This window comes from Methylobacterium sp. CB376, from assembly GCF_029714205.1.
Taxonomy (GTDB): Bacteria; Pseudomonadota; Alphaproteobacteria; order Rhizobiales; family Beijerinckiaceae; genus Methylobacterium.
Genome location: NZ_CP121648.1, coordinates 2665112 through 2862500 on the forward strand (window position 1 = coordinate 2665112; position 197389 = coordinate 2862500).

Sequence of the window (197389 nt, forward strand, 5' to 3'; positions counted from 1 at the left end):
GCTGGGGCACCGGAGAGACCCATCTCGGCGCCTACGCGCAGAAGGCGCGCGTGCGGGGCGACTGGCTGGTTCCCCTGCCGGCGAGCTTCACCCCGCAGCAGGCCATGGCGATCGGGACGGCCGGCTACACCGCGATGCTCTGCCTGTTGGCCCTCGAACGGCACGGCCTCGCGCCCGAGAAGGGGCCGGCGGTGGTGACCGGGGCGGCGGGCGGCGTCGGCTCGGTGGCGGTGGCGCTGCTCGCGGCGAATGGCTGGCGGGTGATCGCCTCGACGGGGCGGTCGGAGGAGGAAGCCTACCTGCGCGACCTCGGGGCCGCCGAGATCATCGACCGGGCCGAATTGTCGAAACCGGCCAAGCCCCTCGCCAAGGAGCGCTGGGCCGCGGGGATCGACACGGTGGGCGGGGCCACGCTGGCCAACCTCCTGTCGATGACCAAGGCCCTCGGCGCCGTCGCGGCCTGCGGCAATGCCGGGGGCATGGACCTTCCGACCTCGGTCGCCCCCTTCATCCTGCGCGGCGTCGCCCTCCTCGGCATCGACAGCGCCATGGCGCCCCTGCCGCTGCGGCGCGAGGCCTGGAACCGGCTCGCCCGCGACCTCGACCCGGCCAAGCTGGCCGCCATGACGACCACGATCGGCCTCGACGAGGTGCTGACCGCGGCGCCCGAGATCCTGGCCGGCCGCGTCCGTGGCCGGGTGGTCGTGGCGATCACGTGATCATCCTGCCCGCCGGAAACTCACGCCCCGGGCGGGAACCTTGACCTTGCTCCGCGCATTGCCGTTTTCATGAGCATCGCCTTCGTCCGTGAGCCGGAGGGCGGGGAGGCCTTCGAGGACCTGCCCGACCGCCCGCTCTCCCCCCACCCCAACTTCGTCACCCCGCAGGGGCTCGCCCTGATCGAGGCTGAGCTGGAGCGGCTGCATGCCGAGCACGCCGCGCTCAGCCCCGACGACAAGGCCGGGCTGGCGCGCACGAACCGGGACCTGAGGTACTGGACGGCGCGCCGCAACTCGGCCCAGGTGATCGAGCCCACGCCCGGTGACACGGTGCATTTCGGCTCGACCGTGGTGGTCGAGCGCGAGGACGGCAGTCGCCAGACCTACCGCGTCGTCGGCGAGGACGAGGCCGATCCGGCCAGGGGCTCCATCGCCTACGTGGCGCCGCTCGCCCGTGCGCTCACCGGCAAGCTGGCCGGCGACGTGGTGCGGGTCGCCGACCACGACGTCGAGATCATCGAGGTGCGCTGACCCCGCGTCCCTCGATGCAGTCGCGCAGGCGGCCGATCTCGGTCGCCACGAAGTCGAGGAACGCGCGCACGCGCGCCGCGTGGCGCAGATCCGCGTGGGTGAGCAGCCAGAGCCCGGCCGCGAGGTCCGGCTCGGGCTGCGAGAGGCGGATCAGGCCCGGCCTGCGATCGCCCGCGAGGCAGGCCAGGGGCGCGATGCCGATCCCCGCCTCCACCGCCGCCACCAGCGCCGAGACGGTGTCGAGGCGCAGGACGACCCGGCCCGGATCGGCCCGGGCCGCGACGTAGCGGGCGACCTTGGCGGCGCCGGTCTCCTGCGCGAGCGAGACCCAGCGGCGCGCGGCCGGGGGCGTCTCCGTCCCGTCCTCCGCCCGCCCGTAGAGCGCCCAGGCGATGGTGGCGAGGCGGCGCCCGACCAGGGTGTCGGGCGGCTCGTCGGTGGCGCGCAGGGCGACGTCGGCGTCGCGCTTCGACAGGTTCAGCGGCCGGTTGGACAGGACGACGTCGAGGCGCACCTCCGGGTAGCGGTCGGCGAAGCGGGCGAGGAGCGGCGCCAGCAGGTCCGTGAACAGGGAATCCGCCGTCGTCACCCGCAGCTCGCCGGACGGGGCGAGGAGCTGCCCGTCGAGGCGGCGCGAGAAGCCCGCGACGTCCTCCTCCATGCGGGCGGCGACCCGGACCATCGCCTCGCCGGCGGGCGTCGGCGCGTAGCCGGCGCGGTGGCGCTCGAACAGCATGGTGCCGAGCGCCGCCTCGATCTGGCCGAGGCGCCGGAACGCCGTCGAGGCGTTGATGCCGAGCCGCTCGGCGGCGGGCGCGAGCCCGCGCTGGTCGGCGATCGCCTTGATCAGGCGGAAATCGTCCCAGGCGAGCGTCTTCGCCACGGCGTCGCGTGCACTCCTGCAAGATCGCGCTTGCAGTTTAGGCCATTCCGTCGCGGCGGGCGATCCCCGATGGTGCCGGCAGCTCGGCCCGCGCCGCTGGCGGTCGACATGGAGGTTGCGATGGCGAAGGTTCTGGTTCTCTACTACTCCACCTACGGCCACATCGAGCAGATGGCCCACGCGGTCGCGGAGGGCGCCCGCGAGGCGGGGGCCGAGGTCGACGTCAAGCGCGTGCCCGAGCTCGTGCCCGAGGATGTCGCGCGCAAGTCCCACTTCAAGCTCGACCAATCGGCGCCGCTCGCGCGCGTCGACGAGTTGCCGAACTACGACGCGATCATCTTCGGCACGCCGACCCGCTACGGCAACATGGCGTCCCAGATGAAGAACTTCCTCGACCAGACCGGCGGCCTGTGGATGAAGGGCGCGCTGGTCGGCAAGGTCGGCTCGGTCTTCACCTCGAGCGCCTCGCAGCATGGCGGCCAGGAATCGACGATCCTCAGCTTCCACACGGTGCTGCTGCACCACGGCATGGTGCTGGTGGGCCTGCCCTACGCCTTCCAGGGCCAGCTCGGCGTGTCGCAGGTGATGGGCAACTCGCCCTACGGCGCTTCGACCATCGCGGACGGCGACGGCAGCCGCCAGCCCTCGCCGATCGAGCTCGACGGTGCCCGCTACCAGGGCCGGCACGTGGCGGGCATCGCCGCCAAGCTCGCGGGCTGAAAGCCCCAAAGACAAAGGCCCGGAACCTGTCCGGGCCTTGCTCAAAGAAAAAGGCCCGGAACCTGTCCGGGCCTTGGAAGGGGGAAGGCCGATGGGGGCTTGAGATGGCCTTCGATGAACCATTAACGCCACCCCACCGCGGCCGGTTCCGCCGGCCGCTCGAATTTTTTCCGGCTCAGCGCGGGGCCGCCGCCCGCGCCAGCCGGTCGGCGATGGCCTCGCCCAAACCCTCGCGCGGGATCGGCGTGACGGCGATCGTCGCCGCTCCCGAGGCGTCGAGGGTGCGCAGGGCCGCGAAGAGCCGCGACGCGGCCTCCGCCAGGTCGCCCCGCGGGCTGAGATCGAGCCGCGCCGCCGCCGCCGCCAGACCGGGCGGCCGGGCGCCGCCGAACAGCAGCGCCGCCTCGCCGGGCCGGATCTCGGCCGCGTCGAGGCGGAGCGCGGCCCGCGGCGCGTAATGCGAGGCGAGCAGGCCGGGCGAGACCGGCGCCGCGCCCGCCGGGGCGGCCGCCCGGAGCGGGCCGCCCAGCACGGCTTCGAGGGCCTCGCGCGGAACGCCCCCCGGCCGCAGCAGGCGCGGGGCATCGTCCAGGCAGGCCACGATCGTCGATTCCACCCCGACCGGGCAGGGACCGCCGTCGAGCAACGCCGCGATGCGGCCGTCGAGATCCGCGAGCACGTGCTCGGCCCGGGTCGGGCTGACCCGCCCGGAGCGGTTCGCCGAGGGCGCCGCGATCGGCCGGCCGACGGCGCGCAGCAGGTCGCGCGCGAGGGGCGCGGCGGGCACCCGCAGCGCCACGCTGTCGAGCCCCGCCCGGGCGAGGTCGCAGACGCTCCCCTCCGGAGCGCGCGGCACCACCAGGGTGAGCGGGCCGGGCCAGAAGGCCTCGGCGAGGCGCGAGGCCTGCGCGCCGAACACGCCCTCGCGCCGCGCGGCCGCGGCCTCGGGCAGGTGGGCGATCAGCGGGTTGAAGCGCGGGCGCGCCTTGGCGGCGTAGATGGCCGCCACCGCCGCGCCGTCGGTCGCGTCGCCGCCGAGGCCGTAGACCGTCTCGGTCGGGAAGGCGACCACCGCGCCGGCCCGCAGCAGCTCCGCCGCGGCCGCGACCCCGGCGGCGTCGCCCGCGAGCCGCAGGGTCGCCCGACCCGTTGACCCGAATTGGTTCACATGTAAACTATCTTCCGGCATGACAGCGGCCCTAGCCTCGGGCACGGCTTCGCGTCAAATGACGAGGCCCCGGCCCGCGCGGCCGGGCGGCGCTGTCCCGGGAGGATCCGCATGAGCTTTCGCGCACCGGTGGCCGAGATGGCCTTCACGATCCGGCAGGTGGCCGGGCTCGACCAAGCGATCGCCGAGGGGCTGCACGGGGACCTCACCGCCGACCTCGCCGAGGCGATCCTGGAGGAGGCGGGCCGCTTCGCCAACGACGTGGTGGCGCCGCTCAACCAAGTCGGGGACAGGCAGGGCGCCGTGCTGCGGGACGGCGCCGTGACGATGCCGCCGGGCTTCCGCGAGGCCTACCGCGCCTGGAGTGAGGCGGGCTGGAACGCGCTGCCGGGCCCGGAAGCCTACGGTGGACAGGGCCTTCCGCTCCTGCTCAACGCGGCCTGCGTCGAGATGTGGAACGCCGCCTCGATGTCCTTCGGGCTCGGGCCGCTGCTCACGGCGGGCGGGGTCGAGGCGCTCGCCGCGCACGGCTCGGAGGAGCTGCGCGCGCGCTACCTGGAGAAGCTCGTCACCGGCACCTGGACCGCGACCATGAACCTCACCGAGCCGCAGGCCGGCTCGGACCTGTCGGGGCTGCGCACGAAGGCGGAGCCCGCCGGCGACGGCACCTACCGGATCCGGGGCGAGAAGATCTACATCACCTGGGGCGAGCACGACCTCACCGACAACATCATCCACCTCGTCCTGGCGCGGCTGCCCGACGCGCCCGCCGGCACGCGGGGCATCTCGCTCTTCCTGGTGCCCAAGGTGCTGCCGGACGGGCGCCGCAACGACCTGCGCTGCGCCGGGCTGGAGCACAAGCTCGGCATCCACGGCTCGCCGACCTGCACGATGGTGTACGGCGAGGGGGAGGGCGCGGTCGGCTGGCTCGTCGGCGAGGCCAATCGCGGCCTCGCCTGCATGTTCACGATGATGAACAACGCCCGCCTCTGCGTCGGCCTGCAGGGCGTCGGCATCGCCGAGCGGGCCACCCAGCAGGCGCTGGCCTATGCCCGGGACCGGCGCCAGGGCCGGGCCGCCGGCGGGACGGAGGGCATGAGCCCGATCATCGGCCATCCGGACGTGCAGCGCATGCTGCTGACCATGAAGGCGCTGACGGGGGCGTCGCGGGGCATCTGCTACCTCACTGCCGAGGCGCTCGACCGGGCGCACCGCGCCCCGAGCGAGGCGGAGCGGCGCGAGGCGCTGGACCGGGCCTCGCTGCTCACCCCGGTCGCCAAGGCCTTCTCGACCGATATCGGCATCGAGGTGGCCTCGCTCGGCATTCAGGTCCACGGCGGCATGGGCTTCGTGGAGGAGACCGGGGCGGCCCAGCACCTGCGCGACGCGCGCATCGCGGCGATCTACGAGGGCACGAACGGGATCCAGGCGATCGACCTCGTGACCCGCAAGCTGCCGCTCCGGGAGGGCGAAATCGTCCGGGCGCAGATTGCCCGGATGCGCGGCCTCGCCGAGCGGGCGCTGCGCGAGGGCGGTCCGGCCTTCGGGCTGACGGCGCCGCGCCTGCGCGAGGCGGTCGAGAGCCTCGACCGGGCGACGAGCTTCCTGCTGCGCGCGCTGCGCTCGAACCGGCCCGAGGAGGCGCTGGCGGGGGCGACGCCCTACCTGCGCCTGTTCGGCCTCGCGCAGGGCGGGGCGACGCTGACCCAGGCGGCGCTGGCCGCCCAGGCCGCCGCCGCGTCGGGCGACACCGATCCGGCCCATCCGGCCCGCGTCGCGCTGGCGCGGTTCTTCGCCGAGAACCTCGCCACGGCGGCCCGCGGGCTGGAGGACACCGTGACCTCCGGGGCCGGCTACCTGCAGGACGCGCCGCTCGCCCTGGCGAGCTGAGCCCCTCCGGAGCCCCGACGAACGCCGCCCGCGCCCCGGCCGGACCGGAGCGCGAGCCTCCCCCTCCGCGGGGGCACGCCGCGCCGCGACGCCGCGTCCCCCGATCCCGTCACCACGACCGAGGACGTCCCATGACCGAGCTTGTCAGGATCACCCGGGAGGCGGGCGGTGTCTGCCTGATCCGGCTGGCCCGGCCGGAGAAGAAGAACGCGCTCACCGGCGCCATGTACGACGCCATGCGCGAGGCGCTGATCGCGGCCGACGCGGACGGGTCCGGCACCGGCGCCATCGTGTTCGCGGGCGGCGAGGGCGCCTTCTCGGCCGGGAATGACATCGCCGATTTCGTGGCGCGGGCGGGCGCCGCCTTCGGCGACGCGCCCTCGCTGCGCTTCATCCGCCAGCTCTCGGTCACCCGCACGCCGATGGTCGCCGCCGTCGACGGGCTCGCCATCGGCATCGGCACGACGCTGACGCTGCATTGCGACCTCGTCTACGTCTCGCCCCGGGCGCAGTTCCGCACCCCCTTCGTCGATCTCGGGCTCGTGCCGGAGGCGGCGTCGAGCTACCTGCTGCCGCGCCGGGTCGGCCTCGCCAAGGCGAGCGAGATCCTGATGCTGGCCGAGCCCTTCGGGGGCGAGGAGGCCTTGCGCCTCGGCCTCGCCAACGCCCTCCTGCCGAGCGACGCGCTCCTCGACCACGCGCTCGCCCAGGCCGCCAAGCTCGCCGCCAAGCCGCGCGGCGCCCTCGCGGCCACGCGCGCCCTGATCCGCGGCGACCACGCCGCCGTGGCGGCGGCCCTGGACGCGGAGGTCGCGGCCTTCGACGCCGCCCTGCGCTCGCCCGAGGCGCAGGCCGCCTTCCGGGCCTTCCTGGACAAGAGCAAGAGCCGGGGATGAGGCCCGCCGGCGTCCCGGACCTGTCGAACCGGATCTGCCTCGTCGCCGGGGCCTCGCGGGGCGTCGGGCGCGGCATCGCCCGGGCGCTCGGCGAGGCGGGCGCCACCGTGATCGTCACCGGGCGCTCCAGCGAGAGCGGCCCGCGCACGGAGGGCCGCCCGGAGGTGCTGGAGGATGCCGCCCGCGAGGTCGACCTCGCCGGGGGCGGGGCTTCCATTACCTCTGCGACCACACGCGCGAGCAGGCGGTCGACGGGCTGGTGCACTGGGCCCTGCGCCGCTTCGGCCGCCTCGACCTGGCGGTGTCGAGCGTCTGGGGCGGCCACGAGGGCTTCGACGGCGAGCGCTTCCCGGACGGGGCCGCCTGGGGCGACCCGTTCTGGCGCCGGGCCGCGACCCCGCTCGGCCACGCCCTGCGATCGGGCCCCTATGCGGGGCTCCTCCTCGCCCGGGCGGTGGCTCCGGCGATGGTCTCGGCCAAGACCGGGCTCGTCGTCTTCGTCTCCTTCGGGACCGAGGACGGCTATCTGGGGGACCTGTTCTACGATCTCGCCATGGCGGCCACCAACCGGCTCGCCCTCGCGACCGGGGCCGAACTCGCCCCGCGCGGGGTCACGGCCCTCGCCCTGGCGCCCGGGCCGGTGCGCACCGAGCGCGCCCTCTCGGCCGGGACCGACCCGACCGGGGCCGAGAGCCCCCTCTACGCGGGACGGGCCGTGGCGGCGCTGGCGGGCGATCCCGCCGTGGCCGCCCAGGCCGGTCGCACGCTCCACGTCGCCGACCTCGCCCGCACCTACGGCTTCACCGACGAGGACGGGTCTCAGCCGCAGCGCTTTCGGCTCGGAGGCGGAGCGGCGGATGGCGATTAGAGCGTGTTCCGACGACGGGGATGCCGGTCCGTCGAAGCCGACGCGGCACCATCGACGACCCGGAGCAGCGTCCGATCGCAGCGTGATCGGGCGTCGCTCCGGCGGGCGGCGATCCGCGACGCGCGTGTTCGCAAGAGATCGCGGACCGAATCCCACGTGACGGATTGAGGCCGAATCGTCGCCACTCGCCCCAACGGAGTTCCCCATGTCACTCAAGGGCAAGACCCTCTTCATCACCGGCGCCTCGCGGGGCATCGGGCTCGCCATCGGGCTCAGGGCGGCCCGCGACGGCGCGAACGTGGCGATCGCCGCCAAGACGACCGAGCCGCACCCGAAGCTGGAGGGCACCATCCACACGGCCGCCGAGGCGATCGAGCGGGCGGGCGGGACCGCGCTGCCCCTGGTCGTGGACGTGCGCGAGGAGGCGCAGGTGCGGGAGGCGATCGACGCCACCGCGGCGCGCTTCGGCGGGCTCGACATCGTGGTGAACAACGCGAGCGCGATCTCGCTCACCACCACCCCGGCCACCGAGATGAAGCGCTTCGATCTGATGCATCAGATCAACACGCGCGGGACCTACGTCGTCTCGAAATACGCGATCCCGCACCTGGAGCGGGCGGAGAACCCGCACATCCTGATGCTGTCGCCGCCCCTCGACATGCAGGAGAAGTGGTTTTCGCCGCACCTCGCCTACACGATGGCGAAGTTCGGCATGTCGCTGTGCGTGCTCGGCCTCGCGGGCGAGCTGCGCCGCAAGGGCATCGCCGTGAACGCGCTCTGGCCGCGCACCACGATCGCGACCGCCGCGGTGAGGAACCTGCTCGGCGGCGACGCGCTCATGCAGGCGAGCCGCACCCCCGAGATCCTGGCCGACGCCGCCTGGCGCATCTTCCAGAAGCCGGCGCGCGCGTTCAGCGGGCAGTTCCTCATCGACGACAGCTTCCTCGCCGCGGAGGGCGTCACGGACTTCTCACACTACCGCGTCACACCGGGCGTGCCGCTTGCGCCCGACTTCTTCGTGCCGGATACGAGCGTGCCTCCGCCCCACGCCCTCGACTGAGCCCGCCCTTGATCTTCGTCCACCAGCCGAACGCCTGCGCCAGCACGGGGCAGCCGCTCCTCGAGCGGCGCCTCCTCGACCCCCACGAGCCGATCCCGCCCGACACCCTCTGGATCGACCTCGTCGAGCCGTCCCGGGACGAGGACCACCGGGTCGAGGCGTTCCTCGGCATCTCCATCCCGACCCGGGAGGAGATGCAGGACATCGAGCCGTCCGAACTGCTCTACGTCGAGGCCGGCGCCCGCTACATGACCGGGCGCCTGCTCTGCCGCGTGGAGACGGAGGACGCGATCCTCACCGGCGTCACCTTCATCCTGCGCGACAACCGCCTCGCCACGGTGCGCTACGAGGACCCGCTGGCCTTCCGCATGTTCGTGCAGCGGGCGGCCCGGCCCGCCGGCGTGATGCTCGGCGGCGAGGCGATCCTGTCGGGGCTGATCGAGACGGTGATCGACCGCGCCGCCGACGTGCTCCAGCTCCAGGGCGAGCGCATCGACGCGATCTCCCGCATGGTCTTCGCCGAGCGGGACGACCCCGGCGCCCGCAACGCCGAGTTGCAGGAGACCCTGCGCGGGCTCGGGCGCCACAACGACCTGCTCTCGAAGCAGCGCGAGAGCCTCGTGTCGATGGAGCGGATCCTGCTGTCGCTCTCGGCGAGCTACCGGACCAGCAAGGCGCCGCGCGAGATCCGCGAGGAGGTCCGCTCCACCCTGCGCGACCTGCAATCCCTGGAGGAGCACGCCACCTTCCTGTCCGGCAAGATCCAGTTCCTGCTCGATGCCACGCTCGGGCTCGTCAACCTGGAGCAGAACAACATCATCAAGCTGTTCTCGGTCATGGCGGTGGTATTCATGCCTCCGACTCTGATCGCGTCGATGTACGGGATGAACTTCAAGGCGATGCCGGAGCTCGAGTGGCCCTACGGCTACCCGATGGCGATCGTGATGATGGTGGTGGCGGCGATCCTGCCGTACGGGTTCTTCCGCTGGAAGCGCTGGCTGTGAGGGTGCGGGGATGTGCGGCCGCTTCGTGATCCTGTCGCCGCCCGAGCTGTTCCGAGACGCCTACGGCTACGCCGAGCGGCCGAATTTCCCGCCCCGGCACAACGTGGCGCCGACCCAGCCGGTCCCCGTGGTCACGGCGGAGCACGGGCGGCGGCGCTTCGTGCTGATGCGCTGGGGTTTCCTGCCCGCCTGGGTCGAGGACCCGGCCGAGTTCCCGCTCATCATCAATGCCCGGATCGAGACCGCGGCCGAGAAGCCGAGCTTCCGCAACGCCCTGCGCTACCGGCGCTGCGTCTTCCTGGCGGACGGGTTCTACGAGTGGCGGCGCGGGGCCGGGCGCGGCGCGGCCCCGTTCCTGATCCGCCGCGCCGACCGGCGGCCGATGGCCCTCGCGGGCCTGTGGGAGACCTGGAGCAGCCGGGACGGCTCCGAGATCGACACGGCCGCCATCGTCACCTGCGCGGCGAACGGGCTCCTGGCTGCGGTGCACGAGCGCATGCCGGCGATCCTGTCGCCCGAGGGGGTCGAGGCCTGGCTCGACCTGGGCCAGGTGGACGCCGCGCGGGCCTCCGCCCTGTGCCGGCCCTGCCCGGAGGAGTGGCTGACGCTCGCCCCCGCGCATCCCCGCGTGAACGACCACCGCAACGACGACCCGGCGCTGCTGGCGGGAGAGGACGAGGCCGCGCCGCCCCCACCCCCGGCACGCCCGGCACCGGCGCAGGGGAGCCTGTTCTGATACCGCCGGTCATTGAAAATGACCGGTGGTGCTGCTCTCGAATTCTCGCCAAGTCTTTGGCTTGAAATCGCAAATTCGAGATGGACCAACGGCTCGATGCGTCAGCATCCTGAGCCGTTGGTGTGAGGGGCCCGGATGCGGGGAAGCGGCAGGCCGGGCGCTCCGCGGCGTCGGTCCGCGAGGCTCCCGGACCCGGCCGTCATCGCCGCCGGCGCGCGGGCCGCCGGAACACCCCGACGAGTTCGACGTGCGGCGAGTGCCGGAACTGGTCCAGCGGCACCACCTCGTCGAGCCGGTAGCCTCCGGCGATGAGCAGGGCGGCGTCGCGCGCGAAGGTTCCGGCATCGCAGGAGACTCCGACCACCACCGGCACCTTCGAGCCGGCGAGGCGGGCCGCCTGCGCCTCCGCCCCGGCCCGCGGCGGGTCGAACACCACCGCGTCGAAGCGGTCGAGTTCGGGGGCGAGGAGGGGGCGGCGGAAGAGGTCGCGGCGCTCCGTCGTCACCGCGCGCAGGCCCGGCGCGCCGCGCACGGCCCGGTCGAGGGCGGCGAGCGCCGCCGCGTCCCCCTCGACCGCGTGCACGCCGCGCGCCTCCGCGAGGCGCAGCGAGAAGGCGCCCGATCCGCAGAACAGGTCGGCGACCCGCTTGGCGTCGCCGACGCCCGCCACAACGAGGTCGCCGAGCAGCGCCTCGCCGGCCCGGGTCGCCTGCAGGAAGCCGCCCGGCGGCGGCACGAGGGCGGCGCGGCCGACCCGGAGCAGCGGCGGGCGGCGCTCCACCAGCACCTCGCCGTGCAGCGACAGGCGGGCGAGATCGAGGTCGCCCGCCAGCGCCACCAGGGCCTGGCGTGCGCGCCCATCCGCCGGCCCGTGCCCGCGCAGGTCGACGTCGAGCCCCGCCTCGGTCACCGTGGCCTGGACGTCGAGGGGTTTGCCGCCGCCGAGCGGGCGCGCCAGGGCGCGGGCCGCGTCCGGGGCGGGGTGCAGCGCGGGCTCGGTGATCGGGCAATGGTCGATCGCGACGAGGGCGTGGCTGCGCGCCGCCATGAAGCCGGCCTCGAGCGCGCCCTCGACCCGCCGGACGTGGAAGGTCGCCCGCCGACGCCCGGCCCCGTGCGCGTCCCGCAGCGGCGCCACCGTCGCGGCGATCCCGGCCCGCGCCAGGGCGGTCGCGACCAGATCGCGCTTCCAGGCCGCGTAGGGTTCCGGGGCGAGGTGCTGGATCGCGCAGCCGCCGCAGCGGCCGAAATAGGGGCAGAAGGGCGCGACCCGGTCCGGCGAGGGGGTCAGCACCGCTTCCAGATGGGCGCGGCGCTGGCCGCCGCGGCTCTCCTCGGGCCGCGCGCGCACGCTCTCGCCCGGGAGGGCGCCGGCCACCAGGAGCCCGTCCGCCGCGATCCCGTCGCCGCGCGCGCCCAGACGCGCGATGGCGACGGTCATCTCCGGATCCGCCCCACTCATGCCCTGTCCTCGCTCCGGCGCGCGCCGATCAGGAACTCGCGGTTGCCGTCCCCGCCCTCGATCGGCGAGGGGATCAGGCCCTCGACCCGGAAGCCGAGCGCGCCGACGAGGTCGCGGATGCCCGCGCAGACCTCCGCTTGGACGGCGGCGTCGCGCACGAGGCCGCCGCGCCCGACCCGCTCGCGCCCGGCCTCGAATTGCGGCTTGATCAGCGCGACGAGGCGCGCCGCCGGGGCGAGGAGGGCGGGCAGCACCGGCAGGACGAGGCGCAGGGAGATGAAGCTCACGTCGACCACCGCGAGGGCGGGCGGCGCGGCGAACAGGTCCGGCGCGAGGCCGCGGGCGTCGGTGGCCTCGTGGGAGACGACGCGCGGGTCGGCGGCGATCCGCGGATGGAGCTGGCCGCGCCCGACATCGACCGCGTAGACCCGCGCCGCGCCGCGCCGCAGCAGCACGTCCGTGAAGCCGCCGGTCGAGGCGCCGAGATCCAGGCAGGTCAGGCCGGCCGGATCGACGCCGAACGCGTCGAGCGCCGCCTCGAGCTTGAGCCCGCCCCGCGACACGAAGGGGTGGGGCGCCTCGGCGCCCAGGACCGCCGCGCGGGAGAGCAGGTCCGAGGCGCGGCGCACCGGCGCCCCGTCCGCCCGCACCAGCCCCGCCGCGATGGCCGCCTGGGCGCGGGCCCGGCTCTCGAACAGCCCGGCCTCGACCAGGAGGCGGTCGGCCCGCACCCGCTCCTCGCTTGCCAAAACGCCCTCCCGTCCGGTCCGGCCCCTGTCGGCCACGCCTCGTCTCCCTTACCTTATGCGGCCGTGGAGAGGAGAGGGTCGATGACGAGAGGCATCCTGCTCGCCGGCACCGTCGCGCTCGGCGCGATCGGTCCGGCCGGGGCACAACAGCCCCAGGCGCCGGCGGTTCAGGTCTACGAGGCGCCGGTCGTGAACAACAAGGGCGCGACGATCGGGAAAATCCAGATTCGCGACGGCGCCAACGCGCTGGTCCTGCGGCTCACCATCGAGCCGGGCGGCGTGTCCCCGGGCTGGCACGGCATCCATTTCCATGCCGTGGCGAATTGCTCGGACACCGCCAAGTTCGAATTGTCCAAGGGTCACGTGAATCATGAATCCAGCAAGCACGGACTGCTCAACCCGGACGGCCCGGACGAGGGCGACCTGCCGAACGTCTTCGCCAACGCGGACGGCTCGGTGAACGCGGAGGTGTCGAGCGAGACCGCGCTGACCGGCGAGGGCGGCCTCAAGGACGCGGACGGCTCGGCCCTGGTGATCCACGCCGGCGAGGACGACCACGCGACCCAGCCGATCGGCAATGCGGGCGCCCGCCTCGCCTGCGCGGAGATCAAGTGATCCACTGTCCGGACGTGATCGTCCGGACAGCGGATGCCAAGCCCGCGCGGCGCGTGAGCGAAGCCGACATCCGCATGGCGAAGCAATCATCGGATTTCGTATGACGCGCGTCGTCGCGGCGCCCGGCCCGGCGGGGCCGCGCTACTTCGCGGCGAAGACCTGCACCATCGCAGGCGTGAGGATCACCACGAACAGCACGGGCAGGAAGAACAGGATCATCGGCACGGTGAGCTTGGGCGGCAGCGCGGCCGCCTTCTTCTCGGCCTCGTTCATGCGCTGGTCGCGGCTCTCCTGCGCGAGCACCCGCAGGGCCTGGCCGATCGGGGTGCCGTAGCGCTCGGCCTGGATGAGGGCGGTGCAGACCGCCTTCACGGAATCGAGGCCGGTCCGGATCGCGAGGTTGTCGTAGGCGACGCGCCGGTCGGTGAGGTAGCTCAGCTCCGCGGTCGTCAGCGCCAGTTCCTCCGCCAGCACGATGGACTGGTTGGCCATCTCGACGCCGACCCGCCGGAAGGCGAGCTCGATCGCCATGCCGGATTCCACGCAGATCAGCAGCAGGTCGAGGGCGTCGGGCCAGTTCTTGCGGATCTGCGCCTGCCGCTTGTCGGTCTGGTTCTTGAGGAAGATCTCCGGGGCCTTGACGCCCCCGTAGGTCGCCGCGATCACGATCAGGAGCCGGATCGAGAACGGCTGGTTCAGCACCTGCAGCACGAACAGGTAGAACACCGCCAGTACCAGGAAGCCGAGCGGCATCACGAGGCGGAAGAACAGGAAGGCCGTCTCGGCCTGCGGGCCGCGGTAGCCGGCCATCATCAGCCTGTTCTTGGCGTCCTCCGTGGCGAGCCAGTTGTCGAGCTTGAAGCGCTCGACCACGCGCTTCATGTAGGCCTTGGGCTGCTGGCGGAGATTGCCGCGCTGGTTGAGCCTGTCGCGCTCGCGCAGGCGGATGCGGTCGCGCTCCTCGCCCACGCTCTTCATGCGCTGGGCGAGGCGGTTCGGCTCCAGGAAGGGCTGCAGCAGCGTGAAGGCCGTCGCCGCCGCCGCCACCGCGGCGAGCACCGCGCCGACGAATTGCGGGTCGATCAGGTAGGAGAGGAGCTGAAGCATCCGGCGTCTCGCTCGCGGGCCGGCGCCCGGCCCCTGCCTGGGCAGGATTGCCCGATGCAATCCTGCCGTGGTTCCTGTCCTGGCTTGCCCGCCGCCGGGCCGGGGCTCGCGCGGCGGGGGACGCTCAGATCTCGAAAGTGATCATGCGCTTCATCACCAGCACCCCGACCACCATCCAGAGGCCCGAGAGGGTGATCGCGATCTGGCCGACCTGCGTCGTCCAGAGGAGCGAGATGTAGTCGGGGCTCGAGAAGTAGCACAGGACCGCGACCACGAAGGGCAGGGAGGCGATGATCGCCGCCGAGGCCCGGGCCTCCATGCTCATCGCGCTCACCTTGTCGGCCATGCGCCGCCGGTCGCGCAGCACGCGCGACAGGTTGCCGAGCGCCTCCGAGAGATTGCCGCCCGACTCGCCTGCCTGGATGCCGATCACGATGGCGAAGAAATTCGCCTCCGAGACCGGCATGCGCTCGAAGAGCTTCGTGGCGGCCTCGCTCAGGGACACGCCCACGGCCTGCGACTCGACGAGGGCGCGGAACTCGGTGCGCACCGGCTCGGGCGCCTCGCGGGCGATGATGCGCAGGCAATCGCCCACCGGCAGGCCCGACTTGATGCCGCGCACGATCACGTCCATCGCGTTCGGCAATTCGAGGACGAACCGCGCGATCCGCCGCTTGCGCAGGTAGCCGAGGAGCCATTGCGGCAGCCCGAGCCCGGCCGCGAAGGCGAGGGCGATCGCCGTCAGCGGGCTGCCGCTCATCACCAAGCCCATCACGAGGGAGACACCCGCCAGGACGCCGCTCGCGACGTAGAACTGGCTCTTGGTGATGCTGAGGCCGGCCTGCGTGATCCGAAGCTCCAGGCTCGGCCGGGCCTTCCTCTCCTTCGCCTCGAGCTCCTTGAGGCTCTTGGCGACCTGCTCGCGGCGGTTGACCGCCTGGACGCGCTCCATGGGCGAGCGGCGCCCCGCGATGGCCTGCTGGCGCTTGGCGGCCCGCGCCTCGGAGGGCAAAAGCGGGACGACGACCGCGTAGGCGAGGCAGGAGGCCGTCACCGCCAGGAGGCCGGCCACGATCAGGGCGTCGAAGCTCGTCACGCCTCGCCCCCGGTGTCGCGGACCTCGGCGGCGTCGAGGGCGGCGGCGAGCGCGCGGTCCTCGCCGTAGTAGCGTGCGCGGTCCCAGAAGCGCGGGCGACCGATCCCGGTCGAGCGGTGGCGGCCGATCAGCTTGCCGTTCTGGTCCTCGCCGACGACGTCGTAAACGAACAGGTCCTGGGTGATGATGACCTCGCCCTCCATCCCCATCACCTCGGTGATGTGGGTGATGCGCCGCGACCCGTCGCGCAGGCGCGCCGCCTGGACGATGACGTCGACCGAGCCCGCGATCATCTCGCGGATCGTCTTCGACGGCAGGGAGTAGCCGCCCATCGAGATCATCGACTCGATGCGCGACAGGCACTCCCGCGGCGAGTTGGCGTGCAGCGTGCCCATCGAGCCGTCGTGACCGGTATTCATCGCCTGCAGCAGGTCGAAGGCCTCCGGTCCGCGCACCTCGCCGACGATGATCCGCTCCGGCCGCATGCGCAGGCAGTTCTTGATCAGGTCGCGCATGGTGATCTGGCCCTGGCCCTCCAGGTTGGGCGGGCGGGTCTCCAGGCGCACCACGTGCGGCTGCTGCAGCTGCAATTCGGCCGCGTCCTCGCAGGTGATGATGCGCTCGTCGTCGTCGATGTAGCGCGTCAGGCAGTTGAGGAGGGTCGTCTTGCCCGAGCCGGTGCCCCCCGACACCACCACGTTGCAGCGCACCCGTCCGATGATCTGCAGGATCTTGGCGCCCTCGGGCGAGATGGAGCCGAAGCGGACGAGCTGGTCGAGGGTGAGCTTGTCCTTCTTGAACTTGCGGATGGTGAGGGCGGGGCCGTCGATGGCCAGCGGCGGCGCGATCACGTTGACGCGCGACCCGTCGGGCAGGCGCGCGTCGCAGATCGGGGAGGCCTCGTCGACCCGGCGGCCGACTTGGCTGACGATGCGCTGGCAGATGTTCATCAGCTGCTGGTTGTCGCGGAAGCGCACGTTCGTCAGCTGGATCTTGCCGGCGACCTCGATGTAGGTGCGGTTCGCGCCGTTCACCATCACGTCCGCGATGTCGTCGCGGGCGAGCAGGGGCTCCAGGGGCCCGTAGCCGAGCACGTCATTGCAGATGTCGTCGAGCAGGTCCTCCTGCTCGGCGATCGACATCACCACGCTCTTGAGCGCGATGATCTCCGTGACGATGTCGCGGATCTCCTCGCGGGCGGCGTCCGCCTCGAGCCGGGCGAGCTGGGCGAGGTCGATCGCCTCGATCAGCGCGCCGAAGATCATGCTCTTCGTGCGGTAGTAATCCTCGGACCGGGCGGCCTCGACCACGATCGGCGCGGCCCGCGGCGTCTCCACCCGGGGCGCGGCGGAATCGTTGAGGACGGGCGCCGTGGCCGCCTGGGGGGAAGGGGCGACGGGCGCGGCCGCGGGCCTCGACGCCGTCGCTCCGGGTCTCCTGCCGAACATGGGTCCTGCGGCACCTTCGCTACGGTCGTTGCGGGAGAGCCGCGACCCCCCACGACCGGAACGGGATCACGGCTGTCGACCACCGCCCCTGGCCGGCCCCGGGGCGCGAGGCTCAGGACGCCTTGCGCCGCGCCAGGGCCGACAGGATGGGGTCGAGGAGCGTCGGGCGGGACTTCTTGGCCTCGGCGCGCCCGGTGACCGTGCCCGCCAGTGCCGTCACGATGTCGATGACCTTGCTGCCCGCCTGCACCTCGGCGAGCATCTGCCCGTTATTGGCCGCGGCGCCGAACAGGGCGGGGTCGAAGGGCACCACCGCCGCGGCGGTCACGTCGAGCGCCTTGGCGAATTCCGCCGCGGCGATCTCCGGCCGCTTGGGCATGCCGACCTGGTTCAGGACGAGCCGCGGCGGCCGGTCGTTCGGGCGCGCCTGGCGCAGCAGGTCGACGAGGTTGCGGGCGTTGCGCAGGGAGGCCAGTTCCGGGGCCGCGACGATCAGGATCTCGTCGGCCCCGATCACCATCTTGCGGCTCCAGGCCGTCCAGACATGGGGCACGTCGAGGACGATGCAGGGCACCATGCCGCGCAGGATGTCGACGAGGCCGTCGAAGGCGCCCTCGCCGAAATCGTTCGTCCGGTCGAGCGTGGCGGGGGCCGCGAGCAGGCTCAGGTTGTCGGTGCATTTCGACAGGAGGCGGTCGACGAAGTTGGCGTCGATGCGCTCGGGCGCGAACACCGCCTCGGCCACGCCCTGGGGAGGATCCTGGTTGAAGTTCAGGCCCGCGGTGCCGAAGGCCACGTCGAGGTCGGCGATCACCGTCGAGGTCGCGTAGTCGCGGGCGATGGACCAGCCGAGATTGTGGGCGAGTGTCGAGGCGCCCACGCCGCCCTTCGCGCCGACGACCGCGACGGTGCGGCCGAGGGGCTCGGCCCCCGGCTCGGTGAACAGGTCCGAGATCGCCGCGATCACCCCGACCGGGTCGATCGGCGCGATCAGGTAGTCGCTGACCCCGCGGCGGATGAACTCCCGGTAGAGCAGCACGTCGTTGACGTGGCCCACCACCACCACCTTGGTGCCCGGGTCGCAGACCTCCGCCAGGGTGTCGAGCTGCGCCAGCGGGTTGGCGCGGGGCCCGTGCATCTCGATCACGAGGACGTTCGGCGTCGGCGCGCTGCGGAACGCCTCCACGGCCGCCGCGGCGCCGCCCATCTGCACCTTCAGGTGGGCCTTGTGCATGCGGCGGTCCTCCGCCGCGGCCTCGATCACCTCCGCCACCTCGGGCGTGTCGCAGAAGGCCTGGATCGTGATGCGCGGAACTGGCGCGATCACCCGGTCGGCCGTGTCGGTCCTGTCAGACATGGGGTGGCTCGCGGACTTGCGCTCGGCGGAGTGCGATTCGGTGAACTCGGATCCGGCGGTCAGTGCAGGCCGCCGCGGACGCGGCCCCCTGCGCCGCGATTCACTGACCGACCTGCGACCTCACACTGGCCTGGCCATCCTGCTTCCAAGTGGTTGAAGGATCCTTTCCGGCCCGCAGGCTCTCGATGTCCTGGGTGCGGGAGATCGTGTCGATGCGGCCTTCCTGGCGGCCGCGCACGAGGTCGACCGGGTCGGCGATCTGGCGGGCGAAGTTCGACTGGTAGGCGCAGCCGTGGTTCCAGTGGGTCCGGTTCGACACGTCGACGGCGGGGTCGCTGACGCCGAGATCGTTCGGCCACAGCCCGCAGGTGCTGGTCACCTTCGCCTGCATGCGCTGGAAGCTCAGCCGCACGGGAGCGGCGACCGACGCGTTCGCGACCGGGTAGGGAGCGACGACGAGCTCCCGCGCCGAGACCCCGCGGGCGAGCGCCCGCTCGCGCAGGAGCGCGGCCGTGCGGGCGACGGCCGGCCCGGGCGCCTGGCCGCCGCGGGGCACCTCGATCACCAGCACGCCGCGGCCGTAGCGGCGGAATTCCAGCAGGAAGGCGTCGACGTCGTCGGCCTGGCGGGGATCGACGTGCCCCATGCCGGTGACGAAGACGTCCAGGTTGCGCGGCGCGTCCGCGAGGGCGATCGGGTGTCGGGCCTGCACCGACGCCGGCTCGATCGATCCCGTCGTGGCGGCCCGGTTGGAGACGCAGGCGCCCAGCGACAGGGCGAGGGCTCCGAGGCAGGCGGCCCGCGCGGCGGTGCGGGGGCGGGGCGGGGAGGCGGATCATCGCGGGCATCCGTGTCATGGGCGGGTGGGCGGCGGGGCGTCCGGGCGCCGGTCAGTCGGTGATGAAGCCGAACTTGCCGCGATAGGCCTTGGGCGCGAGCGGGGCGGCGCCGACCACTCCGTAGAGGCGGTTGAAGCGACCGAGCAGGATGGCCTGCCCGTCGGTGGCGTCGACGAAGCCGTCATCCGGCCGCTTGACCTCGCCCGGATCCATCGCCTTGGCGATGTAGGGGGTGACCATGATCATCAGCTCGGTCTCGTCGCGCTGATAGTCGCGGGAGCGGAACAGGGCGCCCAGGACCGGCAGGTTCATCAGCGCCGGCAGCCCCATCACGGCGGCCTTGTTCTTCTGCTGAATCAGGCCCGCCGTCATGATCGTCGCGCCCGAAGCGAGTTCGATCGTGGTCTCGGACTTGCGGATGGTGAAGCCCGGGACCGAGGTCGAGGTCGTGCCGATGTTGTAGCTGTAGGCGTTCTGCTGATCGATCTCGGTCACGTCGGTCCCGACGCGGATCGAGATGCGGTTCTCCGAGAGCACCACGGGGGTGAAGTTCAGCACCACGCCGTACTGCTTGAAGGTGATGCCGGGAATGCAGTTGTTGGCGGTGGTGCAGCTGAGGCCTGAGGGCACCGCGATCTCGCCGCCGGCGGTGAACTTGGCGGATTCGCCCGAGATCGCCGTCAGGGTCGGCTCGGCGAGGATGCGCGAGACGCCGGCCTGCTCGAAGGCCTTCAGGGTGGCCTTGAGGGAGGCGCCCGCGCCGCCGTTGATCGTGCCCTCGATCAGGTTGCCGAGGCCGCGATCGCCGTTGAGGGCGAACTGGGTCGCGTTCGTCAGGTTGAGCCCCGACCAGCTGCCGCTCAGGCTGACCCCGAACTGCTTCAGCACCGTGCGCGACACTTCGACGACGGTGACGCGCAGCATCACCTGGTCCTTGCCGCGGATCGTGATGTTGTTGATCACCGCGCCGCGGGTGACCGTGCCGCCGGCGATGCCCACGAAGGCGTTGGCGATGTCGAGGGCCTGCTGCGCCTCGGTGGCCGAGTTCACCGTGCCGGACAGAAGGATCGAATCGCCGGCCGGGCGGACCTCGAAGCGGGCCGAGGGCAGGCTCGTCGCCAGCGTCTGGCGCAGGATGTTGAGGTCGCGGCCGACCGTCACGTCGAGGGAGGCGATCTGGCGCCCCTCCGCGTCCATGACGAAGATCGAGGTGGCGCCGTTCTCCACGCCGATGATGAAGACCTTGCGGGTCGAGCGCACCACCGCGTTGGCCACCTTCGGGTTCGCGACGAAGACCTCCTTGGCGTCCCGCGGCAGGTCGATCACCAGGGACCGGCCCTGGGTCAGGTCGATGCGCCGGGCGATCTCGGCCTCCTGCGGGCCGATCGACAGGACCGGCGCGGCGATGGCGGGGGCCTTCTCGGCCCGGGCCGGGCCGCCGAGCAGGGCGGGCAGGGCGAGGAGCCCGGCGCTCAGGAGCGCGCGCAGCGGCCGGGAGGAGAGGGATCTCGTCATGGTGCGGGCTTTCTCGGCGCGACCGGCGGGGAGGGGGCTCACCGGCGCGGCACCTGGCGGGAGACGCCGTAACGGACGACGGTCAGGGCGGATTCCTTCTGCGGCTCCGGGTTCTCGGGCTGGCTGATCCCGGCATCCGCGATGCTGCGCAGGGCGAGGGAGAGCTGGCCGACCTTCTGGGCCAGGGTGATCTGCTCGGTCTGGGCGGGCGTGAGTTCGAGGGTGGCGGTGTCGCCCGTCACCACGCGCTCGCCGTTGCGCTCCTGCACGGTCTGGCCGACCGCGAGCACGCGGACGTTCTGCAGGATCGTCTCGGAGACTTGGACGTCCGAGGTCGTCGCCCGGGACGCCTCGTCGTCGCGGTAGGTGCGCAGCACGTCGACCCGGTCGTTGGGCAGGATGAAGCCGCCGGCGGTGTTGCTGCCGCGGGCGTCGATCGAGATCGCCACCGCGCGCATGCCGGAGGGCAGGATCGCGGATAGGAAACCGCTGCCATTCGCCCGGATCAGCTTCTCGCGCCGGATCGGCTCGCCGCCCAGGAACGGGCCGCGCACGAAGGAGCCGACCGTGTCCTCGAGGGCGCGCGGATTCTGCCCGCGCTGGATGAAGCCGTCATTCACCGAGCCCTTCGGCCAGGCCTGCCAGCGCAGGTCGGCGGGCTTGAGCGTCTGACCCATCGGCAGGTCCGCCGCCGCCACCAGCACGTCCACCGTGTCGGGGACGGCGGGCGCCTGCACCACGACGGGCGGGGGCGGGGGCGGGGGGGCTGCCGCTCATCATGTAGAAGGCCGCCAAGCCGGTCACGGCGGCGACGCCGATGAGGAGGGCACGGGAGGATCTCATGGATCTGCCGGAACGGGTTCGGACGGCACGGCGCCGTCGTCCCGCTCACCTCACCATGCATTCCTGAAATTAAGGTTAACCCTTTCCTCCCAAGCGTTTCCGCTCCACTCGCGCGAGTTGTGCGAAAACGAAACGCTTCCTTCCGACCCCGCCTGCGAGCCCGCTCAGGCCCCCAGCAGCGCGCGCCAGAGCGGGGCGCTCGGGCAGACGACGAGCGCCGCCGCCGCCAGCGCGATCCCGTAGGGCACGCCCGTGCGGGTGTCATGGAGGCGCAGCGCCCAGGGCCACGAGGCGGCGATCCGGGGCAGGGGATAGGCCCTCGCCTGCAGGATCAGCAGGGTCAGGACGCCACCGGCCAGGGAGGCCGCCAGCACGTAATCGGCGAGCGGCTCGAAGCCGAGCCAGAGGGCGGTGGCGGCGGCGAGCTTGGCGTCGCCGCCGCCGATCAGCCCGAAGCAGAACAGCGCGAAGGTGACCGCGAGGGTGATGCCGCCCGCCGCGAGATGCTCCCCGAACTCGCCCCACGACAGGCCGAGCAGCAGCGCCGCGACCGGGAACACCGCGAGGAGCGCGAGCGACAGGGCGTTGGGGATCGTCATCGTCAGCAGGTCGCTCGCGGCCGCGTAGGCCATGAGGAACGGGAAGACGACGAGGAGGAACATGCTGGCCATGGTCGACAGCCCTTCGCCGGTAGGACGGCCCGGCGCATCCGCCGAGCCCACGCCGAAGACCGCCGGTCTCTCGACCGCCGGATCGAGGACGATCAGGTCGCGCGCCCGGTGCGCGCCGCCGGGCCGATCGCGGCGCCCGGCCGGCAGGGGCGCGCACGCCCATGCCCGGGAGCCGTCTCGGCGAGACGGTCCGGACCGCCGCCGGACCGCTTCGATGCCGTCACTTCAGGTTGCCGGCAACCTTCTGGAACATCGAGTTCAGGTTCGACCCGACCGACTGGGCGGCCGTGATCAGGGCCACCGCGATCAGGGTCGCGAGCAAGCCGTACTCGATGGCGGTGGCGCCGCTCTCGTCCTTGGCGAAACGCTTGAGCATGGTCTTCATGGCACAGTTCCTCGAACTCGTTCCCGGTTTCATTCCGTCGACCAGCGACTTCACCGCCGAGCGGAACTGGGGCGAACGTAATCCCCTCCCGTTGAGGTTGGGTTAAAGGGATGCGCGCTGTTGCGTGTCTGAATGCGACCGGGCCCGATGGTTAACAGGATGAAACCGGCAGATTCCGGCGCCCCGGACCGGGTCCGGTCGCGCCCGATCGGCCCGTTCGACATGATCTCTCCCCGCGACGTCTCAGCGCCCGCGCGGTCGCGACTTCCGTGATCTGCGGTCTCGCGATTAGGGCTTTCTCAACCATCTTGCCGGCATCCCTTGACGTGACGCCGTCCCGCCGAGGCCCGCCCCGATGCCTGTGCGCCCCATCCGCCTCCTGCGCGCCCCCCTCAGCGCCGCCCTCGTCCTCGCCGCGCTGCTCCCGGCCGCGGCGGCCGGCGGGGCGGGGGACCAGGCCACGGTGGTCGTCTCCGTCGACAACGCCAAGATCATCCGGCTGCCGGAGCGCACCGCGACCGTGGTGGTCGGCAACCCGATCATCGCGGACGTCTCGCTGCAGCGGAACGGGCTCGTCATCCTCACCGGCAAGAGCTTCGGCACCACGAACCTGATCGCGCTCGACGGCTCCGGCGCGATGCTGGCCGAATCCTTCATCAGCGTGCAGGCCGCCACCACCTCGGTGGTGACGGTGCAGCGCGGCCTGGAGCGGGAATCCTACTCCTGCACCCCGGCCTGCCAGCCGGCCGTCCAGCTCGGCGACGCGCAGCGATACTTCTCCGAGGTCAGCAGCCAGGCCGGCCAGCGCAACACCCTGGCGACCGCGAAATGAGCCGCGTGCAGTCAACGGTTCGGCAAGCCTTCGACGCCTAACCTCGGATCGGTCGCCGGCGCGGGGCGCGCCGGCCGCGGGTTCGAGGCATGTTGCGTCACTCGGTTCTCCCGATCCTCCGCCGCTTCGCGCGGGCGCGCCGCGGCGCCACCGCGGTCGAGTTCGGGCTCGTGGCGATCCCCTTCATCAGCCTGCTGGCGGCGATCATGGAGACGGCGATCGCCTTCTTCGCCGGCCAGCTGCTGGACGCCGCGGTCACCGACACGGCGCGCGCCGTCTATACCGGGTCGTTCCAGTCCCAGGCGACGCAGTCGGGCGCGCTGACGCCGAGCCAAGCCCTCGACGCCTTCCGCACCAAGCTCTGCGCGAACCGCGTGACCATCTTCGACTGCTCGACCGTCAAGGTCGACATCCGCACGCTCGAGGACACGGACAGTTTCGGTGCGCTCAAGCCGGTCGATTCCACCACGAAGACCTGGACCCCCGGGTTCGGCAGCCATTACGGCGACACGGTCGGCACGCCGCCCGGGCCGGGCAAGATCGTGCTGGTCCAGGCGGCCGTGCCGTTCCCGATCTTCTTCAGCATGATCAACCCGGCGACGTTCGGGACGAACCAGCGCATCCTGCAATCCACGGTGGCCTTCCGGACGGAGCCCTACAAATGACGCCCCGCCCGCAGGTCGCGCGCCGTCTGCGCCGCTTCGCCCGCGACGCGGAGGCGGTGGCGGCGGTGGAATTCGCCCTGGTCCTGCCGCTGATGCTCGCGCTGTATTTCGGGGCGACCGAGGTCACGCAGTTCATCAACAACAGCCGCAAGGTCACGCTCGCGGCCCGCACCATGGCGGACCTCGTCTCGCGCGAGCAGGATCAAGTCTCCACCAGCACGCTGCAGCTGATCGTGAAGGCCGCCAAGGCGGTGATGCAGCCCTACGACGCGTCGAGCGCGACCTTCACGTTCAAGGCGATCGGGGTCTACGACGACGCCGCGACCCAGGTGAAGGTCTGCTCGGGGGCTCAGGTCAGCGGCTCCTCCGATCCCGGGATCCTCTCGGCCCTGCCCTCGACGACTCCGCCGGTCCCGCCCGACGCCTACAAGAAGCTGGGCGCCCGCTACATCCAGGTCGAGGTCACCATGACCTACACGCCCCTGCTCGGCTCGAACTTCTACAACGCGACGCGGCTGACGACGCTGTCGGAGACGATCCCCTGGCCGGTGCGCAACGGGACGCAATATTCGGGGAACGGGCCGGAGGTGACGCTGCCGAACGGCAACCAGGCCGGCAGCCGCTGCCCCGCGACCTTCGCGGGCTGACCCGCGCCGCGCGCCGCGCCGTCCGGGAATGGCGGCGCGGCACCCCGCCGACGCGGCCGAGCGGCGCGGTCAGCCCCGCAGGGTGAGGCGGCCGCCCGCCGCCTCGAAACCGCGCAGCCGCCGCAGGAAGGACATGCCGAGGAGGCTGGTGTCGAGGCGCCCGCGGGGCAGCACGACGGCCTCCACGTTCCGGACCGTGATGCCGCCCACCTGGACCTCGGCGAGGCGCACCGGCGCGCCGCGCACCACCCCGTTGGCGGTGGCCATCGGCCGGGTGAAGTCCCGCTCGGCGAGGCGGATGCCCGCGCGCTCGGCATCGTCCTGGGTGAGGGCGCAGAGTGTCGCGCCCGTGTCGACCAGCATGCGGGTCCGCCGCCCCTCGATCTGGGGATGCACGAGGTAGTGGCCGCTCCAATCCTGCTGCAGGGTGACGACGGGCGCGCCCTCCGCGTCGAGCGAGGCGGCCTCCCCGGCCGGCCGCGCCTCCCCTGAGCCCCCCGTCAAGCGCGCGACCGTGCCGTTGCCGGCCACGGCGCTCAGCACCAGCACGCCCAAGGCCCAGTGTAGCGGACGCGTCATCGGCGGCTCCCCGAGAAGGTGCGCTCACTCTCGGGTGCCAGCGTTAAGGATTGCTCGCCCGGATGCGCGGGCCGGGGAGCGGCCGCGGTTGATGGTTTCGCGCTCCTTGCGGGACTCGCGCGAAACGGGCGGAAAGTCTCGCCTCGCCGCCTTGCCCCGCCGCTCGCGCCCCGCTATAAGCCCGCCCGCGCATCCGGGCACCCTTGGAGGCCGGGGCGCGGCGACGCCGGTTGACGAGGCCGCTCCGCAACGGGCGGCCTTCGGCGTTTGAGCCACTCACATCATCTTGAAGGATCACGCCATGAGCGCCGTGAAGCCGCTTGAGGCCGTGGCACGCGACCGGGTCGGCAAGGGGGCCGCCCGGGCCGTTCGTCGCCAGGGCCGGGTGCCCGCCGTCATCTACGGGGGCGGCCAGTCGCCGCAATCGATCTCCCTCGACGCGAACCAGACCCACCACCTGATCTACGGCGGCGGCTTCCTCAGCACCGTCTTCGAGATCGCGGTGGACGGGCGCACGATCCGGGCGATCCCGCGCGACTACCAGCTCGACCCGGTCAAGGACACGCCGCTCCACGTCGACTTCCTGCGCGTGGTCTCCGGCCAGACCATCGAGGTCGAGGTGCCGGTGCACTTCGTCAACCAGGACGCGGCGCCGGGCCTGAAGCAGAAGAGCGGCACGCTCAACGTCGTCCTGCACACGATCACGCTGGCCGTGTCGCCCGACGCCATCCCGGACGCGGTGAATGTCGACCTGACCGGCAAGGATATCGGCGACACGGTGCACGTGTCCGACCTCGTCCTGCCGACGGGCGCCAGCCTCGCCCTCGCTCCCTCCGAGACCGTCGCGACCCTGGTGCCGCCGACCAAGCTCGGGGCCGATGTCGAGGCCGAGGAGGCCGCGGTGGCCGAGGCGGCTCGGGCCGGATCGGCGGCCGAGGCCGCCAAGGAGGGCTGAGCCGAGGGCTCGCCCGGCGAGACGCGGGGGCGTTTCGCGCCGACATTTCGCGACGACGTGGCCGCCGCGCATCGCGGACGGGGCGGCACGCGCGAGAACCTGGAGCAGGACCCGATCGCGCCGTGATCGGATCCTGCGCGAAGCATCATTCCGCCGGCCGGTCCCGGCCGGTGCCGAAGGGCCGCGTCAGCGAACAATGATGCGAAACCAAGAGGCTGAGCAGAATTGCCGCACGCCATTCTGCTTGGCGCCCCGGCCCGCCGCCGGGGCGCTTTCCCGTTCGAGGAGCGTTGACGCGCCATGCGGCTGTTCGTCGGCCTCGGCAATCCCGGGGCCCGCTACGCGGCGAACCGGCACAATATCGGCTTCATGGCGCTCGACGCGGTCGCGCGCCGTCACCGCGCCGCGCCGTGGCGGCGCAAGTTCCAGGGCGAGGCGAGCGAGGCCGTGATCGGGACGGAGCGCGTGCTGCTGCTCAAGCCCGAGACCTACATGAACGAGTCCGGCCGGGCGGTCGCCGAGGCACAGCGATTCTACAAGATCGCGCTCGACGACGTGGTGGTGTTCCACGACGAACTCGACCTCGCCCCCGCCAAGGTGCGGGTCAAGAAGGGCGGCGGCAATGCCGGCCACAACGGCCTGCGCTCGATCACGGCCCAGTGCGGCAACGAGTATTGGCGCGTGCGGCTCGGCATCGGGCATCCGGGCGACAAGGCGCTGGTGCACGCCTACGTGCTGAACGACTTCGCCAAGGCCGAGCGCCCCTGGGTCGACGACCTCTGCGACGCGCTGGCCGACCACGCGGCGCTCCTCGCGGCGGGCGAGGACGCGAATTTCCAGAACCGGATCCACCTCGCGCTGCAGGGCCGGGGCTGGGACGACGTCAAGCGCGTCGGGGACAAGCAGGCTTGATCCGACCGCCCGCGACCGCGAGCGGGGGGGCCGCGCCGGCCACCGGCCGCTCCTTGCGAAGGGACTGAACCGATGGGCTTCAAATGCGGAATCGTCGGCCTGCCGAATGTCGGCAAGTCGACGCTCTTCAACGCGCTGACGCAGACGGCGGCGGCGCAGGCGGCGAACTACCCGTTCTGCACCATCGAGCCGAATGTCGGCGAGGTCGCGGTGCCGGATCCGCGCCTCGACGACCTCGCGCGGATCGCGAATTCGCGCGAGATCATCCCGACGCGCCTCACCTTCGTCGACATTGCCGGCCTGGTGCGCGGCGCCTCCAAAGGGGAGGGGCTCGGCAACCAGTTCCTCGCCAACATCCGCGAGGTCGACGCCATCGCGCACGTCGTGCGCTGCTTCGAGGACGGCGACGTCACCCACGTCGAGGGCAAGGTCGACCCGATCGCCGACATCGAGACGATCGAGACCGAGCTGATGCTGGCCGACCTCGAGAGCCTGGAGAAGCGCGTCGCGGCGCTGGAGAAGAAGGCCAAGGGCGCCGACAAGGAGGCCAAGGAGGCGCTCGACCTCGTGCAGCGCGCCCTGCCCCTGCTGCGGGACGGCAAGCCCGCCCGCCTGGTCGAGCGCAAGCCCGAGGAGGAGCGGCTCTTCGCCCAGCTCGGGCTGATGACCGCCAAGCCCGTCCTCTACGTCTGCAACGTCGAGGAGGGATCCGCCGAGGGCGGCAACGCCCATTCGCGGGCGGTCTTCGGCCGCGCGGCGGAGGAGGGCGCCAAGGCCGTGGTGGTCTCGGCCAAGATCGAGAGCGAGATCGCGGTCCTGCCGCCGGCCGAGCAGACCGAGTACCTGGAGGCGGTCGGCCTCTCGGAGCCGGGCCTCAACCGGGTGATCCGCGCCGGCTACGACCTCCTCGGGCTCATCACCTACTTCACGGTCGGCCCGAAGGAGGCCCGGGCCTGGACGATCACCCGCGGCACGCGGGCGCCGGCCGCGGCCGGCGTGATCCATTCCGACTTCGAGAAGGGCTTCATCCGGGCCGAGACCATCGCGTTTCCCGATTACGTCGGGCTCAAGGGCGAGGCGGGGGCGCGCGAGGCCGGCAAGCTGCGGCTCGAGGGCAAGGACTACGTGGTGCAGGACGGCGACGTGCTGCATTTCCGCTTCGCGAACTGAGCCCCGGGGCTTAAGACCCCCCGGATGGAGCTTCACCCGCGTCACGCCTGGGAGGTCACCCCGGGCGAGGCGGTCGCGCTGCAGAAGCGGCTCGCCGCCGAGGTCATCGCCACCGACCCGATCGACCTCCCGGCCGTGCGCCTCGTCGCGGGCGTCGACGTCAGCGTGAAGGAGAACCGCTCGCACGCGGCCATCGTGGTCTCGACCTTCCCGGATTTCCGCGTCGTCGAGACCGTGACGGCCGAGCGCCCGACGCCGTTCCCCTACGTGCCGGGCCTGCTCAGCTTCCGCGAAGGGCCGGTGCTGGAGGAGGCCCTCGGGCGGCTGCGGGCCGTGCCCGACGTGTTCCTGTTCGACGGGATGGGCACCGCCCATCCGCGGCGCATCGGCATCGCCTCCCATATGGGGCTGTGGCTGGAGCGCCCGACCGTCGGTTGCGGCAAGACCCGGCTCGTCGGCCACAACGCGCCGCTGCCGGAGGAGAAGGGGTCGCAGGTCCCGCTGGTGCATCGCGGCGAGACGATCGGGGCGGTGGTCCGCACCCGCACGGGCACTCACCCGCTCTTCATCTCCCCCGGCCACCGCGCCGATATCCCGAGCGCCGTCGCCCTGGTCCTCGCCTGCGCGCCGAAATACCGGCTGCCCGAACCGATCCGGCAGGCCCACAAGGCGGCGGGCGCGTTCGGCTGAGCGCGCGGTCGCCCGCGGCCGAAGCTGGAAGCGGCGGCGCCCGGATGCTAGCCGGGGGATCCCACCTCCGGACCCGCCGCGATGCACCGCTACCATTTCGAAGACCTCGTGCCAGGCTTCACGCGACGGGGTGGACCCGGCGTGGTGACCCGCGAGGACATCCTCGCCTTCGCCCGCGCCTACGACCCGCAGGATTTCCACCTCGACGAGGCGGCGGCCCGCGACAGCCTCGTCGGCGGGCTGATCGCGTCCGGCTGGCACAGCTGCGCGCTCGGGATGCGGCTCCTCGCCGAGAGCGTCGTCCTGCAGTCGAGCTCGATGGGCTCGCCCGGAATCGACGAGCTGCGCTGGCTTCGCCCGGTGCGGCCGGGCGATGCCCTGACCTCGACCCTCACCGTGCTGGAGAGCCGCCCCTCCGTCTCGAAACCCGACCGCGGTCTCGTGCGCCTGCGCCTCGACCTCGCCAACGCCGCCGACGAGCGGGTGATGAGCCAGGATTTCTGGGCGATGTTCGGCCGCCGCGGCGCCCCGCCGCTGCCGCCCCGCCCGGCCCCGCCCCGGGGCGGGAGCCCGGACGCCGCCCCGGATCCGGCGACGGCGTTTCCGGCGGGTCCGATCGAGACGCTCGCGCCCGGCGCGACCTACGATCTCGGGCCCTACCACTTCACCCGCGACGAGATCCTCGCCTTCGCCCGGGCCTTCGACCCGCAGCCCTTCCACACGGACGAGGAGGCCGCCCGGGCGAGCCATTTCGGCGGGCTCTGCGCCTCGGGCTGGCACACCGCCGCCGCCTGGATGAACCGCCTGGTCGCCGCGCGGCAGCGGGGCATCGCGCAGGCGAGGGCGCGGGGCGAGGCCGTGGCGGCGAGCGGCCCGTCGCCGGGCTTCCGCAACCTGAAATGGCTGAAGCCGGTCTATCCGGGCGACACGATCCGCTACGCCATCACCGTGCGGGAGGTCCGCCCATCCCGCTCGCGGCCGGGCTGGGGCGTCATCCACCACGGCGCCGAGGGCGTGAACCAGCATGGCGAGCCGGTCTTGCGCTTCGAGGGCGCCTGGCTCGCCGAGTCGCGGCCCGAAGGCTGACCGCCGGTCGCGCCCATTCGAATGTTACAATGTGATGAAATCCAATGGTTTAATTCACCGGCGCGAAGCCCCGGCCGGTCTCCCTGGTCCGTTCGCGAACGGCTGTGCTTCACGGGCCACAGCGCGACCGGAAACCGCCGAGCCTCCCGGGTTCTTTGCCGGTCTGTGACTGCCAAGTCGCTTTCCTGCCGCAATTGGCCCGGACCACGGACCCCCGACGCATGTGCGAACCCGCACATGATCGCAACCACAGGTCCGTGCATGCGCCAGCGCCTCTCTCTCGCCGTCCTTGCGGTCGCGGCGCCCCTCCCGGCCCTGGCGCTGGAGGCGCCCCGCGACAACATCGATGCGCTGATCGAGGCGCAGGCCCGGGCGAATGGCGTGCCGGCGAGCTTCATCCACCGGGTCGTGAAGCGGGAGAGCGGCTACAACCCGCGCGCGGTCGGCCGCGGCGGCGCGCTCGGCCTGATGCAGATCAAGCACGGCACCGCGCGGGCCCTCGGCTACACGGGCCCCGCCTCGGGCCTGCTCGACGCCAAGGTCAACCTCACCTACGGCGTCGCCTACCTGGCCGGCGCCTACAAGACCGCGCGCGGCAACGAGGCCCAGGCCTACAGCTACTACGCCCGGGGATACTACTACGCGGCCAAGCGGGCCGGCATCCGCACCGACGTGGCGGAACTGGAAGCCCCGCCGGACCTGCCGAAGCCCGCGGCCAACCCGCTCAATCAGTTCTTCGGCAAGCTGTTCGGCGGCTCGACCGCGCGGGCGCCGGTCATGACCGCCTCGGCCGACCCGTCCGTGGCGGCGCTCTCGAACGCCGTCGCGGCCGCACCGGCGCCGCAGGCGGCAGCCCCGCAGGCGGCAGCAGCCCCGCAGGCGAGCCAGGCCACGGCCGCCGAGGCGCCGCAGCCCGCCGCCCCGGCGCTGATTTCGGCCCCGCTCCCGCCGCAGCGGCCGGTCTCCGTCCCGGCCTCGACGCCCGTCCTGGCCTACGCGGCCGCCTCGCCGGTGGCGGGGCTTCCCGTTCCGACCTACGGGCTGCGCGGCGCCGTGCCGGCCCAGGCCGAAGCGCCCGGCGCGGCCCAAGCGGCGCCAGCCGCCGCCCAGGCTCAAGCGGCGCCAGCCGCCGCCCAGGCTCAAGCGGCGCCAGCCGCCGCCGCCCCCGCGGCGGCACCCGCCGTCCCGGCCGGCGGCGAGGCGCGGACGCTGGTCGCCTCGGCGGATGCGGTCGCCGCGGCCGCCGCGCCGGAGCCCGAGACCATCTCCGTCCCGCTGCCCCCGCGCCGGCCGGTCGAGTTCCGGCACTTCGCCGCCAAGAAGCCGGCGAAGCCCGTGCCGATGACCGCCTCGGCCGCGCCGGAGACCACCGGGCCGGCGACGCCCTGAGCCGAGCCGCGAGGGCGCTCCTGCGCGGATTCCCGCGCCCGGACCTTCCCGGCGGCCGGGCCCGCGCCGCCGCCCTGCGATCCACGGCAATCCGGACCTGCAGACCGGTCGTTTCCGCTCGCCCCCGTTCCCCGTTATGGTCGGCCGTACCGCGTTTTCGAAAGCGCGGCCGCAGCCAGCCGGGAGGAACGCATGGGCGCGACGCGGGACGTCTTCATCTGCGATTACCTGCGCACGCCGGTCGGCCGCTACGGCGGCGCGCTGGCGGAAGTGCGGGCGGACGACCTCGCCGCGGTGCCCCTCGCCGCCCTGGTGCATCGCCACCCCTCCCTGAAGGAGGGCGTCGAGGAGGTCTTCCTCGGCTGCGCGAACCAGGCCGGCGAGGATAACCGCAACGTGGCCCGCATGGCCCTTCTGCTCGCGGGCCTGCCCGAGACCGTGCCGGGCGCGACGCTCAACCGGCTCTGCGCCTCGGGCCTCGACGCGGTCGGGGCCGCCGCGCGGGCGATCAGGGCCGGCGACATCGACCTCGCCCTCGCAGGCGGCGTCGAATCGATGACTCGCGCGCCCTTCGTGATGGGCAAGAGCGAGGCGCCGTGGCAGCGCCAGGCCGAGATCCACGACACGACGATCGGCTGGCGCTTCATCAACCCGGTGCTCAAGGCGCAGTACGGCGTCGATTCGATGCCCGAGACGGCCGAGAACGTGGCGGAGGATTACCAGATCAGCCGCGCGGACCAGGATGCCTTCGCGCTGCGCTCGCAGCAGCGGGCGGCGCGCGCGCAGGCGGACGGGACCTTCGCGCAGGAGATCGTGCCGGTCGAGATCCCGACCCGGCGGGGCGAGCACCGGCGCGTCGACACCGACGAGCATCCGCGGCCCGACACGGACGCGCAGGCCCTGGCGCGGCTCAAACCCTTCGTGCGGCGGGACGGGACCGTGACGGCCGGCAACGCCTCGGGCGTCAATGACGGCGCCGCCGCCCTGGTCCTGGCGAGCGCCGAGGCCGCGCGGCGCCACGGCCTGACCCCGCTCGCCCGGGTGCTCGGCCTCGCCTCGGCCGGCGTGCCGCCGCGCGTGATGGGGATCGGGCCGATCCCGGCGGTGGAGAAGCTCTGCGCGCGGCTCGGGCTGAAGCCCGGCGATTTCGACGCGGTCGAGCTCAACGAGGCCTTCGCGTCGCAGTCGCTCGCCTGCCTGCGCGGGCTCGGGCTGCCGGACGACGCGGAGCACGTCAACCCGCATGGCGGGGCGATCGCGCTGGGGCACCCGCTCGGCATGTCGGGCGCACGCATCGCCGGGGCGGTGACGCGGGAACTCGCCCGCCGGGGTGGGCGGCTCGGGCTCGCCACGATGTGCGTCGGGGTCGGGCAGGGGGTCGCGCTCGCGGTCGAGCGGATCTCCTGATGTCGCGCCGGTTCGGCGGCCAAACGGGGCGGAAACGGTCCGGATCTTGCCAAGCGGGCCGCGATCCGCGCGCGACCGGTCGGTTTCCGCGCGCCGCGGCGGCGGGACGCCCTGTCGCCACCGGCGCCCCTATGGCGTAAAGGAGGCGCCTTGACCGATCCGAGGCCGGCCGCGGCCGCGGATCCCGCCACGAGGCGGGATCGGACTCTCCTCACGAAGCGACAAGGCGATGCCCTCAGGTTCCCCACCCTCCCTCGCGCGCGCCGCCGCGGATCCGTCGTCAGGGAGCGGCGCGGCCGGGGCCGGCCGGCCGGCGCCGATTCGCCGGCGGCCGAGGCCGAGAGCCGCTTCCTGGCCGAACTCGGCCAGCGGGTGCGCACGGCGCGCGCCGTGCGCGCGATGTCCCGCAAGGCGCTCTCGCACAGTTCCGGCCTGTCCGAGCGCTACATCGCGCAGCTCGAGACCGGGCACGGCAACGTCTCGATCATCCTGCTGCGGCGCGTCGCCCACGCGATCGGCGTGCCGCTGGAGGACCTGATCGCCCCCGTCGACGCGTCGCCGGACTGGCCCGTGGTGCGCGACCTGCTGGAGACCGCCTCCGGCGCCCAGATCGCGGAGGCCAAGCGCATCCTCTCGGGGGTCGGCGGCACCCAGGCCGGGGAGGTGGAGCCCCAGCGCGTGGCCCTCATCGGCCTGCGCGGCGCGGGCAAGTCGACCCTCGGGCGCATCCTGGCCGAGCGGCTCGGCTGGCGCTTCGTCGAGCTCAACCGGGAGATCGAGCGGGAGAACGGCCTGTCGGTGGCGGAGATTTTCGCGATCTACGGCCAGGAGGGCTATCGGCGCCTCGAACAGGCGGCCCTGCGCAAGTTCGCGGTGGACGAGGGACCGGTCGTGCTGGCGACCGGCGGGGCGATCGTGGCCGAGCCGCTCACCCTCGACCTGCTGCTCTCGGCCTTCTTCACGGTCTGGCTCAAGGCCCAGCCGGAGGACCACCTGCGCCGGGTGCGGGAGCAGACCGCCCTCGGGGCCGCGCGGCCGCGGCTGCCCGACAACGACAGCGCGCTGCGCGAGCTGAAGGCGGTGCTGCTCAGCCGCGAGCCCCTCTACGCGAGGGCCCGTGCGGTGATCGACACCACCGACCTCACGGTCGCCGAGACCGCCGCCCGGCTCACCGGCCTCGTGGAGAACCATTTCGGCCTGCGCCAGCGCCGCTGAGCCGGATCAGCCGGTCAGGAACGCCTCGATGGCGGCCGCGACCTGCTCGGGCGCATCGTGGTGCAGGTTGTGCCCGGTACCGGGCAGGCGCAGGAGGCGGGCGCCCGGCACCAGGGCCGCGCGCGCCTCGATCTCGCCGGCGAGCGCGGGCGGGAAAGGCTGACCGGATCCCAGGAAGAGCGTCGGCGCCGCGATCCGCCGCCAGCAGGATGCGGTCTCGGCGAAGCGATGCAGCGTCGCGAAGGGCCGGCGATGCGCCGGATCGAAGGCCCAGGTCCAGCCGCCCTCCGGCCGCTCCCGGCCGAGATGGCCCCCGAGGAACAGGGCGCGGGCGGTGTCGAGGGCCGGGTTGGCGGCTGTGAGCCGCGCGCAGAGGGCCGGGAGGCTCGGATAGACGGGCGAGGGCGCCGGGCCGGAGACGGAGTCGAGCCAGCGCCGGAGGTGGGCGGGCGCCTGCGCCGGATCCCGATCGGGGAGCCCGAACCCGTCGAGCGAGATCACGCGCGCGATCCGCGCGGGCCTCAGCCCCGCGTAGAGCAGCGCCATGTTGCCCCCGAGGCTGTGCCCGGCGAGGGGGACCGGGCCCGCGAAGCCGAGCGTGTCGAGGAGCGCGTCCAGGTCGGCGAGGTAATCCTGCCACCAGTAGCCGCCCGGCGCCCAGTCGCTGAGCCCGTGGCCGCGCCAATCGAGCGCGATCACCCGCCAGGAGCCGGCGAGCGCGTCGACCACGAACTGGAAGGTCGCCGAGGCGTCGCGGCTGCCGTGCAGCAGCACGAGGGGCGGGGCCTCGGGCGCCCCCCATTCGCGCAGGTGCAGGCGCAGGCCCCGCAGCGCGACGCGGCGGCCGGCGGAGGGTCGGCGTGGTTCGTAGGGGCGCATGGCGGGCTCGGACTCGGTGTCGCGCAGGGGCTGCCGCGCGGGCGACGCATGACACATCTGCCGCCCTGAAAGGGTGGCGGGTCTTGCCGCCGGGGCGCGGCCTTCCCAGCCTATGCGGGAGTTTTCGGTTCGGATATGCCGGCCTCGCGCAGCGATACCTCCGTCGATCCTCCTGCCGAGGAGAAGTTTGATGTCGTCCACCCCCGCTCCCTCCGAGACCCGGCAGGACGCCATCGCCGGGATCGTGGACCCGGTCTGGCGCCGCCTGCGCCAGGAAGCCGAGGTGGTGGTGCGCGAGGAGCCCCGCCTCGCCTCCTTCATCGTCGCGACGATCCTCAACCACGGCAGCCTGGAATCCGCGGTCGCCCACCGGGTCGCGGCGCGGCTCGGCCATCCCTCGCTCTCGGCCGACCTGATCGCCCAGAGCTTCGCGGAGGCGGTGGCGGACGATCCCCGCCTCGGCCAGGCGTTCCGGGCCGATATCGGGGCGGTGATCGACCGCGACCCGGCCACCGGCCGGGCGCTGGAGCCGGTGCTCTACTTCAAGGGGTTCCACGCCATCCAGGCCCACCGCCTCGGTCATTGGCTGTGGGACCGGGGCCGGCGCGACCTCGCCCTCTACCTGCAGAGCCGCTCCTCGGAAGTGTTCCAGACCGACATCCACCCTGCGGCGCAGATCGGGCGGGGCGTCTTCCTCGACCACGCGACCGGGCTGGTGGTCGGCTCGACCGCGGTGATCGAGGACGACGTCTCGATCCTCCACGCCGTCACCCTCGGCGGGACCGGCAAGCACGGCGGCGACCGCCATCCCAAGATCCGCCACGGGGTGATGATCGGCGCCGGGGCCAAGATCCTCGGCAACATCGAGGTCGGGGCCTGCGCCCGGGTCGCGGCCGGCTCGGTGGTGCTGCACCCGGTGCCGCCCGGCACGACCGTCGTGGGCGTCCCGGCCCGGGTCGTCGGGACGGCGGGCTGCTCGGAGCCGTCCCGCGCCATGGATCAACTGGTGGGCGTCGATCCCCTGATTCACGCCATGGAAGGGATCTGAGCGGCGCCGCGCGCTTGCCCCGCGCCGGCCCCCATGGCAAGGCAGCCGCCGATGCTCCCGGACGCCCGCGACGCACCCTCCGGGCCGCATCGCTGCGGCCGGGGCGCCGTCACGGCAAACGCGAAGAGGCCAGCGTGAACAAGACCGAAATGGCGAAGGTGGAGGGCTACCTGCGCCGCAAATTCGCCAACCACTCCCTCCGGCTCGTCGGCCGCCCCAGGAAGACGGACTCGGCGGAGGTCTATCTCGGCGACGAGTTCATCGGCGTCCTGTCGGTCGACGACGAGGACGGCGACCGCTCCTACAATTTCTCGATGGCGATCCTCGACACCGACCTCGAGGACTGAGCCCGGCCGGCCGGGGCGCCCTCAGCCCTCGGCCGGAGCGCCGCCGAACAGGCGTTCCAGGGCCCGCAGCGCGCCGGCCCAGTCAGGCAGGCGGTGATCGGCGAAGCGCAGGCGCAGGGCCAAGTCGCCGATCTGGACCTCGCTCAGGCAGGCGCTGTCGGGCTCGGGGCCGGGATCGGCGGCGCAGCGCGCCGCGAAGCGCGTGCCGTCCGCCTGCGCCAGGTAGAGATCCTCGCCCTCGAACGGGGAGCCCGCCTTGAAGCGCCGCCGCACCAGCCCATCCGCCAGGGGTTCGACGTCCGCGGTCAGGAAGCGCGCGTAGCGGCGCGCCGGACTGAGCGGCGCCTCGGTCTCCGGGGCACGAGTCACGGTGACGCGCAGGGCATCGCCGCCGCCGGGAAGCGAGAGGTCGCTCCAGGGAATGACGAGGTCGAGGCGGTTCGCTGCGGCCTCGGCGGGCTTGGCGGCGACGAACCACGCGGCCGGCAGCGTGAGCGCGCGCCCGGCCGGGTCGGTGGTCCGGCGCAGGCCGGTCGCGGCCGGCGGCCGGGTCAGCCACGCGGCGACGAGGCCCGTGGAGGCGAGCGCGAGCAGGAGCGTGAGCCCGCCCGCGAGGAGGAGGGGGCGGTCGATGGCGATGCGGCGCGGCGTGACCCGCGCCCTGCGCGTCATCGCGACGCCTGCTCCCGGCCCCATCGCCGCCATCCCCACCGACCTGCCGCCCGCGCGGCGCTGTGCAGTGACGATCTGCCGGGACGCTTAACACCGGCTTACCGGTCGACGCGGTGTTCGCCGCATCGGCACCGTGCCGAAACGGAATATCGCATTCATTTCTGTGGATAACGAAGGATTAACTATAACAGGCCGTGACCGGCCCGGCAGAGTGGCGCCGTCCCTGTCCCGCGCGGAGCCGACGATGAACCTCACGCCGACAGCCATCGAGAACCTGCAGACCCTGGTGCTCGGCCTCGCCTTCGCGGGGCTGCTGGCGAACGGGTTCGAGTGCGTGACCGCGCGGCGCGCGAGCTTCAGCCTGCTGCAGGGCGGCGGCGTGGCGGCCCTGGCCTCCCTGCCGCTCCTCGCCTTCGGGGCGCCCTTCATCATTCTGCGCAACACGGTGCGCGGGCGTCGCCTGGAAGGCCGGCCGATCCCGTTCGTGATGGTGGCCACGATGATCGCCTGCGGCTGGAGCCTGTTGTCGGGCCGCCTCGTCCTCGACATCGCGCAGCTGGTGGCGCGGGCCTGAGCGGGGAGGGCACGATCATCCGGCGGCGGCGCGCACCCGCTGGTTCCGGTTGCCCGGAGCGATCGCGGGACGGAGGTGCGCCGGCCCCACGATGAGCCGCACGGGACCGCGGGCCTCGTTCGCAGGCCCCACATACCAAATCCGCTTGATCCCTTCGGGATGGCGGATCGGGGCTTCGCTCGGGCGGCGCGCGGGCTCGCGATCCGGGATCCGCCGTGATCAACCGGATCCCGTCTCAGAGGCTGAACAGGACTCGCTCGGACACGGAGATGGCGACACGTGCCGGACGGCCTGCGCGACCACGCCGCGGACGTGCGAGGGATCGGGCGGGATCGCTGACCCATGCTGCGGCGCGCGTGCGGCGAGCCTCAGAGCCTCTCAGCACGAGGGAGGATGTGACCCGCCACACCTGCGAGCTACCGAGGATCCAGGCTTCGCGGCACGCCAGGTCAGAAGGGGCGTCGGGAACCGCTCGATCGTCGACCTCTCAGCGGTTCGCGGTGGTGACCGGCGAGGCGACGCCGTTCAGCGACACCCAGGCCAGACCCTCCTGGCCCTCGCGCTTCACGTAGGTGTATCCGGTGCGCTGCCACGGCAGGATCGCGTTGGTCTTGTTGTCGAGGATGTAGTCGCCCCGGTCGGTGCGCACCATCAGCACCGCGTGGCCCTCGCCGATCTCGTCGATCACCACCGTCATGCGCAGGGCGCGGCGCGGCAGGCCGCGCTCCACCAGCATTCGGCGCTTCAGGAGCTGGTAATCCTCGCAATCGCCGTAGCCGTCGTCGGGGAAGTCCCAACGGTCGACCACGCCCCAATGCGCCTGGTCGGTGAGCGGCTTGATGCGGGAATTGACCCGCCGGTTCACGGCCACCAGCGTCTTCATCAGGGCCGGCGTCAGGGTGATCGCCGCCGGCTCGTTGACGTCGACCGCGCACTCGCCCGGATAGCGCTGGCAGAACTCGACCCAGGCGCTCACCGGCTTGGCCGAACCGCCGCGCTCGATCGCCGCGCTCGCGTCCGGGAGGGCCGCCAGGGTCTGGGTCTGGGCCTGGCTGGTGGCGCCGCCGATCAGCAGCGTGGCGCCCACGAGACCGAGTTGCGCGGCACGGGCGCAGCGCGAGATGAGGCCCTGGCGATCGACACCGCTCGCCCGGCCAGGGCCAACCAACACAACCCGCATCTGCCCCATCGACCCATGTGCAAATTCGTTGCACGCAGGCTGCCACGGTGCAGGGACCCGCTCAACCGAAAAATTTAAACCTTAATGAACGTCCCCGCCGCATTTCGGTTCCAATTCGAGACGTCCAATTCGGCGCTGATTCGTCAGCGATTGGCCGTCATGGTCGGTCCGGTCGCGCCGCCCAGGGAGACCCAGGCCACCGCGCTCTGGGACTCGCGCTTGATGAAGGTGTAGCCGGTCCGGTGCCAGGGGAGCACCGCGCTGGTCTTGTTGTCGAGCACGAGGTCGCCGCGGTCGGTGCGCAGCATCAGCACCGCGTGGCCCTCGCCCTTCTCGTCGATCACCACCGTCATGCGCATCGCCCGGCGCGGCAGGCCGCCCTCGGCGAGCAGCTTGCGCTTGAGCAGCTGGAAGTCCTCGCAATCGCCCGTGCCGTCCTCGGCGAGGTCCCAGTGGTCGGGCACGCCCCAATGCTCCTGGTCGGTCACCGGCTGGATGCGGGTGTTCACGCCGCGGTTGACCGTGAGGATGGTTTGCCAGACGCGCGGGCTCAGCGTGATCGTCTCGGGCTCGGAGGGGTCGACCGCGCATTCCGCCGCGTAGCGCTGGCAGAACTCGACCCAGGCCGCGATCGGGCGGGCGGCACCGAGGCTGGGCGCCGCCAGCGTCGTCGCCGGCAGGGCCGCGACGGTCTGGGCCCGCGCCGCCGGCGCGGCGCCCAGCAGCGCCAGCATCGCCACCGCGCCGAGACCCGCGGCGCGCGTCCAGATCGTCCCCGTCTTCCTGCTCATCGGTGCCATCCCCTTCGTTGAGGGGACGATCGCGCGCCGCCTGCTGGGACCCGCTGAAGCGGTTCCGCGCAATTTTAGTGAAAGGCCGCCGGCACTTCGCGGGCCGCGAAGAGGCCCAAGAGCCGGCTGAGAGGTCCCGCTCAAATGCGCCGATCCGGTTCACGGCGCCGAAACCATGCGGGCCGCGAAACAAGGGGCGCCCCGGCAGGGTTGTCCCGCCCCGGGCCTGCCATCGCCGGGAGACAGGAGCATCATGGCTACGCCGACGCCCGAGACGACCGACGCGCTGCCGAATGGACCGCTCGGCGAGGACGCGATCCATGTCTGCGTGGACATGCAGAACCTGTTCGCCCGCGACACCGCGTGGCACACGCCCTGGCTGCCGCGGGTCCTGCCGCGGGTGCGGGAGCTCGCGGCCCGCAGCCCCGAGCGGACGGTGTTCACCCGCTTCGTCCCGGCCCGCCATCCGGGCGAGGGGAGGGGAACCTGGCGCCGCTACTACGAGCGCTGGTCCAGCATGACCATCGACGCCCTCGGCGAGGAGATGGTGGAGCTGGTCCCGGACCTTGCGGGCTTCGCCCCGCCCGCCCGCGTGGTCGACAAGCACGTCTACTCGCCCTGGCTGGAGCCGGGCCTGGACCACGCCCTGCGGGATCTCGGCGCCGAGACTCTCGTCATCACCGGGGGCGAGACCGACGTCTGCGTGCTCGCCACCGTGCTCGGGGCCGTCGACCGGGGTTACCGGGTCGTGCTCGCGACGGACGGGCTGTGCTCCTCCTGCGACGAGACCCACGACGCGATGCTCACCCTCTACCAGCAGCGCTTCGGACAGCAGCTCGAAACGGCCACGATCGATCAGATCCTGCACAATTGGCGATGAATTCAGTCTGCAATCCGTCCCTCGACCGCTCATTCGGCCACCACATTCCGCAGCGCAGCACACACGATCGTGAGGGATGATGCCGGGAACTGGCGCGGATTGCGCTGCTTGGCCGGGGCCATATCTCAAGACACGGTCGCACGGCTCTGACATAGTCTCGTCAGATTTGTTGGATAACCGGAGTGCTGGCATCCAGCAGATCGGGAGGTGTCCTGTGCGCTGCTACAATCTGTTCCGCCTGAAGGAGCCCGACGGGCTGATCTGCGCCGTACCGGAGGATTACGCCGTACCGGCCTTCGTCACCGGCTCGCGCTGGGTGTTCGACGGCAAGGTCGACGGGGCCGGCCGGCACCCGTTCGGATTCGACCGGCACGCCGCCGCCACGGCCGTGCGCTTCAACGGCTTCTACCTGTTCCAGCGCATGGAGGGCGCGGGCACCTGACCACCCGACGATCGCGTCGAGGGTTCCTTAACGTCCCGCACGCATCCTGCACGCGTCGCGATCGCGATCGCGAATGGCTGGGCGGGCGGGATGTCTGAGCATCGCAGAGAGGTGCGCCTGAGGACCTTCCTCAAGGGACGCATCGTCTTCAACAACGGCAACTCGTCGATGGACTGCCTGGTCCGGGACTTGTCGGCGACCGGCGCGCGGCTCGCGCTCAGCGAGACGGCGGTGCTGCCCGACGCGTTCGACCTGCACATCCCGGCCAAGGACAAGGTCTACAAGGCCGCCCTGCGCTGGCGCCGGGCGGACGGGGTCGGCGTCGCCTTCCAGGAGGATGCCGCGGTCGCGGCCCCCGCCGCCCCGACGCCGGGGGCCGACGTGCCGGCGGCCGTTCTCATGCACCGCATCCGCGAACTCGAGGCCGAGAACGCCACGCTGCGCCGCCTCCTGGTCGAGGCGGAGGCGGCGGCCATGGAGCGCCTCGCCTGACGGGGACGCTCCCGAATACGACGAAGGGCCGCCCCGGTCTCCCGGAGCGACCCTTCCATTGCCGAACCGCAGCCCGGCGACCCGTGTCGTGCGCTCAGGCTGCGAAGCCGGAGGCGACGATCCAGGTCAGGGCCACCGATGCCTGCGGCTGATGACAATGAGACACTGGACCACCTCCTTTCGGTTGTTGACGATGATCGGAATGTAGGCGGCCCGTCCCCCGGCGCAAGAACCGGCGCCGCGGCCATCCGCCCTAATGCTGCGCCCTTGACCGCGGCCGCCACTCCGCCAGCTTGGCCCTCATGAAGCGCAGGCGCCTCATCAGTCTCGCGAGCGCCGTCACGGTCATGACGCTGGGCGGGGTCGGCTACGCGGCCCACCGGCGCAGCCAGAATCCCTATTACCGGGGGCCGGTCAGCGACCACTTCGACGGGACGCGCTTCTTCTCGCCCGGTCAGGCCCAGGACAAGGACCTGGTCGAACTGGCGCGCTGGCAGCTCGGCCGGAGCCGGGAGAATTGGCCGCGGCGCTGGCCGAGCCCCTTTGCGGCGGACGTGCCGCCCGAGCGGGTGGCGGGCCTGCGCGTCGTCCATATCGGGCATGCGAGCCTGCTGATCCAGGTGGCGGGCCGCAACATCCTGGTCGACCCGGTCTACGGCAAGCGGGCGAGCCCGGTGGGCTTCGCCGGGCCCAAACGCGTCAATCCGCCGGGGATCGCCTTCGCGGACCTCCCGCCCATCGACGCGGTGCTGATCACCCACAACCACTACGACCATCTCGACGGTCCGACGCTGGCGCGGCTGTGGGCGACCCACCAGCCGCTCGTCGTCGCGCCGCTCGGGAACGACGCCATCATCCGCTCCTACGACGACGCGATCACGGTGGAGACCCGCGACTGGGGCGGCGAGGTCGATCTCGGCGGCGGGATCACGGTGCACCTCGTGCCGGCCTATCACTGGTCCGCCCGGGGGGTGAACGATCGGCGCATGGCCCTGTGGTGCGCCTTCGTGCTGACGACGCCGCACGGCACCCTCTACCATGTCGGGGATACGGGCTACGGCGACGGCGCGATCTTCGCGCCGGTGCGCGAGCGCTTCGGCCCGGTCCGCCTCGCCACCCTGCCGATCGGCGCCTACGAGCCGCGCTGGTTCATGCAGCCCCAGCACGTCAATCCGGAGGAGGCGCTGCGCATCGCGCAGGCCGTCGAGGCGCGCCAAGCCCTCGGCCACCATTGGGGAACGTTCCGCCTCACCAACGAGGGCATCGCCGAGCCGGAGGCCGCCCTCGGCGCCGCGCTGGCGGCCGCCGAGGTCCCGCCCGAGCGCTTCCTCGCCCTGCGCCCGGGGCAGGTCTGGGAGGGCTGATCCGGGATCCGGTCGATCGCGGCGGATCCCGGATCACGAGCCCGCGCGGCTTGAGCGACGCCCGCAGCCGCCATCCCGACGGCATCACTGGATCCGGGATGAGCGCTCCGCGGCCGGCGATGACTCGTCCGGCTCCGATCCGCACTGATCAACCCTCGTCCATGGTCCTGCTCCGACCGAGTGGTCGCGCCGGGTCAGGCCGCTCAACCTCTCAGCTGATCGGGCAGCGCCCGCCGCCCCGGTAGAGGTAGGGCCTCCCGGCGAAGTTGTAGCAGATCTTGCCGGGTCTGGGCCCGCCGATGCCGACCGGGCGCGGGCCGCAGCCGGCGAAGCGGCCGCAATGCGCGCCGCCGTCGCGGCCGCCCCGGTCGGGCTTCCAGCCGCCGTAGCCGCCCCACTGCGCCTCGGCCGGCACCGCGAGAACCAGGGCGGCGGTTCCGGAGATCATCACCACCAGCCGTCTCACGGCCGCTGCGCGCATCATGACTGAGCCTCGTCGTCGATCATCCCCGACGAGACTGGACCGGGCACGCCCGCAACGATGTGCGGAACGCCACCCGCCCCGATTTCCTGCTACCGCGTCTCGCAGAAGCTCGCCTTCATGCGCTGCGCCGCCTCCTGGTAGAGCGCGAGCGAGGCGGGCGCCGCGAGGTCGCTGGCGTGGGTGATCTCGCTGCGGCAGGTCGTCCCCTCCCGGCTCTCGGCGCAGATCAGCCGCGGGCCGCCGTAGAGGACGACGCGGCTCCCCGATGCGCCCGCGGGGGCGGGCTCGCCCCGCACGCCGCTGAGCTCGTGCAGATCGACCACCCCGCCGCCCGCCGCGAAATCCGGCCGCCCCGCGCCGTCGAAGCGCGCGATGCTCCGCGTCCTCGCCATCCAGAGACAATCGCCCAGCTTCTTCAGGAGGACGTGCACGCCGCAGCCGACGTCGCGGGGATTGGGGCAGGTCGTGGTGCGGCTGAACTCGTAGATCCCGAAGCCGGTGTCGCGGAGTTCCCCGGCCGGCCCGGCCCCGTGCGCCTGGTGGCCGCCGATCAGCAGGAGCGCCGTCTCGACCTCCGACTGCGCCCGAGCCGGCGCGCCGCCCAGGGCAGCCACGATCACCGCGAGCGAGGCGCATCGCATCGGAGGGACCCTCCCGGCATCGGCCGCGTCGGACCGGCCCTGCCGGGCAGCCATCATAGCGCGGATCACGGCCGGATGTCCCGGGCCGCGCCGAGGGGCGGGGCGCGCAGCCGATGCGGCCCCCGCGCGGGCTGGTCGCGTCCTACGGGGTTGCGGGGACCGTCACCGTGGTGACCGTGCTGCCGTCGTTGATCGTGATCGACACGTTGCTGCCGACCCGGGTGTAGCTGATCGTGGTGCCCTGGAAGCTGAACTGCCCGTTCGGCTGCGCGTTCTCGCCGAAGATCGCCCGCGTGATCTGGTTGGCCAGCGAGCTGTAGAGCTGCGTCTGCAACTGCTGGGCAAAGGCTTGGCCGGGCGTCAGGATCCCGCCGCGGGCGGCGGAGGCTGCCGCCCCGGTGATCTGCTGGCGCCGCTGCGCGGCGGCCTGCGGTATGTTCTGGGCATTGGCCTCCGCCTGCAGCCACGACCCGTTGAGCTGGGGGCCGCCGAAGGCGGGGTTGACGGGCTGGTAGACGAGACTGCTCGCTTCGGCCGGCCGGGCGGCGTGGAGCAGGACCAGCCCCGCCGCGAGACCGATCATCCGCGTGAACGCAACCATTGCGGAAACTCCGTGTGGGGATCGAGGAGGCAGTCGGCGCGCCTCAGCGCAGGCGGGTCTGGGAGACGGCGATGTCGGTGGGGGCACCGGCTTGCGCGATGCCGGCCGATAATCCGTCGCCGACCTGCCGGACCGAGACCGTCCGGCCGTCCGGCGCCACGCCCGACACGGCGTTCCCGCTCCCGAACTGGCGGATCGTGACCGTCGTCCCCGGCCCGCCGATCAGCCGGGTCGCGTTGTCGTCCCCGCGCTGGACCACGTCCATCGTCGCCCCGTCTCCCGAGAGGAACAGGGCGCCGCGGTTGCCGCTGCCCTCCTGGCTCAGGGAGGCGCGGGTGCGGTCGCCGACGCTGGTGACGCTCGCGACGTTCCCGTCGCCGACCTGCCGCACCGTGGTGACGTTGAGGCTGCCCCCGGAGCCGACGGAGCGCGCCGCGGCGCGCGGATCCCCGAGCGACAGGATCGCGATCGGCAGAACCTCGCCCCCGATCCTCACGTATTCCTGCGTCACGCGGGCGGCCGGGCCCTGCGACGGACCCGCCGGCTCGGCCCGCGCCACCCCCGCCACCGCGGCGAGGGCGCACGCCATGAGCGATCGCTTCGAGGGAACAGGCATCGCGGAGTTCCATCTCTCCCGGACAGCGCGCTGCGCTCGCGGGACAGCCACGCTCACCCGCGCGTCGGCCCGCGCTGCAAGCCCGATCGGTGCAAGCCCGGGAGCCGGCGCGCGCGGTACCGTCGCCCGCACCTGACCTAAAGTCAACGCGTCGAGACGCCGCCTTGCAGGAGAACGGGCAAGTTCTCGACGTTCACGCCCTCGATACGCGAACGCGATCCGGCCCGGGCGCGCCCGACGAATCGGAGGGCGCGCCCGCCCCCGCGCCATGGTCAGCGCTGGACCACCTGCATCAGGTTGCCGTAACCCGCCTGCACCGCCGTGATCAGGCTGGCGCTCGTGTTCCATTGCCCGAGAACCGCGTGGTTCGCCTCGCCGCTCTGACGCAGAAGCACCGTCGAGTCGGCAGTCCGATATAGAGTCACGTCTGCCGTCTGGCTCAGATCGTATTGAGAGACGGCGATCGAAGAATTTGTCGTTTCTTGTTGCGAAAGCACGGCGTAGTGCTTCTGGCCGAATTGAGACAGCCAGATCGAGCTGTCCTTCGTGCCGCTCTGGATGATGATATTGTCGTTCTTGTAGCCATTCTGTCCAACGTAGATCACGCTGAACAGTCCTGACGTCTGCGTGACCTGCGTGTTGTTTTCCGTGTCGGCCTGATTGAGCTGGATCACATTGCCCTTGCCGCCGCTCTGGCTGAGCGCGAAGGTGTTGCGGTTGCCCTCCTGGACGCCCGAGATCATGTTGTACTGGCCGTCCTGGGTGATGGTGCCGGCCTCGGCGCCGCTCGCGTCGCGGCCGTTCTCCAAGCCGCTCTGCTCGAAGGTCACGGATCCGCCCTGACCGGTCTGCGTCAGGTCGATGAACGCGCGCTGCCCGGTCTGCCTGAGATTGGCCACGTTGGAATCGCCCGCCAGGGCGGCGGAGGCGACCACGACACCCGCGAGACCGGCGACGACCGCCGCGAAATTCCTCGACATTTGCATTCCCCGATAGATGACTGATCTTCACGATGCACAGACATGTCGAACTGGAGCGTCTTCGGTGACAATTGCGTGTCACCAGCACAGTCGAACGTCCGTATTAACGCAGCGTTAGGTATTATGATCGCGGCCGGCCCGCATCATTCATTCTGATGAAGCGCGGCGCGGGACCCCGACCCGGTGCCCGCGCGCGGCGGCGGGCGCCCCCGCCGCGAGGCGCCGAAATGCCGGGAGAACAAGAGGAAACCGCGACGTGCCGCCGCCATCGCCCGCGGTGCCGCGATGGGCGCGGGCAGACTACCTACGCGGCAGCGGCTCGGCGGGAGCCGTGTCGAGCGGGTCCGGGCGCGCGGCGCGGCTCGCCGGGCCGGCCGTCTCCGGCTCACCCGTCAGGTCGATCACCCGCTCCGAAGCACTGGTCTGCGCCGCATCGTCGGGCGCGAGCCAATCGCCGGCCGGACCGGCCGGGAGCGCGCGGGCCGGTCGGGAAGCATGCGGCCGCTCGGGCGTGATCGGGGGAAGCGGGGAGGGCGGGACGGGTTGGAGTCCCGGCGACAGGGCCCTGTCGATGCAGGCGCGCACCGCCGCGAAGTCGCCGGCGCGGGTGCACTCGTTCACGCCGGTCAGTGCCTGAGGCGTGGCCGGTCCCGTGCCGCAGCAGAGTGCCGCGAGGGCGAGGAGCAGCGCGCGCGGGCGGGTCACCGCGCGCTCCCGGACGGGACGACCTGCTCGATCTCGATCGCGCTGGGCTCGCGGGGTTTGAGCCGCACCGGCTTGCGCGGTTCGGCCTCGGCCTGCGGCGGCGGGGAGGGCGGGGCCGGGGGCTCGGCGCTCCGGCGCCCAGCGGCCGGCGCCGCTCCCCGCCCGTCCAGGCGCCCGAGCCGCACCTTCACGCCGCGCGCCGTCCGCGTGGCGGTGTCGAACTCGCAATCGTAGGTGACCCTCACCCACTGGCCCTGCGGATCGAGGAAGCGGATCGAGTCGCCGCGGAAATGCGCGACCGTGCTGCGCTCCGGCGGCGGCACGGCCTGCTGGAAGATGCTGCCGACCGGGCGGCTGAGCCAGTCGAAATCGCGCGGCGCCTCGCGCTCGATCCGCGGCGCGCAGGCCTGCACGGCGAGCGGCACGGCCTGGCGCACGCATTCCTCGTCGCAAAGCGGCTTGGCGGGGCCATTGGCGGGGCCGGGAGGCGCGGCCGCCTGAGCCGCAGGCGGCCCGGCCGCGGCCGGTCGGCCCGCTTCGCCGGGACAGCCGGCCCGGGCTTGCCCGCGTCCGGCGGCTTGGTTGCCTCGGCCGGCTTGGTTGCCTCGGCCGGCTTGGCTGCCTCGGCCGGCTTGGCTGCCTCTGCCGGCTTGGCATGCTCCGCGGCGTGCGCGCACGGGCCGGGCAGCGACAGGGCCGCCAGGATGGCCGGCAGGAGCGCGGAGACGCGACGCTTTCTCTGCTTCATGGTGCAACCCTCGCTGGAGGTCACGGGGCACTCCGTCGGCGGCGCCCTTCGGTCAGGCGATGAGACTCGTCCGGGCCAGCAGCACGACGAGTTCGGCCTGCCGCGACGTGCCGGTCTTCTCGAAGATCGCGGCCAGCTGCGTGCGGAGCGTGGTGATGCTGACGCCGCGCGCCTTGGCGATCCGGGCGAGCGGCATGCCGGTGGAGAGCTGCGCGGCGAGCCGGGCCTCCGCCGCCGTCAGCTGGAAGACCTTCTCCAGCACGATCTCGCGGACCGGCGTCGACGCCTTGGGATCGACCAGGATCACCAGCCGGCGCGGAGCCGGCTCGGGACCGATCGGGAGAGAACGAAAGGCCAGCCATCGCGCCGGCGCGCCCGGCGGCGCCTCGCACTCGATCCGTCCGTGGGGGTCGTCCCGCGCGGCGTGCCGGATGCGGGCCAGGACCGCGTCGCCCGCCTCGTCCGCCCCGGCGCCCCGCAGCAGGCCGGCGGCCGTCCGGTTGATCTCGACGGCGTCGCCCGAGGCGGCGAGGAGGAGCGCCCCGATCCCCATGCGGTCGAGGAGGTCGGGTCCCCACAGGTCGCCCGTCCCCTGCCGCTCGCCGTCGCGCGCATCCCGGTCGTCCACGTTCGGCTCCGCGTGAGGTCTCGGCCGCGTCCCGGCCCGCACCGGGGCGCCGGCCCCGCGTCGCGGCACCCGCCATCAGCCCTTGGCGACGACGGGCGCGTCCGCGGGCTCCGCCTGGATCGGGGGAGAGCCGTCCTTGTCGCGGTCGCGATAGGCCTTGACGAGGGCCCGTCCGACGTCGGGCTTGAGGAACTTCCACAGACCCTTGTCCGCGCCCTCCATGATCGTGGCGTAGACGGCGAGTTCGATCGCCTCGCGGACGGCGAGCTGGGTCGGCTCGTTGCGCGTGATGCCGCCCTCGACCTCGAGCAGCTTGTTCACGGCCACGTACCGGAAGGTGTTCGTGGCGAGCGCGATCGAGTAGATCGTCTTCGTCACCGTGGCGCTCGTCAGCACCTCGCCGGTCTGCACCGAGACGATGCGCAGCCCGACCGTGACGATGTCCCGCCGGTACTTCACGTCGCCGCCGATGCCGAGGTAGCGGGCGCCGATCCCGCCGGTCACCATGTTGGCGTCGTAGGCCAGGATGCCGCCCTCCGCGAGGAGGCCCGCGAAGCGGATCGGCGGCAGCGGCCTCGCCCGGTCCTGGTCGAATTCCTGGCGCGTCGCCCGGATGAGCTGACGCTCCTGCAGGACGTTGGCGAGGCCGCTGCGCTCCACGACCCGGAACCAGCGGCCGCCGCCGGTGCGCCGCAGGGCATCGACCAGGAAGGCGGCGCCGCCCTGCGTCACCGCGCGCGAGTATTCCGCGAACGTATCGCTCGGCTTGTTCTGGCCGGTCAGGTCGGGGAAACTGTAGACGGCGATGTCGATGGCGCGGGCCGGCGGCGGCAGCGCCTCGAGGTTGAGGCCGGTCGGGGAGGGCTTCGTGACCTCGGGCGCCTCGTTCAGCGGCTCGCGCTGGCCCGAGGTGACGCAGCCGCCGCACAGGGCGCCGAGGCCGACCGCCCCGGCGGCGATCAGCGGGCGGAGAGGGGATCGCCGGATCATCGTCTCGAACATCCTCGATGGAGGCGGGCACGTTCCGCGCCGCCGGTCGGCGCGACGGCGCACGAGGCCGCCGCGCAGCGTCGGGCGGCCGGCCCGTCCGGCGCGTCCGTTGACGCAGGGGAATTTGTTCGCGTTATGGTTAACCCACGGTTAGCCGGACCGCACGATCGCGCTCTCGTGGTGAGACACGCCGCGCCGGCCCGCGGCCGGTCGAGCCTCGACGCCGGGGCATGCGGGACCGACGAGGTCCGGAACGCCGCTTCGTCGGCGTCCGACCCCGCGCGAGCGCACGGCCGCGTCGCAGCCGCGGGCCTGGGCTTAGGCTTGTGCTTGGGCCTGGGCTTGTGCTTGGGCCTGGGCCCGGGGGTGAACCAGGCGCGTCGATCGGGGTGCCGGACGGGGAGGGGCGGTCAGGCCGGGCCCGTCCGGGCCGCCAGGCGGCCGCGCGCGCGCTCGGGGGAGCGGCGTCCCGGACGGAGAAGGCTCACGACAGGCCCCGGCGGATCGCCGCCCCGACGATGAGCGTGGCCAAGGCCGCGGCCCCGGCGCCGTCCTCCAGCGCCCTCTGCGGCTCGTCGGGCATCACCCACAGCCACACCACGACGGTGGCGAGGACGGCGATGCCGATGGCGGCGATGACCCCGCGGCTGATCATGTCTGCTCCTCGGGCTGTGCGCGGAGCCGGCTCCGGCCCCGTGATCCTCCTCGGCCAAGATCGTGCCGGCCGCAAGCGGGCGCCGCCGCGGCGGCGCCTCGGGGCGCGAGCGATCTCGCTCGCGACCGCGGGTAAGCCGCGGCCGGCGCTCCCGGCGCCTCTCCCGCGGCGCGCGCCGCCCTCAACCGCGCGCCGCTTCCCCGCGGCGCGTCTCGGGGGGCCGGCGGCCGTCCGGCACCTCGGCCCAGCTGCGGCCGTCGAGGAGGCGACGGGCGGCCCTCCCGCCGGTCCGCCCGCCCTCCGCGAGCCCTCCGTCGGGCTCGGGCGGTCCGCCGCCCACGCTCCCGTCCCCGTGCTGATGGAAGCGGAAGGCGACTCCGGCCGCCGCGCACTGGTCCCGCAGCGCGCGGGCCCAATCCGGATGCATCGGCCGGCTCCCCGGTCCCGTCTCGCCGCCGACGACCACCCAGTCGAGGCCCTGCCGCCCCTCGGGCAGCAGCGGGAGCGCGGCGAGGCCGGTGCGGAAGTCGGCCCCTCCATCGAGCCTCGCGCTCGCCGAGACGGCGCCCGTCAGCGCGTCGAGGTCGAGATGGGCGGCGATTCGGAGCGCGCGCAGGTCGACGGGGCCGAGCAGCGGCTCCGCCGAGATCCAGCGCAGGGCGGCGGGCGTCGCGAGCAGGTCGAGGATCCGCTCGTTGGCGCGGCCCTGGTCCTCGGCCGAGACGCCGAGCCAGACGTTCGGCAGCGGCCTGCGCTGCACCACGAGGAGGTCCCTCAGCCCGTCCGCCAGCGCCCGGGCGCCGGCATGCGCGCGGGCGGCGTGCCCGAGCTCGTCCATGATCCGGCCGCCGCGGCCGCGATCGCCGAGGTAGGCCCGCATGCGCGCCGACCGCTTCGTCAGCACCTGGAAGGTGTGGTGCGGCGCCAGCGCCATGACGGCGAAGACGCGGTCGATCCACCTCTCCGGGACGGCCTCCGCGAACAGGTCGCCGTGCGCGCAGACGCGGATCATCCGCGGCCGGCGCCAGCGCAGCGGCCGGTCCAGCCACGCCTCGTTGAACCGCACCTCCCCCGTCCAGACGGGACCCGCCTCGCCGTCCCGCGTCAGCCCCGCCCGCGAGGGGTGGTGCCGGAGCCGGGTGCCGGACAGCCGCATCGCGTCGCAGCGGAGGCAGCCGGCGGAGACCGCCGAGCAGCCGGTGATGACGTTCCAGGTCGCGTCCGGCGGCGCATCGCCGTGCTCGGACCGTGTCATCGCCCGGCGCTGCGCGGTTCGGCGCCCGCGACGTGCGCGAAAGACCCTGCACCGTGCGGCAGAGTGAGCAGGTGCAGCATCGCGGGGCGCCGAAATCGCTCCCTGGTCAAATTTTTACGCATCAGAACTTGTTGTCCAGCAAGTCTCATCTGCGTGCCTATGGCAGATTCGGCGATGTCAGCCAACCGCCGCAGCAGTGAGCTGGACCGATGTTGCGCGAAATCAAGACGAAACAGGAAATCGCGAGCCTCCTGCGGGAAAGGCTCAGCGATGCCGGCCTGGGCCACCTCGTCGAAATCTCCGTCGTTCCCGTAACGGGATGGAACCGCTATGACCCCGATTTCCAGCTGATCGTGAACGATCCTTGCGAGGCAATTGCGAGAGCTATTCTTTGCGAAACGAAAAAGATGCTGTCGCAGCTCTGCGGCGAGTACGATGTTTGCCGAGGCGGCGAGCAGTAGATCGGCCGGCTGCCGCCCTCCCCGCCGTGCCGCAGGGCGGATCCCGCCGCCTCTTCGCGGCGTCGCGCCGGCCGGAGCGGGGCCCGCCCGCCTCCGGCGGCATGCCGTCCCGGCGCGGGGCCCACCCGGCGGCGCCCACCGAGGAGCCGGGCTGCCGCTGCCGGCGGGCTCCACGCGACGAAGCCGCGACGTGACGAAGCCGCGACCTGCCGCCCAGCCCGGGGGCGGTTCATCGCGACCGGCCGGCCCGTCCGGCGCCGGCGCACGCGGGCGCCGGAGTCCCTCTCCGGCCTGATCTCCCGCCATGCCGTTCCGGCCCCTCCCACCTCGGCTCGACCCTCACGGACGCTCGATCGGCATCGGTGTCCGACACGGCTTGCGAGATGGCGGATCGCAAGATGTCCGATTTGACGTAGGGATTGTCCGTTCGCGCGACGCCGGACATGCTGTAGGTGTCTAACACTTCTCACTATCCTCCGATGCGGGGCGCTGCCGAATTGTTCGGATAATCTGCCCTGCGGCGCTGATAATGAGGAGATTCCGGTGGAAAAACTTATCATCACGGCAGCCGTGAATGGCGGTATCACCAATCGCGAAAAAAATTCCAATGTCCCTTACTCCCCAGAAGAGATCGCACAATCAGTTGTCGAGTGCTGGAATGCCGGAGCTGCGATCGCCCATATCCACGCGCGCAACCCTGACGGATCGCCATCCTATGCAGCAAGCACCTACAGGGAGATCATCGATCGTATTCGCGACCGCTGTGACATCATCATCAATTTCAGCACTTCGGGCTTGAATCTCCCCAAAGGTCAGTCTGTCTCTGAAGCCTGGAACCATCTCCAATTCAAACCCGAAATTGCCTCGTTCAATTGCGGCTCGATCAATCACGGTGGCAAGCCGTTCATCAATCCTCCAGAGATGTTCCGGGCGTTAGCCGCCGACATGCAACGGTTCGGAGTCAAACCCGAGATCGAGGTCTACCACGAAGGCGTGATCGAGGAAGCCAGGCTCCTGATGAAGGAGGGCCTTCTTCCTGACAAACCGTTGTTCACATTCGCTCTCGGGATCCGCGGCGCGACGTCGGCGACGTGCAAGAACCTTCTTCATCTCTCCGAATGCATTCCATCCGGAAGGCCCTGGTCGGCCCTGGCGATCGGCAAGGCTCAGCTTCCCATCAACGTGCATACCATTCTGCTCGGCGGTCACGTCCGAACGGGATTCGAGGACAACGTCTACTACTCGCGCGGCGAGCTTGCGCGGAGCAACGCACAGCTTGTCGAACGCATCGTCAAACTGTCTGAGGATTTCGGCCGCGAGATCGCGTCGGTGTCAGACGCGCGAAAGCTGCTGGATCTTTAGAGCATTTTCCGACGAAGTGGATGCCGGTTCGTCGCGGACAATGCGGCAAGATCAAAGATCGAGAGCGGCACCCGATTGCAACGTGATCGGGTGCCGCTCTAGCCGCTCCGCTCCCCGTTCGACGAGTCACCCTTCGGCGTCGGTCGGAGCACCGTCGCATCGCACGGACGACGCCGGTCACGGGTGGACGCCGGATGCGGCCCGTTGAACAATCCGAGAGATGATCGCCAAGAGCACCGATCCCGCCAAGAGCACCGATCCTGCCAAGAGCACCGATCCCGAGGACTACGAGGCGTCGCGCCACGGGATCGTCGCGATGCCCAAGGAGTTCCCGTCCGGCTTCCATGTTCCCTCGCACGTGCACAAGCGTGCGCAGCTGATCTATGCGACCGCGGGCGTGATGGAGGTGACGACGGCGGACGGCCTGTGGCTGCTGCCGCCTCAGCGCGCCGTCTGGATGCCGGCCGGCATCGCTCATGCGATGCGGGCTCGATGCGACGTGTCCCTCCGAACGCTCTACATCGCGCAGGAGGCCTGCCCCGCGTCGTTTCCCGAGACGCCCCGATCGGTCCGCGTATCGGTTCTCCTGAGGGAGTTGATCCTGCGCGTGGCGAGGATGCCGCTGGAGCGGGAGCCGACCGAGCACGAGCGGCGCGTTCTCGATCTGCTGCTCTACGAGATCACCTGGGAAGCCGACGGCGTCCTCTATCTGCCGATGCCGAAGGACAAGCGGCTGGCAGGCCTCTGTCAGGCGCTGATCGACGACCCCGGAGACGGCCGTGACCTGGGAGACTGGGCGAGGCAGGCCGGAGCGTCGTCGCGAACACTGGCGCGGTTGTTCAAGCGGGAATTCGGAAGCAGCTTCCTGGTGTGGCGAAAGCAGCTGCGCGCGCTCTGCGCCCTGCCACGCCTCGCGGCCGGCGAGCCGATCAGCGTCGTGGCGATCGACCTCGGCTACGAGACGCCGGGCGCGTTCGCGGCCATGTTCCGGGGCGTGATGGGGGAAAGGCCCAGTCGCTACTTCGACGCGGGCGTTCCAGCGCCTCTGGGCGACGCGCACCTCACGCTGTCCGATCTGACGTAGCGTTTGACCGGACCCGCGACGCGAGACAGCGACGCCGCGCGTATCGTCCTCGCCCATGATGCAAGGCAGATCATCGCGATCCTACCTCGTCCTGGTGCTCCTCTCGACCTTTCTCCAGGGGTCGTCCTTCGTAGCCACCAAGGCCGTTCTCCAGGACGTTCAGCCGATGTGGCTGGCGACGCTGCGCTTCGCCCTGGCCGCAGTGTCGTTGCTGCCTGTCCTGATCCCGCGCCTCCTGCGGCCGCGCGGGGAAGGCGGCCCGCCGCTGCCCTGGCTCCGGCTCGCCATCATCGGCCTGCTGCAATCCACCGGCGTCATGGCCTTCCTGAACATCGGGCTGACCTCGACCACGGCACCGATGGCCGCCATCCTGATGGCCAGCAATCCGCTGCTCGTCGCGCTGCTCGCCGGCCTCGTCCTCAGGGAACCCGTCCGCGGGCAGGTATGGGCGGGGCTCGCGATCTCGTTCATCGGCGTGGTGATCTGTATCGGCGCGGGTACCGTGATTCATGGAGCGGTCGGCCGGGGCGAGCTCCTGGTCATGCTCGGCTCGACATGCTGGGCCCTGGCGACGCTCGTCACCAAGCGTTTCAACCTGCATGTCGACGCCTGGGTGCTGGCGTTCTGGCAGATGCTGTTCGGGTCCATGGCGCTCGCGCTCGTCGCGCTGGTCCGCGGCGACGATTTCAGCCTGCCGGCCAGCACGACGACGTGGCTGTATTTTCTATGGCTCGCCATACCTGCCTCGACGGGCGCGATGGGGCTCTGGTTTGCCGCCCTTCGGATCGGCGGAGCGGTTCACACGAGCGGGTTCCTCTTTCTCTGTCCGCTCTTCGCGGCGGTGATGGCCTTCGTCCTCCACGGCGAAGTGGTGTCGTGGAATGAGATCGCGGGAGGCCTGCTGATCGCGATCGGGATCGTACTGGTCACCCGGCAGCGTGCTCTCGCGGCGCTCCCTGCAACGACTGGCCGCGCGTCGGCCGGGAGGGTGCCGTGACGGCCCACTTTCCCCTGCGCAGGCCGCGCCGGCTCCGCCGAACGTCGGCGATGAGGTCGCTCGTGCGCGAAACCAGCCTGTCCTCGCACGACCTCATCTATCCGGTGTTCGTGGAGGAGGGCATCACGGACCCGATCCCGATCCCGACGATGCCCGGGATCACGCGCGTGCCCGAGCGAATGCTGGCCCGGGAGATCGCGCGACTTGCCGCGGACGGCCTCAGGGCAGTGATACTATTCGGAATCTCGCATCGTAAGGACGCCCACGGCAGCGACACCTGGGACCCGAACGGTCTCATGGCGAGGATGGTGCGGATCGCCAAGCGGGAAGTCCCTGATCTGATCGTGATCACCGACAATTGCTTCTGCGAATACACGCATCACGGCCATTGCGGCGTCTATCGTGAGGGGCAAGTCGACAACGATGCGACGCTGACCAACCTCGGTCGCCAAGCGCGGGTCGCCATCGAGGCAGGGGCCGACATGGTGGCTCCCTCGGCGATGATGGACGGGCAGGTCGCTGCCATCCGCCGTGCGCTGGACGAGGGGGGCCATCACGACGCGCCGATCCTGGCCTATTCGTCGAAGTTCGCGTCGGCGTTCTACGGTCCCTTCCGCGCGGCGGCGGCCTGCGAGCCGATCGGGGACCGCTCGTCCTACCAGATGGATCCGGCGAACGGGCGGGAGGCCTTGCTCGAGTCGCTGCTGGACGAGGCCGAGGGCGCCGACATGCTCATGGTGAAGCCAGGCTTGGCCTATCTCGACGTGCTGACGCGGTTGCGGGACCGCACGCCCCTGCCGCTCGTCAGCTATCAGGTCGGCGGCGAGTACGCGATGATCAAGTTCGCGGCCGATGCCGGCGCTCTCGATGAAGCGGCGACGGTCCGTGAAAGCCTGTTGGCCATGAAACGGGCCGGTGCGACCTTGATCGTGAGCTACTATGCGCACCGTGCCGTGAAGGACGGGTGGATCGGTCTGTCCTGACGGCCCGGGCGGGCGCATTGCCTCGCCCGAGAGGCGCCCCGCAGGCGGGTCGCTGCCCGATCTGCTGTGCTCCCCGCGGCGTGTCGGCGGTGGAGGCAACGGAGAGGCGGCGTCGGGCGCCCCCGGATTCGACCCCCCGGGCGACGACGCGGGTCACGTAACGTCATTGTCCGGGCCGGATGGCCGTTCACCGGCGGGGATGGGCATGGCCCTGTCGCGCAGCATTCGAGTGGCGACCCCGGTAGGGCTCGAACCTACGACCTGCCGCTTAGAAGGCGGCTGCTCTATCCAGCTGAGCTACGGGGCCGGGCGCCGGTGCAGGTCGACACACCACGGCCGGAGCCCGCGGTCAAGGGACGCGCCGGCCCGGGCCGGGGGCGCCGGCGAGGCGCCGGCCGGGCGCGGCCCTCAGCCGGCCGCCAGGGCGTGCAGCCGGTCGAGATCGACGTGGCGCTCCAGGTGGTCGGCGAGCGCGTCGAGCGTCGAGTCCAGGCCGGCCTCGTAGGAGGCGCCGGAAGGCGCCGCCCCGAGGCGGCCGAGCCAGAGGGCGCGCTGGCGGTCATCCGCGAACAGCCCGTGGACGTAGGTGCCGCAGACCAGGCCGTCGGGCGAGACCGCCCCGTCCGGCCGGCCATCCGCGAGCCGCAGCAGCGGGCGGGCCGCGTCGGGGCCGCGCGTCTCGCCGAGATGCATCTCGTAGCCGCGGAAAGGGGTCGCGTCCGGCAGGCTCACGCCCTCGGCCGGGGCGAGCCGCTTGTCCGGGGTCATCACGGTCGCGACGTCGAGGAGGCCGAGACCCTCGATCTCGGGCAACTCGCCCTCGATCCCGTGCGGGTCCGCGATGCGCGTGCCGAGCATCTGGTAGCCGCCGCAGAGGCCGAGCACCCGTCCCCCGCGGCGCACATGCGCCTTGAGGTCGATGTCCCAGCCCTGCTCCCGGAAGGCGATCAGGTCCGGGATCGTGGTCTTCGAGCCCGGCAGCAGGACGAGGTCGGCCTCGGCCGGGAGGGGACGGCCGGGCGCCACCAGCACCACGCTGACGCCCGGCTCCGCCCGCAGCGGGTCGAGATCGTCGAAATTGGCGATGCGCGGCAGCACCGGCACCGCCACGACGCGCCCGCCCGGCCGCTCCGCGCCCCTGAGCCCGAGCACGTCCTCCGCCGGCAGGCGGGCCGCCTCGGGGAAGTGCGGGATCAGCCCGAGGGCCGGCCAGCCCGTGCGCGCCGCGATCAGCGCCATCCCGTCCGCGAACAGGTCCGGATCGCCCCGAAAGCGGTTGACCAGGAACCCGCGGACCATCGCCGCGTCCTCCGGGTCGAGCACCGCCCGCGTCCCGACGAGGCTCGCGATCACGCCGCCGCGGTCGATGTCGCCGAGGAGCACCACCGGCGTCCCGCTCGCGCGGGCGAAGCCCATATTGGCGATGTCGCCCGCGCGCAGGTTCACCTCCGAGGCCGAGCCCGCCCCCTCGACCAGGACGAGGTCCGCCTCCGCGCGCAGGCGCCCGAAACTGTCGAGCACGCAGGCCATCAGGCGCGGCTTCCAGCCCTGGTACTCCCGGGCCCGGGCCGTGCCGACCCGGCGCCCCTGGACCACCACCTGCGCGCCGGTCTCGGATTGCGGCTTGAGCAGGACGGGATTCATGTGGACGGAGGGCGCCACGCCGGCCGCCCGCGCCTGCAGGGCCTGGGCGCGGCCGATCTCGCCGCCCTCCGCCGTCACCGCGGCGTTGTTCGACATGTTCTGCGGCTTGAAGGGCCGCACCCTCAGCCCCCGGCGCGTGAAGGCCCGGGCGAGCCCGGCCACGATCAGCGACTTGCCCACGTCCGAGCCCGTGCCTTGGATCATCAGGGTGCGGGCATTCATCGGCGGCCCTCGCGCGGGGAAAGCGCCGCCTTACCAGAGCCGCCGGCGGACCAGAAGCGCGCGACTTGAGCGGGCCCTGTGGCAGGATGGCCATAGGCTGCGGCCACGCTTCACTCTATCTTTGGGTGTAGTTCTGCGAACAACCCGGATCCGCGCCGATGACGAAGACCGCCCTCCTGACCGGCGCCGCCCTGGCGCTCCTCTCCGGCGCCGCCGGGGCCGCCGACCTGCCGCTCCGCGCGGCGCCGCCGCCGGTCTTCGCCGCCGTGCCGGTCTTCACCTGGACGGGCTTCTACGCCGGACTGCACACCGACTACGTCTTCACCGAGCGGCAGCGCATCACCACGGTCGGCAACACCGCCTTCAACCAGGCCAACGTGGCGGCGCTCCTGCGCACCCCGACCACCTTCGCGGAGGTCGACGGCTTCGCCAACGTGGGCGGCGGGATCGGCTACAATTACCAGTTCACGCCGGGCAACGGCCTCGTGGTCGGCGTCCAGGCGGACGTGTCCTGGACCGCGATCGAGAAGAACCGCGGCTACCTGAGCCCGACCGTTCCGGTGCTGGTCAGCACCTACAAGCACAGCCTGAACTACCTCGGCACCGTGGTCGGCCGGGCCGGCTACGCGTTCGACCGGTTCTTCGTGTTCGGCCTCGGCGGCTTCGCCTTCGGCGACGTGACGACGGGGGCGAACTTCTACAATGGCGGCCTTGCCCTGGCCTATACCGGCCGCACCAGCGACGTCCAGACCGGCTACGCCTATGGCGGCGGCATCGAGTACGCGATCCCGGCGGACAGCTTCCTGGCCAAGTTCAACGTGCTGAGCCTGCTCGGCTTCCAGACCGCCGCGGTGACCCTGAAGGCCGAGTACCTGCACTACGACCTCGGCCGCCGCAACCTGCTCGTCAACAACACCGGTCTTGCCGGCTCGCCCGGCTCCTACACCTCGCGCTTCCAGACCGAGGGCAACCTCGTGCGGGCCGGCTTCAGCTACAAGTTCAGCGGCCTCTGATACGCCATCCGGTTGATTGCGTCGCGAGGCGGATGTCGGATGAGCGGCAAGGCCGGGAGGGGATCAGAACTCGATCCCCTCCTGCGCCCGCACGCCCGCCGCGAAGTGATGCTTGACGAGGGTCATCTCGGTGACGAGGTCGGCCGCGGCGATCAGTTCGGGCTTGGCGTTGCGCCCGGTGACCACGACGTGGAGGTCCGGGCGCCGCGCGGCCAGCGCGGCCACCACCTCGCCGAGAGGTAGGTAATCGTAGCGCAGCGCGATGCTGAGTTCGTCCAGGATGAGGAGGCGCAGGCCGGCATCCGCCATCAGGCGGAGCGCCTGGGCCCAGGCGGCCTCGGCGGCGGCCACGTCCCGGGCCCGGTCCTGCGTCTCCCAGGTGAAACCCTCGCCCATCGTGTGCCACGCGACCTGATCCCCGAACCGGTCGAGGGCGAGGCGCTCGCCGGTCTCCCAGGCGCCCTTGATGAACTGCACGACGCCGACGCGCCAGCCGCGCCCGAGCGCCCGCAGCATCAGCCCGAAGGCCGCCGTCGACTTGCCCTTGCCGGGGCCGGTATGGACGATGAGGAGGCCCTTCTCGATCGTCTTGCCCGCCACCTCCGCGTCCTGCACGGCCTTGCGCTTGGCCATCTTGGCGCGGTGGCGCGCGGCCTCGTCGGTCTCCATCCTCAGCCTCCCTTCAGGACGAGCGGCAGCCCCGCCGCGACCAGCACGACCCGGTCGGCGATGGCGGCGAGGCGCTGATGCAGGCGCCCGGCCTCGTCGCGGAAGCGGCGGGCGAGGGCGTTGTCCGGCACGATCCCGAACCCGACCTCGTTCGAGACCAGGACGAGGGGGCCGGGATGGTGCCCGCAGGCCGCGACCAGCGCCGCCGTCTCGGCCGCGAGGTCGGCCTCGGCGAGGAGCGCGTTGGTCAGCCACAGCGTCAGGCAGTCGACCAGGACCGGCCGGCCGGCCGGGCTCTCGCCGAGCAGGGAGGGCAGGGCGCGGGGCGCGTCGCGGGTCTCCCAGCCGGCGGGCCGGCGGGCGCGGTGGTCGGCGATCCGCGCGCGCATCTCGTCGTCGTAGGCCTCGGCCGTCGCGACGTAGAGCCAGGGCGGCGGCAGCGCCTGGACGAGCCGTTCCGCGTAGGCGCTCTTGCCCGAGCGGGCGCCGCCGAGCACCAGGGTCAGGCGGGGCAGGGCCGCCGGTTCACTCGCCACCCGGGTTTCTCCACCAAGCCACGCGTACCCGTCGCCCGCGCCTATGGCACAGAGCCGGCGCGGGCGCGAGCGAAGCCGGCAATCCCGCGCATGCGCTCGGCGAGGAAGTCCACCAGCACCCGCAGGCGGGCCGGCATCGAGGCGCCGCCCACGAACACCGCGTGGATCGCCTCGCGGTCCCCGGGGTTGAAGGGTTCGAGCAGCGGCACGAGCCGCCCCGCCGCGAGGTCGTCGGCGATGTGGAAGTCGCCCACCCGCGTGACGCCGACGCCCGCGAGCGCGAGCTGCACCAGCGTCTCGCCGTTGTTCGCCCGCATGTTGCCCCGTACGGCGAGGAGGTGATCGCGGCCGTCCTCGCGGAAGGGCCAGCCGGGCTCGACGCGCCGGAAGCTGAACTCGAGGCAATTGTGGGCGGCGAGGTCCGCCGGCACGAGCGGCGTCCCGGCGCGGGCGAGGTAGGCGGGCGAGGCCACCACCGTGCGGCCGGTCTCGCCCAGGCGCCGCGCGGTGAGCGGGCCGTCGGCGAGCGGCCCGAAGCGGATCGCCACGTCCGCGCGCCCTCCGAGCACGTCGGCGAGTTCGTCCGACAGGTCGATCTCGACCACGATCTCGGGGTGAAGGGCGGCGAAATCGGCAAGCAGCGGGACGACCGCGAGCCGGCCGTGGGCGGTCGCCGCGCTCACCCGCACCCGTCCGCGCGGCCGGCCCTGGTCGGCGAACGCCCGCTCGGTCTCGTCGAGGTCGGCGAGGATGCGCCGGGCCGCCCGGCCATAGACCTCGCCCTCCGCGGTGAGGCGCAGGCTGCGCGTGGTCCGCACGATCAGCCGCACGCCGAGCCGGGCTTCGAGGCGCGCGACGATTCGGCTCACGGCCGAGGGCGTCAGGCCGAGCCGGCGCGCCGCTCCGGCGAGGCTGCCGGCCGCGACCACTGCCAGGAAGGCGCTCATCTCGCCGGCCCGATCGGCCCCGTCCCGTCCCATTCGTGAGCCTCGCGCACGGATCTCGGTCCCGCCCATCGGCTACCGCGCCGAGACCCGTTCCGCCACCTGATGTCGCGGAACGACGAGGATCATCACGATGAAGAGCAATCCCGCCCTGCTCGCCCTGGCCGTCGGGGCCTTCGGCATCGGCGTGACGGAGTTCACCCCGATGGGCATGCTGCCGCTGATCGCGGGCGATCTCGGCGTCTCGAGCCCGGCGGCGGGCCTCGTGGTCAGCGCCTACGCCCTCGGCGTCCTTGTCGGGGCACCGCTCGTGACGCTCGCGGCGGCGCGCCTCCCGCGCCGTCGCCTGCTGGTCGGCCTGATGGGGATCTTCACCCTGGGCAATGTCCTGGCGGCCCTCGCGGGCGGCTACGCGATGCTGGTCGCCGCCCGGCTCGTCACCTCGCTCAACCACGGCGCCTTTTTCGGCGTCGGCGCGGTGGTGGCGGCGCAGATCGTTCCGCCGGAGCGCAGGGCCGCGGCGGTGGCGACGATGTTCTCGGGACTGACCGTCGCCACCATCGGCGGCGTGCCGCTCGCGGCCTGGATCGGCGAGGCGCTCGGGTGGCGCGCGGCGTTCTGGGGCATCGCGGGAATCGGCGTCCTCGCCATGCTGGCGCTCGCCCTCGCCCTGCCGGACCTGAAGGCCGAGGCCGGCGCCGACCTGCGCGGGGAACTGCGCGCGCTGGTCCGCGGGCCGGTCCTCGCCGCGCTCGGCCTGACCGTGGTCGGATTCAGCGCGATGTTCACGGTCTTCACCTACATCGTCCCGATCCTGCAGGTCGAGGCGGGGATGTCCGCCGGCGCCGTCACCGCCATGCTGGTGCTGTTCGGAATCGGGCTGGCGGCGGGGAACTGGCTCGGCGGAGCCCTCGCCGACCGCTCGGTGGACGGCACCATCGCGGCGGCTCTGGCCGGGATGGTGGCCCTTCTCCTGGTCTTCGCCGCGACCTTGCGCGCGGAGGTCGCGGTCGCGATCCTGATCCCCCTGTGGGGCGTCGCCAGCTTCGCTCTGGTGCCGCCGCTCCAGATGCGGGTGATGAACGAGGCGCGCGAGGCCCAGAGCCTCGCCTCGGCGATGAACATCGGCGCCTTCAACCTCGGCAACGCGGTCGGGGCCGCGCTCGGCGGCGCGGTGATCGACGCGGGGCTCGGCCATCCCGCCGTGCCGCTCGCGGGAGCCGCCATGGCGGCGGCGGGCCTCGCCATGCTGGTGGCCCTTCGCCGGGACCGCCGTCCGCGCCCCGTCCCGGCGGCCTGCTGAGCCCGGATCGGGCCGGCCCGCGGCGACGGAAGCCGGGGCTCCTGCCGCGATCGCGCGCGGTTGCGGGTGCGATTGCGGGCGCGATAGCCGGAAACCCGCCCTCCGGCCGATTGCGCGCGGGGGGCCGAGCCGCTACCTTCCGCCGCGACGGTGCCTCGGCGACGAGGTGAAAAGGGAACGCGGAGCGGGGCCAGCCCCGGAAGCCGCGGCTGCCCCCGCAACTGTGAGCGGTGCGGGCCCGCCATCGGCCACTGGAGCGATCCGGGAAGGCGGCGGGCACGGTCCACCATCGCGAGCCAGGAGACCTGCCGTCACCCCTTCCTCTCGACGCCGCCGGCGGGGCGGCAGGAGTTCACCATGGTTGCTGCTCTTCGTGCCCTCGCTCCCGCCCAGACCGGCGAACGCCTCGTGGCGGTCTGCGTCGCCGCCGCTCTCGGCATCGGGCTGATCTTCGCGTCGGGCTTCTCGCCCGCCGTCGCGCTGCACAACGCCGCGCACGATTGGCGCCACGCCAACAACTTCCCCTGCCATTAGGGCGCGAGACCCTCGCGGACATGACCCGCGCGACGCCCTGAGGGCGCCGCGCGGTCTTCGCGTTGGCAGGATGACCGAGATGACGATCCGACTCCTCTCCGCGGCCCTGGTCGCGGGCTTCCTCGCCGCTTTCGTGGCGTCGGGGCTGCAATTCGCGCTGACCTCCCGGCTGATCCTGGAGGCCGAGACCTACGAGAACCACGCCGCTCTGGCCCCGGCGCCGGCGCTGATCGTGCGCGCCGCCCATTCCGAGCACCAGCACGGCGGCGGCGCCGCCGAGGCGGAGGAGTGGCAGCCCGCACCGGGCCTGCCGCGCCTCGCCTTCACGGCGCTCGCGACCCTGGTGACCGGCGTCGGCTACGCGCTCCTCCTCGGCGCGGTGCTGCTCGCCACCGGCCGCACCGTCACGCGCAGCGAGGCGCTGCGCTTCGCGATCGGCGGCTTCATCGCCGCGAGCCTCGCCCCGGCGGTCGGCCTGCCGCCGGAGCTTCCCGGCATGGGCGGGGCCGCGCTCGAAGCGCGGCAGGGCTGGTGGCTGGTGACGGCCCTCGCGACCGCGTCCGGCCTCTTCCTCGCGGTGATCCGTGGCGGGGCGCTCGCGACCGCCGCGGGGCTCGCCCTCATCGTCGCGCCGCATGTCTGGGGGGGCCCGCACGTCACCGAGAGCGGCGCGCTGCCGCCGGCCCTGGCGGCGCAGTTCGCGGCCCGCTCCCTCGCCATCGGCTTCGTCTTCTGGACGGTGCTCGGGCTCGGCTTCGGCTGGGCCTGGGACTGGGTCGCGCGCCGGCCCGAGGGGGCGCGATGAGCCTGACGCTCTACGTCTGCACCACCTGCCGGGCGCAGGCCGATCCGCCCGAGGGGCCGCGGGCCGGCGCCCGGCTCCACGCGGCGCTGTCCGAGGCCTTCGCGGGCGAGGACGTCTGCGTCACGCCCGTCGAGTGCCTGTCGGTGTGCAAGCGGCCCTGCACGGTGGCGGTCGCCGCGCCCGGCCGCTGGACCTACGTCTACGGCGACCTCGATCCGGCGGGCGCCGTCGCGATCCTGCGGGACGGCCTGTCGCGCTACGCCGCGGCCCCGGACGGGATCGTGCCCTGGCGCGAGCGTCCGGAAGCCTTCCGCAAGGGCGTCGTCGCCCGCATCCCCCCGCTGCCCGCATGACCCTCCTGACCAAGATCCCCTGCACGATCGTCACCGGCTTCCTCGGGGCGGGAAAGACGACGCTGGTGCGCCACGTGGTCGAGCACAATGACGGCCGCCGGCTCGCGATCATCGTGAACGAGTTCGGCGATGTCGGCTTCGACGGCTCGCTGCTGGCCTCCTGCGGCGTGCCGGGCTGCGACGAGGACGCGGTGGTGGAACTGCCCAACGGCTGCATCTGCTGCACGGTGGCGGACGATTTCGTGCCCGCCCTGAACAAGCTCCTGGACCGGCCGGAGCCGCCCGAGCACATCCTGATCGAGACCTCGGGCCTCGCCCTGCCCAAGCCGCTGGTGCAGGCCTTCAACTGGCCGGCGATCCGCTCGCGGGTGACCGTCGACGGGGTCGTGGCGGTGGTGGACGGTCCGGCGGTGGCCTCGGGAGCCTTCGCGGACGACCCGGAGGCGTTGGCGGCCCAGCGGGCGGCGGATTCCTCGGTCGATCACGACAACCCCTTGGAGGAGGTGTTCGAGGATCAGCTCCTCTGCGCCGACCTCGTGGTGATGAACAAGGCCGACCTCCTCGACGCGCAGGCGCGCGCGGCCGTGCGCGCCGCCGTGGAGGCGCAGCTGCCGCGGGCGGTGAAGCTCGTCGAGACCGCGCACGGGGCGATCGACCCGCGCGTGCTGCTCGGTCTCGGCGCCGCGGCCGAGAGCGACCTGGCGGCGCGCCCCTCCCACCACGAGACCGAGGAGGACCACGACCACGACGACTTCGCCAGCGTGGCGGTCCCGGTCGCGGCGGCGGCCTCGCCGGAGGATCTCGCGGCCAGGGTGGCGCGGGCCTCGGACGTGCCCGGGGTGCTGCGCATCAAGGGGTTCTGCCCGGTCGAGGGCAAGCCGATGCGCCTCGTGGTCCAGGGCGTCGGCCGCCGGATCGCGCATCATTACGACCGGCCCTGGCGGGCCGGCGAGGCGCGGGACGGCCGGCTCGTGGTGATCGGCCTCGCCGGCTTCGACCGGGAGGCGGTCGCGGCGGCCTTGGCGGGGTAGGGTGCGGGAGGGCAGGGGGCGGGACGCCCCCTGCCGGGGGCCCGGGGCTGCCCCCGGGCCTTGAGGAGGGGAGCCATGTCGGAGCCCGCGTCGCGGCGCTGGACGGTGCCGGAATTCTTCGCCTGGCAGGAGCGCCGGGAGGCGCGCGACGACCTGGTCGGCGGCGTCCCGGTCCGCGTGATGACGGGCGCCCGCGACCCCGACGCCCTCACGGCGGCCTCCCCGCGCCTCGTCCGCGGGGCGCAGCCGTCCGGCGGGGCCTGATGCATCTCCTGCGCGTCGATTCGGTCTCGCTCGACGAGGGCGAGGCGGCGGTGGATCCGGGCCAGTCGCCCGGGGACGTGGTGGCCCTGTCCTTCACGGATTCGGACCTCGCCGGCCTCGCGGCCGCGCAGGCGGAGGCGGGCCGCGCCGCGGCGATGCCGAGCCTGCGGCTCGCCAAGCTGGCGCGGCTGCGCCACCCCCTCTCGGTCGACCTCTACGCCGAGCAGGTGGTGGCGCGGGCGCGGTTCGTGGTCGTGCGCTGCCTCGGCGGACTCGATTACTGGCGCTACGGCGTCGAGCGGGTCGCGCAGGTCTGCCGGGCCGGCGGCATCCCGCTCGCAATCCTGCCAGGCGACGACCGGCCGGATCCGCGGCTCGCCGCCTTCGGCACGGTCCCGGCCGAGCTGCGCGAGACCCTCGACGCCTATTTCCGCGCCGGCGGGCCCGAGAACCTGCGCCGGATGCTGCTGCGGATCGCGGGCGAGCTCGGCGCGCCGGTGCGGGCGGAGCCGCCGCGGCCGCTGCCGCGGGGCTTCGTGTGGTGCCCCGGCTGCGGGATGACGGAGCCCTCGCGCCTGCCGGCCGCGTGGCCGGGCGCGGCGACGGCCCTCGTGCTGGTCTACCGCTCGGCCGTGCTCGGGGGGGATGCGGCCCCGGCCGCCGCGCTGGCGGCGGCCCTGCACGCGGAGGGGCTCGCGCCCGTCGTCGTCGCGGTGTCGAGCCTGAAGGACCCGGAGGCGGTCGCCGCCCTGCGGGAGGCGATCGTGGCCCGCCCGCCCGCCATCGTGGTGGCGGCCACCGCCTTCTCGGCGCGGGAGGACGCGCGCTTCGTGCTCGACGCGGCCGCCTGCCCGGTGATCCAGGCCTTCACCGTCGGGGCGCCGCGCGCGGCCTGGGCGGCCTCGGGGCGGGGGCTCGGCGCCGCCGACCTCGCCATGCAGGTGGCGCTGCCGGAATTCGACGGCCGCCTCGCCGGATATCCGATCAGCTTCAAGGAGGAGGTGTCCGAGAGCGAGGGCTTCACGCAGCGCCGGGCCATCCCGGATTTCGCCGGCTGCGCGGCCCTCGCCGCGCGGGCGGCCGCCTGGGTCCGGCTCGCGCGCCGGAAGCCGGCGGAGCGGCGCCTCGCGCTGGTCCTGTCCGACTACCCGGCGCGGGGAGGGCGGGCGGGCTTCGCGGTCGGCCTCGACACCCCGGCGAGCGCCGTCGCGATCCTCGACCTGCTGGCGCGGGAGGGCTACGCGGTCGGGCCGCGCCCGGCGCCGGGGGCGCTGATGCGGCGCCTCACCGAGGAGGCGCCCGCCCTGGCGGTGCCGCTCGGCGCCTATCGGGCCTGGCTCGCGCGGCTGCCGGCGCCGTCGCGCGAGGCGCTCGCGGCCGCCTGGGGCGAGCCCGAGCAGGATCCGGCGCTGCGGGAGGGGGCCTTCCGGTTCCGCGCCGCCCGGATCGGGCAGGTGCTCGTGGCGCTGCAGCCGGACCGGGGACGGGCGGCCGGCGATCCCGAATCCCGCAAGGCGGGTTACCACGACCCGGACGCGGTCCCGAGCCACGCCTACCTGGCCTTCCACCTCGCGCTCCGGGAGCAGGCGGACGCGCTGATCCATCTCGGCACGCACGGCACGACCGAGTGGCTGCCCGGCAAGGCGGTGGCGCCCTCGCCCCTGTGCTGGCCCGCCCTCGCGGTCGGGGCGCTGCCGGTGATCTACCCCTTCATCGTCGACGATCCCGGCGAGGCGGCGCCGGCCAAGCGCCGGCTCGGGGCGGTGACGATCGGGCACCTCACGCCCGAGACCGCCGCGGCCGGGCTCGACCCGCAGGCCGCGGCCCTGAGGGAGCTCGTGGAGGAATACGCGACGGCGAGCGTCCTCGACCCGCGCCGGGCCGGGCTGATCGCGCGCGGCATCCTGGAGCGGGCCGACGAGGCGGGGCTGCTCGACGCGGCCGGGATCGACCGGGCGACCCCGATGGAGGAGGCGCTGCCCGCCCTCGACGCGCATCTGTGCGACCTCGCCGAGGTGACGATCCGGGACGGGCTGCACGTGTTCGGGCAGGCGCCGGCGGGCCGCGAATGCTGCGCCGAGGGCGAGCGGGCGGGATTGCTCGCGGCGCTCGACGGGCGCTTCGTGCCGCCGGGGCCGGCGGGCTCGCCCTCGCGCGGGCGCGCGGACGTGCTGCCGACCGGGCGCAACCTCACCACCCTCGACCCGCGGGCCCTGCCGACCCGGGCGGCGTCCCTGCTCGGCGAGAGGGCCGCCGCCGAGGTGGTGCGGCGCTACCTGCAGGACGAGGGCGAGTACCCGGCGCGGATCGTGATGGACCTGTGGGCCTCGCCGACCCTGCGGACGGGGGGCGAGGACGTGGCGCACGCCCTCGCGCTGATGGGGGTGCGCCCGACCTGGGACCATGCCTCGACGCGGGTGACCGGGTTCGAGGTGCTGCCGCTCGCCCTCCTCGACCGGCCGCGCATCGACGTGGCGGTGCGGGTCTCGGGCGCCTTCCGCGACACGTTCCCGGAGGCGCTGGCGCTCCTCGACCAAGCGGCCCGGGCGGTGGCGGCGCGGGAGGAGGAGGATGCGGACAACCCGCTCGCGGCGGCGCGGCGGCGCGGCGAGGCGGTGGCCCGGGTCTTCGGCGCCGCGCCCGGGCGCTACGGGGCCGGGGCGGCGGGGCTCGCCCTCGACGGCGCCTTCGCGGGCCGGGAGGATCTGGGCCGGGCCTACCTCTCCGCCACCGCGCAGGCGGCGGGGCCCGGGGAGGGCGATTTCGCCGGGCTGGTGGCGGCGGCGGATGCCTACCTGCACGCCTTCGACGTGGCCGAGCGCGACCTCCTCGACGGCGACGCGGCGGCGGACGCGATGGGCGGCTTCGCCGCGGCGGCGGCGCTCGCCGGCGCGGCGCCCGCCCTCTACAGCCTCGACGTGAGCCGGCCGGAGGCGCCCCGGGCGCGGACGGCCGCCGAGGACGTGGCGCGGCTGGTGCGGGGGCGGCTCGCCCATCCGCGCTGGATCGCCGCGCAGCTGCGGCACGGCTGGCGCGGCGCGCAGGAACTGGCGCAGGGGCTCGACGCGCTCTTCGTGCTGGCGGCCACCACCGAGGCGGTGCGCGACGCCGATCTCGACCGGCTCTACGGGGCCTGGATCGGCGACCTCGCCACCTGCGAGGCGATCGAGGCGGCGAATCCGGCCGCGGCGCGGGCGATCCTCGACCGGTTCGAGGATCTGCGCCGTCGCGGGCTGTGGCGGAGCCGGCGCAACTCGCTCGCCGCCCTGGACCCCGCATCCCGGGAGGCGGCGGAATGAACCCGGCCCCCCGCCGCGGCTGGTGCCCCGGTGTCGCCCGGCCGATGCCGACGGGGGACGGGCTGCTGGTGCGCGTCCACCCGCCGGCCGGCCGGCTCACCGCCGCCCAGGCCCTGGCCGTGGCCGAGGGCGCGCGGGCCTTCGGCAACGGCCTGATCGACGTGACGGCGCGCGGCAACCTGCAGGTGCGGGGCGTCGGCGCCGAGACCCATCCGGGCCTCGCCGCGCGGCTCGACGCGGCCGGGCTCGGCGACCGGCGGCGGGATGGCGGGCCGCAGCGGCTCACCCTCGCCTCGCCCCTCGCCGCGCGGGAGGACGGGCTCGCCGCGGTGATCGCGGCCCTGGAGGAGGCCGGGCTGCGCGTGGCCGGGCTGCCGGCGAAGACGCTCGTGGCCGTGGAGGCCGATGCCTGGGGGGTCGGGCCGGTCGAGGCGGATCTGCTGGTCCGCCGGCTCGGCGGGCCGGATGCCGGGGCACCCGAGCGCTTCCAGGTCGGCCTCGGCGCGGCGGACGGCCTCGCCTGGACCCGGCCCGTCCCGGCCGACCGGCTCGTGCCCGCCGCGGAGGCGATCCTGGCGGGCCTCGCGGGGAGCGGCGCGCGGCGGATGCGGGCGCTCGACGCGCCGGCGCGGGGCGCGTTGCGCGACGCCGCCGGGCTCGCGCCGGGCCCGCCGCCGCCGGCCGCGCCGCCGCTCGATCCCGGGCCGCACCCGCTCGGGGAGGGACGCGTCGGCCTCGTCGCCGAACTGCCCTTCGGGCGCTGCGACGCCGACCGGCTCGCCGCGCTCGCCGCGGCGAGCGCCCGCGACGGGGACGGCACCCTCCTGCTGACGCCCTGGCGCGGCGTGATGCTCGTGGGGGAGGGCCCGCGGGCGGCGCGGAACCTCGCCGCGGCGGCCGCGGCGGCCGGCCTGATCACCGATCCGGGCGATCCAAGGCGGGCCATCGCGGCCTGCCCGGGCCGCCCGGCCTGCGCCTCGGGCGGCACGGCCGCCTCGGCCGACGCGGCGCGGCTCGCCGCCGCGCGGCCGGACCTCGCGCGGCGGGGCCTCACCCTGCACGTCTCGGCCTGCCCGAAGGGCTGCGCGCATCCGGCCGCGGCCGACCTCACCCTCGTCGGGCAGCCGGACGGCCGCTACGGGGTGGTGCTCGCCGGTCACGCGGGGGGCGCGCCGCGCCTCACCCTCCCTTTCGACGCGGTGCTTGAGCGGCTAAACAGCGCCGAGACCGCCACCGACCTCAGGCACGCATTCCGGGAGCCCGCATGAGCACGCGCCTCGACTATATCCGCGACGGCGCCGCGATCTATGCGCGCTCCTTCGCGATCATCCGCGCGGAATCCGACCTGTCCCGCTTCGAGGGCGCGGCGGAGCGGGTCGTGGTGCGGATGATCCACGCCTGCGGCATGACCGACCTGCCGGCGGACGTGGCGGCCTCGCCGGATTTCGCGCGCGCCGGGGAGGCGGCCCTGCGGGCGGGCGCCCCGATCCTGTGCGACGCGCGCATGGTGGCGGACGGCGTCACGCGGGCGCGGCTGCCGGCCGGCAACGAGGTGATCTGCACCCTCGCCGACCCGCGCGTACCGGGCCTCGCGGCCGAACTCGGCACGACGCGCACCGCCGCCGCGATGGAATTGTGGCGCGCGCGGCTGCCGGGCGCCGTGGTGGCGGTCGGCAACGCGCCGACGGCCCTGTTCCGCCTGCTCGAACTCCTCGACGAGGGCGTGGCCCCGCCCGCCGCGGTGATCGGCGTGCCGGTGGGCTTCGTGGGCGCGGCGGAGTCCAAGGAGGCCCTGGCCGAGGACGGCCGGGTTCCGTTCCTGATCGTGCGCGGGCGCCGCGGCGGCAGCGCCATGGCGGCGGCGGCGGTCAACGCGCTGGCGAGCGAGGTCGAGTGATGGACGCGCTGACCGGGCCGCCGCCGGCGCCCTCCTGCCCGCAGGAGCGCCCCCTCGCCGCCGTCACCGGCACGCTCTACGGCGTCGGGATGGGGCCGGGGAACCCGGACTACCTCACCGTGCGGGCCGTGCGCGTGCTGGAGCGCGCCCATCACCTCGTGCATTTCTGCAAGGCGGGCCGCCGGGGCAACGCCCGCACGATCGCCGACGCGGTGGTGCGCGACCCCGCGCGGGAATGGCCGCTCGCCTACCCGTACACGACCGAACTCCCGCCGGAGGACCCGACCTACGTGTCCGCGCTCGCCCGCTTCTACGACGAGGCGGCGGCCGAGATGGCGCAGGCACTCGGCGCCGGGCGGGACGTGGCGATCCTGTCGGAGGGCGATCCGTTCTTCTACGGCTCCTTCATGCACCTGTGGCGGCGGCTGAAGGACCGCTTCCCGGTGGAGGTGGTGCCCGGGGTGACGGGGATGTCGGGCTGCTGGACGCGGGCCGGGACGCCGATCACCTGGGGCGACGACGTGCTGACGGTGCTGCCGGCGACGCTGCCGGGCCCGGTCCTGGCGCGGCGCCTCGCCGACACCGATGCGGCCGTGATCATGAAGCTCGGGCGGCACCTGCCGAAGGTGCGCGCGGCCCTGGCGCAGGCGGGGCTGCTCGGGCGGGCGGTCTACGTCGAGCGCGGCACGATGGCGGGCGAGGCGATCGTGCCGCTCGCCGAGAAGCCCGACGAGTCCGCGCCCTATTTCTCGATCGTCCTGGTCCCGGGCGAGGGCCGGCGCCCATGAGGCCGGCCCCGTCCATGAGCCCGGCCTCATCGGTGAGCCCGGCCTCGTCCGCGAGCGCGCCTTCGGGGGGGGCGGATCCCCGGGGCGCGGCCGGTCCGGGGCAGCGCGCGGGCTCGGTCTGCGTGATCGGGCTCGGGCCGGGGGATCCGCGCTACCTGACGCCGGCCGCTGCGGCCGCCCTGGCCGAGGCCGAGGATCTGATCGGCTACGCGCCCTACCTCGCCCGGGTGCCCGAGCGGCCGGACCTGGTGCGGCACGCCTCCGACAACCGGGTCGAGGTGGAGCGGGCCCGGCACGCCCTCGCCCTCGCGGCGGCGGGCCGGCGGGTCGCGGTGGTGTCGGGGGGCGATCCCGGCGTCTTCGCGATGGCGGCGGCCCTGTTCGAGGCGCTGGAGGCCGGGGATCCGGCCTGGCGGGCGCTGCCGATCACGGTCGAGCCCGGGATCACTGCGATGCTCGCCGCGGCGGCGCGGGTCGGGGCGCCGCTCGGGGGGGATTTCTGCGCCCTCTCGCTCTCGGACAACCTGAAACCCTGGGAGGTGATCACGGCGCGCCTCGACGCGGTGCTGCGCGCGGACCTGGTGGTCGCCCTCTACAACCCGATCTCGCGGGCGCGGCCCTGGCAGCTGTCCGCGGCGCTCGGGCGCGCGGCCGAGCATCGCGGACCCGGGACGCCGGTGATCCTCGCCCGCGCGGTCGGGCGGCCGGACGAGGCGGTGCGGATCCTGCCCCTCGCCGAGGCCCGCGAGGCGCCCGCCGACATGGCCACGCTCGTGATCATCGGGGCCTCGGCGACCCGGCTGATCCCCCGCGAGGGCGCGCCGCCCTTCGTCTACACGCCGCGCAGCGTGGAGGCGGCGCGATGATTCCGCAGCCAGGCGAGCGCCTCCGCTTGGGTCGCCACCCGGGCGACGGCCGGGAGGGGCGGCTGGCGCACGATCACGACCGGCAGCCCGAGGCTGCGCGCGGCCGCGATCTTGCCGTAGGTGGCGGTGCCGCCGGAATTCTTTGTCACCAGCACCTCGACGCGGTGGCGCCGCATCAGGTCGCGCTCCTCGGCCTCCGCGAAGGGGCCGCGGGCCGTGATGGCGGTCAGGTCCGCGACCGGCAGGGCGTCGCCGACCGGCTCGATCGTGCGCACCAGGTAGGCGTGCTGCGGGGCCGCCGCGAAGGCGGCGAGTTCGAGGCGGCCCACCGTCAGGAAGACGCGCCGGGGCGTCTCGCCGAGCGCCGGGACGGCCTGCGCCACGGTCTCGACCTCGTGCCACGCGTCGCCCGCCACCGCGGCCCAGGGCGGGCGCCGGAGCGCCAGGAGCGGCGTGCCCGTGCGGGCGCAGGCCTCGGCGGCGTTGCGCGAGATCACCTGCGCGAAGGGATGGGTGGCGTCGATCACGGCGTCGACGCCCTCGGCGCGGAGCCACGCGGCCAGTCCCTCCGCTCCCCCGAACCCGCCGATGCGGGTCGCGACCGGCGCGGCGGCCGGCGCCGCAGTGCGGCCGGCGAGGGACAGGGTCGGGCGAAGGGAGGGATCTTCGGCGAGGCGGCGGGCGAGCCCCGTCGCCTCCGTGGTTCCGCCGAGGAGGAGGATGCGCATGGACGCCTTCTCGCCTGAGCCCGGCTCCCTGTCGATCCCGTCGCCCTGGCTCGCGGTGGTCGGGATCGGGGAGGATGGGCGGGCGGGGCTGTCGCCCGCGGCACGGGCCGCCCTCGACGGGGCCGGGCTGGTGGTCGGCGGCGCGCGGCACCTCGCGCTCGCCGCGCCGCTCGCGGCCGAGACGCTGGTCTGGCCGAGCCCGATGCAGGAGGCCTACGCGGCGATCCTGGCCCGGCGCGGCCGGCCGACCTGCGTGCTCGCCACCGGCGATCCGTTCCACTACGGGGTCGGGGCGGAGCTGGCCCGGCGCGTGCCCGCCGCCGAGATGATCGGCTTCCCGCAGCCCTCCGCCTTCAGCCTCGCCGCGTCGCGCCTCGGCTGGCCGCTCGCCGAATGCGCCTGCCTGACCCTGCACGGGCGCGCCCTGGAGCGGGTGATCCCGCATCTCCAGCCCGGCGCGCGGCTTCTCGCCCTGTCCTGGGACGGGACGACGCCGGGCCGGCTCGCGCGGCTCCTGACCGAGCGCGGCTTCCCGGATTCCCGCCTGACGGTCCTGGAGGCGATGGGCGGCAAGCGGGAGCGGCGGCGCGTGGCGACCGCCGCGCAGTTCGGCGAAGCGGAGATCGATCCCCTCAACACCGTCGCGGTCGAGGTCGCGGCCGGGCCGGAGGCGCGGCTGCTGCCGCTCGCCCCGGGGCTCGACGAGGCGTGGTTCGAGACCGACGGGCAGATCACCAAGGCCGAGGTGCGGGCGATCACGCTCGCGGCCCTGCGGCCGCTTGCCGGGCAGCGGCTCTGGGACGTGGGGGCGGGGTCCGGCTCGGTCGCCATCGAGTGGTGCCTGCGCCACCCGGCGAACCGGGCGGTGGCGTTCGAGGCGCGGGCCGACCGGGCGGCGCGGATCGGCCGCAATGCCCGCGCGCTCGGCGTCCCGGACCTGACCGTGCGGGAGGGCCGCGCCCCGGCGACCCTGCGCGACCTGCCGGCGCCGGACGCGGCGTTCCTGGGCGGGGGCCTCTCGGACCCGGCCCTGGTCGCCTGCGTCTGGCAGGCGCTGCCGCCCGGCGGGCGCCTCGTCGCCAACGCGGTGACGCTGGAGAGTGAGCCGGTGCTGATCGATGCCCATCGGCGCCACGGCGGGACGCTGCGCCGGATCGCCATCGCCCGCGCGGAGCCGGTCGGGACGATGCGCGGCTGGCGCCCGGCGATGCCGGTGACGCAATGGGCGGCGACGAAGCCGTGAGCGCCGCGTGGCAGGATCTCGCGGCCGGCGGATGCGCCGTCCGCGGCGTGCCCGATCCGCTCTCCGGTCCCGGCGGCGGGAGCGAGGCGTCGGGCGAGGACGCGGCCGCGGCGCGGCCCGCGCGGCCGGTCATCGCCGGGATCGGCTTCCGGCACGCGACCGGCTCGACGGAGATCGCCGCCCTGGTGCGCGACGCGCTGGCCCGGGCCGGCGTCGCGGCGGGCCGGCTCGGGGCGCTCGCGACGGCGGACGACCGGGCGGCGGACGCCGCCCTGATCGAGGCCGCGGGCGCGCTCGGGGTGCCGGTGATCGGCATCGCGGTCGAGGCGTTGCGGGCGGCGGGGCGGCGGGCGGTGACGCACTCGGCCAGGGTCGCGAGCCTGCGCGGCGTCGGCTCGCTGGCGGAGGCGGCGGCGCTCGCGGCGGTCGGGCCGCAGGGGCGCCTCGTCCTGGCGCGGATCGCGAGCCCCGGCGCCACCTGCGCGCTCGCGGAGACGGGGGATCCGGCGTGACCATCCACTTCATCGGCGCGGGCCCCGGCGCCCCCGACCTCATCACCCTGCGCGGCCGCGACCTGATCGCCCGCTGCCCGGTCTGCCTCTACGCGGGCTCGATCGTGGCGCCCGAGATCCTGTCCTGGTGCCCGCCGGGCGCCCGGCTGATCGACACCGCGCCCCTCGACCTCGACGCGATCCTGGCCGAGATGCGCGCGGCCCATGCGCGGGGCGCGGACGTGGCCCGGCTGCATTCGGGCGACCTCTCGGTCTACAGCGCGGTGGCCGAGCAGCTGCGGCGGCTCGACGGGCTCGGCATCCCGTACAGCCTGACCCCGGGCGTGCCGGCCTTCGCGGCGGCAGCGGCGCTGCTGGGGCGGGAGCTCACGGTGCCGGAGGTGGCGCAGTCGGTCGTGCTGACCCGCACGAGCGGGCGCGCCTCGGCGATGCCGGAGACGGAGCGGCTCGCCGACTTCGCGCGGACCGGGGCGACGCTCGCCGTGCACCTGTCGGTCCAGGTGATCGATCGGGTCGCGGCCGAGCTGATCCCGCATTGCGGGGCGGATTGCCCGGCCGCCGTGGTCTACCGGGCGTCCTGGCCCGACGAGCGCGTGCTGCGCGGAACCCTCGGCGACATCGCCGGGCAGGTGGCGCGGGCCGGGATCGACCGCACGGCGCTGATCCTGGTCGGGCGAGCCCTCGGGGCGGAGGATTTTCGCGAGAGCGCGCTCTACGCGCCGGATTACGACCGGCGCTTCCGGCCGGGCGGCGCGGTCCGGGCGGTCGGCGGGGAGGAGTGACCCGGTTCCCGTCCGATTCGTTCAGGCCAGGGTCTCGACCGGGTCAGGATCCTGCGATGAAGGGAGAGATGTGAGTCCGAGCGCCTCGCGGATAGCGGAGGCTCTGGCGGAGCTGCTCCGGCTGTCGGACGAGCCATGGCGGGCGATCGCGCCGTTCAGGCCCGGCAACCAGCCCGGCGCTCGTCGCGAGGACGACCGCACCATTCTCTCGGGCATCGTGCACGGCATCGCGAGCGGCTGTCGCTGGACGGACTGCCCGGGCGAGTAAGGTCCCTCGACCACGGTCTCCCATCGCTTCCACGGCGGGGCGCGCTCCGGCTTCCGGACTCTCAGGTCGGCCGCCATGGCCGGAGGGTCCGGCGAGGCCGCCGCCCGCGACGCGACCTCCGTCAAGGCTCCGCGTGCCGCCCCGGCGGACAATGAGGGCCCCGCGCCCGGGAGATCGGCGCCCCGCGCGCAGGTCCGACCGCCACGATCCACGTCCTCACCGACGTGATCGGCCGCCGGTGTGGCATCCGCCTCGTCTCCGGCAACGCCGGCGCCGTGAGGACCGCGCCCACCGTGCTGGCCGAGGTGCCGGGTCGGATGTCTCGGCCCATCGCCGACACGGGCGACGCCGCCGCCTGGCTGCGAGGTGAACTGCGTGAGCAGGGCACCGGCGTGGTCATTCCTGGCACCCGCGACCGCAAGATCCGGCTCGACACGCGGCGCGACCGTGACCGTTGGCGGGTCGAGGCGATCTTCTGCCGCCTCAGGGACTTCCGGCGCGTCGCGACCCGCTCCCACGCACCCGCCCGCCACTTCGCCTCGACCCTCGCCCTGGACGCCCTCTTCGCCGTCTGAGGCCGATTGAGTCTCGAGTCTCATATTTTTTGAGGTGCATCATCATCGACATGAATTAATAACAGAATTCAATTCAAGAGACATTTCATTATAAGTTATATATCGCAGACTACCGTGGCAATAATTGTCGATGAAAGCCTTCCTATAGCGCTCTTTAAATCGCTCATGGACTTTTTGCTAATGAGTCCCATAAGCTCCTCGAGATATATTTTTAGGTTTGCAACATGAGATTTTAAACGATATATTTATCTGTCGCCCGTTTTCTCGAATTTTCATATTACGCAATTGTCGTTGTAGACGAACGAGCTCAAGGATTATTTTAAACATGATAATATTGCATCAAGCATTTTCGTCATCAGCCCCGACGGCCCAGGTGGCCCACGTGCGCCCATAGGAGCCGCACAAATTTACTGCGGGCAAGCTCACTCGCGCCATGCATCAGGCCGAACCATGTAGGCAATTGCAAATAATCTACTGCTCTACAAAGCCTTCCTGCCAAGAAATGTTATCTACTTCGTAGCGATCGATAGAAAATCCATCTACATACTCCCTAAATCCTTCGATCATTGACAGTTTCAAGACGGCATCTTTAGCGCTTTTTTCGCTGCTGAATACGCCTATAAACTTGTACTCCTCCGTTCCTTCCAGCTCCCTTGTGTGATGAACAACAAAAACAGAATTCATAGCTCACCTCGACCTATCTCCGTATTTCCTGATCTGGTTGTATTCAGAGCCAGGACCTTTTGGATAATTTCCCTTTCCGTATCGCGCATCCATGACTCGATCTGCAAAATCTCGTCCACTTTCGCCCGGATTTGGCTTTTGTCCTTTGGCCCAGCTTGGAATATCTGTGGCGCGCTCTTTGCCACTTTTCTTGGAGAAGAGAGGCTCACAGATCTTACCTATAACCCCCGCCGCCGCAGCAGCAGCGCCAGCACATAATCCCGGATTGATCATACAAACAGCAGGTACGATAGCAGTCGGGTTAAGCCCCGTTGGGTCCGTCCACATAACCGGGCTCTGGCGAACGTACCCGTATAGGCTTACTCCGTCACCGGTAACGCGCAAATTTAACTCAGCCGCGCCCACTGCCTCCGCAATATCAGTGCTGCTTTCCAGCCCGAACGCGCTTTGCAACAAGAAGCCGCTCTGGCGAGGCGTGGCAAGCGCCGATATCTGCGGTCCCTGGTTGAGCCCCAGCGGATCGGGTTGGGTGTACCGTCCTGTCGTGGCATCGTAGTGCCGGTTCCAGTTGTAGGCCAGCCCGGCCTCCAGCTGGAACCACTGCCCCGGGAACCGCATCGACAGCGCCGCAGGGCCCGTCAGCGACGACACCGCCCCGAACGGCTCGTACACCGCACGCCACTTCACCGCCTTCGTCGCGTCCGTCATCAGCTCCGGACGCCCCAGGTGATCCACGTGCACCCACAAGAGCGTCGGGCTCCCCGCGCCCGCCGAACTGTCCACCACCGCCACCGGGATGTCGCCCGCCCAGACGTATTCCCGCACCGCCTGGCCCGCCCCGTCCGTCTCCGCCAGCACGTGGTCCCAGACATCGTGGATCAGGTGCTGCGTCCCCGACGGCGTGCTGTTCACCACCTGGCGCACCGACAGACGGTTCTTGCCGTCGTAGAGGTAATTGGCTTTCACCACCCCGCCGACCGTCACCTGCGCGATCCGGCCCGCATCGCTGATCGCGTAGGCGTAGGCCGTGCCCGCGCGCGTGTCCCCGGTCAGGTTCCCGGCCGCATCATAGAGGAACGAGCGCACCGCCGTCCCGCCCTGGCCGACCCCGCTCAGCCGGTTCGACCCGCCCGGGTAGGCGTAGGTCTGCGTGTCAACGGGCTTCGAACCTTCCGCAATTTCGGGCGCGCAATTTTCCTCAGATCGGCGGGCTCGGCGGTCAGGCGATGCCGAGGTGAGCACCTCCATTCTTGGGCGGGCGTCCGCGCCGACGCGGAGGCGGGGCGAGCGGCGGAGCCTGCAGGGCTGCCTTCGAGCGGATGTGCTCGGGCATGAGCGCGGTGTGCTGGCGCAGCCGGTAGCTTGAGCCCTCGATCTGCACCACCACGGCGTGGTGAAGCAACCGGTCCAGCAGCGCGGTCGCCACCACCGGATCGCCGAACACCTCCCCCCACTCTGCAAAGCCGCGGTTCGAGGTCAGGACCATCGCGCCCCGCTCGTAGCGCGCGTTGACGAGCTGGAAGAACAGGTTGCCCCCGCCCGGCACCACCGGCAGGTAGCCGATCTCGTCCACGATCAGCAGCGCCGGCCGGCAGAAGTAGCGGATCTTCTCGCGCAACGTTCCTTCCCGCTCGGCCCGCGCCAGCGTTCCCACAAGGTCGGCCAGGGTGGTGAAGTACACGCTGCGGCCCGCCTTCACCGCCTCGACCCCGAGGGCCACCGCCAAGTGGCTCTTGCCGGTGCCGGGCGGGCCGAGGAAGTGCAGCACCTCGCAGCGGTCCACGAAGCCCAGCTCGGCCAGGGCCAGGATGCGGGTGCGGTCGAGCGAGGGCTGGAAGGCGAAGTCGAAGCCCGACAGCGTCTTGACCGTCGAGAGCCGCGCCATCACCAGCGCGGTCTTCACCCGCCGGCTCTCGCGTAGGCTCAGCTCCTCGCTCAGCAGGGCATCGACCGCCTCCAGCGCGCTGAGTTCGCCGCGCTCCAGCCGCCGCACGGTGGTGTCGACGATCTCCAGGGCGCGCGGCATCTTCAGCCCTACCAGCGTGGCCTTGATCCGCTCGACCAGTGGGGGGATCAGCTCGCCAGTTCCGCTCATGCCGCGTCTCCCCGGTCGGTCCTGGGCACGCCGGCTCCCGCGAGTTGGCGGGCTACGGCGTCGTAGATGGCCAGCGGGCGACGCGCGACCTGGTCGCCGGCGCGCCTGACGACCACCGGCTCGGCAGGGTCTCGTGGCTCGGGCGGGGGAGATCGCGGCCGCCGATGGGCTGGATCGACCTGCGTCAGCCCACGCCCTTCCAGGGGCAGGTGGCAGGCAACGAGCTCACCCGCCTCGTAGATGCGGATCTGATCGGCCAGCACGTGCACCTCCAGGGCGCGGCGGCGGGTGGTGTCGGGCACGCTGTAGAGATTGCCCGCCACCGAGACGAAGCCCTCGTGGGTGACGCGCCGCTCCAGGCTGAGCACGGCTTCGTAGGGCACGGGCGGCAGCGCCCGCAGCTGGCTGCGCTCCTCCGCGAAGGCGTCGGCGACGATCCGCTTGGTCGTGGCGTGCCGGCGGGCGTTGGCCACGGTGTCGAGCCAGTGCCGCAGCTGGTCGTTCAGGTCGTCGAGGTTGCGGAACGAGCGGGCGAGGAAGAAGTCCTCGCGCAGGTAGCGGAACGGGCGCTCGACCTTGCCCTTGGTCTTGGCCCGGTAGGGACGGCAGGCGCGCGGCAGGAACCCGTAGTGGCGCGCGAGATCGAGAAGGCTGCGGTTATAGATGACCAAGCCGTCGGGATCCTCGCCGATCACGGCGGTCTTCATGCGGTCGTAGAGGATCTCGCGCGGGGCGCCTCCAAGGGCCTGGAAGGCGGCGATGTGGCAGCGCAGGACCGTCTGCAGATCCTGGTGGACGACGAAGCGGGCCCAGAGATAGCGCGAGTGGCCCAGCACCATCGCGAACAGCCAGACGATGCGGGTCACGCCCGGCTCGTCGGCGAAGACGACCTCGAAGCGGGCGAGGTCGACCTGGGCCTGCTCGCCCGGCGGGGTCTCGAAGCGGCGCTCGATAGGCAGAGGAGCTGAGGGGCGAAGCAGGGCCACGGCTCGCTTCACGGCGGTGTAGGCCCCTGCGAAGCCGCGCTCCTTCAACTCGCGCCAGAGACGGACGGCCGTAAGCTGCGGGTAGGCGGCCAGGCGCTCGCGCAGGTAGGGCAGGAAGGCGTCGGTGGCCCGCGCGCGGGGGGATCGCGGTCCGTAGACGGGCGGCTCGAGGCCGCGGGCGATGTACTTGGCGACGGTCTTGCGGTCGAGGCCGAGCTGGCGGGCGATGGCGGTGACCGAGAGGCCCTGCCGGTGGAGGTCCAGGATCGTCATGAGTTCCCCGAGGCTGACCACCGCGCCGCTCCCTCCCGCCACGGGGACCAGCTTCGGTGAGACGGCCGCCGCGCGGGCATCCCGCCTCAAACAGGAGGCTCAGGGGCGGCCGGGAGGGTGGGGAAAATTGCAGGCCCACAAGTGAGGAGGATCCAACGCCCGCTCACACTGCGTACTGGTCGTGCCCGCCACCGTGCGCGTCTCGCTCAGCCGGTTGCCGACCTTGTCGTAGCTCCAGCTCAGGCTGCCGTAGGGGCCCGTCGCCGTCAGCAGCCGGGCCGCGTCGTCGTAGGTGAAGCGCTGCGTCTGGCCCGGGTCGATCGTGTCGTTGTTCAGCGCCATCAGGTTGAGCCCGTCGCCGACCCAGTGGTAGCGCGTGATCAGGCTCGGGCCGCCCGAGGCCTGGTCGAGGAACAGCCCGTCCAGCCGGTACTCCAGGTCGTTGTTCGACCACATGTTCAGCCCGTTGCCGAAGGTGAGGCCGCGCAGGCCGCCGAACGGGAAGTACCCCGCCCAGGAGGCGATCACCTGCTCGGGCGCGGTCGCGGACATCTTCAGCCCGACGGAGTTCACCCGGCCGAGCGCGTCGTAGCCGTAGGTGACCACCCGCCCCGACGGGTAGGTCAGGAACAAGAGCCTGCCGCTGCCGGCCGCGTCGTAGGTGTAGGCCACCGTGTGCGCGTGGCCGCCGATGGTGCGCACCTCGCCGGTCACCCGCCCGACCGCGTCGTAGTAGAAGTCCGAGCTGCCGGCCGCATCCTGCATCCGCGTGAGCCGCCCCCGGCCGGTCGGCCCGCCCGCGGTGTCGTCGTAGCCGAAGCTCTCGTTGAGGGCCGCGGTCGGGTAGGAGCGGGAGGTGAGCCGGCCGGCCGCGTCGGAGCTGTAGGTGGTGGTGACCCCGCGCGCGTCCGTCTTGCGGATCATCAGCCCGCGGGCGTCGTAGTCGTAGACGGTGGTGCCGCGGTCGGGCGAGGTCTCCTGGATGACCTCGCCGAAGCCGTTGCGCACATAGGTGGTCGCGAGATTGCGGGGGTCGGTGTAGGTGGTCTCCTCGTCCTTGGCGTTGTAGGCGTGCTGGACCACGCCCCCGTCGCGCTCGGTCTCGGTGACGAGGCGGCTGAGCGCGTCGAAGCCGAAGCCGAGAGCCTTGCCGCGCGGGTCGGTGACGGTGGTGAGGTTGCCGGTCCTGTCGTAGGCGAAGCTCCAGGTGCGGCCCTGGCCGCCGACCTGCTTGATGAGGCGCCCGAGCTCGTCGAAGGTGTTGGCGAGGCGGAACATCTGGGTTGAGCCGTCGGCCGCCGTGATGGTCTTGGCGGTGGCATTGCCCATGGCGTCGCGGGCGTAGGTGACGCTCTCGCCGAGGGTGTTGGTGACCTTGATCAGGCGGCGGGCCTCATCCCAGGTCAGGGTGTAGCTGGCACCGGCAGGCTCGGTGTAAGTGGCGAGATCTCCCGCCGGAGTGTAGCTGAAGCTCCAGGCGGTCTGCGACGGGCCCGGATTGATCGTCATGCCGGTAAGGCGGCCGGCATCGTCGTAAGCAAAGGCGGTGACGACGCTGTCCGGACCGGTGACGGAGGTAGGCTGTCCGCGGCCATTCCAGGCAGTCACGGTGCTGACCTGTCCCAGTTCATTGGTCGCTGTTTGGAGAAAGCCGTTGGAGTTGTAGGTGTAGGAAACCGTATCGCCGGGTCCGGGCAAGGGTCCGTCGACGGAGGTGAGCAGCCCGGTCGTCGCATAGCCATAGGTCCAGGCCCGCACGCGTCCATTGGTGGAGAACGGGACCGTTTGAGACGTCGTGTCCGTCTGGGTGACTTGGGTCAGTTGCCCCGTGGCGCCGTAGGCAAAGTCGGTCGTGAGACCTGGCTCGACGGTTCGCACGGGCAGGTTGAAGGTGGGGTGCCACAGAATCGTCGTCGTGGAGACCTGCGGGGTTCCGGATCCGCGCGTGATCGAGGTGGGCCGGCCGAGCGCGTCGCGCACGTACGCCGTGACCCGCCCTTCCTCATCGGTCTCGGTTGCGATGAACTTGTTCGTATCATACGTGATGCGACGGGTGCTCGCGACGCAATTCGCGCTCGGCTGACCATCGATGGACACCAGACGTACGTCGCCCTCGCCCGTGCGCGTGAAATTGTATACCTCGGCTTTTCCGAGAGGATTGATGACCGTCGTGGTCGGAGAGGAGGCCGTGCCTCCGAAGCTCAAGCTGTACGTCTGATTCGATCCCGCATGCATCGACGCGGTGGTCCGACCGGATGCGTCGTACGCGAATGTCGCGAATCGCACGCCCCTCTCGTCGGAGATGCCCGTCAAGAGATTGGGAAATCTTGTGTTTTCATAGTGATAGGAAAACGACCCGGTGACGTGACCAGCCGCGTCGATCTTCTCGACCTTCGTCAGGCGTTGGACGCGTCCAACGGATGGGTTTGCCGGAGCAGGGTCATAAGTATAGCGAAGCTGACCGCCGCCTGGAAGGCCGATCTGGCTGATAGCCTCCGGCACCGGGCGTGATCCCTCAAAATCTTTGACTGCCGTTATATTATAAAATCTCCAGGAAATAGAGAATGCCCTGCCGAGGTTGTCGCTGATCGCCGCGAGCTCATCAGACGGGCCATAAGAAAAATTCAACTGATATCCGTCAGGCGATAATAAACTTATAGGCCTACCAATGATATAATTGTTCTTTTCATTAATGTCGCGGTTGAACGTTTTGAGGATCCATACTCTCCTGGACGGATCTGTGACACGCCATTGCTGCGAGGCGGCGGTCACATCGTTCCAGTTCGAAGGAGGAGATCCGACGAAGGACAGGCTGTATCCGGTTTGGACCACTCCCTTGGCGGCAGCGAATGATCCGTTCGACAGCGCGAAATCATGGGCGGTGCCGTCAGGAGCATGGATTGTCACTCTTCCATTTTCGCCGATGTGGAGCTCCATCATAAAATCGAAGCGCCAGCCATTTACGTCGCCGCGGACCGGGCCTCTCCACGACGACACATTTGTGATTTGTGGAAAGCTACGGTATGAGCGCCCAATATAGAATCTCCCATCCGATGTCGAGAAATCTGTCTTCTTCTCTAATTTTGAGCCTGACGACACCATGACTGGATTACCAACAACTGGATTGACGTTTCCTGTGTTGTTGGCAACACACTCCACGGGTTCGCGAATCGGTATAGGAACGCACCGACTGTTCCCGTAAGGCGTGTAGCCGTCCGGACAGCTGAAGCTGACCCAGGCCGGGAGCCTCACCCAGCACGAGTTGATCCCGCCTCCTGTCTCTTGAGGGCAGAGGTATTGGAAGCTTGTCCACCGACACCCTGCAAAGTATGGATTGTCGTCTGTCATGGATGGCACCAGTAATCTGCTGAAGCCATTGTCCATTCCGGACCATCTCCACTGAGCTGCGCACGCCGCCTCTGGCGACCCTGCGCAGGTACCCGATGCCCCGTCGCACCATTGCCCGAGAGGTGCGTCTTGTGCACGCACCACAACAGCGGAATTTCCTATAAGGATAATTATTGTTAGTATATATATGAGATTTTTACATTTCTGCTTATAAAAATGACGAAAATACGCCCTTCTGATGACGCTCACTGCAAAGCTTAAGCCGGCTAAGAATCTCATCGACATCGGCAGATCTCGGTAGCGAATCTTTCTGCCATGCTGAAGAGCGCTTCGTTGAGAGTCAATGACGCAAGGGAATGAAGCCTTCTGAGCGCTGTTCCGGAGTGTCTGTGCCCCGCGCCACGCCAGTCAACGGTCCACGGAGGCGAGCGCGTCTCGCAAGAGACGCATGCACCTTTCTCCTGCTCAGGATTTCTCCCGACGATTGCCGCGAACTCGGCCCGATCCCAGCTTCCGGATGCTGATCACCTTTCACAATGCATCGTCATGCAGTTGCCGGCGCACGTCGCCGCGATGTCAGACAGTATGGTCCGAAGAACGCACATGACGTGCTCGCGATCGCAACCGGTCACGGTGGAGAACTCGCGGAGGATGGTGCGCTCTGCGCCGTCGTGAATGGCTGCGGTCAGAGGTCCGCCACGCCGTCAGCAATCCATCGCGCGTTTCGACGCGCGGCGAAGCGGTCCTGCAATGCCGCCGCGCTGCGATGCGCGACCACGCCCGGCATCGCGCATTCCTCCACAGGTCGTCCCGGATCCTCCTCCGCACCCGCGAAAGCAAGAAGAAACGCCCACCGCCGAGGCAACGGCCACGCCAGAAGCCAAGCTGACCGGACGAAACCCCTGCGAGGCGGGGACCGCCTCACCCGACCCGCCGGAACGGCGCCGCGCCCGCCACCTGTCCCTCGCGGTCGAACACCACCACCTCGAGCGCGATGCCCGCGCCGCGCAGGGCGGCCGCGGCCGTCTCCCAGGCGTGACGGGCCACCACCTCCGCCAGGGGCAGATCCCGCGCCTGCGCGAGGCGCAGCACCTCCAGCGCCGTGTTCGCCCCGGCCGCCCGCGCGGCGAGGTCGGGTCCGCCGCCCGCCTCGGCGACCCGCGCGGCGAGCCAGGCGAGATCGACCGGGCCGGCCCGGGAATGCAGGTCGAGGAGGCCCTGGCCGAGCTTCGTCATCTTGGCGAAGCCGCCCGCCACCGTCACGCGCGGCACCGGGTGGCGGCGCAGGTACTTGAGCATCCCGCCCGCGAAATCCCCCATGTCGATCAGGCCCTCGGGCGGGAGCCCGTGCAGGCGCTGCACCGCCGCCTCGGAGGTCGAGCCGGTGGCGCCGGCCACGTGGGCGAGGCCGCTCGCCCGCGCCACGTCGATGCCGCGGTGGATCGTGTCGATCCAGGCCGCGCAGGAATAGGGCACCACGATCCCGGTCGTGCCGAGCACCGAGAGGCCGCCCAGGATGCCGAGGCGGGGGTTGAGGGTGCGCAGGGCGATCTCCTCCCCGCCGGGGATCGCGATCTCCACCACGACGTCCGGGGCGCGGCCCTCGACCTCGGCCAGGGCCGCCGCGATCATCCGGCGGGGCATCGGGTTGATGGCCGGCTCGCCGACCGGCAGGGGCAGGCCGGGCCGCGTCACAATGCCGATGCCGGGGCCGGCCCGGAAGGTCACGCCGGAGCCCGGGGCGCCGGGACGCACCGTCGCGAGGACGAGGACGCCGTGCGTCACGTCGGGATCGTCGCCCGCATCCTTGACCACGCCGGCGCGGGCGCCCTCCGCCAGGCGCTCGCTCGCCGCGAGCGCGAAGGCGGGGCGCAGGCCCCCGGGCAGCGGGATCTCGACCGGGTCCGGGAAGGCGCCGGTGCGCAGCCCCGCGAGGGCGGCCTTGGCGGCCGCGGCCGCGCAGGCGCCCGTGGTCCAGCCGCGCCGCAGGGGGCCGCTCGGGGGCATCTCGTCCATGGCCCGGGTGGTATCACCCGGGGGCGGCCGGGTAAAAGGCGGCGCGCCGCGTGCGCCAGGAGTCCGATGCCGTGACCGACCTTTCCGCCTGCGGCCCGCTGCCCACCCGCGGCCTGCTGATCGCCGCCCCCCGCTCGGGCTCGGGCAAGACCACGGTGACGCTCGCCATCCTGCGCGCGCTCGCCCGCCGGGGCCTCGCGGTGGCGGGCGCCAAATGCGGCCCGGACTACATCGACCCCGCCTTCCACGCCGCCGCGACCGGCCGCCCGAGCTACAACCTCGACAGCTTCGCCATGGACGACGACCTCCTCGACGCGGTGGCGGCCCGCGCCGCGGCGGGCGCCGACCTCCTCGTCGCGGAGGGCTCGATGGGCCTGTTCGACGGCGTCGTCGCCGAGACCGGCCGCAGCGGCGCCAACGCGGACGTGGCGGCGCGCTACGGCTGGCCGGTCGTGCTGGTGCTCGACGTCTCGGGCGCGGCGCAATCGGCCGCGGCGGTGGCGCTCGGCTGCCGGCTCTACGATCCCCGCCTCGCCTTCGCGGGGGTGATCCTCAACAAGGTCGCGAGCCCGCGCCACCGCCGCCTCGTCGAGGCGGGGCTCGCGCGGGCCGGGCTGCCGGTGCTCGGCGCGATCGGGCGCGACGCCGCCCTGGTCCTGCCGGAGCGGCATCTCGGCCTCGTGCAGGCGGAGGAGACCGGCGATCTCGCGGCGCGGCTCGACCGGCTCGCCGCCCTCGCCGAAGCCTCCCTCGACCTCGACGCGCTGCTGCGGGCGGCGGGCGGCCGGGTGCCCGCTTCCGGGCGTCACCGCCTGCCGGACCCGCCGGGCCAGCGGATCGCCCTGGCGCGGGACGCGGCCTTCTCCTTCGTCTACCCGCACATGACGGCCGGCTGGCGGGCGGCGGGGGCGGAGCTGGTGCCGTTCTCACCGCTCGCCGACGAGCCGCCGCCCCCGGATTGCGACGCCTGCTGGCTCCCCGGCGGCTACCCGGAGCTGCATGCGGGCCGGCTCGCCGCGGCGGGGCGATTCCTCGCGGGCCTGCGCGCCTTCGCCCGCGCGCGACCGGTGCACGGCGAGTGCGGCGGCTACATGGTGCTCGGCGAGGGGCTGGAGGACGCGGGCGGGCATCGCCACGCCATGGCGGGGCTCCTGCCGGTCGCCACCTCCTACGCGCGGCGCAAGCTCCATCTCGGCTACAGGCTCGCCGCCCTCCTCGGCGACGGGCCGCTCGGCCGGGCCGGGGACACCGTGGTCGGGCACGAATTCCACTACGCCAGCGAACTGACGCCGGCCGCCGACGCGGCCTGCGGCCTCGCCCGGGTCAGCGACGGGGAGGGACGCTCCCTCGGAATCGCCGGCCACCGGCTCGGCCGGGTGAGCGGCAGCTTCTTCCACCTCATCGGCGGGCGCTGAGCCCCGGCCCCGCATCGCCGGACCGTCGCGGCCGGGCCGGGAGGCCGTCGGACAACGCACCCGGCGCGGCGCCGCGCGTCACTCGGCGCAGCACGTCACTCGGCGCAGCACGTCACTCGGCGCCGCCGTTCGCCAGACCGGCGGGGCGGCTCAGCCTCGCGGCCGAGCGGACGATCGCCAGCACCTCTCGGCGCAGCTGATCGTCCTCGATCTGCACGTAGGCGCGCAGCACGTCGATGGCGCCCTGGGTGCTCAGGAACCCGAACACGTTCTCGTCGTTGCCCTGCGTGTCGCTCGGATCCTCGAAGAAGGCCGAGACCGGGACTTCAAGCAGCCGGGCGATCTCCCTCAGCCGCCCGGCCCCGACGCGATTCTGCCCCTTCTCGTATTTCTGCACCTGCTGGAACGTCACGCCCACGGCGTTGCCGAGCGCCGTCTGGCTCAGACCTTTCGCCTTGCGCAATGCCGTGATCCGGATGCCCACGAGGCGATCGACCTCTGTAGTCTGCTTAGGCATGTGTCCTCGACACTCTGTCTCAAACCCGCATCGCCTCCGGGTCCTTTCCGGACCCGGCCGCGCGGCCCACCCCGTCCCGCACGGCGCCGGGCTCGCGCCCCGCGCCGTGCGGCCCTGAACTCTCGCGCCCGCCGCGGGGATCCCGCCCGGTCAACACGCCGCGGCGCGGCGACAACACCGCGGCGCCGCCAAGACGTCGCCGCCAAGACGTCGCCGCCGATACCGGCCGATGGCAGCGCTGCCGCTCCGCGACCGGATGCCGCTCACCGCTCATCCTGGCCTCGCGTGCCAAGCTGCGCCCGATTGATCTGCCATGCAACCGGACCTGCGTCTACTCGGCTACCTGGAATTCCCAAGAGGAATACAGAAGAAAGATTACTGAGTTGGCCGTCGATCAACACCCGACGCGGTGCGGGAGTGGTGCGGCGCCCGGCCAGGCCGCCTTGATCGGGGCCGGAAAATCGCCTTCAGTCGCGGCCGATCACGGAACGGCCGGGTCCGGCCGCGGCCGCATCTGGAAGGAACTGCAGCATGTTCATCGCGATGAACCGGTTCAAGGTCTACAAGGATGCGACGGCGGATTTCGAGCAGGTCTGGCTCGGCCGCGACAGCCATCTCGGCGAGATGAAGGGCTTCGTGGCGTTCCACCTCCTGCGCGGGCCGGAGCACGAGGACCACGTCCTCTACGCCTCGCACACCGTGTGGGCCTCGCGGGAGGATTTCGAGGCCTGGACGCGCTCCGAGCAGTTCCGCAAGGCGCATAGCCGCGCGCCGGGCACGAAGCCCCTCTACCTGACGCATCCGCAATTCGAGGGTTTCGAGGCGGTGCAAACGATCGCGGCGCGGGCCGAGGCGGCCGAGTAGGTCCCGCGCGGGGCGTCCGGATCGCGGTTCAGGCCCTTGACGGCACAGATTTCCCGCTGACGACCGGGGCGGCGCCGGGGATCGCGCGCCGCTCAGGCCCGCGCCGCCCCGTCGAGTCGCGGCAGGAAGGCCGCGATCAGCCCGATCGCCGGCAGGAACGCGCAGATCCCGTAGACGAATTCGATGCTGGTGCGGTCGGCGAGTTCCCCGAGCGCGGCCGCGCCGAGGCCGCCCATCCCGAACGCGAAGCCGAGGAAGAGGCCGCCGACGAAGCCGACGCGGCCCGGTAGTAACTCCTGTGCATAGACGATGATCGCCGGCATCGCGGAGGCGAGGATTAGGCCGATCGGAATCGTCAGGATCACGGTCCAGACCAGGTTCGCGGAGGGCAGCGCCAGGGTGAAGGGGAGCACGCCGACGATCGAGCCCCAGATCACCACCTTGCGGCCGAAGCGGTCGCCGATCGGCCCGCCGATCACCGTGCCGACCGCGACCGCGCCCAGGAACACGAAGAGCAGCACCTGCGATTCCTGCACCGACACGCCGAAGCGGTGCAGCAGGTAGAAAGTGAAGTAGGACGTCAGGCTCGCCATGTAGAAGAACTTGGAGAAGATCAGCAGGAGCAGGATCGCGATCGTCGCGACGATCCGGCGCCGCGAGAGGGGCTCCGCGGCCGCCGCGGCCGGCCGACGCCGGGCCGCCCCCTGCTGCTGCGCGAGCCGCTTCCGGTACCAGCGTCCGATCCCGGCGAGGACGAGGCAGCCGGCGAGGGCGGCGAGGCCGAACAGGGCGACGCTGCCCTGCCCGTGCGGGACCACGATGAAGGCGGCCAGCAGCGGGCCCGCCGCCGTGCCCGCATTGCCGCCGACCTGGAACACCGATTGGGCGAGGCCGTAGCGCCCGCCCGAGGCGAGGCGGGCGACCCGGGACGCCTCCGGGTGGAAGATCGCCGAGCCCGTGCCGACCAGGACCGCCGCGACGGCGAGGCCCGGGAAGCTGGAGGCCGTCGCCAGGAGGAGCAGGCCAGCCAGCAGGAGCAGCATCCCGGCCGCGAGCGAGAAGGGCTGCGGGCGCCGGTCGGTGGCGAGCCCGACCACCGGCTGCAGCACCGAGGAGGTGAGCTGGAAGGCGAGGGTGAGGAGCCCGATCTGGCCGAAATCCAGCCCGTAGGCCTGTTTCAGCACCGGGTAGATCGCCGGCAGCAGGGACTGGATCAGGTCGTTGAGGAAGTGGGCGAGGCTCAGGCCCGCCAGCACGGCGGCTGCCGGCCCGGCCGGCCTGCGCGCCGCGCCCGCCACCCCGCCGTCCCTCGCCCGCGCATCCATGGCCGCTCTCCCGGTGATCCGGGGGCTTCTAACATCGCACCGGACGCGAGGATGCCGGGGCGGCTGCAGGGCCGGGTTGCGCGGGCGCCGGTCCCGGCCTTGCTCAGCTTGGCCCGTCCCGCCGGGGCGGATGCGCCCGCGTCCCATTCCGGCACGGACAGCCCGCAGGACCGAGCCGCCGAGGGACGCCGCCGCGTCCCGGGGAGGCTCAACCCGGAACAGCTGCCCGCATGCAACACGAACGGTTCACCCCTTTCGGAAGCTCCGCCGCCAGCGCGGCCGAGCGGCGCGCCATCTGGAGCGCGCTGCTGCCGCGCCGCCGCCGCGGGCTGGTCCGGGCCGCGATCGGCGTCGGCGCGGCGCTCGCCGAGTTCGGCGCGGTGCTCGGGACGGTGCTGAGCGCCCAGGCGGTCTATCACGCCGCGGTGCTGCACGCGGCCGTGCCGCTCGGCGCGGCCCTCCAGGTCGGGCTGCTGCTCGGCCTGCTGGTCATCCTGCCGAACCTCGCCCGGGGCGAGTACAGCATCGAGACCTACCTGGCGGGCGGCGTCCACCCGCGCCGCAGCGCGAGCCTGTGGCTCGCCGCCTGGGCGCTCCTCCTGGTGATCGGCTTCCTCACCAAGACGACGAGCGACGTCTCGCGCGTCGCCGCGGTCGCCGCCTTCGCGGCCGGGCTGCCGGTGCTGCTCGCCACGCGGGGCCTCTGCCTCTCGGCGGTGCGCCGCCTCGCCACGCCCCGCTCGGGATCGGTGCGGCGGGTCCAGCTGATCGGCTACGAGCAGGATATCGCGAGCTTCTACGCCAGCCACGACGCGGAGGCGCTCGGCGTGCGGGTGATCGGGGCGAGCTACCTGCGCGGCGTCCCGGCGGGGATCGCGCCGGAGGAGCGGCGCCGGCAGATCGGGGAGGATCTCGACCTCGCCGTCTCGGTGGTGCGCTTCCTGCGCCCCGACGACATCTTCGTGCTGGTGCCCTGGACGGAGGCGGAGGACGTCGAACTCTGCGTGGACGCCTTCCTGCGCGTTCCGGCCGCCCTCCACCTGCGGCCCGGCCAGGTCATGGACCGCTTCGCCGACATCCGGCTCGCCCGGGTCGGCCGGCTCACCGGCCTGAATGTCGGGCGCGCGCCCCTGAGCCCGGGCGAGGTGGCGCTCAAGCGCGGCTTCGACCTCGTGGTGGCGGGCGCCGCGCTGGTGATCCTGTCGCCGATCCTGGCGATGATCGCGATCCTGATCCGCCTCGACAGCCCAGGCCCCTGCCTGTTCCGCCAGAAGCGCTACGGCTTCAACCAGGAGGCCTTCTCGGTCTACAAGTTCCGCAGCATGCGGGCCGAGCCGGAGGGCGCGTTCCGGCAGGCCACCCGCAACGATTCGCGGGTCACGCGGGTCGGGCGCGTCTTGCGCCGCACCAACCTCGACGAGCTGCCGCAGCTCCTCAACGTGCTGCGGGGCGACATGTCGCTGGTCGGGCCGCGTCCGCACGCGCTGGCGCACGACCGCAGCTTCGAGCGCCGGATCGCCCGCTACGCCCGCCGCCACAACGTGCCGCCGGGCATCACCGGCTGGGCCCAGGTGAACGGGCTGCGCGGCGAGACGCTGACCGACGCCGACATGCAGCGGCGCGTCGAGCACGACCTCTACTACATCGACAATTGGTCGTTCTGGTTCGACCTCCAGATCCTGGCGATGACCCTGTTCGCCCGCAGCTCGTTCCGCAACGCCTATTGAGTTGCCGGGGGCCGGGCCGCCCGCCGTCGCGCCGGCGGTCGCCGCGTGAGGAGGGCGGATCGTTAAGGTTGCGGAGGCATGATGCCGCCTTCCTGCCCACGATGGGGTGCGGCCTTGTCCCTGCGTCTCCAGCTCGCCGTCGGGTCCCTCGCGGTCCTCGGCTTCGCCACGATCTGCGCCGTCTCGGCCGTCAACCTCGACCGGCTGCCGGCCGCCTCCGCGCCCCTGCCGCAGCAGGTCGCGGCGGTGCGGGCCCTGCCCGAGGAGCCGATGACCACCGGCTCGATCGCTGCCGCGCCGGTCCCGGCCCCCGTCGCCGTCAAGCCCCGCGCGAAATCCGCCAGGGCGGAGCCCGCCCGGGACCCGGCCTTCGATTCCGAGCGCCTCGTCCAGCTCCTCAACGCCGCCGCGGCCGGGACGGCCAAGCCGATCGGGCGCTGAGGCCGGCCCAGGCCCGGGCGGCGCGGCAGCCTTGATCCAGCGCAAGGAGATGCGAGCGGAGGCGGCGCATCACGGGGACGCCCGCCAGGAGGGGGTTGTCCATGTCCGCTTCCGCAACGATCCGCGATCCGATCCCCGCCCGCACCCTCACCAGGGCGGCCGTGGCCGTCGTCGTCTCGGTTCTGTTCAGCATCGCGGTGCTGATCTGCTACGCCGTGCTGGCCGTGCTCTTCAATCTCGGCGCGTTCGGGATCGAGGTCACCACGGGCATCATCAAGATGCTGTGCCTCACCGTGATCCTGACCTACCTCGCGGCGGGGCGCCTGCTCTGGTCGCGCGAGGCGCGCTTAGCCCTCACTGAGCGGAATTGATCACGACGGCGTGCAAACGTGATCACGACGGCGTGCAAACGCGCCCGGCATATGGCGCAGACGACCATCGTGAGGACGAGTAATCCGGCAAATGCGCCTTCGCAGCCGTTAATCCGATGGCGTCCGCCGCAACGGAACTCAAGATGATGGGAACGAAAAACCCAGCATACGCGTGTACCTAGAGCATTTTCCGACGAAATGGATGCCGGTTCGTCGCAGAAAATGCGGCAAGATCAAAGACCTAGAGCAGCACCCGATTGCAACGTGATCGGGTGCTGCTCTAGAGAGACGCTGGCGTTCGGGCTCGATTCCCCCAGGAGCTTGGGAAGCCACTGCTGCCGACGTAGGCGTTGTAGAGCGCACGCAGAACACTGACGTCAAACACTACCATAAAGAGCGACAGAGCCAGCAGTAATTTTGGTAACAGTTCTCGCGTCCGTCAATCCTTATATATCTTCAAGACGCTCTCATTGACAGCGTCTCGATGTCCTACTTTTGCCGAATTTATTGAGTTTGCAAAAATATGTTAAGCTACCATGCTGCTAATCTCAAATCGTATCGAGGTCGCGTAGATCGACCCAGCAGATACCCCGACGGCCACTTCTATATTCTTCAATGTGTCGTCGATTTTCCTGCTGTCGACCGGAGATTCAGAGTAGGTCTGTTCGTGATTCACGATCAGCACAAGTGCCATGACGTCCTCTTTGAAGCAAATAATGGCTTGATGCGTAGCGCTGCTTTGCACCTCGAATGCAACACAATCCATGCAATCTGCGACTCTACGATATTTCTCCGCGAACGCCGATTTTATTTTGGCAATCTCAGGTGGGTGCGAGAGATCAACCCGAGCATAACTAATTCGGTCATATGTTGAGATCAACGGTTGGTGCACGATCGATTACTCCCGCTCAGAGGATGTCGAGACGTCATCTCCGAATGATTGCAATTTTCTCTGATGCGCCACTCGTGGGCGCACCAGAATTTTGACGCATCGCGTCAATGATAGTCTGGATCTTTCCAGGTCCGCCATTCGTAATTGCGCACAACCGCGTAGTCCGGCCCTTGTGCTACAAGGTAATTTGGCGCGAGCGGCGTTTTACCCAATGGTGTGCAAATGACGTAGGTCGGTACTGCGAAACCTGTCGTGTGACCACGAAGATTTTCCATAATATGCAATCCGGTTTGAATTGGCGTTCGGAAATGCTCCGCCCCCCTGATCAAATCGGCATGATAGAGATAATAAGGTCTGACGCGGATCATAAGAAGCTTGTGAAGGAAATCCTTCATCACCTCGACACTATCATTAACACCTTTCAATTGGACCGATTGATTTCCCACCGGAATACCCGCATCAAGCAACCTTGAGATTGCGAGCTTGGATTCCTCAGTGATCTCTTTTGGATGATTGAAATGGATGTTGAGCCATATCGGGTGCTATTTCTTCAGCATATCGCACAATTCGACCGTGATCCGCTGTGGAAGCAGAACCGGAAATCTTGAGCCAATGCGTATTATCTGGATGTGGAGTATCGCCCGCAACCGCTTGATGACGTACTCGATTTTGCTATCAACTAAACTAAGCGGATCGCCTCCACTGAGGAGGACATCCCTGATCTGTTGGTTTGAAGCAATGTAATCAATACCCTGATCGAGTAAGCTTTTAGCCGTTACGATTGGGCCTACCTCGACGTGAACCTTGCGAGAGCAATGTCTACAGTAGACAGGACATAGGTTTGTTATATGAAAAAGAACTCGATCTGGATACCTATGCACAATGCAGTTTACAAGCGTTGCCCCTTCTTTCCATAATGGATTTTCAGTTCCTACTTCCGATCTGTGGAATGACTCCAGCTTCTCGATATCAAACACATCGTTGAGCTCTGCCAAGTTTGGCAGCTGCTGCAGGCGAACTGGACAATTGGGATCGTTTTTATCCATCAATGACAGATAGTAGGGCGTTACTCGAAAAACATACTTCTCACCCACGCGACCGAACACATCACGTTCTTCATCCGACAAATTGAGATATTCGTCGAGCTGACTTAGCAACGTGATAGAATTATTTTGATTCCACCTCCAATCATCCCAGTCATGGTCTCTATCGGTCCGCGTTACATTGGCTTTGAGCATACTATCATCTTTGTTCATCATCATCGCCATCACCTTTCAGTGTATTTGACAGGACTTGGTGTGGGTTTGCCAGCTAATTAGACACGACCAACGCTTAAAAAGGTGTGTGAGTCACGCACGTAATGTCTTTGCTCCCGGTACGTCAAGGGGTGGCGTTAAGGCGTTCTACAAAATTTCACATCGCCATGCAGGCGAGTTCCATCGTAGTCTCGACCTTTCAAGTGGGTAGCCACCGGGGCGGGTTGTGGTACGCTCCGCCGCCAAACCCCATTGGTACCCAAAGGTCAGAGTCATCGAGCCGAGGCCATGAATGAAAATGGGTAATGACCGCCGCAACTACTTGCTATTCCTAGTTACCTGCTCCGGTTTGGTGGCGACTGCGCGGGCAATGACGCTGTCATTCCTCGTCATAAAGCTTCACGAGTCCTTCGGACTTGGGTCAGCTATAATAGGCGCCTTGTTGGGTGCTGGTCCATTAGTCGGGGCCGTAGTAGCTCCATTCGCCGGATCGCTATCCGATCGTATGGAGCGAAAGCCCGTTCTGACGTTGACGCTATTCATGACAGCAGTGGCGCTTTTGGGGATGGCCGTTGCTGAATCCGTCTTGACGTTTTGTCTAGCGCAGATTGTGTCGGCCGTCGCCCTAGCTGTTTATGAACCTGTGTCGCGCGCGTTAATGAGCGACGTTTGCCCTGAAGAGCAGCGATTGCGCTTCTTCTCGTGGCGGTACACCACTAATAACGTTGGATGGGCTATTGGACCTCTGATTGGAGTCAGCGCCGGCGCTACAGCATCAATCCTGTTTTTCTCAGCAAGTTTTTTATACGCATTTTTCGCAATCGCTCTGCTATTGGTAACAGTTCCGTATAATCAGAGACATAATGTTTCGACAGAGGTTCAGCATACATCCGTTTTTTCATGTGTGAGGGCTGCCATACGCGATCCTCGATTAGCTTTCTTCGTTTTAGGGGGGACGCTTTTGATTGCGGTTCACGGTCAATACTCTGCGACCCTGGCGCCGTACTTGTCTACAAGTATCGAGAATGGTAATTCCATTTTTGCTTACCTCGTTTCGATCAACGGCTTCGTGGTTCTCCTCGGCAATCCCATAGCAAGAAGATTCATCGAGAGCGTTGGGGCACGTCATGCACTTGTGATGGGGTGCGGTTTGTTTTTTATAGGAGAGATCTCTTTTATGTTCTCCAACAATCTCTTAACATTCTCGGTTGCGATGACGATTTTTACGCTTGGGGAAATATTAGTCGTTCCGTCTGAATATATGATGGTTGATGACATCTCTAACGATCTCAATCGTGGTGGTTATTTTGGAGCACATTCATTTTCGACGATTGGGAATTTTATCGGTCCAACCTTAGGGGGAGTCTTGTTAGGCGCATACGGTGGAGCTGCAATGTTTTTACTTTTTTCCGCTTTCGCCGTGGCCAGCGCATTTTTCTTCGTTGTAGGGGCACGCATGCCGCCGCCGACCGCGTCAAAACGGGACGCGAAACCTCCCAGAATCGATAGCCCAATCTCTTCTATTGTCAGGACACGCTCTGCCTGAAGGGTCACCTCGGAGCCCGTACCTTCGCAGGATGACGAGTTGCTCACTTTTGCGAGTGGTCGCTCCCTGCCCTTTATGGAGCGGACCCAACATGCATTGATCCAGATGCAGACGGCTGCAAGTTTAATGGCAGCGAGGAAGTTGCCTGGCCGTCGGTCGTAGCGGTTGGCGAGATGTTCGGTCCCGGCAAGTGGTGTGACGGATCGAGGCCCCCGCGCGCCGGGCTTTCCCGGCCCCGCGCCCGCGGGCGCGGCGAGCCGCCGATCTCCGCCCCGCATCCGGCGGGGGCCCGCCCGCGCTTGACTTGACGCCCGCTCAAGTGAATGGGTGCGCCGACCTCCGCCCGGGGCGCCGCGTCCACGCGCCTCCGCGGCGGCACCCGCACAGGCGCCAAAGAAGCCCACCATGCATCGTTACCGTACCCACACCTGCGGCGCGCTGCGCCCCTCCGACGTCGGCGCGACGGTCCGGCTCTCCGGCTGGTGCCACCGCGTGCGCGATCATGGCGGTGTCCTGTTCATCGACCTGCGCGACCATTACGGCGTGACCCAGTGCGTGGTGGACGCCGATTCCGCCGCCTTCCGGGCCGCCGAGGCCGTGCGCTCGGAATGGGTGATCCGCGTCGACGGGCGCGTGCGCCGGCGCCCCGAGGGCACCGAGAACGCCGACCTGCCGACCGGCGCGGTCGAGCTCTACATCACCGATCTCGAAGTGCTCGGCCAGGCGGTCGAGCTGCCGATGCCGGTCTTCGGCGAGCTCGATTACCCGGAGGAGACGCGGCTGCGCTACCGCTTCCTCGACCTGCGCCGCGAGAAGCTCCACGCCAACATCATGAAGCGCGGGGCGATCATCGATTCCCTGCGCCGGCGCATGCGCGAGGGCGGCTTCTTCGAGTTCCAGACGCCGATCCTCACCGCCTCCTCCCCCGAGGGCGCGCGCGACTTCCTGGTCCCGTCGCGGCTGCATCCAGGCAAGTTCTACGCCCTGCCGCAGGCGCCCCAGCAGTTCAAGCAGCTCACGATGATCGCGGGCTTCGACCGCTACTTCCAGATCGCGCCCTGCTTCCGCGACGAGGATGCCCGCGCCGACCGCTCGCCCGGCGAGTTCTACCAGCTCGACATTGAGATGAGCTTCGTCACGCAGGAGGACGTGTTCCAGGCGGTGGAGCCGGTGCTGCGCGGCGTGTTCGAGGAATTCGCGGAGGGCTGGCGCGTCACCGGGACGTTCCCGCGCATCCCCTACGCCGAGGCGATGCTCAAGTACGGCGTCGACAAGCCGGACCTGCGCAACCCCCTGATCATCGTCGACGTCACGCAGGAATTCTCGGCCGAGGCCGTGACCTTCAACGCGTTCAAGAGCGTGATCCGGGCCGGCGGCGTGGTGCGGGCGATCCCCGCCCCGGGTGCCGGCGCCCAGCCGCGCTCGTTCTTTGACAGGCTCAACAACTGGGCCCGGGGCGAGGGCGCGCCCGGCCTCGGCTACATCGTGTTCGAGGAGGAGGGCGGGGTGCTCTCGGGCCGCGGCCCGATCGCCAAGTTCGTGCCGCCGGAGGTGCAGGCCGCCATCGCCGCCAAGGCCGGCCTGAAGGCGGGCGACGCGGTGTTCTTCGCGGCGGGCGTCGAGGCCAAGGCGGCCGGGCTCGCCGGCAAGGCGCGCATCCGCATCGGCGACGACCTCGGCCTCACCGACAAGGACCAGTTCGCCTTCTGCTGGATCACCGACTTCCCGATGTACGAGTGGAACGAGGACGAGAAGCGGATCGACTTCTCGCACAACCCGTTCTCGATGCCGAACTACGACCACGACGGGTTCCTGGGCCTCGACCCGGCGGATGCGGAGACGATCCTGGGGATCAAGGCCTTCCAGTACGACATCGTCTGCAACGGCATCGAGCTGTCGTCGGGCGCGATCCGCAACCATCGCCCGGACGTGATGGAGAAGGCCTTCGCGATCGCGGGCTACGGCCGCGAGGTGCTGGAGCAGAAGTTCGGCGGCATGCTGAACGCCCTGCGCATGGGCGCACCGCCCCACGGCGGCATCGCCCCGGGCGTCGACCGCATCGTGATGCTGCTCTGCCACGAGCCGAACATCCGCGAGGTGGTGCTCTTCCCGATGAATCAGCGGGCCGAGGACCTGATGATGGGGGCGCCCTCCGAGGTCACGCCCAAGCAGCTGCGCGAGCTGCACATCCGGCTGAACCTGCCCGACAGGTCCGCCTGAGGCGGAGATGGGCGCGGTTCCGGTCATCCGGGAGGTCCGCGATGGCGACGAGGCGGGCCTCGCGGCCCTGTGGCGGGCGGCCGGGGTCGCCCGCCCCTGGAACGATCCCGGGCGGGACATCGCCTTCGCGCGGGCGGCCGCTCACGCGACGATCCTGGTGGCGGAGGAGGGCGCGCGCCTGAGCGCTTCCGCCATGGTCGGCGAGGATGGGCACCGGGGCTGGCTCTACTACGTGGCGGTGGTCCCGGAGCGCCAGGGCGGCGGGCTCGGCCGGGCGATCGTCCAGGCGGCCGAGATCTGGCTCGCCGCGCGCGGCGTCTGGAAGGTGCAGCTGCTGGTGCGGGCCGGCAATGCCCGCGCGGTCGGCTTCTACGAGCGGCTCGGCTACCGGGATCTCGGCACGACCTGCCTGCAGAAGGTGATCGCCCCGGCCCGCTGAGCCGGGCCGTGCTCAGGCCGGCCCCGGCTCCCAGTGCAGGTCGGGCGTCTCGGCGAACAGGCGCCGGTGCTGGCTCACCGCGTAATTGTCCGTCATGCCGGCGATGAAGTCCGCCACCCGCCGCGGCGTGCGGGGATCCGCCGGCCCGGCGAGGCCCGCGCGCCACTCCTCCGGCATCAGGCCGGGCCGCCCGGCGAAGACACCGAAGAGGTCGCGCACGATCTGGGCGGCCCGCTCGCGCACGACGAGCACGCCAGGGTGCCGGTACATCCGGGCGAACAGGAAGCGCTTGATGGCCCGGTCCGCCGCCGCGACCGGCTCCGAGAAGGAGGCGACCGGGGCGACGGCGAGGCGGATCGCCGTCGCGTCCGCGGGGGCGAGGCCGGCGAGCCGGCGCTCGGTCTCGGCGATCACGTCCTCGACGAAGCGGGTGATCACCCGGCGGGTCAGTTCGTGGATGGTGCGGGAGGCCTCGAGCCCGGGATGGAGCGCCGCGATCTCGTCGAGGAGGCCGGCCAGGAACGGCACCTCGCGCAGGTCCGCCAAGCCGAACAGCCCCGCCCGCAGCCCGTCGTCGAGGTCGTGGGAATCGTAGGCGATGTCGTCGGCCAGGGCCGCGACCTGCGCCTCCAGGCCCGGCTGCGTGTCGAGGGCGAGGTCCTGCAGGGCGTCGTATTCGAGGATGGCGACCGGGATGCCGTCGCGCGCGTAGCGCGGCATCGGCGCGCCGTCCGGGCGCAGCAGCGGGCCGTTGTGCTTGACGAGACCCTCGAGCGTCTCCCAGGTCAGGTTCAGCCCGTCGAAGGCGGCGTAGCGCCGCTCCAGCCGGGTGACGAGGCGCAGGGCCTGGGCGTTGTGGTCGAAGCCGCCCTGACCCGCCATGCAGGCCCGCAGCGCGTCCTCGCCGGTATGCCCGAAGGGCGTGTGGCCGAGATCGTGGGCGAGGGCCAGGACCTCCGCCAGATCCTCGTCGAGCCCGAGCGCCCGGGCGAGCGCCCGGGCGATCTGGCTCACTTCGAGCGTGTGGGTGAGGCGGGTGCGGTAATGGTCGCCCTCGTGATGCACGAAGACCTGGGTCTTGTGCTTGAGGCGGCGAAAGGCCGCCGAGTGCACCACCCGGTCGCGGTCGCGCTGGAAGTCGCTGCGGGTCGGCGAGCCGGGCTCCCCGATCAGGCGCCCGCGCGAGGCCGCCGGATCGCTGGCATAGGGTGCCCGCCACCGCTCGCCGTTCCGTCCCCGCACCGTCCCGCCCTCCGCCGCGACCGCCCCGGTTGCGGCCGGGGCCGCCGGTTCTTATCTTGCGAAGCACCATTTCGGCCTTTTCGCTAGGGCTGTCGATGACCGATATCACCCTGACCCCGCGCGCCGCGCGGCGGATCAACGAGATCATGGGCTCCGAGCCGCCCGGCTCCATGCTGCGCATCAGCGTGAACGGCGGCGGCTGCTCCGGTTTCCAGTACGCGTTCGACATCGCGCGGGACCGCGCGACCGACGACCTCGCCGTGGAGCGCGACGGCGCCACCGTGCTGGTCGACCCCCTCTCGCTGGAATATATGCGGGGCGCGACCATCGACTTCGTCAACGACCTGATCGGTCAGTCCTTCAAGATCGAGAACCCGCAGGCCACCGCCTCCTGCGGCTGCGGCACCTCGTTCTCCCTCTGAACTCGCGCCCGGAATCGACGTCATGACCCGCTGGACCCGAACGGGCATGGCCCGGACCCTGCTGCGCGCCGTCGCCTGCGCGGCGCTCCTCGGCGCCCCCGCGGCGCTCGCCCCCCTGGCGCTCGGCACCGCCGCCCGGGCCGCCGAGGGCAGCGCCGCCCTCGACGACCTGACGCTGCGCTTCGGGCGGACGCTCGTGAAGGTGCCCCGGCTCGAACTGCGCGGCACCGCCCTGTCCTCGTCCGACCTGAAGGCCATCCTGGATCCCGCCTCCGCCGAGCCCTGGCCCGCGCGCCTCAAGCGCCTCTCGGGCGAGAGCCTCGCCATCCCGCTGCTGCGGGTCGAGCAGGCGGTGGGCGACCAGGTCCAGGTCGTCGTCTACCGGGACGTGCTCGCGCGCCGGATCGCCGAGGGGCGGATCGGCTCCCTGGAATCGGCCGGGGCGGTGCTCACCGTGGACGGGCACGAGGGGAAGCCCGGGGCGGGCGCCTACGGCCGCATGACGGCGAGCGACCTCGACCTGACCAGCCTCGCGCGGCTCCTCAGCGAGCGGGGCGGGCCCGAGGCGGCGTCCCTGCGCATCTACGGCGCGATCACGGTGGACGACATCGCGCTCAGCGGCCCGAAGGGCGAGGCCTTCCGCATCGGTCACATCGAGGGCCACGATCTCGGCGGCCGCCCGACCGCGACGCCCTGGGGGGAGGCGGCGGCGGCGCTCACGGCCGGCGACCCCGCCAAGGCTCCGCCGGAGGAGCGCGGGCGGCTCGCCGGGCTGGCGGCCGACCTCCTCGACGCCGTGGCGATCGGCCCGTTCGAGATGCGCGATCTCTCGGTGACCGACCCGGGCGACGGCCACCCGACCCGCGTCACCCTGGCGCGCCTCGCCTATGCGGGCGACGGCACCCTGCGCTCCGAGGCGCTCAGCATCGACGGCCCGGCGCTGCGGGTGGCCCTGAAGGCGCTCAGCCTGTCGGGGCTCTCCCTGAAGCCGACCCTGGAGGGCCTGCGCCGCAGCGCCCGGGAGACCGTCGATCCGTCGGACCTGCGCCGCTACGCGCCGCTCCTCGGTCGGGTCACCCTGGAGGGTTTGACGCTCGACCTTCCGGCCTCGCCCGCCGCCCCGCCGCGCGACCCGGCGGCCCCGCCGGAGGCGCCCCTGCACTTCGACCTGCGCAGCTTCGCGCTCGACATGGCCGCGCCGCGGGACGGGATCCCGACCATGGCCCGGCTCACCCTCGACGGGCTCGCCTTCCCGGTGCCGGCCGACGCGGCGGGCCTCGCTCCCCTGGCGGCGCTCGGCTACAAGGACGTCAACCTGTCCGGCGTCCTCGATTCGAGCTGGAACGAGGAGGCGCGGGAGGTCTCGATCCGCGAACTCTCGGTGTCCGGCAAGGAGATGGGCAACGCGAAGCTCACCGCGACCCTGGGCGGGATCGGGCGCGAGGTCTTCAACCCGGACGCCGCGATCTCCTCCCTGGCGCTCCTCGGCGCCACCGCCAAGGCGCTCGCCCTCACGGTCGAGAATAGCGGGCTGTTCGAGCGCTTCGTCGCCGACCAGGCGAAGGCCCAGAGCCTCAAGCCGCTGGAGCTGCAGCGGGAGTACAGCACCGCGGCGCAACTCGGCATTCCGGCGGTGCTCGGCAATTCGGCGAGCGCCAAGGCGCTGGGCCAGGCGGTGGCTCGCTTCGTCACCAAGCCCACCCGCCTGACCGTGACGGCCGCGGCCAAGAACCCGGCCGGGCTCGGCCTCCTCGACGTCAGCACGGCGGCGAGCCCCGGCAAGGTGTTCGACCGCCTGAACGTGACGGCGACAACGGAGTGATACGCCGTCCGGACGATCACGTCCGGACGGCGCATGATCCGGGATCCGCTTGATCGAAGCGGATCCCGTCTCACACGCCTGCGCGGCGCCTGAGCGAAGCCCACATCCGCCATCCCGAAGGGATCAAGCGGATCACCAGCCCGCGCGGCGCCTGAGCGAAGCCCAAATCCGCCATCCCGAAGGGATCAAGCGGATTTGGTATGACAGGCCCGCGCGGCGCGTGAGCGACGCCGCCATCCGCATGGCGAAGCAATCCGTCGGATGACTGACGCGGGTGGTTGAGAGCAGGTCTACTCCCGGCACGCGACTCGCTGCGAAACGAGGATCATTGCGAGACGGATCGGCAACGACGCCATCCGCTGCCCGGGATGGAGTGCCGGACGATCCTCCGGCGCGCCCTGCGCGACCGAGCCGAACAAGCATCCCCATCGTCCGAGCCCGGCCCCGGGACGGCCGGCGCCGCGCCCCCCCGGCGCTTCCGGCGCGGTGGCCGTCCCATCCCGCTCCCCGGCCCATCATGCAAATGCATGATGACAGGTCGCGAGCCTGTGACAGCATCTTCGCATCATCAAGTTCCAACCAAGGGTTGCATATGGGCTCATTCTGAAGTACATTTCGACTTGGCAGCACATTCCAGCTGGAGATGGTGCCATGTCGCTTCTCACCCGACACGTGGCTCTCATATCAGAGTCGAAGCGCATTCGGACCGGAGACGTGATGCGGGTCGCCGCTGCATTGCAGAAACAGGCGATACGGGATCTCACGCCGATTTGGGGTCTTTCGGCAACGGTCGACGCATTCGATAAACTTGAGGATGTTCCTCTCGGCTACTGGCCCATCATTGTCATGGACAACATCGATGAGCCTGGCGCGGCGGGTGTTCACAAGGACGAGAATGGGCAGCCATTCGCACTCGTGTCAGCGGCCGATGCGCTCGATGGCTGGTCCCTGACCGCGAGCCACGAGGCGCTGGAGATGCTGGTCGACCCGTTCGGCAACCGCTTGGTCGCGGGCGAATCGCCCGCCCAGGGCCAGGGACGCGTGGAGTTCCTGGTCGAGGTCTGCGACCCGTCGGAGGCGGCCAATTACGGATATCGCGTCAACGGCATCTTGGTGTCGGATTTCTACACGCCGCGCTACTTCGATCCCGCGAAGGCGGCCGGCGTCCGGTACTCGTTTCGCGGCGTCATCTCCCGCCCGCGGGAGGTCCTTCCGGGCGGTTACCTGTCCTGGCACGATCCGGTCTCCGACCACTGGTTCCAGCTCATCGCGTTCGATGGGCAGCCGCGGATCCGCGACATCGGCAAGCTCGACGCCAGGGCCGACAGCCTGCGCGCCCAGATCGACCGCATCACGGAGGAGGAACGGGGGCGGGTGAACGGTCCCCGGGCCGCCATGCGGGCCGGCAGTGCCGCGCGCACGTCGAGCGCCGAGACGGTCGAGCAGAGTTCCCGCGTGGAGGCCGGACGCTTGCGGGCGCAGATCGAGGAACTGCGCGGAAGCCGCGCGGGCCGCCAGACCGAGCAGATTCGTGCCTCGGAAGCAGCCGACGGCCCCGAGGACGTTCTGGACTGCGGACCCAAATACCCGGTCTCGGCCGGCTGAGAGGGTGAAAACCTATCGGCTTCCGATGCACCTATTTGGCTTGGCGTTATCTCGAAGCATGAATCGCGAGAACGCACAGGCGTGGCACTCACACCTGTGCGGTATGAAACGACGAAAAATCAGCGTCGTGCGCTCGGCCGAGGCGACCGAGTCCCCGTCAGCCTCCGAAGGCGGGCCCGGCCGCGCCGGCCCTGAGCCCGGCGCGGATCCGGGAGCCGACCTACCGCTTCCGGTCGAGTTCGCGCATCCGACGATGCACGAGTTCGTTCAGGCTCGGCTTCCGACCGGGATCGTCCGAGGGCGCCCCGGTCGGTCCCGCCTCCTTCGCATCGGCAGGGGCCGTCAGTTCCTCGATGCGTTTGCGCAGCCGCGCGGCTCGCGCCACGCTGGCCGGATCGGTGCTGCTTTCCGTATCCACCATGGCGTCTCGCTGAGTTCGTCACCCTCACCGGAAACGGGGTCGGCAGGAACCCGTTCCCGATGCGCACGGTGCGTCCCCCCTCGCGGCGCCCGTCCCGAGCCGCCGCAAATCGCCGCGCCCGGAGAGAGGCTTTTCCGGATCACCCGCGGGCACGCCCCGATCGCCCCCCCCCTGTCGCGCCGACATCGACCGCCGCTCTGGCGGATCTACCGCGGGCGACGGCCAGGGCACGGCCAGGTTGAGGAGGTGAGGGGGCGAGGCCGCTCACTCGGAGGTGAGCGGCGTGCCGGCCTCGGCGGTGGTCTCGGCCGCGGGCACCGCGCCGCAGCGGGCCTGCGCCTCGACCACGGCGGCGGCCGTGATGTTGACGATGCCGCGGGCCGTCACGGAGGGCGTGAGGATGTGGGCGGGCTTGGCCGGGCCGATCAGCAGGGGGCCGACCGGCAGGGCGTTGGCCAGCATCTTGGACATCTGGAAGGCGATGTTGGCCGCGTCGAGATTCGGCATGATCAGCACGTTCGCCTCGCCCTTCAGGCGCGAGTTCGGCAGCACCCTGTCGCGCACCATCTGCGACAGGGCGGTGTCGGCCCCCATCTCGCCGTCCACCTCGAGCTCGGGCGCCCGCTCGCGGATCAGCGCCAGCGCGTCGCGCATCTTGCGCGCCGAGGGGGTGTCGAAGGAGCCGAAATCCGCGTGGCTCACCAGGGCGATCTTCGGGGTGAGGCCGAAGCGCCGCACCGTGTCGCCGCAGGCGATCGCGACGTCGGCGATCTCGGCGACGCTCGGGTCCGGGCGCACGTGGGTGTCGGCCAGGAAGTAGGCGCCCTGGGCCGTCACGATCAGGCTCAGCGCCGCCAGGTCCTTGTAGCCGGGGGCGAGGCCGATGATGTCGCGGATCACCCGCAGCTTGCTCTCGAACCGACCCTCCAGCCCGCAGATCAGCGCGTCCGCCTCGCCCCGCCGCACCATCAGGGCGCCGATCACCGCGGCGTTGGTGCGCACGAGCGTCCGGGCCGCGTCCGGCGTGACCCCGCGCCGTCCCGCCGCCTCCATGTAGGTCTGGACGTAGCTGCGGTAGCGCGGGTCGTCGTCCGGGTTGATGAGTTCGAAATCCGTGCCGCGGCGGATCGAGAGGCCGAAGCGCTTGAGGCGCACCTCGACCACGTTCGGGCGTCCGACCAGGATCGGCTTGGCGAGCCCCTCCTCGACGATCGCCTGCACGGCGCGCAGCACCCGCTCGTCCTCGCCCTCGGCGTAGACGACCCGGCGGGGATCCTGCTTCGCCTGGGTGAAGACCGGCTTCATGATGAAGCCGGAGCGGTGGACGAAGCGGTCGAGCGACTCGGCGTAGGCCTGGATGTCCGGCAGCGGCCGCTTCGCGACGCCCGATTCCATCGCCGCCCGCGCGACCGCCGGGGCGATGCGCAGGATCAGCCGCGGGTCGAACGGGCTCGGGATCAGCGAGTGCGGGCCGAAGGGCCGCGCCTCGCCGCCATAGGCGCGGGCCACCACGTCCGAGGGGGTCTCGCGCGCGAGACCCGCGATCGCCTTCACGGCGGCGGCCTTCATCTCCTCGTTGATCGTGGTGGCGCCGACGTCGAGCGCGCCCCGGAAGATGTAGGGGAAGCACAGGACGTTGTTGACCTGATTCGGAAAATCCGAGCGCCCGGTGCAGATCATCGCGTCGGGCCGCCGCTCCTCCGCGAGGTTCGGCATGATCTCCGGGTAGGGATTGGCGAGCGCCAGGATCAGCGGCTTCTCGGCCATGCTGTCGAGGTATTCGGGCTTGAGCACGCCGCCGGCCGAGAGGCCGAGGAAGATGTCGGCGCCCGGGATCACGTCCGCGAGGGTGCGGGCCTGGGTGTTCTGCGCGTAGACCGCCTTCCAGCGGTCCATCAGCGTCTCGCGGCCCGCGTAGACCACGCCCTCGATGTCCGTGACGGTGATGTTCTGGCGCCTCGCGCCGAGGGAGACGAGCAGGTTGAGGCAGGCGAGCGCCGCCGCGCCCGCCCCCGAGGTCACGATCCTGGCGTCCGAGAGCTGCTTGCCGGCGAGTTCGAGGCCGTTGAGGACGGCCGCCGCCACGATGATCGCGGTGCCGTGCTGGTCGTCGTGGAAGACCGGGATGTTCATCCGCGCCCGGCACTGCTCCTCGACCTCGAAGCACTCGGGTGCCTTGATGTCCTCGAGGTTGATGCCGCCGAAGGTGGGCTCGAGCGCCGCCACGACGTCGACCAGCTTAGTGACGTTCTTCTCGGCGACCTCGATGTCGAAGACGTCGATGCCGGCGAATTTCTTGAACAGGACCGCCTTGCCCTCCATGACCGGCTTGGCGGCGAGCGGGCCGATGTCGCCGAGGCCCAGCACCGCGGTGCCGTTCGAGACGACCGCGACGAGGTTCTGGCGGGAGGTGAGGGTGGCGGCCTCGTCGGGCTCGGCCGCGATCGCCTCGCAGGCGGCGGCGACGCCCGGCGAGTAGGCGAGGGCGAGGTCGCGCTGGTTGCCGAGCGGCTTCGTGGGCTGGATCTCCAGCTTACCGGGCCGCGGATTGCGGTGATAGAACAGCGCGCCGCTCTTGAGATCGTCCGAAATCGTCCCGCTCACCGCGTACTCTCCCTCGCATGGCGCCTTCGCGACGGCTCTCGCGCCGCGAAGCCGGGCCCATCCGGCGACGGACCGCCGCAGGGATTTCCTGCACCTCCCGAAGGTGGGGCGCAACCCTCGGCGCGCATGGCGGTCCGAGACTTCGCACGGGGATGGTCCCGCCGCTGATCCGGGCCGCCCGATCCTCATCCCGCCCGGACGGCCGCGCGGGGCGCGAATCCCGCCGGGAGGCGGACCGGAGACCCGGCTCGTCTGTTGATCGGGCGCCGGTTTTCGATGCAAGACGGTGGGGCGCCGATCCGAGATCTGCGTCACCTGCGGGGCTCTTCGTCCCGGCCGGAGCGCGGCCGCCTCCCGCGCCGATGGAGGTCCCTTGACCCGCCCCGTTCCCGAGCACGCCCCGCCGCCCGACGCCGCGGCGCGGCGCGCGGTGGCGCCGGTGATCTGCTACCCCGTGGGGGCGCTGCCGCCGCCCGACCTCGCCACCTACCGGGCGGCGCGGGCGGGCTGGACGCGCGTGGCGTGCGTGACGGTGCCGCCGCGCGAGGCGCGCGCCGTCGCGGTGCCGGCCGGCTGCTTCGCCCGGATCCTGTGCACGGAGGGAGCCCAGGTCGGCGACCTCAATCTGTGGTCGGCGCGGGATCTCGGCGAGCGCTTCTTCTCGGGCAAGACCCGGGCGCTGCACGGCACCCACGTCACCACGGGCCACCGGCTCTGGTCGAACCTGCCGCATCTGCGCCCGCTCGCGACGATCACGCAGGACAGCCTGGACTGGTACGGCTTCGACGCGGATGGCGGCGGCGTGCACGACGTGATCGGCACGCGCTGCGATCCCTACACCCACCGCCTGCTCACCGGCGGCACCTACCACCATTGCTGCCATTCGAACCTGACCCGGGCGCTGGCCCGGCACACCGGCCTCTCCGTCGCGCAGGCGGAGCCGCACGTCCACGACGTCCTCAACGTCTTCATGTGCACGGGCTTCACCCGCGACACGCACCAGTACTTCATGAAGGCGAGCCCGGTGCGGCCCGGCGACTTCCTGGAACTCTTCGCCGAGACCGATCTCCTGGCCGCGCTCTCGGCCTGCCCGGGCGGCGATTGCGGCGCGGAGCATTCGAGCGACGCGGCGCCCTGCCACCCCCTGGTGATCGAGGTCTACCGGCCCGCGGCGCCGCCGGCCGGCTGGGCCGAGCCCGCGCGCGCCGCTCCGGCCGCCGGGGAGGGCGGTCCGGCGGCGTGACCGGTGCCCGGCCGCTCAGGCGGCCCCGTCCGCCCCGCCGAAGAACACGTCCCGGTCCCGCTCGACCACCGCGTAGATGTGCTCGGCCACCGCGCGGACCCGGGCGAGGTCGCGGCTGTCGGCGTGCATCAGCAGCCAGAAGCTGCGCGTCAGCACCACCTCCCGCGGCAGCACGCAGACGAGGTCGGGGCGCCCGGCCGCCATGAAGCAGGGCAGCACCGCGAGCCCGATCCCGGCCGCCACCGCGTGGAGCTGCGCGATGACGTTGGCGCTGCGCAGCCGCGCCCCGATGCCGGACGAGACCTGCCGCAGGTAGTCGAGTTCCGGCGTGTAGAGCAATTCCTCGATGTAGCCGACGAAGCGGTGGCGCTCCAGGTCGCGCCGGCTCTCGATCGGCGGGGCGGCCCGCAGGTAGGAGGGCGCCGCGTAGAGCTTCAGCGCGTAGTCGGTGAGCTTGCGCCCGACGATGCGGCCCTCCCGCGGCAGGCTGAGGCCGATGGCGATGTCCGCCTCCCGCTTCGACAGGCTGAACAGCCGCGCCGTGGCGACGAGCTGGATGTCGAGGTCGGGGTGGCGCTCGACCAGACCGGTGAGGCGCGGGGCCAGGAACGTGCTGCCGAACCCGTCCGGCGCGCCGATCCGCACCGTGCCGGTGAGCCGCGCCGCCGAGCGGCCGACGAGGCTCTGCCCGTTGATGATGGCCGATTCGACCGCGTCCGCCGTCGCGGCGACGGCCTGGCCCGCCTGCGTGGCCACGTAGCCCGAGGCGCGGCGGTGGAACAGGCGCTCGCCGAGCTGCCGCTCCAGCCGGTCGATGCGGCGGATCACCGTGGCGTGATCGACCCCGAGCAGCCGCGCCGCCGCCGAGACCGTGCCGGCGCGGAAGACCGCCAGCGCGAAGCGGTAATCGTCCCACTGGCCCCCCTCCGGTTCCCGCATCGGCGCACATCCGTTCCGCGTTCACACCCATTCCGCCCGGCATAAAAGCAGGGCAAGCTGCGGCAAACGACAATCCAGGGAGCGAGCGCATGCGAGAGGTCGGGCACTTCATCGGGGGCGAGCACGTGGCAGGCCGCTCCGGCCGCCACTCGGACATCTTCCAGCCGATGACCGGCGAGGTGATCGGCCGCCTGGCCCTGGCCAGCGCCGCCGAGGTGCGGGACGCGATCGAGAACGCCGCGCGGGCGCAGACCGTCTGGGCCGCCACCAACCCGCAGCGCCGGGCGCGGGTGATGATGCGCTTCCTCGACCTCGTCGCCCGCGAGACCGACAGCCTCGCCGAGCTCCTCGCCCGCGAGCACGGCAAGACCCTGCCCGACGCCAAGGGCGACATCCAGCGCGGGGTCGAGGTGGTGGAATTCGCCTGCGGCATCCCGCACCTGCTCAAGGGCGAGTACACCGAGGGGGCGGGGCCGGCCATCGACATGTACTCGATGCGCCAGCCGCTCGGGGTCGTGGCCGGCATCACGCCGTTCAACTTCCCGGCCATGATCCCGATGTGGAAGTTCGCCCCCGCCATCGCCTGCGGCAACGCCTTCATCCTGAAGCCGTCCGAGCGCGATCCCGGCGTGCCGATGCGCCTCGCCGAGCTGATGATCGAGGCCGGGCTGCCGGCCGGCATCCTCAACGTCGTGAACGGCGACAAGGAGGCGGTCGACGCGATCCTCGACGACGACCTGATCCAGGCGGTCGGCTTCGTCGGCTCCTCGGACATCGCCCAGTACGTCTACGCCCGCGCCACCGCGCAGGGTAAGCGGGCGCAGTGCTTCGGCGGCGCCAAGAACCACATGATCATCATGCCGGACGCCGACATGGACCAGGCGGTCGACGCGCTGATGGGCGCCGGCTACGGCTCGGCGGGCGAGCGCTGCATGGCGGTCTCGGTGGCGGTGCCGGTGGGCGAGAAGACCGCCGACGCGCTGATGAGCAAGCTGGTGCCGCGGGTCGAGAGCCTGAAGATCGGCCCCTCGACCGATCCGAGCGCCGATTACGGGCCGCTCGTCACGCGGGCCGCGCTGGAGCGCGTGCGCAACTACGTGGAGATCGGCGTGCGCGAGGGCGCCAAGTTGGTGGTCGACGGCCGCGGCTTCACGATGCAGGGCTACGAGAACGGCTTCTACCTTGGCGGCTGCCTGTTCGACCACGTCACGCCGCAGATGCGCATCTACAAGGAGGAGATCTTCGGGCCGGTCCTGTCGGTGGTGCGGGCGAAGGACTACGCGGAGGCGCTGCGGCTGCCCTCCGAGCACGAATACGGCAACGGCGTCGCGATCTTCACCCGCGACGGCGACGCCGCCCGCGACTTCGCCGCCAAGGTGAATGTCGGCATGGTGGGCATCAACGTGCCGATCCCGGTGCCGCTCGCCTACTACACCTTCGGCGGCTGGAAGCGCTCGGGCTTCGGCGACCTCAACCAGCACGGCCCGGACGCGATCCGCTTCTACACCAAGACCAAGACCGTGACGGCGCGCTGGCCCTCGGGGGTCAAGGAGGGCGCGCAATTCTCGATGCCGGTCATGCAGTGAGGCCTCGCCCGGCCGGGCGCTCCGCCCGGCCGGGCCCGCGCCGCAAGCGTCCGCGCAGCGCCGCGCTGCGGACGCCCCCGCCTGCCCGCACCGCCAGAGCCAGCACCGGGAGAGTCTCGTGGGCCTGTTCACGCTGCCCGAGGACCAGATCGCGATCCGCGACATGGCGCGGAGCTTCGCGGCCGAGCGCATCGCCCCGCACGCCCTCGCCTGGGACGCCGAGAAGCACTTCCCCGTGGAGGTGCTCCGGGAGGCGGGGGCGCTCGGCATGGGCGGGATCACCATCCGGGAGGAGCATGGCGGCTCCGGCCTGACCCGGCTCGACGCGGCGCTGATCTTCGAGGCGCTGGCGACGGGCTGCCCGACCGTCTCGGCCTTCCTGTCGATCCACAACATGGCGACCTGGATGATCGACCGGTTCGGCTCGGAGCCGCAGCGGGAGCGCTGGCTGCCGGACCTCTGCCGGGCCGAGCGCCTCGCCGCCTATTGCCTGACCGAGCCGGGCTCCGGCTCCGACGCGGCGGCCCTGCGCACCACGGCGCGGCGCGAGGGCGACGCCTACGTCCTCGACGGCACCAAGCAGTTCATCTCGGGCGCGGGCGCGGTCGACCTCTACGTGGTGATGGTCCGCACCGGGGAGCCCGGCCCGAAGGGCATCTCGACCCTGGTCGTGCCGGCGGACGCGCCCGGCCTCTCCTTCGGGCCGAACGAGCGCAAGATGGGCTGGAACGCCCAGCCGACCCGGCAGGTGATCTTCTCGGGATGCCGCGTCCCGGCGGCCAACCGCCTGGGCGAGGAGGGGATCGGCTTCAAGATCGCCATGGCGGGCCTCGACGGCGGGCGGATCAACATCGGCGCCTGCTCGCTCGGCGGCGCCCAGAGCGCCCTCGACAAGGCCCTGACCTACGCGCGCGAGCGCCGGGCCTTCGGCCAGCGCCTCGACGCGTTCCAGGCCCTGCAATTCCGCCTCGCCGACATGGCGACGGAGCTCGAAGCGGCGCGCCTGATGATCTACGCGGCCGCCGCCGCCCTGGACCGCGGCGACCCGGATGCCACGGCGCGCGCCGCCATGGCCAAGCGCTTCGCCACGGATCGCGGGTTCCAGGTCGCCGACGCGGCGCTGCAGCTCCACGGCGGCTACGGCTACCTGTCGGAATACGGGATCGAGAAGATCGTCCGCGACCTGCGCGTCCACCAGATCCTGGAGGGCACCAACGAGATCATGCGGCTGATCGTGGCGCGGGGCCTCGTGCGGCCGTGACGGCGCGGTCACGCGGCCAGCGGGCGAACCCGGGCCAGGATCGCCTCCCCGGCCGCGCGGCGGGCGACGCGGAGCGCTTGCGCATCATTCCGCCGGCCGGTCCCGGCCGGTGCCGAAGGGGTCACCGGTTCGGCGGCGAAAATGATGCAAGAACAAGAGCTAAGCGGAGTTGCCCGGCGCAGCTCTGCTTAAGAGGGAGACGCCTTCGGAACGGCCCAATCGCGCTGAGCGTCGAGAGCCCGGCGCACGCCCTCCGGATCGCGGGCGATCACCGTCAGGTAGGCGCGGGAGGGCTGATCCGGGACCGTGCGCCCCTGCTCCCAGTCGCGCAGGGTGCCGAGCGGGATCTGGTAGCGCGCAGCGAATTCCTCCTGCGTGAGGCCGAGGGCGCGGCGCAGGGTTCGGATCCGCGGGATCCGCCGTGCGGTCGCCAGGTCGCCGGGCGACCTCGGCCGGGCGTCCGGATCGGCGGCGGCGGCGGCGACGTCCTCCTCGGTCATCGGGCGCATGGGCGCCTGCCCGAAGGCGATCTCGCTCCCGTCAGGGTAACCCCGGACGATCGTCCCGTCAGGACGAATTCTCGCGGAAAGAGTGGTCTTGCTCATGACGCTCCGCTCGCCGGGCCGAGATCAAGCGGATCGCCTCGCCCCGCTCGGTGTAAGTCACGTGAATGACGACGCCGTCGCAGACGCCGAGGAGAGTGATCCGCTCTTCGCCGCATTCGGCCCGGTCGTCGATCCACTCCACCGCGAAGGGATCGCGAAACGCGCTGACCGCCGCCTCGAAAGCGATGCCGTGCCGACGCAGGTTGAGGCCGCCTTGCGCGGATCCCACTCGAAGCGGATCGTCATGAATGTACGGATTCTCCGTACGGGACTCAAGTGCCGCTAGGGTAGCATGGCGGCGAGAGGGAGACGCATCGTGACCTCGATCGCATTCCTGGGCCTCGGCAACATGGGCGGGCCGATGGCCGCCAACCTCGTGAGGGCGGGGCACGCCGTCACCGGCTACGACCTCGCGCCGCCCGCCCGCGAGGCGGCGCGCGCGGAGGGCGTCGCCATCGCCGAATCCGCCGTCGCCGCGGCGGCCGAGGCCGAGATCGTGGTCACGATGCTGCCGGCCGGCCGGCACGTGCTCGGCCTCCTCGACGAGATCCTGCCCCGGGTGCCGGCCGGGGCCCTCCTGATCGACTGCTCGACCATCGACGTGGAGAGCGCCCGGGCCGCCCATGCCAGGGCGGCGGAGCGCGGCCTCGCCAGCCTCGACGCGCCGGTCTCCGGCGGGGTCGGCGGCGCCAGGGCCGGCACCCTCACCTTCATGGCCGGCGGGGCGCCCGAGGCCTTCGCCCGCGCCGAGCCGGTCCTCGCCCGGATGGGCCGGCGGATCGTGCATTGCGGCGAGGCCGGGGCCGGCCAGGCGGCCAAGATCTGCAACAACATGATCCTCGGCATCTCGATGATCGGCGTCGCCGAGGCCTTCGTGCTCGCCGAGAAGCTCGGCCTCTCGCACCAGGCGCTGTTCGACGTCGCCTCGACCTCCTCGGGGCAGTGCTGGTCGCTGACGAGCTACTGCCCGGTGCCGGGACCGGTCCCGGCCTCGCCGGCCAACAACGCGTACCGGCCGGGCTTCGCCGCCGCGCTGATGCTCAAGGACCTCCGCCTGTCGCAGGAGGCGGCCGCCTCGACCGGGGCCGCCACGCCGCTCGGTGCCCGGGCGGAGGCGCTCTACGCCGCCTTCGAGGCGGCCGGGGAGGGGGGGACCGACTTTTCCGGCATCATCCGCCACCTGCGGGCGCTCACCCGCGAGGCCTGAGGCGGCCGAATCCTTCCCCGGCCACGCTTGTGTGGAGGGGGCGGGCCGTGAGATGAGCCCGGCTTCGGCACCGGCGCCGCGCAGGAGCGCGGGCCGGCGAGGCCCGGTTCAGTCTTCGGTCGCGACCCATGAACATCTTCGCCGCCTTCGAGGAGCGCATCGGCGAGGCGCTCGCCACCCTCACACGCGCCGGGCAGCTGCCCGAGGGGCTCGACCTCGGCCGCGTCGTGGTCGAGCCGCCGCGCGACCCCGGCCACGGCGACCTCGCGACCAACGCCGCCCTGGTCCTCGCCAAGGAGGCCCGCACCAACCCCAAGGCCCTGGCCGAGCTCCTCGCGGCCGAGCTGCGGCAGGATCCGCGCGTCACCGAGGCGAGCGTCGCCGGGCCGGGCTTCCTGAACCTGCGGCTCGCGCCCGAGGTCTTCGCCGAGGTCGTGCGCGCGGCGCTCGCCTCCGGCGAGGCGTTCGGCCGCGGGGCGCGGCGGCCGGGCCTCGTGAACGTCGAGTACGTGTCGGCGAACCCGACCGGGCCGATGCATGTCGGCCACGGCCGCGGCGCCGTCTTCGGCGACGCGCTGGCCAATCTCCTCGCCGCGTCCGGCCGGGAGGTGGTGCGCGAGTACTACATCAACGATGCGGGGGCGCAGGTCGACGTGCTCGCCCGCTCCGCCTACCTGCGCTACCGGGAAGCCCTCGGCGATGCGATCGGCGCGATCCCCGAGGGGCTCTACCCGGGCGATTACCTCAAGCCCGTGGGGCGGCGCCTGGCCGAGACCCACGGCCGCGCTCTCCTGCGCGAGCCCGAATCGGCCTGGCTGCCCGTGGTGCGGGACTTCGCCATCGCCGCCATGATGGACCTGATCCGCGACGACCTCGCCGCGCTCGGCATCCGGCACGACGTGTTCTTCTCCGAGCGCACCCTGCAGGGCGGCGGCGATGGCGGCGCGGTCGGGGCGCTGATCGCGGAATTGCGCGAGAAGGGGCTCGTCTACGTGGGGCGCCTGCCGCCGCCGAAGGGCCAGCTGCCGGAGGATTGGGAGGACCGCGACCAGACCCTGTTCCGCTCCACCGCCTTCGGCGACGACATCGACCGGCCGCTGCTCAAGTCGGACGGCACCTACACCTACTTCGCCTCCGACATCGCCTACCACGCCTCGAAAGTGGCGCGGGGCGCGACCGACCTCATCGACGTGCTCGGCGCCGATCACGGCGGCTACGTCAAGCGGATGCAGGCGGCGGTGCGGGCGGTCTCGGACGGGCGCGCCAGCCTCGACGTGAAGCTCTGCCAGCTCGTGCGCCTGCTGCGCGGCGGCGAGCCGGTCAAGATGTCCAAGCGCGCGGGCGAGTTCGTGACCCTGCGGGAGGTCATCGACGAGGTCGGCCGCGACCCGGTCCGCTTCATGATGCTCTACCGCAAGAACGACGCGACCCTCGATTTCGACCTCGCCAAAGTGGTCGAGCAGTCGAAGGACAACCCCGTCTTCTACGTGCAGTACGCCCATGCCCGCACGGCCTCGGTGTTCCGGCAGGCCCGCGAGGCCTTCCCGGGGGAGGACCTGTCGCCGCAGGCCCTGGCGGGGGCGGACCTCTCGCTGTTACGTGATTCGGGGGAGGCCGACATCATGCGCCTCGTCGCGCAATATCCGCGGGTGATCGAGGCGGCGGGGAGCGCCCACGAGCCGCACCGGCTGGCCTTCTACCTCTACGAGCTGGCCAGCGCCTTCCATAGTTTCTGGAACAAGGGCAAAGACTTGCCGCAATTACGATTTGTTAATCAGACCGATCGAAAGTCCACGCTGTCGAGGCTGGCCCTCGTCGCGGCACTGCGGGGCGTCCTCGCCTCCGGCCTCGGGATCCTCGGCGTCACCGCGCCCGACGAGATGCGGTGAGGGCGAGGCCCCGCGCGACGCGCCGGCCCCGACAGCGTGGGACGGCCGCTTCCTCGATCGGGCGGCGGCCTCCCGGCGGCGCCGCGCCGGGATCGGGCCATCGCGGTGAGGTGAGGCAGGCGTGAACAGGATGGGGCTGCCATGACGATCAACGCTTCCCGGATCCCCGTCGATTACGACGGGTTCGAGCCGGACCGGCAGCAGCCCGAGGAGCCCCGCGCGCCGGCCCAGGGGCAAGTCCAGGGCCACGCCCCGGGCCAGCCCCGCGAGGGCGGCCGCATCGATCCGCTGGCCGAGCTCGCCCGCATCGTCGGGCAGGACGATCCCTTCCGCGCGCTGCTCGCCGCCAAGGACACGCTGCGTGCGGGCCCCGCCGAGGCGGCGGGCGGACGGATCGAGCCGCAGCTGCCGAATTACGGCGGCGAACCGCCGGAGCCCGCCCGCGGCCCGTCGCTCGCCGCCTTCAACCAGTATCTCTCGGCCGTGCAGCGCGAGCCGGACCCGGAGCCCGCGCCCCTGCCCGAAGCTGCGCCGCAGGACGCGGCCGAGGAGCCGCTGCCGGAAGCGCCGCGCGGGCGGCGGCGGCTCGCCCTCGTCGGCACGGCCCTCGGCGTCGTGGCGGTGGCGGTGGGCGGCGCCCTGACCTGGAAGGCCCTCCACCCGAATCGCGGCTCGGGCGCGCCGATCGTCGTGATGGCCGACAAGGCCCCGCTCAAGATCGCGCCCGAGAATGCCGGCGGCGTCGAGATCCCGGACCAGAACAAGCAGATCTACGAGCGCAACGCCAAGGACGGTCAGATCAAGATCGTCAACCGCGAGGAGCAGCCCCTCGACGTCCGGCAGGCGGCCAAGGCCCTGACCAGCGAGGCCTCCACGGCCGGCACGCCGGTTCCCGCCCCGGGCGCGCCCGTCAACATGCTCACCGAATCGCTGGGCGAGCCGCGCCGGGTGCGCACCGTGACCGTGCGGCCCGAGCCGCCGCCCTTCGAGGCCCAGCGCGCCGCCCAGGCCGGCACGCAGGGCGGCGCCCCGGCGCCGCGGGCCGAGGCCACGCCGGTCCCCACCATGACGCTGCCCGAGCCGGTGCCGGCCAACGCGACGCCTCGAAGCGCGACGCGCGGGATCCCGGCCGCGACGACGCCGGCGCCCGCCGAACCCCGGGCGGCCGAGACCGTGGCCTCGACCACGGTCGCGCCGCCGAAGCCCAAGCCGCCGAAGCCGGCGCCGCAGCAGGTCGCTTCGGCCGAGCCGCCCGCGCCGAAGCCCGCGGTCGACACCCAGGCCCCGGTCGGCGGCTTCTCGGTGCAGCTCTCGGTGCGGGCCACCGAGAAGGAGGCGCGGACCGCCTTCACCCAGGCCCAGGAGCGCTACGCCTCCGAGCTGAGCGGCCAGTCCCCGCTGATCCGGCAGGCCGAGGTGAACGGCAAGACGATCTACCGGGTCCGCGTCGGGCCGATGTCGAAGGAGAGCGCCACCGGCCTCTGCACCCGGCTGCAGGCGGCGGGCAGCGCCTGCTTCGTGGCGAAGAACTGATGCGGGACCGGATCACGCGCCTGCGCGGCGCCTGAGCGACGCCGACAGCCGCATTGCCGAAATGGGAGATGGCGACGCCATCGACCGGATGGCGGATGAGGCAAGGAATCCCCCGGCGGCGCGGCCGCGCCGCCGGACCCTCGCCGCCCCGCGCGGCGCCCCGCGCGGCGCACCGCGCCGCCGCCGAGCGACCCTGGAAGACGCGGAGCGCCTCGCGCCGCGGTGCCGCGCGTTGGTCGGGGTCGTTCCGCCATGCCGGCCTGGACGGCGCCCCTGTCTCAGCCCAACGCGGAGAACCGCCCCCGATGACGACCCTCGCCCTGATCCTCGGCTGCGCCGGCCGCACGCTCTCGGCCGAGGAGGCCGCCTTCTTCCGCGCGGTGCAGCCCTGGGGCTTCATCCTGTTCAAGCGCAACATCGGAACGCCCGAGGAGGTGCGCGCGCTCACCGCCTCCCTGCGCGACACGGTGGGGCGGGCCGACGCGCCGATCCTGATCGATCAGGAGGGCGGACGGGTGCAGCGCATGGGACCGCCGCATTGGCGGGCCTATCCGGCGGCCGCGCGCTTCCTGCAGGCGGGGGGCCCTGAGGAGGGGCCGGCGCTCGCCCGCCTCGGCGCGCGCCTGATGGCGCACGACCTCGCCGGGGTGGGGATCAGCGTCGATTGCGCCCCCGTCCTCGACGTACCGGTCGCGGGCGCGAACGCGGTCATCGGGGACCGGGCCTACGCCGACGACCCGCGGGAGGTGGCGGCCTTCGGCCGCGCCGTCGCCGAGGGTCTGATGGCGGGCGGCGTGCTGCCGGTGATCAAGCACGTGCCGGGCCACGGCCGGGCCAATGCCGACAGCCACCTCGCGCTGCCGGTGGTGACCGCCCCGCGGGCGGCCCTTGAGGCGCAGGATTTCGCCCCGTTCCGGGCGCTGGCCGACCTGCCTCTCGCCATGTCGGCCCACGTCGTCTTCACCGCCCTCGATCCGGAGCAACCGGCCACCACCTCCGCGACGGTGATCCGCGAGGTCGTGCGCGGCGCGCTCGGCTTCGACGGCCTGCTGATGACCGACGACCTCTCGATGAAAGCCCTGTCCGGGAGTTTCCGCGGCCGCACCGAGGCGGCGTTCCGGGCCGGCATCGACGTGGCGCTCCACTGCAACGGCGAGCGGGCCGAGATGGAGGAGGTCGCCGCGGCCGCGCCGGGCCTGGCCGGCGACGCCCTGCGGCGCGCCGAGGCGGCCCTGGCGCGGCGCATCCCGGCCAATCCCGATTTCGATCCGGCCGAGGCCGCCGCCCGGCTCGAGGCCGGGCTGCGGATGCGCCCGAGCGCCGTGGCCTGACCGGCGGCGATGGAGGCGGGGACCGGCAGCGCCCCGGAGGCCGGAGAGGACCCGACCCTCGTCGTCGACGTCGACGGCTACGAGGGACCCCTCGACCTCCTGCTCGACCTCGCCCGCCGGCAGAAGGTCGATCTCGGGCGGATCTCGATCCTCGCCCTCACCGAGCAGTACCTCGCCTTCGTCGAGGAGGCGCGCCGGCTGCGCCTCGAACTCGCGGCCGATTACCTCGTGATGGCGGCCTGGCTCGCCTACCTGAAATCGCGCCTGCTGCTGCCCGCCCCGCCCCGCGGCCCCGAGCCCAGCGCCGACGCGCTCGCGGGCGTCCTCGCCCAGCGCCTGCGGCGCCTCGAGGCGGTCCGCGACGCGGCCGGGCGGCTCCTGGCCCTCCCGCAGCTCGGCCGCGACGTGTTCGCGCGCGGGGAGCGCGAGGCGGCGCCCCGGCCCGCGGGCGGAGCCTTCGCGGCGAGCCTGCACGACCTGCTCGCGGCCTATGCGCGCCAGCGCGCCGCCCGTGCCGGGGCCAGGGTCTGCCTGAGCCCGCGCCAGGTCTGGTCGCTCCTCGACGCGCGCGAGGCCCTCGAGCGGCTGATCGGTCCCTGCGACGACTGGACCACCCTCGATGCCTGCCTGGCCGCCCACCTCGCCGACCCGGCGCGGCGGGCGAGCGTGCGCGCCTCCTCGCTCTCGGCCGCGCTCGAACTGGCCCGCGAGGGACGGATCACGCTCCGGCAGGACGCGCCCTTCGCGCCGCTCTGGCTTCGCCCGGCCGCCGGGGAGGGAGGATGACCCGCCCGACGCCTGCGCTGCGCCGGCCGGACCCGGCGCCCGACAGCCACGCCCTGCGCCTCGCCGAGGCGCTGATCTTCGCCGCGGCGCGGCCCCTCGACGAGGCGGCCCTGGCGGCGCGCCTGCCGCCCGGCACCGACGTCGCCGCCCTCGTGGCGGAGCTGCGCCGCCTCTACGGGGCGCGCGGCATCAACCTCGTGCGGGTCGCGGGCGGCTACGCCTTCCGCACCGCCCCCGACCTCGGTCCGGAGCTGCGCGGCGACGCCCCCGAACCGCGCCGGCTCCCGCGGGCCGCCGCCGAGATCCTGGCGATCATCGCCTATCACCAGCCGGTGACCCGGGCGGAGATCGAGGAGATCCGCGGCGTCTCGACCGCGAAGGGCTCCCTCGACCTGCTGCTCGAGACCGGCTGGGTGCGCCTGCGCGGGCGGCGGCGCACGCCGGGCCGGCCGGTCACCTACGGCACGACGCCGGCCTTCCTGGAGCAGTTCGGCCTCGAGTCCGTGGCCGACCTGCCGGGGCTCGACGAGATGCAGGGGCTCGGCCTCCTCGACGCGCGGCTTCCGGCCGGCTTCGCCGTGCCGCTTCCCTCGGACGCGGCGGCCCTGCGCGCCGACGAGGATCCCCTGGCGGACGGACCGGAGGAGGGCTGAGCCCCCCGCGGCTGTTGGCTCCGCCGAGAAGCGCTTGTTTTCGCCCCCGGCGGTCCTTAGGTTCCGGCCAGCCTCAAGAGACCACGCCGCGCGGGCCGCGTCCGCGCGGTGCAGGAGACAGCCATGGGTGGCGCAAGCATCTGGCACTGGATCGTCGTCGGCGTGATCGTCATGCTGCTGTTCGGGCGCGGCAAGGTGTCCGAGCTGATGGGCGACGTCGCCAAGGGCATCAAGGCCTTCAAGAAGGGCATGGCGGACGAGGATCAGCCGCAGGCTCCCGTCGTCGCGGCCCCGCCCGTCACCGCGACCGAGCCCGTCCGCACGCTGCCGCCGCACCCGACGGAGCCGGCGCCGGCCACGCACGCGACGGTGGACCGCAAGGTCGTCTGAGCCGCGGGCCGGCGGCGGCGCGCCGCTTCCCGGGCGCCCGCGCCGCGGGAGCGCCGGAGGGAGCGGGCGGATGAGGCGGGATCGAGGCGATCTCCGCACGGGTGTGGCGTCGCGGCCGGAACCGTGCTTGAGAGAGCCCGCCGCGGGGCGCCCGGGACGGGCCGCCGCGCAAGCTGCAGGGCCGTGACGCCATGTTCGATATGAGTTGGGGCGAGGTGATGCTGATCGGCGGCGTCGCGCTGATCGTCATCGGCCCGAAGGACCTGCCCCGCGCGCTGCGCACGGTCGGGCAGATGACCGCGAAGCTCCGGCGCATGGCCGGCGAGTTCCAGGCCCAGTTCAACGAGGCGATGCGCGAGGCCGAGCTCGACGAGGTGCGGCGCGAGGTCGAGGGCATCAACCGCTCGGTCTCCTCGGCCTCCGCGCCGTTCAACCCGATCCAGTCGATCCGCAACGAGATCCGCAGCGCCGTCGAGGCGCCGACCCCTCCGGCTCCGCCGCCGTCGAACGAGGCGCTCGCGGCCGCCACGGCGCAGCTCCAGGCCGAGTCGGCCGCCTCCCCGGCGGCCGAGACCGAGGCCCCGGCGGCCGAGGCCGAGCCCCCGGCGAGCGAGGCCGAGGCCCCGCTGCCTGAGCGCCGCGCGGCGCCGGAGACGGCGCCGGACGCGCCGCCCCCGCCCTCAAGCCCGCCCAGCACAGGCCAGAATCCATGACCACCGAGGCCGACGAAGCCGAGATCGAGGCCTCGCGCGCACCCCTGCTCGACCACCTGATCGAGCTGCGGGCGAGGCTGATCAAGTCGCTGCTCGCCTTCGGGGTGATGTTCTTCGTCTGCTTCTTCTTCTCCCAGCACATCTACAACGTGCTTCTCTACCCTTACGTGCAGGTGGTGGGAGCCGAGAAGGCGCGGCTGATCGCGACCCACTTCCTCGAGCAGGTCTTCACCAACATCAAGCTGAGCGTGTTCGGGGCGGGTTTCCTGGCCTTCCCGGTGGTGGCGACGCAGATCTACGCCTTCGTGGCGCCGGGCCTGTACCGCAACGAGCGGCGCGCCTTCCTGCCCTACCTGATCGCCACGCCGGTCTTCTTCCTGCTCGGCGCCCTGGTGGTGTTCTTCGTGGCGATGCCGATCCTGATCCGGTTCTCGGTCAGCCTGCAGCAGATCGGCCAGACGGGCGAGGCCACGATCGAGCTGCTGCCGAAGGTGGACGAGTACCTGTCGCTGATCATGACGCTGATCTTCGCCTTCGGCATCGCCTTCCAGATGCCGGTGATCCTGACCCTCCTGGGCCAGATCGGGCTGATCGACTCGAAGTTCCTGGCCGAGCGGCGGCGCTACGCGATCGTGCTGGTCTTCGTGGCGGCGGCGGTGCTGACGCCGCCCGACGTGATCAGCCAGCTCTCTCTCGCGGTGCCGATGCTGCTGCTCTACGAGGCCTCGGTGTGGTCGGTGCGCGTGATGGAGCGGCGGCGCGCCCGCGAGGAGGCGGCGGTGGAGTGATCCGCTGTCCGGACGATCACGTCCGGAGAGCGGATGACGAGCCCGCGCGGCCGTGAGCGACGCCGGCATCCCGCGTTGCGACGCGATCCGTCGGATGTCGTATGACGGGGCCCCTCGAGGGCCGTCCGGCTCACTCCCTGGAGGGATCGCCGGCCGCGCCCGGGCGCCGGCGGCTCATGCGTCGAGGTGCTTGCCGAGCCGACCGGCGAGGTCCTGGATGTACTGGAAGGCGGTGCGGCCAGAGCGCGAGCCGCGCGTCGTCGCCCATTCGAGCGCCTCGGCGCGCAGCTGCGCCGGCGGCAGATCGAGGCCGTACCGGCCGACATAGGCGTCGATCATCGCCAGGTACTCGTCCTGCGAGCACTTGTGGAAGCCGAGCCACAGGCCGAACCGGTCGGAGAGGGAGACTTTCTCCTCCACCGCCTCGCCCGGGTTGATGGCGGTCGAGCGCTCGTTCTCCACCATCTCGCGGGCGAGCAGGTGCCGCCGGTTCGAGGTGGCGTAGAAGAGGACGTTCTCCGGCCGCCCCTCGATGCCCCCGTCCAGCGCCGCCTTCAGGGACTTGTAGGAGGTGTCCTGCCCGTCGAAGGAGAGGTCGTCGCAGAACACCACGAAGCGGTGCGGGTCGGGGCGGAGCAGCGCCATCAGGGCCGGCAGGCCCTCGATGTCCTCGCGATGGATCTCCACGAGCTTGAGCGGCCGCTGGCCGGGCTCGCGCCGGGCGTTGATCTCGGCGTGGACCGCCTTGACCAGGGACGACTTGCCCATGCCGCGGGCGCCCCAGAGCAGGGCGTTGTTGGCCGGGAGCCCGCGGGCGAAGCGGTCGGTGTTGTCGAACAGGGTGTCGCGCATCCGGTCGATGCCCCGCAACAGCCCCATCTCGACCCGGTTCACCTTCGGAACCGGCTGCAGGCGGTGCTCGGCCTGCCACACGAAGGCGTCCGCCGCGCCGAGATCCGGCGCGGCCTCCGGCTCGGGGGCGGCGCGCTCCAGGGCCTCGGCGATCCGATGCAGGAGGGGGAGGAGGGAGGCGAGGGCGGGGTCGGAGGGCGTCGGCGCGGTCATGTGGGCGAGCTAGCAGAACCGCCCGGTCCGCTAAAGCCCCCAACCGGCGGCCGCGCCCCGGCTCCGTCAGTCGCGCTTTCCGTCAGTCGCGCTTTCGTCAGTCGCGCTTGGAGACCGCGATGGCCGCGTCGAGCCGGGTGAACACGATTCCGGCCGCCCGCAGGGCCGCCAGCGCGCGGTGCAGGCTGCGCGCGCCGTGGCTGCACGTCTCCTCCTCCAGCCGCCGAATGGTGGAGAGCGACAGGCCGCTCGTCCGGGCGAGGTCGGTCATCGACCAGTCGAGGAGCGCCCGCGCGGCGCGCAGGTGGCGCCCCTCGATGCCGTCCTCCAGGGCCTCCCGCAGCCGGCCGGTGGCCCGCGGCGGGCCGCACTCGGCCGGGTGCGTGAGGGTGGCCCAGCCGTCGAGGGTCCGGTCCTCGCGCCAGACCGGCACGAACCAGCCGTTGAAATGCTGCACCCCGCCCCGGGCGAGCCGGAAATGGGTCTCCACCGAGAAGGGCTTCGCCTCGGAGATCCGGGCCCGCACCGCGTCGCGCAGGCGGTCGCGCTCCTCCGGGATCAGCGTGCAGGTCCAATCGTCCGCGAATTCGTCCTGGGTGACGCCGGTGAGCGCCAGCAGCTGCTGCGAGGCGACCCGGCGGGTGCGGGTGTAGACCGAGAAATGCGTCCAGATCGACCTCTCCTCGAACAGGACCATGCGGCGGCGATGGTCCTCCAGGCGCGCCCGCCGCATCATCTCCTGCTCGGTCACGTCGATGACGATGCCGGCGGCCCCCGACGGGCGGCCGTCCACGCCGCAATAGATCTGGCCGCGGGTGAGCAGCACCCGCACGGACCGGTCCGGCCGGATCACCCGCACCTGCTGGTCGGCGAGGTAGGTGAGGAAGACGACCTCGGCCGGGCTCGCCATGGCCGCCCGGTCGGCCGGGTCCACGAGGTTGTAGAGCAGGTCGTAGCTCGGCCGGCGCTCCGTCCGGTCCAGGCCGAGGATCTGGTACATCGCCGGCGACCAGTAGTGCTCGTTGCCGCGGAAGCGCCAGCTCCAGCGTCCCAGCAAGCCCCACCGCTCGATCAGCTGCAGGAAGTCGTCCGACGTGAAAGGGGTGAAGGTCGCGTCTATGGGACCTGATGCCTTCGGGGAATGCACGGTGAGAGGATAGGCGACGACGATGCCGCGCGGCGCGGCTCGGGGAGGCATCGCAGTGCCGTCCGCCCCGCCCACGGCCCGCCAGAGTTCCGTGCGCGGTGAAGTCGGCCCCGCGAACAGCTATCCTCGGTTGTAGCCTTTGGAACCATATTGCATCGCGTCGATCTGACCATGTGAAATATTGTTCAACTAAGTATAACTGAGAATTTTCCTATGGTCAATTGCCGCAAGGACCGAGACGGTGCGGTGCGAGGGTCCGGCCGGCCGGTGCGCGACGCCGCCGCGGGGTCGGGCAGCGCCATTGCGTTCGGGTCGCCCCTGGCTATAGTCCGCGCGCTTTTGCCAGGCCGGCGGGCAACCGCGCGGCCGCTTTCGTCTTGGATCGGGAGACCTCCACGTGATCACGCCCGCCTTCGCGCAGGGAACCGGTGCCGCCGCCGGTGGCACGGACGTCATCTTGCAGGTCGTCCCCTTCGTTCTCATCTTCGTGATCATGTACTTCCTGATCCTGCGCCCGCAGCAGAAGCGCGCGCGCGAGCATCAGGACATGGTGAAGAACGTCCGGCGCGGTGACACCATCGTGACCACGGGCGGCATCGTCGGGCGGGTCGCGAAAGTCGCCGACGAGGCGAGCGAGATCGAGGTGGAGATCGCCGAGGGCGTGCGCGTCAAGGTGGTCCGCACGATGATCGCGGAGGTCCGGGCCAAGGGCGAGCCGGTCAAGGCCGCCTGAGGCGGCGGCGGCGGCACGGCCACCACAGGCAGGGTTTTGGAATCGCGCGATGCTCCGTTTTTCCTCCTCGAAGCTCGTCGGGACGCTGGCGGTGATCATCGTCGGCCTCGCCCTCGCCATCCCGAGCTTCTTCAGCCCCGAGCAGCGCAAGGCGTTCGTCGCCTCGGCGCCGTCCTGGCTCACCGCCCTCGTGCCGACGCGGGCGATCGTGCTCGGCCTCGACCTCCAGGGCGGCTCGCAGATCGTGCTGGAGGTGGACCGGCCCGACCTCACGCGCACCATGGCCCAGCAGCTGCGCGACGACGTGCGCCGGGCCCTGCGCGAGGAGGGGGTGCAGGCGGATGGCGGCGTCCAGATCACGCCGCGGGGCGTGCAGCTGCGCGTCAGCGATCCGGCGGCCCGCGCCAAGGCCCTGCCGAAGCTGCAGGCCCTGTCGCAGCCGGTGACGGACGCGGTGCTCGGCCAGACCGGCGCCCGCACCCTCGAGGTGCGCGACGAGCCGAACGGCACGATCCAGCTCACCTTCACGGAGGCGGGCACCAACGCCCGGGTGCGCCGGGCGGTCCAGCAGGCGATCGAGGTGGTGCGCCGCCGCGTCGACCTCGGCGGCACGACGGAACCCTCGATCCAGCAGCAAGGGGCCGACCGCATCCTCGTCCAGGTGCCGGGCCTGCAGGATCCCCAGCGCCTGGAGGAGCAGCTCGGCAAGACCGCCAAGCTCGAATTCCGCATGCTCGCCGACAGCGCGGCCGGCGACGTCGACCTGCTGCCCTCCCGCGATTCCAACGGCCAGAAGGTGCCGGTCGAGCGCCGCGTGATGGCCGACGGCGCCGACCTGACCGACGCGCAGCCGGGCTTCGACCAGAAGACCAACGAGCCGATCGTCAACTTCAAGTTCAACCTGCGCGGCGCCCAGCGCTTCGGCCAGGCGACGAGCGAGAATGTCGGCCGCCCGATGGCGATCGTCCTCGACAACGAGGTGGTGTCGGCGCCCCGCATCCTGCAGCCGATCACCGGCGGGCAGGGCCAGATCTCGGGCCGCTTCACGGTGCAGCAGGCCAACGACCTCTCGGTCCTGCTGCGCGCCGGTGCCCTGCCGGCCAAGCTCAACATCATCGAGCGCCGCACCGTCGGGCCGGGCCTCGGCCGCGACTCGATCGAGGCCGGCAAGCTCGCCACCATCGCGGCCACGGTCCTGGTCGTGACCATGATGTTCGCCTGCTACGGCGTCTTCGGTCTCTTCGCCAACATCGCCCTGATGGTCCATGTCGGCCTCATCCTGGGCCTGATGTCGGTGCTGGAGGCGACCATGACGCTGCCGGGCATCGCCGGCATCGTGCTCACCATCGGCACCGCCGTCGACTCGAACGTGCTCATCTACGAGCGCGTGCGCGAGGAGGTGCGGGCCGGTCGCTCGATCCCCTCCGCCCTGCAGGCGGGCTTCGACCGCGCCTTCGCCACCATCGTCGATTCGAACTCGACCATGGCGATCGCCGCCATCATCCTGTTCTTCATGGGGTCGGGACCGGTCCGCGGCTTCGCGGTGGTGTTCATCCTCGGCATCCTCACCACCGTGATCACCGCGGTCACCCTGACCCGGATGATGATCGCCGTCTGGTATCACCGCTTCCGGCCGAAGGTGCTGCCGATCTGACCGCCGAAATCCGCGCCGCCCCCGCGGCGGCGCTCCTCCGGGACCGCTCCGCGTCCCGGCGGGACGGTCGACCGTCCCGGCAGCGCCCGACCTTTCGAGACCCGCGATGCGCCTCCTCCGCCTCTGGCCCGACGAATCCCACTTCGACTTCATGCGCCTGCGGCGCTTCAGCTTCCCGCTCTCGGCGCTGATGTCGGTGGGGACGCTGGTGCTGTTCCTGATCATCGGGCTCAATTTCGGCATCGACTTCAAGGGCGGCACCCTGATCGAGCTGCGCCCGAAGGCCGGCCAATCGGACGTGGCCTCGGTGCGCCACACCGCCAACGGCTTCGGCTTCGGCGAGACCGAGGTGCAGGAATTCGGCAATCAGGGCGCGATCTCGATCCGCTTCCCGCTCCAGGCCGGCGGCGAGACCGGGCAGACCCTGGTGATGCAGAAGGCCCACGAGGCCTTCGACAGGGACTACGCCTTCGACCGCGTCGAGACCGTCGGGCCCCGCGTGTCGGGCGAGCTCGTGCAGTCGGGCACGATCGGCGTCGTCCTGTCGGTCGTGGCGGTGCTGCTCTACCTCTGGTTCCGGTTCGAGCGGGAACTGGCGCTGGGCGCCATTGTCGGCACGCTCCACGACATCGTGCTCACCGTCGGCGTCTTCGTGATCTCCCGGATCGAGTTCAACATGACCTCGATCGCCGCCATCCTCACCATCGTGGGCTACTCGCTGAACGAGACCGTAGTGGTGTTCGATCGCACCCGCGAGCTGATGCGGCGCTACAAGACCATGCCGACCGAGGAACTGCTCAACCGCTCGATCAACTCGACCATGTCGCGCACGGTGATGACCGCGACCTCGACCGCCCTGTCGCTGGTCGCCCTGGTGCTGTTCGGCGGCGAGGCGATCAAGGGATTCTCGGTCGTGATGTTGATCGGCGTGGTGATCTGCACCTACTCGGCGATCTTCATCTCGTCGCCGTTCCTGATCTATATCGGCCTGCAGGCCGGCGGCGGGATCCGGGCGACCGGGCGCGACCCCGCGGCCCTGCCGCAGGCGGCCGAATGAGCGGGGAGGGCCGCCTGCACGAAGGCTTCGTCCCCGGGCGCCACCTGATCGACGCCTACGGGGCGGGGGGGTTCCGCTTCGCCGAGATGTCGCATCGCGGCTCGATCCTGGCCCTGCCCTCGGGCATCCACGCCTGGGCGGTGACGGAGGCGGCCGGCATCGACGCGGCGAGCCTCGCCCCCGTCCTGGCGGCCTCCGGCGAGGTCGATCTCCTGCTGATCGGCACCGGGCGCGAGATCGCGTTCCTGCCGGACGCCCTGCGCCGGCGCCTGCGGGAGGCCGGGATCGGCCTCGACGTGATGCAGACCGGGGCGGCCGCGCGCACCTACAACATCCTGGCGGCGGAGAACCGCAAGGTCGCGGCGGCCCTGATCGCGGTGGCGTGAGGATGGGCGCCGAGACGGCCAGGAACGGCCTGGACTGGGCCTACGCCCATTGCGAGGCGCTGGTGCGCGAGGGCGACCCCGACCGCTACTTCGCCGCCCTGTTCGCCCCGGCGGGGAAGCGGCCGCACCTCTTCGCGCTCCACGCCTTCAACCTGGAGGTCGCCCGCGTGCGCGACGCGGTGTCGAACCCGATGCCGGGCGAACTGCGCCTGCAATGGTGGCGCGACGCGCTCCAGGGCGAGGCGCGCGGCGACGTGCGCGCCCACCCGGTCGCCGCCGCCCTCGACGACACGCTGGTGCGCCACCGCCTGCCGCGCCAGCCGCTGGTGGCGCTGGTCGATGCCCGCGTCTTCGACCTCTACGACGACCCGATGCCCTCGACCCACGACCTCGAAGGCTATTGCGGCGAGACCGCCTCCAGCCTGTTCCGGCTCGCCAGCATCGTGCTGGCGGATGGCGGCGAGCCGGGCGGGGCCGCGGCGGCCGGCCACGCCGGCGTCGCCTACGCGGTGGCGGGGCTGCTGCGCGCGCTGCCCTGGCACGCGAGGCGCGGCCAGGTCTATCTCCCGGCCGACATCCTCGCCCGCCACGGCGTCACCCGCGAGGACATCGTGGCGGGCCGCGGCGGCCCGGGCCTGAAGGGCGCCTGCGCGGATCTGCGCGCCCTCGCCCGGCGCCACGTCGCCGCCTGCGCCAAGGAGCGCGGCGACCTCGCGGCCGCCGGCGCGCCGGCCCTGCTGCCGGTCGCCCTGGTCGAGCCCTACCTGCGCGCCATGGAGCGGCCCGGCTACGAGCCCCTGCGCAGCGTGATCGAGATTCCCCGCTGGCGGCGGGTGCTCCGCCTGTGGCGGGCGGCGCGCGCCGGGGCCTGAGACGGGATCCGGTTGATCGAGGCGGATCCCGGATCACGCGCCCGCGCGGCGCCTGAGCGAAGCTCTCATCCGCCACCCCGAAGGGATCGATCGGATCCGGTATGGGACGCCGCCGATCGGCCCCGGCCCGGACCCGGCCCCTATTCCGCCGCGGCGGGCAGGCCCGGCTCGCCGAGCCACGCGGCGAGGTCGGCCCGGGCCCGGTCGGTCAGCGCGCGCTTCTTGGCCTGCGCCTTCTCGGGCCCGCGCAGGCGGCGGCCGTCCGGCGCCTTCGGGGCGTGGTCGAGGGGCGGGAAGAGGCCGAAATTGACGTTCATCGGCTGGAACGAGCGCGGCGCCCCGACCTCCTCGGCGCTGACGTGCCCGCCCGTGATGTGGGCGATCAGGGCGCCGAGCGCCGTCGTCGGGGGCAGGGGGGCGAGGGCGCGGCCCCGGCGCTCGGCCGCGGCGTAGCGGCCCGCCATCAGCCCCACCGCCGCGCTCTCGACGTAGCCCTCGCAGCCGGTGATCTGGCCGGCGAAGCGCAGGCGCGGCGCGGCCTTCAGGCGCAGCGTCGCGTCGAGGAGCCGCGGCGAATCGAGGTAGGTGTTGCGGTGCAGGCCGCCGAGCCGGGCGAACTCGGCCCTCTCCAGGCCCGGGATGGTGCGGAAGATCCGCACCTGCTCGGCGTGGCGCAGCTTCGTCTGGAACCCGACCATGTTGTAGAGCGTGCCGAGCGCGTTGTCCTGGCGCAGCTGCACGATGGCGTAGGCCTTCACGGTCGGATTGTGCGGGTTGGTCAGGCCGAAGGGCTTCATCGGCCCGTGGCGCAGGGTCTCGGGCCCGCGCTCGGCCATCACCTCGACCGGCAGGCAGCCGTCGAAATAGGGCGTCGAGGCCTCCCACTCCTTGAAGGAGGTGGTCTCGCCCGCGCGCAGGGCCGCCACGAAGGCCTCGTACTGCGCCCGGTCCATCGGGCAGTTGATGTAGTCGGCGCCCGTGCCGCCCGGCCCGGCCTTGTCGTAGCGCGACTGGAACCACGCCACGCCCATGTCGATCGACTCGCGGTGCACGATCGGCGCGATCGCGTCGAAGAAGGCGAGGGACTCGGCACCGGTCAGGCCGCGGATCGCCTCGGCGAGGCCGGGCGCCGTGAGCGGGCCGGTCGCCACGATCACGCTGTCCCAGGAGGCGGGCGGGAGCCCGTCGATCTCCTCGCGGGCGATCGTGACCAGCGGATGGGCTTCGAGCGCCCGCGTCACCGCCCGGGAGAAGCCCTCGCGGTCGACCGCCAGCGCGCCCCCGGCCGGCACCTGGTTCGCGTCCCCGGCCCGCATGATCAGCGAGCCCAGGCGGCGCATCTCCTGGTGCAGCAGCCCGACCGCGTTCAGCGCCGCGTCGTCGGAGCGGAAGGAGTTGGAGCAGACGAGTTCGGCGAGGCCGTCCGTGCGGTGCGCCTCGGTCGCCCGCAGGGGCCGCATCTCGTGCAGCACGACCGGGAGGCCGGCCTCGGCGATCTGCCAGGCGGCTTCGGAGCCGGCGAGGCCGCCGCCGACGACGTGGATGGGGGAGGATCCGGACATGCCCCGGCATATCGGATCCGCCGGTCCCGAATCAACGCGGCACCGCCGGCGGGGCAGGGCAGACATGCGAACGCCCGCCGGAGGGGCGGGCGCGGGACGGCCGAAGGCGCGTCGGTGTCGGAGCTGCGAGGCGATCAGGCCGCGTGCGTGCGCGCGATGCCGACGATGTCCGAGCGGCTGATGCCGAGATCGTCGAGCTCGCGGTCGGTCAGGCGGGACAGTTCGACGACGGTCTCGCGGTAGCGCAGGTACGCGCGGATCTTGCTGAGGATGACGGACACGAACATGGTGGTTGACCCCTTGGTGGGCAGCTCCTGCCGCCCGTGGCGGCATCGGCGCCTAATTCTGTTGCAACGCACCATATGGGGAAGCGGCCCCGCCTGAGGAGTCGCGGGACCGTAGGTCAGGCATGCACCCTCGGAATGCGCAGAGTAGGAAATCGTCAACCCTCTGCGCTGCGCGCAGAACAGGCAGCCGTGCGGCCGCGGCCACGCCATGCTGCACGTGCGAAGGGCAGGCAAAGATCAGGGGAGCCGGATCGCCCTCAGTGGAAGCGGGGCGCGAGCAGGAAGCGCTCGCGGTCGGCCGACTGCACGGTGACGGCGAGGGTGCGGCCGTCGCGCCGGACGGTGAGCGGCACCGCCACCCCGGCCTCGCCGAGGGCCCAGACCTGGCGGAAGAAGCCGCCGAGATCCGGCACGGGCGCGCCCGCCACGTCCAGGACGGTGTCGCCGGAGCGCAGGTCGGCCGCGGCGGCGGGCCCGCTCTTGGCGAGGCCCATCACGACGACCTCGTCGTCGATCTCGGTGGCGTAGAGGCCGAGCCAGGGGCGCGGCGGGCGCGCCACCCGGCCCCGGCTGGTCAGGTCGTCGAGGATCGGCGTGAGCAGGTCGATCGGCACCGCCATGTTGAGGGCCCGCGCCTCGCTGCCGCCCTGCTGCAATTGCAGCGAGCCGATGCCGAGGAGGTCGCCGTTCGGGCCGATCAGCCCGGCCCCGCCCCAGTGGGGGTGGGAGGGTGCCGTGAAGATCGCGTCGTCCAGGACGTATTCCCAGTAGCCCGCGAAGCTCTGGCGGGCCACGACCTTGGCGGCCACCGCGCGGGACCGCCCGCCCGTCCCGGCGAAGATCGCGCCCTGGCCGACCTGCAGCGCGGCCGAGCGGCCGAGCGGCAGGACGGGGCAGTCGAGGCGGCCGAGCGCCTGAACCAGGCCGAAGCCCGTGACCGCGTCGAAGCCGACCACGTGGCCCGGCACGCTGCGGCCGTCCTGCGTCGTCAGCCAGACCGATTCGGCCTCGGTGATGAGGTAGCCGATGGTGAGGACGAGGCCGTCCGCCCCGATCAGCACGCCGTTGCCGGCCCGCTCCGTGCCGAGCGCGTCGGCCGTGAAGGCGCCCTCCGGCACGCGGGCCGAGAGCGACAGCACCGCGGCGAGCGCCCGGTCGAGGTCGAACGCGTAATCGGCCGGCCGCGGCTGCGCCGCGAGGGGAATTTTCCAGTCGCCGGACGGCGCCATTCCGCCACCTCCTCACCGGCGCGCGTGGTCGGCCCGCCGTCCAGCCGAAATAGGTCGCGGCCCGCAAAGCAACACCCGAGCCGGCCGGCGCGAGGCGCCGGCGAAACGAAACACCCGGCGCGAGGCGCCGGCGACACGAAACACCCGGCGCGAGGTACCGGCAAAACGAAACCGCCCGGCACGGGGCCGGGCGGTCGCGAGAGGGTGAGCCGGCGCCGGGCGCCGGCCGCCGGATCAGTACTTGCGGATGATCGGCGCCGGGGCGGGCGCCGGAGCCGCGGCCGCCGTGTAGAGCGGCACGATGATGCGGCCCCACACCTCGGTGTTCTCGGCGCGCGGCACGTCCGTCACGACGTCGCGGGCGACGTAGACCTGCGCCGTGGCGAAGCCGAAATCGTAGCCGACGAGGCCGCCGAGGGCGAAGCGGCCCCGGTTGCCGGCCGCGAGGCTGACCGCCCGCGTGTCGAAGTTGTAGGTGCCGTAGCCGATCGCACCGATCTCGAACTTGCCGAACTTCTTCGTCGCCGTGAGGTCGAGGTTCAGCGAGTCGGAGATGATGAACGGGCCGCGGGTCGGGCCGGCGAGGCCCGGGAACTTGGCCGGCGAGTCGTAGATGTTTGCCGTCAGGTTGGCGGTCAGGTTCCAGCCGTCGCCGGTGTAGCTGCCCGCGATGCCGAACCGGTAGGTGTTCGAGGCGAGCTGGCCGAGAACCGGCGCACCCGCGAAGGTGCCGGCATTGGTGACGAGCACGCCGCGGTCGCCGTTCAGCTCGTTCAGGTAGGTACCACCGAGCAAGCTGACGCCGAAGTTGTTGCCGAGGTCGAAGGCCCAGATCGCGCCGATGAACGTGCCGACGTTGATCGACAGGTCGCGGATGCCGGCCGGACCACCGTTCTTGCCGAAGGCGAAGACGGTCGGCGGGGCGAGGGCGAGTTCGACGCGGCCGCCGCCGAGGACGACCGGGGTCGACCAGACCAGGACCGGGATGTTGACACCGACGTCGACCGGCAGCGCGCCGGGGCCGTTGTCGGGCGTTTGGCGGTACAGGAACGTGTTGATCGCGTAGACACCTTCCGGCAGCGGAGCACCGACCGCCAGACCCACCTGCTCACCCGGCACCGTCGTCGTCTGTGCGAACGCGCCCGTCGCCGTGAAGCCCAGAGAGAGAGCAGCCGCCCCCGCGGCGAGCCATTGCTTGACCATCTAAAGTTTCCTTCCCGCCGGTGCAGGCTGGCCCTTAGCTCTTCTCTCGACTGACAAGGACACCGCCTGCTTTTGCTACAGGCTTCGGCCGTCGCCGTCTCGAGCGCCCCTTCCAGCCCCGACACAGTCTGAACGATTTGATTTTTGTACAGCCACGCTCGGAACGCCAGCGGAATGCCCGGCCTGAAGGCAGTTGCGCTCGAACCGTTGCGCAAAAGTCGCAATTCGGTCACAGGCGGGGCGTGCATCGACTAGCAGCGCCGCAAACCCAATTGATCGAGAAAGCCCGGCTTGCGGCTGACGCGGCCTGTCCTTTGGTCGAAGTCGCGGGCATTTGCGGTCGTTTTCGCGGCCCCGGGCGTGCGCGGCCGGCCCGGAGCGACCCGGGCCGCGCGGACGCGGCCCCGCGCCGGCCCGGGCTCGGCAGATGTGCCACACCGGGCCGCACGGCCGCACGCATCCGCGCGCGGGCCCGCGCCGCCTCCCGAGCTCCGCGCTCGCGGCTTCCGCGCTCCCTTCGGGCGGGCCGCCCCTATTCCGCCGCCTGCTTGCCCGGCCGGGCGGGGCGCCGCGCCAGCACCTCGCGCAGGAAGCGGCCGGTATGGCTGGCCTTCGCCCGCGCGATCGCCTCCGGCGTGCCCTGGGCCACGATCGTGCCGCCGCCGTCGCCGCCCTCCGGGCCCATGTCGATCACCCAGTCGGCGGTCTTGATCACCTCCAGGTTGTGCTCGATGACCACGACCGTGTTGCCCTGGTCCACGAGCTCGTGGAGCACCTCCATGAGCTTGGCGACGTCGTGGAAATGCAGGCCGGTGGTCGGCTCGTCGAGGATGTAGAGCGTGCGGCCGGTGGCGCGCTTGGAGAGCTCCTTCGAGAGCTTCACGCGCTGCGCCTCGCCGCCCGAGAGGGTGGTCGCCTGCTGGCCGACATGGACGTAGCCCAGCCCGACCCGGGCCAGGGTCTCGAGCTTGTCGCGGATCGCCGGCACGGCCTTGAACAGCTCCGCCGCCTCCTCGACGGTCATGTCGAGGACGTCCGCGATCGAGCGCTCGCGGTACTTCACCTCCAGGGTCTCGCGATCGTAGCGCTTGCCCTTGCAGACGTCGCAGGTCACGTAGACGTCCGGCAGGAAGTGCATCTCGATCTTGATGACGCCGTCGCCCGAGCAGGCCTCGCAGCGCCCGCCCTTGACGTTGAACGAGAACCGCCCCGGCTGGTAGCCGCGGGCCTTGGCCTCGGGCAGGCCGGCGAACCAGTCGCGGATCGGCGTGAAGGCGCCGATATAGGTCGCCGGGTTGGAGCGCGGCGTGCGGCCGATCGGCGACTGGTCGATGTCGATGACCTTGTCGAGGAATTCGAGGCTCTCGATCCGCTCGAAGGGCGCCGGATGCTCGACCGCGCCGTTGAGCTTGCGCGCCACCGCCTTGTAGAGCGTGTCGATGACGAGGGTGGACTTGCCGCCCCCCGACACGCCCGTCACGCAGGTGAAGGTGCCGAGGGGAAACTCCGCCGTCACGTCCTTGAGGTTGTTGCCGCGCGCGCCGACGAGGCGCAGCATGCGGTCCTTGCGGATCTTGCGCCGGGCCGCCGGCATCCGCACCGCGAGCTCCCCCGTCAGGTACTTGGCGGTGAGCGAATTCGGGTCGGCGAGGAGCTGCTGGGGCGTGCCCTTGGCGACGATCTGCCCGCCATGGATGCCGGCCCCCGGCCCGACATCGACGACGTAGTCGGCCTGCAGGATCGCGTCCTCGTCGTGCTCGACCACGATCACCGAATTGCCGAGGTCGCGCAGGCGCTTCAGGGTGCCGAGCAGGCGCTCGTTGTCGCGCTGGTGCAGGCCGATCGAGGGCTCGTCGAGCACGTAGAGCACGCCCGTGAGGCCCGAGCCGATCTGCGAGGCGAGGCGGATGCGCTGGCTCTCGCCGCCCGACAGCGAGCCCGAGCCGCGGGCGAGCGTCAGGTATTCGAGCCCGACATCGACCAGGAAGGTGAGCCGGTCGCGGATCTCCTTGAGGATGCGCGCGGCGATCTCGTTCTGCTTCGGGGTGAGCTGCGCCGGGAGGTCCGTGAACCAGCCGTGGGCGTCGCGCACCGAGAGCCGCGCCACCTCGGCGATGTCGCGCATCGCCACCTTCACGGCCAGGGCCTCGGGCTTCAGACGCTTGCCGCCGCAGGCCTGGCACGGCGTCTCGGCCATGAAGCGGGCGATGTCCTCGCGGGCCTGATCGCTCTCGGTCTCCCGGTAGCGCCGCTCCAGGTTGGGCACCACGCCCTCGAAGGGCTTCATCACGTCGTAGGCGCGCAGCCCGTCGTTGTAGGAGAAGCGGATCGGGTCCCCGTCGGAGCCGAACAGCACGACCTGCCGCGCCGCCTCCGTCAGCTTCGCCCAGGGCACGTCGGTGCGGAACCGGTAATGGCGGGCGAGGGCCTCCAGGGTCTGGCCGTAATAGGGCGAGGTCGACTTCGCCCAGGGCGCGATGGCGCCGCGCTCCAGGCTCAGCGCCTCGTCGGCGATGACCAAGATCGGGTCGATGCGCATCTCGTGGCCGATGCCGCCGCAGGTCGGGCAGGCGCCGAACGGGTTGTTGAACGAGAACAGCCGCGGCTCGATCTCCGGGATGGTGAAGCCGGAGACCGGGCAGGCGAAGCGCGACGAGAACACGATCCGCTCCGGCGCGCCGCCCTCGGGCGCGTCGGCGAGTTCGATCACCGCGATCCCGTCCGCGAGATCGAGCGCCGTCTCGAAGGAATCGGCCAGGCGGGCGGCCATGTCGGGCCGCACCACGATCCGGTCGACCACCACGTCGATGTCGTGCTTGAGCTTCTTGTCGAGCCGGGGCACGTCGTCGATCGGGTAGTATTCGCCGTCGACGCGCAGGCGCTGGAAGCCCTTCTGCTGGAACTCGGCGATCTCCTTGCGGTACTCGCCCTTGCGCCCGCGCACCACCGGCGCCAGCAGGTAGGCGCGGGTCTTCTCCGGCAGGGCCAGCACCCGGTCGACCATCTGCGACACGGTCTGGCTCTCGATCGGCAGCCCGGTCGCGGGCGAGTAGGGGATCCCGGCCCGCGCCCACAGCAGGCGCATGTAGTCGTAGATCTCCGTCACGGTGCCGACCGTCGAGCGCGGGTTCTTCGAGGTCGTCTTCTGCTCGATCGAGATGGCGGGCGACAGGCCGTCGATCTGGTCGACGTCGGGCTTGGCCATCATCTCCAGGAACTGGCGGGCATAGGCCGAGAGCGACTCGACGTAGCGGCGCTGCCCCTCGGCGTAGATGGTGTCGAAGGCGAGCGAGGACTTGCCCGAGCCCGACAGCCCGGTGAAGACGACGAGCTTGTCGCGCGGGATGACGAGGTCGACGTTCTTGAGGTTGTGCTCGCGGGCGCCGCGCACCGCGATGACGCGGCCCTCCGCCGCACGGTCGAAAAACGTGTCGAGAGAAGCCATGCGGAGGCTCGCAGCGCAGCCGGGAAGGGGAGCGTCGGACCGGCGCCGGCAGGGTCCGGACCGGCCGTTCGTCGGCGAAGATGGGAGCGGATGCGCCGCCCGCCAACCCGCGTGCTAGAACAAAATACGTACAACAGCAACCGGGCCGCGCGACTCGGCACGGTTGCTGCGCGGGCGCGACCCGCGCACCGGCAGCATCCGACCATCCGCCCCGCACGACGGTCGTCGAAGCGTGGAGTCAGCCGGCACAACAGCGCGGGCGCGCGCCGGACCCGGCTGATTGCTATGGCAGGGCGGCCTCAGGGCGGACCTATACCTCTCCTATACAGCGGAGCGACGGTGAGCGCGCGCCACGGCCGCGCGTTCCGTCCGGAGGTTGCTGCAACCTTGCCGTGCATGCGCCCGCCGTCGCGGCCGCCCACCGCACACGGCCCGCGCGCCTCGCGAGGGGGATCCTCGGCGGCGCGCGCCCGATGCGCATTCCAACCGCGCATGCGCCCTGCGGCGCGACGTCCGACCCGATCCCGGCGCCGCGTCCCGCCGGCCGGCGCGGACGCGCCCGGAATTCGGGCGCCGCCCCGATTTCCCGTCGCTCCCGCTCTTGCCGCTGCGCGACGGGCGGGGGTAGAACTGCGCCGCGGAGCGAGGCCCACCAAGGACTTGGCCCGAGGAGTCGGGTACCGGACGGGGCCCGGCACCCGGGCCGCCGGTCGGGACCGCGCCTCGCGAGTGTGTGACGAAGGAAACGGGCGCCGCATGGCCATCGATGCCGAACTCCTCCTCGACCGACGCGCCTTGCGCCGGAAGCTCTCGTTCTGGCGCGTGGTCGGCATCGGAGCCCTGATCGTCGCCGTGGGGGCGATCGGCCTGCGGGCCGCCGGGAGCCGCGGCCCCTTCCCGGCCATCACCCCGCAGATCGCCCGAATCACCGTCGACGGCTTCATCGCCGGCAGCGACAAGACCCGCGACCTGATGAAGCGCGTGGGCGATTCCTCCGCGGTGTCGGGGGTGATCGTGTCGATCAACTCGCCGGGCGGCACCACGACGGGCTCCGAGGAGCTCTTCCGCAACCTGCGCCAGCTCGCCGAGAAGAAGCCGGTCGTGGCCTTCGTGGACGGGACGGCGGCCTCGGGCGCCTACATCACGGCGCTCGCCGCCGATCACATCGTGGCGCGGGAGACCTCGCTCGTCGGCTCGATCGGCGTGCTGTTCCAGTACCCCGACCTCTCGGGCCTCCTCGACAAGGTCGGGGTGCGGGTCGAGGAGGTGAAGTCCTCGCCCCTCAAGGCGGAGCCGAGCGGCTTCCACCCGACCTCGCCAGAGGCGCGGGCGGCGCTGCAGGCGATCGTGGGCGACACCTACGCGTGGTTCAAGAACCTCGTCGCCGAGCGGCGCAGGATGTCCGAGGCCGAGCTCGCCGCCGTGTCGGACGGCCGGGTGTTCAGCGGCCGCCAGGGCGTGGCGCTCAAGCTCGTGGACGAGACCGGCAACGAGAAGCAGGCGGTCGCCTGGCTCGAGCGCGAGCGGCACGTGACGAAGGACCTGCCGATCCGCGATTGGAAGCCGCGCAGCGACCGCAGCTTCGACCTGCTCTCCGCTGCCTCGCTCCTGGGCCTGGAGGACGTGGCGGCGGGGCTGCGGCGGACCTCCGGGGAGGCCGCCGCCCTGGCCCAGGGGGGCTTGCTCGCCGTGTGGCGGCCCGGCGCGGCGCCGACGCCCTGACACCCCGCTGGTCCGCCCCGGCCCGGTGGGGCGGGGTGCCACGTCGAGATGCGCGCGAGGCCCTATTCCCGATGATCAAGTCCGAGCTCGTCCTCAAGATCGCCGAGCAGAACCCGCACCTCTATCAGAGGGACGTCGAGAGCATCGTCAACGCGATCCTCGACACGATCGCCGACGCGCTGGCCCGCGGCGACCGGGTGGAGCTGCGCGGCTTCGGCGCCTTCTCGGTCAAGCGCCGCGAGGCGCGGCGGGGCCGCAACCCGCGCACCGGCGCGGCGGTGGCCGTCGCCGAGAAGGCGATCCCGGTCTTCAAGACCGGCAAGGAGATGCGGCTGCGCCTGAACGCCGCCGGGATCGGCGCGGAGACGCGCGAACCGGCGGAAGTGTCCTGACCTGATGTTCCGTTGCGCCCCTCCTCCAACCCGGGCTGACCGATGATCCGCTTCCTCAAGGGCCTGCTCCTGCTTCCCGTTGCCGTCGTGGTCGTGCTGCTCGCGGTGGCGAACCGGCAGGCCGTGACGCTGTCCTTCGATCCCTTCTCGCCGGAGACGCCGGCCTTCAGCCTGACGGTGCCCCTCTACGCCCTGGTCTTCGCGGCGGTCGCCCTCGGCATCCTGATCGGCGGCTGCGGGGCGTGGCTCGGCGAGGGCAAGGTCCGGCGCGACCGGCGCGCGAAGGGCCGCGAGGTCGAGCGCCTGCGCCAGGAGGCCGAGCGGCTGCGCCGCGCCGCCGAGCGCCCCGCCGCCCTGCCGGCGCCCGCGTCCCGCGCCTGAGCGCGCGGCGGCCATGCGGCTGATCTCCGCGGCCGACATCGACGCGGCCCTCACGCCCGCCCGCATCGTCGCTGCGCTGGAGGAGGCGTTCCGGTCGGACGCGGCGGCGCCGCCGCGCCACCTCCACGGCCTGGCGGGGGCGCGGGGCGCGGAGCCCGCGACCCTGCTGCTGATGCCGGCCTGGGACGACCGGCACATCGCCGTGAAGGTGCTGACGCTGCACCCGGACAACGCCGCCCGCGGCCTCGCCACCATCCAGGGCGGGCTGCTGCTGAGCGAGCGCGCGACGGGGCTCACCCTGGCGGCGATCGACGCGCCGCGCCTGACCCTGTGGCGCACGGCCGGCGCCTCGGCCCTCGCCGCCCGCCACCTCGCCCGCCCGGACGCCGCCCGGCTGCTCATGGTGGGAGCCGGGGCGCTCGCCCCCTTCCTGGTCCGCGCGCACGCGGCCGTGCGCCCGATCCGCGACGTGGCGGTCTGGAACCGCCGTCCCGAGCCGGCCCTGCGCCTCGCGGCGGACCTCGCCGCCGAGGGGCTGCCGGCGCGCGCCGTCGAGGATCTGGAGGCGGCGGCGCGGGCGGCCGACCTCATCTCCTGCGCCACCCTCTCGGAGGCGCCGCTGGTGCGTGGGGCGTGGCTGTCGCCCGGCACCCATCTGGATCTGGTCGGCGCCTTCACGCCGCGCATGCGCGAGGTGGACGACGAGGCGCTGCGCCGGGCCGAGATCTACGTCGACACCGCGGACGCCCTCAGCAAGGGCGGGGACGTGGCGGCGGCGCTGGCCTCCGGGGCGATCGCGCCCGGGGCCGTGCGGGGCAGCCTCGCGGATCTCTGCCGCGGCAGCGCGCCCGGGCGCGCTTCGCCCGACGCCGTCACGGCGTTCAAGTCGGTGGGCTCTGCGGTCGAGGACCTCGCCGCGGCGGTGGCGGTCTGGCGCTGGACCGGCGCGGGCGCCGCCTGACGGCGCCGGTCGCCGGGTGCTCCGGCGTCCGGCGGGACGTCAGTGCAGCCGCCGTCCGGATCCGCCCCGGCGCGCGGGAGCGCCTGGGCGTGGGGGAGCGCCCGGGCGGTCGAGGCGGTGCAGGGCGGCGAGGATCGCGTCGATCGACACCGGGGCGGCGCATCCGGGCGGCCGGCGCAGGGCGGGATCCGACTCGACCGCGTGGGCGTCGGAGGCCCACTCCGCCAGGATCGCGCGCTTCTCGGCGAGGCTGAGACCGGGCGCCGCGACGATCGCCTCGGGGTCGGCACCGGGCAGCGGCGCCGCGGATTCGATGGGGACGAGGTCAGGCTGCATCGCGTCTCTCCCGGCGGTGGCGGCCGGGACCGCGCCCGGCCAGGACCCGCATCACGCGGCCCCGCATCACGCGGCCTCGGCGCGGGGGGCGGCCGGGGCCTGCGCGGCCGTCCCGATCGGCACCCGGCGCGGCTTCAGCGTCTCGGGCACCTCGCGCACGAGGTCGATGGCCAGGAGGCCGTGTTCCAGGCGGGCGCCCGTGACGGTGACGTGGTCGGCGAGGCTGAAGCTGTGACGGAAGCTGCGGCCGGCGATCCCCCGGTGGAGGAAGTCGCGGCCCTCCTCGGAGCCGGCCCGCTGGCCGCTGACCAGGAGCGCGGGGCCGGACTGCGTCAGGGTGATCTCGTCGGCGCCGAACCCGGCCACCGCCATGGTGATGCGGTAGCGGTCCTCGGCCAGCTTCTCGATGTCGTAGGGGGGCCAGCCGCTCATCGGCTCGACGCGGCCGGCCTGCTCCATCAGGTCGAACAGGCGGTCGAACCCGACCGTAAGGCGGGAGAGGGGGGAGAGATCGGCATTCCTCATCATCACATCCTCGGCATGAGCAACGTGAGTCCAAGGGCCGCGGGCCATGCGCCCGGCGGCGGCTGCGAGCCTCGACGGGCCTCGCACGCGCGTAACGCGTCGCGCCCGCCGAAGTTCCGCGCGGGCCCCGATCCGCGACGACCCGGTACCGGCTTCCCGGGCCTTGCGCTATAGAAGCCGCATGAGCGCCTCCACCGCCCCCGTCCGCGTCAAGATCTGCGGCCTCAGCACGCCCGAGACGCTCGAGGCGGCGCTCGCGGCCGGGGCGGACCTGATCGGCCTCGTGCATTTCCCGCGGAGCCCGCGCCACGTCGACCTCGCGGCCGGCGCGGCCCTGGCGGCGCGGGCGCGGGGGAGGGCGGAGCGCGTGGTGCTCCTCGTCGATCCCGACGACGCGCTCCTCGACGCGGTGACGGCGGCCCTCGATCCTGACTGGATCCAGCTCCACGGCCGCGAGAGCCCGGAGCGCAGCGCCGCCATCCGGACCCGGAGCGGCCGGCCGGTGATGAAGGCCCTCGGGGTCGCGACCCTGGACGACCTCGCGCCCGTGTCGGCCTACGCGGGGGCGGCGGACCGGATCCTGCTCGACGCGAAGCCGGCGCTGGGCGCGGCCCTGCCGGGGGGCAACGGCCACGCCTTTGACTGGACGCTGATCGGGCGGGCGGGCCTCGCGCCGGGCTTCATGCTCTCGGGCGGCCTGACGCCGCAGAACGTCGGCGAGGCCCTGGCGGTGACGGGGGCGCGGGCGGTCGACGTGTCCTCGGGCGTCGAGCGCGGCCCCGGCCGCAAGGATCCGGAGTTGATCCGGGCCTTCGTGGCGGCCGCGCGGGCCGCCGGGGGGCCGCTCGCGAAGAACTGAAGGCGTGGCGGCAGCACGGGAATTTGCCCTCCGGCCGGATTGGTCCTAAGGCTGCCGCGCGGGTTCGCGCGCACCGGCAGCCCGGCGCCGCCCGCCCTCCCAAGGACAGGCAGCCGTGAACGCTCCCCAGACTCCGAATTCCTTCCGCACCGGCCCCGACGAGCGCGGCCGCTTCGGCATCTTCGGCGGCCGCTTCGTGGCCGAGACGCTGATGCCCAACATCCTCGAACTGGAGCGGGCCTACGCGGAAGCCAAGGCCGACCCGGCCTTCCAGGGCGAGATGAACGCCTACCTCACCCACTACGTCGGCCGGCCGAGCCCGCTCTACTTCGCCGAGCGGCTCTCCGCGCATTTCGGCGGCGCCAAGATCTACTTCAAGCGCGAGGAGCTGAACCACACCGGCTCGCACAAGGTGAACAACGTGCTGGGCCAGATCCTGCTCGCCCGGCGCATGGGCAAGCCGCGCATCATCGCCGAGACCGGGGCCGGCCAGCACGGGGTGGCGACGGCCACGCTCTGCGCCCGCTTCGGCCTGAAATGCGTCGTCTACATGGGCGCGGTCGACGTGGAGCGGCAGAAGCCGAACGTCTTCCGCATGAAGATGCTGGGCGCCGAGGTGGTGCCGGTGCAGTCGGGCACCCGCACCCTCAAGGACGCGATGAACGAGGCCCTGCGCGACTGGGTGACGAACGTCGCCGACACCTTCTACTGCATCGGTACGGTGGCGGGCCCGCACCCCTATCCGGCGATGGTGCGGGATTTCCAGTCGGTGATCGGCCGCGAGACGCGCGAGCAGATGCTGGCCCAGGAGGGGCGGCTGCCTGATTCCCTGGTCGCCTGCATCGGCGGCGGCTCGAACGCGATGGGCCTGTTCCACCCCTTCCTGGACGACCGCGAGATCGAGATCTACGGGGTCGAGGCGGCGGGCCACGGCGTCTCCTCGGGGCTGCACGCGGCCTCGCTGACCGGCGGCAAGCCCGGCGTGCTGCACGGCAACCGCACCTACCTGCTGATGAATGAGGACGGCCAGATCGCGGACGCGCACTCGATCTCGGCCGGCCTCGACTATCCGGGCATCGGCCCGGAGCACGCGTGGCTGCACGAGGTCGGCCGGGTGACCTACCTGTCGGCGACCGACAGCGAGACGCTGGAGGCCTTCCGGCTGTGCTCCCTGATGGAGGGCATCATCCCGGCCCTGGAGCCGGCCCACGCCCTCGCCAAGGTGGCCGAACTCGCGCCGACGAAGCCGCGCGACCACCTGATGGTGGTCAACCTCTCGGGCCGGGGCGACAAGGACATCCCGCAGGTGGCCGAGATCCTCGGCGACGCCCTCTGACCCGCCCGGGACGGGGATCCCGGCGGCGATCCCGGGCGCGGCGGCCGACCTGTTCGGAAAGCCGCGACGGTTCCTTGACAGGCCGCGCCGGACCTCCCTATATCGCGCCACCGCGACGCTGGAGCCCTCCGGCGCCGCCGCGGCGGAGTAGCTCAGCTGGTTAGAGCAGAGGAATCATAATCCTTGTGTCGGGGGTTCGAGTCCCTCCTCCGCTACCACCCGTTTAGCCCGCTTGGTCAATGACTTAGCGGGCTTTTTGATGCCCGATCCCTGGCCAGAGTGTGTTGCAATGGGCTTCAACACGCCCCTTGATTTTACAAGGGGTTACAACCGGGCGGCCGCGGCTCCGTGCAACACAGATGCAACACGAAAACGGAGTCCTATCGGGAACACGAATGGTGGCTTGAGAGCTCGCGAGAAGGGGCGTCCGCCTAGCAGGGCAGGGCTGCCCAAGCTGTATCTCACCGCCTCAGGAGCGCTCTATAGCCCGCGAGCCTGGCCCGGCTTCAGGCCGAGGCGTCAGCATTTGGGAGCCATCCGAATCTGGGTAGGATGCTTGGACTACCTCTGCTCCCTCGATCTTCCCTGTTGCGGCCGGGCGTCTCGGCGTACCCACCGCGGCCCCGGAGATTGTCACCTAACAAGGTAGGGTGCGCAGCGCGTCTGCCGCTTGGATGAGCATGGCTACCGCTCATGCTTGCTTAGCGAGCAAGTTGGCACGCGAGAGTGGGAGCGCTCAGACCTACAAACTTTTAATCTGTAGGTCCTGGGTTCGAGTCCCAGCGCGCTCACCAAATATCCCAATGACTTACGCGGGATTTTGGCCCTGTACGAGGGTCCATTTGCTGAACCGGGTAGCTGCGCGGGTAACCGTGAACCGCCTGTGTGTCGTGGGGTAGTGAGCGCCCTGCCGACCGCGCGCTCTCGTTCAGCTTGCGGAGAAGAAGCTTCATACGTGGCGGTGTGGCTCGGTGAGTCGCGGGATCGTGCGGGGCACTTTCAGCTGAGCACAGGAACTCCGAGGAACGTAGCGCCTACAGTGACCTGTGGCGCGAGATCCAGGAGCGCTGCTATCCCGGGACGAGCCGACAGGTGCATCGCTTCGTCGCCGAGCGCCGGACGAGGCCGATCCGATCGGGCCGCAAGCCCCGCCGCGAGAGGGCCGTCACACCGGAGCGGCCGGCGGACATCCGGTTGCCGCTGACAGGCAGCTCGCGTGTCACCCGGCTCAAGCTGATCAAGCGCCAAAGCTACGGACGAGCAGGCCTCGATCTCCTCAGGCGCCGCATGATCCTCGCCGCGTGATCCACGCAAAGTGATATTGGTGGTGAATTCGGCTCGGCACAGTCAGGCTGCAGGCGAGTGCAGCTGTGCAAAGGATGAGTTTGGTGTTCGAGCCTTCGGTTCGTCCGCGAGCCATCGCAGTAGTCGCACCAAGTTCATCGCCGCTGCCGTCATCAGATGAGCCAGGTGCGTCTTTGCGTGTCCGAAGTCGGGCGTTCGCCGCAGCCGAGATGACCGCACGCCTTGTGCAATCGTGCCCTCGACGCCGGCTCGTCGGGCGTACTCGGCTGCGAAGTCGGCGGTCTTCTCCCGCTCCCGCCTGACCCGCAACGCCTCGTGTTGGGCTTCAGGGCGGATCGTGATCGCCCGGCGGGACGAGCGCGAGCGTGTGCAGTCCGGCCGCAGCGAGCAGTCCCGGCAATCGCGGACCGCGAACTTGATCTTGATCACCGGTGTCGTGCCGTGGACGAGCGTGGGCGTCCAGCTCTGGCTTTCCTTCCCGCCCGGACACGTCGCCCGCCGCCGAGCGAAGTCAATGGCGAAGTCCCGTGCGGCGAACCCGTCACCGGCCTGGGCCTGCCACTGCCGGTCACCCCGCGTCGGGCCGACCAGATCGATCCCGTGGCGCGCCTGGGCGTCAACGAACAGCGCCGCGTTCACGAAGCCGGTGTCGGCGATGTGGATCTTGGGCAGCAGATCCCGTGCAGCAAGCGTCGCGTGGATGGTCGAGGTCGTCGCGTCATCCGAGACCGCGGCGGTCGTCGTCTCGACGTGGGTGATCAGGTTCGGGGCGTCATCGTCGCACGTCTCGGTCAGATGCACTTTATAGCCGCTCCACACCGTCGTGCCCTTGCTCGCGGAGCGCGCCTCGCCGTCATACGGCGAGCCGATGTATCGACCCGATGGTGGCAGCTGATGGTTCGTCCGCCATGCGACACGGGTGCCCTCCGGCCCGTCCTCGCGGAGGAAGTTCTGCACCCAGACCCGTCGCAGGGTCTCAAGGGCCGCAGCGTCACGCAGGACGGGTGGGGCGAGAGCCAGCAAGGCGAACCCATCGATCCCAGTCTGCACCGCCCACGCCTGCCGTCCTGCCTGGCTTTTGGGCAGCCGGAACTCGCTCGCTCGGAGCCCGTAGCGTTCGACCCAGGTCGGGGTCGTGCACGTGCGGAGCCAGTCGGGCGCGATCGTCGCCAGTTCGTTCAGCGCGTGGCGCAGTGTTTCCCCGACAACTTCGAGCCGGCTGAGGGTCCGCATCGCTTCAAGGACGTGCGTGGAGTCGCTGCGCTGACGTCCACCGCCTTTCAGGAGCCCGCGCCCTCGTGCCAGTGCGAGCGTCGCGTCGAAGAGCCGACTTTCCGCCCCATGCGCGAGAAGGCGCGTGCGGAACTCGCTCAAGACGGTGTGGTCGAAACCAGCGTCAGCCAGTTCCAGGCACAGCAGGTACTTCTGTACCTGACGACGAGCCGTGCTTCAGTGCGGCTTGGGCGTCCGGCGATCTGAGGTATTTCCGGTCCGACGCAGGCGTAGCTCAGCAACGCCTGTGCCGCGATCGCCGATTGGCACGATCCCGGATGCCCTGTCGCGTTCCTCCGAACAGTCGCTGGGGCTCCGCTCGCGCGGACGCCCGCGTACAGGACAGGATCCGCCCATGCTCAGTCCCGGACTGGTGGCCGGCATCGATGCCGGCAAGCACTTCCTCGATCTCGGCTTCCATCCTGCCGGCAAGCCGATGCGCTGCGACAACAATCCGGCCGGCATCAAGCGCCTGATCGCGGCCTTGCGGCAACGAGGCGTCATTCGCGTCGCCCTGGAGGCGATCGGTCCTTACGCTCAGCCTCTCGTGCATGCCCTCGTTGCCGCCGGCTTCACGGTGGCGCTGATTGATCCGCGACGGGTCAAGGCCTTCCGCACTGCCGAGGGGCTGATCGCCAAGACCGACCGGCTGGACGCGGCGCTGATCGCCCGCTTTGCTCATCGCATGAGCGAGTCTCTGCGCCCGGTTCCCACGGCCGACCAGGTGACCCTCAAGGCTCTGTCGACGCGCCGGCGCCAGCTCACCGAGCTGATCGCCATGGAGAAGACCCGGCTGGCCCAGGCCCTCGATCCGATGATCGTCGACAGCCACCGGGCCGTCCTCGAGGCCCTGACGCGGACTTGTGCCGAGGTTGAAGCCGAGCTCGACCGGCGCATCGCTGCCGACCCGGCCTTGGCCCGTAAGCGCATCATCCTCACCTCGATCCCGGGGATCGGCCGGCGCATCGCCGGCGTGCTGATCACCGATATGCCCGAGCTTGGACGGCTCGACCGCAAGGCCGCCGCGAGCCTGGCTGGCATGGCTCCTCATCCCAGCCAGAGCGGGGCCCATCCCGGCCGCCATGCCATCGCTGGCGGCCGGCCGTGCCTGCGGACTGCCTTCTACATGGCCGGCATGGTCGCCGCACGCGCCTGTCCCGCTTTCCGAAAACCCTATCGCGCCATGAGAGACGCCGGCAAACCGGCCAAGCTCGCCATCGTGGCCACAGGGCGACGCGTCGTGACCCTGGCGAATGCTCTCCTCCGCGCCAACAAAACTTTCGACCAGAGCGACCTGGTGACTTGTCAGGCGACGTCCGGGACGGCTCCCCTGGCGACAACGGGGCAACACCAGCATGCGCTGGCGTGATCGCTGGCTTGATCGGAGGGTCGATGCCTCGCATCGACCCTCCGCCTCATGACCGTTCGCCGGCGGGGGCGGGTCAAGGCCTTGTCGCGCAACGCGCGATGGCGCGGAGCGCCAGCCTTGACGCGCACACGACGGTGAACAACCCGACGCTGGAACGCCTCTCGGGCGGGGCCAGCCATCCTGTTTCTAAGAGGTCAAACCGTCGTATCGCCTCCCAAGGCTTGACCCGCGATACAGTCGCCAGTCGATCCGCGTGCGGACCGCGTCGGCGGCTTGCCTATCGGTCAGCCCTTCCATGAACTGCAGCAGGGTCGCCAGGGCGAGCCGGACCAGCGCCTCTGCGGGTCGTCCCCGCGCCGGGAACAGGTCGGCGAAGTCGTGATCCTCCATGACGCGATGCAGGTCGTCGGAGAGGCGCATGACCGGATTGCCGCTCGGAAAGATCGCCCGCGCCACCTGCGCCGTCTGATCAGGCACGACATACGTCCGTCTCACGTCGAGCGACATGCCCCCCTCCTGATTGGCGTGGGGCCACATCGTCGCTCAACGCGCCGCGCCGGTCGTCCTCTCATCGCAGGAACCGAGCCGAATTCGCCACCAATATCAAAGTGAGCAAGAGCCACCGATCTGGGGCAATCCCAGTCGTCGTAGCGAGGCTCCGGTTCACCGCCCTGCACAGCGCCTTCGCCCGCTGGATCCGGCTCGGGCCGTGGCGGCACCGAACTACCGAGGACGTGTCCCCCTCGATCAAGCGCAGTACTCAGGTCGGGGTAAACTCCGACGTCGGATGGCCGGACTAATGTCCTTTGTAGGAGGCGATGACGGCCTCAGGTATCAAGCCCGCCGCGAGCCACAACATGACACGGACACGGCACCGGATGCATGCGCCTGAAAGCACAAGCTCAGAGTGGGATCAGACCCAGATCAAGTTCAACGACAAGTTGATTATCGTCGAAGACTAGGCTGGATGGTATAACTCCCGAGATTTTTGCTTTCAAGCATCATTTTATGATATTACTATCGTTGCCATTGTGATATGCTATAGCAAAGTCGTGATGATTGAAAGTCCTTGCGAGCGCACAGGGCGGTAAACCTTTCATCATAAGCAGACATGATGGCGATCAGACATGATGGCGATTGTTGCGTCGTGTAATGCAACGCTGTATATAAAAACGTTAAAAATATTACTCCGATTACTACATAGAATTATAATATATAGCTAGATACGAGCATAGACTGAAATCAGAGCAGGAGGATGGCCGTGCGACCGCCGGATCGTCATTCAGAACGCGATTGGAGTCTCATCTCTGCTGTTGGCACAGGCCGCACAGCGCTGTTCGCTCTGGTCATGTTCAGCGCCTTGGCCAACGTTCTTTACCTGACTGGCTCCTTCTACATGCTGCAGGTCTACGACCGGGTGATCCCGAGCCGCAGCATCCCCACCCTGATCGCCCTCTCCGCCCTCGCCGCCACTCTCTACGCCGGACAGGCTGCCCTCGACTTCTTCCGCGGTCGCGTCCTCTCGCGCCTCGCCCGCTCCCTCGACGAGCGCCTCAGCCCGCGCGTTTTCGCCCTCGTCGCTCGCCTGCCGCTCTCAGCCGGCGGGGCCCCTCTCGGCCTGCAGCCCCTGCGCGACCTCGATCAGGTCAGAGGCTTCCTGGCCGGAGGCGGCCCGATCGGCTTCTTCGACCTCCCCTGGACGCCCTTCTACCTCGCCATCTGCTTCCTGTTTCACCCGCTGATCGGGCTCGCCGCCACGGTCGGCGCGCTCGTCCTGGTGCTCTTCACCGCCTGCACCGAGGTCCTCACCCGCAAGCCGGTCAAGGAGGCTGCCCAGCACGCCTCCGCTCGCATCAATCTTGCCGAGGTGTGCCGCCGCAACGCCGAGGTCATCGCCGCGATGGGCATGAGCCCGCGCCTCGGCGCGGGCTGGGAGGGGATCAACCGCAAGCACCTCGACAGCCACGAGCGCGCCGGCGATGTGGCGGGTGGTCTCGGGGGCGTGTCCAAGGTCGCCCGCATGATGCTGCAGTCGGGCGTGCTCGGGTTGGGTGCCTACCTCGTCATCCACGGCGAGGCGAGCGCGGGTATCATCATCGCTGGCTCCATCCTCTCCGCCCGGGCGCTCGCCCCGCTGGAGCAGGTGATCGCGCACTGGAAGAGCTTCGCGGCCGCTCGCCAGAGCTGGCGGCGGCTGCGCGCGCTGCTGGCCGCTCATCCGGAGCCGGCCGACAGACTCGCCCTGCGCAGGCCAGCAGCCAGCCTCTCGGTCGAGGGCGTCGGCCTCGCGCCGCCCGGGGCTGCATCGCTCGTCGTGACCGGCGTCTCGTTCGCGCTCACGGCCGGCAGCGGGCTGGGCATCATCGGCCCGAGCGCGTCCGGCAAGTCGTCGCTCGCCCGCGGCCTCGTCGGCGTCTGGCGGCCGGTGCGGGGCAGCGTGCGGCTGGACGGGGCCAGCCTCGACCAGTGGACGCCCGAGATGCTGGGCCCCCACATCGGCTACCTGCCGCAAGACATCGAGCTCTTCGAGGGCAGCATCGGCCAGAACATCGCCCGCTTCGACCCCGGTGCGAACCCCGAGGCGATCATCCGGGCAGCGGAGCAGGCCGGGGTGCACGAGCTGATCGTGCGGCTGCCGCAGGGCTACGAGACCCGCATCGGCGAGGGTGGGATGGCGCTCTCGGGCGGGCAGCGCCAGCGCATCGGCTTGGCCCGCGCCCTCTACGGCGAGCCGTTCCTGGTGGTGCTCGACGAGCCGAACTCCAACCTCGACGGCGAGGGCGAGCAGGCGCTCACGCGGGCCATCGCCGGGGTGCGCGAGCGGGGCGGCATCGTGATCGTCATCGCGCATCGGCCGAGCGCGCTCGCGGCCCTCGACCATGTGCTGGTGATGTCCCAGGGCCAGGCCCAGGCCTTCGGACCCAGGGAGCAGATCATGCGGCCGATCAGGCCTGCCAGCGCGCCCGCGTTCATCCAGCCCGCGGCAGCAGGAGCCGTCTGATGCTGGCCGCCGCACATCCTCGGACGAGCCGCTCCCTCCGCCGGGCCATGCTGGGCGGCAGCGCGGTGACCGCCCTGCTCGCCCTCGGTCTCGGCGGGTGGGCGGCCACGACGGAGCTCGCCGGCGCGGTGATCGCACCCGGTGCCCTGGTGGTCGAGACGAACGTCAAGAAGGTGCAGCACCTCACCGGCGGCGTGGTCGGCGAGCTGAGGGTGCGCGACGGGGCGGAGGTGCGCGCCGGCGAGGTGCTGGTGCGCCTGGACGAGACCATCACCCGCGCCAACCTGGCGGTGATCACCAAGAGCCAGGACGAGTTCACGGCACGCCAAGCCCGCCTCAAGGCCGAGCAGGACGGCCGCGACGGGGTCCGCTTCCCCGCCGACCTGGTCCAGCGCCGGGCCGAGCCGGCGGTCACTGACCTGCTGGGCGAGGAGGAGCGCCTGTTCGCGATCCGGCGCACGGCCCGCGAGGGCCAGAAGGCGCAGCTGCGGGAGCGCATCGGCCAGCTCCGGGAGCAGATCCAGGGCATGGCCGACCAGGTCACGGCCAAGCAGCGCGAGATCCGCCTGATCGGCGAGGAGCTGAAGGGCGTGCGCGAGCTGTTCGCCAAGAACCTGATCCAGATCACCCGGGTGACGGCGCTGGAGCGGGACGCGGCGCGGCTGGAGGGCGAGCGCGGGGCGCTGGTGTCCGCGATCGCGCAGACCAAGGGCAAGGTGACCGAGACCGAGCTGCAGATCCTGCAGGTGGACCAGGACCTGCGCACGGAGGTGGGCAAGGAGCTGGCGGAGATCCGGGGCAAGCTGGCCGAGCTGGTCGAGAAGCGGGTCGCGGCCGAGGACCAGTTGAAGCGGGTGGAGATCCGGGCGCCGCAGGACGGGGTGGTGCACCAGCTGGCGGTCCACACGGTGGGCGGGGTGGTCAGCCCGGGCGAGCCGCTGATGCTGATCGTGCCGCGTTCCGACGCCCTGACGGTCGAGGCGAGGATCCAGCCGCAGGACATCGATCAGGTCCGGCTCGGTCACCGGGCGGTGCTGCGCTTCTCCGCCTTCAACCAGCGCACCACGCCCGAGCTCAAGGGCGAGGTGATCGTGGTCTCGGCGGACATCAGCCAAGATCAGAAGACGGGGGCGAGCTTCTACACGGTGCGGATCCGGCCGGCCGCCGGCGAGCTGGAGCGGCTGGATGGGCTGAAGCTGGTGGCGGGCATGCCGGTGGAGAGCTTCATCCAGACCGGCGAGCGCATGGTGCTCTCGTATCTGACCAAGCCGCTGCACGATCAGATCACGAAAGCTTGGCGCGAGAGGTAACAGGTCGCGATCGACTTCGTAGCGCGAACTCAAAGCACAGTCGATGATAGAACGTCATTAATCAGAAGATAGCTGGAACAAGAAACGGCTTGTGAAGCTTCAAATTGAAAGGAGTGGCGAAGTTTTTTCGTTGCCGGTCGCGAAAACGAGATGAAAGCTTCACTTAGTAAAAATCCCGGGCTTCGTCCACTTGGTGATGACGACGATCGCGACCGCCAACTCCGATCGTCACCCACAGGGAGGAATAAACTATGATGATCATATTTTGTTCAATGGTAAGTCCGTGATCAGCCGGATATTTGCTGCCTGAACAGCAATATTCTAGCCGGTATGCTGGCTCATATGCTGGCGTCAGTGCGCAAGTTCGTAAAGTTGCGCCGCACACGTCCGCTCATCTGAAGGAGAGCATCATGGCACTCGACCTCGTGGCCCAAGACATCATCATTGACGAGACCACTGGCCTTCAAGATAACGATGTCAACCCTTCTCTGCCGCCCCACAGCACCAACACCACGCTGAGTTACCTCCTCGGTCTCGACGGCCCGGGCGGCCTGGCCTCACCGGAGGTCGCCTTCAAGGCCAACTTCGTGCAGGCCACGGCGAGCGCCGGGGAAACCATCACCTCGGTCACTCTGTCCCAGAACCTCGCTGGAAACGCGTTCTCCACTACCGTGGGTGTGAACAGCGGCATTCGGACGGTCGACGGCAACTACGTTTGGCTGTTCCAAGACGCAACCCATGCGAACGTTGTGATCGGCGTCATCGGCACCTCCGACCCAGCCGCCGCGCCCGCTGCGACCGGGCCGCTCGCCTTCTCGTTTGCGCTGCTCAACACCAGCAACACGAATGCGGACCTGTATACGGTCCAGTATGTGCCCTTACTGCATCCGGATGCGACCAACCCGGACGATCGCATCGATCTGACCGATAAGGTGTTCGCCTCGGTCGCGGGGACCAGCGTGGCCAATTTCTCAGGCCAGAACGCCCCTCCTGGGATCAATCAGTTCTACCTCCTCGACTCGTCCAATGACGCGTCCAAGCAGATTCTGGTGACAGGCTTCCTCGGGACGGCCAATGCCACCCCCAACGTGAGTACGCAGGGCTTCGGCGTCGACAACCAGAGCATCAATCCGACAGAAACGCTCCAGGTTGATTTTGTGACCGGCGGTACTTTGCACGCAGGGAGTGCCTCGCAGATCCAGTATAGCAGCCATCTCGAGACGATCACGCAGGCCGGGTTCACGATCAATCAGATCACACCTTCCAACCCGAATTTGCGGGTGGACATCAAGATCAGTGCCTTCAACGTTCAAGGCAACGAGCAGGGCTTGAACTTCTACGACGGTAGCCCGACCACGACCGCGCCGATCACCAGCCTCAAGCTGACTGGGCAATCGGGGTTTGCGTCTCCCATCACCGCTAACGGTACCTATGCCACGGGAAGTGGCAACGTCACCGTCAGCGGGCTGGGGACCAACGTCGTCACCATCACCGGGCTCGATAACATCACCACCGTCGATGTCACCACCGGCAGCCCCATGGATCGGCTGACGGTTACGGGAGTTGATGCAAACGAAGGGTGCGACATCACCGAATTTCATTTCACGACGCAAACCTCTAACGCCTACACTGAACAGGTCGGCTCTTTCATTAACTTTGATGATGACGGTCCGAGCATCTCGACGACCGGCACGGAGCCGACGCTCACCGTCGACGAGACCGTGCTCGCAACTGACGATACGAAGAGCTTTGCGGCCAACTTCAGCCCGGCCTTCGGCGCCGACGGCGCCGGAGCCGTGACCTACGCCCTGAGCGCGATTGCCGGTCCCTCGGGTCTGGTCGACACCGCCACCAACCAGGCGGTCAACCTGTCGCTCAACGGCTCGGTCGTGGAAGGCCGCACCGCGGTCGGCAACGATCTGGTGTTCACGGTCAGCGTCGACGCGTCCGGCAACGTCACGCTCGATCAGAAACGGGCGGTCGTTCATGCCAATGCGAACGATGCGAACGATGCCGCGACGCTGGCCGCGGACAATCTGGTCCAGCTGACCGCGACCGTCACCGACAAGGATGGCGACCATCAGGCGGCCACCCTCAACATCGGCCAGAACCTGTCGTTCCTGGATGACGGCCCAACGATAACGGCACAGTTCGACGCTGACCCGGCTACTCCGGGCATCCAAACCCCGGAGCATCTGGGCAACGCAGTGGGCCAGACGGCCACGGGAACCTTTGGGTATGACATCGGCCACGACAGCCATCCCGCTACGTTCTACGACGCCACGCACTCTGACTTCGTCGATACCAACCCGGCCGTGCCAGGCATCCAGATCGGGCTCACCGGTACGGTCGATAACACCCAGAATCCCAATATCACCCAAGCGGTCGCAACTCTCACAAGTGAATCCGCTACATCTGCGACCTTCAACTTCTCGTTCCATTACGATAAGGATCCGCTCACGGCTGGTGTTCAGGATTCTACAGCGGGCGGTACGCTTGTCTTCGACAAGGTAGCCGGCACTTACACGTTCACCTTGACCGACGTGATCGACGGGTTCAGTTTCGACGTGCTGCACACCAGCGAGCTGGTTAGCAAGCAGCCTACCGGCAACACGGGACATCCCCTGATCGTCGCAGAGCAGCTGACGCCGAACGGCGACCCAGATCCGTTCTTTGTTCAGTTCACCGGGAACTCGGTCACCCAGCAGATCGGGTTTGGCTTCAACTCAACTGGCGATGGGGCGCCGAGTGGGCCGCCGACTGACGTCTCGTTCACGCAGGGTGCTCACGAGCTGGTCACCAACGTCAACGAGGACTGGGTGAGTGCAACCCAGTCGACGAATGGCGTCGCCGGAGATACCATACAGAAAGGTGAGCTGCTGACGATGCGTTTCTTCAAAGAGAACATCCTCAGCGACGTCGATCCGAGCGCCCCGGGTGGTGGAACCGAACGGCTTGACCCCACAACGTCTGCCAGCGGCGTCGTCATAAAGTTCGACGGCATTGGCAGTTCCGAGGATCTTATCCTGATCCTTGATCTTAAGAACGCCGCTGGTAATGAGATTACCAGAGCTGTTAATGTGCAAAACTCGGACCTGATCAAGGGTAATGCGAACATCCCTGCTCCATACAATACCGAGTTCACACTCGACAACAATGATGCTCTGCTCATCATTGAGCAGAACGATTACACGGTCGCTGGAGAAACCTATCAAATACAGGGCATCCAGATCATGCAAAGCGCAAACGGGTTGACGGGTAACGCCATCGACCTGAACGGGGCCACCGGTGCAAATGGCGGCAGCAGTGCCACCAGCAACCTGACGGCTTGGGATCCGACCGATAACGATGTGCTGAAAATCACCGATATCGGGTTCGTGCAGCAAACCAGTGGTACAATCAACGCCAACCTTGACTTCTCGTTGGCGCTGGTGGACGCGGACGGTGATGCCACGGCGACACAGCACATCAACGTCAACATCAGCAACGCCTTTATCGTCTAAGTCTAGAACAATGCCAGGAAGGCGGGTAACACCGCCTTCCCGCTGCTTGACAGAGAGTGGATGATCGGATGACAGCTATATCCCGATTCCATGATCGTCGACAGCTGCCGAGCCGTCACCCAGGCCCTGCCGCGGGCTTGCGCCGAGGTTGAAGCCGAGCTTGAGCGGCACATCGCTCCTGATCCGGCCTTGGCCCGTGAGCGCACTATCCTCTTCAATCCCGGGGAGCGGCCGGCGCATTGCCCGTGTGCCGATCACCGATATGCCCGAGCTTGGACGGATTGACCGCAGAGCCGCTGCGAGCCTGGCTGGCATGGCTCCTCATCCCCGGGCGGGGGGGTATCCGGCCCGCCCGTCCCATCCCTGGCGGCCGACCGTGCCAGCGGGCAGTCTTCAGCATGGCCGGCAGGGTCGCCGCACACGCTCGCCCCGCGTTCCGAAATACCTACCGCGCGGTCGTGTCCCTGTTGATGGTGTGGCTCGACGGTAGCGAGGAAGCCCGTCCGCACGCCCTCCACAGCGCTGTAGCGGACGAGCTTCCTCGCGGGGTGGTCATCGGCGGTTGCCGGGTAGGGTCGGGTTGCGAGTGCCAACCCCGAACCCGAGAGACCCCCGATGACCGACGAGATGATGAGCCTGCGCGGGCTGCTGGAGAAGAGCGCCGACGCGGACCTGCTGCGCGAGATGATCGGCTTTGCCGCCGAGCGGCTGATGGAGTTGGAGGTGGGCGGCCTGACCGGGGCGGCCCATGGCGAGAAGAGCGCTGAATGGTTGGTCCGGCGCAATGGCTACCGTGACCGGGACTGGCAGATGCGGGCCGGCACGGTGGAGCTGCGCATCCCGAAGCTGCATAAGAGCTCGTACTTTCCGGCCTTCCTGGAGCTGCGGCGTATGGCCGAGAAGGCGCTCACGGCGGTGATCCAGGAGGCCTATATCCAGGGCATCTCGACCCGCTCGGTCGATGATCTCGTTCAAGCCATGGGCGGCACCGGCATGTCAAAGAGCCAGGTCAGCCGGCTCTGCCAGGTATCGACGAGAGCTATGCGGGAGATTGGGTGACGCGAGCGGCGTGAAGGCGGCGTATCGAGGCGGGTGTCGAGCCTGCCAGAATCTCTCATCGAGAGCGAGATGGGGTGGACGGACCGTGGCGGCAGCGACGTATCACGGTGCGTTGGTTCAACCTCAATCGAAAGAGCGCCCCGATGACGAACACACTGGTTGGCCTCGATACGGCAAAGTCTGTGGGTTTGGAGTTGACCCGCTTTGGTGGAGCGGTGGAACGCTTGCGGGTCAGGGGTTAGCGAGCATCTCCTGTTCGTAGCGGACGGGTGAGCGATAGCCGAGCGCGGAGTGCAGGCGCACGGGGTTGTAGAAGCCCTCGATGAAGGTGAACACGGCCATGCGGGCCTGCGCCTGGGAGGCGAAGCGCCGGCGGTCGAGCAACTCGCACTCCAGCGTCGCGAAGAATCTCTCGCACAGTGCGTTATGGGATGGACGCCTCCCGCTCCGCGCCCAGGTTGGGCGAGACCGAGAGGGAGAAGAGCCATGCAGATGCTCGCGATCGATCTGGCCAAGCAGTCGTTTCACGTTCACGGCGTCGATGCCGATGGTCAGGTGATCTCCCGGCGCGTCGGGCGCACCAAACTTCCGGCGCTGGTGGCCAGCCTCGCCCCGAAGGTGATCGCCATGGAGGCTTGCGCCACGGCCCATCATTGGGCGCGAGCTTTCCTCGCGGCCGGGCATGAGGTTCGGCTGATCAACCCGCGCTTCGTCAAGCCGTTCGTGCGCGGCTCGAAGAACGATGCCGTCGACGCCGAGGCGATCTTCGACGCCGCCTCACGTCCCACGATGCGGTTTGTGCCTGTGAAGTCGACCGAGCAGCAAGACCTGCAGTCGCTTCATCGCGTCCGCGATCGGCTGGTCTCGCAACGCACGAACCTGATCAATCATACCCGTGGGCTCCTGGCTGAGTACGGCCTCATCTACCCGAAGGGTGCGGCCCGCTTTCCAGCGCGTGTGCGGGCGGAACTTTCCGAGGCGGGACTGTCGCCGATGGCGCGAGCCACCTTCGCGGCCCTGCTCGACGAGTTGGAGACCCTGGAGACGCGGCTTGAGCGGCTCGACGATCAACTTCGGGCGATCTGCCGCGAAGACGTCGTCTGCCGCCGCCTGATGACGTTGCCTGGCGTGGGCCCGGTCGTCGCCACCGCCCTCAAGGCCAGCGTCGGCGATGCCCGCCAGTTCCGCTCAGGGCGCGAACTCGCGGCCTGGATCGGCTTGGTGCCGCGACAGTACTCCACCGGCGGCAAGCCGCACCTCGGGGGCGTCGGACGCCGGGCCAACCACTATCTGCGGCGCCAACTCGTGCACGGCGCCCGCGCGGTCGCCTTGCGCCTGGCCACGAAGACCGATCCGCGCTCACGCTGGTTCCAGGCGGTGATCGACCGGCGCGGGTTCAACAAGGGGATCGTGGCGATGGCCAACAAGACCGCGCGGATAGCCTGGGCGATGCTGAGGCGCGAGGAGGATTACGCCCGCGCCTGACGCGGGCGACCGAGATCGTCGCGCGAGCGGCGATGCGTGCGAGGTGACCGACGATGGCGACACGGCGTGGGCCGCCGCTTCCGATCCTGACCTACGACACGGCCTTCGAGGCCGCTAGCGTTATGAGGACGGAAGAAGCGGACCCCATCGAGGCCAGGGGCGTGATCGCTCCACCGACAGGCCGGATAGATTCACGCACCCAAGGTCGTGGTCGTCGCTGAGGAATACCTTGCCGCGGGAGGCGTCCATAGATTGTCGTAAGCATCACCGACCGAGCCCATCGAGGGCCGCACCCCTGCCTCGCGGCAGCGGCTGCCAAAGGCCAGCGAAGTCTAGTGGGTGGATTCAAGTGGTCGTCGCAACGGCTTGGCGGAGGGCGGTTGTGATGGCAGGTCGGCGGCGTTCGGATCGGGCACTTCGCGAGAAGCTGCGGTCACCGGGTCGTCCCGGGGTCGGTCTGCGCGAGACGCGGCGGGGGTTCTGGGCGTTCCTCGCGCAGGGTCTCTCCAGCGAGGTCGCAGCGATGAAGCTCGGGATCTCGCCACCGGTCGGCTCGCGGTGGTTCCGGACAGCAGGCGGAATGGCACCTTCCCACCTGTCACCATCATCCAAGTCGCCTTCTGCGCGCTACCTGTCGTTGGCTGAGCGGGAGGAGATCGCGATCCTACAAGCGCAAGGTCACGGGGTCCGGGACGTCGCTCGGCGTCTGGGACGGGCGGCGTCGACCATCTCGCGGGAATTGCGCCGCAATGCGGCGACCCGCAGTGGCGGCCTGGACTATCGCGCCACGACCGCGCAGTGGCACGCTGAACGCGCGGCACGCCGGCCCAAGCCAGCAAAACTGGCGGGGAACGCAGCGCTGCGGACGTACGTGCAGGAGCGGCTCGCCGGAACTGTCGCGACACCGGGCGGGAGCGCTCTGCCTGGCCCTAGCGTTGCCTGGAAGGGACGGCGGCACGGGCGACGCCAGAGCCGGCGATGGGGTCGATCCTGGAGTCCGCAGCAGATCGCCGAGCGCCTACGGCTCGACTTTCCGGGCGATACGACGATGCGCATCAGTCACGAGGCGATCTATCAGGCGCTCTACATCCAGGGCCGGGGCGCGCTGAAGCGTGAGCTGACCGCGTGTCTTCGCACAGGACGGGCTTTGCGTGTGCCGCGGGCCCGCAGCCTGGGCCGAGGCAGGTCGTTCGTCACCCCCGAGGTGCTCATCAGCGAGCGTCCGCCCGAGGTGGAGGACCGCGCGGTGCCGGGGCACTGGGAAGGAGATCTGATCCTGGGTCTGAAGAGTTCGGCGATCGGGACCCTGGTCGAGCGCACGACGCGCTTTACGATGCTGCTGCATCTTCCGCCGATGGACGGCCATGGGGTGACACCGCGTGCGAAGAACGGCCCGGCGCTGGCGGGGCACGGGGCCCAGGCGGTGCGCGAGGCGATCGCCGGCACGATCGCGCGCTTGCCCGAGCAGCTGCGGCGCTCGTTGACCTGGGACCAGGGTACCGAGATGGCCGAGCACGCGCGCTTGCGGATCGACGCGGGTCTGCAGGTCTACTTCTGCGATCCACGCTCACCCTGGCAGCGGGGGACGAACGAGAATACGAACGGGTTACTGCGACAGTACTTCCCGAAAGGAACGGATCTGAGCGCCCACAGCGCGAACGATCTTGCTGCTGTGGCCGCAGCCCTCAACAGCAGACCGCGCAAGACGCTGAACTGGAAGACGCCGGCAGAGGCGCTCGACGCTGTGCTGGCTGTAGGGTCTGGGGAGATCATTTCACCGCGGCCAAGGCCTGATCGATGCGGTAGTCCGGATGACGGATGCGCGCTTTAGCGGGGTCGAAGAGGGCTTCCACCTCTTCTCGGAGCGGCGTCTGGTCCGAGCGTTCAGCCACCCGGTCGATGGGAGATGCGCCATCAAGCGCCGAATGGGGGCGGCTCCAGTTCCAGTGATGCTGCCACTCGGCCACGCGGTCGGCGATGTCCGCGGATTTCGGATCCACAGTGGTCCAGAACTCCTCAAGAGCGGCGCGATGGCTGCGCTCGACCTTGCCATTCAGATGGGGCGATCGTGGCGGGATCGGGCGGAACTTGATGCCCCAGTCGATCAGCCGCTGCTGCACAGCCTCGGCAAAGAATTCGCGTCCGCGGTCGGTCTGGATCCGCTGAATGGCAAACGGCATCTCCTCGATCACGCGGTCGAGAAAATCGAGAGTGTTCGCGGCGGTCCGGCGTGGATAGATCCCCAACACGGCGTAGCGCGAGCAGTCATCTATGGCGGTGTACTGGTACACACCCGGGCAGATTTTGCAGACGTCCATCTGCACCCGATCGCCCGGCACGGGTCGACTATAGCGGAGCTTCCCTCTGACGCGCCGCCGCGGTCGCTTGAGCACTTGCTCGCCGTGACGGACGAGCACGCGATGGATGGTGTCGAGCGACAGCGTCAGATCGTGCTGACGGACGAGCTCATTGCGGAGCTGCTTGATCCCGAGCTTGCGGTCGCGTCGGAGGCTGAGGATCAGCGTCTCGTGCTCTGCAAACACCTTCTGAGCTGCCAAGCGTCGCGGACGGCGGCTGTGTTCCACCAGCCCAGCTGGACCAGCGGCCTGATACCTCCGCCACCACTTGCGCAACGTCGGGCGTGAGATGCCGCAGCGGCGGCAAACGAGGCCGGCGTCGCCGGTCTGGGCATAGAGTTCAATCCATCCCAGACGCGCCTTCGTCAGATCCATGGCCGTGTCTCGCGTTGGCTGGGGATCTGATGGACAGCGCGTGCCGCGCTGCCCACAGCTCCACAGCAGAAGCAGCAATCGGAATGCCAGATCGGCCGGGAGCGCGGACGGCGAGATTGAAACGATGTCGCCGAACCTCACACATAATCCTTGTGTCGGGGGTTCGAGTCCCTCCTCCGCTACCACTTAAGTTTCTGATTTATCATATCTTTCCTCCATTGAACCCGGTCCCGTGGCCGGGTTTGACAGTTTCAGTTGCCGGGTTCGACAACACCGGTTCGCCGCCTGTTCACCTCGGCGTCGAAACCCGTGACCACCCCGCGCATCTTCGGGCGCAGCTCCGCGCCCTTCGCGTCGTGGCGCGCCATCTCGAGCGTCTTCTGGCCAAGCGCGTCCGCGATCGTGCGCTCGTCGTGGCGGATTTCCCGCAGGATCACGGCCACGGTGTGCCGCAAGCCGTCGAGCGTCAGGCCCGGCCCGACCGTGCCCGCCTTCTCCAAGCGCATTCGGATCTGTCGCCGCGAGGCCCGGAAGCCGTTGAGGGTCCACGGCGTGCCTGCCGAGCTGGTCCACGGGGGCGTGGCACTGTGCTGGGGCGCCACGTCGAGGATCGCCGCCAGCGGGCTCGGGACGGGCCAGAACACTGGCTCGCCTGTCTTGGCCCGCCGCGTCGCGATCTCGCCCGCGCGATAGAAGCTGCGGGGCAGGGTGAGGGCAGGCGCCATGTGCGGCGGCATCGCATCGAGGACGGCGTGGCGGTCCTCGTCGGACCAGGGCCGGTTGCGCTCCGGCGCGCCCCGCTTTTGGCGGATGTCCTTGATCCCGGCCGCCGGGTTGTCGGCGAGGTGGCCGCGCTCCGAGCCCCAGCCGAACAGGATGGAGAGGACCGCCCTCACGTCGTTGCCGAATCGCCGGCCCTTGCTCTCGGCCGCCTTGTCCCGGATGCGCACCACCAGGGGGCGATTGAAGCGGGCCAGCGCCGTGTCTGCGATCGGGCGCAGGTAGCCGAAGATCTTCTGGCAAGGTGAAGGCTGGTGCGGGAGAGCACACCAGTTCAACGCAACGATGTTTACCGTCATGTCCGTCGCAACAAATTTACGCCGAGGAGTGAAAAATGCGCGTTTCCAAAGACTCCTTCCACAGCACCGAAGCACATCAGGTTGCTAAAGAGCAGAACGCGCACCTTGCCGAGCAGATTAAAGACGATGATTTAGACGCAGTAGTAGGCGGTGCACTTCAAGTTAAATTTGGATCGGAAGCCACGCAGAATTACAAGCCGGGCGGATTCAACGGCGTCTATGGGCTTATATACTTCATCAATTCCATACCGAGATAGTTATCGCGGACAATGCCGCGCGGGCTGGAGAGCCTGACCGCATGAAGCGGCACACACCGCGGATGCCCCGCGGCGTTGATGGCGCGGCGGGGCTTTGCCTCGTAGACCTCGGGCCGTCCCACCCGTGCGGGGCGGCCTTTTCACGCTGCGCCTGAGGCTCGGCACGGCAAAGGCTCGGCACGGCGAAGGCTCGGCACGGCAAGGCGACGGTCCAGATCCGCCCGCGAGCTGAAGTCGGGCCGTCGCGCCCGAATTCATACCTTCTCAGACCGATGACAAGCTCGGGAGATGACCATGTCTCAGGCCAAGACTCCTTCTCAAGGTAGTGGCTCGCCGGTCGAGGATCTCGCTCCTATGCGAGACGCGGAGCTTTCGGAAGAACAGCTTGAGGCAGTGGCTGGCGGGGCGATCCGCGGAAGCGGATGCCTGACGCCGAATACGACACCATACATAAGGAGATTTGAAGAACTAACGGCTCCGGAAGGGTCGCAAAGCTCTGGCAGTGGTGGCGGCAAGGGGATTTGGAGCAACTGATATTTGCTCCGATCGAGAATACGGGACGTCGTCTACAACGTCCCTCGTCTCATGATCGCTGAAGCTCGTGGAGCCCCGGCACCTGCTCGCCGATCCATCGCCCACCCGAAGCCGCCCCCACCTCCCCGTTTTCGGGGAGGCTCGACCGCTGCCCCAGCTCGCCCAAAAGCAAAGCCTAGGCGGAAGCCTCCTGCTTATGGGCGAGCAGAATCGGGCGGAGACCGCTTCGCCACTTGAGGCAGCCCTGAAGGAGCTTCGGAGAAGTGTCGGTGCCTGATGCGAAGTGCCCAGCGGCAACCGTCATCAAGCTGCCGGCACGGCGCTTGGCAGTATCACCGCGGGCTTCTCCTGCGCCGTCGTGCCCTGCACCGGCCCACGAGACGGCACTATGCTCCCACGAGGCTGCGCAACCCCCCAACCGTCACATCAGCTAGCGTCAAAACAGAGGCTGCTGCTCTGGGCTTTGTCGGAGTGCGACAGAGCACCCCAGCTTGGCATGATGATGATCTACAGTCGTCTTGTCAGAACGACGCCGCGGCGGAGCGAAAAATAAATTTCTACAAAGATGAACGTCAGAATGTGGCGGGTGAGGGGTCATGACCGTTAAGTTAATCGCCGTCAGCATTGGGCTGTCCGTCCTGGCGCTGGCCTCTCCAGCGGTGCCGCTGGACATGGGTACGCTGGCGGAGCAGCGCGCCTGCACGCCAGACGCGATAAGCCTCTGCGGCAAGCACATCCCGTATCCGGGACGGGTGAGGGCGTGCCTCCTGAGCAAGAGGGAAAGCCTGAGCCCGGCGTGTCGTTCGGCAATCGCGTCCTATGAGGCAAGGACCGCAGCGCCCCGCCAGTGAGCCTAGGACCGCAGCGCCCCGCAAACGTCGGCGCAAGCACTCGCAACACGTTTTCCGGAAGTGATCTTCCGGAAGACGTGTGACACGCCCGCGCGGCGCTTGAGCGAAGCCGACATCCGCATGGCCGAAATGGGAGATGGCGAAGCCATCAATCGGATGTCGTGTAAGCCGTGCCAATCCGCCCCGATCACCGCGGCCTCTACCGGATCGACTGGCCGCAACTCGCGGCCGTGATCCGCTCGCCGCGCGAGGCCGTGCCATTCGCATAAGGGCGAGCATGGGACGAGAAGAGCCCGCCACGGCGGGGACCGGGCGGGCTAAGACGTTCATAGGCGCCCATTGATCTGTCGCCCCAAGGATCTGTCGCCCCAAGGATCTGTCGCCCCAAGTTGGACTTGGTCCTCTCAGGCCAGCGTGATCGCGCCGAGAGGATCAACCCTGGCGGCCTTTGATGAGGCGCGGACGGTCAGCGGTAGATTAAAACGGGCAATTTGGAGTGCGTGAGAACCTTCATGGTCTCGCTGCCAATAACGAGGGCAGAAAAGCCACGACGGCCATGCGAGGCCATGGCGATGAGGTCACAGCCGCGGGCCTCGGCGGTTTCGATGATGGCCTCATACGGTTGCCGGTCCTCGACTTTCACGACCTCGCAAGAGACACCGACCCGCTTGGCTTCCTGCTCGGCCTCTGTGAGACGACGATCGGCGTCGGCATGTGCATGGCGCGTGAACTCATCCACGTATGGGTTTGAGGCCCCCAAAGGCAATGCCGGGAACCGCGCGACTACCGTGAGCACCGTCACCTTTGCACCGACAGTCTTGGCGAGCGACACGGCGTTCTTTACGGCCGAGGCGGAAATCGACGTCCCGTCAGTCGGGACAAGGATGTGCTGGTACATCGGGATCTCTCCCAGCATTCCGCGAGTCACCCTCGCGCGGTCGTTCGGGGCCGACCCGTAGGGCCCGTTCCGGCTTATAGCAGTAGGGACGACTGAGTTGTAGAGTTGAGCTTCCTGGGCCGTTTCTGAGGCTTCAGGGGGCCTTTCGAGCCTCGATCAGGGCGGACAGCTCCACCCATTCGCATAAGTCTGAGTACGGGACGAGGACGCGCCTCACGAGAAGAGTCCGGCACGGTTGGGAGGGACCGAGCAAGCTAAAGCAATGGCCGAGTCCCGATGGATCAAGCGGCGCACATAGGAAACATAAATAGTGGGACGGCGGTGCCCATCTCCGGGGTAGCGACGAAGCAAGGGAGATGACAATGCAGTATCTGAAACTTGCAGGATTATCTATCGTCGCGGCGCTCGTGCTTGGACTAGGGAGCGGAGCAAAAGCAACCCCACTCAGCAGTTCTTCGGCTGGAATTGCAACATGTGAGGTGTCCGACGGATTGGTCATCAAGGCGGTGACCAGAGCCGGAGTTGCGCATCGGTCGGCTCGAAGAACGGCCCGGCGTGTTAACCGCCGCCACGGCTACTAGCTGCGGGCTCAATCTCGCGCGCGAGAAGGCGGTTCATTCGTATAATCCCATATTCTGGTGCGCGTTATGGGGCATCCGTACAGTGTTCCGAAGGTTTCGCGCGGATCGCGAGCGGGCCGCCGCCTCGACTGTGCTAGTCTTCCGTCGCTCGCTCCGGGAGCGCACGCCCGGAGTCGAGCAGCGGGCCGGGTCCTCGGCCGCTACGAGGACCCGGCCCGCACTCGCCTCCAGTCGCGTTGAGCGTGGGTGACAGACGTATCGGCTCATCCAGGGGCACGCTTCGGGTGTGACCGCCTCCTGGCCCCTCGACGTCGCCTTGGAGGCACCACCCGCGGGCCGCGGCCATCTTCCGACCCTGCCTGAAGCGCGGCCCCCGGCTCTCTTCGGGCACAAAGAAGCGCCAGAGGGGGGGACCCTCAGCCCACCCGCTGGGCCTGCCGCAAACGCGTCCGCAGCCGTTCACGGGTCGTTAGGCATACCCGCCCAGCTTGCCGCCTCCGCCCCGGAGCCGGCCCATGATCTTGAATTCCCTCGCCCTCAAGCTTAAGCACCCGGCGCGTGGCGACTTCCGGGGCCGGCATTTCGAGGCCACCCTGAGCGTGCAGGCCGTTTCTTGGTAGCTGCGCTACGCGCTCGGCTACCGCGACATCGGGGAGATGCTCCTGGAGAGGGGCCTCACGGTCGACCACTCCACCATCAATCGCCGGGTGCTCGCCTCCGCGCCGGCCATCAAGCGCCGCCTGCGCCGGTTCCGCAAACCGCACTCCGGCTCCGTGCGCGTCGACGAGACCGACATCAAGGTGCGGGGCCAGTGGCGATACCTGTACCGGGCCATCGACCAGCACGGGCAGGCGGTCGACTCCCCGCTCACCGCCAACCGCGACCTGGATGCGGCCAAGCGCTTCCTCCGCAAGATGCTGCAGGATCAGCCGCTTCTCGCGCCCGACCGCATCCGCACCAATGGCGCTGGCCCGTACCCGCCGGCGATCGCCGAGAGCCGCAAGGAGGGCCTGCTGCGGCGCATGCCGACCCACCACGTCACCAAGCACCTGCGACAGGGGATCGAGAGCCACCACTTCCGGGTCAAGCGGGCGATGCCGCGGATGGCCGGGTTCCGGCCGTTCCGCACGGCCCGGCGCACAATCCAGGGCTTCGAGGCGATGCTGTGGCTGCGCAAGGACTTCGGGTTCGCGGGCGCGTGGACCGTCCGCGAGCAGAACCAGCTCCTCGCCAGCTGCTTTGGTCTTTCCGTCGCGAACAAAGCGTGAAAGCGGGTCGGCGGAGCCCCTTCTGCGGCCCGAGCCCGCGTTTGCGGCAAGCCCCGGCGGGCTCGGGCGAGGGCCACCCGCACATCATGATGGACGGCTTCCCGACCGGACCGCACGCCCGGGCCTCAATGGACGGCCTGCTCAAGGACGTCTCGATCACCCAGCGGCGGCAGGTCGGTCGGGAAGCGGTCAGTGCCGATCACCGCCTCGTGGCCGCAGCTCGATCAAGGCGGCGCCCGTCTAGGCACTGCACATGCGGTTCGGGAGCGGCGACTGGTCCGCCGCGCGCTTCCGGCGCGGGCCGCACGAAGACGCGGTAGCGCCGTGCACGCTCCACATCGGGCCTTCGAGTTGTGCTCCGTGAGGCCCGAGCTTGGTCGTCGCTCTCGCCCCCGCCCTGCATCCTCCTGCTCAGGTCCCTCACTCGACGGGCAGCCCCGGACGCGTCGCGCTCTCGATGATCGCCTCCCACGATTTGCCCATCGCGCGCAGGGACTCGATCGAGGGGCCGATCTCGTTCCCGTAGACCCTCAGCGTGCGCTCGTAGATGCGGGTCCGGTGCGGCTCGGGGGTCTGCTCCTTGAACAGGGAGGCCAGTCGCCTGCGCTCCGCGTGCATCGCCCGTGCGATGGCCTCGGCGGAGGCGCCGCGGCGGCGCATCTCAGCCGCGTGCTCGCGCAAGTCGCGCACGGCTTGCTCGTACTGGGACCGCAGGCTCATCGACGGTGTGGCCCTCGTGACCGACGCGATCGGACGATCATGCATCGTTCTGCGTCGGCCTCCTACCTGTAGCGGCCCTCCCGCGGCCAAGCCGAGCGAGGTTCGGCCTCGACCCGACGGCGACGGCGCTTGATCGCCTCCCGCCTACCGATGCACGACACCCTTGATCTGCGGGATCTCCTCGGCCTGCCCGGCTCGGGCCGCAGCGGACCTTTTTGATTGGTGGCCCGTCAGAAGCTTGACGGCTTGTACACCTTGAGCCTTAACTTGAAGGCCAAGCAACGGGAAAGTTCGGCTATGAGACGCACTGGACTCCTCTCGGCCGCCCTCTTTACAATCTGTGTTGTTTATCCAAATGCTACAATGGCAATGTCGTGCTCAGAACGCAACCAACAGTGCATTAAATTCTGCGATCAGAGAAATGCGGGCGGAAGAGCTTATAATTGCCACTCTCGTTGTGCTGACGCTAATTCACAATGCATGCAGAATGGATGTTATAACACGCCAATGAAGAGTGGGTGCGGCTTCTCTAAATCCTAGATCCTGACTTATCCGGCCAGGGCGTGTCCCGCCCCGTCACCCGGTCGCCGGCGGCCGGGTCCCCTCTCTGCCCATACTCCACCCGGTGCGCTTGAAGGCGGCGGTGGATCCCGACCACATCGCGCATCACCCCGACGCTCTTCGCCCCGCACGCAGAGCAGCGCGGGTGCAGGGCGATGTCGGGGAACGGCAGGCTGTCCGGGAAGCGATCCGTGCTGATCACCGCCTCGTGGCCGCAGTGAGTCGCGTTGGCGTGCACGAAGGCTGTGCGGTCGCCCTCCTCGGACCGGATCCAGCCGATCGTGGGCGGCGGGATCGCGCGGCCCTGCTCGTCGTAGGCGCGGCGGGGGTTGCGGCGGCTCATAGGCGGAGACGTAGGCCGCGTCCGTTGCGCGGCGACTGCGTGCGCGAGCTACACGGATCGGGTCAGGGCGGCAACCGCGCCCTCTAAACGGATGCCAAGGACCGACCAAGCAAGCTGAAATATTCCCAAACAAATACAGGATTTCTGCTCGAATTAAATATGAGCACGCAATAAATTTGCGTTTGGCTTCGATGCTGGGTGCCTGAAACATTGTCCTGGCATGATCGAATCAGATGGTGTTGATCTGCGTTAGAATTGGCAGTTTATGATAAAAATAGTAACTTGAAACTTTATAGCGCCACCATTGGCAGCATCTATCAGCTTTTCTCCACTTCATGAATACAAATTCAGGCCAATCTATCTGCCCAAAGCTGACCTCATCTGAGAATATGATTTTTATCGACGGGTGTCGTCATGGTTAGATCATAGTAAATCTTGTCACTTTCTGCTTCTTTATCATAGTTGCTCTTTAAGATATTTATTGCATCTTGCGCGGCATAGCTTCTGCTCTCGCCGGTTCCTTCTGCAGCAGCTATGCTGCATGAAGCAAAATTGGATTTTATAAATTCAAATATTATATCAGGATCCGCCTTCATCCTTTTCATCGTGTAAGGCCACCATTCTAATATTATTAGTCCAGCTTTCTTTAGCACATCCTTGCCGCCCTCAAAAACAAATGGTTCTGCGCCTTGAACATCAATTTTTACAGCAAGCGGAGTTTTGATATAAGCGGCGAAATCATTCAAAGGAACTGCTTCGACGTTTATGACTGGTCGCAGATGTTCGCCAATATCGCCGATAAAATTGCCACCTATTCTAATTCTGTGATCTCCTAGATTTTCAGGTGCAATTTCGAACTGCAAATTTGAGTTTTCCTTGAATAAAGCCAGCCTGAAAAGCTTGTAATTTGCATGTCTACAATTTATCTTTGTGTTAATTTCTAAGTTCATAAAGTTATGCGGCTCTGGTTCGAATGCAAAACAATGAACATTTGGATATGACTGCGCAATCGGAATAGTTGTAAGACCGATATTCGCGCCTATATCTAAGTAGTAACCCACCCCACCATTCTTGTCAAAAAACTCTTTTAATTTATCCACGGTCGTTTTCGCCCAGTCTCCCTTTTCAGAGTAAGCACGGTGCACTGAGAAGTCATAAGGTTGACTCACGATTGTGCCTGACACCCCTCTACTCGCTACGCCGGTGACGCCAGCTGGCCCGGCAAATGCTGCGATAGCATATCTTGCGTGCAGCCTGGCGAATTCTTGATCGTCTGCTAAAGTTTTCACAATCTGTATCTTGCGTCTCTCGGGAAGCTTCCTTACGAACCATGAGAAAAGCTGTAGAATCTGCGCTTTCATAGATCGTCCCTCGCGATTTCACGTAGTTTAAACCTATGGTCGAATTTGCGAAGGCCGCCCGGGTTGGTAGGAATGCTTCACCTATAATACTGACGTTGATCCCACCGCCGAGTTCGCGTCTCAGTCAAAAAATTTCACCTACCCGGCGCGTCTTTGTCGGTTTTTGCAACGCGTGGGTCCAGGAAAGGAGCTTTTCGCGTTTCATGGTGCTCCACCTCCATCCTCAATCTGCGGACATCGACAGCGATCGACGTCGACGCGAAGCTGACCGTCGCCTAACTCGTGGTCGGCTGGAATGCGAGGTACGCTTCGACATTCCCGGGCACCAGCGAGGCCGGTTCGCCTGCCGCGTGCAGCTTACCACGGACGAGCAAGGGCGTACCTGCAGACGGTTTTGAGCAACCCTTTGCAGCGGGACCTCGACGAGCCTGTCGCAAACGCGATCGCGCCGGCGTTCACGGGTCGTTAGGCATCCCCGCCCAGCTTGCCGCTCCGCCTCACCGCCGGGTCCGGACCCGGTCCGTCCACGGTCTAGACCCGCTCCAGGTCCGGCAGCCGGTCGCGCAGGAAAGCCGGCTTCTCGGCCCCTGCAAGGTCCGTCACCACCGCTCGCGCGCCGCCGTCGCCGAGCCGATGGAGGAGCGCGTCCGGGCCCGAACAGCGTGAAGAGCGGGACGGTGATCAGCCCGGCCCGGGAGCTCGCGAGGTGCGCGATCGCGGTCTCCGGGCTCGGCGGGAGCAGCGCGCCGAGGCGGTCGCCCCGCCGCAGGCTCTGAGTGGCGAGCCGGTTGGCGAAGCGGTTCGAGGCGGGCCGGAGGTCGTCGAAGCCGAAGTGCTGCGTGGCGTCCGCCCCGTCGAGGTCGATCAGTGCCAGCGGATCGCCGGGGGCGTGCCGGTCGCAATCGTCGGCGCCGATGATGTAGCGCTGCGGGATCGCCCAGCAGAAGCCTGCGACGAGGTCGGCATGGTGTCCGCGCGCTGCAGCATCGGCACGCTCCGCTCCCGCATCGTTCCTGCGGGGAACGGCTCGCGCGACGGCGCTGGCCACCCCTCCGATGTCCGGAACGCTCGTTCACCGATTTTCCGCCGTCAGGCGGGCGGCGGGCCTCCGGGAGCGGCTTGCCTTGCCGCCCGGGATCGGCTGTGACGGACGGGGCCGCCGCACTCCGCCGGAAAGAGCGTCGGTGCCGGCCCGGGAGGAAGTCCTTCGATGAAACGATCCGCTGCCGGCCTGCGCCGGGCCGCCCTCGCGCTCTCCCTCCTCGCCGGCCCCGCCGCGGCGCAGGTCTCGGACGATGTGGTCCGCATCGGGGTGCTCACCGACCTCTCGGGACCCTACGCCGACAGCGGCGGGCGCGGCTCGGTGATCGCGGCCGAGATGGCCGCCGCGGATGCCGGCGGCTGGATCCTGGGTAAGCCGGTCGAGATCGTCTCGGCCGACCACCAGAACAAGCCCGACGTGGCGTCGAGCATCGCCCGGCGCTGGTACGACGTGGAGAAGGTCGACGCGGTCGTCGACCTGCCAGTCACGGCCATCGCGCTCGCCGTCCAGGCCGTGTCCAAGGAGAAGAACCGCACCGTGATGATCACGGCCGCGGCGACCTCCGACCTCACCGCCAAGACCTGCTCGCCCACGTCGTCACACTGGACCGACGACACCCACGCGCTCACGGCCGGCACCGCGCGTGCGGTGTTCGAGCGCGGCGGCCGATCCTGGTACTTCATCACCGTCGACCATGCCTTCGGGCACGCGCTCCAGAAGGAGGCCACGGCCGTCGTCGAGTCGCTCGGCGGCAAGGTGGTCGGCACGTCGCGCCACCCCATCGCCACCGCCGACTACTCCTCCTTCCTGCTCCAGGCCCAATCCTCGGGCGCCGACGTGGTCGCCTTCGCCAGCGTCGGCGACGACTTCACTAAGGCGATCAAGCAGGCGAACGAGTTCGGCCTGACGCAGGGGGGGCAGACCCTCACGGGCTTCCTCGTCTACATCACCGATATCAAGGGGCTCGGGCTGCCGGTCGCCCACGGCCTGACCTTTTCCTCGGCCTTCTACTGGGACCAGAGCGAGCCCGCCCGCGCCTTCGCCAAGCGCTTCCAGGACAAGACCGGCGTGATGCCGACCAAGAACCAGGCGCTGATCTACACCGCCGTGACGCATTACCTGAAGGCGGTCGCACAGGCCGGCACGGACGAGGCGCTCGCGGTCAACAAGGCGATGCGGGCCATGCCGGTCGCCTTCTTCGGCCATCCCGCGACCTTGAGGGCCGACGGGCGGCTTCTCTACGACCCCGTCCTCTATCGGGTGAAGGGCGAGCGCGAGAGCAAGGGCCCCTGGGACCTCTACGAGGCGGTGCGCTCCATCCCGCAGGGCGAGGCCTTCCTGCCGATAAACCCGGCTTGCGCCGGGCAGAACGGGTGAGCGCGGTGGACGCGGCCGAGCGCGCCAGACGCTTCGACCTGCGGCGCCTGCCGGAGGGGTTCATCGAGGACCCCTACCCGGTCTACGCGGCCCTGCGCACCCACGCCCCAGTCCACGTCTTCGCGCCGGGGCAGGTCCTGCTCACCCGCTACGTGGACCTGGAGCGGGTCTACAAGGACGCCGCCACTTTCAGCTCCGACAAGGTCGTGGAGTTCGGGGCCAAGTTCGGTCCCTCTCCCTTGTACGCGCATCACACGACGAGCCTCGTCTTCAACGACCCGCCGCGCCACACCCGGGTCCGGCGGATCATCGCGGGTGCCCTGGCGCCGCGGGCGATCGCCTCGATGGAGGCGAGCATCGTGGCGCTCGTCGACGGGCTCCTCGACGCGGCGGAGGAGCGCGGCCGGATCGACCTGATCGAGGATTTTGCCGCCGCGATCCCCGTCGAGGTGATCGGCAACCTGCTCGGCGTGCCGCGGGCCGAGCGGGAGCCGCTCCGGGCGTGGTCGCTCGCCATCCTGGGCGCGCTGGAGCCGGTCCTCGACGCCGCCACGATGGAGGCCGGCAACCGCGCCGTAACCGAATTCCTGGACTACCTGAAGCGTCTCGTCGCCGAGAGGCGGCGCCGTCTCGGTGATCCGGAGCGGGACATCCTGACCCGTCTGATCCAGGGCGAGATGGAGGGGGAGCGCCTCTCGCCCGAGGAATTGCTGCAGAACTGCATCTTCATCCTTAATGCCGGCCACGAGACCACCACCAACCTGATCGGCAACGGGCTGCACCTGCTGACGCAATGGCCGGAGGCGCGCGAACGGCTCCTCTCTGAGCCGGATCTGCTCCGCCGGGCGGTCGAGGAGATGCTGCGCTTCGAGAGTTCGAACCAGCTCGGCAACCGCATCGCTGCCAAGCCCTTCGCGCTCGGTGGACGCGATTTCCCGGCGGGTACCCAGATCACGCTCGGCATCGGGGCGGCGAACCGTGATCCGGACCAGTTTCCCGATCCCGACCGCTTCGACGTTGCCCGCGAGCCGAATCGCCACCTCGCCTTCGCGAGCGGCATCCACCAATGCGTCGGCATGACCGTCGCGCGGCTGGAGGGGCGGATCGCCATCGGGCGCTTCCTGGCGCGGTTTCCGTCCTACGCGCTCGATGGTCCGCCGCTTCGCTCGCGGCGGGTGCGCTTCCGCGGCTTCAGCCGGCTGCCGGCCCGTGTCGAAGCCTGACTCGCCAGCGCCGCGCGATGGCGGCGCGATGCGGCAGCATCTCGGGCGGTCGGTACGAGACGAGGACGCGCCCGCCCGCGCCTTCGGCGGCGTGGGGGCCGCTCCCGTCCCTGTCCGATCCCATGGCACCCCGCGGGCCTTTGCTCGCCACGATCCCGGTCGCCGAGGCGTTCCGTTCGGAAGCCGAGGGCGGCCGCGCGCTCGACCGTGATCCGTCCCGACCAACAGGAGATCCCGCCATGAACCAGCACGGCCGTCTCGATCCCGCGGGCACGATTGCCGCGGCCCAGATCCACCCCGGCTACATGTCAGGCTTCGGCAACGGCTTCGAGACCGAGGCACTGCCGGGCGCGCTGCCGATCGGACGCAACTCGCCGCAGATTTGCCCCTACGGCCTCTACGCCGAGCAGCTCTCGGGCTCACCCTTCACGGCGCCCCGCACCGCCAACGAGCGCTCCTGGCTCTACCGCATCCGCCCCACGGTGATGCACTGGGGCGACTTCCGAAAAGTCGACGCTCGCCTCTGGCTTACGGCACCGGCGGAGCTGGTCGACCTGCCGCCCGCGCCCCTGCGCTGGGACCCGGTGGCCATCCCCTCGGAACCCCTGTCCTTCGTGGAGGGCATCTGCACCGTGACCACGGCGGGCGACGCCGGTGCCCAGGCAGGTATGGGCGCCCACTTCTACTTCGCCACCCGCTCGATGCCGGACGAGTACTTCTCCAACGCGGACGGTGAGATGCTGGTCGTGCCGCAGGAGGGAGCGCTCCGCTGGCGCACCGAGTTCGGGATCATCGACGTCGAACCGGGCGAGGTCTGCGTGATCCCGCGCGGGGTGAAGGTCGCGGTCGACCTCCTCGGCGGGCCGGCGCGGGGCTACGTCTGCGAGAATTACGGCGGCGCCTTCACACTGCCGGAGCGCGGCCCGATCGGCGCCAACTGCCTCGCCAATCAGCGCGACTTCCTCACCCCGGTCGCCGCCTACGAGGACCGCGACGCGCCCGGGACCATGCTGGTGAAGTGGGGCGGCGCGCTCTGGGCGGCGGAGATCGACCACTCGCCCCTCGACGTGGTCGCCTGGCACGGCAACTACGCGCCCTACAAGTACGACCTGCGCAAGTTCTCGCCGGTTGGGCCGATCCTGTTCGACCACGCCGACCCGTCGATCTTCACGGTGCTGACCTCGCCCTCCGAGACGCCCGGCACCGCCAACATCGACTTCGTGATCTTCTCCGACCGCTGGCTCGTGGCGGAGAACACCTTCCGGCCGCCCTGGTACCACCTCAACGTGATGAGCGAGTTCATGGGGCTGGTCTACGGGGTCTACGACGCTAAGACCGGCGGCGGCTTCCGGCCGGGCGGGGCCTCGCTGCACAACACGTTGCTGCCGCACGGGCCGGACGTTGACGCCTTCGAGAGGGCGTCGAACGTCGATCTCAAGCCGCACAAGTTGGAGGGCACGCTCGCCTTCATGTTCGAGACGCGCTTTCCCCAGAAGGTCAGCCGCTTCGCCGCTGAGACGCCCGCCCGGCAGAAGGACTACGCCGCTTACGGGCGCAAGCTCGCCAAGCACTTCGACCCGAACCGTGCCGAGGCGCGGTGATGGCCGACATCGACGCCACCCACGCCGCGACCTTGCGCTCCTGGGTGCCCGGCGCGAACGGCCACTCGGACTTTCCGATCCAGAACCTGCCGCTCGGGGTGTTCTCGCCGGGTGACGGGACGCCGCGGGCGGGCGTCGCGATCGGCGGGCGCATCCTCGACTTGCCGGCGCTGCTTGCCGCGAACCTCCTCTCGGGCGAGGCCGCGCTCGCCGCCGAGGCCGCGGGCGGGACGACGCTCAACAGGCTCCTTGCCTTGGGGGCGGGGCCGCGCCGGGCGCTGCGGGCGCGCCTGTCAGCCCTGTTCGCGGAGGGCTCGCCGGATCGCGACCGGGTCGCGCCCCTGCTGCATGAGGCCTCGTCCTGCCGGCTCCACCTGCCGGCCGCGATCGGCGACTACACCGACTTCTACGTCGGTATCCACCACGCGGAGAATATCGGCCGGCAATTCCGGCCGGACAACCCGCTCCTGCCGAACTACAAGCACGTGCCGATCGGCTACCACGGCCGCGCCTCCTCGATCCGGCCCTCGGGCACCCCGGTGCGGCGCCCGCGCGGGCAGTCAAAGCCGCCGGAGGCGGGCGACCCGGTCTTCGGCCCCTCGCGGCGACTCGACTACGAACTCGAACTCGGGGTGTGGATCGGCCCCGGCAATACTCTCGGCGAGCCGATCGCGATCGGCGACGCGCACGCGCACATCGCGGGCGTGTGCCTCCTCAATGATTGGTCGGCGCGGGACATCCAGGCGTGGGAGTACCAGCCGCTGGGACCGTTCCTCGCCAAGAACTTCGCCACGACGATCTCGCCCTGGATCGTCACGGCGGAGGCGCTCGCACCCTTCCGGATCGCGCAGAGCCCCCGGCCGGAGGGCGATCCGCGGCCGCTGCCCTACCTAACCGACGAGGTCGACCAGCGAAGGGGCGCCTTCGACCTCCGGCTCGAGGTGCTGCTGCTGACGCCCGGCCTGCGAGCGGCGGGCCTCGGCCCCCACCGGATTTCGGCCTCGAACACGCGGCACATGTACTGGACCGTGGCGCAGATGGTGGCCCACCACACCGGCGGCGGCTGCAACCTGCAGCCGGGCGACCTGCTCGGGACGGGCACGATCTCCGGCCCGGACCGCGACGCCTGCGGCAGCCTCCTCGAAGCGACCCTCGGTGGCCGGGAGCCGCTCCGGCTCGCGTCGGGCGAGGAGCGCCGGTTTCTGGAGGACGGCGACGAGGTGATCCTGCGGGCACGCGGCGTCCGCGACACCTTCGCGCCGATCGGCTTCGGCGAGTGCCGGGCGGAGCTCCTTGGAGCGGCGCCCTGAAGCTCTCCGGCGATCGGCGCTCGACCTCTCATCCTCCCGGCTGCGCATCCCGTTGGGGTGTCTCTGCAAAGGGGTTCACCGCCCCGCGCCACGCGCCGACGCTCGCCCCGACCCGGCCCGTGTGCGAGGTCGCGTGCTCGGCGTTGCGGCTGATGCTCGCGGTCTCCTGCTCCTGCTGGCCCGATAGCCTGCGTAATCTCGGCGGCGAGCGCGTCCAAGGTCCTCCATGGCGGCGCGGGTCGCCTGGATAGCCTGCAGGGTGCCGCCCGTCGCGCTCTGGATGCCGCCGACTTGGCGGACGATCTCGTCGCCGGCCTTCGATCTGATCGGCGCGCGCCTCTACCTCGCTCGCCACCACCGCGGAGCCCCGCCCCGCCGCCGCGATCGCGGCGAAGGCCTGCGTAGTGGTCCACCGCCGCGCTCGGAGGTCTGCTGCAGACCCCGACGATGACGCGGATCGAGCGCTTCAGCGCGGGGAGCGTGACTATACTCCGCCGAACCGGATTGCAGCGCGGCTCACCCGTGCGGTGCACCAGACGCTCTCGACTGAGACGGGCGCGAGAAAATTGTATGTCTGTAGATTATTACGAATTCACCGAAGCATCTACAAAGAATTTTGGCTGAGCCGCACGACCAACTCATCGGAACCGATTGGTGCGGGAGACCGTTGCTCATTGCGATGCAGCATGAAACCTCATACTGCCGCGGGGCCCCGGGCCTCGTGCTGTCACGGGGTCGCGGGCGCGGTGACCCGTCCCACGTCGACATCAAGAGAGCGCACGAACGCGCCGGACAACGGAAGATCCTGCAACTCAACGCCTCGAAATCACCACGAGGAACTCAGGACCGAGTGGATTCGCCACTGCTTGAGTTCCGTGTTGATGATCTTCATCCCACCCTGCACGAGGGTTAGCATGACCACCATCAGGCAGCTGATTCAAACCAGTCCAGCCAAGGCAACCGAACTCCTTGCGAGGCTCGCAGAGACCTCCGAGAACGCGGTTAAGACGCGAGAGCGCCTGCTTGCTGAACTCAAGTCTGAGTTGGAGCTCTCCGCTCAGCTTGAAGAAGAGCACCTTTTTCCTGTCCTTCGTAAGCACAAAGAGACCAGGGAGCTCGTGGCTCAGGCTCTGAACGACAACAGACAGACCCGCAGGCTGCTGGCTGAACTTGAGCAGACGCCGAAGAGTAGTGAGGAGTTCGCCCCCAAGGTTGCTGAGCTGAGAAAGGTGTTTCAGCAAAGCGTGCGTGATGAGCGGAAGGAGCTGCTCCCGACAGTTATGAAGGTGCTAAGCGACGAGGAGGCGCAGACCGTTGCCGGTAAGATCGAGGACGGCAAGGCCGAAGTCGAAGAGGCAAGGCGCGTTGAGGCTGAACAGCGGCGTGCCGAGCAAAAGCGGGAGCGTGACCAGGCTGAAGCCGACGAAGCCAGGCGCGTTGAGGCTGAACAGCGCCGCGCCGAGCAAAAGCGGGAACGTGATCGGGCAGAAGAGGTGCTAGCTAGGGAGAAGGAAGCTGCAGACCGCGAGCGGAGCTCCAGGGCGGCGGCACGACAGGCCGCTGAGCAAGTCAGGCAAGCGGCCGAGGTCGTGGAGGAGAGCTCCCGGACGGTAATCCGGACCGCTGCGGAGGGCGCTCAGCGCACTGCCGCTGCGCCGTTAAGCTCGGGCTCCCTATTCTGGGATGCGATGTTTGGCATGTGGGGCTTCCCGCAGGGCCGTTCCGTCGCTCGTTCGGCGACTGCCCCAGCATCCTCGACCCGGCAATCCACCCACGAGGAGGAAGTAATTCCTCTGGCGGAAGAGACGCTGATCGTGGGCAAGCATACGGTGAACAGCGGCACCACCACGGTCCGCCGCTACGTCGTGGAGAACTCGGTTGAGCAGAAGGTGGCGCTCTATGACGAAAGGGTTGTGGTTGAACGGCGCAGGCCAGCTACCGACGCTGTAACGGGTGAGGCCTTGACTGAACTCACTGTCGAGATGATCGAGACATCCGAAGTGCCGATCGTCGGAAAAGGCGTCAAGGTGCGGGAAGAGGTCGTCGTCCGCCGCGAGCGCACGAAGCGTATCGAAACGGTGAGAGACACAGTGCGGCGCGACGAGGTCGAGATCTCGAATACGAAAGAGCGCGCAGCCAACGCGCGACCGAACTTGGCTTACAGTAACAAGTAATCTGCTGGGCCTTATGGTCTTGGATCGCGATCAATGACTTGATCGCGATCTTTCTGTTCCTGTGGGATCCGGGATCCGCCTGATCGAAGCGGATCCCGGATCCCAAGCCCGCGCGGCGCCTGAGCGACGCCGACATCCGCATGGCCGAAATCGGAGATGGCGAAGCCATCAACCGGATGCCGTATGAGGAGCTTGACAGCAGAAGCAAGACTGCTGGCGAGGTGTGCAGGTCGCATGCCGTCAAGGCCATCGGCTCAGGAACCGTCATGCCGTGAGAGATGGTGCAAGCCCACCCGCGTAGCACCCGTGTGGCAATCAACGCCGTTTCAGGCTTTTGTTCGTAAGTGCCATGTGGGCGTCGATCGCCTGCCCGATCTTGGCTCTCGCCGAGTAGTGGATCATGTGTCCTTGGCCTCGCAGAATCAGCAACGTGCTTCCGACCACGTCCTCTTGGAGACGCCGGGACTGCGCGCGGGCGTCGACGACCGCGTCCGCGTCGCCGGCCAGGATTGCGACGGGCAAGCGAAGCGTCGGGTAGTGTCGCTCAAGCAGAGCCGCGGCCGCGTTCATGGTCGCGGTGTCCTCCGCGCTTGCGCGCGCCTGGGTAGGGTGGATTGAAATCGCGACCGGGAACCGCGCCATGAAGCGTGCTGGGACCGGTTGCGGCTTGAACACGTGCCGGAAGACCTGCGGTGCGAGGAGGTGTCCGATGGCGTCCGGCATTAAAGCGCGTGCGACATCGCCCATGCCCGGGACGGCGAGCGGCGTGATCAGGGCCACATCGGTCCGCCGACTCGGATAGTAGTATCCCGCCAGCAGGACCAACCCTCGCAGGTCGGATTGGGTTTGGGTGGCGAGCGCCAGCGACACGATGGTGCCCCAGGAATGCCCCACGATAACGGGCCGTTCGACGTTGAGCTGCGCCAGCACGCGCTCGAGGAGCCGTGCCTGCGCCGATGCCGTCCAGATGCGGTGCCTCGGTCGCTCCGTGTGACCGAATCCCGGCCGGTCTATCGCGATCACGCGATATTTCTTCGCGAGTTGATCGAGGAGGCCGGAGATGACGAAGTCCTCCGCCATCGTCCCATTGCCGTGGATCAGCACCACCGGCCGCCCTTTGCCGCGCACGATGTAGTGAACCCTCAGCCCGTCGACATCGACAAACCGCCCGGGTGGTCGGCTCGACGGTTCTCGCTCGAGCGCCTTCAGCATGTGCCTCGTCTGCCGAACGACTTTGGTCTGCTGCTTGGCCGCGGTGTGCGCTGCCTTCACCGTGGACCTGACGAGCTTGGCTGTGCCCGACGCGGTCCGGCGTGTTGCGCGCCGTGAATCAAACCGAAACAAAACCATTCCTCCGACCTGCCGACGCCGCCTGGTGCTGCCTGTGGCTGAGAGCCGTCTTTGCCCCTGAGCCCTGACCCGAGCCAGGCATCCAGGCCTCGGCTAAGGCAGCGAGAATATCCGTGACGGCGGCACCGTGCATGCTGCGCGGCAGAATGCCGTCCCTATACAGCCCCGCAGCCAGCGCGTGGCGCGCGGGCATGCGATCGCACCGCGCGGCGGCTGCCGTGCAGAACGCCGCCATGTCCTCGTCCGGCTGCACGACAATCGCGACGCCGGCATACGATGGTCCGGCGTCGAACACCCGCACGGCGATCACGAGGTTCTCCGGCGCGGAGGCTTCGACGCGCTCGTCGAGCAACCAGAGCCGGCGCCTGGAGGCGAGAAGATCCTCGACCCACACGCCCGAGTGCTCGTGCCGGCCGGCCACCCGGAAGATCGAGAAGAACGCATCGGCGAGGCAGGGCGCCAGATCGCGCTCAGGCGAGTCCAGAGAGGCGAGGCGATCGCCCAGGAAGCCGTCGAACACGCGCCGACCGCGCTGGTTGGGCTCGACCAGGGCGACATCGCAAAGCATGTTGAAGGTCGTCTCATCCTCAAGCTGCGCCTCGTCCACGAGGTTGAGTTGCTCAGGGCCCGGTCGAAATCGGCCTTCTTGCAGCGCGGGACTGCTTGAGCGAGAACGACCTGGATGGATGCTCGGACCGGTCGATACTGCGCGAGAATGGCGTCCCGCGTTGTCGGCGTGCTCTCACCGGCCATGGTCCGTCCTTCGTGCCGATCTGGAGATGGGTCACATGAGCAGCATCCGTGAACGGTTCCGGGGCCAGTGGCGGATCACCGAGACCGGCACATGGGACAACGACTACCTCGATATGATCGAGCCGGCCTTCATCGCGTTCGAACCTGGCGGCACGGGCGAGTTCCGCTTCGGGGTGGTCGTCGCGAGCCTCGATTGCTCCTACAGCCAAACGGATGTGGGCTTCCGGTTCCATGGCTCGGATGAGGGGACCGAGGTTTGGGGCGACGGCTGGGCTGAGTTCGACCGACCCGACGCCATCTCCGGCGAGATCGCCTTCTGGAACGGTGACGAGACCACCTTCAAGGCCCGTCGTTGGCCGGGGTCATCTTGCGTCTGGGCGCTTCGAGGATGAAGCGGCGATTAACTCGGCTGATAGTCGAGAATTGCTTTCTGTGAGTGCCGGCGCCACCGCGAGGAGGGGCGGCGTCTCGTCCGCCCCAGGTTCAGCCCGTTACCATGATCGGCGTGCCGCAGACCCGCGTAATCGGCTCACGGCACGGAGCGCTAAGCATGCGGAGGAATCCCGATGGCCCAAGAACAGTTGAATGTCTCTCTTTCGAGGCGCCTACGCTGAATGGTCCAACAGCAAGGCCGCGAATCGTCAATGCTGGATGATCCTCCCTCGAGTTGGTGGACGCCTCTGATACGCTCGTGGGGAGCGAGGAAGGCGTTCAATGGCGACGAAGACGCGACGGGAGTTCACCCCCGAATTCAAGCGCGCGGCGGTGGCCCTCCTGGAGAGCAGCGGGCGCCCGCAGATGCAGATCGCGGCGGAACTTGGCATCCAGCCCTCGATGCTGCGCAACTGGCGCGCTGTTCTCACCGGCGAGGCGCCCCGCTCGCGGGCGGCCGCTCCGGCAGCACAGCCCTTCTCACCCGTGGCCTCACCCGCCGATCAGGTTGCTGAGATCGCGCGGCTGCGTCGCGAGCTGGAGCGCGCCCGCACGGAGCGCGACATTTTAAAAAAGGCCATCGGCATCTTCGCGGAGACGCCGCGATGAAGTTCCGTTTCATCGATGACCACCAGGGCACTTGGCCCGTGCGCACCCTCTGCCGCGCGCTGCGGGTCTCGCCATCCGGCTACGACGCGTGGCGCTCGCGGCCCGAGGGCGGTGCGCAAGAAGCAGAGCTACCCGCAGGCCCAGTTCCAGCGCCTGCGCGCCCGCCGCGGTCCCAACAAGGCGATCTGCGCCGTGGCCGCCTCCCTGCTCACCGCCGCTTACCACATGCTCCTCGACGGGACAGCCTACATCGATCTGGGACCCCACCGCTTCCGAAACGTCGATCCGGAGCACCGCGCCAAGGCCCTCGTGCGCCAGATCGAGCGGCTCGGCTTCATCTGCACCCTCACGCAGGCGGAGCCAGTTTCTATCTAGATCGCGACCTCCGCCCCGCTCGCGATGGTGGCGGGATCGAAGGCGACGCCCTTGACGAGGGCGAAGACCTCCAGGCCCGGCCTCAGGCCGAGTTCGTGCACCGCGTGCCGGGTGAGCGAGGCGGAGAGCAGGGCCGCCCCGCAGGCGATCTCGACCGTCGCGTAGGCGCCGGGCTGCTGCGCGATGGTCCGGATCGTGCCGGGCAGGTGATTGCGGGCGCTGAGGCCGCGCGGGCGCTCCAGGGCCACCAGCACGTCGCGGGCGCGCACGCGCACGCGCACGCCGCTCCCCACCGGCAGGTCCAGGCGGGGCACGGTCAGGCTGCCCACGGCGCCTTCGAGCCGCGTCAGGCCGAAATCCGGGTCGTGGCCCGCGACCCGCAGCTCCAGGAGCGCGCCCGCCTCCGCGGCCTGCGGCCCGGGCAGCAGGTCGGACCGGCGCAGGATCGCGTCGGCCGGCCCGCTCGCCGCGACCCGGCCGGCCTCCAGCACCACCACCGTGTCGGCGAGCCGGGCCACCTCCGCCACCGCGTGGCTCACGAACATGATCGGGACCCGGGCCTCGTCCCGCAGCCGCTCCAGGTAGGGCAGGATCTCGGTCTTGCGGGCCTCGTCGAGGGCCGAGAGCGGCTCGTCCATCAGGAGCAGGCGCGGATGCGCGAGGAGGGCCCGGCCGATCGCCACCCGCTGCCGCTCGCCGCCCGAGAGTCCGGCGGGGCGCCGGGCGAGGAGGGGGCCGAGGCCGAGGAGATCGGCGACCGCGCCGAGGGAGGGCTCCGCCCGGCCGGGAGCCGCGCTCCCGGACCCCGCGAACCAGCGCCCGAAGAGCAGGTTCTGGCGCACGCTGAGGTGCGGCAGGAGCCGCGCGTCCTGGAAGACGTAGCCGACGCGGCGCCGGTGCACCGGCACGCAGATCCCGGCCGCCGTGTCGAGCAGCACCGCGCCGTCCACCACGACGCGGCCCGCCCGCGGACGCAGCAGGCCGGCGACGACGTTGACCAGGCTCGTCTTGCCCGCGCCCGAGCGGCCGAACAGGGCCGTGACGCGGCCCGCGGCCGTGAAGGCGGCGTCGAGGGAGAAGTGCCCCAGCGCGTGGCTTGCCTCGACGGTGATCACGCGCCGAGCCGCCGCTTCGCCCGCCGCGCCAGCCCCTCCGAGGCGAGGAGCGCCGTCATCGAGACGGCGACGGAGACCAGGGTCAGCCGCAGGGCCCCGTCCTCCCCGCCCGGCACCTGCGTCAGCGCGTAGATCGCGGAGGGCAGGGTCTGGGTCTCGCCGGGAATGTTCGACACGAAGGTGATGGTGGCGCCGAACTCGCCCATGGCCTTGGCGAAGGCGAGCACCGCGCCGGCCAGGATGCCCGGCAGGGCGAGCGGCAGGGTGACGACGGCGAAGACCCCGAGCGGCGGCGCCCCGAGGGTGGCGGCCGCCTGTTCGAGGCGCGGGTCGATCGCCTCGATCGAGAGCCGCATCGCCCGCACCATCAGGGGAAAGCCCATCACCGCGCAGGCGAGGGCGGCGCCGGTCCAGCGGAACGAGAACACGATCCCGATCTCGGCCAGGGCGGCCCCGAACAGGCCCCGGCGGCCGAAGCCGAGGAGCAGGAGGTAGCCCGTCACCACCGGCGGCAGGATCAGCGGCAGATGCACCAGGCCGTCGAGCAGGGCCCGGCCGCGGAAGCGTCCCCGGGCGAGGAGCAGGGCGACGAGCAGCCCCGGGACCAGGCTCGCCAGCGTGGCGACGCCCGCGACCTGCAGGCTGAGCCGCAGCGCGCTCCACTCGTCGGGCGTGAGGACAGGCAGGGCTCCGCTCCGGTCGGCGAGGCGTGACGGCTCCGCTCTAGCACGGTTCTCGCATGAGGCCGCGAGGAGGAGCGCCGGATCCGGTGTCGCAGGGGCAGCGGAGTTCGGGCATCCTCGCGTCCGACGCGTCGCCCGAGGGAGGAGCCCGCATGCCGCCAGCCAGCCACGACCGCGATTTCGATCTCGTCGTCCGAGGGGGGCTGCTCGCCACCGCGGCCGAGACCTTCGAGGCAGATCTCGCGATCAGGGACGGTCGCATCGCCGCGATCGGCCGCGCGCTCCGCCCGGGCGCCGAGGAGATCGACGCCAAGGGCCTCGTCGTGACCCCGGGCGGGCTCGACCCGCATTGCCACATCGAGGAGCCCTCGGAGGCGGGCGGCGTCCAGGAGGAGAGTTTCGCCTCGGGCTCCGCGGCGGCGCTCGCCGGGGGCACCACCTCCTTCATCTGCTTCGTGCCGCAATGGAAGGGTCACCCGATCGCCCGCACGGCGCCCGGCTACGAGGCGCGCGCCCGCGCCTCGCGGGCCGATTACGGCTTCCACCAGATCATCACCGACCCGACGCCGGAGGTGCTGGAGCGCGAGGTGCCGGCCCTGGTGGCGCGCGGCATCCGCAGCCTCAAGGTCTTCCTCACCTACGATCCGCTGCGGCTGACCGACGGCCAGTACCTGGAGGTGCTGGCGACGGCGCGCCGGCTCGGCGCGCTCGTCACCGTGCATTGCGAGAATTTCGACGCGATCGGCTGGCGCATCCGGGCCCTCCTGGCGGCGGGCCTGACCGATCCGCTCCAGCACGCCTGGGCGCGCCCGCCCGTGGTCGAGCGGGAGGCGACGCACCGCGCCATCGCGCTCGCCGAACTCGTCGACCAGCCGATCCAGATCTTCCACGTCTCCTGCGACGAGGCGGCCGAGGAGATCGCCCGCGCGCGGGCCCGCGGCGTCAAGGTCTGGGGCGAGACCTGCCCGCAATACCTCACCCTCTCGACGGAGGATCTGGCGCGGCCGGATTTCGAGGGCGCGAAGGTGGTCTGCTCGCCGGCCCTGCGGGCGCCGGCCGAGCGGGAGCGGATCTGGGCGCGGATCGCGGACGGGACGCTCGACATCGTCTCCTCCGACCATTGCGGCTTCTCCTTCGCCACCGCCAAGCGCGACCCGGGGAGCAGCGGCTACGGCCAGGGCGGGGCCGAGGCGCGGCCGGACGGGATGCCGGCCTTCAACGCCATCCCGAACGGCGTGCCGGGCATCGAGACGCGGCTGCCGCTGCTGTTCTCCGAGGGGGTTTCCAAGGGCCGGATCGACCTGCCCACCTTCGTGCGCCTGACCTCGGCCAACGCGGCGCGGCTGTTCGGCCTCGCCGGCCGCAAGGGCACGCTGGCGCCGGGCGCCGATGCCGACCTCGTTCTCTGGGACCCCTCGGCCGAGCGCCGGATTCGCAACGCGGCGCTCCACCACGCCATCGACTACACGCCGTGGGAGGGGCTCGCCGTGACGGGCTGGCCCGCCACGGTGATCCGCCGGGGCGAGGTCGCGGTGCGCGACGGCGCCGTCCTGGCCGAGCCCGGTTCCGGGCGCTTCCTCGCCCGCGGGCCCTACCCGCTCGTGCGCCCGACCGGGCGGGTGCCGGACGGATTCGATGCCGCGGCCGTGCCGCCCCGGAGCTGAGGCGGCACGCACGCGCCGCTCAGGCGGCGCGCACGCGCCGCTCAGGCGGCGCGCACGCGGGCGAGGAAGTCGTTCACCTCGCGGCCGAGCTGGTCCGACTGGCGCGAGAGGTCCGAGGAGGCCGCCAGGACCTGGGAGGCCGCCGCGCCGGTCTCGCCCGCGGCGGCCGCGAGCCCGCCGACATTGGCCGTCACCTCGCCGGTCCCCTCGGCGGCCTGGGCGACGCTGCGCACGATCTCCTGCGTCGCCGCGCCCTGCTCCTCGACGGCGGCGGCGATCGAGGTCGCCACCCGGCTGATCTCCTCGATCCGCCGCGTGATCGCGCCGATCGCCGAGACCGTCTGGCCCGTGGTGCCCTGGATGCGGGCGATCTGGGCGGTGATCTCCTCGGTCGCGCGCGCGGTCTGGTTGGCGAGTTCCTTGACCTCGGCGGCGACCACCGCGAAGCCGCGGCCGGCCTCGCCGGCCCGCGCCGCCTCGATCGTGGCGTTCAAGGCCAGCAGGTTCGTCTGGCCGGCGATCGCCGTGATCATGGTCACCACGTCGCCGATCTTGCCCATCGCGGCGCTGAGTTCGCGCACCGACTCGGCCGTGACGCCGGCCTCCTGCACCGCCTCGCGGGCGAGTTCGGCCGATCCGCCGACCTGCCGGCTGATCTCCCGCACCGAGGCGCCGAGTTCCTCGGCGGCGGCCGCGACGGTGTTGACGTTGGTGGCCGCCTCCTCGGCGGCGGCCGCGACGCTGGTCGATTGCTCCGCCGTCATCGTGGCGGCCCCCGCCATGCCCTGGGCGGTGGCCTGGAGCTGGCTCGCCGCGGCCGAGACGAGGCCGACGATGCTGCCGACCGCCTGCTCGAAGCCGTCCGCCATCTCCCGCATGGCCGCGCGCCGCTGCGCCTCCGCGCCCGCCCGCGCCGCCTGGCTGTCCTCCTCCAGGGCGCGCATGCGCAGCAGGCTGTCCTTGAAGACCTGGACCCCGTCCGCCAGGGTGCCGAGCTCGGTCCGCTCGCCCCGGTGCGGGATCGCCGCCGAGACGTCGCCGGCGGCGAGCGCCTGCATGGGCGCGACCACCGAGGCGATGCCCCGCGTGACGCCCCGCACGATCAGGCCGGCGAGGGCGACCGCCAGGGCGAGCCCGGCCGCGATGCCGAGCCAGGCCATGGTGCGGGCGGTGTCGTAGGCGCCCTCGCTCATCGCCTGGGCCCGCTCCGCCCCGTCGTTGGTGTAGGCGACCAGCTTCTCGAGGGCGTCCGACATCGCCCGGCGCGGCCCGATCGCCTTCGTCTCGTAATGCTGGAAGGCCGCCGCCTTCTCGCCCCGGCGCGACAGGTCGAGGACGATCTGGCGCTCGGCCTCGAACGCCTCGGCGGTCCGGCGATAGGCATCGTAGAGCGCGCGCTCCTCCGGCGCGTTGATCAGGCGCTCGTACTTGGCCTTGGCCTCCTCGACCCAGGTGCCGAACCGCACCAGGTCCTTCTCGATCGTGGCCGTGAGGGCCGGATCGGTGGCCAGGATGTGGCGGAAGAGGACACCGTTCAGCCGCGCCGCCCGCGTGTCGATCTCGCCCAGGGCGCGCACGCCCGGGAGCCAGTCCTTCTCGACGGCCGCCGATTGCTCGCGCATCCGTTGGGTGCTGACGAGGCCGAGGGCGCCGAGCCCCACGATGACGAGGCCGAGAAGCGTGAACGCAGCGATCAATTTCGTGCGGATGGACAGGGGCTGGACCGACACGACCGACTCCAAAGGCTGGCTTGGCCGCCCGAACCCAGGGGCGCACCGCCGACGCGCCATTCTTTGGATTGCACTCGTTACCAGAGAGATAATGATTACCAATGCTGAAACCCGGAGGCCGGCATTTGTTGCGGACATTATTCTTAGATCGCGCCCGGCCGCGCGGGCAGGCCTGGTGCAATGCACCAGATCGAGTGGTGATCTGGCGGCGCGCCCCCTGCGTCAACCTGAGACGATGCCCCAAGGGCAGATCAGAGAAGGTCGCGCCCGGGCGTCGGATCAGCTGGCCCGCGCCGAGCGGCGGAGCGGGGAGGAGCGCGGCGCCGCGTTGGCGCCGGTCGACCTGGGTCCTTGGTCCTAGAAATAGGAATTAAGGTACATTTCACCACTTCGCCGCGCGAACTCGGCCGAGATCCGCTCCCCCTGGGGCGAATTCATCCCTGGTTAGGATTTCGAACAGCCAATGCACGGGCGCCGTCCCGGCGCCGTCATCAGGCAGGTTTTCGATGATCCACCAGCTCGTCTATTACAGCCGCAACACCGTGCAGGGCGGCGACCGCGCGATGCTGACCAACCTGCGCGAGATCGTGTCGGCCTCGCAGCGCAACAACGGCCGGGACGGCATCACCGGCTTCCTGATCTTCGACAAGACGTGGTTCGTGCAGATCCTGGAGGGCGACCGCGCCCGCGTCTCGGACACCTACGCGCGGATCGGGCGGGACACGCGCCACAGCGCGGCGACGATCGTGACCGTGCAGAACGTCCCGGCGCGGCTCTTCCCGAACTGGACCATGGGCGGCGCGATGCGCAACCCGGAGATGCAGGAGGTCTTCCTGGCCCACGGCATCGGCGGCCCGCTCGATCCGGTCCGGATGAGCGCCCGGCAGATCCTCGGCCTCGCCGTCGATCTCGACGCCTTCGAGCGCGCCAAGCGCGAGCCCCAGCGCCTCGCCGGCTGAGGCGCCGGAACCGCGCCCGGACGCCCAAGAACTGTGCGATCTCGAACATTGTGCTGCCTCGCACCCGGCGCACAAGGTTCGAGAGGATCGAGGATTCTATCGCTTGACCGAGTTCATCAACCGCTCATAGTCTTTCTTCACACGAAACGGCGGCCCACCAGGTAAATCCCGAGCGACCTTGCGGTCGCGCGGCCGGGCGCTGCTGTGCGACGGTGAGGGAGCAGCATGAGCAAGTCGATGGTCGGAATCTGCGCCGTCCTCCTCTCGGTCGCCGCGGCGACCGCGAGCCGGGCCGAGGGCACCGCGGCGCAGAGGGCCGCCTGCACGCCGGACGTGTTCCGGCTGTGCAGCAGCGAGATCCCGGACGTGGGCCGGATCAAGGCCTGCCTGCGCCGCGAGCGGGTGAATCTCAGCAGCGGCTGCCAAGCGGTGTTCAACGAGATCGACCGCACCGCGGCGCCGGGCGCGGTCGTGCAGAACGTCAGGTCCTGACTCCGGCTTCCCGGGCGAACAGGGTTTCCATCTCGCGCCGCAGGCGGACCGCCGGGTCCTCGCTGTTGAACGAGACGTCCTCCCAGCGCACGAGGCTGCCGGCCGGCACCGGCCGGGTCAGCGTGAAGCCGTGGGCGAGGCCGATCGGCAGGCCGCCCGCGGCGAGCGAGGCGGAGGCCGGCATCAGGCGGCCGTAGACCGTGTGGCCGCCCTCGCCGTCGAGGCGGTCGCCGGCCCGCAGGTCGCGCTTGGCGGTCGCCACCACGTCGGCGCGGAACTCGCGCGTGGCGCCGGTGGGCTCGCCGCGCACCACCAGGCTCGCCACCGAGAGGCCGAGTTCGAGCCCGATCAGGTGGTAGGGCTTGTACATCGCCGCGTAGCGCCCGCTCGCGTCGGTGCGCAGCCCGTACTCGGCGAAGCAGCGGCGCACGTAGTCCGAGGGCGCCTCGATCACCACGTAGACGCCCCAGCGCAGGTCGCGGAAGACCGGGCGCCCGTCCCGCTCCAGCGAGGAGACCACCTCGACGGTGCCGGCGAAGGGCAGGGCGCCGCCCGCCTCGCGCGGGCGCAGCACGCTCGGCAGGTCGTCGACCCCGCAGGGCGGGAAGGCGAGGCCGTCCGGGCCGGGATCGAGCCGGCAGGCATTGGCGACCGCCGCCATCTCCAGGGCGGACTTGGTGCCGTCCAGGAAGGAGTTGAACATCTGCGGGTTGAAGTCCCCGGCGGCCACCTGCTCGGGCGTGAAGCCGTAATGGCCCCAGACGGTGTCGGGCGTCGAGGCGTGGTAGGCGGGCAGGTACTTGGTGCCCTTTCCGGCGCAGACGACCGGGAATCCCGCGGTGCGGGCCCAATCGACCAATTCGGCGATCAGCGCCGGCTGGTCGCCATAGGCGAAGGAGTAGAGGATCCCGGCCTCGGCCGCCTGCCGGGCGAGGAGGGGCCCGGCCAGCGCGTCGGCCTCGACGTTGACCATGACCACGTGGCGGCCGTGGCGGCAGCAGAGCAGGGCGTGGCGGATGCCGGCGCCCGGATGGCCGGTGGCCTCGATCACCACGTCGACCCCGTCGGCGGCGATCAGCGCCGCAGCGTCGTCGGTCACGAAGGTGCCGCCGCCGCGCAGGGCCTCGGCGACCGAGCGGGCCGCGACCTGCTCGGCCGGCCAGCCGACCCGCGCCGTCGCCGCCCGGGCGCGCTGCGGGTTGAGATCGGCGATGCCGAGGACGTGGAGGCCCGGCGTGCGCGGCGCCTGCGACAGGAACATGGAACCGAACTTGCCGGCGCCGATCAGCGCGACGCGGACGGGCCGGCCGGCCTGCGCTCGGGCGGCGAGTGCATGATGGAGACTCACGGCGCGTTCCCTCCCGACCCCGGCCGCGCCGCTCGGCGCGCTGCGGCGGCGCTTGAGGCGGCATCATGGCCGGGAACCGCGCGGCGCGCCACACGCGCGTGAGGGCCGGCGCGCCTCACCCGACCAGGTCGCGATGATCAGGATGCCGCCGCAGCCAAGCGGCCGCGTAGCCGCAATAGGGCAGGATGCGCAGCCGCTCGCGGCGGGCCTGTGCGGCGATCTCCGCCATCAGGCGGCCGGCCGCGCCGGTGCCCCGCAGCGAGGGCGGCGCGTAGACGTACAGGATGGCGAGGCTCCCGTCCCGCCGGTCGTAATCGGCGAACACGACCTGCCCGCCCACCGCGAGCTCGAAGCGCTTCGCCTCTGTGTTGTCGCGCAGGCTCATTCCGGGCTCCGGGTCGTCCGGACAACGGGGCAGGGCGGCACCGGGTTTCGGGCGGGATCAGGCGGGGCGCGGCGCGGCCGCCTCCGCCCGGCTCCCGGGCGCCGTCCCGGCGGGACCCGCGAGGAGGCCGCGCAGGCCGGCGACCAGGTGCTCGGCGGCGACCGCGTCGAGGGCGGCCGCGGCGGCAGGCCGCGGGCGGCCCCGGTGCCAGGTCGTTCCGGTCAGCGCGAGCAGGTCGTCGCGGGCGATCAGGGCGGCGAAGTCCTGCGCCACCGCCTCGGGCGCGCGCATGAAGGGACGCCACAGCCACGCCATCAGCCGGAAGACGCCCCGGAAGTGCCGGGCGAAGGCGGTGCGCGTCATGCCCGGTTCGAGGGCGTGCACGGCGACGCGCTCGGCGCGCAGGGCGCGCGCGAAGGCGGTCACGAGCTGCATCTGGGCGAGCTTCGTGGCGAAGTAGGTCGCGTTCGGATCGAACGGCTCGCCCCGGAAGAGGCCCGGGAGATCGTAGCGGCCCCAGCGATGCACCAGGGAGCCGGTGACGACGAGCCGGGGAGAGGGGGCCCGGGCGAGGAATGGGCGAACCGCCTCGATCAGGCAGTAGGTGCCGAGGACGCCGGTGGCGAAGCCGAGTTCCAGCCCCTCGGGCGTCAGGATGCGCCGCCAGGGCTGCACCGCCGCGTTGGCGAGGACGACGTCGATGCGCGGCGCGATGGCCGCCAGATCCCCGGCCAGGGCGCGGATCTGCGGCGGGCGGGCGAGGTCGCAGCGCAGGACGAGCGTGTCCGCGGGCCAGGGGCCGGGCGGATCGGGCGCGCCGGGGCGCAGCACCAGGAGGAGGCGGTCGCCGCGGGCGGCCAGCGCGCGGGCCGTCGCGAGGCCGATGCCCGAGCCGGCGCCGGTGATGAGAACATGGTCGCGCATCGCGCCGCCCGCCATCGCATCCGCGTGACCGAGGAGCCTGCGTCATCGTGACGGGTCCGCGCCGCTGCCGCAAGGGCAGGAGGGGCCCCCGGGCGGGCGCCGCGCCGATGGACGCGGGGGAGCGATCTCCGGTATCGGATGCGCCCCGCCCCGAATCGGAGCCTCGGATGCGCCGCCTCCTCGCCCTCCTCCTCGTCGGTCTCGCGCAGGTCGCCCGGGCCGAGGAGGCCGCGCCGCCGGTGCGGGCGGATCCGGTCGCGCCGGAGGCGCCGGCGCGCCAGCCCTACCTCGCCCCCGGCGCCCTCGACACCATCGCCGTGCTGGCGCCGCCGCCGCAGGCCGGGACGGAGGCGGAGGCCGCCGACCGGCTGACCTTCGCGCGCACCCGGGCGCTCAAAGGGACGCCGCGCTGGGCGCTCGCCACCGCCGACGTGGCGGGCGGGGCGAGGGCCCTCCTGGCGGATTTCTCCTGCGCCCTCGGCACAAGCCTCGATTCGACGCAGCTGCCGGTCACCACGGCCCTGCTCGAACGCGCGCGGCTCGACGTGGCGGCGGCGGTCGAGGCGCCCAAGGAGCATTACCGGCGGACCCGGCCGCATGTCGGCAACGGCCTGCCGGTCTGCGTCGCCCGCAGCGAGCGGCTGGCGCGGAGCGCCTCCTACCCGTCCGGTCACGCGACCGAGGGCTGGACCTTCGCGCTGATCCTCGCCTCGGCCGCGCCCGCGCAGGCGACCGGGATCCTGCGCCGCGGCCGCATCTACGGGGAGAGCCGGCTCGTCTGCGGCGTCCACTGGCGCAGCGACGTCGAGGCCGGCCGCACCGCCGGCGCCGCCCTGTACGCCGCCCTGGTGGCCAGCGCCCCTTTCCGGGCCGATCTCGACCGCGCGCGGGCGGAACTCGCCGCGGTGCTCGCCCGGCCGGCGCAGCCGCCCGAGGAGGCGACCTGCGCCCGGGAGGCCGGTGCCGCGGCCGAGCCGCTCCCCTGACGGGGCGCGCAGGAGCGCGACGGGGCGCGCAGGAGCGCGCCCGGGGCATTGCGCGAGCGGGGCGCCTCGCCCGCGCCGTCAGGCTTCGCCGCGGGACGGCGCCGCGCGGGACGCGGGCGTCGCGCGGGCCCTGCGGGCGCGGCGGCCCAGGATGTTGAGCCCCTCCACCGCCGCCGAGAAGGCCATCGCGGTGTAGATGTAGCCCTTCGGCACGTGCGCCCCGAATCCCTCGGCGATCAGCGTCATGCCGATCATGATGAGGAAGCCGAGCGCCAGCATCACGACCGTCGGATGGGCGGCGATGAAGCGCGAGAGCGGGTCGGCCGCGAGCAGCATCGCGCTCACCGCGGCGAGCACGGCGATCACCATGATCGCCACGTGGTCGGTCATGCCCACCGCCGTGATGATGCTGTCGATCGAGAAGACGAGGTCGAGCACGAGGATCTGCGCCACCGCGGCGTTGAAGCTGAGGGGCGCGGCGGCGCCGGCCTCGCCCTCCCCCGGGTCGGGATCCACGTTGTGGTGGATTTCCTTGGTCGCCTTCCAGAGCAGGAACAGGCCGCCCGCGATCAGAATCAGGTCCCGCCAGGAGAAGGCGTGACCGAGGATGGTCACGACCGGCTGGGTCAGGTGGACGATCCAGGCGACGGTGCCCAGGAGGGCGAGCCGCAGGCCGAGCGCGAGGCCGATGCCGATGCGGCGGGCGGCGGCCTGCCGCTCCGGCGGCAGCTTGTTGGTCAGGATCGAGATGAAGATCAGGTTGTCGATGCCGAGCACGACCTCCATGACGACGAGGGTCGCCAGGGCCGCCCAGGCGGCCGGGTCCGCGGCCAGCTGAAGGAGGGAATCCACGCGTCAGTCTCGCTCTGTCGGGTTGGGGCAGGTTCAGGGAATGAGAGAGGCGCGCGGCCGCCGCACCGGCGGTGGGGCGTGGATCCGCACGCATCCCGGCACGACGCGGATATGCGCCGGCGTCCGGGTGGTGATCTCGCCGTCGGTGTTCACCGGACGGGGCTTGCGCGTGTGCAGGACCACCTCGGTGGTCTGGAAGGCGCGCACGTCCGCGGCCTTCCCCTGCGTGCCGCGCCGCAGGGCCGGCAGCAGCAGCAGGAGCCGCCACCAATGCTCGACCTCCAGGCTGTAGAAGTTGAGCAGCCCGTCATCGACGCTGGCATGCTCCTCGACGGTCATCCCGCCGCCGTAATGCCGGCCGTTGCCGACCGAGACCTGGATGGTGCGCACGGTCTCGGTGACTCCGTCGTGCTCGATGCGCACGGTGAAGGGCCGCGCCCGGCGCAGCAGCCGGAAGGCCGCGAGCGCGTAGCCGAGGGTGCCGAAGCGCCGCTTCAGGTCGGCGGTGAGCGCGCCCGCGAGATCGGCCGAGAAGCCGACGCTCGCGACGTTGAAGAAGTAGTGGCCGTTGACGCAGCCGAGGTCGATGGCCCGCGACGGCACGGTCGCGATCACCCGCGCCGCCTCGACCGGATCGAGGGGCAGGTCGAGGCTGCGCGCGAGGTCGTTCGCGGTGCCCAGCGGCAGGATCCCGAAGGGAAGGCGGCGCTCCGCCAGGGCCTGCGCGGCCGCGTTGAGCGTGCCGTCGCCCCCGCCCAGGATGACGAGGTCGATCGCGTCGGACGCCTCGCGGATGAGGTCGCGGCAGTCGCGATCGGGGGAGGGCGGCGTCACCGCCTCGATCCCGCCGCGCCTCAGCTCCGCCCTGACCGCCCCGAGGTCGAGCTGGCCGTTGCGCGCCTTGGCGTTCACCACGAGGAGCGCCCGGCGCAGGCGATCAGGGCCGGCCATCGGCGCCTCCGCGGTGACACCGGCGCGGGTCATCGAAACATGGGCCGCTCACGGCGAGCGCCCTCCCGTGCGATCGTGCCGCGTCAGCACAAAGGCAGAGAAGGGGTCCGACATCACGGTCGACGCCTCGACCGCCAGAGGGGCCCGGACCCGGGTTCCTCCACAGGTGGGGTTGTGCATCGCGTTGACAAGCCCCAGCGCCACGCTTCCGCGACTGGCGAAACCTTCCGGGAACCGTCACCGTATCCTGCGACGTTTTCGTGTCGACCTCGTCTGTCCGGGTGCCGCCATGCCTGCCCCCCGCCCTTCGGCCCTCCTCGCCGGCCTTCTCCTGAACGCGGCCGCGCTCGCCGCGCCCGCCTGCGCCCAGCAGGCCAAGCCGAGCTGGGTGGATCCGCCCTCCAAGGCCGAATCCCCCAAGGCGGATGCCCCCGCCAGCGCGGCGTCCGGCCAAGCGGCGGGGAAGGCTGCACCGGCCAAGCCGGTCGCCGGGGCCGAGAGGGCGGGCCCGTCGCGCAAGAGCGCCGCCGCGGCCGAGCCGGCCAAGCCCGCGCGCCGGATCGCGCAGGAGGCGCGGCCGGCCGAGCCCGCCGCCCGGCGCGCCCGGGCCGAGGCCGCCCCGCGGCGCGAGGCGCCGCACCGGCCCGTTCGCCTCGCCATCCGGCCGCAGCCCCGGCCCGAGCCCGCAGCCCCGGCCGCGCCCGCCTCGGACAGCCGCGTCTACGGCTGGGCCGTGGCCGCCCAGGACCTGACGCAGGACTATTTCGCGACCCTGTCGCAGCCCAACCGCGTCTCCCTCGGCACGCAGACGCGGTTCTACGCGGACCGGGTCGTGTTCCACGGCCGGCCGATGACCCTGGCGGCGGTGATCGCGGAGAAGCAGCGCTTCTTCGCCCGCTGGCCGGAGCGCCGCTATCGGGCGCGGCCGGATTCCATGCGCACCGCCTGCAACGCCGGGATCGCCACGTGCCAGGTCGACAGCATGGTCGATTTCATGGCGATCAATCCCGAGCGCGGCGCCCGCTCGCAGGGCACCGTCGCGGTGCGGATGGCGGTGAGCTTCGCGGGCGGGCGGCCGGTCATCGTCGCCGAGACGAGCCGCGTCCTGTCGCGCGAGCGCGTCGCCGCCGCCGGGGAGTGAGCGCGTCTGCGCAACCCACCGCATCGGCCGCGCCCTGTCGCGCCGCGGCCGATGCGGTAGGATCGCGCGGCCGCGCCTTTCCCGGTCGAACCGGCTTGGAATGCGGCGGAAATCCGGGGTAGACGGACGGTCATGACGTCGCGTGAGAAGGTGCAGGCCTTGATCCGGGCCGAGATCGATCGGCAACGGCCCGTCGAGGTGGCCCGGCGCACGCTCGAACTCCTGGCCGAATCCTCGGTCCGCGCGATCGACGCGGCGCCCGGCTACCGGATCGTGGGCCGGGACGGCGCGCCGCGCATGCGGCGCGGGGAGGGGGCGGAGGTCCCGCTCACCCTGGCGGACCTGTTCGACGAATTGCGCCGCCAGCATCCCTCGCTGTTCCTGGCCGGGCCGGCCGCGCCACCGCCGATGGCCGTTGCGGCGCCCCCGCCGGCCGAGGCCGCGCCGGTCGCGTCGCCGCTCCCCGAGATGCCGCGCATGCCGGCGGCGGTCAGCCGCGACTGGATCAGGCTCACCCCGGAAGAGGGCGAGGCGGGACCGGCGCCGTCCGCCCCCTCCGCCGAGCCGGCCCCGGCCCCAACTCCGGCCCCAACTCCGGCCCCAACTCCGGCCTCTGGGCCGGCGTCGCCGCGTCCCGCCCCATTCTGGCGCCGGGGCGCCGCGCGCCTGGGGAATTGGGTGGCGGCGCGGGCCCGCGCCCGGGCGGAGCGCCGAGGCGCGGCCCGCCTTCCCGCCCCGGCGCCGCCCGCGCCGGCGGGCGAGGGGCTCAAGCCCGCGGTCGCCCGCCCGACCATGCAGGTGCGCCGCCGGCGCGGGCGCGGGCCGCTCTACGCTGCCCTCGGCCTTCTCCTCGCGGCCGGCGCCGGCGCGTGGCTCTATTCCGGCGGGGATTCCGCGCCCTCGCCGCCGGCGGGCGGCGCGCCCTCCTCGAACGCGGCCCGGCGCACCACCACGGAGGCGAAGATCGCCGCCAATGCGCGCCGGGAGCCCGGCGAGACCGGCACGCTGGTTCCGGGGGAGGGCGCCGCCCCGAAGCCGACGTCGTCCCTCGCCGGGGTGGCCGAGGTCGTCGACACCGCGACCCTGCGGCTCGGCGGCCGGACGCTGCGCCTGTTCGGCGTCGAGACCGCGAAGGGGGCGCAGCCCGAGGACCTCGCCACCTATCTCGCCGGGCGGCCGGTGGCCTGCCAGGCATCGGCGGGCGGGGCGAGCTATCTCTGCAGCGTGGACGGGCACGACCTGTCGGAGGTGGTGCTCTACAATGGCGGCGGGCGCGCCACTGCCGAGGCGACCTCCGACCTCCTCGAGGCCGAGCGCCACGCGCGCACCGAGAAGCTCGGCATCTGGCGCAAGTAGCGGCGCGAGGCCGGCGGGTCGCCTCACGGCGCGCCCTGCATGATCCGCCGCGCCGCCCCGTCGAGCGCGCGCAGGCCGAGCACCAGGTCCGACTCGGCGGTGTCCTCGGCCCAGTGATGGCTGATCCCCCCGATCGAGGGCACGAACAGCATCGCGGCCGGCATCGCCCGGGCCATGTTCTGCGCGTCGTGCCCGGCCCCGGACGGCATCGTCCGCCAGCCGCCCGGGCAGACCTCCTCCGCCGCCTCCGAGAGGGCCCGCATCAGGCCCGGATCGCAGGCGGCCGGGACCGCGCGGGAGACCGTCACCAGTTCGACCGCGCAGCGCTCGCGCCGGTTGCTCTCGCGGATCAGCGCCCGCAGCTCCGCCTCCATCCGCTCCAGCACCGCGGTCGAGACGTCGCGGAACTGGAACAGCACCTCCGCCCGCCCCGGGATGATGCTGGGCGCCCCCGGATCGAGGGCGATGCGCCCGGTGGTCCAGGTGCTGGCCTCGCCGCAGACGCGCGGGAAGGCGGCGTCGATGGCCGCGAGCAGGCGCACGGCGGTGAGCCCCGCGTCGCGGCGCTCGGCCATGGTGGTGCCGCCCGCGTGGTCCTGCCGGCCCTCGACGACGATCCGGTACTGCCAGATCGCCACGATCCCGGTGACGATGCCGAGATGAAGGCCGGCCCTCTCGAGCTGCGTGCCCTGCTCGATGTGCAGCTCCAGGAAGCCGCGGTAGCGGGCCGGATCGAGGCGCAGGCGCGGCCGCCCGGCGAGGCCGGCCCGCTCCAGCGCCGCCCGCAGGGGCGTGCCGTCGGTGCGGTTGCGGGCGCCGTCGATCTCGGCCTCGCTCACCTCGCCGAGCGCCGCGCGGCTGCCGAGGAAACCGACGTCGAAATGGCCCTCCTCGTCCGCGAAGGCGCAGACATCGACCGGGAGCCCCGCCCGGGCGAGGGCGAGCCCGGCCACGACGCCGAGCGCCCCGTCGAGCCAGCCGGCCTCGTTCTGGCTCTCGATGTGGCTGCCGACCAGGAGGTGCGGCCCCGGCCCGGGATGGCGGCCGAGCACGGTGCCGAGCCCGTCGATCGTGGCATCGAGGCCGCACTCGGTCAGCCGGTCGGCGAGCCAGCGCCGCGCCTCCATGTCCTCGGGCGAGTAGGTCGGGCGATGGACGCCGGTCTTGAACCGGCCGATGGCGCGCAGCGCGTGCAGGTCGCGCAGGAAAGCGTCGGTGTCGATGGCCTGCGGCATGGCGATTCCGTCTCCGTTCCGTCGTCCGGGGTCTTGGTCGCCCGGGGTCTTGGTCGCCCGGGGTCTTGGCACCGGGCGCGCTCGCATGCTTGATGCCTAACGCCGCGCCGGCCCCCTCCCAAGCGGGAGCACGCGCGGCCGGGGCGTGCGCCGGGGGCGCGGTGCCGACCCTCTCCGTGCCGGGCCGGCGCGTTGGTCGAGGGCGCGCCGCGTCGCGGGGCGCGCATCCGGTTTCGAGTGAGGAGGGTGGATCCGATGAGGGACTTCTCGCAGCCCGGGCGCTCGCCCGTCTACGCCGCCAACGCCGCGGTGGCGACCTCGCATCCGCTCTCGACGCTGGCGGCGATCGAGGTGCTGCGCGAGGGCGGCAACGCGGTCGACGCGGCGATCGCGGCGGTGGCGGTGCAGGGGGTGGTGGACCCGCTGATGACCGGGATCGGCGGCGACTGCTTCGCCCTCTACCTGCCGAAGGGCGCCGAGCGTCCGATCGCGCTCAACGGCTCGGGGCGCAGCCCCGCCGCGGCGGAGGATTCCTGGTACCTGGAACGCGGCCTCACCATCGAGCCGACCTCCCCGCATGCCGTGACGATTCCGGGCGCGGTCGCGGCCTGGGACTGGCTGGTGCAGCGTCACGGGACGCGCTCCCTCGGCGACCTCCTGCGGCCGGCGATTACCTGCGCGGAGGAGGGTTACCCGGTCCAGTCGCGGGTGGCCTGGGACTGGGCGCGCAACCGCGAGCGCGTCGCCGCCGATCCCGCTTCGGCCGCCGCCTACCTGATCGACGGCGCCGCCCCGGCGGCGGGGGCGATCATGCGGCATCCGGCGCTCGCCCGCACGCTCCGGCGCATCGCGGCGGAGGGGCCGCGCGGCTTCTACGAGGGGCCGGTGGCGGACGACATGGTGGCGACCCTGCGCGCGCGGGGCGGGCTCCACAGCCTCGACGACTTCGCCGGGACCGCGCCCGAGGAGGTCGTGCCGGTGA

The 197389-nt window shown here is 70.8% G+C and carries 180 protein-coding genes, 2 tRNA genes, 10 pseudogenes and 1 riboswitch (2 of these 193 cut by a window edge); of the genes and pseudogenes, 111 read left to right on the top strand and 81 right to left on the bottom strand.

Annotated features, from left to right (window positions below; all coding sequences use genetic code 11):
* Window positions 1-719, top strand: the 3' portion of a protein-coding gene (acuI, locus tag QA634_RS11980; protein WP_012332232.1) for an acrylyl-CoA reductase (NADPH). 268 nt of this gene lie to the left of the window's left edge; 719 of the gene's 987 nt are visible here — the last part of the coding sequence; its start codon lies beyond the left edge, outside the window; it ends in the stop codon at window positions 717-719.
* A gap of 69 nt (window positions 720-788) precedes the next feature.
* Window positions 789-1250 carry a transcription elongation factor GreA gene (gene greA, locus QA634_RS11985; RefSeq protein ID WP_012332233.1) on the top strand — a complete coding sequence of 154 codons (462 nt, stop codon included), beginning with the start codon at window positions 789-791 and terminating at the stop codon, window positions 1248-1250.
* Here the strand turns inward: greA and QA634_RS11990 are convergent.
* The gene (locus QA634_RS11990; RefSeq protein ID WP_012332234.1) at window positions 1234-2133 is read right to left on the bottom strand and encodes a LysR family transcriptional regulator; all 900 of its coding nucleotides are present in this window, start codon (window positions 2131-2133) and stop codon (window positions 1234-1236) included. The two genes, greA and QA634_RS11990, sit on opposite strands and share 17 nt — an antisense overlap.
* A gap of 120 nt (window positions 2134-2253) precedes the next feature.
* Between QA634_RS11990 and wrbA the strand changes: the two genes are divergently transcribed.
* Window positions 2254-2853, top strand: a complete 600-nt coding sequence (gene wrbA, locus QA634_RS11995; RefSeq protein WP_012332235.1) for an NAD(P)H:quinone oxidoreductase — start codon at window positions 2254-2256, stop codon at window positions 2851-2853.
* Between the two features lie 175 nt (window positions 2854-3028).
* On the opposite strand, the gene QA634_RS12000 is transcribed toward wrbA, so the two are convergent.
* Window positions 3029-4042, bottom strand: coding sequence for an L-threonylcarbamoyladenylate synthase (locus QA634_RS12000; protein ID WP_085984464.1), 1014 nt, complete (start codon window positions 4040-4042; stop codon window positions 3029-3031).
* Between the two features lie 90 nt (window positions 4043-4132).
* Here QA634_RS12000 and QA634_RS12005 point away from each other — a divergent pair, with 90 nt between their 5' ends.
* From QA634_RS12005 to QA634_RS12030, 6 genes and pseudogenes are all read left to right on the top strand, one after another.
* The gene (locus QA634_RS12005) at window positions 4133-5911 is read left to right on the top strand and encodes an acyl-CoA dehydrogenase (RefSeq protein WP_012332237.1); all 1779 of its coding nucleotides are present in this window, start codon (window positions 4133-4135) and stop codon (window positions 5909-5911) included.
* A gap of 131 nt (window positions 5912-6042) precedes the next feature.
* Window positions 6043-6807: an enoyl-CoA hydratase-related protein gene (locus QA634_RS12010; RefSeq protein ID WP_012332238.1), complete on the top strand. Its 765-nt coding sequence runs from the start codon at window positions 6043-6045 to the stop codon at window positions 6805-6807.
* Window positions 6804-7675: pseudogene (locus QA634_RS12015) on the top strand (SDR family NAD(P)-dependent oxidoreductase). The gene QA634_RS12010 and the pseudogene QA634_RS12015 overlap by 4 nt, the downstream one beginning before the upstream one ends.
* Window positions 7676-7880: 205 nt before the next feature.
* Window positions 7881-8735, top strand: coding sequence for an SDR family oxidoreductase (locus tag QA634_RS12020; protein ID WP_012332240.1), 855 nt, complete (start codon window positions 7881-7883; stop codon window positions 8733-8735).
* A gap of 8 nt (window positions 8736-8743) precedes the next feature.
* Window positions 8744-9739, top strand: a complete 996-nt coding sequence (locus QA634_RS12025; RefSeq protein ID WP_012332241.1) for a magnesium transporter CorA family protein — start codon at window positions 8744-8746, stop codon at window positions 9737-9739.
* 10 nt (window positions 9740-9749) lie between these two features.
* Entirely contained in the window at window positions 9750-10475 is a 726-nt protein-coding gene (locus QA634_RS12030) for an SOS response-associated peptidase (protein WP_012332242.1), read from the top strand.
* A gap of 199 nt (window positions 10476-10674) precedes the next feature.
* On the opposite strand, the gene QA634_RS12035 is transcribed toward QA634_RS12030, so the two are convergent.
* Together QA634_RS12035 and QA634_RS12040 are read right to left on the bottom strand one after the other, a co-directional pair.
* Window positions 10675-11916 (bottom strand): class I SAM-dependent RNA methyltransferase, encoded by a 1242-nt coding sequence (locus QA634_RS12035; RefSeq protein ID WP_265576590.1) that lies wholly within the window; start codon window positions 11914-11916, stop codon window positions 10675-10677.
* Window positions 11917-11933: 17 nt separating this feature from the next.
* Entirely contained in the window at window positions 11934-12722 is a 789-nt protein-coding gene (locus QA634_RS12040) for a TlyA family RNA methyltransferase (RefSeq protein ID WP_265576591.1), read from the bottom strand.
* Window positions 12723-12767: 45 nt separating this feature from the next.
* Here QA634_RS12040 and QA634_RS12045 point away from each other — a divergent pair, with 45 nt between their 5' ends.
* Window positions 12768-13301 carry a superoxide dismutase family protein gene (locus QA634_RS12045; RefSeq protein ID WP_012332245.1) on the top strand — a complete coding sequence of 178 codons (534 nt, stop codon included), beginning with the start codon at window positions 12768-12770 and terminating at the stop codon, window positions 13299-13301.
* 141 nt (window positions 13302-13442) lie between these two features.
* Here the strand turns inward: QA634_RS12045 and QA634_RS12050 are convergent, their stop codons facing one another.
* The 9 genes and pseudogenes from QA634_RS12050 to QA634_RS12090 all read right to left on the bottom strand — a co-directional run bounded on the left by QA634_RS12050 (window position 13443) and on the right by QA634_RS12090 (window position 22562).
* On the bottom strand, window positions 13443-14408 hold the full coding sequence (locus QA634_RS12050; RefSeq protein ID WP_012332246.1) for a type II secretion system F family protein: 966 nt from the start codon (window positions 14406-14408) through the stop codon (window positions 13443-13445).
* A gap of 124 nt (window positions 14409-14532) precedes the next feature.
* Entirely contained in the window at window positions 14533-15504 is a 972-nt protein-coding gene (locus QA634_RS12055) for a type II secretion system F family protein (protein WP_283027497.1), read from the bottom strand.
* The gene (locus QA634_RS12060; protein WP_012332248.1) at window positions 15501-16952 is read right to left on the bottom strand and encodes a CpaF family protein; all 1452 of its coding nucleotides are present in this window, start codon (window positions 16950-16952) and stop codon (window positions 15501-15503) included. The genes QA634_RS12055 and QA634_RS12060 overlap by 4 nt, the downstream gene beginning before the upstream one ends.
* A gap of 112 nt (window positions 16953-17064) precedes the next feature.
* Entirely contained in the window at window positions 17065-18309 is a 1245-nt protein-coding gene (locus tag QA634_RS12065) for an AAA family ATPase (protein WP_012332249.1), read from the bottom strand.
* 100 nt (window positions 18310-18409) lie between these two features.
* A complete protein-coding gene (locus tag QA634_RS12070; protein WP_283027512.1) occupies window positions 18410-19084 on the bottom strand; it encodes a CpaD family pilus assembly protein in 675 nt (224 codons plus the stop codon).
* A 115-nt stretch (window positions 19085-19199) separates the two neighbouring features.
* Window positions 19200-20663, bottom strand: a complete 1464-nt coding sequence (locus tag QA634_RS12075; RefSeq protein ID WP_043701116.1) for a type II and III secretion system protein family protein — start codon at window positions 20661-20663, stop codon at window positions 19200-19202.
* 38 nt (window positions 20664-20701) lie between these two features.
* Window positions 20702-21506 (bottom strand): annotated as a pseudogene (gene cpaB / locus QA634_RS12080) (Flp pilus assembly protein CpaB).
* 164 nt (window positions 21507-21670) lie between these two features.
* Window positions 21671-22177 (bottom strand): A24 family peptidase, encoded by a 507-nt coding sequence (locus tag QA634_RS12085; RefSeq protein WP_012332253.1) that lies wholly within the window; start codon window positions 22175-22177, stop codon window positions 21671-21673.
* Window positions 22178-22397: 220 nt separating this feature from the next.
* Entirely contained in the window at window positions 22398-22562 is a 165-nt protein-coding gene (locus QA634_RS12090; protein WP_012332254.1) for a Flp family type IVb pilin, read from the bottom strand.
* Between the two features lie 355 nt (window positions 22563-22917).
* Here QA634_RS12090 and QA634_RS12095 point away from each other — a divergent pair, with 355 nt between their 5' ends.
* The 3 genes from QA634_RS12095 to QA634_RS12105 all read left to right on the top strand — a co-directional run bounded on the left by QA634_RS12095 (window position 22918) and on the right by QA634_RS12105 (window position 24706).
* Window positions 22918-23394, top strand: coding sequence for a pilus assembly protein N-terminal domain-containing protein (locus QA634_RS12095; RefSeq protein ID WP_012332255.1), 477 nt, complete (start codon window positions 22918-22920; stop codon window positions 23392-23394).
* Window positions 23395-23483: 89 nt separating this feature from the next.
* Window positions 23484-24059 carry a TadE/TadG family type IV pilus assembly protein gene (locus tag QA634_RS12100; RefSeq protein WP_012332256.1) on the top strand — a complete coding sequence of 192 codons (576 nt, stop codon included), beginning with the start codon at window positions 23484-23486 and terminating at the stop codon, window positions 24057-24059.
* The gene (locus QA634_RS12105; RefSeq protein WP_012332257.1) at window positions 24056-24706 is read left to right on the top strand and encodes a TadE/TadG family type IV pilus assembly protein; all 651 of its coding nucleotides are present in this window, start codon (window positions 24056-24058) and stop codon (window positions 24704-24706) included. Before QA634_RS12100 ends, QA634_RS12105 begins: the two co-directional genes overlap by 4 nt.
* A gap of 69 nt (window positions 24707-24775) precedes the next feature.
* Here QA634_RS12105 and QA634_RS12110 read toward each other — a convergent pair whose 3' ends face one another.
* Window positions 24776-25285, bottom strand: coding sequence for a retropepsin-like aspartic protease family protein (locus QA634_RS12110; RefSeq protein ID WP_012332258.1), 510 nt, complete (start codon window positions 25283-25285; stop codon window positions 24776-24778).
* Between the two features lie 301 nt (window positions 25286-25586).
* Between QA634_RS12110 and QA634_RS12115 the strand changes: the two genes are divergently transcribed.
* The 8 genes from QA634_RS12115 to QA634_RS12150 all read left to right on the top strand — a co-directional run bounded on the left by QA634_RS12115 (window position 25587) and on the right by QA634_RS12150 (window position 34109).
* The gene (locus QA634_RS12115) at window positions 25587-26240 is read left to right on the top strand and encodes a 50S ribosomal protein L25/general stress protein Ctc (RefSeq protein WP_012332259.1); all 654 of its coding nucleotides are present in this window, start codon (window positions 25587-25589) and stop codon (window positions 26238-26240) included.
* Window positions 26241-26540: 300 nt separating this feature from the next.
* Entirely contained in the window at window positions 26541-27152 is a 612-nt protein-coding gene (pth, locus tag QA634_RS12120; RefSeq protein ID WP_012332260.1) for an aminoacyl-tRNA hydrolase, read from the top strand.
* A gap of 72 nt (window positions 27153-27224) precedes the next feature.
* A complete protein-coding gene (gene ychF / locus QA634_RS12125) occupies window positions 27225-28322 on the top strand; it encodes a redox-regulated ATPase YchF (RefSeq protein WP_012332261.1) in 1098 nt (365 codons plus the stop codon).
* A gap of 24 nt (window positions 28323-28346) precedes the next feature.
* On the top strand, window positions 28347-29012 hold the full coding sequence (gene nfi / locus QA634_RS12130) for a deoxyribonuclease V (RefSeq protein WP_012332262.1): 666 nt from the start codon (window positions 28347-28349) through the stop codon (window positions 29010-29012).
* 81 nt (window positions 29013-29093) lie between these two features.
* Complete coding sequence (locus QA634_RS12135; RefSeq protein WP_012332263.1) at window positions 29094-30098, top strand: MaoC family dehydratase; 1005 nt, start codon at window positions 29094-29096, stop codon at window positions 30096-30098.
* A gap of 261 nt (window positions 30099-30359) precedes the next feature.
* A complete protein-coding gene (locus QA634_RS12140) occupies window positions 30360-31487 on the top strand; it encodes a lytic transglycosylase domain-containing protein (protein WP_012332264.1) in 1128 nt (375 codons plus the stop codon).
* A gap of 192 nt (window positions 31488-31679) precedes the next feature.
* Window positions 31680-32894: a 3-oxoadipyl-CoA thiolase gene (gene pcaF, locus QA634_RS12145; protein WP_012332265.1), complete on the top strand. Its 1215-nt coding sequence runs from the start codon at window positions 31680-31682 to the stop codon at window positions 32892-32894.
* Between the two features lie 351 nt (window positions 32895-33245).
* Window positions 33246-34109 (top strand): helix-turn-helix transcriptional regulator, encoded by an 864-nt coding sequence (locus QA634_RS12150; RefSeq protein ID WP_043702284.1) that lies wholly within the window; start codon window positions 33246-33248, stop codon window positions 34107-34109.
* Window positions 34110-34115: 6 nt separating this feature from the next.
* On the opposite strand, the gene QA634_RS12155 is transcribed toward QA634_RS12150, so the two are convergent.
* Window positions 34116-34988 carry an alpha/beta fold hydrolase gene (locus QA634_RS12155; protein ID WP_050777478.1) on the bottom strand — a complete coding sequence of 291 codons (873 nt, stop codon included), beginning with the start codon at window positions 34986-34988 and terminating at the stop codon, window positions 34116-34118.
* Window positions 34989-35178: 190 nt separating this feature from the next.
* Between QA634_RS12155 and cysE the strand changes: the two genes are divergently transcribed.
* Entirely contained in the window at window positions 35179-36036 is an 858-nt protein-coding gene (gene cysE / locus QA634_RS12160; protein ID WP_012332268.1) for a serine O-acetyltransferase, read from the top strand.
* Between the two features lie 149 nt (window positions 36037-36185).
* Window positions 36186-36383 carry a DUF3126 family protein gene (locus QA634_RS12165; RefSeq protein ID WP_415926915.1) on the top strand — a complete coding sequence of 66 codons (198 nt, stop codon included), beginning with the start codon at window positions 36186-36188 and terminating at the stop codon, window positions 36381-36383.
* A 21-nt stretch (window positions 36384-36404) separates the two neighbouring features.
* Here the strand turns inward: QA634_RS12165 and QA634_RS12170 are convergent, their stop codons facing one another.
* Window positions 36405-37055, bottom strand: a complete 651-nt coding sequence (locus QA634_RS12170; RefSeq protein WP_265576593.1) for a hypothetical protein — start codon at window positions 37053-37055, stop codon at window positions 36405-36407.
* Between the two features lie 244 nt (window positions 37056-37299).
* Here QA634_RS12170 and QA634_RS12175 point away from each other — a divergent pair, with 244 nt between their 5' ends.
* Entirely contained in the window at window positions 37300-37629 is a 330-nt protein-coding gene (locus tag QA634_RS12175) for a DUF6949 family protein (protein ID WP_012332270.1), read from the top strand.
* A gap of 487 nt (window positions 37630-38116) precedes the next feature.
* On the opposite strand, the gene QA634_RS12180 is transcribed toward QA634_RS12175, so the two are convergent.
* Together QA634_RS12180 and QA634_RS12185 are read right to left on the bottom strand one after the other, a co-directional pair.
* Complete coding sequence (locus tag QA634_RS12180; protein WP_012332271.1) at window positions 38117-38809, bottom strand: transglutaminase-like cysteine peptidase; 693 nt, start codon at window positions 38807-38809, stop codon at window positions 38117-38119.
* Between the two features lie 143 nt (window positions 38810-38952).
* Window positions 38953-39600, bottom strand: a complete 648-nt coding sequence (locus QA634_RS12185) for a transglutaminase-like cysteine peptidase (RefSeq protein WP_012332272.1) — start codon at window positions 39598-39600, stop codon at window positions 38953-38955.
* A 253-nt stretch (window positions 39601-39853) separates the two neighbouring features.
* Here QA634_RS12185 and QA634_RS12190 point away from each other — a divergent pair, with 253 nt between their 5' ends.
* From QA634_RS12190 to QA634_RS12205, 4 genes are all read left to right on the top strand, one after another.
* Complete coding sequence (locus QA634_RS12190) at window positions 39854-40480, top strand: cysteine hydrolase family protein (protein WP_012332273.1); 627 nt, start codon at window positions 39854-39856, stop codon at window positions 40478-40480.
* Between the two features lie 214 nt (window positions 40481-40694).
* Window positions 40695-40922 (top strand): hypothetical protein, encoded by a 228-nt coding sequence (locus QA634_RS12195; protein WP_012332274.1) that lies wholly within the window; start codon window positions 40695-40697, stop codon window positions 40920-40922.
* Between the two features lie 90 nt (window positions 40923-41012).
* Entirely contained in the window at window positions 41013-41414 is a 402-nt protein-coding gene (locus tag QA634_RS12200; RefSeq protein ID WP_012332275.1) for a PilZ domain-containing protein, read from the top strand.
* A 302-nt stretch (window positions 41415-41716) separates the two neighbouring features.
* Complete coding sequence (locus QA634_RS12205; RefSeq protein ID WP_012332276.1) at window positions 41717-42778, top strand: MBL fold metallo-hydrolase; 1062 nt, start codon at window positions 41717-41719, stop codon at window positions 42776-42778.
* Between the two features lie 211 nt (window positions 42779-42989).
* On the opposite strand, the gene QA634_RS12210 is transcribed toward QA634_RS12205, so the two are convergent.
* The 11 genes from QA634_RS12210 to QA634_RS12260 form a co-directional block, all read right to left on the bottom strand.
* On the bottom strand, window positions 42990-43262 hold the full coding sequence (locus tag QA634_RS12210) for a hypothetical protein (protein WP_012332277.1): 273 nt from the start codon (window positions 43260-43262) through the stop codon (window positions 42990-42992).
* Between the two features lie 89 nt (window positions 43263-43351).
* Window positions 43352-43903 carry a hypothetical protein gene (locus QA634_RS12215; protein WP_012332278.1) on the bottom strand — a complete coding sequence of 184 codons (552 nt, stop codon included), beginning with the start codon at window positions 43901-43903 and terminating at the stop codon, window positions 43352-43354.
* A gap of 142 nt (window positions 43904-44045) precedes the next feature.
* Window positions 44046-44504 carry a curli production assembly/transport component CsgF gene (locus tag QA634_RS12220; protein ID WP_012332279.1) on the bottom strand — a complete coding sequence of 153 codons (459 nt, stop codon included), beginning with the start codon at window positions 44502-44504 and terminating at the stop codon, window positions 44046-44048.
* A 43-nt stretch (window positions 44505-44547) separates the two neighbouring features.
* On the bottom strand, window positions 44548-45093 hold the full coding sequence (locus QA634_RS12225) for a hypothetical protein (protein WP_043701126.1): 546 nt from the start codon (window positions 45091-45093) through the stop codon (window positions 44548-44550).
* Between the two features lie 299 nt (window positions 45094-45392).
* A complete protein-coding gene (locus QA634_RS12230; RefSeq protein ID WP_012332281.1) occupies window positions 45393-46100 on the bottom strand; it encodes a hypothetical protein in 708 nt (235 codons plus the stop codon).
* A 300-nt stretch (window positions 46101-46400) separates the two neighbouring features.
* Complete coding sequence (locus tag QA634_RS12235) at window positions 46401-46805, bottom strand: hypothetical protein (protein WP_283027498.1); 405 nt, start codon at window positions 46803-46805, stop codon at window positions 46401-46403.
* Window positions 46802-47242, bottom strand: coding sequence for a hypothetical protein (locus QA634_RS12240; protein ID WP_283027499.1), 441 nt, complete (start codon window positions 47240-47242; stop codon window positions 46802-46804). The genes QA634_RS12235 and QA634_RS12240 overlap by 4 nt, the downstream gene beginning before the upstream one ends.
* A gap of 363 nt (window positions 47243-47605) precedes the next feature.
* Window positions 47606-48181: a helix-turn-helix transcriptional regulator gene (locus QA634_RS12245; protein WP_012332283.1), complete on the bottom strand. Its 576-nt coding sequence runs from the start codon at window positions 48179-48181 to the stop codon at window positions 47606-47608.
* A gap of 75 nt (window positions 48182-48256) precedes the next feature.
* Window positions 48257-49171: a CsgG/HfaB family protein gene (locus tag QA634_RS12250; RefSeq protein WP_043702302.1), complete on the bottom strand. Its 915-nt coding sequence runs from the start codon at window positions 49169-49171 to the stop codon at window positions 48257-48259.
* A 484-nt stretch (window positions 49172-49655) separates the two neighbouring features.
* Window positions 49656-49826, bottom strand: coding sequence for a hypothetical protein (locus QA634_RS12255; protein ID WP_012332285.1), 171 nt, complete (start codon window positions 49824-49826; stop codon window positions 49656-49658).
* A gap of 181 nt (window positions 49827-50007) precedes the next feature.
* Window positions 50008-51081, bottom strand: a complete 1074-nt coding sequence (locus QA634_RS12260) for a phage Gp37/Gp68 family protein (protein ID WP_012332286.1) — start codon at window positions 51079-51081, stop codon at window positions 50008-50010.
* 209 nt (window positions 51082-51290) lie between these two features.
* Here QA634_RS12260 and QA634_RS12265 point away from each other — a divergent pair, with 209 nt between their 5' ends.
* The 5 genes from QA634_RS12265 to hemB all read left to right on the top strand — a co-directional run bounded on the left by QA634_RS12265 (window position 51291) and on the right by hemB (window position 55968).
* On the top strand, window positions 51291-51542 hold the full coding sequence (locus QA634_RS12265) for a hypothetical protein (protein WP_012332287.1): 252 nt from the start codon (window positions 51291-51293) through the stop codon (window positions 51540-51542).
* A 543-nt stretch (window positions 51543-52085) separates the two neighbouring features.
* Window positions 52086-52904 (top strand): 3-keto-5-aminohexanoate cleavage protein, encoded by an 819-nt coding sequence (locus tag QA634_RS12270; RefSeq protein ID WP_012332288.1) that lies wholly within the window; start codon window positions 52086-52088, stop codon window positions 52902-52904.
* Between the two features lie 220 nt (window positions 52905-53124).
* Window positions 53125-53988, top strand: coding sequence for an AraC family transcriptional regulator (locus QA634_RS12275; protein WP_012332289.1), 864 nt, complete (start codon window positions 53125-53127; stop codon window positions 53986-53988).
* 58 nt (window positions 53989-54046) lie between these two features.
* Entirely contained in the window at window positions 54047-54985 is a 939-nt protein-coding gene (locus QA634_RS12280; protein ID WP_265576645.1) for a DMT family transporter, read from the top strand.
* Between the two features lie 50 nt (window positions 54986-55035).
* A complete protein-coding gene (gene hemB / locus QA634_RS12285; RefSeq protein ID WP_445928384.1) occupies window positions 55036-55968 on the top strand; it encodes a porphobilinogen synthase in 933 nt (310 codons plus the stop codon).
* A gap of 230 nt (window positions 55969-56198) precedes the next feature.
* Here hemB and QA634_RS12290 read toward each other — a convergent pair.
* A tRNA-Arg gene (locus tag QA634_RS12290) sits at window positions 56199-56275 on the bottom strand.
* 101 nt (window positions 56276-56376) lie between these two features.
* The gene (locus QA634_RS12295; protein WP_012332292.1) at window positions 56377-57834 is read right to left on the bottom strand and encodes a cobyric acid synthase; all 1458 of its coding nucleotides are present in this window, start codon (window positions 57832-57834) and stop codon (window positions 56377-56379) included.
* A 158-nt stretch (window positions 57835-57992) separates the two neighbouring features.
* Here QA634_RS12295 and QA634_RS12300 point away from each other — a divergent pair, with 158 nt between their 5' ends.
* Window positions 57993-58847: an outer membrane protein gene (locus tag QA634_RS12300; RefSeq protein WP_012332293.1), complete on the top strand. Its 855-nt coding sequence runs from the start codon at window positions 57993-57995 to the stop codon at window positions 58845-58847.
* Between the two features lie 63 nt (window positions 58848-58910).
* On the opposite strand, the gene cobO is transcribed toward QA634_RS12300, so the two are convergent.
* Genes cobO through QA634_RS12315 form a run of 3 tightly spaced genes read right to left on the bottom strand, consistent with a single transcriptional unit; the run spans window position 58911 to window position 61032 of the window.
* Window positions 58911-59516 (bottom strand): cob(I)yrinic acid a,c-diamide adenosyltransferase, encoded by a 606-nt coding sequence (cobO, locus tag QA634_RS12305; protein WP_012332294.1) that lies wholly within the window; start codon window positions 59514-59516, stop codon window positions 58911-58913.
* 2 nt (window positions 59517-59518) lie between these two features.
* On the bottom strand, window positions 59519-60052 hold the full coding sequence (gene cobU / locus QA634_RS12310) for a bifunctional adenosylcobinamide kinase/adenosylcobinamide-phosphate guanylyltransferase (RefSeq protein WP_012332295.1): 534 nt from the start codon (window positions 60050-60052) through the stop codon (window positions 59519-59521).
* A 41-nt stretch (window positions 60053-60093) separates the two neighbouring features.
* A complete protein-coding gene (locus tag QA634_RS12315; RefSeq protein ID WP_012332296.1) occupies window positions 60094-61032 on the bottom strand; it encodes a LysR family transcriptional regulator in 939 nt (312 codons plus the stop codon).
* Window positions 61033-61129: 97 nt separating this feature from the next.
* Between QA634_RS12315 and QA634_RS12320 the strand changes: the two genes are divergently transcribed.
* The 11 genes from QA634_RS12320 (at window position 61130) to cobJ (ending at window position 72136) form a co-directional block, all read left to right on the top strand.
* Entirely contained in the window at window positions 61130-62299 is a 1170-nt protein-coding gene (locus tag QA634_RS12320) for an MFS transporter (RefSeq protein ID WP_012332297.1), read from the top strand.
* Between the two features lie 131 nt (window positions 62300-62430).
* Window positions 62431-62626, top strand: a riboswitch (cobalamin riboswitch).
* A gap of 30 nt (window positions 62627-62656) precedes the next feature.
* Window positions 62657-62833, top strand: a complete 177-nt coding sequence (locus tag QA634_RS12325) for a CbtB domain-containing protein (protein ID WP_012332298.1) — start codon at window positions 62657-62659, stop codon at window positions 62831-62833.
* 79 nt (window positions 62834-62912) lie between these two features.
* The gene (locus tag QA634_RS12330; protein WP_012332299.1) at window positions 62913-63638 is read left to right on the top strand and encodes a CbtA family protein; all 726 of its coding nucleotides are present in this window, start codon (window positions 62913-62915) and stop codon (window positions 63636-63638) included.
* Window positions 63635-63991: a DUF1636 family protein gene (locus QA634_RS12335; RefSeq protein ID WP_012332300.1), complete on the top strand. Its 357-nt coding sequence runs from the start codon at window positions 63635-63637 to the stop codon at window positions 63989-63991. Before QA634_RS12330 ends, QA634_RS12335 begins: the two co-directional genes overlap by 4 nt.
* Entirely contained in the window at window positions 63988-65022 is a 1035-nt protein-coding gene (gene cobW / locus QA634_RS12340) for a cobalamin biosynthesis protein CobW (protein ID WP_012332301.1), read from the top strand. Before QA634_RS12335 ends, cobW begins: the two co-directional genes overlap by 4 nt.
* Before the next feature lie 75 nt (window positions 65023-65097).
* Window positions 65098-65286 carry a hypothetical protein gene (locus QA634_RS12345; protein WP_043701130.1) on the top strand — a complete coding sequence of 63 codons (189 nt, stop codon included), beginning with the start codon at window positions 65098-65100 and terminating at the stop codon, window positions 65284-65286.
* A complete protein-coding gene (gene cobN / locus QA634_RS12350; RefSeq protein ID WP_012332302.1) occupies window positions 65286-68585 on the top strand; it encodes a cobaltochelatase subunit CobN in 3300 nt (1099 codons plus the stop codon). The genes QA634_RS12345 and cobN overlap by 1 nt, the downstream gene beginning before the upstream one ends.
* Entirely contained in the window at window positions 68582-69853 is a 1272-nt protein-coding gene (locus QA634_RS12355; RefSeq protein WP_012332303.1) for a nitrite reductase, read from the top strand. Before cobN ends, QA634_RS12355 begins: the two co-directional genes overlap by 4 nt.
* Window positions 69850-70482 (top strand): precorrin-8X methylmutase, encoded by a 633-nt coding sequence (locus tag QA634_RS12360; protein ID WP_012332304.1) that lies wholly within the window; start codon window positions 69850-69852, stop codon window positions 70480-70482. Before QA634_RS12355 ends, QA634_RS12360 begins: the two co-directional genes overlap by 4 nt.
* Window positions 70482-71270: a precorrin-2 C(20)-methyltransferase gene (locus QA634_RS12365; RefSeq protein ID WP_012332305.1), complete on the top strand. Its 789-nt coding sequence runs from the start codon at window positions 70482-70484 to the stop codon at window positions 71268-71270. Before QA634_RS12360 ends, QA634_RS12365 begins: the two co-directional genes overlap by 1 nt.
* A gap of 14 nt (window positions 71271-71284) precedes the next feature.
* Window positions 71285-72136 (top strand): precorrin-3B C(17)-methyltransferase, encoded by an 852-nt coding sequence (gene cobJ / locus QA634_RS12370; RefSeq protein ID WP_012332306.1) that lies wholly within the window; start codon window positions 71285-71287, stop codon window positions 72134-72136.
* Here the strand turns inward: cobJ and QA634_RS12375 are convergent.
* Complete coding sequence (locus QA634_RS12375; RefSeq protein ID WP_012332307.1) at window positions 72103-72864, bottom strand: cobalt-precorrin-6A reductase; 762 nt, start codon at window positions 72862-72864, stop codon at window positions 72103-72105. The genes cobJ and QA634_RS12375 overlap by 34 nt on opposite strands.
* On the opposite strand from QA634_RS12375, the gene QA634_RS12380 reads away from it, so the two are divergent.
* From QA634_RS12380 to QA634_RS12395, 4 genes and pseudogenes are all read left to right on the top strand, one after another.
* The gene (locus QA634_RS12380) at window positions 72863-74107 is read left to right on the top strand and encodes a bifunctional cobalt-precorrin-7 (C(5))-methyltransferase/cobalt-precorrin-6B (C(15))-methyltransferase (protein WP_012332308.1); all 1245 of its coding nucleotides are present in this window, start codon (window positions 72863-72865) and stop codon (window positions 74105-74107) included. The two genes, QA634_RS12375 and QA634_RS12380, sit on opposite strands and share 2 nt — an antisense overlap.
* Window positions 74086-74619, top strand: a complete 534-nt coding sequence (locus tag QA634_RS12385; RefSeq protein WP_083784664.1) for a cobalamin biosynthesis protein — start codon at window positions 74086-74088, stop codon at window positions 74617-74619. Before QA634_RS12380 ends, QA634_RS12385 begins: the two co-directional genes overlap by 22 nt.
* A complete protein-coding gene (gene cobM, locus QA634_RS12390) occupies window positions 74616-75401 on the top strand; it encodes a precorrin-4 C(11)-methyltransferase (RefSeq protein WP_012332310.1) in 786 nt (261 codons plus the stop codon). Before QA634_RS12385 ends, cobM begins: the two co-directional genes overlap by 4 nt.
* A 103-nt stretch (window positions 75402-75504) precedes the next feature.
* Window positions 75505-76244, top strand: a pseudogene (locus QA634_RS12395) (IS5 family transposase).
* A 471-nt stretch (window positions 76245-76715) separates the two neighbouring features.
* Here QA634_RS12395 and QA634_RS12400 read toward each other — a convergent pair.
* From QA634_RS12400 to QA634_RS12425, 6 genes are all read right to left on the bottom strand, one after another.
* Window positions 76716-76928: a DUF7336 domain-containing protein gene (locus tag QA634_RS12400; RefSeq protein ID WP_012332311.1), complete on the bottom strand. Its 213-nt coding sequence runs from the start codon at window positions 76926-76928 to the stop codon at window positions 76716-76718.
* Window positions 76929-76931: 3 nt separating this feature from the next.
* On the bottom strand, window positions 76932-78176 hold the full coding sequence (locus QA634_RS12405; protein WP_012332312.1) for an RHS repeat domain-containing protein: 1245 nt from the start codon (window positions 78174-78176) through the stop codon (window positions 76932-76934).
* Window positions 78148-79023 (bottom strand): IS21-like element ISMtsp8 family helper ATPase IstB, encoded by an 876-nt coding sequence (gene istB, locus QA634_RS12410; protein WP_012290057.1) that lies wholly within the window; start codon window positions 79021-79023, stop codon window positions 78148-78150. The genes QA634_RS12405 and istB overlap by 29 nt, the downstream gene beginning before the upstream one ends.
* Complete coding sequence (istA, locus tag QA634_RS12415) at window positions 79020-80303, bottom strand: IS21-like element ISMtsp8 family transposase (protein ID WP_012290058.1); 1284 nt, start codon at window positions 80301-80303, stop codon at window positions 79020-79022. The genes istB and istA overlap by 4 nt, the downstream gene beginning before the upstream one ends.
* A 78-nt stretch (window positions 80304-80381) precedes the next feature.
* Complete coding sequence (locus tag QA634_RS12420) at window positions 80382-83915, bottom strand: DUF6531 domain-containing protein (protein WP_012332313.1); 3534 nt, start codon at window positions 83913-83915, stop codon at window positions 80382-80384.
* Window positions 83916-84551: 636 nt separating this feature from the next.
* Entirely contained in the window at window positions 84552-85646 is a 1095-nt protein-coding gene (locus QA634_RS12425; RefSeq protein WP_012332314.1) for a cobalt-precorrin-5B (C(1))-methyltransferase, read from the bottom strand.
* 98 nt (window positions 85647-85744) lie between these two features.
* Between QA634_RS12425 and QA634_RS12430 the strand changes: the two genes are divergently transcribed.
* Window positions 85745-87061 carry a cobyrinate a,c-diamide synthase gene (locus tag QA634_RS12430; protein ID WP_043702337.1) on the top strand — a complete coding sequence of 439 codons (1317 nt, stop codon included), beginning with the start codon at window positions 85745-85747 and terminating at the stop codon, window positions 87059-87061.
* 112 nt (window positions 87062-87173) lie between these two features.
* Here the strand turns inward: QA634_RS12430 and QA634_RS12435 are convergent, their stop codons facing one another.
* Window positions 87174-87578 (bottom strand): helix-turn-helix domain-containing protein, encoded by a 405-nt coding sequence (locus tag QA634_RS12435; RefSeq protein ID WP_012332316.1) that lies wholly within the window; start codon window positions 87576-87578, stop codon window positions 87174-87176.
* A gap of 531 nt (window positions 87579-88109) precedes the next feature.
* On the opposite strand from QA634_RS12435, the gene QA634_RS12440 reads away from it, so the two are divergent.
* On the top strand, window positions 88110-88442 hold the full coding sequence (locus QA634_RS12440; protein WP_012332317.1) for an antibiotic biosynthesis monooxygenase family protein: 333 nt from the start codon (window positions 88110-88112) through the stop codon (window positions 88440-88442).
* Between the two features lie 92 nt (window positions 88443-88534).
* On the opposite strand, the gene QA634_RS12445 is transcribed toward QA634_RS12440, so the two are convergent.
* The gene (locus QA634_RS12445) at window positions 88535-89767 is read right to left on the bottom strand and encodes an MFS transporter (RefSeq protein ID WP_012332318.1); all 1233 of its coding nucleotides are present in this window, start codon (window positions 89765-89767) and stop codon (window positions 88535-88537) included.
* A 230-nt stretch (window positions 89768-89997) separates the two neighbouring features.
* On the opposite strand from QA634_RS12445, the gene QA634_RS12450 reads away from it, so the two are divergent.
* The 3 genes from QA634_RS12450 to QA634_RS12460 all read left to right on the top strand — a co-directional run bounded on the left by QA634_RS12450 (window position 89998) and on the right by QA634_RS12460 (window position 92306).
* The gene (locus QA634_RS12450; protein WP_012332319.1) at window positions 89998-91494 is read left to right on the top strand and encodes an exopolysaccharide biosynthesis polyprenyl glycosylphosphotransferase; all 1497 of its coding nucleotides are present in this window, start codon (window positions 89998-90000) and stop codon (window positions 91492-91494) included.
* A gap of 114 nt (window positions 91495-91608) precedes the next feature.
* Window positions 91609-91935, top strand: coding sequence for a hypothetical protein (locus QA634_RS12455; protein WP_150108637.1), 327 nt, complete (start codon window positions 91609-91611; stop codon window positions 91933-91935).
* 101 nt (window positions 91936-92036) lie between these two features.
* Window positions 92037-92306 carry a hypothetical protein gene (locus QA634_RS12460; protein WP_012332321.1) on the top strand — a complete coding sequence of 90 codons (270 nt, stop codon included), beginning with the start codon at window positions 92037-92039 and terminating at the stop codon, window positions 92304-92306.
* A 996-nt stretch (window positions 92307-93302) separates the two neighbouring features.
* On the opposite strand, the gene QA634_RS12465 is transcribed toward QA634_RS12460, so the two are convergent.
* Together QA634_RS12465 and QA634_RS12470 are read right to left on the bottom strand one after the other, a co-directional pair.
* Window positions 93303-93593: a hypothetical protein gene (locus QA634_RS12465; protein ID WP_265576646.1), complete on the bottom strand. Its 291-nt coding sequence runs from the start codon at window positions 93591-93593 to the stop codon at window positions 93303-93305.
* A 147-nt stretch (window positions 93594-93740) separates the two neighbouring features.
* Window positions 93741-94460 carry a KamA family radical SAM protein gene (locus QA634_RS12470; protein WP_265576595.1) on the bottom strand — a complete coding sequence of 240 codons (720 nt, stop codon included), beginning with the start codon at window positions 94458-94460 and terminating at the stop codon, window positions 93741-93743.
* A gap of 292 nt (window positions 94461-94752) precedes the next feature.
* On the opposite strand from QA634_RS12470, the gene QA634_RS12475 reads away from it, so the two are divergent.
* From QA634_RS12475 to QA634_RS12485, 3 genes are all read left to right on the top strand, one after another.
* The gene (locus QA634_RS12475; RefSeq protein WP_265576647.1) at window positions 94753-96000 is read left to right on the top strand and encodes an MFS transporter; all 1248 of its coding nucleotides are present in this window, start codon (window positions 94753-94755) and stop codon (window positions 95998-96000) included.
* Between the two features lie 405 nt (window positions 96001-96405).
* Window positions 96406-98220: an aspartate--tRNA ligase gene (gene aspS / locus QA634_RS12480; protein WP_012332324.1), complete on the top strand. Its 1815-nt coding sequence runs from the start codon at window positions 96406-96408 to the stop codon at window positions 98218-98220.
* Between the two features lie 7 nt (window positions 98221-98227).
* Entirely contained in the window at window positions 98228-98659 is a 432-nt protein-coding gene (locus tag QA634_RS12485; RefSeq protein WP_012332325.1) for a GNAT family acetyltransferase, read from the top strand.
* Window positions 98660-98671: 12 nt separating this feature from the next.
* On the opposite strand, the gene QA634_RS12490 is transcribed toward QA634_RS12485, so the two are convergent.
* Complete coding sequence (locus tag QA634_RS12490; RefSeq protein WP_012332326.1) at window positions 98672-99901, bottom strand: deoxyguanosinetriphosphate triphosphohydrolase; 1230 nt, start codon at window positions 99899-99901, stop codon at window positions 98672-98674.
* A 95-nt stretch (window positions 99902-99996) separates the two neighbouring features.
* On the opposite strand from QA634_RS12490, the gene erpA reads away from it, so the two are divergent.
* The 3 genes from erpA (at window position 99997) to QA634_RS12505 (ending at window position 103750) form a co-directional block, all read left to right on the top strand.
* Entirely contained in the window at window positions 99997-100323 is a 327-nt protein-coding gene (erpA, locus tag QA634_RS12495) for an iron-sulfur cluster insertion protein ErpA (protein WP_012332327.1), read from the top strand.
* A gap of 22 nt (window positions 100324-100345) precedes the next feature.
* Window positions 100346-102145, top strand: coding sequence for a hypothetical protein (locus QA634_RS12500; RefSeq protein WP_043701136.1), 1800 nt, complete (start codon window positions 100346-100348; stop codon window positions 102143-102145).
* 651 nt (window positions 102146-102796) lie between these two features.
* Window positions 102797-103750 (top strand): hypothetical protein, encoded by a 954-nt coding sequence (locus tag QA634_RS12505; protein ID WP_012332329.1) that lies wholly within the window; start codon window positions 102797-102799, stop codon window positions 103748-103750.
* 220 nt (window positions 103751-103970) lie between these two features.
* On the opposite strand, the gene QA634_RS12510 is transcribed toward QA634_RS12505, so the two are convergent.
* Both QA634_RS12510 and QA634_RS12515 read right to left on the bottom strand, forming a co-directional pair.
* A complete protein-coding gene (locus QA634_RS12510; RefSeq protein ID WP_012332330.1) occupies window positions 103971-104171 on the bottom strand; it encodes a hypothetical protein in 201 nt (66 codons plus the stop codon).
* Between the two features lie 264 nt (window positions 104172-104435).
* On the bottom strand, window positions 104436-106775 hold the full coding sequence (locus QA634_RS12515) for an NADP-dependent malic enzyme (protein WP_012332331.1): 2340 nt from the start codon (window positions 106773-106775) through the stop codon (window positions 104436-104438).
* Window positions 106776-107148: 373 nt separating this feature from the next.
* Between QA634_RS12515 and QA634_RS12520 the strand changes: the two genes are divergently transcribed.
* Entirely contained in the window at window positions 107149-108018 is an 870-nt protein-coding gene (locus QA634_RS12520) for an urea carboxylase-associated family protein (RefSeq protein WP_012332332.1), read from the top strand.
* Window positions 108019-108033: 15 nt separating this feature from the next.
* Here QA634_RS12520 and QA634_RS12525 read toward each other — a convergent pair whose 3' ends face one another.
* Complete coding sequence (locus QA634_RS12525) at window positions 108034-108957, bottom strand: LysR family transcriptional regulator (RefSeq protein ID WP_012332333.1); 924 nt, start codon at window positions 108955-108957, stop codon at window positions 108034-108036.
* An 89-nt stretch (window positions 108958-109046) separates the two neighbouring features.
* Here QA634_RS12525 and QA634_RS12530 point away from each other — a divergent pair, with 89 nt between their 5' ends.
* The gene (locus tag QA634_RS12530) at window positions 109047-110543 is read left to right on the top strand and encodes a CoA-acylating methylmalonate-semialdehyde dehydrogenase (RefSeq protein ID WP_012332334.1); all 1497 of its coding nucleotides are present in this window, start codon (window positions 109047-109049) and stop codon (window positions 110541-110543) included.
* A gap of 163 nt (window positions 110544-110706) precedes the next feature.
* Window positions 110707-111804, top strand: coding sequence for an acyl-CoA dehydrogenase family protein (locus QA634_RS12535; protein ID WP_050777558.1), 1098 nt, complete (start codon window positions 110707-110709; stop codon window positions 111802-111804).
* A gap of 188 nt (window positions 111805-111992) precedes the next feature.
* On the opposite strand, the gene QA634_RS12540 is transcribed toward QA634_RS12535, so the two are convergent.
* Both QA634_RS12540 and QA634_RS12545 read right to left on the bottom strand, forming a co-directional pair.
* Entirely contained in the window at window positions 111993-112313 is a 321-nt protein-coding gene (locus QA634_RS12540; RefSeq protein ID WP_012332336.1) for a helix-turn-helix domain-containing protein, read from the bottom strand.
* A gap of 58 nt (window positions 112314-112371) precedes the next feature.
* Window positions 112372-112638 carry a BrnT family toxin gene (locus QA634_RS12545; protein WP_012332337.1) on the bottom strand — a complete coding sequence of 89 codons (267 nt, stop codon included), beginning with the start codon at window positions 112636-112638 and terminating at the stop codon, window positions 112372-112374.
* 87 nt (window positions 112639-112725) lie between these two features.
* On the opposite strand from QA634_RS12545, the gene mmsB reads away from it, so the two are divergent.
* From mmsB to tatC, 9 genes are all read left to right on the top strand, one after another.
* On the top strand, window positions 112726-113616 hold the full coding sequence (gene mmsB, locus QA634_RS12550) for a 3-hydroxyisobutyrate dehydrogenase (RefSeq protein WP_012332338.1): 891 nt from the start codon (window positions 112726-112728) through the stop codon (window positions 113614-113616).
* 128 nt (window positions 113617-113744) lie between these two features.
* On the top strand, window positions 113745-115505 hold the full coding sequence (argS, locus tag QA634_RS12555) for an arginine--tRNA ligase (RefSeq protein WP_012332339.1): 1761 nt from the start codon (window positions 113745-113747) through the stop codon (window positions 115503-115505).
* 141 nt (window positions 115506-115646) lie between these two features.
* Window positions 115647-117038, top strand: coding sequence for an SPOR domain-containing protein (locus QA634_RS12560; RefSeq protein ID WP_012332340.1), 1392 nt, complete (start codon window positions 115647-115649; stop codon window positions 117036-117038).
* Window positions 117039-117343: 305 nt separating this feature from the next.
* A complete protein-coding gene (nagZ, locus tag QA634_RS12565) occupies window positions 117344-118369 on the top strand; it encodes a beta-N-acetylhexosaminidase (RefSeq protein ID WP_012332341.1) in 1026 nt (341 codons plus the stop codon).
* 9 nt (window positions 118370-118378) lie between these two features.
* Window positions 118379-119155 (top strand): segregation and condensation protein A, encoded by a 777-nt coding sequence (locus QA634_RS12570; RefSeq protein WP_012332342.1) that lies wholly within the window; start codon window positions 118379-118381, stop codon window positions 119153-119155.
* Complete coding sequence (gene scpB / locus QA634_RS12575) at window positions 119152-119808, top strand: SMC-Scp complex subunit ScpB (protein ID WP_012332343.1); 657 nt, start codon at window positions 119152-119154, stop codon at window positions 119806-119808. The genes QA634_RS12570 and scpB overlap by 4 nt, the downstream gene beginning before the upstream one ends.
* Before the next feature lie 123 nt (window positions 119809-119931).
* On the top strand, window positions 119932-120198 hold the full coding sequence (locus tag QA634_RS12580; RefSeq protein ID WP_012332344.1) for a twin-arginine translocase TatA/TatE family subunit: 267 nt from the start codon (window positions 119932-119934) through the stop codon (window positions 120196-120198).
* Between the two features lie 191 nt (window positions 120199-120389).
* Window positions 120390-120911, top strand: coding sequence for a Sec-independent protein translocase protein TatB (tatB, locus tag QA634_RS12585; protein WP_012332345.1), 522 nt, complete (start codon window positions 120390-120392; stop codon window positions 120909-120911).
* Window positions 120908-121699, top strand: a complete 792-nt coding sequence (gene tatC, locus QA634_RS12590; RefSeq protein WP_012332346.1) for a twin-arginine translocase subunit TatC — start codon at window positions 120908-120910, stop codon at window positions 121697-121699. The genes tatB and tatC overlap by 4 nt, the downstream gene beginning before the upstream one ends.
* Before the next feature lie 174 nt (window positions 121700-121873).
* Here the strand turns inward: tatC and QA634_RS12595 are convergent, their stop codons facing one another.
* Window positions 121874-122764 carry an ATP-binding protein gene (locus tag QA634_RS12595; protein WP_012332347.1) on the bottom strand — a complete coding sequence of 297 codons (891 nt, stop codon included), beginning with the start codon at window positions 122762-122764 and terminating at the stop codon, window positions 121874-121876.
* A 97-nt stretch (window positions 122765-122861) separates the two neighbouring features.
* On the bottom strand, window positions 122862-123962 hold the full coding sequence (locus QA634_RS12600; protein WP_012332348.1) for a PAS domain-containing protein: 1101 nt from the start codon (window positions 123960-123962) through the stop codon (window positions 122862-122864).
* A 346-nt stretch (window positions 123963-124308) separates the two neighbouring features.
* Between QA634_RS12600 and yajC the strand changes: the two genes are divergently transcribed.
* The 5 genes from yajC (at window position 124309) to QA634_RS12625 (ending at window position 128613) form a co-directional block, all read left to right on the top strand.
* Complete coding sequence (gene yajC / locus QA634_RS12605; RefSeq protein ID WP_012332349.1) at window positions 124309-124644, top strand: preprotein translocase subunit YajC; 336 nt, start codon at window positions 124309-124311, stop codon at window positions 124642-124644.
* Window positions 124645-124693: 49 nt separating this feature from the next.
* Window positions 124694-126298 (top strand): protein translocase subunit SecD, encoded by a 1605-nt coding sequence (gene secD / locus QA634_RS12610; RefSeq protein WP_012332350.1) that lies wholly within the window; start codon window positions 124694-124696, stop codon window positions 126296-126298.
* A gap of 106 nt (window positions 126299-126404) precedes the next feature.
* On the top strand, window positions 126405-127355 hold the full coding sequence (gene secF / locus QA634_RS12615) for a protein translocase subunit SecF (protein WP_012332351.1): 951 nt from the start codon (window positions 126405-126407) through the stop codon (window positions 127353-127355).
* Entirely contained in the window at window positions 127352-127741 is a 390-nt protein-coding gene (locus tag QA634_RS12620; RefSeq protein ID WP_012332352.1) for an Mth938-like domain-containing protein, read from the top strand. Before secF ends, QA634_RS12620 begins: the two co-directional genes overlap by 4 nt.
* A gap of 2 nt (window positions 127742-127743) precedes the next feature.
* Window positions 127744-128613, top strand: coding sequence for a phytoene/squalene synthase family protein (locus tag QA634_RS12625; protein ID WP_012332353.1), 870 nt, complete (start codon window positions 127744-127746; stop codon window positions 128611-128613).
* A 140-nt stretch (window positions 128614-128753) separates the two neighbouring features.
* Here QA634_RS12625 and trmFO read toward each other — a convergent pair whose 3' ends face one another.
* The 5 genes from trmFO to uvrA form a co-directional block, all read right to left on the bottom strand.
* Window positions 128754-130175: a methylenetetrahydrofolate--tRNA-(uracil(54)-C(5))-methyltransferase (FADH(2)-oxidizing) TrmFO gene (gene trmFO, locus QA634_RS12630; RefSeq protein WP_012332354.1), complete on the bottom strand. Its 1422-nt coding sequence runs from the start codon at window positions 130173-130175 to the stop codon at window positions 128754-128756.
* 134 nt (window positions 130176-130309) lie between these two features.
* Window positions 130310-130462, bottom strand: coding sequence for a DUF1127 domain-containing protein (locus QA634_RS12635; RefSeq protein WP_083784665.1), 153 nt, complete (start codon window positions 130460-130462; stop codon window positions 130310-130312).
* 257 nt (window positions 130463-130719) lie between these two features.
* Complete coding sequence (locus QA634_RS12640) at window positions 130720-131691, bottom strand: S1C family serine protease (protein WP_012332356.1); 972 nt, start codon at window positions 131689-131691, stop codon at window positions 130720-130722.
* A gap of 234 nt (window positions 131692-131925) precedes the next feature.
* On the bottom strand, window positions 131926-132894 hold the full coding sequence (locus QA634_RS12645; protein ID WP_012332357.1) for a transporter: 969 nt from the start codon (window positions 132892-132894) through the stop codon (window positions 131926-131928).
* A 532-nt stretch (window positions 132895-133426) separates the two neighbouring features.
* Window positions 133427-136339: an excinuclease ABC subunit UvrA gene (gene uvrA, locus QA634_RS12650; RefSeq protein WP_012332358.1), complete on the bottom strand. Its 2913-nt coding sequence runs from the start codon at window positions 136337-136339 to the stop codon at window positions 133427-133429.
* Between the two features lie 756 nt (window positions 136340-137095).
* Between uvrA and sppA the strand changes: the two genes are divergently transcribed.
* The 4 genes from sppA to QA634_RS12670 all read left to right on the top strand — a co-directional run bounded on the left by sppA (window position 137096) and on the right by QA634_RS12670 (window position 139795).
* Complete coding sequence (gene sppA, locus QA634_RS12655) at window positions 137096-138061, top strand: signal peptide peptidase SppA (RefSeq protein ID WP_012332359.1); 966 nt, start codon at window positions 137096-137098, stop codon at window positions 138059-138061.
* A 71-nt stretch (window positions 138062-138132) separates the two neighbouring features.
* The gene (gene ihfB, locus QA634_RS12660) at window positions 138133-138453 is read left to right on the top strand and encodes an integration host factor subunit beta (protein ID WP_012332360.1); all 321 of its coding nucleotides are present in this window, start codon (window positions 138133-138135) and stop codon (window positions 138451-138453) included.
* Window positions 138454-138495: 42 nt separating this feature from the next.
* Window positions 138496-138834 carry a LapA family protein gene (locus QA634_RS12665; protein ID WP_012332361.1) on the top strand — a complete coding sequence of 113 codons (339 nt, stop codon included), beginning with the start codon at window positions 138496-138498 and terminating at the stop codon, window positions 138832-138834.
* A 13-nt stretch (window positions 138835-138847) separates the two neighbouring features.
* Entirely contained in the window at window positions 138848-139795 is a 948-nt protein-coding gene (locus QA634_RS12670; RefSeq protein ID WP_012332362.1) for an ornithine cyclodeaminase family protein, read from the top strand.
* 39 nt (window positions 139796-139834) lie between these two features.
* Here the strand turns inward: QA634_RS12670 and QA634_RS12675 are convergent, their stop codons facing one another.
* Window positions 139835-140131, bottom strand: a complete 297-nt coding sequence (locus QA634_RS12675) for a hypothetical protein (RefSeq protein WP_012332363.1) — start codon at window positions 140129-140131, stop codon at window positions 139835-139837.
* A 66-nt stretch (window positions 140132-140197) separates the two neighbouring features.
* Window positions 140198-140656 (bottom strand): Hsp20 family protein, encoded by a 459-nt coding sequence (locus QA634_RS12680; protein WP_043701142.1) that lies wholly within the window; start codon window positions 140654-140656, stop codon window positions 140198-140200.
* Window positions 140657-140837: 181 nt separating this feature from the next.
* Here QA634_RS12680 and QA634_RS12685 point away from each other — a divergent pair, with 181 nt between their 5' ends.
* The 4 genes from QA634_RS12685 (at window position 140838) to QA634_RS12700 (ending at window position 144156) form a co-directional block, all read left to right on the top strand.
* Complete coding sequence (locus tag QA634_RS12685) at window positions 140838-141515, top strand: phosphoribosylanthranilate isomerase (RefSeq protein ID WP_012332365.1); 678 nt, start codon at window positions 140838-140840, stop codon at window positions 141513-141515.
* Window positions 141516-141630: 115 nt separating this feature from the next.
* Window positions 141631-142851 (top strand): tryptophan synthase subunit beta, encoded by a 1221-nt coding sequence (trpB, locus tag QA634_RS12690; RefSeq protein ID WP_012332366.1) that lies wholly within the window; start codon window positions 141631-141633, stop codon window positions 142849-142851.
* A 141-nt stretch (window positions 142852-142992) separates the two neighbouring features.
* A tRNA-Met gene (locus tag QA634_RS12695) sits at window positions 142993-143069 on the top strand.
* 874 nt (window positions 143070-143943) lie between these two features.
* On the top strand, window positions 143944-144156 hold the full coding sequence (locus QA634_RS12700) for a hypothetical protein (RefSeq protein ID WP_043701145.1): 213 nt from the start codon (window positions 143944-143946) through the stop codon (window positions 144154-144156).
* A gap of 42 nt (window positions 144157-144198) precedes the next feature.
* Here the strand turns inward: QA634_RS12700 and QA634_RS12705 are convergent.
* Window positions 144199-145581: pseudogene (locus QA634_RS12705) on the bottom strand (IS1182-like element ISMtsp10 family transposase); the annotation flags it as partial.
* A gap of 202 nt (window positions 145582-145783) precedes the next feature.
* Between QA634_RS12705 and QA634_RS12710 the strand changes: the two are divergent.
* Window positions 145784-146797 (top strand): IS110-like element ISMtsp9 family transposase, encoded by a 1014-nt coding sequence (locus tag QA634_RS12710; protein WP_012332367.1) that lies wholly within the window; start codon window positions 145784-145786, stop codon window positions 146795-146797.
* Window positions 146798-147034: 237 nt separating this feature from the next.
* On the opposite strand, the pseudogene QA634_RS12715 reads toward QA634_RS12710, so the two are convergent.
* Window positions 147035-147304 (bottom strand): annotated as a pseudogene (locus QA634_RS12715) (transposase); the annotation flags it as partial.
* 748 nt (window positions 147305-148052) lie between these two features.
* Here QA634_RS12715 and QA634_RS12720 point away from each other — a divergent pair.
* The 5 genes and pseudogenes from QA634_RS12720 to QA634_RS12740 form a co-directional block, all read left to right on the top strand.
* Entirely contained in the window at window positions 148053-149798 is a 1746-nt protein-coding gene (locus QA634_RS12720) for a type I secretion system permease/ATPase (protein ID WP_012332369.1), read from the top strand.
* Window positions 149798-151108: an HlyD family type I secretion periplasmic adaptor subunit gene (locus QA634_RS12725; protein ID WP_043701147.1), complete on the top strand. Its 1311-nt coding sequence runs from the start codon at window positions 149798-149800 to the stop codon at window positions 151106-151108. The genes QA634_RS12720 and QA634_RS12725 overlap by 1 nt, the downstream gene beginning before the upstream one ends.
* Before the next feature lie 410 nt (window positions 151109-151518).
* A complete protein-coding gene (locus tag QA634_RS12730) occupies window positions 151519-154611 on the top strand; it encodes a DUF5801 repeats-in-toxin domain-containing protein (protein WP_283027500.1) in 3093 nt (1030 codons plus the stop codon).
* An 84-nt stretch (window positions 154612-154695) separates the two neighbouring features.
* A pseudogene (locus tag QA634_RS12735) lies at window positions 154696-155069 on the top strand (transposase); the annotation flags it as partial.
* Between the two features lie 157 nt (window positions 155070-155226).
* Window positions 155227-155637, top strand: a pseudogene (locus tag QA634_RS12740) (IS256 family transposase); the annotation flags it as partial.
* A gap of 264 nt (window positions 155638-155901) precedes the next feature.
* On the opposite strand, the pseudogene QA634_RS35850 reads toward QA634_RS12740, so the two are convergent.
* Window positions 155902-156096: pseudogene (locus tag QA634_RS35850) on the bottom strand (integrase core domain-containing protein); the annotation flags it as partial.
* Window positions 156097-156156: 60 nt separating this feature from the next.
* Here QA634_RS35850 and QA634_RS12750 point away from each other — a divergent pair.
* Together QA634_RS12750 and QA634_RS12755 are read left to right on the top strand one after the other, a co-directional pair.
* On the top strand, window positions 156157-157155 hold the full coding sequence (locus QA634_RS12750; protein ID WP_012331380.1) for an IS110-like element ISMtsp7 family transposase: 999 nt from the start codon (window positions 156157-156159) through the stop codon (window positions 157153-157155).
* A 385-nt stretch (window positions 157156-157540) separates the two neighbouring features.
* The gene (locus QA634_RS12755; RefSeq protein WP_012332373.1) at window positions 157541-158986 is read left to right on the top strand and encodes an IS30-like element ISMtsp4 family transposase; all 1446 of its coding nucleotides are present in this window, start codon (window positions 157541-157543) and stop codon (window positions 158984-158986) included.
* Here QA634_RS12755 and QA634_RS12760 read toward each other — a convergent pair.
* Window positions 158925-159887, bottom strand: a complete 963-nt coding sequence (locus QA634_RS12760) for an IS481-like element ISMtsp15 family transposase (RefSeq protein WP_012332374.1) — start codon at window positions 159885-159887, stop codon at window positions 158925-158927. The two genes, QA634_RS12755 and QA634_RS12760, sit on opposite strands and share 62 nt — an antisense overlap.
* Window positions 159888-160138: 251 nt before the next feature.
* Complete coding sequence (locus tag QA634_RS12765; protein ID WP_150108638.1) at window positions 160139-160966, bottom strand: integrase; 828 nt, start codon at window positions 160964-160966, stop codon at window positions 160139-160141.
* Between the two features lie 35 nt (window positions 160967-161001).
* On the opposite strand from QA634_RS12765, the gene QA634_RS12770 reads away from it, so the two are divergent.
* Window positions 161002-161223 carry a hypothetical protein gene (locus QA634_RS12770; RefSeq protein WP_150108639.1) on the top strand — a complete coding sequence of 74 codons (222 nt, stop codon included), beginning with the start codon at window positions 161002-161004 and terminating at the stop codon, window positions 161221-161223.
* Between the two features lie 1851 nt (window positions 161224-163074).
* Here the strand turns inward: QA634_RS12770 and QA634_RS12775 are convergent.
* Window positions 163075-163506, bottom strand: a complete 432-nt coding sequence (locus QA634_RS12775) for a universal stress protein (RefSeq protein ID WP_018260911.1) — start codon at window positions 163504-163506, stop codon at window positions 163075-163077.
* 1096 nt (window positions 163507-164602) lie between these two features.
* Between QA634_RS12775 and QA634_RS12780 the strand changes: the two are divergent.
* Window positions 164603-165355, top strand: a pseudogene (locus tag QA634_RS12780) (IS6 family transposase).
* A gap of 420 nt (window positions 165356-165775) precedes the next feature.
* On the opposite strand, the gene QA634_RS12785 reads toward QA634_RS12780, so the two are convergent.
* From QA634_RS12785 to QA634_RS35855, 4 genes are all read right to left on the bottom strand, one after another.
* On the bottom strand, window positions 165776-166075 hold the full coding sequence (locus QA634_RS12785; RefSeq protein WP_012332377.1) for a hypothetical protein: 300 nt from the start codon (window positions 166073-166075) through the stop codon (window positions 165776-165778).
* 529 nt (window positions 166076-166604) lie between these two features.
* Window positions 166605-166979, bottom strand: coding sequence for a hypothetical protein (locus QA634_RS12790; protein ID WP_012332378.1), 375 nt, complete (start codon window positions 166977-166979; stop codon window positions 166605-166607).
* A gap of 377 nt (window positions 166980-167356) precedes the next feature.
* Window positions 167357-168340, bottom strand: a complete 984-nt coding sequence (locus QA634_RS12795) for an FkbM family methyltransferase (protein WP_083784667.1) — start codon at window positions 168338-168340, stop codon at window positions 167357-167359.
* A gap of 223 nt (window positions 168341-168563) precedes the next feature.
* A complete protein-coding gene (locus tag QA634_RS35855) occupies window positions 168564-169388 on the bottom strand; it encodes an AMP-binding protein (protein ID WP_168169151.1) in 825 nt (274 codons plus the stop codon).
* A gap of 162 nt (window positions 169389-169550) precedes the next feature.
* Here QA634_RS35855 and QA634_RS12805 point away from each other — a divergent pair, with 162 nt between their 5' ends.
* The 6 genes from QA634_RS12805 to QA634_RS12830 all read left to right on the top strand — a co-directional run bounded on the left by QA634_RS12805 (window position 169551) and on the right by QA634_RS12830 (window position 177342).
* Window positions 169551-170759, top strand: a complete 1209-nt coding sequence (locus tag QA634_RS12805) for an ABC transporter substrate-binding protein (RefSeq protein ID WP_012332379.1) — start codon at window positions 169551-169553, stop codon at window positions 170757-170759.
* A complete protein-coding gene (locus tag QA634_RS12810; protein WP_012332380.1) occupies window positions 170756-171982 on the top strand; it encodes a cytochrome P450 in 1227 nt (408 codons plus the stop codon). Before QA634_RS12805 ends, QA634_RS12810 begins: the two co-directional genes overlap by 4 nt.
* 239 nt (window positions 171983-172221) lie before the next feature.
* Window positions 172222-173583, top strand: coding sequence for a homogentisate 1,2-dioxygenase (gene hmgA, locus QA634_RS12815; RefSeq protein WP_012332381.1), 1362 nt, complete (start codon window positions 172222-172224; stop codon window positions 173581-173583).
* Window positions 173583-174893, top strand: a complete 1311-nt coding sequence (gene fahA / locus QA634_RS12820; RefSeq protein WP_012332382.1) for a fumarylacetoacetase — start codon at window positions 173583-173585, stop codon at window positions 174891-174893. The genes hmgA and fahA overlap by 1 nt, the downstream gene beginning before the upstream one ends.
* A gap of 914 nt (window positions 174894-175807) precedes the next feature.
* Window positions 175808-177067 carry a DUF2382 domain-containing protein gene (locus tag QA634_RS12825; protein WP_043701157.1) on the top strand — a complete coding sequence of 420 codons (1260 nt, stop codon included), beginning with the start codon at window positions 175808-175810 and terminating at the stop codon, window positions 177065-177067.
* A gap of 140 nt (window positions 177068-177207) precedes the next feature.
* A complete protein-coding gene (locus QA634_RS12830; protein WP_265576598.1) occupies window positions 177208-177342 on the top strand; it encodes a hypothetical protein in 135 nt (44 codons plus the stop codon).
* Window positions 177343-177382: 40 nt separating this feature from the next.
* Here the strand turns inward: QA634_RS12830 and QA634_RS12835 are convergent, their stop codons facing one another.
* On the bottom strand, window positions 177383-178417 hold the full coding sequence (locus QA634_RS12835) for an alpha/beta fold hydrolase (protein WP_012332384.1): 1035 nt from the start codon (window positions 178415-178417) through the stop codon (window positions 177383-177385).
* Window positions 178398-179024 (bottom strand): hypothetical protein, encoded by a 627-nt coding sequence (locus QA634_RS12840; protein ID WP_012332385.1) that lies wholly within the window; start codon window positions 179022-179024, stop codon window positions 178398-178400. The genes QA634_RS12835 and QA634_RS12840 overlap by 20 nt, the downstream gene beginning before the upstream one ends.
* Before the next feature lie 181 nt (window positions 179025-179205).
* Here QA634_RS12840 and QA634_RS12845 point away from each other — a divergent pair, with 181 nt between their 5' ends.
* The 3 genes and pseudogenes from QA634_RS12845 to QA634_RS35860 all read left to right on the top strand — a co-directional run.
* A complete protein-coding gene (locus QA634_RS12845) occupies window positions 179206-179562 on the top strand; it encodes a hypothetical protein (RefSeq protein WP_012332386.1) in 357 nt (118 codons plus the stop codon).
* A 322-nt stretch (window positions 179563-179884) separates the two neighbouring features.
* Entirely contained in the window at window positions 179885-180211 is a 327-nt protein-coding gene (locus tag QA634_RS12850; RefSeq protein WP_012332387.1) for a transposase, read from the top strand.
* Between the two features lie 117 nt (window positions 180212-180328).
* A pseudogene (locus QA634_RS35860) lies at window positions 180329-180479 on the top strand (IS110 family transposase); the annotation flags it as partial.
* A 103-nt stretch (window positions 180480-180582) separates the two neighbouring features.
* Here QA634_RS35860 and modC read toward each other — a convergent pair.
* Both modC and modB read right to left on the bottom strand, forming a co-directional pair.
* Window positions 180583-181701 (bottom strand): molybdenum ABC transporter ATP-binding protein, encoded by a 1119-nt coding sequence (gene modC / locus QA634_RS12860; RefSeq protein ID WP_012332388.1) that lies wholly within the window; start codon window positions 181699-181701, stop codon window positions 180583-180585.
* Window positions 181698-182387 (bottom strand): molybdate ABC transporter permease subunit, encoded by a 690-nt coding sequence (gene modB / locus QA634_RS12865; protein ID WP_026190656.1) that lies wholly within the window; start codon window positions 182385-182387, stop codon window positions 181698-181700. The genes modC and modB overlap by 4 nt, the downstream gene beginning before the upstream one ends.
* A gap of 149 nt (window positions 182388-182536) precedes the next feature.
* Here modB and hydA point away from each other — a divergent pair, with 149 nt between their 5' ends.
* Window positions 182537-184048 (top strand): dihydropyrimidinase, encoded by a 1512-nt coding sequence (hydA, locus tag QA634_RS12870; RefSeq protein WP_012332389.1) that lies wholly within the window; start codon window positions 182537-182539, stop codon window positions 184046-184048.
* Window positions 184049-184089: 41 nt separating this feature from the next.
* On the opposite strand, the gene QA634_RS12875 is transcribed toward hydA, so the two are convergent.
* Window positions 184090-185778: a methyl-accepting chemotaxis protein gene (locus QA634_RS12875; protein WP_018260893.1), complete on the bottom strand. Its 1689-nt coding sequence runs from the start codon at window positions 185776-185778 to the stop codon at window positions 184090-184092.
* Between the two features lie 506 nt (window positions 185779-186284).
* Here QA634_RS12875 and QA634_RS12880 point away from each other — a divergent pair.
* The gene (locus tag QA634_RS12880; RefSeq protein WP_012332391.1) at window positions 186285-186737 is read left to right on the top strand and encodes a BLUF domain-containing protein; all 453 of its coding nucleotides are present in this window, start codon (window positions 186285-186287) and stop codon (window positions 186735-186737) included.
* Window positions 186738-186962: 225 nt separating this feature from the next.
* The gene (locus QA634_RS12885; RefSeq protein WP_018260892.1) at window positions 186963-187229 is read left to right on the top strand and encodes a hypothetical protein; all 267 of its coding nucleotides are present in this window, start codon (window positions 186963-186965) and stop codon (window positions 187227-187229) included.
* Here the strand turns inward: QA634_RS12885 and QA634_RS12890 are convergent.
* From QA634_RS12890 to QA634_RS12900, 3 genes are all read right to left on the bottom strand, one after another.
* Window positions 187219-188577, bottom strand: a complete 1359-nt coding sequence (locus tag QA634_RS12890) for an NAD(P)H-dependent oxidoreductase (RefSeq protein ID WP_012332393.1) — start codon at window positions 188575-188577, stop codon at window positions 187219-187221. The genes QA634_RS12885 and QA634_RS12890 overlap by 11 nt on opposite strands.
* A 115-nt stretch (window positions 188578-188692) precedes the next feature.
* A complete protein-coding gene (locus tag QA634_RS12895) occupies window positions 188693-188962 on the bottom strand; it encodes a GNAT family N-acetyltransferase (protein WP_012332394.1) in 270 nt (89 codons plus the stop codon).
* A 57-nt stretch (window positions 188963-189019) separates the two neighbouring features.
* Window positions 189020-189886, bottom strand: a complete 867-nt coding sequence (locus QA634_RS12900; protein ID WP_265576600.1) for an SDR family NAD(P)-dependent oxidoreductase — start codon at window positions 189884-189886, stop codon at window positions 189020-189022.
* Window positions 189887-190053: 167 nt separating this feature from the next.
* On the opposite strand from QA634_RS12900, the gene QA634_RS12905 reads away from it, so the two are divergent.
* Window positions 190054-190872, top strand: a complete 819-nt coding sequence (locus tag QA634_RS12905) for an acid phosphatase (RefSeq protein ID WP_012332396.1) — start codon at window positions 190054-190056, stop codon at window positions 190870-190872.
* 78 nt (window positions 190873-190950) lie between these two features.
* On the opposite strand, the gene QA634_RS12910 is transcribed toward QA634_RS12905, so the two are convergent.
* A complete protein-coding gene (locus QA634_RS12910) occupies window positions 190951-191724 on the bottom strand; it encodes a TerC family protein (RefSeq protein ID WP_012332397.1) in 774 nt (257 codons plus the stop codon).
* A gap of 33 nt (window positions 191725-191757) precedes the next feature.
* On the bottom strand, window positions 191758-192675 hold the full coding sequence (locus QA634_RS12915; protein ID WP_012332398.1) for a lipid kinase: 918 nt from the start codon (window positions 192673-192675) through the stop codon (window positions 191758-191760).
* Window positions 192676-192964: 289 nt separating this feature from the next.
* On the opposite strand from QA634_RS12915, the gene QA634_RS12920 reads away from it, so the two are divergent.
* Window positions 192965-193816 carry a hypothetical protein gene (locus QA634_RS12920; protein ID WP_012332399.1) on the top strand — a complete coding sequence of 284 codons (852 nt, stop codon included), beginning with the start codon at window positions 192965-192967 and terminating at the stop codon, window positions 193814-193816.
* Between the two features lie 132 nt (window positions 193817-193948).
* The gene (locus tag QA634_RS12925; protein ID WP_012332400.1) at window positions 193949-195172 is read left to right on the top strand and encodes a thermonuclease family protein; all 1224 of its coding nucleotides are present in this window, start codon (window positions 193949-193951) and stop codon (window positions 195170-195172) included.
* A 23-nt stretch (window positions 195173-195195) separates the two neighbouring features.
* Here QA634_RS12925 and QA634_RS12930 read toward each other — a convergent pair whose 3' ends face one another.
* Window positions 195196-196407: a Zn-dependent hydrolase gene (locus tag QA634_RS12930; protein WP_012332401.1), complete on the bottom strand. Its 1212-nt coding sequence runs from the start codon at window positions 196405-196407 to the stop codon at window positions 195196-195198.
* A gap of 255 nt (window positions 196408-196662) precedes the next feature.
* Between QA634_RS12930 and QA634_RS12935 the strand changes: the two genes are divergently transcribed.
* Window positions 196663-197389, top strand: the 5' end (the start) of a protein-coding gene (locus tag QA634_RS12935) for a gamma-glutamyltransferase family protein (protein WP_012332402.1). 851 nt of this gene lie beyond the right edge of the window; only the first 727 of its 1578 coding nucleotides appear in the window; its start codon is at window positions 196663-196665; its stop codon lies beyond the right edge, outside the window.

Bases quoted from the DNA above. Each gene is read 5' to 3' on its own strand.
- greA (WP_012332233.1), top strand. From the start codon at position 789: ATGAGCATCGCCTTCGTCCGTGAGCCGGAGGGCGGGGAGGCCTTCGAG.
- wrbA (WP_012332235.1), top strand. From the start codon at position 2,254: ATGGCGAAGGTTCTGGTTCTCTACTACTCCACCTACGGCCACATCGAG.
- QA634_RS12000 (WP_085984464.1), bottom strand. From the start codon at position 4,042: ATGCCGGAAGATAGTTTACATGTGAACCAATTCGGGTCAACGGGTCGG.
- QA634_RS12005 (WP_012332237.1), top strand. From the start codon at position 4,133: ATGAGCTTTCGCGCACCGGTGGCCGAGATGGCCTTCACGATCCGGCAG.
- QA634_RS12010 (WP_012332238.1), top strand. From the start codon at position 6,043: ATGACCGAGCTTGTCAGGATCACCCGGGAGGCGGGCGGTGTCTGCCTG.
- QA634_RS12020 (WP_012332240.1), top strand. From the start codon at position 7,881: ATGTCACTCAAGGGCAAGACCCTCTTCATCACCGGCGCCTCGCGGGGC.
- QA634_RS12030 (WP_012332242.1), top strand. From the start codon at position 9,750: ATGTGCGGCCGCTTCGTGATCCTGTCGCCGCCCGAGCTGTTCCGAGAC.
- QA634_RS12035 (WP_265576590.1), bottom strand. From the start codon at position 11,916: ATGACCGTCGCCATCGCGCGTCTGGGCGCGCGCGGCGACGGGATCGCG.
- QA634_RS12045 (WP_012332245.1), top strand. From the start codon at position 12,768: ATGACGAGAGGCATCCTGCTCGCCGGCACCGTCGCGCTCGGCGCGATC.
- QA634_RS12050 (WP_012332246.1), bottom strand. From the start codon at position 14,408: ATGCTTCAGCTCCTCTCCTACCTGATCGACCCGCAATTCGTCGGCGCG.
- QA634_RS12060 (WP_012332248.1), bottom strand. From the start codon at position 16,952: ATGTTCGGCAGGAGACCCGGAGCGACGGCGTCGAGGCCCGCGGCCGCG.
- QA634_RS12065 (WP_012332249.1), bottom strand. From the start codon at position 18,309: ATGTCTGACAGGACCGACACGGCCGACCGGGTGATCGCGCCAGTTCCG.
- QA634_RS12075 (WP_043701116.1), bottom strand. From the start codon at position 20,663: ATGACGAGATCCCTCTCCTCCCGGCCGCTGCGCGCGCTCCTGAGCGCC.
- QA634_RS12085 (WP_012332253.1), bottom strand. From the start codon at position 22,177: ATGGCCAGCATGTTCCTCCTCGTCGTCTTCCCGTTCCTCATGGCCTAC.
- QA634_RS12090 (WP_012332254.1), bottom strand. From the start codon at position 22,562: ATGAAGACCATGCTCAAGCGTTTCGCCAAGGACGAGAGCGGCGCCACC.
- QA634_RS12095 (WP_012332255.1), top strand. From the start codon at position 22,918: ATGCCTGTGCGCCCCATCCGCCTCCTGCGCGCCCCCCTCAGCGCCGCC.
- QA634_RS12100 (WP_012332256.1), top strand. From the start codon at position 23,484: ATGTTGCGTCACTCGGTTCTCCCGATCCTCCGCCGCTTCGCGCGGGCG.
- QA634_RS12105 (WP_012332257.1), top strand. From the start codon at position 24,056: ATGACGCCCCGCCCGCAGGTCGCGCGCCGTCTGCGCCGCTTCGCCCGC.
- QA634_RS12110 (WP_012332258.1), bottom strand. From the start codon at position 25,285: ATGACGCGTCCGCTACACTGGGCCTTGGGCGTGCTGGTGCTGAGCGCC.
- QA634_RS12115 (WP_012332259.1), top strand. From the start codon at position 25,587: ATGAGCGCCGTGAAGCCGCTTGAGGCCGTGGCACGCGACCGGGTCGGC.
- pth (WP_012332260.1), top strand. From the start codon at position 26,541: ATGCGGCTGTTCGTCGGCCTCGGCAATCCCGGGGCCCGCTACGCGGCG.
- ychF (WP_012332261.1), top strand. From the start codon at position 27,225: ATGGGCTTCAAATGCGGAATCGTCGGCCTGCCGAATGTCGGCAAGTCG.
- nfi (WP_012332262.1), top strand. From the start codon at position 28,347: ATGGAGCTTCACCCGCGTCACGCCTGGGAGGTCACCCCGGGCGAGGCG.
- QA634_RS12135 (WP_012332263.1), top strand. From the start codon at position 29,094: ATGCACCGCTACCATTTCGAAGACCTCGTGCCAGGCTTCACGCGACGG.
- QA634_RS12140 (WP_012332264.1), top strand. From the start codon at position 30,360: ATGCGCCAGCGCCTCTCTCTCGCCGTCCTTGCGGTCGCGGCGCCCCTC.
- pcaF (WP_012332265.1), top strand. From the start codon at position 31,680: ATGGGCGCGACGCGGGACGTCTTCATCTGCGATTACCTGCGCACGCCG.
- QA634_RS12155 (WP_050777478.1), bottom strand. From the start codon at position 34,988: ATGCGCCCCTACGAACCACGCCGACCCTCCGCCGGCCGCCGCGTCGCG.
- cysE (WP_012332268.1), top strand. From the start codon at position 35,179: ATGTCGTCCACCCCCGCTCCCTCCGAGACCCGGCAGGACGCCATCGCC.
- QA634_RS12165 (WP_415926915.1), top strand. From the start codon at position 36,186: ATGGCGAAGGTGGAGGGCTACCTGCGCCGCAAATTCGCCAACCACTCC.
- QA634_RS12170 (WP_265576593.1), bottom strand. From the start codon at position 37,055: ATGACGCGCAGGGCGCGGGTCACGCCGCGCCGCATCGCCATCGACCGC.
- QA634_RS12175 (WP_012332270.1), top strand. From the start codon at position 37,300: ATGAACCTCACGCCGACAGCCATCGAGAACCTGCAGACCCTGGTGCTC.
- QA634_RS12180 (WP_012332271.1), bottom strand. From the start codon at position 38,809: ATGCGGGTTGTGTTGGTTGGCCCTGGCCGGGCGAGCGGTGTCGATCGC.
- QA634_RS12185 (WP_012332272.1), bottom strand. From the start codon at position 39,600: ATGAGCAGGAAGACGGGGACGATCTGGACGCGCGCCGCGGGTCTCGGC.
- QA634_RS12190 (WP_012332273.1), top strand. From the start codon at position 39,854: ATGGCTACGCCGACGCCCGAGACGACCGACGCGCTGCCGAATGGACCG.
- QA634_RS12200 (WP_012332275.1), top strand. From the start codon at position 41,013: ATGTCTGAGCATCGCAGAGAGGTGCGCCTGAGGACCTTCCTCAAGGGA.
- QA634_RS12205 (WP_012332276.1), top strand. From the start codon at position 41,717: ATGAAGCGCAGGCGCCTCATCAGTCTCGCGAGCGCCGTCACGGTCATG.
- QA634_RS12210 (WP_012332277.1), bottom strand. From the start codon at position 43,262: ATGATGCGCGCAGCGGCCGTGAGACGGCTGGTGGTGATGATCTCCGGA.
- QA634_RS12215 (WP_012332278.1), bottom strand. From the start codon at position 43,903: ATGCGATGCGCCTCGCTCGCGGTGATCGTGGCTGCCCTGGGCGGCGCG.
- QA634_RS12220 (WP_012332279.1), bottom strand. From the start codon at position 44,504: ATGGTTGCGTTCACGCGGATGATCGGTCTCGCGGCGGGGCTGGTCCTG.
- QA634_RS12225 (WP_043701126.1), bottom strand. From the start codon at position 45,093: ATGGCGTGCGCCCTCGCCGCGGTGGCGGGGGTGGCGCGGGCCGAGCCG.
- QA634_RS12230 (WP_012332281.1), bottom strand. From the start codon at position 46,100: ATGTCGAGGAATTTCGCGGCGGTCGTCGCCGGTCTCGCGGGTGTCGTG.
- QA634_RS12250 (WP_043702302.1), bottom strand. From the start codon at position 49,171: ATGATCCGGCGATCCCCTCTCCGCCCGCTGATCGCCGCCGGGGCGGTC.
- QA634_RS12255 (WP_012332285.1), bottom strand. From the start codon at position 49,826: ATGATCAGCCGCGGGGTCATCGCCGCCATCGGCATCGCCGTCCTCGCC.
- QA634_RS12260 (WP_012332286.1), bottom strand. From the start codon at position 51,081: ATGACACGGTCCGAGCACGGCGATGCGCCGCCGGACGCGACCTGGAAC.
- QA634_RS12265 (WP_012332287.1), top strand. From the start codon at position 51,291: ATGTTGCGCGAAATCAAGACGAAACAGGAAATCGCGAGCCTCCTGCGG.
- QA634_RS12275 (WP_012332289.1), top strand. From the start codon at position 53,125: ATGATCGCCAAGAGCACCGATCCCGCCAAGAGCACCGATCCTGCCAAG.
- QA634_RS12280 (WP_265576645.1), top strand. From the start codon at position 54,047: ATGCAAGGCAGATCATCGCGATCCTACCTCGTCCTGGTGCTCCTCTCG.
- hemB (WP_445928384.1), top strand. From the start codon at position 55,036: ATGAGGTCGCTCGTGCGCGAAACCAGCCTGTCCTCGCACGACCTCATC.
- QA634_RS12295 (WP_012332292.1), bottom strand. From the start codon at position 57,834: ATGAATGCCCGCACCCTGATGATCCAAGGCACGGGCTCGGACGTGGGC.
- QA634_RS12300 (WP_012332293.1), top strand. From the start codon at position 57,993: ATGACGAAGACCGCCCTCCTGACCGGCGCCGCCCTGGCGCTCCTCTCC.
- cobO (WP_012332294.1), bottom strand. From the start codon at position 59,516: ATGGAGACCGACGAGGCCGCGCGCCACCGCGCCAAGATGGCCAAGCGC.
- QA634_RS12315 (WP_012332296.1), bottom strand. From the start codon at position 61,032: ATGGGACGGGACGGGGCCGATCGGGCCGGCGAGATGAGCGCCTTCCTG.
- QA634_RS12320 (WP_012332297.1), top strand. From the start codon at position 61,130: ATGAAGAGCAATCCCGCCCTGCTCGCCCTGGCCGTCGGGGCCTTCGGC.
- QA634_RS12325 (WP_012332298.1), top strand. From the start codon at position 62,657: ATGGTTGCTGCTCTTCGTGCCCTCGCTCCCGCCCAGACCGGCGAACGC.
- QA634_RS12330 (WP_012332299.1), top strand. From the start codon at position 62,913: ATGACGATCCGACTCCTCTCCGCGGCCCTGGTCGCGGGCTTCCTCGCC.
- QA634_RS12335 (WP_012332300.1), top strand. From the start codon at position 63,635: ATGAGCCTGACGCTCTACGTCTGCACCACCTGCCGGGCGCAGGCCGAT.
- cobW (WP_012332301.1), top strand. From the start codon at position 63,988: ATGACCCTCCTGACCAAGATCCCCTGCACGATCGTCACCGGCTTCCTC.
- QA634_RS12345 (WP_043701130.1), top strand. From the start codon at position 65,098: ATGTCGGAGCCCGCGTCGCGGCGCTGGACGGTGCCGGAATTCTTCGCC.
- cobN (WP_012332302.1), top strand. From the start codon at position 65,286: ATGCATCTCCTGCGCGTCGATTCGGTCTCGCTCGACGAGGGCGAGGCG.
- QA634_RS12355 (WP_012332303.1), top strand. From the start codon at position 68,582: ATGAACCCGGCCCCCCGCCGCGGCTGGTGCCCCGGTGTCGCCCGGCCG.
- QA634_RS12360 (WP_012332304.1), top strand. From the start codon at position 69,850: ATGAGCACGCGCCTCGACTATATCCGCGACGGCGCCGCGATCTATGCG.
- QA634_RS12365 (WP_012332305.1), top strand. From the start codon at position 70,482: ATGGACGCGCTGACCGGGCCGCCGCCGGCGCCCTCCTGCCCGCAGGAG.
- cobJ (WP_012332306.1), top strand. From the start codon at position 71,285: ATGAGCCCGGCCTCATCGGTGAGCCCGGCCTCGTCCGCGAGCGCGCCT.
- QA634_RS12380 (WP_012332308.1), top strand. From the start codon at position 72,863: ATGGACGCCTTCTCGCCTGAGCCCGGCTCCCTGTCGATCCCGTCGCCC.
- QA634_RS12375 (WP_012332307.1), bottom strand. From the start codon at position 72,864: ATGCGCATCCTCCTCCTCGGCGGAACCACGGAGGCGACGGGGCTCGCC.
- QA634_RS12385 (WP_083784664.1), top strand. From the start codon at position 74,086: ATGGGCGGCGACGAAGCCGTGAGCGCCGCGTGGCAGGATCTCGCGGCC.
- QA634_RS12400 (WP_012332311.1), bottom strand. From the start codon at position 76,928: ATGAATTCTGTTTTTGTTGTTCATCACACAAGGGAGCTGGAAGGAACG.
- QA634_RS12405 (WP_012332312.1), bottom strand. From the start codon at position 78,176: ATGGAGGTGCTCACCTCGGCATCGCCTGACCGCCGAGCCCGCCGATCT.
- istB (WP_012290057.1), bottom strand. From the start codon at position 79,023: ATGAGCGGAACTGGCGAGCTGATCCCCCCACTGGTCGAGCGGATCAAG.
- QA634_RS12420 (WP_012332313.1), bottom strand. From the start codon at position 83,915: ATGTCGATGAGATTCTTAGCCGGCTTAAGCTTTGCAGTGAGCGTCATC.
- QA634_RS12425 (WP_012332314.1), bottom strand. From the start codon at position 85,646: ATGGACGAGATGCCCCCGAGCGGCCCCCTGCGGCGCGGCTGGACCACG.
- QA634_RS12435 (WP_012332316.1), bottom strand. From the start codon at position 87,578: ATGCCTAAGCAGACTACAGAGGTCGATCGCCTCGTGGGCATCCGGATC.
- QA634_RS12440 (WP_012332317.1), top strand. From the start codon at position 88,110: ATGTTCATCGCGATGAACCGGTTCAAGGTCTACAAGGATGCGACGGCG.
- QA634_RS12445 (WP_012332318.1), bottom strand. From the start codon at position 89,767: ATGGATGCGCGGGCGAGGGACGGCGGGGTGGCGGGCGCGGCGCGCAGG.
- QA634_RS12450 (WP_012332319.1), top strand. From the start codon at position 89,998: ATGCAACACGAACGGTTCACCCCTTTCGGAAGCTCCGCCGCCAGCGCG.
- QA634_RS12460 (WP_012332321.1), top strand. From the start codon at position 92,037: ATGTCCGCTTCCGCAACGATCCGCGATCCGATCCCCGCCCGCACCCTC.
- QA634_RS12465 (WP_265576646.1), bottom strand. From the start codon at position 93,593: ATGAAGGATTTCCTTCACAAGCTTCTTATGATCCGCGTCAGACCTTAT.
- QA634_RS12470 (WP_265576595.1), bottom strand. From the start codon at position 94,460: ATGATGATGAACAAAGATGATAGTATGCTCAAAGCCAATGTAACGCGG.
- QA634_RS12475 (WP_265576647.1), top strand. From the start codon at position 94,753: ATGGGTAATGACCGCCGCAACTACTTGCTATTCCTAGTTACCTGCTCC.
- aspS (WP_012332324.1), top strand. From the start codon at position 96,406: ATGCATCGTTACCGTACCCACACCTGCGGCGCGCTGCGCCCCTCCGAC.
- QA634_RS12485 (WP_012332325.1), top strand. From the start codon at position 98,228: ATGGGCGCGGTTCCGGTCATCCGGGAGGTCCGCGATGGCGACGAGGCG.
- erpA (WP_012332327.1), top strand. From the start codon at position 99,997: ATGACCGATATCACCCTGACCCCGCGCGCCGCGCGGCGGATCAACGAG.
- QA634_RS12500 (WP_043701136.1), top strand. From the start codon at position 100,346: ATGACCCGCTGGACCCGAACGGGCATGGCCCGGACCCTGCTGCGCGCC.
- QA634_RS12505 (WP_012332329.1), top strand. From the start codon at position 102,797: ATGTCGCTTCTCACCCGACACGTGGCTCTCATATCAGAGTCGAAGCGC.
- QA634_RS12510 (WP_012332330.1), bottom strand. From the start codon at position 104,171: ATGGTGGATACGGAAAGCAGCACCGATCCGGCCAGCGTGGCGCGAGCC.
- QA634_RS12525 (WP_012332333.1), bottom strand. From the start codon at position 108,957: ATGCGGGAACCGGAGGGGGGCCAGTGGGACGATTACCGCTTCGCGCTG.
- QA634_RS12530 (WP_012332334.1), top strand. From the start codon at position 109,047: ATGCGAGAGGTCGGGCACTTCATCGGGGGCGAGCACGTGGCAGGCCGC.
- QA634_RS12535 (WP_050777558.1), top strand. From the start codon at position 110,707: ATGGCGCGGAGCTTCGCGGCCGAGCGCATCGCCCCGCACGCCCTCGCC.
- QA634_RS12540 (WP_012332336.1), bottom strand. From the start codon at position 112,313: ATGCGCCCGATGACCGAGGAGGACGTCGCCGCCGCCGCCGCCGATCCG.
- argS (WP_012332339.1), top strand. From the start codon at position 113,745: ATGAACATCTTCGCCGCCTTCGAGGAGCGCATCGGCGAGGCGCTCGCC.
- QA634_RS12560 (WP_012332340.1), top strand. From the start codon at position 115,647: ATGACGATCAACGCTTCCCGGATCCCCGTCGATTACGACGGGTTCGAG.
- nagZ (WP_012332341.1), top strand. From the start codon at position 117,344: ATGACGACCCTCGCCCTGATCCTCGGCTGCGCCGGCCGCACGCTCTCG.
- QA634_RS12570 (WP_012332342.1), top strand. From the start codon at position 118,379: ATGGAGGCGGGGACCGGCAGCGCCCCGGAGGCCGGAGAGGACCCGACC.
- scpB (WP_012332343.1), top strand. From the start codon at position 119,152: ATGACCCGCCCGACGCCTGCGCTGCGCCGGCCGGACCCGGCGCCCGAC.
- QA634_RS12580 (WP_012332344.1), top strand. From the start codon at position 119,932: ATGGGTGGCGCAAGCATCTGGCACTGGATCGTCGTCGGCGTGATCGTC.
- tatB (WP_012332345.1), top strand. From the start codon at position 120,390: ATGTTCGATATGAGTTGGGGCGAGGTGATGCTGATCGGCGGCGTCGCG.
- tatC (WP_012332346.1), top strand. From the start codon at position 120,908: ATGACCACCGAGGCCGACGAAGCCGAGATCGAGGCCTCGCGCGCACCC.
- QA634_RS12595 (WP_012332347.1), bottom strand. From the start codon at position 122,764: ATGACCGCGCCGACGCCCTCCGACCCCGCCCTCGCCTCCCTCCTCCCC.
- QA634_RS12600 (WP_012332348.1), bottom strand. From the start codon at position 123,962: ATGCCTCCCCGAGCCGCGCCGCGCGGCATCGTCGTCGCCTATCCTCTC.
- secD (WP_012332350.1), top strand. From the start codon at position 124,694: ATGCTCCGTTTTTCCTCCTCGAAGCTCGTCGGGACGCTGGCGGTGATC.
- secF (WP_012332351.1), top strand. From the start codon at position 126,405: ATGCGCCTCCTCCGCCTCTGGCCCGACGAATCCCACTTCGACTTCATG.
- QA634_RS12620 (WP_012332352.1), top strand. From the start codon at position 127,352: ATGAGCGGGGAGGGCCGCCTGCACGAAGGCTTCGTCCCCGGGCGCCAC.
- QA634_RS12625 (WP_012332353.1), top strand. From the start codon at position 127,744: ATGGGCGCCGAGACGGCCAGGAACGGCCTGGACTGGGCCTACGCCCAT.
- trmFO (WP_012332354.1), bottom strand. From the start codon at position 130,175: ATGTCCGGATCCTCCCCCATCCACGTCGTCGGCGGCGGCCTCGCCGGC.
- QA634_RS12635 (WP_083784665.1), bottom strand. From the start codon at position 130,462: ATGTTCGTGTCCGTCATCCTCAGCAAGATCCGCGCGTACCTGCGCTAC.
- QA634_RS12640 (WP_012332356.1), bottom strand. From the start codon at position 131,691: ATGGCGCCGTCCGGCGACTGGAAAATTCCCCTCGCGGCGCAGCCGCGG.
- QA634_RS12645 (WP_012332357.1), bottom strand. From the start codon at position 132,894: ATGGTCAAGCAATGGCTCGCCGCGGGGGCGGCTGCTCTCTCTCTGGGC.
- uvrA (WP_012332358.1), bottom strand. From the start codon at position 136,339: ATGGCTTCTCTCGACACGTTTTTCGACCGTGCGGCGGAGGGCCGCGTC.
- sppA (WP_012332359.1), top strand. From the start codon at position 137,096: ATGGCCATCGATGCCGAACTCCTCCTCGACCGACGCGCCTTGCGCCGG.
- ihfB (WP_012332360.1), top strand. From the start codon at position 138,133: ATGATCAAGTCCGAGCTCGTCCTCAAGATCGCCGAGCAGAACCCGCAC.
- QA634_RS12665 (WP_012332361.1), top strand. From the start codon at position 138,496: ATGATCCGCTTCCTCAAGGGCCTGCTCCTGCTTCCCGTTGCCGTCGTG.
- QA634_RS12670 (WP_012332362.1), top strand. From the start codon at position 138,848: ATGCGGCTGATCTCCGCGGCCGACATCGACGCGGCCCTCACGCCCGCC.
- QA634_RS12675 (WP_012332363.1), bottom strand. From the start codon at position 140,131: ATGCAGCCTGACCTCGTCCCCATCGAATCCGCGGCGCCGCTGCCCGGT.
- QA634_RS12680 (WP_043701142.1), bottom strand. From the start codon at position 140,656: ATGAGGAATGCCGATCTCTCCCCCCTCTCCCGCCTTACGGTCGGGTTC.
- QA634_RS12685 (WP_012332365.1), top strand. From the start codon at position 140,838: ATGAGCGCCTCCACCGCCCCCGTCCGCGTCAAGATCTGCGGCCTCAGC.
- QA634_RS12710 (WP_012332367.1), top strand. From the start codon at position 145,784: ATGCTCAGTCCCGGACTGGTGGCCGGCATCGATGCCGGCAAGCACTTC.
- QA634_RS12720 (WP_012332369.1), top strand. From the start codon at position 148,053: ATGGCCGTGCGACCGCCGGATCGTCATTCAGAACGCGATTGGAGTCTC.
- QA634_RS12725 (WP_043701147.1), top strand. From the start codon at position 149,798: ATGCTGGCCGCCGCACATCCTCGGACGAGCCGCTCCCTCCGCCGGGCC.
- QA634_RS12730 (WP_283027500.1), top strand. From the start codon at position 151,519: ATGGCACTCGACCTCGTGGCCCAAGACATCATCATTGACGAGACCACT.
- QA634_RS12750 (WP_012331380.1), top strand. From the start codon at position 156,157: ATGCAGATGCTCGCGATCGATCTGGCCAAGCAGTCGTTTCACGTTCAC.
- QA634_RS12755 (WP_012332373.1), top strand. From the start codon at position 157,541: ATGGCAGGTCGGCGGCGTTCGGATCGGGCACTTCGCGAGAAGCTGCGG.
- QA634_RS12760 (WP_012332374.1), bottom strand. From the start codon at position 159,887: ATGGATCTGACGAAGGCGCGTCTGGGATGGATTGAACTCTATGCCCAG.
- QA634_RS12765 (WP_150108638.1), bottom strand. From the start codon at position 160,966: ATGACGGTAAACATCGTTGCGTTGAACTGGTGTGCTCTCCCGCACCAG.
- QA634_RS12770 (WP_150108639.1), top strand. From the start codon at position 161,002: ATGCGCGTTTCCAAAGACTCCTTCCACAGCACCGAAGCACATCAGGTT.
- QA634_RS12775 (WP_018260911.1), bottom strand. From the start codon at position 163,506: ATGTACCAGCACATCCTTGTCCCGACTGACGGGACGTCGATTTCCGCC.
- QA634_RS12785 (WP_012332377.1), bottom strand. From the start codon at position 166,075: ATGAGCCTGCGGTCCCAGTACGAGCAAGCCGTGCGCGACTTGCGCGAG.
- QA634_RS12790 (WP_012332378.1), bottom strand. From the start codon at position 166,979: ATGAGCCGCCGCAACCCCCGCCGCGCCTACGACGAGCAGGGCCGCGCG.
- QA634_RS12795 (WP_083784667.1), bottom strand. From the start codon at position 168,340: ATGAAAGCGCAGATTCTACAGCTTTTCTCATGGTTCGTAAGGAAGCTT.
- QA634_RS12805 (WP_012332379.1), top strand. From the start codon at position 169,551: ATGAAACGATCCGCTGCCGGCCTGCGCCGGGCCGCCCTCGCGCTCTCC.
- hmgA (WP_012332381.1), top strand. From the start codon at position 172,222: ATGAACCAGCACGGCCGTCTCGATCCCGCGGGCACGATTGCCGCGGCC.
- fahA (WP_012332382.1), top strand. From the start codon at position 173,583: ATGGCCGACATCGACGCCACCCACGCCGCGACCTTGCGCTCCTGGGTG.
- QA634_RS12825 (WP_043701157.1), top strand. From the start codon at position 175,808: ATGACCACCATCAGGCAGCTGATTCAAACCAGTCCAGCCAAGGCAACC.
- QA634_RS12830 (WP_265576598.1), top strand. From the start codon at position 177,208: ATGGCCGAAATCGGAGATGGCGAAGCCATCAACCGGATGCCGTATGAG.
- QA634_RS12835 (WP_012332384.1), bottom strand. From the start codon at position 178,417: ATGGTTTTGTTTCGGTTTGATTCACGGCGCGCAACACGCCGGACCGCG.
- QA634_RS12845 (WP_012332386.1), top strand. From the start codon at position 179,206: ATGAGCAGCATCCGTGAACGGTTCCGGGGCCAGTGGCGGATCACCGAG.
- QA634_RS12850 (WP_012332387.1), top strand. From the start codon at position 179,885: ATGGCGACGAAGACGCGACGGGAGTTCACCCCCGAATTCAAGCGCGCG.
- hydA (WP_012332389.1), top strand. From the start codon at position 182,537: ATGCCGCCAGCCAGCCACGACCGCGATTTCGATCTCGTCGTCCGAGGG.
- QA634_RS12880 (WP_012332391.1), top strand. From the start codon at position 186,285: ATGATCCACCAGCTCGTCTATTACAGCCGCAACACCGTGCAGGGCGGC.
- QA634_RS12885 (WP_018260892.1), top strand. From the start codon at position 186,963: ATGAGCAAGTCGATGGTCGGAATCTGCGCCGTCCTCCTCTCGGTCGCC.
- QA634_RS12895 (WP_012332394.1), bottom strand. From the start codon at position 188,962: ATGAGCCTGCGCGACAACACAGAGGCGAAGCGCTTCGAGCTCGCGGTG.
- QA634_RS12900 (WP_265576600.1), bottom strand. From the start codon at position 189,886: ATGCGCGACCATGTTCTCATCACCGGCGCCGGCTCGGGCATCGGCCTC.
- QA634_RS12905 (WP_012332396.1), top strand. From the start codon at position 190,054: ATGCGCCGCCTCCTCGCCCTCCTCCTCGTCGGTCTCGCGCAGGTCGCC.
- QA634_RS12915 (WP_012332398.1), bottom strand. From the start codon at position 192,675: ATGGCCGGCCCTGATCGCCTGCGCCGGGCGCTCCTCGTGGTGAACGCC.
- QA634_RS12920 (WP_012332399.1), top strand. From the start codon at position 192,965: ATGCCTGCCCCCCGCCCTTCGGCCCTCCTCGCCGGCCTTCTCCTGAAC.
- QA634_RS12925 (WP_012332400.1), top strand. From the start codon at position 193,949: ATGACGTCGCGTGAGAAGGTGCAGGCCTTGATCCGGGCCGAGATCGAT.
- QA634_RS12930 (WP_012332401.1), bottom strand. From the start codon at position 196,407: ATGCCGCAGGCCATCGACACCGACGCTTTCCTGCGCGACCTGCACGCG.